The organism is Streptomyces nojiriensis (genome assembly GCF_017639205.1).
Lineage (GTDB): Bacteria > Actinomycetota > Actinomycetes > Streptomycetales > Streptomycetaceae > Streptomyces > Streptomyces nojiriensis.
Window position 1 is genome coordinate 8,858,105 of sequence record NZ_CP071139.1, and the last position, 164,812, is coordinate 9,022,916.

Annotated in this window: 154 protein-coding genes, 2 tRNA genes and 11 pseudogenes (1 of these 167 only partly in view); 82 read left to right on the forward strand and 85 right to left on the reverse strand. The window is 70.5% G+C overall.

The window, feature by feature from the left end:
• Positions 1-286 (reverse strand): annotated as a pseudogene (locus JYK04_RS40060) (IS110 family RNA-guided transposase) (its annotated part extends 902 nt beyond the left edge of the window); the annotation flags it as partial.
• Between the two features lie 567 nt (positions 287-853).
• Here JYK04_RS40060 and JYK04_RS40065 point away from each other — a divergent pair.
• Together JYK04_RS40065 and JYK04_RS40070 are read left to right on the forward strand one after the other, a co-directional pair.
• Positions 854-1,756: a GNAT family N-acetyltransferase gene (locus tag JYK04_RS40065; protein ID WP_189745006.1), complete on the forward strand. Its 903-nt coding sequence runs from the start codon at positions 854-856 to the stop codon at positions 1,754-1,756.
• 116 nt (positions 1,757-1,872) lie between these two features.
• Positions 1,873-2,256: a VOC family protein gene (locus tag JYK04_RS40070; protein ID WP_189745008.1), complete on the forward strand. Its 384-nt coding sequence runs from the start codon at positions 1,873-1,875 to the stop codon at positions 2,254-2,256.
• A gap of 30 nt (positions 2,257-2,286) precedes the next feature.
• Here JYK04_RS40070 and zwf read toward each other — a convergent pair whose 3' ends face one another.
• The gene (gene zwf / locus JYK04_RS40075) at positions 2,287-3,747 is read right to left on the reverse strand and encodes a glucose-6-phosphate dehydrogenase (RefSeq protein ID WP_189745010.1); all 1,461 of its coding nucleotides are present in this window, start codon (positions 3,745-3,747) and stop codon (positions 2,287-2,289) included.
• A 343-nt stretch (positions 3,748-4,090) separates the two neighbouring features.
• On the opposite strand from zwf, the gene JYK04_RS40080 reads away from it, so the two are divergent.
• A complete protein-coding gene (locus JYK04_RS40080) occupies positions 4,091-4,933 on the forward strand; it encodes a hypothetical protein (RefSeq protein WP_189745013.1) in 843 nt (280 codons plus the stop codon).
• Positions 4,934-4,966: 33 nt separating this feature from the next.
• On the opposite strand, the gene JYK04_RS40085 is transcribed toward JYK04_RS40080, so the two are convergent.
• Together JYK04_RS40085 and JYK04_RS40090 are read right to left on the reverse strand one after the other, a co-directional pair.
• Positions 4,967-6,103 (reverse strand): tryptophan 7-halogenase, encoded by a 1,137-nt coding sequence (locus JYK04_RS40085; RefSeq protein ID WP_189745015.1) that lies wholly within the window; start codon positions 6,101-6,103, stop codon positions 4,967-4,969.
• Positions 6,100-9,150 carry a LodA/GoxA family CTQ-dependent oxidase gene (locus JYK04_RS40090; RefSeq protein WP_229876699.1) on the reverse strand — a complete coding sequence of 1,017 codons (3,051 nt, stop codon included), beginning with the start codon at positions 9,148-9,150 and terminating at the stop codon, positions 6,100-6,102. The genes JYK04_RS40085 and JYK04_RS40090 overlap by 4 nt, the downstream gene beginning before the upstream one ends.
• 710 nt (positions 9,151-9,860) lie before the next feature.
• Here JYK04_RS40090 and gdhA point away from each other — a divergent pair.
• On the forward strand, positions 9,861-11,216 hold the full coding sequence (gene gdhA / locus JYK04_RS40095; RefSeq protein ID WP_189745017.1) for an NADP-specific glutamate dehydrogenase: 1,356 nt from the start codon (positions 9,861-9,863) through the stop codon (positions 11,214-11,216).
• A 797-nt stretch (positions 11,217-12,013) separates the two neighbouring features.
• On the opposite strand, the gene JYK04_RS40100 is transcribed toward gdhA, so the two are convergent.
• Positions 12,014-12,511: an anthrone oxygenase family protein gene (locus tag JYK04_RS40100; RefSeq protein WP_229876701.1), complete on the reverse strand. Its 498-nt coding sequence runs from the start codon at positions 12,509-12,511 to the stop codon at positions 12,014-12,016.
• 385 nt (positions 12,512-12,896) lie between these two features.
• Here JYK04_RS40100 and JYK04_RS40105 point away from each other — a divergent pair, with 385 nt between their 5' ends.
• Complete coding sequence (locus tag JYK04_RS40105) at positions 12,897-14,282, forward strand: AMP-binding protein (protein WP_189745019.1); 1,386 nt, start codon at positions 12,897-12,899, stop codon at positions 14,280-14,282.
• Between the two features lie 409 nt (positions 14,283-14,691).
• On the forward strand, positions 14,692-15,342 hold the full coding sequence (locus JYK04_RS40110) for an HAD family hydrolase (RefSeq protein WP_189745021.1): 651 nt from the start codon (positions 14,692-14,694) through the stop codon (positions 15,340-15,342).
• Positions 15,343-15,555: 213 nt separating this feature from the next.
• On the opposite strand, the gene JYK04_RS40115 is transcribed toward JYK04_RS40110, so the two are convergent.
• Both JYK04_RS40115 and JYK04_RS40120 read right to left on the reverse strand, forming a co-directional pair.
• Positions 15,556-16,227, reverse strand: coding sequence for a DUF4097 family beta strand repeat-containing protein (locus JYK04_RS40115; protein ID WP_189748794.1), 672 nt, complete (start codon positions 16,225-16,227; stop codon positions 15,556-15,558).
• Between the two features lie 529 nt (positions 16,228-16,756).
• Positions 16,757-17,494, reverse strand: coding sequence for a VOC family protein (locus JYK04_RS40120; protein ID WP_189746264.1), 738 nt, complete (start codon positions 17,492-17,494; stop codon positions 16,757-16,759).
• A gap of 373 nt (positions 17,495-17,867) precedes the next feature.
• Between JYK04_RS40120 and JYK04_RS40125 the strand changes: the two genes are divergently transcribed.
• Positions 17,868-18,551, forward strand: coding sequence for an N-acetylmuramoyl-L-alanine amidase (locus JYK04_RS40125; RefSeq protein ID WP_189746266.1), 684 nt, complete (start codon positions 17,868-17,870; stop codon positions 18,549-18,551).
• A 15-nt stretch (positions 18,552-18,566) separates the two neighbouring features.
• Here the strand turns inward: JYK04_RS40125 and JYK04_RS40130 are convergent, their stop codons facing one another.
• Positions 18,567-20,042: a M1 family metallopeptidase gene (locus tag JYK04_RS40130; protein ID WP_189746268.1), complete on the reverse strand. Its 1,476-nt coding sequence runs from the start codon at positions 20,040-20,042 to the stop codon at positions 18,567-18,569.
• Between the two features lie 124 nt (positions 20,043-20,166).
• Between JYK04_RS40130 and JYK04_RS40135 the strand changes: the two genes are divergently transcribed.
• On the forward strand, positions 20,167-20,376 hold the full coding sequence (locus JYK04_RS40135) for a hypothetical protein (protein ID WP_189746270.1): 210 nt from the start codon (positions 20,167-20,169) through the stop codon (positions 20,374-20,376).
• Positions 20,377-20,607: 231 nt separating this feature from the next.
• Here JYK04_RS40135 and JYK04_RS40140 read toward each other — a convergent pair whose 3' ends face one another.
• Complete coding sequence (locus JYK04_RS40140; protein ID WP_189746272.1) at positions 20,608-21,501, reverse strand: LysR family transcriptional regulator; 894 nt, start codon at positions 21,499-21,501, stop codon at positions 20,608-20,610.
• 430 nt (positions 21,502-21,931) lie between these two features.
• Between JYK04_RS40140 and JYK04_RS40145 the strand changes: the two genes are divergently transcribed.
• From JYK04_RS40145 to JYK04_RS40155, 3 genes are all read left to right on the forward strand, one after another.
• Positions 21,932-22,597, forward strand: coding sequence for a DUF4097 family beta strand repeat-containing protein (locus JYK04_RS40145; protein ID WP_189746484.1), 666 nt, complete (start codon positions 21,932-21,934; stop codon positions 22,595-22,597).
• Positions 22,598-22,668: 71 nt separating this feature from the next.
• Positions 22,669-23,886 carry a serine hydrolase domain-containing protein gene (locus JYK04_RS40150; protein ID WP_189746274.1) on the forward strand — a complete coding sequence of 406 codons (1,218 nt, stop codon included), beginning with the start codon at positions 22,669-22,671 and terminating at the stop codon, positions 23,884-23,886.
• A 607-nt stretch (positions 23,887-24,493) separates the two neighbouring features.
• The gene (locus tag JYK04_RS40155; RefSeq protein WP_189746276.1) at positions 24,494-25,267 is read left to right on the forward strand and encodes a glycosyltransferase family 2 protein; all 774 of its coding nucleotides are present in this window, start codon (positions 24,494-24,496) and stop codon (positions 25,265-25,267) included.
• On the opposite strand, the gene JYK04_RS40160 is transcribed toward JYK04_RS40155, so the two are convergent.
• Entirely contained in the window at positions 25,264-26,034 is a 771-nt protein-coding gene (locus JYK04_RS40160) for a DUF6461 domain-containing protein (RefSeq protein WP_189746278.1), read from the reverse strand. The two genes, JYK04_RS40155 and JYK04_RS40160, sit on opposite strands and share 4 nt — an antisense overlap.
• Positions 26,035-26,143: 109 nt before the next feature.
• Entirely contained in the window at positions 26,144-26,716 is a 573-nt protein-coding gene (locus JYK04_RS40165; RefSeq protein ID WP_189746280.1) for a TetR/AcrR family transcriptional regulator, read from the reverse strand.
• A gap of 100 nt (positions 26,717-26,816) precedes the next feature.
• On the opposite strand from JYK04_RS40165, the gene JYK04_RS40170 reads away from it, so the two are divergent.
• The 6 genes from JYK04_RS40170 (at position 26,817) to JYK04_RS40195 (ending at position 34,310) form a co-directional block, all read left to right on the forward strand.
• Positions 26,817-27,104, forward strand: a complete 288-nt coding sequence (locus tag JYK04_RS40170; protein ID WP_189746282.1) for a putative quinol monooxygenase — start codon at positions 26,817-26,819, stop codon at positions 27,102-27,104.
• A 571-nt stretch (positions 27,105-27,675) separates the two neighbouring features.
• Positions 27,676-28,563: a CPBP family intramembrane glutamic endopeptidase gene (locus JYK04_RS40175; RefSeq protein ID WP_189746284.1), complete on the forward strand. Its 888-nt coding sequence runs from the start codon at positions 27,676-27,678 to the stop codon at positions 28,561-28,563.
• Between the two features lie 22 nt (positions 28,564-28,585).
• Entirely contained in the window at positions 28,586-29,893 is a 1,308-nt protein-coding gene (locus JYK04_RS40180; protein WP_189746286.1) for a sensor histidine kinase, read from the forward strand.
• Entirely contained in the window at positions 29,845-30,489 is a 645-nt protein-coding gene (locus tag JYK04_RS40185; protein WP_189746288.1) for a response regulator transcription factor, read from the forward strand. Before JYK04_RS40180 ends, JYK04_RS40185 begins: the two co-directional genes overlap by 49 nt.
• A 991-nt stretch (positions 30,490-31,480) precedes the next feature.
• A complete protein-coding gene (locus tag JYK04_RS40190; protein WP_189746290.1) occupies positions 31,481-33,034 on the forward strand; it encodes an alpha/beta fold hydrolase in 1,554 nt (517 codons plus the stop codon).
• A 505-nt stretch (positions 33,035-33,539) separates the two neighbouring features.
• Positions 33,540-34,310, forward strand: coding sequence for a 2OG-Fe dioxygenase family protein (locus JYK04_RS40195; RefSeq protein ID WP_189746291.1), 771 nt, complete (start codon positions 33,540-33,542; stop codon positions 34,308-34,310).
• Between the two features lie 407 nt (positions 34,311-34,717).
• Here the strand turns inward: JYK04_RS40195 and JYK04_RS41725 are convergent.
• The 6 genes and pseudogenes from JYK04_RS41725 to JYK04_RS40225 all read right to left on the reverse strand — a co-directional run.
• Positions 34,718-34,861: pseudogene (locus JYK04_RS41725) on the reverse strand (transposase); the annotation flags it as partial.
• Between the two features lie 369 nt (positions 34,862-35,230).
• A complete protein-coding gene (locus tag JYK04_RS40205) occupies positions 35,231-36,031 on the reverse strand; it encodes a maleylpyruvate isomerase family mycothiol-dependent enzyme (RefSeq protein ID WP_189746293.1) in 801 nt (266 codons plus the stop codon).
• A 1,635-nt stretch (positions 36,032-37,666) separates the two neighbouring features.
• Positions 37,667-38,101, reverse strand: a complete 435-nt coding sequence (locus JYK04_RS40210; RefSeq protein ID WP_189746295.1) for a DUF4279 domain-containing protein — start codon at positions 38,099-38,101, stop codon at positions 37,667-37,669.
• Positions 38,098-38,391 carry a hypothetical protein gene (locus tag JYK04_RS40215; RefSeq protein ID WP_189746297.1) on the reverse strand — a complete coding sequence of 98 codons (294 nt, stop codon included), beginning with the start codon at positions 38,389-38,391 and terminating at the stop codon, positions 38,098-38,100. Before JYK04_RS40215 ends, JYK04_RS40210 begins: the two co-directional genes overlap by 4 nt.
• A gap of 101 nt (positions 38,392-38,492) precedes the next feature.
• Positions 38,493-38,696, reverse strand: a complete 204-nt coding sequence (locus JYK04_RS40220) for a Hint domain-containing protein (RefSeq protein WP_189746298.1) — start codon at positions 38,694-38,696, stop codon at positions 38,493-38,495.
• Entirely contained in the window at positions 38,668-39,501 is an 834-nt protein-coding gene (locus JYK04_RS40225) for a pre-toxin TG domain-containing protein (protein WP_189746300.1), read from the reverse strand. The genes JYK04_RS40220 and JYK04_RS40225 overlap by 29 nt, the downstream gene beginning before the upstream one ends.
• A gap of 261 nt (positions 39,502-39,762) precedes the next feature.
• On the opposite strand from JYK04_RS40225, the gene JYK04_RS40230 reads away from it, so the two are divergent.
• Positions 39,763-40,374 (forward strand): DUF6461 domain-containing protein, encoded by a 612-nt coding sequence (locus JYK04_RS40230; protein WP_229876801.1) that lies wholly within the window; start codon positions 39,763-39,765, stop codon positions 40,372-40,374.
• A gap of 224 nt (positions 40,375-40,598) precedes the next feature.
• Here the strand turns inward: JYK04_RS40230 and JYK04_RS40235 are convergent, their stop codons facing one another.
• The 4 genes and pseudogenes from JYK04_RS40235 to JYK04_RS40250 all read right to left on the reverse strand — a co-directional run bounded on the left by JYK04_RS40235 (position 40,599) and on the right by JYK04_RS40250 (position 43,115).
• Positions 40,599-40,922, reverse strand: coding sequence for a hypothetical protein (locus tag JYK04_RS40235; protein ID WP_189746304.1), 324 nt, complete (start codon positions 40,920-40,922; stop codon positions 40,599-40,601).
• Between the two features lie 196 nt (positions 40,923-41,118).
• Positions 41,119-41,256 (reverse strand): annotated as a pseudogene (locus tag JYK04_RS42495) (AMP-binding enzyme); the annotation flags it as partial.
• A 261-nt stretch (positions 41,257-41,517) separates the two neighbouring features.
• A complete protein-coding gene (locus JYK04_RS42500) occupies positions 41,518-41,769 on the reverse strand; it encodes a CocE/NonD family hydrolase C-terminal non-catalytic domain-containing protein (RefSeq protein WP_189746486.1) in 252 nt (83 codons plus the stop codon).
• On the reverse strand, positions 41,766-43,115 hold the full coding sequence (locus JYK04_RS40250) for a CocE/NonD family hydrolase (RefSeq protein WP_189746306.1): 1,350 nt from the start codon (positions 43,113-43,115) through the stop codon (positions 41,766-41,768). The genes JYK04_RS42500 and JYK04_RS40250 overlap by 4 nt, the downstream gene beginning before the upstream one ends.
• A 361-nt stretch (positions 43,116-43,476) precedes the next feature.
• Between JYK04_RS40250 and JYK04_RS40255 the strand changes: the two genes are divergently transcribed.
• Positions 43,477-44,328 (forward strand): aldo/keto reductase, encoded by an 852-nt coding sequence (locus JYK04_RS40255; RefSeq protein WP_189746308.1) that lies wholly within the window; start codon positions 43,477-43,479, stop codon positions 44,326-44,328.
• A gap of 278 nt (positions 44,329-44,606) precedes the next feature.
• Here JYK04_RS40255 and JYK04_RS42235 read toward each other — a convergent pair whose 3' ends face one another.
• Complete coding sequence (locus JYK04_RS42235) at positions 44,607-44,855, reverse strand: putative quinol monooxygenase (RefSeq protein ID WP_308431135.1); 249 nt, start codon at positions 44,853-44,855, stop codon at positions 44,607-44,609.
• 199 nt (positions 44,856-45,054) lie between these two features.
• On the opposite strand from JYK04_RS42235, the gene JYK04_RS40265 reads away from it, so the two are divergent.
• From JYK04_RS40265 to JYK04_RS40280, 4 genes and pseudogenes are all read left to right on the forward strand, one after another.
• Positions 45,055-45,888 (forward strand): helix-turn-helix transcriptional regulator, encoded by an 834-nt coding sequence (locus JYK04_RS40265; protein ID WP_189746310.1) that lies wholly within the window; start codon positions 45,055-45,057, stop codon positions 45,886-45,888.
• 152 nt (positions 45,889-46,040) lie between these two features.
• Entirely contained in the window at positions 46,041-46,733 is a 693-nt protein-coding gene (locus JYK04_RS40270; RefSeq protein WP_189746312.1) for an SDR family NAD(P)-dependent oxidoreductase, read from the forward strand.
• A 90-nt stretch (positions 46,734-46,823) separates the two neighbouring features.
• Positions 46,824-47,672: pseudogene (locus JYK04_RS40275) on the forward strand (IS5 family transposase).
• A gap of 1,179 nt (positions 47,673-48,851) precedes the next feature.
• The gene (locus tag JYK04_RS40280) at positions 48,852-49,142 is read left to right on the forward strand and encodes a hypothetical protein (RefSeq protein ID WP_189746314.1); all 291 of its coding nucleotides are present in this window, start codon (positions 48,852-48,854) and stop codon (positions 49,140-49,142) included.
• A 41-nt stretch (positions 49,143-49,183) separates the two neighbouring features.
• On the opposite strand, the gene JYK04_RS40285 is transcribed toward JYK04_RS40280, so the two are convergent.
• From JYK04_RS40285 to JYK04_RS40320, 8 genes are all read right to left on the reverse strand, one after another.
• The gene (locus JYK04_RS40285) at positions 49,184-49,483 is read right to left on the reverse strand and encodes a hypothetical protein (RefSeq protein WP_189746316.1); all 300 of its coding nucleotides are present in this window, start codon (positions 49,481-49,483) and stop codon (positions 49,184-49,186) included.
• A 130-nt stretch (positions 49,484-49,613) separates the two neighbouring features.
• A complete protein-coding gene (locus JYK04_RS40290; protein ID WP_189746318.1) occupies positions 49,614-51,812 on the reverse strand; it encodes a geranylgeranyl reductase family protein in 2,199 nt (732 codons plus the stop codon).
• The gene (locus JYK04_RS40295) at positions 51,809-52,777 is read right to left on the reverse strand and encodes a polyprenyl synthetase family protein (protein ID WP_189746320.1); all 969 of its coding nucleotides are present in this window, start codon (positions 52,775-52,777) and stop codon (positions 51,809-51,811) included. Before JYK04_RS40295 ends, JYK04_RS40290 begins: the two co-directional genes overlap by 4 nt.
• On the reverse strand, positions 52,764-53,216 hold the full coding sequence (locus JYK04_RS40300; protein WP_189746322.1) for a hypothetical protein: 453 nt from the start codon (positions 53,214-53,216) through the stop codon (positions 52,764-52,766). The genes JYK04_RS40295 and JYK04_RS40300 overlap by 14 nt, the downstream gene beginning before the upstream one ends.
• Positions 53,217-53,265: 49 nt before the next feature.
• On the reverse strand, positions 53,266-54,687 hold the full coding sequence (locus tag JYK04_RS40305) for a S8 family serine peptidase (protein ID WP_189746324.1): 1,422 nt from the start codon (positions 54,685-54,687) through the stop codon (positions 53,266-53,268).
• 11 nt (positions 54,688-54,698) lie between these two features.
• Positions 54,699-55,070: a hypothetical protein gene (locus JYK04_RS40310; RefSeq protein WP_189746326.1), complete on the reverse strand. Its 372-nt coding sequence runs from the start codon at positions 55,068-55,070 to the stop codon at positions 54,699-54,701.
• A 626-nt stretch (positions 55,071-55,696) separates the two neighbouring features.
• Positions 55,697-55,867 carry a hypothetical protein gene (locus tag JYK04_RS40315; protein WP_189746328.1) on the reverse strand — a complete coding sequence of 57 codons (171 nt, stop codon included), beginning with the start codon at positions 55,865-55,867 and terminating at the stop codon, positions 55,697-55,699.
• Between the two features lie 681 nt (positions 55,868-56,548).
• Positions 56,549-56,758 (reverse strand): hypothetical protein, encoded by a 210-nt coding sequence (locus tag JYK04_RS40320; protein ID WP_189746330.1) that lies wholly within the window; start codon positions 56,756-56,758, stop codon positions 56,549-56,551.
• Positions 56,759-57,401: 643 nt separating this feature from the next.
• On the opposite strand from JYK04_RS40320, the gene JYK04_RS40325 reads away from it, so the two are divergent.
• Positions 57,402-58,340 (forward strand): hypothetical protein, encoded by a 939-nt coding sequence (locus JYK04_RS40325; RefSeq protein ID WP_189746332.1) that lies wholly within the window; start codon positions 57,402-57,404, stop codon positions 58,338-58,340.
• A gap of 14 nt (positions 58,341-58,354) precedes the next feature.
• Here the strand turns inward: JYK04_RS40325 and JYK04_RS40330 are convergent, their stop codons facing one another.
• Positions 58,355-59,929, reverse strand: coding sequence for a Helicase associated domain protein (locus tag JYK04_RS40330; protein WP_189746334.1), 1,575 nt, complete (start codon positions 59,927-59,929; stop codon positions 58,355-58,357).
• A gap of 526 nt (positions 59,930-60,455) precedes the next feature.
• On the opposite strand from JYK04_RS40330, the gene JYK04_RS40335 reads away from it, so the two are divergent.
• Together JYK04_RS40335 and JYK04_RS40340 are read left to right on the forward strand one after the other, a co-directional pair.
• Complete coding sequence (locus tag JYK04_RS40335; RefSeq protein WP_189746336.1) at positions 60,456-61,070, forward strand: hypothetical protein; 615 nt, start codon at positions 60,456-60,458, stop codon at positions 61,068-61,070.
• Positions 61,071-61,079: 9 nt separating this feature from the next.
• Positions 61,080-61,859, forward strand: coding sequence for a hypothetical protein (locus JYK04_RS40340; protein WP_229876802.1), 780 nt, complete (start codon positions 61,080-61,082; stop codon positions 61,857-61,859).
• Positions 61,860-62,067: 208 nt separating this feature from the next.
• Here the strand turns inward: JYK04_RS40340 and JYK04_RS40345 are convergent, their stop codons facing one another.
• Positions 62,068-62,400, reverse strand: a complete 333-nt coding sequence (locus JYK04_RS40345) for a hypothetical protein (protein WP_189746338.1) — start codon at positions 62,398-62,400, stop codon at positions 62,068-62,070.
• A 217-nt stretch (positions 62,401-62,617) separates the two neighbouring features.
• Between JYK04_RS40345 and JYK04_RS40350 the strand changes: the two genes are divergently transcribed.
• From JYK04_RS40350 to JYK04_RS41745, 3 genes are all read left to right on the forward strand, one after another.
• A complete protein-coding gene (locus JYK04_RS40350) occupies positions 62,618-62,914 on the forward strand; it encodes a hypothetical protein (RefSeq protein ID WP_189746339.1) in 297 nt (98 codons plus the stop codon).
• 928 nt (positions 62,915-63,842) lie between these two features.
• A complete protein-coding gene (locus JYK04_RS41740) occupies positions 63,843-64,235 on the forward strand; it encodes a DNA ligase-like domain-containing protein (RefSeq protein WP_229876803.1) in 393 nt (130 codons plus the stop codon).
• An 83-nt stretch (positions 64,236-64,318) separates the two neighbouring features.
• Positions 64,319-64,531 (forward strand): hypothetical protein, encoded by a 213-nt coding sequence (locus JYK04_RS41745; RefSeq protein WP_229876804.1) that lies wholly within the window; start codon positions 64,319-64,321, stop codon positions 64,529-64,531.
• Between the two features lie 389 nt (positions 64,532-64,920).
• Here JYK04_RS41745 and JYK04_RS40360 read toward each other — a convergent pair whose 3' ends face one another.
• Positions 64,921-65,508, reverse strand: coding sequence for a TetR/AcrR family transcriptional regulator (locus tag JYK04_RS40360; protein WP_189746341.1), 588 nt, complete (start codon positions 65,506-65,508; stop codon positions 64,921-64,923).
• 54 nt (positions 65,509-65,562) lie between these two features.
• Here JYK04_RS40360 and JYK04_RS40365 point away from each other — a divergent pair, with 54 nt between their 5' ends.
• Positions 65,563-66,507: a DUF2867 domain-containing protein gene (locus JYK04_RS40365; RefSeq protein WP_189746344.1), complete on the forward strand. Its 945-nt coding sequence runs from the start codon at positions 65,563-65,565 to the stop codon at positions 66,505-66,507.
• A gap of 532 nt (positions 66,508-67,039) precedes the next feature.
• Here JYK04_RS40365 and JYK04_RS40370 read toward each other — a convergent pair.
• Positions 67,040-67,696 carry a TetR/AcrR family transcriptional regulator gene (locus JYK04_RS40370; protein WP_189746348.1) on the reverse strand — a complete coding sequence of 219 codons (657 nt, stop codon included), beginning with the start codon at positions 67,694-67,696 and terminating at the stop codon, positions 67,040-67,042.
• A 139-nt stretch (positions 67,697-67,835) separates the two neighbouring features.
• Here JYK04_RS40370 and JYK04_RS40375 point away from each other — a divergent pair, with 139 nt between their 5' ends.
• Positions 67,836-68,786 (forward strand): alpha/beta fold hydrolase, encoded by a 951-nt coding sequence (locus tag JYK04_RS40375; protein WP_189746349.1) that lies wholly within the window; start codon positions 67,836-67,838, stop codon positions 68,784-68,786.
• A 1,289-nt stretch (positions 68,787-70,075) separates the two neighbouring features.
• Here the strand turns inward: JYK04_RS40375 and JYK04_RS40380 are convergent.
• From JYK04_RS40380 to JYK04_RS40390, 3 genes are all read right to left on the reverse strand, one after another.
• Entirely contained in the window at positions 70,076-70,369 is a 294-nt protein-coding gene (locus tag JYK04_RS40380) for a DUF1330 domain-containing protein (protein ID WP_189746351.1), read from the reverse strand.
• A 115-nt stretch (positions 70,370-70,484) separates the two neighbouring features.
• Positions 70,485-71,939 (reverse strand): MFS transporter, encoded by a 1,455-nt coding sequence (locus JYK04_RS40385; protein WP_189746353.1) that lies wholly within the window; start codon positions 71,937-71,939, stop codon positions 70,485-70,487.
• 26 nt (positions 71,940-71,965) lie between these two features.
• The gene (locus JYK04_RS40390) at positions 71,966-72,424 is read right to left on the reverse strand and encodes a MarR family winged helix-turn-helix transcriptional regulator (RefSeq protein ID WP_229876805.1); all 459 of its coding nucleotides are present in this window, start codon (positions 72,422-72,424) and stop codon (positions 71,966-71,968) included.
• Positions 72,425-72,644: 220 nt separating this feature from the next.
• Between JYK04_RS40390 and JYK04_RS40395 the strand changes: the two genes are divergently transcribed.
• Positions 72,645-73,382, forward strand: a complete 738-nt coding sequence (locus JYK04_RS40395) for a dienelactone hydrolase family protein (RefSeq protein ID WP_189746355.1) — start codon at positions 72,645-72,647, stop codon at positions 73,380-73,382.
• A gap of 113 nt (positions 73,383-73,495) precedes the next feature.
• Here JYK04_RS40395 and JYK04_RS40400 read toward each other — a convergent pair whose 3' ends face one another.
• From JYK04_RS40400 to JYK04_RS40415, 3 genes are all read right to left on the reverse strand, one after another.
• Positions 73,496-74,197, reverse strand: coding sequence for a VOC family protein (locus tag JYK04_RS40400; protein WP_229876806.1), 702 nt, complete (start codon positions 74,195-74,197; stop codon positions 73,496-73,498).
• Between the two features lie 688 nt (positions 74,198-74,885).
• A complete protein-coding gene (locus JYK04_RS40405; protein ID WP_189746357.1) occupies positions 74,886-75,140 on the reverse strand; it encodes a hypothetical protein in 255 nt (84 codons plus the stop codon).
• Positions 75,141-76,162: 1,022 nt separating this feature from the next.
• Positions 76,163-76,321 (reverse strand): helicase, encoded by a 159-nt coding sequence (locus tag JYK04_RS40415; RefSeq protein ID WP_189746358.1) that lies wholly within the window; start codon positions 76,319-76,321, stop codon positions 76,163-76,165.
• A 152-nt stretch (positions 76,322-76,473) separates the two neighbouring features.
• On the opposite strand from JYK04_RS40415, the gene JYK04_RS40420 reads away from it, so the two are divergent.
• Positions 76,474-77,019: a hypothetical protein gene (locus JYK04_RS40420; protein WP_202185978.1), complete on the forward strand. Its 546-nt coding sequence runs from the start codon at positions 76,474-76,476 to the stop codon at positions 77,017-77,019.
• A 147-nt stretch (positions 77,020-77,166) separates the two neighbouring features.
• On the opposite strand, the gene JYK04_RS40425 is transcribed toward JYK04_RS40420, so the two are convergent.
• Both JYK04_RS40425 and JYK04_RS40430 read right to left on the reverse strand, forming a co-directional pair.
• Complete coding sequence (locus tag JYK04_RS40425) at positions 77,167-77,790, reverse strand: GNAT family N-acetyltransferase (RefSeq protein ID WP_189746360.1); 624 nt, start codon at positions 77,788-77,790, stop codon at positions 77,167-77,169.
• A 207-nt stretch (positions 77,791-77,997) separates the two neighbouring features.
• The gene (locus tag JYK04_RS40430) at positions 77,998-78,477 is read right to left on the reverse strand and encodes a DUF6262 family protein (protein WP_189746362.1); all 480 of its coding nucleotides are present in this window, start codon (positions 78,475-78,477) and stop codon (positions 77,998-78,000) included.
• Between the two features lie 413 nt (positions 78,478-78,890).
• Here JYK04_RS40430 and JYK04_RS40435 point away from each other — a divergent pair, with 413 nt between their 5' ends.
• From JYK04_RS40435 to JYK04_RS40445, 3 genes are all read left to right on the forward strand, one after another.
• Positions 78,891-80,591: an arylsulfatase gene (locus tag JYK04_RS40435; protein ID WP_202185979.1), complete on the forward strand. Its 1,701-nt coding sequence runs from the start codon at positions 78,891-78,893 to the stop codon at positions 80,589-80,591.
• A 3-nt stretch (positions 80,592-80,594) separates the two neighbouring features.
• Positions 80,595-81,125 (forward strand): LamG domain-containing protein, encoded by a 531-nt coding sequence (locus tag JYK04_RS40440; protein WP_202185980.1) that lies wholly within the window; start codon positions 80,595-80,597, stop codon positions 81,123-81,125.
• Positions 81,126-82,512: 1,387 nt separating this feature from the next.
• Positions 82,513-82,611, forward strand: coding sequence for a hypothetical protein (locus JYK04_RS40445; protein ID WP_229876807.1), 99 nt, complete (start codon positions 82,513-82,515; stop codon positions 82,609-82,611).
• Between the two features lie 193 nt (positions 82,612-82,804).
• On the opposite strand, the gene JYK04_RS40450 is transcribed toward JYK04_RS40445, so the two are convergent.
• The 3 genes from JYK04_RS40450 to JYK04_RS40460 all read right to left on the reverse strand — a co-directional run bounded on the left by JYK04_RS40450 (position 82,805) and on the right by JYK04_RS40460 (position 83,924).
• On the reverse strand, positions 82,805-83,191 hold the full coding sequence (locus tag JYK04_RS40450) for a hypothetical protein (RefSeq protein ID WP_189746364.1): 387 nt from the start codon (positions 83,189-83,191) through the stop codon (positions 82,805-82,807).
• 186 nt (positions 83,192-83,377) lie between these two features.
• Positions 83,378-83,578, reverse strand: a complete 201-nt coding sequence (locus tag JYK04_RS40455) for a hypothetical protein (RefSeq protein WP_189746366.1) — start codon at positions 83,576-83,578, stop codon at positions 83,378-83,380.
• Positions 83,571-83,924, reverse strand: coding sequence for a hypothetical protein (locus JYK04_RS40460; RefSeq protein WP_202185981.1), 354 nt, complete (start codon positions 83,922-83,924; stop codon positions 83,571-83,573). The genes JYK04_RS40455 and JYK04_RS40460 overlap by 8 nt, the downstream gene beginning before the upstream one ends.
• A gap of 349 nt (positions 83,925-84,273) precedes the next feature.
• Between JYK04_RS40460 and JYK04_RS40465 the strand changes: the two genes are divergently transcribed.
• Entirely contained in the window at positions 84,274-84,795 is a 522-nt protein-coding gene (locus JYK04_RS40465) for an NUDIX domain-containing protein (protein WP_229876808.1), read from the forward strand.
• Positions 84,782-85,063 (forward strand): Scr1 family TA system antitoxin-like transcriptional regulator, encoded by a 282-nt coding sequence (locus tag JYK04_RS40470; RefSeq protein WP_189746370.1) that lies wholly within the window; start codon positions 84,782-84,784, stop codon positions 85,061-85,063. The genes JYK04_RS40465 and JYK04_RS40470 overlap by 14 nt, the downstream gene beginning before the upstream one ends.
• A gap of 761 nt (positions 85,064-85,824) precedes the next feature.
• Here the strand turns inward: JYK04_RS40470 and JYK04_RS40475 are convergent.
• The 11 genes and pseudogenes from JYK04_RS40475 to JYK04_RS40525 all read right to left on the reverse strand — a co-directional run bounded on the left by JYK04_RS40475 (position 85,825) and on the right by JYK04_RS40525 (position 98,645).
• Positions 85,825-87,819 (reverse strand): alpha/beta fold hydrolase, encoded by a 1,995-nt coding sequence (locus tag JYK04_RS40475; RefSeq protein WP_229876809.1) that lies wholly within the window; start codon positions 87,817-87,819, stop codon positions 85,825-85,827.
• Positions 87,819-88,322 carry a GFA family protein gene (locus JYK04_RS42530; RefSeq protein ID WP_308431133.1) on the reverse strand — a complete coding sequence of 168 codons (504 nt, stop codon included), beginning with the start codon at positions 88,320-88,322 and terminating at the stop codon, positions 87,819-87,821. Before JYK04_RS42530 ends, JYK04_RS40475 begins: the two co-directional genes overlap by 1 nt.
• A 7-nt stretch (positions 88,323-88,329) precedes the next feature.
• Complete coding sequence (locus tag JYK04_RS42060) at positions 88,330-89,391, reverse strand: NUDIX hydrolase (RefSeq protein WP_268254175.1); 1,062 nt, start codon at positions 89,389-89,391, stop codon at positions 88,330-88,332.
• A 102-nt stretch (positions 89,392-89,493) separates the two neighbouring features.
• Entirely contained in the window at positions 89,494-90,267 is a 774-nt protein-coding gene (locus JYK04_RS40490; RefSeq protein ID WP_189746376.1) for a PIG-L deacetylase family protein, read from the reverse strand.
• A gap of 29 nt (positions 90,268-90,296) precedes the next feature.
• Positions 90,297-91,025 (reverse strand): hypothetical protein, encoded by a 729-nt coding sequence (locus tag JYK04_RS40495; RefSeq protein ID WP_229876810.1) that lies wholly within the window; start codon positions 91,023-91,025, stop codon positions 90,297-90,299.
• Between the two features lie 133 nt (positions 91,026-91,158).
• Positions 91,159-93,534 carry a methyltransferase, FxLD system gene (gene fxlM, locus JYK04_RS40500; protein WP_189746379.1) on the reverse strand — a complete coding sequence of 792 codons (2,376 nt, stop codon included), beginning with the start codon at positions 93,532-93,534 and terminating at the stop codon, positions 91,159-91,161.
• Positions 93,535-93,762: 228 nt separating this feature from the next.
• Positions 93,763-94,944: pseudogene (locus JYK04_RS40505) on the reverse strand (phosphotransferase); the annotation flags it as partial.
• Positions 94,941-95,177, reverse strand: coding sequence for a hypothetical protein (locus JYK04_RS40510; RefSeq protein ID WP_189746381.1), 237 nt, complete (start codon positions 95,175-95,177; stop codon positions 94,941-94,943). The gene JYK04_RS40510 and the pseudogene JYK04_RS40505, both read right to left, overlap by 4 nt.
• Entirely contained in the window at positions 95,174-96,544 is a 1,371-nt protein-coding gene (locus JYK04_RS40515) for an MFS transporter (RefSeq protein WP_189746399.1), read from the reverse strand. The genes JYK04_RS40510 and JYK04_RS40515 overlap by 4 nt, the downstream gene beginning before the upstream one ends.
• A 45-nt stretch (positions 96,545-96,589) precedes the next feature.
• The gene (locus JYK04_RS40520; protein ID WP_189746401.1) at positions 96,590-98,056 is read right to left on the reverse strand and encodes an NUDIX hydrolase; all 1,467 of its coding nucleotides are present in this window, start codon (positions 98,054-98,056) and stop codon (positions 96,590-96,592) included.
• Between the two features lie 307 nt (positions 98,057-98,363).
• Complete coding sequence (locus tag JYK04_RS40525) at positions 98,364-98,645, reverse strand: acyl carrier protein (protein ID WP_189746403.1); 282 nt, start codon at positions 98,643-98,645, stop codon at positions 98,364-98,366.
• Positions 98,646-99,427: 782 nt separating this feature from the next.
• Here JYK04_RS40525 and JYK04_RS40530 point away from each other — a divergent pair.
• From JYK04_RS40530 to JYK04_RS40545, 4 genes are all read left to right on the forward strand, one after another.
• A complete protein-coding gene (locus JYK04_RS40530) occupies positions 99,428-100,327 on the forward strand; it encodes an SDR family NAD(P)-dependent oxidoreductase (RefSeq protein ID WP_189746405.1) in 900 nt (299 codons plus the stop codon).
• A 98-nt stretch (positions 100,328-100,425) separates the two neighbouring features.
• Complete coding sequence (locus JYK04_RS40535; protein ID WP_189746407.1) at positions 100,426-101,220, forward strand: alpha/beta fold hydrolase; 795 nt, start codon at positions 100,426-100,428, stop codon at positions 101,218-101,220.
• 125 nt (positions 101,221-101,345) lie between these two features.
• Entirely contained in the window at positions 101,346-101,927 is a 582-nt protein-coding gene (locus JYK04_RS40540) for a TetR/AcrR family transcriptional regulator (protein WP_189746409.1), read from the forward strand.
• A gap of 158 nt (positions 101,928-102,085) precedes the next feature.
• Complete coding sequence (locus tag JYK04_RS40545) at positions 102,086-102,430, forward strand: zinc finger domain-containing protein (RefSeq protein WP_189746411.1); 345 nt, start codon at positions 102,086-102,088, stop codon at positions 102,428-102,430.
• A gap of 231 nt (positions 102,431-102,661) precedes the next feature.
• Here the strand turns inward: JYK04_RS40545 and amcB are convergent, their stop codons facing one another.
• From amcB to JYK04_RS40570, 5 genes are all read right to left on the reverse strand, one after another.
• Positions 102,662-103,780: a cyclophane-forming radical SAM peptide maturase AmcB gene (amcB, locus tag JYK04_RS40550; RefSeq protein WP_189746413.1), complete on the reverse strand. Its 1,119-nt coding sequence runs from the start codon at positions 103,778-103,780 to the stop codon at positions 102,662-102,664.
• Between the two features lie 79 nt (positions 103,781-103,859).
• Positions 103,860-104,069: a hypothetical protein gene (locus JYK04_RS40555; RefSeq protein ID WP_189746415.1), complete on the reverse strand. Its 210-nt coding sequence runs from the start codon at positions 104,067-104,069 to the stop codon at positions 103,860-103,862.
• Positions 104,066-104,470, reverse strand: coding sequence for a hypothetical protein (locus tag JYK04_RS40560; RefSeq protein ID WP_189746417.1), 405 nt, complete (start codon positions 104,468-104,470; stop codon positions 104,066-104,068). Before JYK04_RS40560 ends, JYK04_RS40555 begins: the two co-directional genes overlap by 4 nt.
• Positions 104,471-104,528: 58 nt before the next feature.
• The gene (locus JYK04_RS40565; RefSeq protein ID WP_189746419.1) at positions 104,529-105,764 is read right to left on the reverse strand and encodes a helix-turn-helix domain-containing protein; all 1,236 of its coding nucleotides are present in this window, start codon (positions 105,762-105,764) and stop codon (positions 104,529-104,531) included.
• A 488-nt stretch (positions 105,765-106,252) separates the two neighbouring features.
• Complete coding sequence (locus tag JYK04_RS40570; RefSeq protein ID WP_189746421.1) at positions 106,253-107,110, reverse strand: hypothetical protein; 858 nt, start codon at positions 107,108-107,110, stop codon at positions 106,253-106,255.
• Between the two features lie 292 nt (positions 107,111-107,402).
• Between JYK04_RS40570 and JYK04_RS40575 the strand changes: the two genes are divergently transcribed.
• On the forward strand, positions 107,403-107,840 hold the full coding sequence (locus tag JYK04_RS40575; protein WP_189746423.1) for an NUDIX hydrolase: 438 nt from the start codon (positions 107,403-107,405) through the stop codon (positions 107,838-107,840).
• Positions 107,841-107,965: 125 nt separating this feature from the next.
• On the opposite strand, the gene JYK04_RS40580 is transcribed toward JYK04_RS40575, so the two are convergent.
• Positions 107,966-108,400: an NUDIX hydrolase gene (locus JYK04_RS40580; protein ID WP_189746425.1), complete on the reverse strand. Its 435-nt coding sequence runs from the start codon at positions 108,398-108,400 to the stop codon at positions 107,966-107,968.
• Positions 108,401-108,527: 127 nt separating this feature from the next.
• Positions 108,528-109,397: a hypothetical protein gene (locus JYK04_RS40585; RefSeq protein WP_189746427.1), complete on the reverse strand. Its 870-nt coding sequence runs from the start codon at positions 109,395-109,397 to the stop codon at positions 108,528-108,530.
• Between the two features lie 855 nt (positions 109,398-110,252).
• Between JYK04_RS40585 and JYK04_RS41765 the strand changes: the two genes are divergently transcribed.
• From JYK04_RS41765 to JYK04_RS40600, 4 genes and pseudogenes are all read left to right on the forward strand, one after another.
• A complete protein-coding gene (locus JYK04_RS41765; RefSeq protein ID WP_229876812.1) occupies positions 110,253-110,408 on the forward strand; it encodes a hypothetical protein in 156 nt (51 codons plus the stop codon).
• Positions 110,409-110,468: 60 nt separating this feature from the next.
• Positions 110,469-111,047: pseudogene (locus JYK04_RS42535) on the forward strand (hypothetical protein); the annotation flags it as partial.
• Positions 111,044-111,328 carry a hypothetical protein gene (locus JYK04_RS40595; RefSeq protein ID WP_189746429.1) on the forward strand — a complete coding sequence of 95 codons (285 nt, stop codon included), beginning with the start codon at positions 111,044-111,046 and terminating at the stop codon, positions 111,326-111,328. The pseudogene JYK04_RS42535 and the gene JYK04_RS40595, both read left to right, overlap by 4 nt.
• Positions 111,329-111,407: 79 nt before the next feature.
• Positions 111,408-111,629 (forward strand): hypothetical protein, encoded by a 222-nt coding sequence (locus tag JYK04_RS40600; RefSeq protein WP_189746511.1) that lies wholly within the window; start codon positions 111,408-111,410, stop codon positions 111,627-111,629.
• A gap of 338 nt (positions 111,630-111,967) precedes the next feature.
• Here JYK04_RS40600 and JYK04_RS40605 read toward each other — a convergent pair whose 3' ends face one another.
• Together JYK04_RS40605 and JYK04_RS40610 are read right to left on the reverse strand one after the other, a co-directional pair.
• Positions 111,968-112,975: a TauD/TfdA family dioxygenase gene (locus tag JYK04_RS40605; protein WP_189746431.1), complete on the reverse strand. Its 1,008-nt coding sequence runs from the start codon at positions 112,973-112,975 to the stop codon at positions 111,968-111,970.
• 41 nt (positions 112,976-113,016) lie between these two features.
• The gene (locus JYK04_RS40610) at positions 113,017-114,060 is read right to left on the reverse strand and encodes a hypothetical protein (RefSeq protein WP_229876822.1); all 1,044 of its coding nucleotides are present in this window, start codon (positions 114,058-114,060) and stop codon (positions 113,017-113,019) included.
• A gap of 648 nt (positions 114,061-114,708) precedes the next feature.
• Between JYK04_RS40610 and JYK04_RS40615 the strand changes: the two genes are divergently transcribed.
• Entirely contained in the window at positions 114,709-114,849 is a 141-nt protein-coding gene (locus JYK04_RS40615; RefSeq protein ID WP_189746513.1) for a hypothetical protein, read from the forward strand.
• 180 nt (positions 114,850-115,029) lie between these two features.
• Here the strand turns inward: JYK04_RS40615 and JYK04_RS42510 are convergent.
• Together JYK04_RS42510 and JYK04_RS40625 are read right to left on the reverse strand one after the other, a co-directional pair.
• Positions 115,030-115,185, reverse strand: a pseudogene (locus JYK04_RS42510) (phosphoenolpyruvate carboxylase); the annotation flags it as partial.
• Positions 115,186-115,996: 811 nt separating this feature from the next.
• Positions 115,997-116,758 carry a hypothetical protein gene (locus tag JYK04_RS40625; RefSeq protein WP_189746433.1) on the reverse strand — a complete coding sequence of 254 codons (762 nt, stop codon included), beginning with the start codon at positions 116,756-116,758 and terminating at the stop codon, positions 115,997-115,999.
• A 325-nt stretch (positions 116,759-117,083) separates the two neighbouring features.
• Between JYK04_RS40625 and JYK04_RS40630 the strand changes: the two genes are divergently transcribed.
• Positions 117,084-117,275, forward strand: coding sequence for a hypothetical protein (locus JYK04_RS40630; RefSeq protein ID WP_189746435.1), 192 nt, complete (start codon positions 117,084-117,086; stop codon positions 117,273-117,275).
• 216 nt (positions 117,276-117,491) lie between these two features.
• Here JYK04_RS40630 and JYK04_RS40635 read toward each other — a convergent pair.
• Positions 117,492-117,566 (reverse strand) — tRNA-Ala (locus JYK04_RS40635).
• A 585-nt stretch (positions 117,567-118,151) separates the two neighbouring features.
• Between JYK04_RS40635 and JYK04_RS40640 the strand changes: the two genes are divergently transcribed.
• Both JYK04_RS40640 and JYK04_RS40645 read left to right on the forward strand, forming a co-directional pair.
• Positions 118,152-118,679: a snapalysin family zinc-dependent metalloprotease gene (locus tag JYK04_RS40640; protein ID WP_189746500.1), complete on the forward strand. Its 528-nt coding sequence runs from the start codon at positions 118,152-118,154 to the stop codon at positions 118,677-118,679.
• A gap of 125 nt (positions 118,680-118,804) precedes the next feature.
• Complete coding sequence (locus tag JYK04_RS40645; protein ID WP_189746515.1) at positions 118,805-119,395, forward strand: hypothetical protein; 591 nt, start codon at positions 118,805-118,807, stop codon at positions 119,393-119,395.
• A gap of 78 nt (positions 119,396-119,473) precedes the next feature.
• On the opposite strand, the gene JYK04_RS41775 is transcribed toward JYK04_RS40645, so the two are convergent.
• Together JYK04_RS41775 and JYK04_RS41780 are read right to left on the reverse strand one after the other, a co-directional pair.
• On the reverse strand, positions 119,474-119,743 hold the full coding sequence (locus tag JYK04_RS41775; RefSeq protein ID WP_229876814.1) for a hypothetical protein: 270 nt from the start codon (positions 119,741-119,743) through the stop codon (positions 119,474-119,476).
• 200 nt (positions 119,744-119,943) lie between these two features.
• Positions 119,944-120,117 carry a hypothetical protein gene (locus tag JYK04_RS41780; RefSeq protein WP_229876815.1) on the reverse strand — a complete coding sequence of 58 codons (174 nt, stop codon included), beginning with the start codon at positions 120,115-120,117 and terminating at the stop codon, positions 119,944-119,946.
• 564 nt (positions 120,118-120,681) lie between these two features.
• On the opposite strand from JYK04_RS41780, the gene JYK04_RS40655 reads away from it, so the two are divergent.
• From JYK04_RS40655 to JYK04_RS40665, 4 genes are all read left to right on the forward strand, one after another.
• A complete protein-coding gene (locus tag JYK04_RS40655; RefSeq protein WP_189746437.1) occupies positions 120,682-120,975 on the forward strand; it encodes a DUF6342 family protein in 294 nt (97 codons plus the stop codon).
• A gap of 595 nt (positions 120,976-121,570) precedes the next feature.
• Complete coding sequence (locus JYK04_RS42065; RefSeq protein ID WP_268254176.1) at positions 121,571-121,699, forward strand: hypothetical protein; 129 nt, start codon at positions 121,571-121,573, stop codon at positions 121,697-121,699.
• Between the two features lie 45 nt (positions 121,700-121,744).
• A complete protein-coding gene (locus JYK04_RS40660; protein WP_189746439.1) occupies positions 121,745-121,906 on the forward strand; it encodes a hypothetical protein in 162 nt (53 codons plus the stop codon).
• A complete protein-coding gene (locus JYK04_RS40665) occupies positions 121,903-122,502 on the forward strand; it encodes a hypothetical protein (RefSeq protein WP_189746441.1) in 600 nt (199 codons plus the stop codon). Before JYK04_RS40660 ends, JYK04_RS40665 begins: the two co-directional genes overlap by 4 nt.
• Positions 122,503-122,611: 109 nt before the next feature.
• On the opposite strand, the gene JYK04_RS40670 is transcribed toward JYK04_RS40665, so the two are convergent.
• Positions 122,612-124,894, reverse strand: a complete 2,283-nt coding sequence (locus JYK04_RS40670) for a hypothetical protein (protein ID WP_189746443.1) — start codon at positions 124,892-124,894, stop codon at positions 122,612-122,614.
• A 1,894-nt stretch (positions 124,895-126,788) separates the two neighbouring features.
• Between JYK04_RS40670 and JYK04_RS40675 the strand changes: the two genes are divergently transcribed.
• A protein-coding gene (locus JYK04_RS40675) for an IS5 family transposase (protein ID WP_373297517.1) occupies positions 126,789-127,609 on the forward strand; the annotation gives its coding sequence in 2 pieces (ribosomal slippage) (positions 126,789-127,131 and positions 127,131-127,609; 822 coding nt in all).
• Here JYK04_RS40675 and JYK04_RS40680 read toward each other — a convergent pair.
• Positions 127,599-127,955, reverse strand: coding sequence for a hypothetical protein (locus JYK04_RS40680; RefSeq protein WP_189746445.1), 357 nt, complete (start codon positions 127,953-127,955; stop codon positions 127,599-127,601). The two genes, JYK04_RS40675 and JYK04_RS40680, sit on opposite strands and share 11 nt — an antisense overlap.
• A gap of 85 nt (positions 127,956-128,040) precedes the next feature.
• Between JYK04_RS40680 and JYK04_RS40685 the strand changes: the two genes are divergently transcribed.
• The 6 genes from JYK04_RS40685 to JYK04_RS40710 all read left to right on the forward strand — a co-directional run bounded on the left by JYK04_RS40685 (position 128,041) and on the right by JYK04_RS40710 (position 131,426).
• Positions 128,041-128,178 (forward strand): hypothetical protein, encoded by a 138-nt coding sequence (locus JYK04_RS40685; RefSeq protein WP_189746447.1) that lies wholly within the window; start codon positions 128,041-128,043, stop codon positions 128,176-128,178.
• Between the two features lie 159 nt (positions 128,179-128,337).
• Positions 128,338-128,688, forward strand: coding sequence for a hypothetical protein (locus tag JYK04_RS40690; RefSeq protein ID WP_189746449.1), 351 nt, complete (start codon positions 128,338-128,340; stop codon positions 128,686-128,688).
• 645 nt (positions 128,689-129,333) lie between these two features.
• On the forward strand, positions 129,334-129,888 hold the full coding sequence (locus JYK04_RS40695) for a matrixin family metalloprotease (RefSeq protein ID WP_189746451.1): 555 nt from the start codon (positions 129,334-129,336) through the stop codon (positions 129,886-129,888).
• A 2-nt stretch (positions 129,889-129,890) separates the two neighbouring features.
• The gene (locus JYK04_RS40700) at positions 129,891-130,439 is read left to right on the forward strand and encodes a hypothetical protein (RefSeq protein WP_189746453.1); all 549 of its coding nucleotides are present in this window, start codon (positions 129,891-129,893) and stop codon (positions 130,437-130,439) included.
• 46 nt (positions 130,440-130,485) lie between these two features.
• Positions 130,486-130,788, forward strand: coding sequence for a SpoIIE family protein phosphatase (locus JYK04_RS40705; RefSeq protein WP_189746455.1), 303 nt, complete (start codon positions 130,486-130,488; stop codon positions 130,786-130,788).
• A gap of 224 nt (positions 130,789-131,012) precedes the next feature.
• Positions 131,013-131,426 carry a hypothetical protein gene (locus tag JYK04_RS40710; RefSeq protein ID WP_189746457.1) on the forward strand — a complete coding sequence of 138 codons (414 nt, stop codon included), beginning with the start codon at positions 131,013-131,015 and terminating at the stop codon, positions 131,424-131,426.
• A 163-nt stretch (positions 131,427-131,589) separates the two neighbouring features.
• Here the strand turns inward: JYK04_RS40710 and JYK04_RS40715 are convergent, their stop codons facing one another.
• Both JYK04_RS40715 and JYK04_RS40720 read right to left on the reverse strand, forming a co-directional pair.
• A complete protein-coding gene (locus JYK04_RS40715) occupies positions 131,590-132,048 on the reverse strand; it encodes an RpiB/LacA/LacB family sugar-phosphate isomerase (RefSeq protein ID WP_189746459.1) in 459 nt (152 codons plus the stop codon).
• A gap of 702 nt (positions 132,049-132,750) precedes the next feature.
• Positions 132,751-133,089 carry a hypothetical protein gene (locus JYK04_RS40720; RefSeq protein ID WP_189746461.1) on the reverse strand — a complete coding sequence of 113 codons (339 nt, stop codon included), beginning with the start codon at positions 133,087-133,089 and terminating at the stop codon, positions 132,751-132,753.
• A 963-nt stretch (positions 133,090-134,052) separates the two neighbouring features.
• Here JYK04_RS40720 and JYK04_RS40725 point away from each other — a divergent pair.
• Entirely contained in the window at positions 134,053-134,493 is a 441-nt protein-coding gene (locus JYK04_RS40725) for a hypothetical protein (protein ID WP_189746464.1), read from the forward strand.
• Positions 134,494-135,074: 581 nt separating this feature from the next.
• On the opposite strand, the gene JYK04_RS40730 is transcribed toward JYK04_RS40725, so the two are convergent.
• The 5 genes and pseudogenes from JYK04_RS40730 to JYK04_RS40750 form a co-directional block, all read right to left on the reverse strand.
• Positions 135,075-135,800 carry a peptidylprolyl isomerase gene (locus tag JYK04_RS40730; protein WP_189746467.1) on the reverse strand — a complete coding sequence of 242 codons (726 nt, stop codon included), beginning with the start codon at positions 135,798-135,800 and terminating at the stop codon, positions 135,075-135,077.
• A 46-nt stretch (positions 135,801-135,846) separates the two neighbouring features.
• Complete coding sequence (locus tag JYK04_RS40735) at positions 135,847-136,077, reverse strand: hypothetical protein (RefSeq protein ID WP_189746469.1); 231 nt, start codon at positions 136,075-136,077, stop codon at positions 135,847-135,849.
• 163 nt (positions 136,078-136,240) lie between these two features.
• Positions 136,241-136,474, reverse strand: a pseudogene (locus JYK04_RS40740) (prolyl aminopeptidase); the annotation flags it as partial.
• 174 nt (positions 136,475-136,648) lie between these two features.
• Complete coding sequence (locus JYK04_RS40745; protein WP_189746471.1) at positions 136,649-138,247, reverse strand: alpha/beta hydrolase; 1,599 nt, start codon at positions 138,245-138,247, stop codon at positions 136,649-136,651.
• A 1,009-nt stretch (positions 138,248-139,256) separates the two neighbouring features.
• Positions 139,257-139,478, reverse strand: a complete 222-nt coding sequence (locus JYK04_RS40750; RefSeq protein WP_189746473.1) for a hypothetical protein — start codon at positions 139,476-139,478, stop codon at positions 139,257-139,259.
• 128 nt (positions 139,479-139,606) lie between these two features.
• Here JYK04_RS40750 and JYK04_RS40755 point away from each other — a divergent pair, with 128 nt between their 5' ends.
• The 5 genes from JYK04_RS40755 (at position 139,607) to JYK04_RS40775 (ending at position 146,335) form a co-directional block, all read left to right on the forward strand.
• The gene (locus tag JYK04_RS40755; RefSeq protein ID WP_202185983.1) at positions 139,607-139,936 is read left to right on the forward strand and encodes a PadR family transcriptional regulator; all 330 of its coding nucleotides are present in this window, start codon (positions 139,607-139,609) and stop codon (positions 139,934-139,936) included.
• A gap of 11 nt (positions 139,937-139,947) precedes the next feature.
• Entirely contained in the window at positions 139,948-140,505 is a 558-nt protein-coding gene (locus JYK04_RS40760; protein ID WP_189746475.1) for a hypothetical protein, read from the forward strand.
• A complete protein-coding gene (locus JYK04_RS42240; protein WP_308431134.1) occupies positions 140,505-141,089 on the forward strand; it encodes a hypothetical protein in 585 nt (194 codons plus the stop codon). Before JYK04_RS40760 ends, JYK04_RS42240 begins: the two co-directional genes overlap by 1 nt.
• A 2,012-nt stretch (positions 141,090-143,101) precedes the next feature.
• Positions 143,102-145,666, forward strand: coding sequence for a DUF4332 domain-containing protein (locus JYK04_RS40770; protein WP_189746479.1), 2,565 nt, complete (start codon positions 143,102-143,104; stop codon positions 145,664-145,666).
• A 270-nt stretch (positions 145,667-145,936) separates the two neighbouring features.
• Positions 145,937-146,335 carry a zinc-binding dehydrogenase gene (locus JYK04_RS40775; protein WP_229876817.1) on the forward strand — a complete coding sequence of 133 codons (399 nt, stop codon included), beginning with the start codon at positions 145,937-145,939 and terminating at the stop codon, positions 146,333-146,335.
• An 88-nt stretch (positions 146,336-146,423) separates the two neighbouring features.
• Here JYK04_RS40775 and JYK04_RS40780 read toward each other — a convergent pair whose 3' ends face one another.
• Positions 146,424-146,828, reverse strand: a complete 405-nt coding sequence (locus JYK04_RS40780; RefSeq protein ID WP_189746481.1) for a hypothetical protein — start codon at positions 146,826-146,828, stop codon at positions 146,424-146,426.
• Between the two features lie 397 nt (positions 146,829-147,225).
• Here JYK04_RS40780 and JYK04_RS40785 point away from each other — a divergent pair, with 397 nt between their 5' ends.
• Complete coding sequence (locus JYK04_RS40785; protein WP_189746482.1) at positions 147,226-147,825, forward strand: TIGR03086 family metal-binding protein; 600 nt, start codon at positions 147,226-147,228, stop codon at positions 147,823-147,825.
• 990 nt (positions 147,826-148,815) lie between these two features.
• Here the strand turns inward: JYK04_RS40785 and JYK04_RS40790 are convergent.
• Positions 148,816-149,277 (reverse strand): hypothetical protein, encoded by a 462-nt coding sequence (locus JYK04_RS40790; protein ID WP_229876818.1) that lies wholly within the window; start codon positions 149,275-149,277, stop codon positions 148,816-148,818.
• 755 nt (positions 149,278-150,032) lie between these two features.
• Here JYK04_RS40790 and JYK04_RS40795 point away from each other — a divergent pair.
• From JYK04_RS40795 to JYK04_RS42070, 6 genes are all read left to right on the forward strand, one after another.
• Entirely contained in the window at positions 150,033-150,437 is a 405-nt protein-coding gene (locus tag JYK04_RS40795; RefSeq protein ID WP_202185984.1) for an aggregation-promoting factor C-terminal-like domain-containing protein, read from the forward strand.
• Between the two features lie 530 nt (positions 150,438-150,967).
• Positions 150,968-151,240, forward strand: coding sequence for a hypothetical protein (locus tag JYK04_RS40800; RefSeq protein WP_189748760.1), 273 nt, complete (start codon positions 150,968-150,970; stop codon positions 151,238-151,240).
• A 920-nt stretch (positions 151,241-152,160) separates the two neighbouring features.
• The gene (locus tag JYK04_RS40805) at positions 152,161-153,600 is read left to right on the forward strand and encodes an MFS transporter (protein WP_189746925.1); all 1,440 of its coding nucleotides are present in this window, start codon (positions 152,161-152,163) and stop codon (positions 153,598-153,600) included.
• A gap of 516 nt (positions 153,601-154,116) precedes the next feature.
• Positions 154,117-154,551, forward strand: a complete 435-nt coding sequence (locus JYK04_RS40810; RefSeq protein WP_189746927.1) for a hypothetical protein — start codon at positions 154,117-154,119, stop codon at positions 154,549-154,551.
• A gap of 571 nt (positions 154,552-155,122) precedes the next feature.
• The gene (locus JYK04_RS40815) at positions 155,123-155,518 is read left to right on the forward strand and encodes a nuclear transport factor 2 family protein (RefSeq protein WP_189746929.1); all 396 of its coding nucleotides are present in this window, start codon (positions 155,123-155,125) and stop codon (positions 155,516-155,518) included.
• A complete protein-coding gene (locus JYK04_RS42070) occupies positions 155,509-155,640 on the forward strand; it encodes a hypothetical protein (RefSeq protein WP_268254181.1) in 132 nt (43 codons plus the stop codon). The genes JYK04_RS40815 and JYK04_RS42070 overlap by 10 nt, the downstream gene beginning before the upstream one ends.
• Positions 155,641-155,669: 29 nt before the next feature.
• Here the strand turns inward: JYK04_RS42070 and JYK04_RS40820 are convergent, their stop codons facing one another.
• Together JYK04_RS40820 and JYK04_RS40825 are read right to left on the reverse strand one after the other, a co-directional pair.
• On the reverse strand, positions 155,670-156,062 hold the full coding sequence (locus JYK04_RS40820; protein ID WP_229876862.1) for a hypothetical protein: 393 nt from the start codon (positions 156,060-156,062) through the stop codon (positions 155,670-155,672).
• A 50-nt stretch (positions 156,063-156,112) separates the two neighbouring features.
• Positions 156,113-156,187 (reverse strand) — tRNA-Trp (locus JYK04_RS40825).
• 278 nt (positions 156,188-156,465) lie between these two features.
• Between JYK04_RS40825 and JYK04_RS40830 the strand changes: the two genes are divergently transcribed.
• Positions 156,466-157,587, forward strand: coding sequence for a glycosyltransferase (locus JYK04_RS40830; protein WP_189746931.1), 1,122 nt, complete (start codon positions 156,466-156,468; stop codon positions 157,585-157,587).
• A gap of 135 nt (positions 157,588-157,722) precedes the next feature.
• On the opposite strand, the gene JYK04_RS40835 is transcribed toward JYK04_RS40830, so the two are convergent.
• Both JYK04_RS40835 and JYK04_RS40840 read right to left on the reverse strand, forming a co-directional pair.
• Positions 157,723-158,286: a hypothetical protein gene (locus JYK04_RS40835; RefSeq protein WP_189746933.1), complete on the reverse strand. Its 564-nt coding sequence runs from the start codon at positions 158,284-158,286 to the stop codon at positions 157,723-157,725.
• A 51-nt stretch (positions 158,287-158,337) separates the two neighbouring features.
• Positions 158,338-159,089: pseudogene (locus JYK04_RS40840) on the reverse strand (dienelactone hydrolase family protein).
• Positions 159,090-159,529: 440 nt separating this feature from the next.
• Between JYK04_RS40840 and JYK04_RS41790 the strand changes: the two are divergent.
• From JYK04_RS41790 to JYK04_RS41805, 6 genes and pseudogenes are all read left to right on the forward strand, one after another.
• Complete coding sequence (locus JYK04_RS41790) at positions 159,530-160,234, forward strand: phospholipase D-like domain-containing protein (RefSeq protein ID WP_244372126.1); 705 nt, start codon at positions 159,530-159,532, stop codon at positions 160,232-160,234.
• A gap of 116 nt (positions 160,235-160,350) precedes the next feature.
• Positions 160,351-161,133 (forward strand): phospholipase D-like domain-containing protein, encoded by a 783-nt coding sequence (locus JYK04_RS41795; protein ID WP_244372130.1) that lies wholly within the window; start codon positions 160,351-160,353, stop codon positions 161,131-161,133.
• Positions 161,134-161,452: 319 nt separating this feature from the next.
• Positions 161,453-162,485 (forward strand): annotated as a pseudogene (locus tag JYK04_RS40850) (LLM class flavin-dependent oxidoreductase); the annotation flags it as partial.
• 56 nt (positions 162,486-162,541) lie between these two features.
• Positions 162,542-163,186: pseudogene (locus tag JYK04_RS40855) on the forward strand (CE1759 family FMN reductase).
• Positions 163,187-163,352: 166 nt separating this feature from the next.
• Positions 163,353-163,502 carry a hypothetical protein gene (locus JYK04_RS41800; RefSeq protein ID WP_244372132.1) on the forward strand — a complete coding sequence of 50 codons (150 nt, stop codon included), beginning with the start codon at positions 163,353-163,355 and terminating at the stop codon, positions 163,500-163,502.
• A gap of 391 nt (positions 163,503-163,893) precedes the next feature.
• Positions 163,894-164,106, forward strand: a complete 213-nt coding sequence (locus JYK04_RS41805) for a SpoIIE family protein phosphatase (protein ID WP_244372148.1) — start codon at positions 163,894-163,896, stop codon at positions 164,104-164,106.
• The last annotated feature ends 706 nt before the right edge of the window (positions 164,107-164,812 follow it).

The following is a 164,812-nucleotide window of genomic DNA, read 5'->3' on the forward strand; positions in this document are numbered from 1 at the left end:
CGGCGATCTGGCGCATCGCCAGTCCGGGCAGGTAGGCGACCTTGCAGCCCGCATCACGGGCGACGGTCAGGGGCAGGGCGCCGATGGAAGCGGGCTGGCCCACGATCACCAGGATGGTGCCGAACTTCGCGGTCGGCTTGTCGAAGACGGCCCGCAGCTTCGGCGCGCTGTTGGGCAGCTGCTTGTCGAAGACCTTCTTGCCGGCGGGGGTGAGCCCGTTGCCGTGGTGGGTCGTCTTGGCGACGTCCAGGCCGAGGAACACGCCCACGTCTTCGGTGTCGAACATCGAGCCCTTCCGGGGAATTGAACGTGCCGGCCTCGGCATCGATGTCGTACACGCGCATCCACGTTATGCAGACCTGCCGCCCGCGAGGTGCCGGGCGTTGCGCTCGGAGGGGCGGTAGTCGGGCCTCTCATCAGCGTCTCCGACGGCACCTTCCGGGCCCGGTGACACCACCCCCCAGGTCATGCCTTCGACAGGGGGGAACAGCCATGCCGGGCCCTGAGGCCAGCGGCTCTCTTGCAGGACCGCGAAGAACATAACGGGGGGCACGGAGATGCGGTGCCGCTGATTGGTGCGGCCCACACCGCCCGCTCCGCGCGGACGCGGGCGATCGGCACCCGTGTTCCTCCAACGCGCGGGCCCTGCCGCCAGGTTCACGAGAATGTGCGTGGACGGACTGTCGGTGATCAAGTATCGTCCGACCTCGGACCACATCGCGCGAGACGAACGGAAGGAGGCGAGTGCCGTGCTGTTCTCAACCACCCAGCGCTCCCTCCCCGTTACCCCGGTGTGGTTCATCTGATCCGAGGCCGGGAGCGCACCACGCAGTACACATCCCGGAGGAAACCCATGACCGATCTGGTCATCCGCGCGCTCGACGAGAGCGACGCCCACCTGTTCGACGCACACCCCGATCCGCTGAACGCCCGCGCCGCCCACGAGCGCACCACACACCGCCCCGACTGGAAGCGTGTGGCCCTGCGCGACGGCACGGTCGTCGCCCGTGGTGCCTGGTGGGGCGGCGCCGACGACAAGGAACCCGTCAACGTCAACTGGTTCGACGTCGCCGAGGGCGAGGTGGAGGCAGGGGCCGAACTCCTGCGCTCCGCCCCCTGGCAGGTCGAGCTCGAGATCAACCTCCCCGGCGACTGGCGCGAGCACCCCGACCTGACCGCCGCCACCGAGACGCGCTACGCCGCCGCCCGGGCGGCCGGCTACGAGCTCCTGGTGGAACGCTTCCTCTACCGCTGGACCCCGGAGCACGGACTCCCCGAACGGCCCGGCCGCCTCGTCTTCGGCGCCGAACCGGACGACGCGGTCTTCTTCGACGCGCTGCGCCGCATCCATTCGGTCACCCTGGACGCCCATGCCCTGAAGGCCATAGCGGAGGGCGGCCTCGACCAGGCCGCCCAGGAGGAGCTCGACTTCTTCCACTGGTGCCCGTCCCCGCGCGAGTGGTGGCAGGTCGCCCGTACACCTGAAGGCGACCTGGCCGGCATCCACATCCCGGCGCACAATCCCTCCGGTCCGACCATCGGCTTCATCGGTGTCCTTCCGGAACACCGCGGCCGCGGCTACGCCTACGACCTCCTCGCGGAGTGCACCAACTTCCTCGTGGAGCACGGCGCCGAGGCCGTGACCGGAGCCACGGACCGGGGGAACTTCCCCATGGCCGCGAACTTCGCCAAGGCAGGCTTCCCCGTGGTCCGCGAGCGCGTCAACTTCCACCCCGCCACCCCGTCCGCGACCTAGCAGCGGCCTTGATCCTCGCCCCGCGCCGTGCTGTTCTCGCTGCGGGGCGAGGACGTCCTTCTCCCGTGCGCGCGGCCCACGCCCGGCTCCCGGATCCGCTCCGTACACTGACGGGCATGGCATGCCGCATCAGTGAGCTGGTCGTCGACGCCGCCGACCCCGACCGACTCGCCGCCTTCTGGAGCGAGGTCCTCGGCTACGTCGAAATCGGCCGGGAGGACGACGGAAGCATCGAGATCGGGCCCCCCGACGCCGGCTTCGGCGGCCCGCAGCCCACCCTGGTCCTCAGCCCCAGCAGCGCCCCGCGGACCGGGAAGCTCCGGCTGCACATCGACGTCAACCCCACCGACCGCGACCAGGACGCCGAACTGGAGCGCCTCCTCGCCCTCGGCGCGAGGCCCGCCGACGTCGGCCAGACCGGCAACGAGAACTGGCACGTCCTCGCCGACCCGGAGGGCAACGAATTCTGCCTCCTGCACCGGCGGCTCCCGCCCCTCTGACCGCGCGCGCCCGGTGCCTCGCGCATCACATCAGCGTCGGTCGGGAAGGTGCCAGCGGTGCGGGGCGGCGAGCGCGTCGATGCTGTCGGGCCCCCAGGTTCCGGGGGCGTACGGCTCCACGGCTGGGGGTGCGTCCAGCAGCGGGGACGAGACCTCCCACAGGCGTTCGATGCCGTCGGAGCGGGTGAAGAAGGACTGGTCGCCGAGCATGGCCTCCAGGAGGAGGTGCTCGTAACCCTCCAGGGAGTTGTCGGCGGTGAAGGAGCTCCGGTAGCCGAAGACCATGTCCGCCTCCGCCAACCGCATCGAGGGGCCGGGCTCCTTGACGAGGAACCGGGCGGTGATGGAGCCGGGATCGGCGAAGTCGATGACGAGCTCGTTGCTCCGGCCGTCGACGGCCGCACGCGCGTTCAGAGGGAACATGCCGAGGACGGGCTCGCGCAGTCCCAGGGTGACGACGTGCCGGCCCTCGGCCAGTGCCTTGCCCGACCGCAGGAGGAAGGGGACACCGGCCCAGCGCCAGTTGTCGATCTCGACGCGCAGGGCGGCGAACGTCTCGGTGTCCGAGGCCGGATCGACCCCGGGCTCGGCGCGGTAGCCCGTGTACTGTCCGCGGACGACGTGCGCGGGATCCAGCGGCCGCAGGCTGCGGAAGACCTTGACCTGCTCGTCCCGGAGCGACTGCGCGTCGAGGACGACCGGCGGTTCCATGGCGACGAACCCGAGCAGCTGGAAGAGATGAGTGACGATCATGTCGCGGAAGGTTCCGGTGCCCTCGAAGAAGTGCGCGCGGCCCTGGATGTCGATCTGCTCGGGCACGTCGATCTGCACATGGCTGATGTGCTCGCGGTTCCAGAGCGGTTCGAAGAGGCCGTTGGCGAACCGGAGGGCGAGGATGTTGTCCACCGCCTCCTTGCCGAGGAAGTGGTCGATGCGGAACACGCGGGACTCGTCGAACACGGCGTGGATGGTGCCGTTGAGCGCGCGGGCGGACGCGAGGTCGGTCCCGAAGGGCTTCTCGACGATGACACGGGCGTCCTGGGCGAGGCCCGTGGCGCCGAGGAGTTCGATCACCGAGGTGAACGCGACGGGCGGGACGGCGAGGTGGAAGAGCCTGCGCGGAGTGCCGCCGACGGCCTGCTCGGCCGCGCGCACCGCCTCCACCAGCGGTTCGGGGGCCGCCGGGTCGGCCGAGCCGAAGGACAGGGCGGACTCGAACTCCTGCCATACGGGGCCTTCCGGGCGCGAGCGCCCGAACTCCGCCACGGCCTGCCGGGCGTGGGCACGGAAATCCTGGTCGCTCAGGGCCTCGGCCGCCGGGGCGGAGCCGACGATGCGGTAGCGCCGCGGCATCAGCCCCGCCTTGGCGAGATGGAACAGGCCGGGCAGCAGTTTGCGCCGGGCCAGGTCTCCCGTGGCTCCGAAGAGGACGATGACGTGGTCGGCGGGGCTCGGCTGTGGGGACTGCGCGGGCTGGGTGGGCTGGGTCATGGCGGGCCTCCTCACGCGTCGGCGCCGGGGCGCTCCATGGCACGACGTACGGGACCGGGACCGGGACCGGGACCGGTGTCCATCCGCCCGGGTCCGACTCGTACGAGGTGCACGGGTGTGCCTGAGGCCATTCGCCGCACTTCCGTTCCGGACGGCCGCATCGCCCTGAGCACCCACTGTGCGTGTTCACCACCGTTCCGGCACCCGGGATTCCACCACCCGGGTCACGGGTACGGGGGACCAAGAGGTGCGGTACTCGTACGGCCGGGCGATCGAAGCAGGTGTCCCGGGCGGCCTCGTTTCGCTGACGGTCGGGTGTCGCCCTCGGCACTAATCTCAGATCGTGGGACAGCCTCTGGAGAGCGTCGAAGGCGCAGGACCGTTCGTCACCCGGCGCACCTGGCGGCGTCCCGAGGGGGACACGGTGGTCTGGGATTCGCGGCTGGCGCGCAAGCGCGGCACGCTGTCGGTCCGGGGCCCGGGGGACAGGGCCGACCGGGTCTCGACCGCCGATCCCGGGGCACTGCGCCGTCTGCGCAGGCTCAACGTCGTCGCTTCCGCAGCATTCATCATCGGCGGGGCGCTGTTCGCCGTCGGCGCCGCAGTCGCGCAGTTCGGTTCCGGCGATCCGACCGTCAGCGCATGGGTGTACCTCATCGGGGGCCTGTTCTTCAGCACCGGGGGCTATGTCTCGATTCTGCAGGTACTGAACGCGCCCCGGCACGCCCCGGGCGGCGGATTCCTGGGCACGGCCGGCTGGCGGTGGTGGGGGTACGAGCCGATGCGGCTGGACTGGCTGAGTACGTTCGTCCTGTTCAGCGGGACGCTCGTGTTCGGTGTCAACCTGCTCGACTCCTTTCTGCAGGGCCTGACCGTCCAGCAGGTCAATCGGCTGATCTGGACTCCCGACGTCATCGGGTGCGTGCTGTTCCTCGTCTCGGGGCATCTCGCGTTCGCCGAGATCTGCCATCGGCCCTGGCCGTGCGTCCGCTCCCGCAGCCTCGGATGGTGGGTCGTGGCGGTGAACCAGCTCGGTTCGGTCCTCTTCATGGTCTCGGCGCTGGCCGCCTTCAGCCGTCCCGCCACCGGAAGCCTGGTCAACGTCGACATCGCCAACTGGGGGACGCTGACCGGTGCGCTGTGCTTCTCGGTCGGCGGGGTGCTGCAGCTTTTCGAGCGGCCGTAGCCGGCCGCACCCGGTGGCCGGAACTCCGGCCGATCAGTGCGGTGACCCGTTCCGGCGGCGCCAGAACGGGTGGTCCGGCCACCGTCGTTCCTCGGCATAGGACCGGGCGTGATGCTGGTGGTAGGCGTCCGCTACGCCGTCCAGGAACGCGGCATAGGACGCGAGGGCGCCCGTGTCGCCGGCCAGGCACCGGTCGACGGCCCCGCCGGCACGGGCCCCGGTGTGCAGGGCCGTGAGGATGCCCTGGGACGACAGGGGGTCGAAGGCGATCGCGGCGTCCCCGGCGGCGATCCACCCGGGGCCGGCCGGCGGGGACAGCCGCAACCCGTGGGCGGCCGTCCAGCGAGGCGCGGGGGAGCCGGCCGGGTCGTAGCCGCTCAGGCGGTCCCGTACGTGCCGGGTGCGCTCCGCCGCGTACCGGAACCCGTCCGCGGTGCCCAGCCGGGCCGTGGCGAGGTCGACGTCGGTGAGATGGGCGACCACCCGCCCGGCGGGGACCCGGGCGGTGTACCACCAGCCCTCCGGCACCGCCTCGACGAGGGTACGCAGCTCCGCGTCCTCCGCAGGGCCACCCGCCCCGAGCAGCGTGAACGCGGCGACGAGCCGATCCTGCCGACGGCGCAGGGCCAGGCGGCGGCCGATGAGGGCGCGGCGGCCGGTCGCGTCCACGACCCAGCCGGAGCACACCTCCCCGACGGAGCCGCCCCGCTCCCGCACCAGCAGTCGCTGCTCCCCGGCCGCGCTGTGGTGGCCGATCACGACGGCCCGCCGGAGCAGCGCGCCCGCGGCCACCGCGGCCTCGCGCAGGAAGGCGTCGAAACGCCCGCGGTCGAGGTGCCAGCCGTGGCCGTGCGGGTCGAAGAGGTGGCTGTGGCCGTGCAACTGCGCCGATCCCCAGGACGCGTAGGTGCCCGGGCAACTCAGGTGCGCGTCGGCGGCGAAGGCGCCCCAGAGCCCCAGGTCGTGCAGCAGCGGCCGGGCCGCGGGCGGCAGGGTCTCCCCGATCGTGAAGGCGGCGGAGGACGCGCCCGGCGGGCCCCCGTCCACCAGCAGGACGTGTCGGCCGGCCCGGGCCAGGACCAGGGCGGCGACGGCCCCGGCCGGGCCGCCGCCGGCGACGACGGCCTCGAAACGTCCGGCGCGGGGAACCGGGCCGGTCCGAGCGGTCACGGTGTCTCCGGGAAGCGGGCGACCTTCTCGAAGTACCCCGCCATCACCTCCCCGTCGGGCCGCCCGGCCGCGGCGAGGGCGGCGGCCACCGCTTTCTCCCGCACCTTGGGATCGGCGGCCTCGGGCACGTGCAGACACATCAGGTTCCGCAGCGGGGGCGGGGCCTGTTCGGGATGGAAGCTCACCTCGGACTCCACCAGCATGGCTGCGGGGAGACTCACCGCGTCACCGGAGCCGGAACCGGAGCCGTCACCGGAACCCGTACCGGTACCGCCGCCGGGGCCCTCCCGCCGCGCGACGATGCCGAGCTTGCCGAAGTCCTTGACCATCGCGTTCATCTGGGCGATGCGCTCGGACGGCAGCCATCGGTCCCACACCGCCCTGTCCTCGAAGGCGGTGCGGCGGTCCTCCGGGTCGGCGGCGGGGTCCACGGCGGTCCGGTAGTTCTCCTCCGTCAACACGTGGTTGGGCACCCGCGCCGGCCAGAAGGTCGGTAGGTACGGGTCGTACCGCGGCCCGAAGCCCAGGTAGTACCCGGAGCGGCAGCGGGCGGTGTCGGTCTGCCAGGGCACGGCCATCCAGCGGGTCAGACCGCCCGGCTCCTGGCCGTACACCGGACCGTCGACGGCGAGCGCCGTCTGCGGGGTGAGCGTGGAGCCGTAACCGGGCTCGGGCCGGGCGGGGTCGCGGTGGCGCACGCGGAAGGGCGCGGAGTACAAGGTGGCGTGACGCATCGGCCAGGTGAGCTCACAGCCGGGGTGGAAGGCGTCGGCCAGGCAATACGAGAGGGCGGCCCGGTCGAGGGCCGCAGGGCGCTGCGCGAGCGGCAGGCCGTCGAGCGCCGTGGGCGGAGTGGCCCGGGGATCGTAGTCGGCGTCGAAGTCCCCGGCGGCCCAGCGGGCCAGCATGCCGTACTGCAGCGGGGAGAGCGCCAGGTGCTGCCGCGCCGAGACCGGTCGTACGCTCATCGAGTCGCCGTAGATCGGCGGCCAGGGCACGGGGGAGAGCCCGTCGCGGTCGGGATCGCGCATCATCGCCCAGATCTGCCGGCGCAGTTCGTCGCGCCGGGCGCCGTGGCCGGCCAGCTCCGCCAGTCGCTCGGGGGCCAGGAAGTGCTCGCGCCCACCGTGGCCGAAGAGGGCCGCGATGCCGCGGTTGACCCACTGCAGATCGCACAGGCGGCGCAGCACCGGCAGCACGTCGTGGGTGAACGAGACCCGCTCCGGGGGCGCCAGCATGCCCGCGGCCACGAAGGTGTCGCACATCAGGTCGTACATCGTGCGCACCGACTTCAGCTCCGGTGCGAAGTTCGGGGGAGCGACCACCACCCAGGCCGGATCGACCGGGACGTCCCGGCCGTCGATGCGCACCCGCGCGGTCACCGGGCCGTCGCAGGTGTCGTCGTGCCAGCCGTCGTTGTTGGCGAAGTGCATCGCCTGGGCGGTGGGGTACGAGGCGGACACCCCCCGCCCGCCGAGGAACAGCAGGCGGCCGGCTCCATCGGTGCGCAGCTCGCCCAGGTAGACGGGATGCCCCAGGAAGGTGCCCGAGTCGAACGCGTACTCCGGCTTCCCCGCGCGTTCGCGGCCCCGGATCGAGCGGGATCCGGGGGTGATGGCCAGCCGGTGGCGTTCCCCGGCGGGCACCGTGGAGACGTTGCGCAGTGTGGTCGCGGGGGCCTGTGCCGCCTCGGGGATGTCCAGGGCCAGCTGGAACTGGTACCAGGCGGCCTTCTTGTTGGCCACCTCCACGGTCCAGTGCAGGTCGGCGTTGTCCGCCGTCAGCTCGGCCACCGCCTCACCGGCGGCGTTGTAGCCGTACACCCGGAACCGGACGGCCTGCCGCTTGAGCGCGCCGCTCGCGTCCTTGTACGTGCCGGTGGCCGGCGGGGGAGCCCCGTCGACCTCCGGGGCGAGGAAGAACTCCTCCGCGCTGTCGCCGACCCGGGCCACCCCGATCGCCGGGTGCACGGCGGCCCGTACGATCCGGGTGTCGCGTCCGTGTGGTTCGGTGGCGGCCGGCCGCGCGGGACCGGGCTCCGCCGCCGGAATGCCGTTGGCATCGCGCCGGCGGGCCGCCGACGCGTGGTAGACGACCTTGCGGGCCTCGGCCATGCTGCCGACGGGCTGGTGCTCGGACAGGCTGTGCCAGGGGTTGAAGGCGAGGTTGTCCCCGTACGCCTCCTGCCCCCGTGCGGTCGTGTCCTGCTGATGCAGGGTCAGCGTCGCCACCTTCACGGGCGCGCTCTCGCCCTCCTCCCAGCGCACGGTGGCCCGGTCCAGCGGCATCCGGTCCGGGTCCGTCCGGAACTGGAGCAGCAGGTCGAAGACGGCCGGTCCGGCCGCCAGGCGGTGGCGCAGGTCCCCGCGCAGGAAGGAGGGGTCCTCGTCCGGCGGCGTGGCCCGGGGGTCACCGTCCGCGCAGGTGACCGGGACGAGCTTGTACTTCACATGCCGGTCGGGCCCGAAGGAGTACGGCAACACGCCCCAGTACGTCGACGTCAGCGTGCTCTCGACGGGCTTGCGCATGTCCGCGAGGATCTGCCGGGTGAGGGGGTGCTGCTGCTGGTACGCCGCCGGGTCCAGCTGGAACTCGCACATGTCCCGGGCCGTGTCGACGAAGAAGACGTCGTGGTTCTGCAGCACGAGGTCCTGTGTGTCGGCCCGGGTGTCGTCCTGGAGCAGCTTCGGCCCCGACACGCCGAACAGCTTGATGCCCCACCCGACGGTCCTGCGCAGATCCGGCCGCTCCGGCTGGGTGTCGCTGGAGATGCGCACCCAGGCGGTCAGGCCGCCTTGTTCCGCCGCGGCTTCGAGGAAACCGATGCGGAGCTCGGGCGGCAGATCGGGGGCGACCGTCAGCACGCCGCGCGCGGCCCCGTGGAACTTGACGAAGACCGGGCGCAGCAGGGGATCCTGCCCCTGGGCGACGCGGTCCCCCATCCGCTCGCCCACGAACTCGGCCATGATCCCGGCGATCGGCTCGTTGACGCAGTCGCGCGGGGGTGGCTGAGTGGGGCTGTCGGACACCTCGGGGCTCTCCGCCATGGCTCTGCTCCTGCCTGTCGATGGCCGACCGGGGCCGACCGCGTGCTGACGCTCCTGGCGGGAACCAGCCTGCCCCGCAAAACGCAAGATAGGGGATAACCTGCGCAGTCGGGTCGTTTCGACCCGGCGGCGGACCCGTGGCACCTCAACTCGGGGCCGGCCGTGTCCGTACGAGCCACGGCCCTGGGCCCGGGACCGCGACATGGCTCCCGACGCCGACGCCGACGCCGACGCCGAGGGTGAGCCCGACCGGCGTGGGCTCGCTTTCGATTTGGCCGGCGGTTCGGCTCCGGTGTCTTCTCGCAGCGGATACACCGGGACCTGCTCGGCTCCGTCCGGGCCGGCGCCCCGACGAAGACGATCTGACCGCCGACCGCCGACCGCGGTCGCGCAGGGGTGATCGAATTGTCAAGGTTCCCGCTGGTAGGGGCAGTGGGACCCCCTGGCGCGTGGGATTCACGGAAATGTCCACCGCTCACGCCGGCCGGTGCACACCGGAGTGCGGGACGTTTTTGTCCGCAGGGCAGAAGCCTTGCCCAGAGCGGCGCCGTGCGCGATAGCCTCCGCAAGAGGGGCACGCTCCGGAAAAACTTTTCCGAAAGGGAGTGTTCGGAGCGCGCCACACCCGAAATCAACCGGTATCCGCGGCCACGCGGACACCATGGACCTGCCCGTCGTCTGCGCACCGCGCACTCCCTGGAGGGACACACGTGAAGGACTCGAAGGACAGGCTGGAAGCACTGCGGGCCGAGATCGAGCGCCGCAATCCCGCGCAGCCCGAGTTCCACCAGGCGGTACGGGAGGTCCTCGAAACCCTGGCCCCCGTCTTCACCGCCCGGCCCGAGTACGCCGACCCGGCCGTGGCCCTGGTGGAGCGGCTCACCGAGCCCGAGCGGCAGATCGTCTTCCGCGTCCCGTGGCAGGACGACCGGGGCCGGGTCCAGGTCAACCGCGGCTACCGCGTCGAGTTCAACAGTGCGCTCGGCCCGTACAAGGGCGGTCTGCGCTTCCACCCGTCGGTCGACATCGGGGTGGTGAAGTTCCTCGGCTTCGAGCAGATCTTCAAGAACGCCCTGACCGGCCTCGGGATCGGCGGCGGCAAGGGCGGCAGCGACTTCGATCCGCACGGCAGGTCGGACGCCGAGGTCATGCGGTTCTGCCAGTCCTTCATGACCGAGTTGCACCGGCACATCGGAGAGCACACCGACGTGCCCGCGGGCGACATCGGTGTCGGCGGCCGCGAGATCGGCTACCTCTTCGGCCAGTACCGGCGCATCACCAACCGCTGGGAGGCCGGCGTCCTGACCGGCAAGGGGCAGGGCTGGGGCGGCTCCGCGATCCGGCCGCAGGCGACCGGCTACGGCAGCGTGCTGTTCGCCGCCGAGATGTTGAAGGTCCGGGGCGAGTCGCTGGAGGGACTGGGAGCAGTGGTCTCCGGCTCCGGCAACGTCGCGCTGTACACGATCGAGAAGCTCCAGCAGCTCGGCGCGAACCCGCTGACCTGCTCGGACTCCCAGGGCTACGTCGTCGACGACAAGGGCATCGATCTCGCACTGCTCAAGCAGGTCAAGGAGGTCGAGCGCGGGCGCGTGAGCGAGTACGTCGCGCGGCGCGGATCCTCGGCGCGGTTCGTGCCCGGCGGGCGGGTCTGGGAGGTGCCGGCGGACATCGCCTTCCCCTCCGCCACGCAGAACGAACTGGATGCGCAGGACGCCCGTACGCTCGTCGCGGGCGGGGTCAAGGCGGTCTCCGAGGGCGCCAACATGCCGACCACTCCCGAGGCCGTACGGATCCTGCAGGAGGCCGGGGTCGCGTTCGGGCCCGGCAAGGCCGCCAACGCGGGCGGAGTGGCGGTGAGCGCCCTGGAGATGAGCCAGAACGCCGGCCGGGTGGCCTGGAGCGCGCAGCGGGTGGAGGACGAGCTCGCCGCCATCATGCGCTCGATCCACGCCGTCGCACACGAGACCGCGGAGCGGTACGGCGCCCCGGGCGACTACGTCACCGGCGCGAACATCGCCGGCTTCGAGCGGGTCGCGGACGCGATGCTGGCGCAGGGCGTCATCTGACCCGACGATCACGCCGCGCCCGGGCGGGGCGGGCGGGCCCGCTGAGCCCGCGAAAGCCCGCGAGGACGAAGACGGCCCTGCATCCGGCCCGCCGCCGGGTGCAGGGCCGGCCCGGTTCCCCCTGGCGGCCCGTACGCGGCGCCCGCCTTGCGGATCTGGACCGCCCCGGAAGGACGAGGACGGCCAGGTGCTGCACATGCGCACCCAGAACTCGCTCCACAGGCAGAGGATCGCCCCGGTCGGGGCGGGTCCGGACATCCGCGGCGCCCAGGCCGCCCGGAGCGGAAGACCAGGTGGTTGCCGCCGCCTGGGCGGCCGGAATCGGGCGTAGGCCGACGCCCGAAGCGTTCCTCCAGCCGAGGCGGCGGGCAACGGGTGGTACGGCGTCAGACCCGGCCCGCGGCGGGCGTATCCGGCCCACCGGGCATGAGGCCCGGCGGGATCTCCGGCACGCGCCCCTCCACGCCTGCGGCAGCCGGGAGGTCGCTGGGCCGTAGGCGTGGAGGGTGGCCTGCTCACCGTTGCTGTTCCTGCCGGTGACGTACCGGCCCTTCGGCCGCCGTTCCAGCTCGCGCACATCGTGAAGGCGCCGAGACGCCCCCACACCACGCGGGTGGTGATCTGTCACGGGGTGGCCGAGCGCGATTCGCCTTGCTGCGCGCAGCCGATTCCGCGACCGCACACCGGAAGGTTGCGGCAGGGAGAACGCCGCGAACCTGGGCGAATTCCTGACCAGGCGGCGGCCCTGCTGCCCTTCGTGTGGACCGTGTCGTCGCACTGCACGTCCGCCCCGGGCATCAGTGGAGGGTGAGGGTGTAAGTGAGGAGGGCGAGGGTGAGGGTGGTGAGGACGGTGCGCCAGGTGTTGGCGTTGTTCCAGGGGGCTTCGTAGGCGGTGCGGGCCGTGTGAGTGGTGGTGGGGTCGCCGTGCTGTTCGGGGGGTCCGGCTGCTTCGAGGGCGTTGTTGAGCGGGATGTTGATGCGGGCGGTGATGATCAGGGCGGCGAGGCAGGTGGCCAGTGCGGCCGCGAGTGGAGCGATGGCGTCTCGGGTTTCGGGGTCGGTGGCGTGGAGGACGAGGGTGGTGGTGATGAGGAGGGGTGCGCCGAGGTAGGTGAGCATGAACCAGCCGTTGAGGATGGCTTTGTTGATGTTCTGCATGGTCTCGACGGTGGTTCTGTCGGTGCTGCGGGCGAGCCCGGGCATGACGGCGACGGTGAACGCGTAGAAGAGGCCGCTGATGAGTCCGGCGGTGATGGTTGCGGCGATCAGGGTTGAGGTTCGTGCGGTTTCCACGTGGTTCCTTTCCGTGGTGTTCCGGTCGGTGCCTGAGGGCCGGGTGGGGCTGGTCGGCAGTGCGGTGCCGTGTGGTGCCGTGCCGTGCGATGCGGTGCCTGGGTCGGCGGGCGGTACGCGCCAAGATCGGCCCGCGGTGGTGCTGACGGGCCGTGCCGGTTGTGTCCGGCGGCCTTCGGGGCCGTGCAGGGCGGTGCGAGGGCCGGCGGGTCGTGCTGTGCAGGGCCGTGCGGTGCCGGGCCTGGCGGTTGTGCCGGGCGGGGTGTGCCGGGTCGTGCCGTGCGGTGGTGTGGGGTGTGGCTGATCATAAGGGTCGAGTGGTGTGTGTGGCCCTGTGGTGTGGTGGGGTTGTGTCTTCCTGTTGTTGTTCTTGGGGGGTGTTGTCGTGCTGACTGCTCTTACCGGGGTGTTCGGTGACCGTGGGGATGCCGTATCGGTCGCGGGTCGTGCCGCGTCGTACGAGGATCTTTTGGGTGCGGCGGGGGCGGTGGCCGCGGATCTTGCCGGGTGGGGGCCGGTTCCGGCGTTCGCGGTGACCGCGACGGCTTCGTTGGAGACGGTGGCCGCGGTGGTGGGCGGGCTGCTGGCGGGGGTGCCGTGTGTGCCGGTGCCACCTGACGCGGGGCCGGTGGAGCGTGGTCATATCCTGCGCGACTCGGGTGCCCGGCTGCTGGAGGTGGACTTCGCCCGCCGTGCGCCGTCGCCCGGTCCCCTACCGTCCGCGGATGCGGCGGGGGCGGGGGCGGGGGATCCGGCGTTGATCCTGTACACGTCCGGGACGACGGGTGTGCCCAAGGGCGTGGTGCTGAGCAAGGGTGCGATCGTCGCGGACCTGGACGCGCTGGCGGGAGCGTGGGAGTGGGGTGCGCAGGACGTTCTGGTGCACGGGCTGCCGCTGTTCCATGTCCACGGGCTGGTGCTGGGCGTGTTGGGGGCTCTCCGGACGGGGAGCCGGCTTCTGCACACGGGCCGGCCGACGCCGGAGGCGTACGCGGCGGCTGCGGCGGCGGGCGGGAGCCTGTACTTCGGTGTGCCGACCGTGTGGTCGCGGATCGCGGCGGCGCCCGAGGCGGCCGCGGCACTGTCGGGGGCCCGGCTGCTGGTATCGGGGAGCGCGGCGCTGCCGACGCCCGTCTTCCGTGACCTGGAGCGGCTGACGGGGCACCGGGTCGTGGAGCGGTACGGGATGACGGAGACGCTGATCACGGTGAGCGGTCGGGCGGGTGGTGAGGTGGCTCCCGGTACCGTCGGCACCGCGCTGGCGGGTGTCACCACACGGGTCGTGGCCGAGCCGGGGGCGGAGATCGGTGAGCTGCAGGTGAAGGGGCCGACGCTGTTCTCGGGCTATCTGGGCCGGCCGGAGGCGACGGCGGCCGCGTACACGGGGGACGGCTGGTTCCGTACGGGTGACATCGCGTCCGTCGACGGGGAGGGCGTGCACCGGATCGTCGGGCGCGCTTCCACCGACATGATCAAGTCCGGGGGGTACCGGATCGGGGCGGGTGAGGTGGAGAACGCGCTCCTGGACCATCCTCAGGTACGGGAGGCGGCGGTGGTGGGCGTCCCGGACGCCGATCTGGGCGAGCGGATCGTGGCGTTCGTCGTGGCCGAGGGCGTCAGCGGCGGCGAGCTCACCGATTTCGTCGCGGCGCGCCTGTCGGTCCACAAGCGTCCGCGTGAGGTCCGTTTCATCACGGCGGTGCCGCGTAACGCCATGGGGAAGCCCCAGAAGCGGCGCCTGCTGGAGGGGGAGGAACAGGGCCGGGCCTGAGGCGTGCACGGGGGCGCCCCGTGGCGCTGGGCGCGCACTGGTTCCCCCGAATTCCGTCAGGTGTGCGTCCACCTGATGTTCCTTCACCAGGTATGCGTACAGGCGGGCGTCGGCGCTGTGGGTGCAGGTTGGGATGCTGCCGCCAAGGCAAACGGTCGCGGACCTGGAAGGCTTGTGCGTGCGGGGGGCCGGACCGCGCCCGTCGGGTCCGGCTCCCCGTCGACCACACGAGGCGCCGGTGGGCACGCCCGCTGCACCGCACGGAGCGTCCAGTCCGGAGGCCCGAGTGCTTTCAGATCAGCCACCCGGGCCAGATCGCGCAGACGGTCCGGCTCGGGAAGCGGCCCCAGCCTGTTCTGCTCGGACCGGGCTCCCCTCTGCGTTCACCGCCCGTGATCTACTCCCGACCATGCCGTTGCTGTTGCTGGATCTCGACAACACCCTGATCGACCGCGACGCGGCCTTCCGCGGCGCCGTCGGCGCGTTTCTCGCCGAGCATCGCCTGCCCGACATGGACCTCACGTGGGTCATGACCATGGACGCCAGCGGCTATACAGCCCGCGAAGAGGTCGCGGAGGCCATGACGGACCGATACAGCGGCACTGTGCCCCTCGAGGCCATCCACGCACTGCTTGACCGTGGTGCCGCCGATCGTGTCGCGCTGACGGACTCCTCCCGCGAGGCTCTGGAAAGCGCCCGGGCTGACGGCTGGACCTGCGTGATCGTCACCAACGGCCGCGCCGTCCAGCAGGAAGCCAAGATCCGCCGTGCCGGACTTGACCGGCTCGTCCATGGCTGGGTGATCTCCGAGGCGGTCGGCCGCAAGAAGCCCGAACCGGAGATCTTCCATGCTGCCGCGGATGCCGTCGGAGTGCCCCTCATCGGCGCATGGGTCATCGGTGATTCGCCGCATGCCGACATCGCCGGCGCGAACGCACTCGGGCTTCGAAGCGTGTGGGTGTCGAACGGGCAGCTGTGGGCTCAGGACTCCTATCACCCCACCCATGTCGTAGAGGACGTCGCCATGGCGATCAACTACGTCATCGCTGCGCCGAGGTAAGCCCCAGACCTGCTCCGCCGTTGTGCGAAGCCCGGACCTGTGAACCTCGCCGTGCTCCAGCGGCCGCGTTCGGCGCCTGTGGACGGTAGGGGCATCGGGGGGAGGCTCGCGGCCCGGGAGCAGGCGCCGGGTCGGTCGGTTTCCGTCCTCGGTGTCGGTGCGGTGCGCGGCGTTGCCCGGTGGTGCCGGCACGGCACAGGCGGTGACTGCGGGTCAGATGCTGCGGGCGGTGATGTCGCCGTAGGAGGTGGTGGCGCGGATGTTGAGGCCGGCGGTGGCGCCGTCGGTGTTGGTGAGGGTGTTGTGGATGCGGCCGTGGGCGGTGCCGGCGTCGAGGGTGGCGGAGACGCCGCGGGCGGCGCCGATGGTGATGTCGCCGGCCTGGGTGGTGAGTTCGACGGTGCCGTGCTGGGCCTCGGCGATCTGGAGGTCGCCCTTCTGGGTGGTGATCCGGGCGGGGCCGCCGAGGCGTCCGATGGTGACGTCGCCGGCCATGAGGGTGAGGTGGGCGCTCGCGGTCTCGTCGAGCGTGACGGTGCCCTGGGCGCTTTCGAAGGTGACGTCGCCGAGGCGTCCGGTGGTGTGGAGCTCGGCGGCGGCGGTCTTGGCCTCGACGCGGGAGCCGGCGGGCAGTTGGACGGTGATCTCGACGGATCCCGGGTGGTCGAGGATCCGGTTCTTCGCGGGTGCGGCCGCGATCCGCAGTACTCCGTCCGCGTATGCGGCGGTGGTCTGTGCGGCGGCCTTGACGTCGCGGTCCTTGGAGGCGTCGGCGGGGAGGATCTCGACGGTGGTGTCGGCCCGGTCGGCGGCGATGAACCGGATGAGCCCGGCGGGGACGTCCAGGACGGTGGCGATCGGGGCGGTGGTGGCGAACTTCTGCATGGTGCCTTCTCCTTCATCAGCGGCTGCGCTCTGTGCGCCCCGCGGTTTCTGATGAACGAAAAGCTACGTTGCGTTCGATGAACTGGCAACAGGATCGTTGCGTCAAATCCCCATCCCTGCAGGTCAAAAGCGAGATTTCATTGCAATGGTTTCGAGCTTAATGCAACGTCGGTCGGCCCGTTCGTTGCATTGATTTGAGGGTGAACGCTATGGGTGGGCGGCACCCGGTTCCGTACCGGTCGGTGGCGCTGACGGGCTCCGGGGGCGCAGTCGGCGGGCCGCTGCGCCCCCTCGGCCTGTTCGGGACGGGGCTGATCGGCGATGGTGACCGAGGGCCGGTGCGCAACATCGCCGTAGGCGCCGGGGCCGTACGGGCGTCGCCGGCGACTACAGCCCGCTCGCCACCTTCCTGGCGTCCGATGAGGTGCGTTGGGTCACCGGGGACGCCCGTCTCCCCCTGTGGCGGCATGCGTTGACGGCCCGGGGTCCGCGTCGTTGACGCGAAACCGGCCCGATCCGCTGTTCGGGATCAGCGAGGGCTGAGGAGGCAGAACTCGTTGCTCTCCGGGTCGGCCAGGATCTTCCAGGAGATGGCGGACTGGTCGATCCCGGGGTCGGTGGCGCCCAGGGCGCGCAGTCGGGCTTCCTCCACTTCCAGGTCGTCACCGGTGTAGGGGGCGATGTCGAGGTGGACGCGATTCCATACGCTCTTGGTATCGGGGGTGCGGAGGAACTCCAGGTAGGGGCCGACGCCTTTGGCGGAACGCATGGTCGCCTGGTCGTCGGTGACCTCGTGGAGCGTCCAGTCCATCGCCTCGCCCCAGAACCGGGCCATCGCTCGCGGGTCGGTGCAATCGACCACCACCGCGGCGATCGGCCCGGTGTCCTGGTAGACCGGGCGGGGTTCCAGGACGCAGAACTCGTTGCCCTCCGGATCGGCCATGACCGTCCAGGGGACGTCGCCCTGACCCACATCGGCGAGCGTCGCGCCCAGATCCTGCAGGCGCGCGACCAACTCGGCCTGATGCGCGGTCGACGTGGTGGCCAGGTCGAGGTGTACCCGGTTCTTGACCGTTTTGGGTTCCGGGCGGGTGATGATGTCGATGCAGACGGCCGCGGGGTCGGGGTAGGTGAAGCCGACGGGTTCGAGGTTCGTCACGCCGGGCGCCTCGCTGTCGACGCCCCACCCGAGTGCCTCCGCCCAGAACCGGCCGAGCGCGGAGTCGTCCAAGGCCTTCATGTTGATCTGCACAAGTCGTGTTGCCATGCTGCAGATCCTAGAAGCTGCCGTCGGCCCGGGCCTCCGCGATCGGACATGTGCTCGAGACCGCCGCGGTCATCGTCTGGGCGTGGTCGTCGGGGGGTGTCGCTCCGCCATGCGTCCGGCGTACCGCCGCGAACCGAGTGTGCCCGGGCGCATGGCGGTGGCGACGGAGCGCACAGCCTCGAAAGCCAGACGCTCTGGGATGAGACAGGCGCGGTCGGGGGTGAGGGCGTGCGCCGAGTGGTGGACGATCGGCTTGCCGGGGTGCGGGTACTGGTGAAGCATCAGATTACGGGACGTGCCGCCTATCCATCGTGATGTCACGATTCGCGGCGCGTCGTCTCTGCCTGCCTGCTCGACCTCATGAGGAGTGGCCATGGAAGACAGTCCGCTTACCCGTCGACGGCTGTTGTGGGGTGCTGCCGGAGCGGCGGGTACGGCTCTTGCCGCTGTCGGGCTGCCCCAGCTGATGCGGCCCGAGGAGAAGGCTGCGCTGCCGAGACCCGTACGCAAGGCCCCCGCCGCCGGGCCGCCCGCGACCCTGCGGAAGGACCCCTCGGTGGACTACGCCCCCGCCGTCTGGATCGAAGCCTCCGAGTCCAACTACACGCCCTCCGACCGTCCCGAGGCGTACCCCATCGAATACGTCGTCATTCACCTGACAACGGACATTTTGCCGGTCATGTTCACCAAGTTCAAGGACCCCGCCGAGAGGGTGTCCGCGCACTACATGATCAGCGCAACCGGCACGCGGATCGCCCAGTGCGTGCGCGAGCGCGACGTGGCATGGCACTCCGGCAGCGTTTGGTACAACCACCGGAGCATCGGCATCGAGCACGAAGGCTGGACCGACCAGCCTGTTTACACCGGCAAGATGTACGAGGCATCCGCCGCGCTCACGGCCACGATCTGCGCGAAGTACGACGTGCCGGTCGACCGGGACCACATCCTGGGCCACGTCGAGGTCCCGCTGTCCACTCACGACGACCCCGGGACCGCGTGGAACTGGGACAAGTACATGAAGCTCGTCGAGACCGCCCGCCGGAACATCAGGACCTGACACCGCGTCGCCCCCTCACGCGGGCTTGCCGTCACCGTAGAGCCACGAGTCCCAGATCGAGTCGAGGTCCCGGCCGGCCCTGGCTTCCACGTACGCGGTGAAGTCGTCCGTGGAGGCATGACCGTGGCGGTGGCGCAGGGTCCAGCCCCGTACCAGGGCACGGAAACCCTCGTCGCCTACGGCCTGGCGGATCTTGTGGATCACCATCGCGCCGCGCACGTACACCGGCTGGCCGGAGATGTCCGCAGCGCTCGGCGGTTGGGCAGGCGGGAAGTCCCACTCGTCGTCGTCCGCGGCCTTGGCGTGGTTGCGGTCGAAGTGGTCCTGGGCGCTGGCCCCACCGTGGTCCTCGGTCCACAGCCACTCCGCATAGGTCGCGAAGCCCTCGTTGAGCCACATGTCCCGCCAGGTCCGGGGGGTGACGGAGTTGCCGAACCACTGGTGGGCCAGTTCGTGCACCACGTTGGTGGTGTGGAAGATCGCGGCCGGAATGGTCGCCCTGGTCTGGGTCTCCAGGGCGTAGGGCACATCGGCCGCCTGATCGACGATCACCCCGGCGGCGGAGAAGGGGTAAGGACCGAACCTCCCCTCGGCCCATTCCATGATCTCGGGGAACCGGCCGAGGACCGCTCCGTCCTCGTCCACGCTCGCGGTCGTGTCCATCGCCGTCACGACCGGGATGCCCGATCGGGTCCGGGAGGTCTTGATGTCGTAGCTGCCGATGGCCACGGTCGCCACATGGCTGGCCATGGGCTCGGCCTGGTGCCAGTGGAAGGTGGTGCGGTCGCCGCTGGTGCGCTGGGCGCGCAGCCGCCCGTTGGAGATCGCCTGCACCCCCTTGGGGACCGTGACGGTGATGTCGTACGAGGCCTTGTCCGAGGGGTGATGGTTGCCCGGGAACCAGGACATCGAGCCCGTCGGCTCACCGAACGCGACCGCTCCGTTGTCCGTCCTCAACCAGCCTTCGCGCCACCCGTGGTCATGGGTGATCGACTGTGGCGTGCCCGCATAGCGCACGATGCTGCGGAAGGCGGCGCCCTTCCTGAGGTGATCGGGCGGCTGGAGCGTCAGCTCCTGCCCGTCCCGCCGGACCCGCGCCTTGTGGCCGTCGACGGTGGCGCCCAGCACCTCCATGCCGAGGAGGTCGAGATTGAAGGCGCTGAGGTCCTCGGTGGCCTTGGCCGTGATCTCCGCGGTGCCCTCGAGGCGGCCGCTGCCGGGGTCGTAGGCCAGAGTCAGGGCATAGTGGCTGACGTCGTAGCCGCCGTTGCCGAGTTCCGGGAAGTACGGGTCACCGGCGCCCGCGGCGGCGGGGTGCCCGCCCCGGAACACCGTGCCGGCGGCCCCCGTCCGAGCGGTGTCCGCGCCGGTACGAGCCCCCGTCCCACCGCCGCCACGGCCGTCGGACCCCGAGCACGCGGGGAGTACGGCGAGCAGGCCCGCGACCGCGAAGGCGGCCAGACGTCCGGAAGTCTTCACGCAGCCGATCATGACCCAGCCCCCCAGCGCCCCGCCCCCGCCACGCCGTGCCCATGGCCCCTCCGGCGGGCACGGCCCCGGACGCCGCCGACCGGGTTGCGCCGACCGGAGCGCCATCGACGCAACGGCATGAACCATGGGTGCGTCCGGTGCTGCTTCGAGGAAGTGCGCGGACGGCCGCAACGACGCGATCGGCGGACACGACCGGGCCGCGTACGAGTTCCACGTCTCCCACGTCCTCGCCGAGCTCGGCGTCCACGCCACCCGAGAGTGGCAGCTCGGACACATCGAAGCCGCCCGCACCATCCGGGAAACCTTCCTCGACGACTACGCCGCACCACGGTGACGGTGTGGACCTCTCCACCCGTTCCTGGACGGCGTTGCGCACGGCGGTCGCCGACCCCCACCTTCACGTGCGCCAACGCGTGCAGGGGAGTGCAGGACCAGGTCGTCCACACCGCCCTGACACAGCCGCGCGACGGCGTCGACGAGCTGTACTACCTGGATGCGATCGCGAGCCTGGCGAACGACCCGCGAGGCCGCGGCGCCTACGACGTGGTGGAGTCGGCAGGCTGCGTCAGAAGCGGAACACGCCGAGGTCCCGCACGGTGTCGGCCAGGGCGCGGACGAGGTCGTTCTCGTCGTCGGTGCGCCAGACCAGGGCGAAGTGCAGGGCGGGCAGGTCGGGGAGGGGGAGCCATCGGATGTTCGACATGCCCCAGTGCCGGGTGACGTGGCTGGGGAAGGTGTTGACGATGTCGCCCATGCCGACGTGGCTGATGAGCTCATCGGAGGTGTCCGATGCCGCGGACATGATGCGCTCGATGGGGCGGCCCCGCGGGGTGTGGAAGGGCAGGTAGCTGTCCTCCCAGTAGTCCTGCAGGCCGTGGGCGGTGCCGTGCGGGAAGTCGGCGAGGAGTTCCAGTGGCACCGAGTCCCGTTCCGCGAGCCGGTGGTCGGCGGCCACGGCGAGGATCCGGGAGTCGGTGCACAGGATCGGCCCGACGGTGAAGTCCGGCTCCTCCACCGGCAGCCAGACCACCAGGACGTCCATGGCGCCGTTGCGGAGCTGACCGAACACATCGGTGAGCGTCGCCTGGCGGACCTGGAGCCCCCAGTGCGGGTACCGCGCGCGGAACGCCTTCCAGTAGGGGTGCAGGTCGGCGACGTTGAAGGGCATCAGGCTGACGCGGAGCTGCGCGGTGATGCCACGGGCCGCCAGCCGGGCGCGCTCCAGGGATTCGTGCAGGCCCGCGTAGACCGGTTGCAGATCGTCGCGGAACTGGCGGCCGACCTCCGTCAGGCGCACGGTGCGGCTGGTACGGGCGAACAGCTCGGCCCCGATGCGCCGTTCCTGCTTCTTGATGGCCTGGCTGACACGCGCCTGGGAGACGTGCAGCCGCTGTGCGGTCCGGCCGAAGTGCAGCTCCTCGGCCAGTACCAGGAAGATCTCGATGTCCCGCAGTTCCACCGGCCCACGGCCCTCCGTCGATAACCTGGCGGTTATCGAACCGCGCACAAGTGTTCCTTGATCATATGCACGGATCGCCGGATCGTTTGAGCCATGCATGCACGCATGAAGAACCGTGAAGAACGCCGCGTTCGTCCGGCCCGATGAGCGACGCCATCGAACTGACCGTGATGTACGCGGTGCCTGACGCCCTGCGCCGGGAACCTGCTCGGCTCGACCGGGTCACCACCGCCACGGACCGTGACCCCGTGCGGCCGAGCACGCCGGAATCGTGGAGATCGAGACCGGCCGTGCCCAGGACGACACCCACCTGCTCGCCGCGCACCGGCAGCCGGGCATCCGCTTCCACCGCAGCACCCTCGCATGCCAACTCGACCTGCCCGTCACCCGACCACTCCACTGCCTGACAACGCATCAAGGAGAACGCCCGATGCAGAAGTTCGAGACCCCCGGCGCGATCGCGGCCGTCGTGGAGATACCTGCCGGACGCATCAGCATCCTCGCTGCCGACCGCGCCGAGACCACCGTCGAGGTACGTCCCGCGGACGCCGGCAAGGGCCGCGATGTGAAGGCCGCGGAGCAGACCACGGTCGAATTCGGCGACGGCGTGCTGCGCGTCATCGCGCCGGAGGCGAGGAACCAGGTGCTGAGCAGCCCCGGATCCGTCGAGGTGACGCTTCAACTCCCCACCGGCTCCCGCGTCGAAACCACCTCCGCCGCCGCAGAGGTGCGCACCGAGGGCCGGCTCGGCGACGTGACCGTCCACGGCGCCCATCGGCGCATCGAGATCGCCGACGTGGAAGGCCTGCGCCTCACCTCCGTCGACGGCGATGTCCACGTCGGCCGGCTGGGCGGCCCCGCGGAGATCTCCACCGCGCGGGGCGGCATTACCGTCGGCGAGGCGGTGCGCGGCACGGTGGTGCTCCGCACCCAGCACGGCGACATCTCGATCGCCGCCGCCCCCGGAGCCTCCGCCACGCTGGACGCCGACCCCCGGCACGGCCGCGTCAGCAACGCCCTGCAGAACAACGGCTCCCCCGTGCTGGAGATCAGAGCCACCAGCGGCAACGGCGACATCTCCGCTCGCAGCCTCTGACCCCCCTCATCCGCAACCTCCTCCTTCCCCACCCCGCCCGACACGTTCACCCGACCAGGGAGCTCCCCACCATGTCCCAGTTCACCGCTGCAGGGCAGCGCAAGATCCGCGACGTACTGGCCCGCCACGTCGATTCCGGCAAGATCCCGGGCGTAGTCGCCCTGTACAGCAAGGACGACGAAACGCACGTCGAGACGCTGGGCGCGATGGAGCACGACGGCGGTGCGCCGATGCGCCGGGACACCATCTTCCGGATGGCGTCCACCTCCAAGCCGGTCTCGATAGCGGCGGCGATGGTGCTGCTCGACGAGTGCCGGCTGCGGCTGGACGACCCGGTGGACCGGTGGCTGCCGGAGCTCGCCGACCGTCGGGTGCTGAAGGCGTTCGACGGCCCGATCGACGACACGGTCCCGGCGCACCGTCCGATCACCGTCCGGGACGTGCTGACCTCCACCTTCGGCCTCGGTATGGACATGACCTCCATCGGTACGCCCATCATGAACGAGGTCTTCGCGCAGGGGCTGACGCCCAACCTGCCCACGCCGATGCCCGAGCAGGACGAGTGGCTGCGCCGCCTGGGCACCCTGCCGCTGATGCACCAGCCCGGAGAGCGCTGGCAGTACCAGCTCGCCAGCGACCTGGTCGGCGTACTGGTCTCCCGGGTGACCGGCAAGACCTTCGAGGAGGCGCTGCGCGACCACGTCTTCGGCCCGCTCGGGATGGAGGACACCGGCTTCCACGTCCCGGACGACAAGATCGACCGGCTGCCGGTCCTCTACGCGCCCGACCCGGAGTCCGGCGAGTTCCACGTATGGGACGAGTCCAAGGGCGGCCGTTGGAACGTCCCTCCGGCGTTCCACGGCGGTGGCGGTGGTCTGGTCTCCACCGCGGACGACTACCACGCCTACTTCAGGATGCTGCTGAACGGCGGCAAGCACGGTGGTGAGCGCGTTCTGTCCAGGCAGGCGGTGGAGCTGATGACCACCAACCGCCTCACCCCCGCGCAGAACGCCGCCCGCACCGAGCTGGCCACCAACAACGTCCACATCTCCTTCGGCCAGGGCCAGCACGGCGGATGGGGCTTCGGGATGGCGGTGCGGACCTACCGCGGCGACTACGCTCCCGTCGGCCAGTTCGGCTGGGACGGCGGCTCCGGCACCTCCACCTACGCCGACCCCGTGAACAACGTCGTCGGTATCCTCCTCACCCAGGTCGGCACATCGGTCCCCGACTCGGTCCACCTGATGCACGACTTCTGGACCACTCTGTACCAGGCGATCGAGGACTGATCGCCGGCAAGTCCGTTCCCTCAGCACATGCGGACGGGGCAGTGGTCGGACGGCACCCGTGCCGCGCCCGGAGTGTTTCGGTGGGTGTCGAGGAACCTGGTGACGGGGTGCGGCGGCGTGAGCGGCTGACGTCGCACCCCGTGCACGGCGGGTGATCTGCCGTTCAACGGCGCGGAAGCACGAGCTGGTCGCAGCGCGGGTGCGCCTGCGGGAGCCGGTCGTGGCGCCCTGCGCGCCCCGACCGCCGCGATCTCCTCCGGGGGTCGCGTCCACCAGCGGCACGGTCAGCCCGGTGCCTGCGCCGTCGGGGATGGCGGGGCCGAGCAGCAGGACCCGGCAGGCCGACGGGCAGGCAGTGTCCGCCGACTCCCGGCCCCGGGGTGAACCGCGTGAATCCGAAGGGCAGGAGCAGGACCGCGGGGAGCCGCGAGGAGGTCACGCCCTCCACGGGGGACTGGCCGACGACACGGTGACCCACCACTGCGGCGCGTACGGCCAGCGGACGTCCTACGTAGCCCTGACCAGCGAAAGCCATCTGCATGGCAGCTCCTGCTCGCGTGCGATGCTTGAATGGAGCATTGTTTCTGGTCTGGCAAGGAGAAGCGCTGTGCCCCTCGTGTCTGTCGTGATGCCCGTCTACAACTCGGCAGCCACCCTCGGCGCAGCCGTCCGATCGGTGCTCACACAGACCCACAGCGACCTGGAGCTGCTGGTCACCGACGACCAGTCCTCCGATGACTCCATGGACCTGCTCCGCGAGTTCGCCGAGCAGGACGAGCGCGTCCTGCCGGAGTCGGCGCCCGAACAGGGCGGTGCGGGCCGGGCCCGCAACCTCGCGATCGAGCGGGCCCGCGGGGACTACATCGCCTTTCTCGACAGCGACGACATGTGGCTTCCGGAGAAGACCGAGAAGCAGCTCGCCTTTGCCGCGGAAGGCGATGCGCCGTTGACGTACACCTCGTACTTCAAGATGGACGCCGACCACGACGGCGAGAGCACCGACTGGGTCCCGAACGGGCGGGTGGTCCGTGCGCGGGAGCACGTGGACTACCGCGCGATGCTGGTCCAGGACCACATCGGTGCTCTCACCGCCATGTACGACCGCAATGTCCTGGGCACGAGGCTGATGCCGGAGATGCGCAAGCGCCAGGACTACGCCCTCTGGCTGTCGATCATGCGGGACGGCGCTGACGCCCGGGGCCTGGCCGAGCCGCTGGCGGTGTACAGGGCCCACCGGGCGGGATCTCTGTCTTCCAACAAGCTGTCGCTCGTGCAATACAACTGGGCCCTGTACCGCGAGCACGAGCATCTCTCGCTCCCGCGGGCGACGCGGGCCCTCGCCGGCGCTGTGCGGCAGTCGCTGCGCAACTCGCGCATCTAGACCGTCTCTTTCGGATCTTGCCGAGCAACATGGTTCCAGGCCTCGCGAACGTGGGAAGGGACGCGACCGCCGGTGTCGTTCCAGGTGAGGCCGAGAGAGGCAGCCCATGCCTTGATCTGCCGGTGGTCGGGCTCCGGCCCGGTGCGCATGGCGGGGGTGCCGCGGACGGCATGGGCGGGCAGGCGGGCCTCGCCGAGGACGGCGCGCGGCAACGAGAGACCGAACCGCTGTTCCAGGACACCGAGGGATCGCTCCTGGTAGGCCGTGTGATGCTCCCTGGAAGGAGGGAGGTTCTGACTGCCGTCGGGATGAAGTACCTCTCCGGCGATGAGTTCGAGTAGGAGCAGATCTGGCTCCGCGCCCCAGCGCCGATGCTCCTCGCCGATCCCGAAACCGCAGGTCAGCACGCCGTTCTTGGCGTAGTGGAACCTGGCGGGCGGACGTGAGCCCATCGGCAGGTAGTGCACGGCATCGACCCTGCCGGAGGCGATCTCTTCCAGACGGTCCGCACCGGTGGAGTCCCCGTATTCCACGGCGAAAGCCCACCCCGCGTCCTCCCCGACCCGTACGACTCCGTCGCCGCGCACGCCGTAGCCGCGACCCCTCATGCCCAGGTGCTCCACCTCGCCGTCAGTGGTGGGCTCCGTTGTCTCGCGCAGGACCCCTCCCAAACGCACAGCCAGTTCATCAGCGGACATACCGCGCGCGAAGACCACACCCGCCACAGGGATGTCCCATGCCGCCAGCCACTTGATCCCGTCAGACATGGCACCCCTCCCCGAGGTCGAGAACGTCCCTGCCGGCGAACCTAACCGCGACCGCTGACAGCGACCGGGCCGACGGTGAGCAACAGCAGCGCACTTCCCGGGGAGGCTTTCATCCGCCGGGGTTGCCATGCCGGAGGTCGAGGATGATGTCGGCAGCGCGGGCGATGACCGGGGCGCGGGTGGTGCCGGGGTGGTCGGCAGCGAGGAAGTGGCTACCGATGGCCATGCAGAAGGCGAGCAGAGCGCGGGCCTCGACCTCCTCGGGGTCGTCGCAGAAGGTGCCGATTGCGTCGCGTGCCAACTGAATGCGCTTGTTGTCCACGCGGCGCAGGCGCTCCGCGACGGTGTGGTCGCGGCGGGCCCAGTCGCGGATGGCCAGATCGATGGGCAGCAGGCGGTCGCTGGAGAAGGTGAGCCGCCCTGCCAGGCGGACCTTGTCCCGCGCGTCGCCGCCCTCCCGCTCGACCTGGTCGATCACATCGTCCACGCTCTCGCGCTCCCAGGTGTCCAGCATCTCGGCCAGTAGTGCGTCGCGGTCGGCGAAGTACCCGTAGAAGCCGCCCTTGGTCACCCCCAACGCCTTGGCGAGCGCCTCGACCCGCACGGCCTCCGCACCGCCCGCGGCCAGCGCCCGCAGTCCCGCCTCGACCCACTTCTCGCGCGGTGTGCGCAATGCGCCCATCTGTGGCCCACCTCACCCTGTCCGACCTGTTGTACGGAGCCGTACAACAGGTCTAGCCTCGCGTTGTACGGCAACGTATAACGCGAGAGAGGACACCGTCATGTCATTCGGTTTCGTTGCCTTCCACTACCCGGCCCCCGAGCACGTCGATGAGTTCGTCGCCGAGTGCCACCGGGTCGCCGAGGCGATGCGGCAACAGCCGGGCTTCCTGTCCGTCGGGGTCTGGGTCACCCCGGACGGCGCGGCCGTCGTCACCACCGGCGCGTTCGAGTCCGAGGATGCCTTCCGGGCGACGGCCGACCTTGCCCGCGAGATGGGTGCGACGCCCGACGGCCTGAGCGACCTGGAGGTCAGGCCCCGCGAGGTTCACTTCCTTGAGTCGCGGTAGGAACGCCGCGAAGGATCAGTACTCGACCTCGCCGCATCCGTTCGGTGGGTCTGGATCGCTCCGCGGTCCATGAGGTCCTGGATGTGGACCGGCCAGTCCCACTCCAGTCTCGTGGTGATCGCAGCGTGGACATCGGCCCGCACCTGCGGGGTGACGTGTTCGACGTCGCGGTTGCCGTAGCGCAGGCGCAGGCCGTCGCGGTCGGCGCCGCACAGGATGGTGTGGGGGGCCGGAGCATGCAGGAGACCTGTCCCGTGAAGGAGACCTGTCCCCGGACGAGCTCGTCGGCGAGCTCCCTGGCCGCGCCGGCCTGTGCCCGGCCGAGCTGGGACCCCTCATGCGCGCCTCCGATCCGGCGGGCAGTGGCAGCCATGGCCGCAACGGCCGGTGACTCCCGAACTCGCCAGAACCACTCCACCACCACAACCCGACCGGCCCTTGAGAGGGTGTACCTGGATACACCCCTTCCGGCACCCACGTGCAAGGACGGCCCCGGACCCCCACCGGCAGAGTCGAACACGGGGCGTGACAGCCGCGCCCCCCCCAGCGACCCACGGGGAGGCCGGGCACCATGCCGGACCACAAGCGGAACCAGAACGAGGGCCAGGACCGGGAGCAGAGGCAGGGGCGGCGGCGAGTGCCGCGCAGCGGATGGGCGGCGCAGGCAGGGGTGTTCCTTGTCGTGGCCTTCCTGGCGGCGGGGCTGTGCGGGGCGATCCAGCCCGCGACCGGCATACCCCCCGAGGTGCTGCAACTGACCCAGTTCGGTCCCGCCCTCGCCGTGGCGGCCGTGGCACTGCTGTGGCCCGGCCGGATCAGGGAACGGCTCGCGGGAACACTGCCCGCCCGCAGCGAAGGACCGGCAGACCACGAGACCCGGCTGCCGTCCGGCAACCGGGCCGCCCTCCTCCTCACCGCCGCCCTGATCACCGCACTGTCCGCCGACGGCGCCCTGCTCACCTCCGGCTCCCTCCCCGTCACCAGCCCCCAAGCCCTCGCACACCCCCTCGCCCTGCTCGTGGCCGCTCAACTCATCGGTGCCTGCGCCGAGGAGATCGGATGGCGCTGCTACCTCCAGCCACTGCTGCGCATCCGTTTCGGCCCGGTCACCGCCTCCGTCCTGGTCGGGACGGCCTGGGGCCTGTGGCACGTACCGGCCCTCACCCAGGAGCCGGCCTACGCGGCCGGATTCCTGACAGCCACCATCGCGATGTCCGTGGTCCTCGGCCTGGCCCTGGAACGCGTACGGAGCAACCGGCTCCTGCTCGCGGGCGGCTTCCACACCCTGGTCAACCTCGGCATGCTGTTCGTGACGGACGAGACGTCGCCGGCAACAGCGCCGATGGCGGTCTTCGGCGCCGCCTGCCTGGCCGCAGCACTCCCGTGGATCGCCTCCGCCCGCCGGGCGGCGACCACGCCGGACAGGATCACCGCCGCAACAGCGGACGGACCGCGCTGACATGACGGAACCACAGGTGGGTATGGCACAGGGAGAGGGACGCCCCGGCTCCAGCCTCAGGGGCGCGCTCGCCGACATCGGCCGCTGCCAGCTGCTCTCGCTCGCCGCGCTCGCCGTCTGCGGGGCCGGCGCCCTCGTGATCGGGGCGCTGCTCCTCCTGCCCATCGGCATCGGCTTCCTCCTGCTCCCGCCCGCCGCAGCTGCCCTGCGCCGCGTCTCCGACCGCTACCGCGACTGGGCCGCCCGCTGGACAGGAACCGTGATCAGCCCGCCACAACCGCTGCCGTCCCGCCAGGCCCCGCCCGAGAACTCCACCGGCCGTCACGGGCGGGCCCGCGCCCTCCTCGGCGACGCCGGGTTCTGGCACGACCTGCGCTGGGCCTGGGCCGAGCCGTCGACAGGCGCACTGCTCGCCGCCGTGCCCCTGGCCCTCGTCGAGTACGGTCTGTTCGGTGCGGCCGTACAGCCCTTCGTCTGGCGGCTCCTGGGCGACGGCAACTGGTACGCCTTCATCCTCGTCGACTCCACACCGACGATGCTCGCCGCGCTCCTGCTCGGCCTCGGATTCGTCACCGCGGGATTCAAGCTGGCCCCCACCACCCTGCGACTGCACGCACGCTGGAGCAGACGCCTGCTCGCCGCCCCGCGCACCACCGAACTCGTCCGCCGCATCGAACACCTCGCAGGATCCCGCGCCGACATCCTCGACGTCCAGGCCGCCGAACTGCGCCGCATCGAGCGGGACCTGCACGACGGGGCACAGGCCCGCCTCGTCACCCTGGGCATGACCCTCGACGAAGCAACCCGGCTCCTCGACCGCGACCCCGCGGCCGCCCGCGCACTCCTGCACGAGGTACGCGCCACCTCCCAAAGGGCTCTCCAGGACCTCCGCGAACTCGTCCACGGTGTCCTGCCCCCGATACTCGCCGACCGCGGACTCGGCGACGCGGTCCGCTCACTGGCCCTCGACAGCCACCTCGACGTGCGCATCGAGACAGCCCTGCCCGGCCGGCTTCCGGCACCCGTGGAATCCGCCGGCTACTTCGCCGTCGCGGAACTCCTGGCCAACGCCGCCAAACACTCCGGCGCCCCCGAGGTCCACATCCGCCTCAGCCACACCGACGGCGCCCTGCGCGCCACGGTCACCGACGAGGGCCGCGGCGGCGCCGACCCGGACGGAAGCGGACTGCAAGGCGTACGCCGCCGCCTGGACCCCTTCGACGGAACCCTCGTCCTGCACAGCCCGCCGGGCGGCCCGACCACCGCGACCTTGGAGATACCTTGCGCGTCGTCCTCGCCGAAGACCTCTTCCTCCTCCGGGACGGACTGACCCGCACCCTCCAGGAACACGGATTCGACGTGATCGCCGCAGTCGACAACGGCCCCGCCCTGCTCAGAACACTCCTCGAAGAGGAACCGGACGTCGCCGTCGTCGACATCCGCCTGCCACCCACCTTCACCGACGAGGGCCTCCAAGCCGCGCTGGAAGCACGCCGATCACGGCCGGCGCTCCCGGTCCTCGTACTCTCGCAGTACGTCGACCAGCTCTACGCCCATGAACTCCTCGCCGGAGGCCAAGGCGCCATCGGCTACCTGCTCAAGGACCGGATCACGCACACCACCCAGTTCGTCGACGCGGTGCGCACCGTCGCCGCAGGCGGTACGGTCATGGACCCGCAGGTCATCGCACGGCTACTGGCCCGCAGCGACGCCCGGGGCACCACCGCCCAGCTGACACCGCGCGAATTGGGCGTCCTGGCCCTGATGGCCGAGGGCCGCTCCAACGCGGCCGTAGCTCAAACCCTGTTCATCAGCGAAAGCGCCGTCGCCAAACACACCGCCGCCATCTTCAGCAAACTCCGGATCGAACCGTCCGCAGACGACAACCGCCGGGTACTGGCCGTTCTGGCCTACCTTAAACGGTAGCCGGCGATCGCTGCCTCCCATCCGGCCGACCGGGATTGATCACAACGGCCCGAGAGCGGCGCCGCGGCGTCCGAACACGGTCATGCCGCTCGGGCGAGGAGGGCGCCCACGCGATGACCGTCATCTCCCAGGAGGGTGACATGCTTCAGGTGTCCCCTGGGTCTCGGCCACTCGGGTCAGCGAGGACCACTTCATCGATGGTTCCGTGGGCAAGGCTTGCAACAGTGATCTCCTCGGACCTGTACAGCGTGCATCTTCCGCGGCAGCAGGGGCGGTGCGGTGAGCGCAGCGGCCGTGCTCGTCAGCCGCGGCCAGGCCTACGCGTCGGACTCCGGCGACGAAGCGGTGGCCGGTGCCGGTGGCCGGCTCACCTTCACCTTCGAGGCCAAGGGCAAGGGGACCACGCGGCTCACGCTGCTGCACTGCACTTTCACCACCTGCCAGGGCAACACCTCCACCCTGCCCCCGAGGCGAGCGGGCCCTCCGCCACCGCGCGCACCCCCTCCCAAGCGCCCGAGCGCATCACCTATTCCGTCACCGTCAACTGAGCCGCGGGGGACAGGCCCAGGCCTACGACGGCCGGGCCCGTCGCTCCCACCCGCGTCCCGCACTGCTGCGCTTCTGCGTCGCCAGGTTCGGGATGCCGAACGATGCCGGACGGGGTGACGAGGCGCACCACCGGCAACGACCCGACGTCCTACTTGAGGGGGAGCGGACTACCAGGGCGCGGGCGGTGTACGCCGGGCAGCGCCGAGCCGGTGGTCGGACCCCGCGTACCAGCGGTGATCACGTCTCTGTCAGGCCGGTGCCGTGGTCGCGTCCGAAACGAGGAGCCGAGGCATTCGGGAGCGAATTTCGGCCGCCTGTCCGGATATCGCGTGGTACGGGAGAGGGACAAGGGACGGCTCTTGCTGGGGATTCGCTGCGGCCCGCCGATGCAACACAGTGGGCACACCAGCGATTTCACCGGAAGAAGGATGGCACGCCACTCATGAAACGCCTCGCACCGCTGCTCGCCACGGTCGGACTCGTCGCGACCTCCGTGCCCCTGCTGACAGCGCCCCAGGCAGCTGCCGCCCAGGTCCCCGGCTACATGCGCCAGCAGCCGGACTGGCACCGTTGCACCCCCGAGCAGCCGGCGACGTACGAGTGCGCGACCCTCAAGGTGCCGCTTGACTACCGGCACCCCGAGGGCCGCATGCTCGACCTCGCGATATCCCGGATCAAGACCGAGAACCCGGGCAAGCGGCGGGGAGTCCTGCTCTTCAACCCTGGTGGCCCCGGCGTTTCCGCGTTGTTCCGGCCGGTGGTCCTGAACACGAGCATACCCAAGGACGTACGGGACCAGTACGACCTCATCGGCTTCGATCCGCGCGGGGTCGGCAAGAGCAGCCCGATCTCCTGTGGGCTGAATGCGGACGAGGGGGGCCTCGGCGGTCCGTACCGGCCCGAGACCTTCCCCTCGGACGTGGCCTGGGCGCGAAGCGTCGCCGACAAGTGCCGGGAGAAGTCCGGCGACGTCATTCCCCACATCACCACCCGCAATACGGCCCGCGACCTGGACGTCATCCGTGCGGCGCTCGGCGAGCGGAAGATCTCGTACCTGGGTTACTCGTACGGGACCTACCTCGGGGCGGTGTACTCCCAGATGTTCCCGCAGCGCACCGACCGCTTCGTGCTGGACAGCGGGGTGGATCCGCAGCGCGTCTGGCGCGGCATGATCCAGGTGTGGGCCACCGAAGCGGAGCCCGCGTTCGCGCGGTGGACGCGGTGGGCCGCGGAGCGCTCGGACCGATACGGGCTCGGCACCACTCCCGAAGCCGTGTCCGCCACCTTCTGGGATCTGGTGGCCCGGGCCGACAGGGATCCGATCATCCAGGACGGGCAGAAGGTCACGGGTGACTACCTCAGGTCAGAGCCCTCGCTGTTCTTCTCCCCGTACGGAGCTTCGGCCGTCATCAAGCACCTCAAGTCCCTGGCCGAGAACGGGCCCAAGCCGGCGGACGGCGATGCGCCGGATCTGAAGCAACTGCTCGCCGGGGCCCGGGCCTCCGGCGCGAACGCCTCCGAGCCGAACGCAGCGGTGTCGGGCGCGGCAGCCGCCGAATCCGGTGGCGACGGCATGGCCGTCTACTGGTCCGTCGTGTGCGGGGACACGGATGCCTGGCCGCGCGATCCCGATCAGTACGCGCGGGACGCGGCGCGGGACAAGGCGAAGTATCCGCTGTACGGGGACTTCGCGTCGAACATCAAGCCGTGCGCCTTCTGGCAGAAGCCGGTTGAGCCCGCGACGCCCATGAAGACCCGGGCCGACGTGCTGACCGTGCAGAACGAATGGGACTCCCAGACCCCGCTGGCCAGCGGCCAGGGCCTGCACAAGGCGCTCAAGGGCTCACGGATGGTGCTGGCACTGGGCGGCGAGAAGCACGGTGTGTACCTCTCCGACCCCGCATCCTGTGCCGACGTCACGGTCAACAAGTACCTCGCCACGGGCCGGCTGCCTGCCGCAGACGTGACCTGCCAGGACCCGCCGCCGTTCCCGTAGGGCGCCGGCGGCCCGTACCCATACCGGGCGAGCGCGGCGTCGCCGGACCGTGCGTTTGCCAGGGCCTGCGCGATCGGGGGCTTCGAGGGTTGGGCAGGAGCCGTGGAGGCCCTCGGGGAATCCGGCCCACCAGGCATTGAGGCCGTGGAGCGGCGGCCGCTGCGTGATCGTGTAGGCGGCCGCTCCTGCCCGAGCCTGGATGTCCTGCTCGTCTCGGCCGGCACCCGCGAACACTGGGACGCCGCCCTACCGGCCTCGGACGACAGAAAGGGTGATTGCCCGGTCGGGCTCGCAGACCGGATTTGCTTCCTCCGGCGACCCGTAGGACGCTCAGCAGCCGGGCAGCCCGACCGTGTCGAGGCCGGGGCGTGACGGGGGAGGCGTGGGTAAGGCCGGCACGGGCCGCCAGCACCACAGCCCGTGTGGTGACCTGTGGGAGGAACACGTGGAAAAGGCTGAACCCCAGCGGCGATCATCCTCTGATGCGAGAGGTCCGGGTGAGGGCATGGGCGGTCTGCGCGAGCGCGGGTTCATCCGCTACGACGCCGGGCAACTCGGTATCGTTCCGGCCGGCTCCGCCGCGAAGGACCTGGCCGTGATCCGGGAGGTGTTCGAGGCTCTGCCGCCTGACCCGTACGCTCCGGGAACGAATAGGTTCCGTCGCTACTCCCATGCCGTGTACCTGCCGTGGAAGGACGAACTGTCCTGGATTCCCGGAACCCCCGACCCCGTCCACGGTACGGTCACCGACTTCTCCCAGGGCGAGGACGACCCGGACCACCCGCGGACGCGGCGCGTGCTCCCCGACATTCCCGAGGCGCTGCGCGGCAACGCCCTGCTGTTGCGACTCCTGCGCTGGGACATTGAGCAGGTCCTGTCCCTGAGGAATCTGGGGAGACGGCCGCTGTGGGCTGGTGTCCACCTGATCAGGCTCGGCGTCGACGGTCCCGGCCAGGAGGCCGTTTCCTCCCCGAACTGCTTGCACCAGGACGGGGGTTCCGCCAGCACGTTCACCTTCGCCCACCTGATCAGCCGTACCAACGTCACCGGCGGGCAGAACGTCATCGCCACACCGGGCAGCGCAGGCCTCCAGCCCGAGGACCCGTGGGCGGACATCCACGCCGACTTCACCCTCACCGACCCACTGGATGGCTACGCCGTCCACGACCACAGGGTCAGCCACTACGTCGGCCCGGTCCGCGCAGGCTCCGAGCCAGGGCCGGGGGAACGGTCCATCCTCATCGTCGGCCTCGCCCCGTACGTCCCCCAGCTGTGACACCGGCACCCCCGGCCCGTCGAACACGACAGCGCGCCGTGCCGGCATTCCGGTCACGTCCGCCCACTGCGGGCGGCGCCTCAGAGGTTGTTGTCTTTCCGGGCTTGAGGACTGCGTTCTCGCTGGTCAGGCATAGGGTCGGCGGTCTCGTGGCAGTGGTGTCGTGTCGTTGCTTGGTGGAGGTCGAGGATGCCGTCGGTCGTGCGACTGCTGGAACAGCGTGAGCTCACCGCTCACGGCTCACCGCTCACCGCTCGCCGTCGTGTCGACGATCTGCGGGAGGAGGCCGAACGCCTTCAGGCGGAGCTGGCCGTGGCTGAGCGGGAGTGGAACGAGTGGGTCATCGTCCGCTCACGCGTTGGCGAGGTACTGGCCCCGGGCAACGACGCCGTCGTCGGCCCCGCCGCCTCCGGTTGCCCGCCCCTGCCCCGCAGCCGGCCCGGCACCGGCAGCAGTGGCCGGACCACCGCCCACTCGGCGTCCGACATGTCGGTGGGATACCGACGCTCGCGCGCCCCGTGGTCTCTGGCGTTCCCGAACCTGTCAGCCAGACAGTCACAGGCGAGAGTGGCTGAAGTGGACCCCACTCCCGCGTTGCCGTAGAAATGCGACAACAGGGCCTCCTGGACCGCACGTTGGATTCGACACCCTTCGAGCTACCAAGAGGCCCTGCCCTCATGCACGGCAGCCGCCGGAGTCACCCGATCGACTGACTTCTCGACGAGATCGGGACGACGGCAGTCGCGTCGCTTCTCGTGATCGCCGGGACGGACAAAATCGAACTGCCATCCAGGTAGACGGTCGGCTTGGTGACGCCCCGAGGCCGCCCCGCGGGTTTGAGCCCGGTGCCGCGACTGACGAACCTGGCGAAGAGTCGTGTCCTACCGGCTCGAGGCGCGGCCAACCGCCCCCGCTACGTCCTACTTCTCTTCCGGCTCCCAGGCGCGGAGCAGGTCGAGCAGCCCTGCGTCTCCGTCAACGTGCAAGGAGTCGGCCTGGATCCGGTCGTACAGGTAGAGGACCAGCTCACTGGCCGTGCCGTGGACGGAGGCGCCGGCTGCATCCGAGTCTTCGCCGGTCGCGGCGGTGGGCGCGGGGATGCGGGTGATGCGTGCGCCGTCGCCGTCGACGGTGAGGCGCCAGGAGCGGCCCTCGGCGGCGTGGAAGTCGAAGGCCGTGGGCTTGTGCGGCCAGGCACTCGGCGTTGCGCAGACGGTGAACAGGAACTCCTCCACACCGTCGAGTGCCAACTCGACCGGCAGCGGCTGCGGGGAGCCCCCGGCGAGCTGGGCGTCGTAAGTGTGCACCGCGGTCTCCTGGACCCGGTGCCGGGCGGTGCCGCCGGCGGTCTGCGGTGATTGCGACGCGGGCCACCACGTCCAGCAACCGCTCTCCGGTCCCGCCGCGCGCAGGGCGCCCAGCAGAAGCTGCGTCGACCCGTCCAGCCAGGCCAGCAGGGCCTCACGCTCCCGCGGCACTTCCAGCGCGGCGCGCGCGGCGACGGCCTCGGCCGGGGGAGCGTCGGCAGACCCCGCGCCGACGATGGCGGCCCAGAAACGGTCTCCCCCACCCAGGTGCTTCACCAGATCGAACAGCGTCCACCCGGGGCAGGACGGCACCTGCGCGTCGAGACCGGGCGCGGCGGCGACCACGGCGCGGAAGGCGGTCGACCGTTCATCGATCAGTCGCAACAGGTCAGGGAACTCAAGATTCTTTTCCACGCCGGATGTCTATCACCGTGCTCCGGTGATCGGACAGCGATTTTCACAGTCGCCGCCGGTTGACCATTGCGGACGTCCTCGCCTCCCACCGCTCGGGTGACAAGCTGCGCACTGCTGCGAGGACGCTGGTGGTGGCGGTACGCCAGGCGTCGTGCCTGTGGGTGCTCTGGCCTCGCCGTGCGGCCGGGCACCTCGGCGACGTGACGTCCACCCGGTGTGCGCGGTCATGCTGCCGCTCGATGTGATGGACGCGGAGGTCACGACGGCGGGGGAGGACCGGTCGGGTCGGGAGTTCGGGTGACTCCCATTCGACCAGCACTCCTCAAGTTCGGAACAACAACAGCCACTCACTACCTGCTTGCGAGGTTCGCCGTCTTCGCGGGCCGGCTCTTGGCTCGATGCGCCCGGGCGGGTGTCTGCAGCTGATGGGGGAGTGAGGATCAGGTGGACGCGCCCAGTCGCCGGCTGGGCGCGTTGTGTCACTCGGTCGTCGGGGTCCTGAGGGCCGTCTCGGTTGCCGATGCCGTGGCTGCCGATGCCGGTGTTTCTGGGTCGGCTCGGAAATATGGCTGACGTTGGCCCCAGACGAAGGAGGTGAGCCTGATTTCGGGAATCCGGCTTTTGTTTCCCCTGCTTTAGACACACGCGCCCGGTCACATGGTGTGGACGCGGACTCGGGACGCCTGCCAGGACCTGCCCGGGTTCACCGAGGGGTGGTGTCGAAGTAGTCGGCGAGCGTGGAGACTGCACTGGCGGTGACGTCTGTGGGACGCCGTAGAGGCGGCATACGGGTGGCAGGTGGCTCAAGGCAGCCCCGTCCTGGACCGCTTCGGCCTTACGGCGGGCCCCGACGGCGAGACACCATGGCTGGACGCCCCCGGGAACCTGCTGTCCGGGGCCCGGTGGCGATAGGAGAGGCGACGTGGACGCCGACAGGGAACCGCTCGCTGCGTGGGCCGAACGGCGCGGCCGCCGCCGCGAGTCCGACCGGCAGATCACCGGCCGATCACCGGCCGCCGCCGAGCCGAACTCCTGGACCCGGCGGCGCGCGGTCGAGCCGCGCACCACGCTCCCGACGCCTCCCGCGTCCTCTTGGAGTTCGACGAGGAGTCCGGCGACTGGCTCCGGTCGGAGTCGCAGACAACGCCGCCGCCTTCCTCCACGGGTGGTGACACCACCACCCCACCCGAACCACCCGCCCCCTGTGCACCGCTGTAGGAGGGCTCTCTGGCGAGTGCCTCGTTCATCTGGGTGCCGCGAGGCGCTCGCAGCACCCGCACTCGAACAAGAACCGAAGGGAGGCGTGGCAGTTGGCACACCCCTTTCGACTTCGACCGGCTTGCGGAACGGGGTCAACGAGGGCTGAGGCCCCCCGGAATCACCAGTGCCGCCCGCACCTCGGCGCGATGGGCACCTGGTTTGAGGGACGGCACGGTTGACCGGCGTAACCACCCGGCGGAGGCCCACTTGAAGTCCCCCGGATCCGGCCGCCGACCGGCTCACCGCCGCAGCGGCCGGAGAGATCTGACTCCAAGCCGGACACACCACGGGCCCCGGGGATCAGCATGAAATCCCCGAGTCCCGGCTTGGGGCGTACCGTCCAACGACGTCTTACACCGGCAAGAGTCTCAACTCCTACGCGTCCTGTCCGTCGCCGCACTCGTGATAGACGTACTGATCGATATCGAGAGATGCCTTGGCTGCCGCTATCCAGGAAAGCAGTTCAGCTCCCAGGAAGATTCCCTTTTGTTGTGGGTCATCCAAGTCTCTGATTTCCTGAACGATTTCCAGGGTGACGGCTGCCTCCTCTGAGTCTACGAGTCGCCCCAGAGCAGTAGCGAGATCCGTACCCCATCCGAGGATCACCGGCTCCAGGTCCTCAGGCCGGGCGCCGCCTCCCGTGGTGCTGGCGCGTCGGATCCAGGTCGCATGGGACTGCGGTGCCGACAGGGGACGCTTGCGACTTCCGATCGACGTCGACTCGTCGGGCTCTGCTCCCAGCCTCTTGGAAATTTCCTCCGGCTGCAAAGACTCACTGACCACTCTGAGATACATTCGAAATGCGCTCATGGCTGGTACTTGTAATACGTCGGAACCAAGATCCTGCCGTCCTTGCTCACGAGGATGATCCGGCTGTCGCCGTCGCGCATCGCGTCGAATCGCGACACCATATTCTTCCCCACCCAGTCGGCCTTGAAGCCGCGCGGGTCCTCGCCGACGCTCTTGAGGGCCTTCTCCAGCTGCTTCTCTCGGAGCTTCACCAGCGAACCGCGATCGATGGCCGCGGCGTCGGGGATGCTACCGGGGATGAAGCCGCATGAAGCGTTGTGCACGAGCACCGGCGTCGTACCGGCCAGCACATAGTAGGTGTGCAGGTCGTTGGCGGTCAGGTTGTAGGCCGGCCGGAGGTCCTTCCAACGGGTGACCTTTTCGATTTCGACGGTGATGCCACCCGGGGTGTTCAGAACGGGTGGCGGTCGGTGGCGGTGAGGGGACCTTGGCCGTCCTGCGGGCGCAGGGTGATGGAGGTGAAGTCCCGGTCGTCGGGGGTGTGGATCGTGGCCTCGACCCGGCGCGGACCGGTGGTCCCTGACGCGGGATCGGTCGCGAGAACGGTGTCGCCGATCTCGATCTGCTCAATGAGGCGGGTCGCGCCGTCGCCCATCAGCACTGGCGCACGTCTTTGCACCCTTGCGGGCCTTGCGGATGGCCTCGGGGATGAGCTTGCCGCCGACCTTGATCCAGCGCAGCACGACGAGGCCGCCCAAGGCGCGGTCGATGCCGCTCACCTGCTCGCCGGTGGTCATGTCCTTGCCGGTGATGGCTTCGATGATGCCGTTGCCGATGCCGGGCAGGAGGTTGAGCATCATGCCCATCTGCCGCTCCTCCTCGGCCAGTACTTCGGGCGGGACGGTGTTCAGGCCGAGAAGTGGGCCGATGTGGTCGAAGTCGAACTTGAAGTCCGGTACCTCGAGGATGTGTGCGGCGCCCTTGGAGAAGCCGGCTACGGCTGTGTTCGTATCTTTCAGGCCCTCGTTCATCTGGTCCATGCCCCGGTTTGCCTGGTCCAGGGCAGCGAGGACGTCATCGATCCACCTTCCGAGCTCGCCGCTCACGACGACCTCCGGCTGGTGGGTTCCTGCCGGGAAGTACGTGGATGCGGTGAGCGCTGCGAGAAGTGCGGATGAATCGGCTTGGAGGCCGGTGGCACGCGCAACCATGACCATTTTGGTGCGGAGCGTGTCCAGGTTCGGCCTGGCGGCCTGGTACGTCTTGACGAACTGCTTCAGCACCTCCAGCTTCTTCTTCGGGTCTGACTCCGTGTCCGTGTGCGGGGCCATCACAGTGAGGGGTTCGAGCTTCTTGAGCGCGTCCACCTCCTTTTCCAGCTCGGCGAAGGACGCGCCGCCGTCCTCCATCGACTCCCGAAACACGTGGAGGTACGCGCCTAAGCCGAGACCGATCTTCACGGACCTGATGGCCACTTCCTTGGCGCAGCGCCACGCAGCCGCAGGGGACACGGACGGCCCGGCACGGTGAACTCCGTGGCTGGTCCCCGCCGGACCGCTGAGCCTGCCGCAGGACCCCGGGCTGCGGCTGTTCACGAGTTGCCCCTGACCAGGCAATCCAGAGGCACACGAGGATCGTTTCCCGAACCGGCGAGGATCGTTTCCCGCACCGCTGGGGGCAGGCCTGCTCCGCTGTCAGACCCAGGGGCGAGTATGAGCGGCATGACGAAGACCGGGGCGGACTACGCGTGGTTCGAGAACGACTTTCCAGACATTGCCGAGGCGTACTGCTTCACCCTTGTGCGGGGCCTGTCCCCTGCCGAGCTGATATCCCGGTTGGAAGGACGATGGGAGGCTCCTTTGCAGGGCATAGCCGAAGTCGTCGACGCCGCCTTCGCTCAGTACGACCTTGAGGGTGGTGCCCGCCAGCTGATCGGCATGACGACTCTCGGCGCCTGGACGCTGTTGATCGAGCCGAACGGCTATCTAGGGGTGACCGAAGAACGAGCCCTGCCGGCCTCCGCCGGGGCGAGCTGGGTCTCCCACTTCGTCAACGTCAACGCCGTCGGCACGTTCCTCTGGGCCGAAGACCAGGTCCTGCGGCTCTGTTTCGACCCCATGTTTCCCGAAGACCGCTGGGGCACCACACCCGACGAACTCCTCGACGTCATGACTCGCATCGGCTTCCACGTCGACGACGACGCACCAGAAGCCGAGATCAACCTGTCTTCACCAGCCGCCTTGGCTCTGGCGGAACACCTCACCGGCGTCGCCGTCACTCCGGCTCTGCTCCAGGACACGACGTTCAGCTGCGCCACCGTCCGGATCCGGTGACATCTTCATGCGCACTCCCAGGTCCGGCAACAATGGCCGGCTACGGGACCGGCACGTCGTGCTGGTCATGGCACTTGTCGCCGCTCAGGTGCAGTCGGCGCAGATCCTGTAGTGGACGGTTGGGTCCTGCCGTGCGCTGCACACGAGCGTGCCGTCATCGTCGGGCGCCTCGAAGCTCGTCGACATATGGCCGTGGGCCTGTTGCTGACGGCGCGAAGGCCAGCTCACCCCTGTTCGTCCCTCACCGATCCGCCCCGACCGCGAACGAATGGTCGGGGTTCGGCCCTGGACCGCCCCGGCCCGGTATCGGCGTGCTCGATGGCCGCTTGGCCATGGGCGGTCTGCATCGCGGTCGGCAGGTCCGACCAGTACGCGAACTGGGGTGCGGTGCGGTCCTCGACCGACTTGAGCGCGGCCTGGTGTTCCGGAGAGCCGGGGTACACGCCCTCCAGGGCCGCGGTCTTGTAGCGGCGACAGGCCCACGCGGCGGCGGCGCGCGCAGCGCCGACAGCAGTGGCGATCGGGTGGATCAGAGCAAGGTTGGCCATGGAGGGGCCTCCTGTCGGTGTGGTGGGTCCCGGCCTTCAGCACTGTTCGCTGGTGAGCTCCCGCTGCCCGTGCTCGAAGGCACGCTCGGGGTCCTCCGGAGTGAGGGGCCGGTAGCAGGCGGAACCACGCGCTGGTGGGATGCGGCACGGGCCAGGAACGGGTGCATCGGTCAGCCTGATGACTCGCGGGTACTTGTACGGGGCCACCTGTTGCCTTCACGTGGTCGCGGATCTCCTCGGCGGTGGCCTGCCCTCCGGGCTTGAGGACCACTACCGCTGCGGTCTCCTCCGCCAGCTGCGGGTCCCACATGCAGACGAAGGCGGCTTCGGCAACCGCCGGGTGCTTGTACGGTCTGCTGCCGGTCGGGTTGGGCGAAGTAGGCCATGGTCACGGCGGTCTCCGGGAGTGGGCGGGGCCGCGGCCCCGCAGGGGGTTGGGCCGGGCGACGAGGAGACCGAGGCGTCGGCGGGGGACGTACGGGGCCAAGGCCCGTTCGGCCGGCGGGACAGCCCAGGCCTCCCCGGTGACCTCGGTGATGTGAGCCACCCGATCGTCGGACGGTCTGAGCCGGGTGTCAGGAGCTGCACAGACGGCCTAGCGGATGACGGGCAGGATGAGATGGGAGGGGTGGTCGGCGTCGTGGTGGATGAGGTCACGGCCCGCCTTGTGGCCGTAGTAGTGGTGGAACAGGCCGTCGGCGACAGCCGAGTCACCGTTGGCGATCTCCAGGCGGATCCGGCTGCCCTTGGGGAAGAGATAGGAGGTCGGCCAGACCTCGATCTCGTACCGGACGACGGTTCCCGGCTCGATCGGCCGGGGCGGCTGGGTGCGGTGGGATGCCTTCAGCCAGCCGCGGGTGACCGTGGCGGAGGGGGGGGCGGTACGTGCTCCGCGACCCTGCGCATGAGGGCCCCCTTGAGCCTGGGCACAGCCTTCTGCTCGGAGATCTTGACGTGGAAGTCGGTGTCGGTCTGGTCGGACTCCGCGTACAGCACCAGGGTGATCTTCCCGGTTACCTCGGTGTCGTGTTCCAGGGGCGCGGTGGTGAAGGTCAGGATGCCCCGCGTGGGTTGTGGGATGCCGTCGGTGATGACGGTGGTTCCCACCGTCCACTCGGGGTTGGGGTAGTCGTAGACGGTCGCCGTTCCGGCCGGCCGGGTGGGCGGGGTGGTGGCGAGGCTGCCGTCGTTGAGTGAGAGGACGGCGCGTGCGGGTTCGGGGTCCAGGTACAGGGTGATCGGCACGGCGCGCTGGGGTGGCCATTCGGATTCCTCCCGCAGCAGGCGCCCGGAGCTGGCGACCTGGATACGGACCGCCGGACCGTCCATGACGCCCTTGTCGACGCCCTTGAGCCAGTGGTCGTACCAGGGGCGGATGTGGGTGTCGAGGAAATCGGGCTGGTAGTAACGCTCTTGGCTGTCGGTGCCGGCGAGCACGACGAGACGCTTGTCGGCGCCCTTGAGCCGTTCGTAGCCGTCGAGCTGACCGCGCAGGTGCAGGCCGACGCTGTACCACCAGGCGATGTTCAGCACCGGGACGTCGATGTCCTCCACCTTCACCGCTCGCCGCTCCCACCAGTCGTCGAAGACGGGTCGGTCCAGGGTCATGCCGATGAGGTCGGCGGTGATGCCGCCGGGCCGGGGCGTAGTGCCGCCGCCGATCGTGGCGCCGGCGCGGATGAGGTCGGTCGACCAGAAGTTGAGGAACCCCATGGAGTAGACCCCACCGTGGTAGACCGCGTCGTGGTAGAGGTCCGTGAATCCGCTGTAGACCAGCGCGCAGGTCAGGTGCGGCGGGCGCTGCGCGGCGGCCAGCCACTGGTTCACGGCGTAGGCGCTCTCCCCGATCATCGACACCTTGCCGGTCGACCAGGGGCGGGAGGCGATCCACTCGATGGTGTCGTAGAAGTCGCGCTGCTCGGCAGGGCCGAACAGCTCGAACTGTCCCTCGGACCTGCCGGTTCCGCGCTGGTCGCCGACCACGACGGCATAGCCGTGGCCGGTCCAGTAGTCGAGGGGGCCGGTCTCGATGAACCGGAACATCGGCACCGCCGGCAGGTACAGCAGGTCCTTCTGGTACGGCGCCACCGCGTAGAGGGCCGGGAACGGCCCGTCCCCTTCGGGCAGGTACACATCGGCGCAGATTCGGACGCCGTCGGACGCGGTGATCCACTCGTTCTTGATCGTTCGCATGGCCACTCCTTAATTTCCTCATGTGTGGAAATTAATTTCAACGTACGCTGAAACTCTCGCCGAGGGGAAGCCCTTCTCCCAACCGTTACGGAAGGTGATGCGGTGTGACCGGTCGAGGGACGGGCGGTGGAGCGTGCGCCGCGCGTAGCCCGGGGTGGCGGCGCCGCGGTCGTGCTGCCGAGGGGAGGGGGGAGCCAGCCTGACCGGCACCCCGAGCCCCTGCCGGCCGGGTGACGCACAGCCGCGGGCCGTGGCCTGCCGGCCGCCGGACCCGTTTACCGGTGTACCGACCCGCCCGCCTCCCGGGCAGAGTCCGCCCGACCGGCCGGGTCCCGCCCGCACAGCGAAGGACATTCCGCGCATGCAGACCGTGACCCTCAACAACGGCGCCCGGATGCCGCTCCTCGGCTTCGGCGTCTACCAGATCCCTGCCGAGGACACCGAGCGCGCCGTGTCCGAGGCGCTGGCAGCCGGCTATCGCCTGCTGGACACCGCTGCCGCCTACGGCAACGAAGAAGCCGCCGGCCGCGCCATCAAGTCCAGCGGCATCCCGCGCGAGGAGCTGTTCGTCACCACCAAGCTGTGGGTCCAGGACGCCCCCGCCGAGGACAACACCCGCCGCGCGTTCGAGACATCGCAGGCCAAGCTGGGCCTGGACTACCTCGACCTGTACCTGATGCACCAGCCCTTCGGCGACGTTTACGGCCAGTGGCGCGCCATGGAGGCACTCAACCGCGAGGGCGCGGCCAAGGCGATCGGTGTCGCCAACTTCTACCCCGACCGGCTGATCGACCTGATCCTCAACAACGAGATCACCCCGGCCGTCAACCAGATCGAGACCCACCCCTTCTTCCAGCGCGCCGGCTACCAGGACCTCATGCGCGAGCACGGGGTCCAGATCCAGTCCTGGGGCGGCTTCGCCGAAGGCAGGAACGACCTGTTCACCAACCCGCTGCTCGCCGAGATCGGCAAGGAATGCGGCAAGTCGGTCGCGCAGGTCGTGCTGCGCTGGCTGACCCAGCGTGACGTCGTCGCCATCCCCAAGTCCGTGCGCGCCGAGCGCATGGCCGAGAACATCGACGTCTTCGACTTCAAGCTCACCGACGAGCAGATGGCCCGGATCGCCACCCTCGACACGGGCAGCTCCGTGTTCTTCGACCACCACGACCCCGAGATGGTCACCCGGCTCGCGGGGCACCGCCTGGACAGCTGATCAGCACCGGACGCCCCTCGCCGACCGCGGGTGCCCCCGAAGCAAACGCCCCGGGCACCCGCCCGGCCCCCACTTGGAACGACCGGCAATAGGCATCGGGTGCGGGGGAGGACGCAGAGCAGGCACGGGTCCACGTGATCATGGAGTTTCTACGATCAGTGATCACGAAGGACGGCCGTGCCCGCGCTGTCGTCTTGCTGCTCGAAACCGCTCAGCGTCGGAGGACGACGATTACGACCGCCGTGCTCCGGGTCGGCCTACCGTGCCGGGCGGAACGGCTACAGGGAGCGGATCCCGTCCTCGACGCTGCCGTCCATCAGTTCCAGCAGCTTGGGCACGAGGTCCTGTATGCGGGGTGCCTGCAGGTGGCCTTCGAGTGCCTCGCGGCTCTCCCAGCGCTCGAAGATGACGAACGCCCCGGTTGTCCCTCGACCCGGTGAGCCTCGTAGTCGATGTTGCCCGCGTCGTAGCGCGATGCGGTGACGGCGGCTGTCATGAACGCCTTCATGGAGGCTTCCTTCCCGGATTTGGCCTGGGCTTCACACAGCGCGATGACGTAGTGGTTCGACGTGGTGGTCACGCTTGCTCCTCCTGACTCCCAACAGCATCGTTGTGCGCCGTTCACGACTGGACGCTGAGCCCCGGGGAGCGTCGGTGGGAGATACGGGACTTCGTGGTACCGCGCGTACCACCCAGCGGGGCGAGGTGTGCGGGAGGATCGTGTGCATGGATCAACTCGGTGCCGCGCTGCGGGCGTGGCGGGACCGGCTGGACCCCGCGACGGTGGGCTTCGCACACGGCTCACCCCGTCGGGTGCCCGGTCTGCGACGCGCGGAGCTGGCGACGCTGGCCGGCATCTCGGTCGAGTACGTGGTCCGGCTGGAGCAGGGACGGGTGGCGACACCCTCGGCGCAGGTCTGCTCGGCCCTGGCTCGCGCCCTGCACCTGTCCGATGACGAGCACGCTCACCTTATGCGCATGGCCGGTCACGCAGCGGATCCGAGTCGGGTTCCACGAATGATCCCAGGGAGCCTGTACCGGATCGTGGACCAGCTCGCCGGCAACCCGTTGGCGGTCTACGACGCCACCTGGCAGTTGCTGCACTGGAATCCGCTGTTCGCGGCCACGTTCGGCGACCCCACGGTCCGCGGTGTGGGAGACCGCAACGTCCTGGTCTGGCAGTTCCTGGGTGAGCTGCCCCGGGTCCGGCAGACGGCGGCCGAGCGGGTGGCGTTCGAGGAGTCCCTCGTCGCCGACCTGCGCGCGACGACGAGCCGGTACCCCGACGATCCCGACCTCGCGGCGTTGGTATCGAGGCTGAACCTCAGCCCACGCTTCTGCGAGTTGTGGAGCCGCCGAGCGGTGGGCGGTCACCAGAGTGCGCACAAACTCGTCCAGCACCCGGATGTCGGAGACATCGCCATGAACTCTGACATCCTCAACACCCAGGACACGAACCTCCGCCTCGTGGTGTACACGCCGCAGCCAGGCACCGACGCCCGCAGCAAACTCGAATTCCTTGCGGCCATTGGGGTTCAGAGGATGTCTCCTCAGGGGTGAAGGCCCGCGTTCTGCCTCGTCCGGTGGACCAGGCTGCTGGGTGGTACGCGCGGTACCAGGAAGTCCTGTAGCTCCCGCCAACCTTCCCGGGGACCCAGCATGGAGTGCGTGAACAGCGCACGACCGTGCTGTTCGGACCAGGAGGAGCCAGCATGACCACCACATTCATCACCGGGGCCAACAAGTCCCTCGGTTTTGAAACCGCTCGTCGCCTCGTCGAGGCGGGGCACACCGTCATCCTCGGTGCCCGCCACCGTGAGCGCGGTCGGGCCGCGGCCGAGTCGCTCGGCGCCCGGTTCGTTCAGATCGACGTGACCGACGACGCCTCGGTCCAGGCCGCGGCCGCGGATGTCGCCGCGCGTGAGGGAGCGATCGACGTCCTGGTCAACAACGCCGGCGTCCTCGGCAAGGTCGGCCCCGTCGAGGAGTACACCGCGGCCGACGTGAGCGCCGTGCTCGACGTGAACGTCGTCGGGATCGTGCGCGTCACGCACGCCTTCCTCCCGCTGCTGCGCAAGTCGCCGAACCCCGTCATCGTCAACGTGTCCAGCGGGATGGGCTCCTTCAGCATGACCCAGGACCCGGCGCGGATCGAGTCGCAGTATGCCCTGCCCCTCTACTGCGCCTCGAAGGCCGCGGTCACGATGCTCACGACGCAGTACGCCAAGGAACTTAAGGACGTGAAGGTCAACGCCGCAGACCCCGGGCAGACCGCGACCGACTTCACCGGCGGCCTCGGACACAGCGTCGCCGATGGCGCAGAGTCCATCGTGACCCTCGCGACGATCGGCCCGGACGGGCCGACGGGACAGTTCATCGACCGATCCGGGAACCTCCCGTGGTGAACCTGCCCTGAGCTCAGGGTCGGTCGGCCCACCTCCCTGCGCGTATCTCATGCTCGTAATCTCTATGCTCAGTGATCACGAAGGACGGCCGTGCCCGCGCTGCCAGCTTGCCTGCTCGAACCTCTGTGGGACCAGTTCGCCGCGCTCCTCCCCGTCCGGGAGGAGTTCGTCGTCGGCCACCCGCTGGGCTGTCACCGCCGCCGGATCCCGACCGAACCGTCTTCGAGCACGTCGTGCTCGCGCTGGTCCATGGTTCCGGCTACGAGCGGATCTCCACACCCGGATGCTCGGACCGCACCATCCGCCGGCGCCTCAAAGAGTGGTCCCGGCAAGGGATTTCCAAAGCGCTGCACGCTCTCGCCCTGGACGCCTACGACCGGATGATCGGTCTCGACCTTGGCGAGATCTCGGTGACGGCTGCATCACCAAGGCCCCGTCCGGCGGGGAGAAGGCCGGCCGCTCGCCGGTCGACCAGGGCAAGCAGGGACTGAAGCGCTCCGCCGCCTGCGACGCCCGCGGCGTCCCATGGGGGATCGTCTCCGAGGGGGCCAATGGGCATGACTCGCCACTGCTCGGACTGACCCTGGACGCCGCGCAGGAGCAGGTTGGCATGCTGCCAGACTCCGTGAACGTCAACCTCGACCGGGCTACGACAGCATCAAGTCCCGTGCCTTGATGGCCGAGTTGGGGTTCACTGCCGAGATCGCCCGCAAGGGTGTGCCCGCCCCGATCCAGGCCAGCAGGCGCTGGCCCGTCGAGCGCACGCATTCGTGGATGAACGGCTACGGCAAGCTTCGGCGCTGCACCGAGAGAAACGGCAGGGTCGTGGACTTCTACCTCTACCTCGCCGCTACCCTCGTCACACTTCGCATGATGATCTGGCAGGCACGCAGCCGATACCGCTGGAATGGCCGACCCACCCGTCGCCGCCTCAAGTGATCCTTTTGCCGGTCGGTCTTAGTCCAACGGTTCACCGGGAGGCGTCCTCCAAGATCACGCCACAGGACCGTACCGCCCTGCCGAGCCGGCTCACCGTTCCGCGCGGGGCACTGCTGACACGAGCCGCCGCCTTGGTCACAACTCACCTGACGAGCTGCTCGCCGTCCTCACCGCAGCCCCCCGTGAGGCGGGTCCTGCCGGCCTCTTCTCCCACCCGGGCAACCGCGTACACCAGCCTCGAGTCTGAGGTGGAGCCCTTCCCGGGGGTCTTCTGTGTGAAGGACCGTTGCTGCGCACAGTAGTTGGGTACTGTCCTATCCGTCTGCTGGACTCACGTCAGCCGAGCATCGCGCGCTGGCCGTACAAAGGACGCTGGGGAGACGGGTGCTGGGCGACGAGGAAGTTCTCAAGGCCGTGCAGAGCCACATCGAGAGTCGAGGGGAACCTCTGGCAGGACCCTTGTCGGCTGCCTCCGCGATCACCTGGCATTCGCTCCTGAAAGGGCAGATCGTACGGAGCATCGAGTCCCGCTCAGAAGAGAAGCGCCTCCACCGCGGACCTCTCGACCTCTCCGGCCGCCCGGTCTACGACGTGATCAGCGACTACCGGATTCCACCTCCTCGGGACCCTGCCGAGCAGCGCAGACGGATATTGGTACGGCGGGGGTCGATCGATGCCCGCTTGTGCGAATGCGGTAACGGAGGCGTCCGCTGCCAGCGCTGTGAAGGCGAAGGCATGATCCGCTGCGAGCCGCGCCGACCGTGTGGAAGCTGCAGAGACAGCACCTGCTGTCTACTGTGCGGCGGAGACGGCCGTTCGGCCCTGAAACCGGCCGGGGCGCAGGCCCGAACCCCTGTGCACGCTGCTGCAGCGGAGACCAGCGACCGTGGGCAGTGCTATGAGTGTGGTGAGCCTGGTGTCGCATGCGTAACGTGCCGCGGCCGTGGTCGCGTTCAATGCACCATCTGCCGCGGCGAAGGGTCCCGGTCGTGTCCCGACTGTGCCGGGGACGGCAAGGTCACGCACAAGCACTGCGCCGGCACGGGCAGGACCGTCGAGTGGACAGAAGGCATCATCGCCCAGACACCAAGGACCGAGGAGGTCAGACTTCCGGAGCCCGGAGTGCTCTACTGGGCGCGGAAACTCGCGGATCAGCATGCAGCCTGGACCCCGACAACAATGGCGGACAACGATCCTCTGCGCGCCCGCGTCCAGAAGGATTTCGGATCAACCCTGAAACCGCTTCTTCGACCGCACCACCAAGAGATCGCGCGCCGGACAGAACTCGAGTACGTGCGGTTCGCGAAGGTGGCGGTAGACGAGCACCCGCACAGGATCTACTACGTCTTTCCCACGCTCGGGCGGCCGACGGTCGTGAGGCGGCCCTCGCCGAGACGCGTCTGCCAGATCGCGGGAATCGCAGCCCTCGCGTTTCTGCTCCTGGCGCTCGTCAACCGATTCCTCGCCTGACCGGCGGCGGTAACGGCCGCGAGGAAGAAGGCGCTGTGTGATCAGCACCCGGCCAGACACCCGCTCCGAGCCCTACTCGCGGCGTAGAGGCGGACCTCGTCCAGCACCCCTGCGGCGCGCAGCGCGGCCAGAAGTGCGTCGGCGACGTTGGCATTCAGCGGCTCGGCCATCGCGACCAGGACCGCGGTCAGCAGTTCGGGCAGCGGTACCGCCTTGTCGCGGACGACGGACAGGTGCGCGCTCCAATCGGCGAGCGGCGGTACGGTGAGATCGACGTCCGCTTCGTACGGGGGCCGGTCGCACGCTGGTGCAGTGCGTGCTGGTTCCGGCCACGATGACACTGCTCCGCGGCTCCAACTGGTGGGCACCACCCCCGCTCCGGCTGCGTTTCCGCACGCTGCGGACCCAGGCCCAGTTGCTGGGATCGGCGTGTGACCGGAGCCGGCCGACATCCACGGGGAACCGCCCCGATCACCCGAACAGTGACTCCAGGGCCGGTCGTTGCGGAAGCCGTCGCGTGACCGCGTAGTCGATCAACGCGAACAACGATGCGCGCGGAGGTCCTTCCGGCAGTGCCTCAAGCGCGACAGCCGCCCGGACGGCCTGCTCTCGTGCCAGAGCACGGGTCACCTCGAGCGCTCCGCTCTCGCGGACGAGCGCCACCGCCTCGTCAACCTCGCCCGCCGTGCGGCACCCGCCGCGCACAAGGCTCGTCAGTCTTCCTTGCGTACGCCGCAGCGCGATCAGCACGGGATGCGCCAACGTACCGTCGCGCAGCACGGCGCCAGCGGTGTTGTCCCCCGGGCCGTTGGCCCCGGTGAGCATGCGGATGTCCTCGGTCAGCCGGAACGCGACGCCGAGCGCACGGCCGTAGCTCGCGAGTGATGCGGCATGCTCCGGATCGGCTCCCGCCACGACGGCGCCGAGCCGGCACGGCAACTCGAACGACGATGCCGTCTGCAACTCGACCAGCGACAGATGCTCGTCCTCGGTCACCCCCGGATCGAACGCGTGCTGCCGCTCGCGGATCCGGCCGGTGCACACCTTCGTGACGGCTTGGGAGAGGACCGAGAGGGCCTGAGGGCCGCCGTCGGTGGCGAGGTGCAAGGACTTCGACATCAGCAGGTCGCTGACCAGGATGGCGAACCTGTTTCCCCAGCTGGAGTGCGGTGTCGGGGTGTTCTCCACGCCGAGTTGCGCGAGAGCCGCCAACGCGCTCAGCTCGATCGCGGCGCCCAGTTTGATCGCGGCGCTCTGTTTGATGCCGCAGCGCGTGCCGGGGTCACCGAAGTGGGTTGCCAGCAGGAGCAACAGCGCCGGCCGGAACGGGACTCCGGGATCTCCCCAGCCCGACGTGGCCACGCGGGCCAGGAAGGGCCACTCGTCCCGGACAGAGCTCGTCATGAGCTCACCGACGCCGAGGAGATCGGCACGCACCTCGACCCCGGGGGCCATCAGCGTGGCCACGTCGTCGATCGTGCGGTTCGCCCGGAGTTCGCCGATGCCCTCGGGCAGCAGAACCGCCCGGCGGCACAGCGCGAACGGAGCGCGCTCGCTGTCGAAGGTGCTCTCCAGGACCCGCCAGACGAACTGGTACCGCTGTGCCGACCGGCGGCCGGCCCCCAGCCACCCGGAGTACGAGTGCTCCAGCAGCAATGCGTGGTCCAGCAGGTCCGGACGCGCGGGATCGTTGGTCAGCCCGCGGTCGATCACTTCGGCCGCGATCTTTCCGGACTCGAGGGCGTAACTGATGCCCTCCCCCGTGAACGGGTTCACCAGCCCCGCCGCGTCGCCGACGAGCAGGATGCCGTCGGCCACGCAGCGATCGGGAGAGAAGTCGAGGCGGAACGGCGCCGTCGCCCACTCTCCGCGCAGCCGGCCGCCGAACTCCTTCCCGCGTGTGCTCAGCCGGGCGAGGAAGTGCTGCAACACCTGCTCCGCGCGGCCTTCGTATCCTGGACGGAACAGCGCGACGCCGACGTTCGCCTCCGATGCGCCCGTCGGGTTGATCCAGCCGAACGACGGCAACAGGTCCCGGCCCGCGACGTCGTCCAGGGGCAGGAAGGCCTCCTGGAGGTCCCGCAGCCCGTCGAGACCGGTCAGATAGCCGCGGACACCGACACCGACGCCGAGCTCGCCCCCGGGAAGCAGACCGACCGCGCGCGCCAGCGGGGACCGGGCACCATCGGCAGCGACGACCACGGCCGCCCGGACGTCGACGGGGCGGCCCCCACGGAACACCCGTACCCCGACGACCCGCCCGCCCTCGACGATCGGGGCCGTGACCGCGGCGCCCTCCCAGAGCTCGGCGCCGACCGCCACGGCGCGGCGGGCCACGGCCTCGTCGAGCACGACGCGCGGCACCACGAGACCGTGGCTGTCCGTGCCCGGGTAGGCGTCGTAGACGAAGTCGCGCCAGCCACGGCCGCGCATGTGGACCCGCGCGCCCCGCATCCGTTCCGCATGGGGCAGGCAGTCGAGGACGCCCATCGCGGCGAGGATCCGGACCGCGCGCTGCGTCAGCGCATCGCCGCACACCTTGTCCCGCGGGAAGCGCTGGGCCTCGAGCAGCAGGACCCGGCGGCCCCGGACCGCGAGATGGTAGGCGGCAGCGCAGCCCGCGGGCCCCGCGCCGACCACCACGGCGTCGTAGGGATTTCGCACGTTCATCGCATCCGGCCCGCGATACGTCGGGGCATGTCGGCGAGGGCGTCGCGGCCGGGGAACTCCGGGAGCCCGGCGAGCGCGGTGGCGGCGCGGTCGGTGTGCGTACGCACGAGCTCGCGCGTCAGGTCCACGGTGCCGCTGAGACGCACCAGCCCCGCCGCTTCGGCCGCCTCCTGCTCGGTGAGGTTCTCGTGGCGCAGCAGTGCCGCCAGCCGCCCGCTCGGGTTCCGGCGCAGCGCGAGGAGGACCGAGTACGAGAACACGCCAGCACGGAGATCGGTACCCGTCGGCTTGCCCAGACTGGCCGGGTCGCCGACGAGGTCGAGCAGGTCGTCGGTGAGCTGGAACGCGATCCCCAGTTGCTGTCCGAAGCGGAACAGAGCTTCTGCGTGGCCGGGATCGCATGCGGCCAGCTCCGCGCCCAGCCGGCAGGGCAGCCCGAACAGCGTGGCCGTCTTCATGCGGATGATCTCGAGATGCTCGTCGGCGGCCAGCTCCGTGTCGTACACATGCTCGGTTTCGCGCAGTTGCCCGCTGCACAGCGTGAACGCCGCCTCCGTCACCGCCGACACCGCCTCGTGCGGCAGGTGTGCCAGCTCGGCCATCGCGCACGCGAGCACGTGCGTACCCGTCGTGGCGGCATGTGTGTTGCCCCACCGGGAGTTCGCGCTGGGCGCACCGCGTCTGGTTGCCGCACCGTCCATCACGTCGTCGTGCAGCAGCGATCCGACGTGCATGAGTTCGATGGCGGCGGCGGCATGGGCGAGCAGCGCTTCGTCGGCCTCGCCGAGGCTCGCGGCGAGGAACAGCAACCGCGGGCGCAGCCGCTTGCCACCGCGCCGGATCAATCCGCCGGCGATCCGGCCCAGATCCGCGTCCTGTACGGTCACCGCCTCGTGCAGGGCGTCGTCGAGCCGCGCGGCCCACCCGGTGCCGGGGGAGAGCGGCAAGGTCTCAGAGGAATTCATCGCAGAGCTCGTCGAGCTGCGTGCGCAGCCTTGCCGATCCGAAGGCGAGTTCCGCGAACCGGACGAAGAAGCCGTAGCCGTTGTGCAGGTCGCCGGCCGCGGCCCGGACGATGACGTCTCCCCGGAAGTACGCCTGGAGTGGCGTGAGGCGGCCGGCCGCGATCAGCTGGGCGGCTTCCCGATACACCGCACCGTGCATCATCTCCCCCGATCCCAGCCCGGGCTCGATGACGACGTCGCCACCGCCGACGCGGACGTTGATCCGGCCGAAGCCGATCACGGCCACGTTGGCCTGGCGGCCGTCGAACTCGCCCACCATCTCCCGGAACTCCACCGGGTTCTCGGTCTTGAAGTCCCTGACACCGCTCCGCACCGCGCCCGCCAGTGTTCTGTCGTTGTCGGTGACGCTTGCTGCTCGGGGCGCGAAATCGTCGGGCACGGGACGTCTCTCCTCATGTGCGGTTTCCGACCGGTGGTGTGGTGCGTGGTCACGGCGGCGCCGGCGTGGCGTTGACCGCCGCGAGTGCGTCGACCCTGCCGTACCAGACGAGCGGGATCGGTCCCGGCGTGGTCGTGACGATGAGCCTCTTGACCGTGCCGGGAGTGATGTCGGGGTTCTTGTCCAGCATGAGCGCGGCAACACCCGACACGTGGGGGGCCGCCATGCTGGTGCCGGATTTGTCGATGAAGCCCGGCGCGACGACGTCTTCCGGCCTTCCCGTGCCCGACGCCCGTGCCGAGGCGATGAACACACCCGGGGCCGCGACGTCCGGTTTCGGCCTGCCGTCCGGGGTCGAGCCGTGGCTGGTGAATTCCGCAATGTTGTCCTCGTCGTCGGTGGCCCCGACGGTGATGACGTTGCGTGCGTTACCAGGACAGCGGATCTTGGTCGCGTAGTCCCCCCAGAAGTCGACGCCTTCGTTTCCGGAGGCGACGACCACCACCACGCCGAGGTTCACGAGATTGTCGGCGGCGGTGCACAGCACGCAGTTGCCGGAGGGGCAGACCCACGCGCCGTCGCGGTGCGAATAGCCCCAGCTGTTGCTCGCGACGTCGGCACCGGAGGTCGCCGCCGCGGTCAGCCCCGCGGTCGCCCACGCCGGAGTGGCATTGCCCGTGCCGTTCATGATCCGGATGTCGATGATGTTCGCACCGGGGGCAACGCCGCGGAATGTCGCGTCCTGGCTCGCGATGATCCCCGCGCAATGAGTCCCGTGGCCCTTTTCGTCGCGGTTCACCGCCGTACCGGTCATGTCCTGTTGCGGGCCGACCACGCCCGCGAGCGCGGGGTGCGCGGCGTCCACACCCGTATCGACGACCGCTACGGTGATGCCCGCACCCGTGATACCGGTGGGCAGGACGTCCGCCCGGATGTGCGGTCGGCTGACGTCGAGGCACTCGACATTGCGCTGCTTGTTGCTGGTCACACTGCTGACATCGGCTCGCGCCGCCACCGCCAGCACCTCGGACGAAGTGAGCGTGGCGCGCACGCTGTGGGTCAGCCAGAACTCCTCTTGGACGTCGATGCCCCGCCGTTCGAGGTCCGCACGGATGCCCTGCAGGAAGATGTCGGCCTCGGCCTGACGCGTTTCGATCGCCCGGGCCCGTTCGGCTCTCGGAACGGCGCCCCGGCGCACTGCATCCCGGCCCGACATCATATTGATCATGACCTCGTGCACCGGCTGCTCGGTCGAGTCGGGTGCACCCGTCCAGGAGGCGAGCTTGCGCCGCTCGCGCTCGAGGAGAATCGTGTTGACGACCCACGGATCAAGCTTGCGCACGGCTGCCGGGCTCTGCGCCGTCAGCTCTTCCAACTGATGCCGGCGCCTCGTCTGTACGTACCAGTCGAACTGCGCGTGGCTGTCGTCGGCGGCGGACCGGGCATCCCTTCCAGGGGACGGCGAGGGCATCCTGGCTCCTCTCAGCGCTCGTCCGCGATCTCGGCCTGCCTCGGCGAATCCAGCAGTACCTGCCGGACCTCCGGACGACCTGCGACCGCGAGCAACGACGTTATCGATATACGAGCCGCAACCGTGTGATTGAGCCAGGACTCGCGGATGTCTCGCCCGCCCGCCGCAACGAGAGTGCCGACCACCGCCTCGGCTCGGCGCCCGAATGTTCGGCGCATGGCGTCGACGGCCTCGCCGCGCGTCACAGCCGATCCTGGCAGGTGATCATCACCCGGCGTGAGGACGATGAGCACGGCGACCTCGGCAGGCCGAACGGTGAGGATTTCCCGCTGCAGTGCCCCGTCGAACTTCTCCCAGGCGTCCGGCGGGTTCCGTTCCGACATCAATGGCTCCCGTCCGCCTCAGCAACCTGCGGACGTCTCCGGCGCGATTGCATCTCCTGGAACCCCCGGGCGGGCTGTCGCGGGGTCGCCCCAAGACCGGACAGCCAAGACGTCCCGCCGTGGGACCGGGGACGATGCATGCCCGCGGTCATCGATCACGGCGACCATCTTCCTCGATCCGACCCCCTCGTGCGACCGCAAGGGCGGGCTCGGCGTTGCCCGACTGCTCACTCTGCGGATGCCCCAGCGGGTGGCCAGCTGTTCGAATCCACTTCCTGATCTTTCGGCTCCCAGGGACAGCACGCCGATGTCATCCAGTCCACGCGGAACGCGCTGCCGAAGGCGCCGGCCGAGGTGCGCGCCCTCCTCGCACATGTGCCGGATCTTCGACCACACCGTGCAGTTCGCAGTGGGAGCTGCCGGCCAACCCCGCTACCGCTGTGCCGCGTCCCGGATCGCTGCCAGCCACTGGACCACGAGGTCCTCTACCGAGTCCCGTTCTCCGGGGTGGCGGGAGACGCAGGCCATGTGCTTCGTCATGATCTCGCTGAGCTGCTCAGTGAGGTGGCCGAAGGAGGAGCCCAAGCAGAAGCTGAGCACGTTGGCCGGTCGACTTTGTTGAATCCTCAAGCTGCCGTGATTGCGGCTTCGCCCAGCCCCATCTCGTCGATCTTCGCGCGGATGGCTCGCTGACCGAGGGTGTCCGGGAGCAGCAGGCCGTGCATCAGGTACACCGCTGCCTGTCGAAGTGGTACACCCGCTGGCGCGCGCACGGCGAGAACGGACTGCGCGACCACGCCTCCCGCTCCGCCACTAGGCCGTCTCTTTCGGATCTTGTCGGCCGAGCCCGCGGCGTCCGGTGCCGTAGATGGCAAGGCGGAGGGGCGCGCTGTGTACTGGACGTACTCGGGTGCCCCGAGACCGCGGCCAGGTGCGGTGCCGGGCGTAGCGGGCCCGACAAGATCCGGAAGAGACGGCATAGTCCCGCCCGCACCCCCGAGGGCATCGCCGACCTGGTGGAGGCGCTGCGGCGGCAGACCAAGCACGGACCAGCCGGGCTCGCCGCCGACCTGCAGCGGCTGCACAGCGTCACACTCGCGCCGGCGACCGTGCACCGCATTCTGGTGAGACGAGGACTCAACCGGCTCCGGGACCTGGATCCACCGACAGGCGAGTAGCTGCGCGAGGTGAACGACCAGGGCCGCCGCGCAGGCGGAGTATCTGGCAGGCAGGTGACGTGCAGGCTCTGCGCGACCTGCTGACCGACTCTCACCGCTTGGTACCTGCCCGGCCCAGCCCTCTTCAGCTGGCGTCGATGCCCTTCCACCCGTGTCCGAGTTCCCGGCGGCGCGGCCGGGACGGCGAGGGGCGCGGGGCGGAGGGGTGCTCAGGGCGGTGGTCACCTGGAGTGCTGCCGACGGGGTGAGACCGGTGGAGACATTCCCGGAGGCGAGGACCCGGGCGTAGGTCCCCGGCCCCTAGGCGACCAGGGCCGCCGCGAGGGGCGCTGCGGCCGTCTCCGTCGGCCCCGCGCCCCGGCGGGGTTCGTCCTCTGGGGCAGCCGTCTGACACGGTAGTTCACGACGGACGGCGAGGAGAGTGGCGAGGGTCAGCAGGGCCGCGCTGAGCTGGTGCACTCGCCCGGTCAGGTTGTGCGCGGCGAGCGCCCGCCGCAGGCCGGTACTCAATACCGCAGGGTCTCCCGCACGGCTGGGCTCGTCAGCCGGAGCGGCCCCGGCCGGTACGCGCTCGACGCCTTCGCGGAGCGCGGTGACATCGGCCGGACGACCTCCATAAGTTGCGAGGCCTCCGGGCTGAGGCCGGACAGCGCGCCGGCGAGTACCTCCAGAGCAGTGGCCGCGTCCTCGATGGCGCTCGGAGTCCACCCTTCGGGGCCAGCTGGCGTCGGCGAGCGCGCACGTGGCGAGCATCGCGCGCTCGGCCAATGGGTCCAGGCGGGTGGTGGAGTGCTCCATATCCCGCCCAACGAGTTCGTCCAGTCCGCGTGATGTCGGCGCCTCCCGCCAAGCCTCGAATCGGCATGCCCGGGCGTCGCGCCGGTGGACCGCACGCGTCAGGCCGCGCCGCCAACCGAACAACCACGGCCCGGTGGCGGCTGGCTGTTGCAGCACGGAACGCACCACAAGGGACAGCGACCAGCTGTCGGTTCGTGCCCCGGTCCGGCTCAGCCTGCTGCGGCCGTAAGCGGCGGCGCCCGACTCCTAGACGAGCGTGCGAGTACACCAAGGACTGCGCCCTGGGCCGCCGGTCCGGCGGGGGAGATCACTGGATGACCGGCTGGGAGCCCATCGGGTTGGGAATGATCGGGGGATGACCGAAGAGCTTCCCGCTGGCCCGGCACCCGAGTCGGCGTCGCGCCCCATTGACCGGGACGACCTCAGCACGTTGACGGCGGCGCGCCAGATCGTCGTGGACGACCACATGTTCACAGCTTCGGGGCTGCCGGGAACGTTCCGGCTGCAGCTGTTCACCGCACCAGGGGCACGTCCGGTCGCGGTGGCGACGCAGATCGGAGGCCAGGAGGGGATGGGGCTGATGAACGGAGCGGAGAGCTACGCGGGCGCAGTGTGGAGACGGCATTGCCCCGACGAGGACCTGCCGCCGGTGTGGGTGGAGTGGCAGCTGTGGCCGGAGGGCGACAGCATGGCCTCGCGCTTCCGGCACGTGGTGTTCGCCGGCGCCGACCGCTGTCGGCCCAGTGGCCCGAGATGGAGAACCATCACCCACGAGCAGCTGCAGGATCTGGTCGGCGCGCCTGTGGCGACCGACCGCGGCGCCGGCTATGTGCCGCGGCCGGCCGAGCCGGAGCCGCAGCTGGTGTTCGAGAAGTTCGCGGTGACCCGCCTTGCCCGCCCTCGGCCGTTTCGCGAGCCGGAGTGCATGCCGACCGGGGTGCCGTGGTGGCGGCGCTGGACGCGTCAGCTCCTGCCGCGCCGGGCCGCCCGTGTGTGCTGCTGGTACCACGGCGGAGACTGGCACAGAGTCAACGAGATGGCGCTGCAGGTGCTCCGCGACGCCCGGGCACAGGTCGTCGAAGCCGAGGCCATGCAGGAGTTCAGCGTGAAGTACGCGGCCTCGGCCGGCGCCACAGACTGGGAGACCACGGCACTGGCGACCCTGTTCAGCACGTGCGACGCGATCCAGCCCGACAGCGAGGGCGGCTACATCAACGGGCAGCACCGCTCCCAGGCCATGCTGGAGGCCGGCGTACCCAGCACCGTCGTCCTGCGCCACGTCTACGACGCGTAGGAGACCGAGATCGTCTACGGCAGGTCCTCTCCGTGCTGTGCGAGAAGAGCCCGCAGTGCCTCCGAGGGGGCATCCTGACGACCCTTGAGCCGGTGCTTCTGATTCCGCTTCCACCGAGCGAGTGCCTTCTCCTGCTCACTGCCGCGCGTGAGGCTGGGATGTACGTGGCCGTGGTCCTCACCGAACCGGGCGAGCTGCCGGAGCATCGCTTCCCACTGGTCGCCACGTTGGTTCCAGGTCCACCCGGGCAGCTCTTCCAGCTCGGCCTGCCGGTCTGCTGCCATTGCGTCGCGGCGGGTGCGCCAGGAGTTCAGCCACACCCCGACGGGGTGGCCGTTCCACTCCTCACGCTGCTGGATGGAGGAGACGGGTCGGCCCGTCTCGTCAGCGAACAGCCGCATGACCGCGACTTTCGCCCCATGGCTCTGCCCGTAAGGGTCCCAGGACCATCCAGGGACCTTCTCCAGGGCAGCGAGCTGCTCTTCCGGCAGATCGGCCTCCTGGGCGAGTAGGTCCTGGCGTCGGCTGCGGAGGTTGTTCGCCCAGACAGTCGCTTCGCGCCCCGGCATTGCGTGTTCGCGGACTGCTGGATCTGCGGACTGCGCACGTAGGAGGTAAGCGTGGTATCGGGACCAGAAGCCGGCCTCGTGGGCGGTTTTACCGGACCAGGTGGGTATGGTCGCCAGACGTTCTGCGCGTTCCGTGCGCAGCATGCCGTCGCGTTGCAGCCGGCGTTGCTTTCGGGTCCACCTGCTCAGGCTTCGGCCGTCGACGGTGACGCCATCCTGGGGATAGCAGTGGCCTTCGTACGCGGAGTAGGCCGCCAGTGCCTGGAACATGGAGTCCCAGGCGTCGCGATGAGCGGTGTACTCGATCTCCAGTGCCTGCTCGCCAAGCTGAGCAAGGATCCAGCCGCGCGCCGTCTCGGAAGCCTGCGGAGTGCCGAGGGCCCGATAGCGCTGCGCAGACAAGGAGTCGATGAGGCCGAGTCGGGCGAGGTGATCCAAGACGTCGGCTGCTGCGACCTCGGGATCCGCCAGGAAGCCGACCACGACGTCGTGGACCGGGTTGAGGGGCCTGAGCGGAGCCTCCCGGATGCGGACCACGGTCCAGTCGGCGGCGCGCAGCCTCTCGGACTTGGCGCCGTCCTTCTGCTGCGATACCTGAGATTCGTGGTAATAGGAGCCGTCGAACTCAAGCACGAGCCGCATGCCGTCCGCATCGGCGACCATGTCCACCCGCTCGACGCGGTCGGTACGCACCGTATCGCGATCGAGGTTGAGGGCCAGCACGGTGCTGAGCTCCGCCTTCAGCCGTAGCTCCTGCGCGGAAGTCCTGACCAATTTGCAGCTCGGGCAGCCGGTTCCAAAACGTTTACGGAACCCTCCTGTGCGGTTGTTTACGACCGCAGGCCATTCGGCATGGGCGCCGGGGAAGTCAGGACACCGCCACCAGACGCGTCTGTTGGAGCCGACGGTGAGTGCGTCTGCCGTGACACCGGACCTCTTGACGTCCAGCGTCCTTGCCAAGTCTGGTCGCACCGTCGACAAACGATTCTTGTCCGTGATCCTGCTGTTCAGGGCCGTCACACTCTCTCTCCCCACCGGAGGTCTGGGGGCTCTGCCCAAGGGCTACTGGCGTCGGGGGATCGCGAAGCCGCTCGTCCGGACGCCCTGCGGGCCGCACGCTGTTGGCCCGTCGCCTACCTGCGGCCGGTCCGAGTTCCTCGATCCCTGACGCGTACGGTGCGATGCGGGCAGTTGCGCCGGCGCACAGGGCAGCCTTCTTGAAGTGCCGCGCGCCCGGCACCGCCCCGAGGCCGCCCCGGTGCGCACGGCAGCCGCACGACTGGGATTGGGCTTCACCTCGCGCCGCAACTCCGGTGCCCAGTCGCGCCGTTATCGTAGAGCCCGCAGGCCGGGAGGAGAACGTGGACCAGCCCTGGCCGCCGGGCTTCCGGTTCGCCGGCCGGACCCGGGCCCGGTACGCCGAGGTGCACGCCCTGCTGGCCGCAGGGCCCAGCAGGCGCGCCGTCCAGCGGCAGCTCGGCATGACCTGGCGCACGGTCAAGGCCCTGGCTGACGCTGCGAACCCGGAGGAGCTCTTTCGGGGCCAGTGGCAGGACCGCCTGTCTGTCCTGGACGAGTCAAGCCCTACCTCGACGACCGCTGGAACGAGGGCTGCACCAACGCCTGGAAGCTCTGGGAGGAGATCGTCCCGCTCGGCTACAAGGGCGGCTATCAGCGCGTCGGCGCCCACCTGCGGCGGAAACGGACCTCGCCCCGGCCGGTGACCGCCCGGCCGCCGTCGCCCCGCACCGTCGCCGGCTGGATCCTCCGGCGGCCCACGGCGCTATCCGGGGCCGAACAGCTTCAGCTCAAGACCGTCCTGGCCCACTGCCCCGAGCTCGACGCCCTGACCCGGCACGTCCGCTCCTTCGCCGCCATGCTCACCGAGCGCCAGGGCGAGCATCTCCCGGAATGGCTCGACGCCGTCCGCCAGGACGACCGGCCCAGCCTCCACGCCCGCGCCGCCGGCATCGACCGCGACCGCGCCGCCGTCATCGCAAGTCTCACCTCCGCTGGAACTCCGGCGTCGTCGAAGGCCACGTCAATCGGATCAAGACGCGCAGGCGCCAGATGTTCGGCCGCGCCGGGTTCAATCTCCTACGGAAGCGTGTCCTGCTCGGTAGATGACACCACGCACAACGCTCTCGTGGCGGCGCTATAACCTCGGCCTGTGACCAACCGCGTCAGCTGGACAAAGTGCCTCCATCCCGACAGGCTGCCCCACTATCAGGAGCTTCTCGAGGGTACAGACTGGGCATCGCTCGCCACCCCCTACGGGACGGGCGAATCCCTGCCGACCGCCCTGGCGCGTCTCCTCGACCCCAACCCGGCCGTCAGGGCAGCCGCCGTCAAGGACGTGAGCGATGAGGTGGACCACCAGAACACCATTTACGAAGCCACCGTGCCGGTGGCTTTGTACTTCGCAGCCATCCTCAACCATCCGGCCACCGAAGTGGGCGACCTCGGCCACGACGCTGACGTGCCATCACGCCATCCCACCCGCGCGTCGCTACTGAACAGGCTCGGCGCCACCGCCTACGACGCCGAGTACCTTTTCGGCGAAGGTTTTCTCCAAGCATGCCCGGACACGCGCGCCTTTCGGAGGCTGCGCCCGGCTGTCTACTCCGCAGTTCAGCCGTTCCTCGGCCATGACAATGCGAAGGTGCGCGACGAGGCCCTCGTCGCAGCCATCCCCCTCACAGAAGACCCCAGGCTCACTCCACACCGGGCCGAGCTGGTCGAACACGCCCGTTTCCTGCTGACCACCAGCACCAACCGCTACCACCGCGACTGTGCCCTGAATGCGCTCAACACCTGGGGTCACGACACCAGTGATCTGGAAGACGCGAACGACATTGCATCCCGTGAATTGCAAGCGCGCCTGGCCGATTTTGACTACTGGTCGGCAAACAACGGGACAGGCGGCGGCACCGAAGATCCGCCGTTCTGACACGCAGACTCGCAGCGCCCTACCGTCAGCTGTAACTCAGCGTGGCGACACGACAGATTGAGCCAGAACCCGTTCTCGCGAACAAAGCCAAGGGGGCTCCCGCCCACCCCGTAGCGGCGCGTGGAGGCGTGGCACCGGGTGCAGGGGCCGGTCTGGCCGGCTGCCCAGGTGGCGACCTGCGGGCGGGGCTTGGTGGTGGTCTGCCCGCTCATGCTGCACCCTCCCTATCTGCCGATACGGAGGTGTGGGTGGCGCGCCGCAGCTCGACGCTGCCGGTCCGCCAAGCGGCGGGGGTCGCCAAGTGAGGGTGGGTGCACAGGGTTCCGGAGAGGGCGATCAGCCGGCGCCGCAGCGCGGTCGTACCGGCCCCGGCGGGGGCCTGCGCGAGTTCGGCGTAGGTCTGCTGCCACGCCTGCTGGAGCGTGATACTTGACCCGCGGGGTAGCGGGTGGATCATCCCGATCGGGCTGCCTTCTGCGCTGTGCGCGGCCAGGGCGGCGGCGGTCGCGAAGCCGGCCGTGACGGTCAGACGGTGTGGCACACGATGCTCCCGTCGTGCGGGTGACACGTGGAACCGGGGATTTTCGGCCCCGCAGCCGCAGCCGCAGCTGCACTGGCCAGTGCAACGGTTCGGCCCTGGCCGAAACGACTGGAGGGGCGAGCAGGGCAGCCCGCAGCATCTGTGAGGAAGGCAGCGGCGGCAAGGCGGCCCATGGCTCCACCGCCGCCCCGCATACCGACCACCTACAGGAGAAGCCATGCGTATACGTACCCAGGTCATCGGCACGTTACTGGGTGCCGCCCTGCTCGCAGGCGGCACCGTCACCACCGCGGCTGCCGCGCCGCGGCCTGCGGCCCCCTCGGCCACCGAATCCGTCTCCGACGTCACATCCACGCTCCCCGGCTGGCGCAACACCCACAAGCGGTATCCCAGCGCGTCTTCGTGCGCCTGGGCCGGCCAGACCGCCTGGGAGAACGACCCCCGGGTCACCGAGTGGGACTGCCGCCTGGTCGAGTCGGGAAGGCGCTACGAACTCTGGCTCAACGTGGTCTGACGGGACGACGGCCGACCCAGGTCGCCCTGCGCGCACCCGTCCAGGGGGGTGGGTGAGCGCAGCCCTGTCCCAGTGCAGCTTCCAGGTGAACTTCCCGCCGCCCATCCAGCGGACCGCGTCGGGGCCGTCCAGGTCGTGGATCGTGATGTCGGCAGCCGCGGCGAGCAGGATCACGTCCGTCATGGACTTCGCCGTGCCGAACCACTCGCCGTCGATCTCCACGAGGCGGAACGGCGTTGACACGCCCGGTGGTTCGGGGTGCGTTTGGTCTTGACGCCGCGGAGTCGCACTCGGGGTCGATGCTGCGGAGGCGGCCGCGCGAGTACATCTTCAGCGATGAGGGGCAGCGCGACCTTGGCGACGGTTTCGCCCGACTGATCCGCGACGAACACGTTGGGCACTACGCGGCCGCAAAGCGGATCAGGGATGCCGGGGCGTGGGTGGCCACCGTCAAGAAGCTTCCTCAGGTGTGGCAGGACCAGGTCGTCAGCGCGATGAAGCAGGCCATCGCCGCCCAGGGTCGCTGTTCCGGGCAGGTCATGCCTTTTCGAAGGCGTCCCCGGGGCGAGTCGCATCACGAGCTCGGTGCCCTATGCCCTGGCTGTCGACCCTGTCGGTGGCTGCTGGCTCTCCTTCGGCAGCGCGTACGAGAGGGCCGGCGGCGTACCCACGGGGTCGGCAGCAGCCTCATGGCCGCCCGGGGAGTCTGGCGCCGAACTGCGGGCCGGGTGGTCTGAGCGTGAAGTTGACCAGAGGGGCCATTCATGACGCTCAGTCACAGTCGCGGCGTGCTTGATCGCGTGCGGCCCCGCAGTCGCCTCCGGCTGGTCTGGCGGACCCCGGAGGAGGGGCGGGCAAGCCGTGAGAGAGGCCCTCGTCACGCTCAGGCCGCCGGTGGAGCCGATGCGGGCGCAGGCCTGCGGAAGCCGTGCCGGGCCCGGCCGCGGTGCGGGCGGGGGGGGCGTACGAGCAGAAGCTGCACGGTTACAGGGCGCTGCCGTTCACCGCGGTCGGCCGGGGCGGCACGGTGCTGGTGCAGTACCGGGTGGCCGGACCCGGTGGCGGCCGCCGAGGCGCAGCTAACCGCACAGCCTGGTCCTCGACGGCGAGCTGGTCGTCTGGGACACCGAGGCGGTTGTCCTTCGAGGCGTTGCAGCGCCGGGCCGCCACCCGCGCCCGCGGCGCCCCGGCCCTCGCCGTGAAGTGGCCGGCCTACTTCGTCGCCTTCGACCTCTTGCAGTACGACGGCCAGGAGCTCCTCACCCGCCCGTACGCCGATGCCGCACCCTGCTGGACAACTTGTTCTCCGAGCACGCGCTGACCGCGCCGTGGACGCTGTGCCCGCAGACGACGGACTGGCCAAGGCGCGCGAGTGGCTGGAGTCCTGGACGTACGTGGTCCGGGGTGGAGGGGAACCTGGTCAAGCCCCTGAACGGCCGCTACCTAGCCGGGTACCGGGGGTGGTCGGTTGGCTGCACTATCGCCGAGGTCAGCGCCGACCGGGCCATCGACCACGGCGGCGTCTACCGCCACCCGCTCCGCTCCCAGCGGCTGCGCCTGGATGCGACCGTGGACGATGTTCCCGACTTCGGCCAAGGGGCGGCCGCCACGGGCTGACCGGAGCCAGGTGTTCGCAAGCCGCGGTCGGGGACGAGATGGGGCGAGGCCCGCGGTGATCGGCCGGACAGCTCCTAATGGAGAAGTCCCGCCTGGTGCGGCATGAACGCTCCGCCGACCCACGGGAGCCTGCCGATCCTCCCCAGAAGGGTTGGCTGCGTAGGTGACCGGCCGTCTTCAAGGGTGTCGCCATCCGCGTCGCGTGGCGCGTGTGTCGGCCGCGCCGATCTGACACAACCGCAAGACCGCATGCCGCGATCTCTGATGGCTCATGACGTGATCACACCGGCACGACTCGTCCAAGCTGACGGCCACGGATAAGGGCGCATCGCACCGCCGCGCGGTGACTGCCGTCCTTGCCTGCGTCGAGCGAGAACCGCTGCGGTTGATCAGCGCTTGAGCAGTGCGGCCGACACCTCGGCCAGATACGCGGGGTCGGTGGGCACGGCGCCCGGCACCGCATGGGCGAGCTGGGCGTGGCCCAGGTAGCTCGTGTAGGCGAAGAAGCCGCGGCGGCGCGCCTCGGGGGCAGGGAATCCGAGCAGTTCGAAGAGGTGGGCGAGGTAGCCGACCCTGCGTTCGGTGACGCGGGCGAGTGCGGCCGCAACCTCGGGATGGTCGCTGGCAGCCAGCAGCCGCACGTCCCGCGGGTCGTCGACCGCGGCGGCGGTTGCCCCGCGCAGGAGCGCGTCGAGCCGGGCGGCGGGGTCGGGCTCGACCGCCTCCATCGCTCGGATGATCCGCTCGGTGGACGACTCCTCCCAGCGCGCGAGTGCGGCGGCGACGAGGGCATCGCGGTTGGCGAAGTGCCAGTAGAAGCTGCCTTTGGTGGTGCCGAGTCCGGCCGCGAGCGGCTCCACCGCCACTGCGGCGAGGCCGCGTTCGACCAGCGCGGCAAGGGCGGCGTCGGCCCAGTCGTCGGCGGTGAGCCGCTTGCGGGCGAGGCGGCGCCCCTGCTGGCCGGATGATTCGCTCACATCTCCATACGCTACCGTATGGTGGAAACATACGCTCCCGTATGGAGGTCCGGCATGCGCGCGGTACGCAACGTTCACGAACGGATCATCCCGGCACCAGCCGACTGCGTCGGGGCGCTCCTCGACCGGGTGTCTGCACCCGACGACCCCATCTTCCCCACCCCGGTCTGGCCTGCGATGGTCCTCGACCATCCGCTTGGCGTCGGCGCGGATGGCGGCCACGGCCGGGTCCGGTACCGCGTCACCGCGTACGTGCCGGGCCGCTCCGTACGCTTCGACACCACCGGTGCGGCGATGGGGCAGGGGTATCACCGTTTCGACGTCGAACCGCTCGGCGCTGAACGGTGCCGGGTCGTCCACATCCTCGAACTGACGATGCCGGTACGGCGGTTTCTCCAGTGGAAGACGGCGATCCAGCCGGTGCACGACACGATGATCGAGGAGGTCTTCGACAACATCGAACGGGGCGCCCTCGGCCGTCCGCCCCACGCGCCGACCCGTCGACGGCCGCGCGCACTGCTGGTCAACTGGCTGTTCTGGGCCCGTCCGCGCGCCGTTCCCGTGCCTTCACACGCCCGGCTGCTGCACGAGGACGTACCTCGGCCGGACTTCGCCGACGCCTGGCGCCTGCCCATGCTGCCGGGGATGTCCCGCGACCCACGGGACTGGAGGCACGTGCTGCCGTTCCCCGTACGCGGCACCGCCGACCGCGAGCTCATGACCGGCAAGGACGCATCCCACCTGGACTTCCGCTCCTCGATCGTGATCGAGGACGACACCGTGACCCTGGCAACGGCCGTACGACTCCACAACACCCGTGGACGCCTGTACTTTGCGGTGGCGGGCCTCGCCCACCCGTATATGGCACGCCTGATGCTGCGCCGAGCTCACCGCCGGCTTGCCTTCACGGCGCGACCGGCGGGCGAGCGGAACGCCGGGGCGTCGGCCGACCTGCGGCCCGGAGGTGAGGCTCCGGTGACTGGAGCACAAGCGCAGTAGCGGTAGCAGGGGCGGGGTGTTGCGGGACAGTAGGGTGCTGATCGCGCCGGTCCCGGGTTGCGGGGGTGCCTGGGGTGCAGGCACCGCTTTCAGGCGGCCGGTGCCGGCCGCTTTCCGCCCGGATTTCGCTCCTGCCGGCCCGGCATCTCCGGCGGCACTCGGTGAGGTGGACCTGGCCCGTGCGCGAAACCGGTCGACCGTCGCAGGGAGGGTCCCGACCGCAACCGGGTGCGTCAGGACCAGCCGTCTGGGCACAAGCGGTCGATGTTCGGAGATCACGCCCGTCCCAAGGCCGCCCCCGGAGGTGACGGCCCGCAGAGTCCGGGGGCCGTCTCAGCGCGGGGGTGAACACGACGGCCATGCTGCCGCAGCCCGCCGGCTGCCTCCTCATGGTCCCTGTCCGGGCCAAGGAGGGCGTGGTGAGGGAGGCGATCGTGACGAAGTCGGCAGCGTGGAGCTTCCGCTCGATGTCGCACTCGCCCGCCCGCTGACGGCACAGCCGCATGGGACGGGGTACTGGTACGAGCCGAAGTTACGGACAGATATTGGCGTCTTTCCGTTGGCCTGCGTCCGGGGCGGTGTGGCCGCTGGCGGTGAAGATGCGGTCGAGGTGGTGGCGGAGTACGGCGTTGGCTGACTCTGGTGTCCGTTGGGCGACGAGGATGCTGGTGCCCATGGTCGCGGTCATGGCGAGCAGGCTGATGGCCTCGGTGCGTGCGTCGGCGCCGGGATCGGCCAGGCCTGCCGCCTGGGCTCCTTCGATCAGGCCGGTGAGGGCGTTCTCGGCCGCGTCGGGGTTGTCGATGAACGGCTGGGCGGCGAGCGCTCCGTCGGTCGCGGACAGGATCGAGTAGGAGCTGTACAGGAGGTGGAAGGTCCGGCTCTCCGGGTCGGTCGGCAGGGATGCCAGCAGCAGCGCCTCGATCGTCGCGCGCGGGCCCGGGTCCGGGCCGACGGCGGCCAGGCGGGCGCCCACACGGGCGGTGAAGCGGTCGGTCAGGTGCTGGAGCCCGTAGAAGAGCAGCTTCTCCTTGGTCTCGAAGTAGTACTGCACGAGCCGGAGGGATACACCGGCCTCGGCGGCCACGTCGCGCATGCCGACGGCGTGCAGCCCTCGCCGCCCCGCGACTTGGATGAGCGCTTCGGCGATCTGCGTGCGCCGTTCCTCGTGGTCCACGCGCTTCGGCATCAGTGCTGTCTCCGGCTGTGGGTGGGGTGGTTCGTTCAGGGCTCACAGTCCGGCCCGGTCCGAACAGCTTCATGGTACCGGCGTATCAACAATATGGTACGTTCGTATCACGAAGAATCGATCTTCCTGGAGGTGCCCCGTGCCCGAGAACACGACCCGAGTACGCCGCGACATCGGTCACTACGTGAATGACGAGCTGCGCGACCGGTACTTCGCCACCTGCGACGCCCTTTACGCGAAGGGCGCGCCCGCTCGCTCCGAGACGGAGGTCGAGACGAGCTTCGGCACCACCCACGTCTACCGGTACGGCCCCGCCGATCCGGCAGCCGAGTCACGCACGCCCGTGGTCCTGATACACGGTTCGGGAGGCTGCTCCGCCCAGTGGTACCCCAACACCCTTGCCCTCAGCGCCGAGCGTCCCGTCTACGCCCTCGACACTCCCGGCGACCCCGGCCGCAGCATCCAGCGCGAGCCCATGTGGCAGCCCGAGCGCGCGGCTCAGTGGATGGACGAGGCCCTCGACGCGCTGGGCCTCGACAAGGTCCACCTGGTCGGTTCCTCGTACGGCGGCTGGCTGGTCATCAACCAGGCCCACCTTCGGCCCGAACGCCTTACCTCGGTCACGGCCCTCGACCCGGGCGGCCTGGAGAAGGTCGGCCTGCGCTTCTTCGTATGGATCTTCGCCAGCCTCTTCGCCACCTACGCCCCCAAGGCGTGGCGCCCCCGCCTCGCCAAGTGGCTGGAGCAGCCGGTGATCGTCGTCCCCGAGCTCCGCGCGATGATCCAGGCCAGCGTGAAGGCCTTCCGGATCCGCCGCCCCGCCCCGCTGCCGCTGTCGGACGCAGAACTGGGCTCCATCCGGACGCCGTTCTACCTGATCATGGGCAAGCGCAGTCTGCTCGTACACCCCAAGCGGCAGCTGGAACGGGTACCGCGCCTGATTCCCGGCGCCCGCGCCGAGATCGTCGCCGCGACCGGCCACGGGCCGCAGATCGACCACCCCGACCTGGTCAACGCCCGGATGCTGGGCTTCATGGAGGACATCGACTCCCTCGATCCGGCGGCGGCACGGGGTGCCAGGGGCGCGTAGCCGCGAGGGCCGCAGACGCGGACTGTCCAACAGTGCACCGCAGCAGCTGGGCGGGCACTGGGCGCTGCTGTTCACCGCGGCCGGGCCCGGCGGCACGGTGCTGGTGCAGACCCGCGGCGGGGCGCTGGTCCAGGACCGGTGGCCGGACCTGGTGGCAGCCGCCGAGTCGCAGTTGCCGCACGGCCTGGTCCTTGACGGCGAACTAGTCGTCCGTGACACCGGAGCAGAGCGATTGTCGTTCGAGGCGTTGCAGTGCCGGGCCGCCACCAGTGCCCGCGGCGCCGCCGGCCTGGCCGCCCCCAACGCCCCTGTCCACCACGCTCAACCCTTCTCGGCGGTGTGGCCGGCCGCCGATCGGCCGTTCCGCGATGTCCTGGCTGCACCCGACGGGCCCGGCCGAGTTCACCCGGTGCGAAGGACGACCATGACTTGGCGGATCGGCTGGTCGGTATGCGGCAGGAGAACGCATGGAGGAAGGGGCGGGCGGCTGCTGGCGGAGGCTTCCTGACGCAGTACCTCAAGACGCCCCATGCGGTCGCCGGTGAGCTCGGGTCAGTGAGCGTCGGTGGCAGCCCGTCGACTTGGACGGGCTGCTCCTCTCGGCCCGCCCCCAACACGAACTAAACGAAAACAGCTACCTCGGCCGATAAAGTCCCAGCTCAGACAGTATCGACCCCGCGCCTGCGGGATACCCCGGATTTGAAGCGCGCGCTTGCCGCGCCGGACGCGTCGACCTCGCGCGGCGGGGATGGTCCGGTGGCGACGGTAACTGGCGCTGATGTCGCCAGGCCGACCCCGCGCCCCGGACCACCCCCGTCGAGCGGCCGACGAACGGCAGAGGCATCCCGGCGTCCCCCGCTGGCTCCCATCGGGCCGGCACCGACCGGCACCCCCGACCCAGAGCCCGCAGTACCGGCCAGTCGACCTCCGGCCGCATCGGCGGCAGAAGGGCGACGTCGCGCCCGGCGTAGAGAGGGAAAGTCACCCTTGCTCGTCCGCACCGGGCGCCTCATACCCAGGCGCACGTCGGTCCGGCGTACGCCCAGACGGCGCGCGGCCTGGTCCGGACCGAGAAGTCCAGCTCCGGCCCCGCCCGCTCGCCGAGGGCCGGCGCATCTTCGACCGGGCCGTCTCCCACGAGCAGACCTCCGACTACGCCGGCCCCCACTCGGGGTGTGACCGAGATACGCGTCAGAGGGGCAACGGGATGATCTCGAAGCCCTGAGCGCCCGTCGGCCGTCACCCATCCGGCTCGGTGTCGTTGTTCGTCGCCTACGCAGCCTCGATCGTCAGTCGAGGCCTTCGATGATGCGGAAGTCGCGCTCGACGCCGTCGGCAAGTGCGGCCAGCGCCTCCTGGTAGGCCGCACTCGCGCGTGCGGCGACCGCCTGTTCGAAGCTGTCGAACTCGACCAGGACGGTGCGCTCGGCGATTCCGGCGTCGTGTGCGACGACCCGGCTGCCGCGGGAGAGCAGCCGCCCGCCCGCGGCCCTGACGGCTGGACTGGCCAGCTTGTCGTAGGCGGCAAGCCTCTCAGGGTCTGCGATGGTGCGGTAGACGCTGACCCAGTAGCCCTTGGCCACGGTACCTCCTGTGTTCGGAATTGATGCTCAGAAACATGTCATGCTCAGATCCATGGGGCGCGCTGTGGGTCAGCGAGCCGACGGACCCGGCGTCGAAGTCGGACGGCTTCGATCCTCAGCTTCCGGTTCGACTCGACCTGCCCGGGCCCGGCACACCGACTGGGGCTGTGATCGGATTGATCTCAAGCGAGCGTCGGCGGGCGAGGGTGAGGCTGGCCATCGTCGTGATCGCCATCGCGGCGACGCCGACCAGCGCCGCGGTCGTGTAGGCGTCGTCGTTCGGGAAGAGGCGGCCCGTGGCGGTGCCGGCGGCCAGGACCAGACCGCCGATGGCGCTGCCCAGGGAGTACCCGACGCTGCGGACGACGTAGTTGAGGCTCATGGCGCTCGACGTCTCGCTCTCGGGGGTGACGGCCAGGATGACGCCGGGCATGGCGGCCGAGAAGCTGCCGACGCCGAAGCCCAGCACGCCCATGGCCGCGAGCAGTTCGGCCAGGTTGGACCGGGCGGTGGCGAACAGGACGAACCCGCCGCCGACGATGGCGGCGCTGCCGGCCAGGAGCAGGGGGCCGTCGATCCGTTCGCGGACCCGCGGCGTGAGCTTGCCGGCGACGAACCCCAGCACGGAGAACGGGATGAGGACCAGCCCCGCCACGAAGGTGGTCAGTCCGAAGCCGTAGCCGGCGCTGTGCGGCGTCTGCGCGTAGCGGGTGATGAGCGTGAGCAGGAGGTACATGCCGCTCCCGCCGACGAACATGGCGATGTTCGCCCCGGCGACCGCCGGGTGCCGTACCGCCCTGACGTCGACCAGGGGCGTCTTGGTTCGCAGTTCGGAAACGGTCCAGAGGCAGAGCAGGAGTACGGCGGAGACGGCAAGGGTCACCGCCACGGCGAGGTGTCGGCTCCACAGGCTCCTCTCGCCGGCCAGGAAGAGGACGAGGAGCAGCCCACCCGCCAGGACGAGCGCACCGGCCACGTTCACGTGAGCGGAGCGGCCTTCGGGAGCTGCGGGCATGGAGCGCCAGGCGGTCACGAAGGCGACGGCGGTGACGAGCAGGCCGAGGCCGTAGGCGGCCCGCAGGCCGCCGAACTCGGCGAGCAGCGCGGCCAGCGGGTAGCCGATGCCGGCTCCGATGATGGAGACCACTGAGATCAGGGCGATCGTGGCCGCGCCGCGCTCCTCGGGAAGATGGTCGCGGGCCACGCCCATCATCAGCGCCGTGAGACCGAGTCCGACGCCTTGGGCCGCTCTGCCCACGAGCAGCCAGGCGAACGGCAGCGGCAGCACGGTGAGCGCGCTGCCGACGACGACGACCGCCAGCGTGCCGAGAATCGTGGCCCGCCGGTGCGGACCGGTTCCGAGCCGGCCGAGGACGGGTGTGGCGACGGCGCCGCTGAGCAGGGCGATGGTCAGCGTCCACTGCGCGCTGTCGAGGGAGACGTGGAACGTGGTCGCCACGCTGGTGATGAGCGGCGTCCCGAGGCTGGCGACCGCCGCCACGACCAGGGCGATGAACATCAGGGCGGGGACCAGCAGACGTGCCTCGGAACGTATCAGGGCAGCGCTCATGGGCTGGTCATGAGCCTGCGCCGCGGTCACCGGTCCGACTCCTCTCGGGCGTGGCTTTCGAGCTCCGCCAGATGCAGCAGAGCCGGAAGGGCTGCTGCCAAGGCCTCGACCTCGTCACCGGTGAGTTCGTCGATCAACCGCGCGTACGCGTCGACGCCCGCCTGGCGTCGCGTCCGGACGTACGACGCGCCGGCCTCGGTCAGGCACACCAGCGTGACCCGCTTGTCGGACGGATCGCCCTTCCGCTCGACCAGCCCGGATTCCTCCATCACCCGGACCAGGACGGTCATCGCGGGCTGGGTGACGCCCTCGGCCACCGCCAGATCGGTGATCCGTCGCGGGCCGGTCTTGTCCAGGGTGGCCAAGGTGGCGGCGGACGTCAGGCTCATGTCGCGGGGAAGGCGTCTCACGGCCCTGGTGGCCAGACCGTAGAGGGCTGACCCGATGGCATCGGAAGCGCCGTGCGCGGCGTCTCGGCGACTCATGGCAGAAGCATAGCAGCTTTATATGAATCCTTTATGTATCTCCCGATCGGGGTCGAACCTCTGGACCTGCTGGCAGAAGTCCACGCCGGGGTCGAACCCGTCGATGGGCTTGTGACGGTTCTCGTGAGCCCTCGCCGTATTTCAGAGGGATACCCGCGCTGTTCTGCCGGCGGCAGAACACCAGCCGGACCGGGCTCGACGATCACTACAGTCCAGTCTCATGACGACGATCACGACGCGCACGGTCGAGTACCCGGCCGACGGTTTGACGATGACCGGGCACCTCGCGCTCCCGGCCGGTGTCGACCGCCGGCCCGCGGTGCTGCTCGGACCAGAGGGCATGGGGCTCAGTGACGTCGAGCGCCGCCGGGCCGACGCTCTCGCCGAGCTGGGATATGTAGCGCTGGCCTTCGACCTTCATGGCGGGCGCTATTTGGGTGACCCCGAGGAGATGCTGGCCCGTTGCCTGCCGTTGCTCGCTGATCCCGACCGGATGCGGGGCATCGGCCATGCGGCGCTCGACGTGCTGCGCACCGAACCGCGGACCGACCCCGACCGGATCGCCGCCGTCGGCTACGGCACCGGGGGCGCCATCGGGCTGGAACTCGGGCGCGGCGGCGTCAACCTGCGCGCGATCGGGACAGTCAACGCACTGACCACGGGCCGACCGGGCGAGGCGGCGCGCATTCGCTGCCCGGTGTGGGCCGGGGTCGGGTCGGAAGACCCGATCATGCCGCCCGCGCAACGGAACGCGTTCACCGCCGAGATGCAGGCCGCGGGCATCGACTGGCGCCTCACGGTCTACGGCGGCGCCCTGCACGCCTTCCACCACCCACCGGTCGACCACCCCACGGTCCCCGGCGTCGGCTACCACCCACGGCACGCACAGCGAGCCTGGCGCGACGTCGTCGACCTGCTCGCCGAGTGCCTGCCGGTGACGGAGGCTCTGGGGGCATGACCCAGGCAGACAGCCTGGCGCCAAGCCCGGTCCGCGTCGGGCGCTGACAGTCCCCTCCCCTCAAAACCGATTTCTGACTCCCTTGGGGTGCCCGTCGGGCGGGGTGGTGCGGGTCAGCCGTCCCTGCCCTGCCAGGTGGACACGCAGGCCTCGTTGCCTTCGGGATCGGAGAGTACCCAGAAGGCTGGGGCATGGGCCGCGGAGACGAGTTGGCCACCGGCCGCCAGCGCGGCCTCGATCCGTCGGGGCGCCTCGTCGTGCGGGGTGCTGACGTCGATGTGGATGCGGTTGCGCTGCGGACGCGCGAGTTCCATCTGCTGGAACCAGACCGCGGGGCCCTGTCCGAGGGGATCGACGAGCGGATCGTTGGGCCCGTCGGCTCCCGCCTCACCCGTGTAGCCCAGGACCGCCCGCCAGAACGGCCGGATCGCGGCGATGTCGAGTGCGTCGATCGCGATCTCCAGGAGCTGTACCGACCGCGGCGCCCCTGTGCCGATGTCGGGTTCCGTCCTGAGTCCCTTCTCATGGACGGCAGCGGAGATCCGGTGCGCGAGCTCGATGTCGTCGTTGGTCACCGCGGCGTGGTCCGACGATTGCAGGGTGAGGACGACCTTTCGGGGCCGGAGGTCGATGTGAAGGTGCCGGTCGGCATCGTCACCGCATGCCGTGACGGCAGTTGTCGCCACCTCCGTTGCCGCCGCTAGCGACCCGACCGAAACGGATGTCCGCAAGGTGCCCAGCAGAAGGCGCCATCCCCGGTCGCCGACCGCGTCCGAGGCTTCCTGTCGCGTGAGTGCTACTTCCATGGCGAGCATCCTCCCAGGGGCCGGGGCTGCCCGGCAGGCCCCCGGCCGCGCCGGGGAAGAGGCTTCGCCGACCGCCGTATCCGCCCGCCGCACACGTGGCGTCTGCGACGGCAGGAACGCGGACAAGTGCGGTAGGGAGTCTGACGGCAAGCAAGTGCTGTCAGTTCTCGGCAACATTTCCTCGATGCCGGGCCACCGTCCGCTCTCTGCACGACGAGGGGGTCGGGGTGCTGCCGAAGTCCAAGGTCGATCCGAGATCACCGGATACCGGGGGCGCCCGGCGCTCTCCACGACCAAACCGGCGCACCCCAGGTGCCTGTGGGCCACCGGACGTGTCGCCACCTGCCGCACCAGTCGTCGCCACGCCTGAGCTGCCGCCGGTCACGCTGGTTTTGTGCTGCTGGTCGACGCGCGGTGTCCTGGGAGGTGCCGGGCGGTCGGGGGAGTGGGCGGGAGACCTCCGGGCATGGATGTGGAGTCGGTGGCGGTGGAGTTGCACGGGCTGCGGCTGTCGGAGTTCACCGCGGCCCGGGACGCGTATGTGGCCAGGGCCCGCAAGGCCGGGGACAGGCAGCTCGCCGCGGCGGTCGCGGCGGTCGCGGCGTTGCGGAAGCCGGCGGTCGCGGCGTGGACGGCCAGCCTGTTCGCCCGCCGCCGGCCGGAGGAGGCGCACGGCCTCATCCAGCGTGGCGAGGCGCTACGGGCCGCGCACCGGTCGCTGGATGCGGGACGGTTGCGGAAGCTGTCGCATGATCAGCACGTGGTGATCGGCGACCTCGCGCGTACGGCGCGTACTCTGGCCGCCGAGGCCGGGCGGCCGGTGAGCGAGCCGGTGCTGCACGAGGTCGAGCGGATCCTCCACGCGGTCCTCACCGATCCCGGCGTTGCCGGGCGGTGGGCGGTGGGCGGAAGGTCGGCTGGTGAAGGCCCCGGACACGGTGCTGGGTTTCACGGGCCTGGAACCGCTGCCAGGTGCCGCTCCGCCACGACGGGCGCAGGACGCCCCGCCGACCGGATCTGCGGCGGATCACGTTCCGGCCCCGGAAACGGACACGGGCAAGCGGGCCGTGCAGGCGCCCCTCCTGCTCCTCACCGCGCAGGACCGGTGACGGCACGCCCCGCAACATCGGCCCTGATGGCCTTTCGGGTTTCGCCGGAGCGGATTCCGGTTCGCGGGCTGGGGGAGACCGTGGTGACACCACGCCAGATGACAGTGCAGGAGTCCCGGATGAGTCAGCAGCCGGCCACCGCGCCCATGCCCGAACGCCTGCCCCTCGACGAGCATGCTGCCGCGTCCGTCCTCGCGTACGCGGCCGAGCAGCGGGCGAAGGTCGATGTCCTCGCCTCCGTGCTGGAGGACGTCGCCGCCCAGGGCTACCCCGCCCCGGCGGCCGGCGCCCTGTGGGAGACCGCCCGCGACGCCCACTTCGCTCGCCTCGCCCGCCTCGCCGAGGGGGCAGTCCCCTGTCGCTTGACCCTTCCGCGCGCCGCTCGCGTGTCGTCATGGTCGAACCCGCCCTCACTCAGCTCACGAAGCTGGCCGCGAAGGAGACGCCCGTCTGGACCGCACGATCGTCGCCATCGACGTCAACCCCGAACTGGGCACCGGGGTGCCCGGAACCCTGCTGCACGACTACGCGGACGAGATCGACCGGGTACGCGTCATCTACTACGTAACCGCCCTGCGGACCTGGACCATGACGATCGTGGCGTACACCGAAGCCTGAAAACCGAACGACAGCCCTGGTCCGCTCGGGTCCGGGGCGCATAGTGCGGCCGTCGGGTTGTACGGGCTGGTCCTCTACGCCCCGAAGCAACTGAACGCGAACGGCCACCTGGGCCGAAACAGCCGCAGCTCAGAAAGTGTCGACCCCGCGCCTGCGTGGATGGTCTGCAGCTCAGCGTGTTTGTCGGTCGGGTGTTGGTGTTGTGCCTCCGCGCAAGCCGTTTCCAACCTCGCACTCTTGGCCGGCACTACTGCGCCCAGTCGATGCCGGCCTTGGCGAGTGCGCGCAGCTGGTCGGGGTGGAGTTGGTCGCGGTGTGCTTTCTGGTTGGCGCGCCGGATGCCGGTGCGGTGTTCGGTGCTGTCGGGCAGCTGCTTGACGACGCCGCGGCCCAGCACGCCGCCCATCTTCCGCACCAGGTGCCGATCTGGGACCTGGAAGGTCGTGCGCCCTTTTTGGAGCACTGCGAGCCCGGCCTTGGTGCCGTCCGCGGGCTGCTCCTCACGGGTCTTGAGGGCCGTCGGGTGCCTCCGTGGGCCCTGTAGTGTGCAAGTGTCACATGATCAGGATTGAGAAGGGCGGGTTCATGGGAAGGCGCAAGATCCAGGACGAGTCGGAGGTGATCCGCTGGTTCGAGGAAGGGCGCACGTATCAGTGGATGATCGAGGAATACCAGCGCAAGTACAACATTGAGACTGTCGTGTCGATGTGGGGCAATTTCCGGCGTCGGCGGGGTCTCGATCGGCGAATCGTGCGGGACGATGACCTCATCCCCTGGTTCGTGAAGGAGGAACACCGCTGGGCCTACCCGCTGGCGATGCTCCGAGCCGAGGGTCGACGGCGCGCCGGCAAGGAGCCGACCGGGAGGGATGAGTCCCGGCTCGTCTCCTGGCTGGACATGCTGAAGAAGAACGGTTCGGTGGTTCACTACGACCCGGACACCGAAGAGGGATTCTCCTACGTCCCTCGGCAGGCGGGCGACAACGACATCATCCGTCGGCCTGACACCAAGACCACGCCGCGCCCCAATGCCGACAAGGGAGGACGGATGCCCCACGCAGGGCCGCGAGCGGTAGTTGGCGCGGGCGGCGCCGATGCGCCCTGATTGAGGCGGCATGCCGCCGACTCGGGGGCATCTGAGCGGCTCACTCCGGCACTGGGACCGGCTCTTCTCCCGCGAGGAGTCCCCGGCCATGACCGACGCCCGCACCAAGCACACCCGGACACTGGCCGCCGCCGCGAAGGCGAAGTCTCAGGCCAAGACGGAGGCGGCGGAGAAGGCGATCCGCACACTGATCAAGCGAGGCGAACCCATCACTTTTTTAGGCGGGGCAACCAGCACACTCAGGTGGGCCACCGATCGCGGCCAGGACTGGTATCCGGCGGCAGCTACTACCTCATCGCCTCGGCGAAGACAGAACGCAGGAGAAGAGATGTCCTCCAGATCGCTCTCGCGAGCGTCTTCTTCCCCGGTCCGGGCCAGCAGCGCGGACAGGCCGCCGTCACCGATCGGCAACTGTTCGACCCCGGCACCTTCATGCACAGGAAGAAAGCCGTCCCGGCCGAGATAGAAGGGCGAAGCTGGCCCGAGGACATCGAGAACAGGCAGCACCGCACGCAGACGAGCGATTTCGACGATCTCTTTGTGGGTCATTTTCCGCGCGGCGTCGTCCAAGATCCCGGCAACCCGCACGCTCGGCACAGTGACGATGGCAGCGTCACCGATCCGTACGATCCCAATCCACGACGACGGAGACAACCGTGACCCGGGCGCGACCACAACCTTCGCCCCTCCTGAGGAACGGAATGCGACCGGTGTGCCCGCCAGCTCCACCCACAGTTCCCTGGCGCGAACGAGCAAGAGATCGTCAGCCATGGCCGCATCCTCTCGTCTCCGCAGCCGGAGCGCGACCAGATTCTCCCCGAACGTAATCCCGTCCTGATCGCGAGCCGCGATCAGCCGGGCTGGTACCCCGCAACCTCAAGGGCCTTCCGCAGTAGGGCGACCTCTTCCTGGTGGGCTCGCCGCTGCTGAGTGCGCCGTGCGCTCAACGCCCGCACGGCCGCAGATGTCCTTGAGGAGTCAGCCGGCAAGGGGGCTCGCAGCCGGCGCTTGGGTAAGTTTCGAACGGTGTCGTTCGATCAGGGTGCGAAGATCCGGGCGCTTGTAGAGGAAGTCGGTACTTACCCCCGCTTGGCGGGCGACGGCGGCAAAGCTGATGGGCTGCCCAACCTTGGCCAGTTGTGCGACGGCGGCGCGGGCGCGCCTCTCGGCGTTCTCGGTGCGTGAGCGGGTGGCCTGTTGTAGATGCTTCGGTAACGGGCTCATGTGGTCGACCATCCTCAGGGCACGAGTCTCTGTCAGACGGCCGGCCAGCCAGACATTGTCTTCGCCCATGGGCTCGCCGTGGTGAGCGACGAACTGTGCCTGTCGGCAGGTGATCAGCGCCTCGGTCTGGGCAAGCCGGTGCTCGAGTTCGGCACGGTGGCTGGCGTCGGTGACGAATTTGTCGCAGGTCAGGCAGGCATTGCCTGTGGAACAGACCTGCTTGGGCGGCAACATGCACCAGCCGTTCGGGGGAGGACCCGGTCAGCACGTTGGTCGAGGTGGCCCGTCGCCTACCCGCCCCGTAGCGCCTTCTCGCATGGAGGGCCAGACGGCGCAGCCCGCTCGCCGTGGTGGTGGCGGCGTCCTAGCGTGGAGTAGCCCAGGACCGTGGCCCCGGCCTCGGCCTCCTGCCCGGGCCGTCCGGTGCGGATCCCGCCTCAAGGCAGGGCTCTGTGGTGGCGGCAGGCCGCACAGCAGCACACACATCACCGGTGCTCGCGCCGCTGGTGGGACGGAGACAGATGGCGCAGTCGTCGTGGAGTGAGTACAGGCCGGGGCAGCGGTTCCCGGGGGTGATCGGGCGGACGACCGATGAGTCGAGTCCGGCGTGGCCCCAGCCGGTGCGGGCGGTGGCGGGTGCGCCGAACGTGTTGTTCATCGTGTTCGACGACACCGGGTTCGGACAGTTCGGCTGCTATGGGAGTCCGATCGAGACGCCGAATCTGGACGTGCTGGCCGCGGGCGGGCTGCTGTACAGCAACATGCACACCACTGCACTGTGCTCGCCGTCGCGCTCCTGCATCATCACGGGCCGTAACCACCACGCCAACGGCATGGCGGCGATCACGGAACTGGCCACCGGCTACCCGGGCTACAACGGGCAGATCCCGTTCGAGAACGGGTTCCTCTCCGAGATGCTGCTGCAGCACGGCTACAACACGTACATGGTCGGCAAGTGGCACCTGATGCCCTCGGAGCAGGAGTCGGCGGCCGGCCCGTACGACCGGTGGCCGCTGGGGCGGGGCTTCGAACGGTTCTACGGGTTCCTCGGCGGCGACACGAGCCAGTGGTATCCGGACCTGGTCTACGACAACCACCAGGTCGAGCCGCCGGCCACGCCGCAGGAGGGCTACCACCTGACGGAGGACCTGGTCGAGCGGGCGATGTCGTTCATCGCCGACGCCAAGCAGGTCGCCCCGGACAAGCCGTTCTTCCTGAACCTGTGCCCCGGTGCGACGCATGCCCCGCACCATGTGCCCAAGGAGTGGGCGAACCGCTACCGGGGACGGTTCGACGACGGCTGGGACGCCTACCGCAAGCAGACCTTCGCCCGGCAGAAGCAGCTCGGCGTGGTGCCCGCCGACGCCCGCCTGTCCCCGCGCGATCCGGACGTGCCCACGTGGGAGTCGCTGTCCCCGGAGGCAAGGAGACTGGCCGCGCGGATGATGGAGGTCTACGCCGGGTTCCTCTCCCACACCGACCACCACATCGGGCGGCTGGTGGACTTCCTGAAGGAGACCGGCGAGTTCGACAACACGCTGATCATGGTGGTCTCCGACAACGGGGCGAGCGCCGAGGGCGGGGCGACCGGAACCACCAACGAGGTGCAGTTCTTCAACAACGCGCCCGAGACGCTGGAGGAGAGCATCACGCAGATCGACGAGCTCGGCGGCCCCACCACGTTCAACCACTACCCGTGGGGATGGACCTGGGCGGGCAACACGCCGTTCCGGAGGTGGAAGCGGGAGACCTACCGCGGTGGCGTCAGCGACCCGTTCCTCGTCCACTGGCCCGCCGGCATCAAGGCCCGCGGTGAGATCCGCGACCAGTTCGCGCACATCATCGACATGGTGCCCACCGTCCTGGACGTGCTCGGTATCGAGGCGCCCACGACCATCCGGGGTGTCACCCAGTCGCCCCTGCACGGGGTCAGCTTCGCGCACACGTTCGATGACGCCGCCGCGGCGAGCCGCCACCGCACCCAGTACTACGAGATGCTCGGGCACCGGGCGATCGACCACGACGGATGGCGGGCGGTCTGTCCCTGGCCCGGCCCCTCCTTCGCCGAGGCCGAGCGGCCGTTCGGCACCCCGATCACGATGGCGGACCTCGACGACCTCGACGCCCACCACTGGGAGCTCTACCACGTCGACGAGGACATCGCCGAAACCCGGAACCTCGCCCAGGAGCACCGCGGCAAACTCATCGAGATGATCGCGCTGTGGTACGTGGAGGCCGGCAAGTACAACGTGATGCCGATCGACGGCAGCGTCCTGCAGCGCATCATGACCGAGCGCCCGCAGATCACCGAGAACCGCACCAGCTACACCTTCCGTTCCGGCACCTAGGCCGTGCCCGCCGCAGTCGCCCCCCGGGTCCTCAACCGCCCGCACAGCGTCACCGCCGACGTCGAGATCCCGCCCGGCGGCGCGCAGGGCGTCCTGCTCTGCCAGGGCACCAACGCCGGCGGGTGGTCCCTCTACGTCAAGGACGGCCACCTCCACTACGCCCACAACTACGTCCAACGAGCCCTGCACCACGTCGCCTCCGGCGAAACCGTGCCCGAGGGGCGGCACGCTCTGCGCTTCGAGTTCGAGCCCACCGGCGCCCCCGACATGGCCCACGGCAAGGGCACACCTGGCCGCGCCCAGCTCTACATCGACGGCCGCCTCGTCGGCGAGACCGATATGCCGGTCACCACCCCGATCACGTTCAATCCGGGCGGCATGGCCTGCGGCGCCAACCCCGGATCTGCCGTCACCCCGGACTACCAGGCACCGTTCCCCTTCACCGGCACCCTCCACAGCGTCACCGTCGACCTGTCCGGCGACCTCATCGTCGACGCCGAGAGCGAGATGCGCATGCACATGGCCCGCCAGTGACCCACGGGTGGCCTTCGGAGTCGCGGACCAACCTTGCGGGGGCAACACCTGCGCGAGAAGAGGCGATCCACCGGGCACAGCAGGCCCAACGTAGGCACTCCATGCCGGCCCACAGGGAATACCGCACGGTTCGAATGAGGCTCCCCGCCGGCTGGAGGCTACGGCTGGACGGCGGAGCGTCGCCGCCGGTACGCGAACGACCTGGGCTCGGATGTCGCCCTCGTCGGCGTCACGGCCCGCTCGAACCGTCAGAGGTCCGATCAGGAGCCGGCGACGTGGATGCCGGCCCCGGCCGTGCACTGCCGGTACATCGGCGAGTGGGCGGCGACCGAGCACGGGTGGGGTCTGGCGGTGGACCAGGCCGAGCGCGAGGCGCTGCTGTCGTACGCGGCCGGCTGCCCGAACGCGAACCTCACCTTCGAGCGGGCCAGGTGCGGGTGCGGCTCACACCTGTACCCGCGCGTCAACGGCAGGTCCCACGCGGACAGGGGTGCAATGGCGGCTGCGGGGAGCCGCCTTTGGACGGGCCGCTCCCGGCCCCGTGGCGCTGTCGACCGCGGGCAGGTCCGGCAGCCGTCACACGTCGCCGGTCACTGCCCCGGTCGGCGGCATCCATCCGGGTTCCGGCCTCTGCCCTGCCACCCCACACTGCGGCGCCGGGATGCCGGCGCCGCCGCATGTTCAGGTGTCCTCACGCGGAGAGCGGCCGATTCGCCCGGTGGGTGCTGCTGCGCGGGCGCGGCGACAGGGCATGTACCTGCAGGCTCAGGCGATACTCAGTCGCAGCTCCGCCCCACGCTCGTCGAGCAGGTCAAGGTGAAAATTCTTGCGTGTGCCCCGTCCGCACGCCTTTTCCCTGATGGTGCCGCCCTTGTGGGGCTTGATCGTGACGTAGGCACACTTGGTGTCCCCCTGGTGTCCTCGACCCAGCCGTCGATGAGCAGCCACCGGGAGTGGCCTTCCTTCACACATCGCAGCTCCCAGTGTGCTTCCGCTCCGTCGGTCTTCGGCGAGGCCGAGGAGGGGCACAGCGCGGCACTGGCCGGAGCCGCGGTGCCCAGGAGTGCGCCGCCGACCAGAACAGCTGCCGCCAGCGCGGTGCGCAGTGCTGTCGTACACGAAGCCATTGTCTTGCCCTTTCCATGGAACTCCTGAGCCGAAAGTTAGAAGCTCCCACGGAGGATTTGGGCACAAAAGACTCCATAGAGTGAAACAGTGAACCCCTGCGTGCGATGCGCGGATCGCACGCAGTCAAGAGTCGGCGCCGAGTCCGCGCAGCTGGACGTGACCGATCGAGGCCCCACGTTTGCCGGGTTGAGGCGTCGTCGTCGCGGGGAGGCTTACCAGCCAGAACACCACCCCGTCCACCCACCGCAAGATCGTCCTGGTGACCGGCGCGTCCGGTGGCATCGGCGAGACGGCCGCCCGCCACCTCGCCGCCGAAGGCCGCCATGTCGTCCTGCGTGGACGATCAACCGCAGGTTGACGGAGCAGTCGCCGGCGGCCTCCCGTACAGCGTGCCGGAGGCTTGGCGGGACCATGCCGGGGTGCGCATCAGCCGGGCGAGCGCGTCCCAGCCAATCCCGCGGGGCACGCCCGTTTCTCGTCGCACGCATGGCGATGACGGCGTTCTCGGCTCCGGTACGTACGGGTCCGAACCGCACAAGGCGATCTGCCAGTCAGGCGAGAGCGTCGCCGAGCAGTCGGCGCGGGGCACCGCTCAGGTGACGGTGGAGTCGCTGGGCGCGGGAGTGCACCAAACCGCTCCGGTAGGCGGGCGGCAGCCGGTCGTAGATGGCGGCGGCCATCGTGGCTGCCGCGCCCGGATCGCCGTCGACCCGCAGGCATGCGGCGGTGTCCATGGCGACCGGCGCGCGGGTCATCACCGACGGCGAGGACGTCAGGGTCAGGGCCTCGTCCTGCGCCCGGTACGCGGCGCGGGTGTCGCCGAGCAGCGTGTACGCCCGGGAGAGGTGCACCGCGTGCTTCCGGGCCGGGTAGCCGAACCAGGTGTCGGCCGACTCGGGGCCGTCCAACTGCTCGGCCAGCGTGCGGGTGTCGTCCACCGCGCGGCGGCGCCGGGGAGTCGCCGATGGCGGCCAGGGCGCGGGCGTTGACGGCGGCCGCCCGTGCGGCCGCCCCCGACGGGCGGGGCGCCGGCCTCCCGGCGGGCCTGCGCGGCGATGCGGGCGGCCTGGCTCGGGGTCCGTAGTTCAGGCCGATCATGGCGTGACGGCCGAGCACCCAGGCCGTCATCCGCCGGTCCCCGGACTCGCGGGCGGCACTCGCTGCGGTAGCGAACCAGCGGTGCGCGTCGGCCTGGTCGCCGCGGTCGTGCTGGACGATCGCACCAGGCCGGAGATCCGGGCGGCCGCGCGCGCCAGGTCGGTGCGGTCCCGCGCGGGGTGGGGCCGGCGCAGCACGGTGGCGAGGAGCGCCATGTCCTCACGCATCTCGCCCAGGACCGCGTCGGGGCCCGCCCGTTGTAGCCGCCCCGGTGCCGCTCGAACGCGCCCTCGAGGTAGGCGAAATTTCCGGCGCCGTCGGCATCCAGGCCGGTGTCGATGGCCTCCCGGGCCCGCGCGATTTGAGGATGCTGCTGCCCTTGTTCGTGACGAGGGCGCCGACGATGCGGCGCATGGCGACGGTCGCGCCGAACCCCATCATGTCGTGGGCCTTGACGGTGCTCTTGTAGGTCGTGGTCTCGGTGGTGTCGACCGTGCCGCCGAACTGCCCTGCGACGACCAGGGCAATCGCCGCACCATCTGAGCACGAAGCAGGGTGCGGCGCGAGCCCCACCGGCACTTCCCCCGCGCACTGCGTGCACGTCGAAGCCGATCGGCTGAACACCCCGTCGGAACGGCCATCGAGTCAGGCACAGCCCACCCCATGCGCCGTCGCGCTGCCCGCGACCCTGTCCCGGTTCGCCACCCACCTGGAGATGCACCGCGGCCTTGTGCTCGCCCGCCCCGGCGAAACCGCCGCCGGCACCGCCCACGCCCACGCTCGCGCAGCGCTGGACGCCCTCCCGCCGGAAAAGCACTCCCTGACCCTCGGACTTCCCGTGAGGGAAGTCGAACAGTCCAGAGTGAGTGTTTGAAAGCAGACCGGATTCTGAGGAGTGGTGCTGTCAGTGGGCCATGCCAGGGTGTCCATCGTGGACGAACTGGTGGAGCGTGTCGATGATCAGGATCGTGTCCTGGGCGTGGTCAGCCGTCGGCAGGCAGTTCGGGAAGGTTGGCTGCACCGAGTCGCCGTGACGGTGTGTCGTGATGCAGGTGGGCGGATCATCGTTACCCGACGGTCGGAGCGGTTGTCGCGCTTTCCCGAGCTCCATGAGGTCGTAGTCGGTGGGGCCGTTGGTGTCGGTGAGTCTTATGAGCAGGCCGCCGCGCGGGAGCTGACCGAAGAGCTTGGCGTTCGTGTGCGGCCGCGCTTGCTGTTCACGTTCCTCAACCGCAGCGGTTTGAGCCCTCATTGGCTCGGCGTGCATGAAGCCGTGGTGCCGGACGCCGTGACCGCCGATCCTGATGAGATCGCCTGGTATGGCTGGCTGACCGAGCCGGAGCTGCGGTCGGCCCTGCTGAAGTGGCGCTTCACCCCCGACAGCCACGAGGCCTTCAGCCGATATCTCGCGTTCCGGCTCCGTCCCAGAAATGCACGGTCATAAGCCAGGCGCTGCCGACGACGTCGAGGCCGCCGCGGCGGCCCGGGTGAAGCGTCCCAGGGTCCTGCGCAAGCGCGGTCGCCGGTTCGCGTTCCTCATCGAGGAGTGCCAGCTGCACTCCCACATCGCCGGCCCCGACGCCACTACCACCCAGCTGGAGTACCTCATCGAGCTCGCCGGGCTGCCGCAGGTCTGCCTCGGCGTCATCGCCACCCGCGCGCCGAGGCCGCTGTGGTCGATGGAGTCCTTCACCGTCTACGACGACGTCTAAGGGCTGTCCCGTAATCCGCGGTGGGTCAGCGCGCGGCGTCAGATGCGGTGCATCGCAAGGCGGAGGGTCGTCCTCATACTGGGCGTATTTGGGCGATCCCGACAACGCGGCGAGGTGCCGTAGCTGGCGTCGCGCGCCCGCCGGGGATTACGGGACAGCCCTTAGGTCGGCATCGAGCTGCTGTCCGCCCGGGTCACCATCACCGCGCCCGGCGAGATCGCCACCTACGAGCGTGCCTTCGCCGACCTCGCCGACCTCGCCGCCCACGCCGTCCACGGCGCCGGCCCCCACACCCCGATCCGGCGAGCCGCCGCAGCACACGGGTGAGGTCCGCAAACTCCCGCAAGACTGTCGAGGGCCCTCCGCCCGGATCCCTGGCTTCAGGGATGTGGGGATTCCACAGGCAGCACGGAGGCCCCTGATGAGCACACCCACCAACAGCCCGGAGCACCCCCGGCGGACCCCGACCGGACGCGGCTACGGGCTACGGCGCCCCTTCCGCCGACCTGCCGGCCCGCGCCCACCGGGGCCCGGCCAGGTTCCTCGGCCGTCAGGACAAGGAGCAGGAAAACACCGACGGGGGCGAGGCGCGAACAATACCGGCCGCGAACTACCGACCGCCCTGACCGCTCTGCGCCCGGTGCGACAGAACCCGGGATGCCCCTCCCACGGTGGATATGCGCACGGCGGGGCTGGACACGTCGAAGGGGTCGCTCACCCGGGCGACGCGGGCTTGACCGGCAGGGTCCGAAGGAGACGACCTACCGGCTGGCGGTCGGGTCGGGCAGCGGCTTGCCCTCGCACGAGGCATCCTCGGCCGGCATCCGGCCGTCGACGAGGAAGCCCTCGACGTACGCGTCCACACAGGGGTTGTGCGACTGGTAGACACCGTGGTCGCCGCCGCCGACGGTGATCAGCCGGGATCCGGCCGTCCCCTGGTGCGCCCGCAGCGCGCCCTCGTAGTAAGTGGCCGGGTCGTGGAGCGAGTTGAGCATCATGATCGGCGGCAGCCCCCGCCCGGTGACCTGCACCCGGGGCGCCTGCGAGTGCGGCCAGGCGGCGCAGACCGAGGCGAAGGTCAGCTCCCGGGCCCCGGCCATCGGGTACGCGGCGCCGTCGGCCGCGCTGCGGCGGACCCAGAAGGCGCTGTCGTGGTTCCACGGGGTGTCCTGGCAGATGACGGAGAAGAAGTCTGCCGCGAACTGCGCCCCCAGCGGGTGCTTCAGCTTCTCGGCCAGGGCCTTGCGGGCGGCCGGCGGAGCCGCCTCCGGGTGCTCCAGGACACCGAGCAGCATCGCCAGATCGGGGAAGCGGTCGCCGCTGTAGATGATGGAGGTGGCGGCGGCGTCGAGGTGGTTGGGGGTGACCGTCGTCCCCTCCAAGTCCAGCGGGTGCTCGCCCAGCGCGCGCCGCAGCCGCTCGTACGAGGCCTTGGCCTCCTCGGTGGTCCGGCCCCGGTGGTACGTCGCGTCGTTCGCGGCGAGCCAGGGCAGGAAGTCCTGTTCGAACCGGCGCTGGAAGCTCATCGGCTGGCCCGTCAGGAACTTCTGCCAACTGCCCGTGAAGCCTATGTTGCTGTCGAGCACCACCCGGTCGACCCGGTGCGGGAACTCGGTTGCGTAGTAGGCGCCGAGGAAGGTGGCGTACGAGGGTCCGTAGTAGGACACCTTCGACTCGCCGAGCAGCGCCCGGAACAGGTCCATGTCGTGCACGGCCTGGTCGGTGGTGATGTACGGGAGCAGATCGCCCGACCGCCGCTCGCAGTCCTGTACGAAGTTCCGCGCCCGGTCCACGGTGGCGTCCACGGCCCGGCGAGAGCGGTCGCGCAGGTCGCCGCTGGTGAACAGGGCGTCCACCGCGTCCTGGTCGGAGCAGACCACCTGTGTGCTGGCCCCGACCCCGCGCTGGTCGAAGCCGACGACGTCGTACGCGGCCGCCACCTTGGGCGAGTACGCCGCCAGCCCCGCCGGCCGGCCCAGCCCCGAGGCGCCCGGCCCGCCCGCCGCCATCATCAGCACGCCCCGCCGCGCGGCGGGGTCCGCGGCCCGGTGCCGGGACACCGCGACGGTCAGGTCCGCCCCCGTGCCCGGGTGGTACCAGTCGCGCGGCACCGTCATGGAGGCGCACTCCAGCGCGCCGGACTGGCACGGCTGCCAGTCGAGGCGCTGCTGCGCGTACCGCGCGGGTACGGTCGGCGCGCCGCCCTTCGCCCCGGCGGCGCTCGCCGGCGACGCGGGCAGGGCGGCGAAAGCGAGCAGCCCGCACGCGGCGGCCGTGGCCCACCGCGCGGGCTTCTTGAAGAGGTGCATGTGAGTGGTCCCCCGGTCGGAGCGATTCGGTACACCCCGATCCTCCGAGAAACCGGCCCACCAGACGATCACCCCACTGCCCGTATCCGGGGTGGTGCCAGCACCACCCCGGCCTAAGATCGCCGGCGGGGACACGTACCGGCCGGCGGCCCGGTGGACCTGGTCGTCAGGCCAGGCCGGGTTGGCCGCACGGAGATCGTCCGCGTACTCCTCGAAGTAGCGCCGCTGCAGGTCGGGTGGGCGGTAACCCTCGATGTAGAGCAGGCGCACCCCGTCGGGCAGGAGCGACTGGGCGTGGACGAGCCGGTCGAGGACGCCGCGGCGCAGATGGGCGTACGAGCCGGCCGTGTCGGCTCTGCGATCGTCGACAAGCAGGGTTCCGCGCACGTTGATGAACGGCTCGCCGCAGTCGGCGACGGGGATGGCCGCCACGTGCGGGTCGGACATCAGGACGATCGGACCGCGCGCCCGAGGGTGATGTTCATCCAGGGCACGGCGTTCTCGCGGTAGGAGTGGCCGAGGGGTTCGATGCCGCTCTGGTCGGTGAGGCTGAAGCCGGTCACCATGACGGTGCTGGAGCCGTCGGCGACGGACACCAGGTGTGTTCCGCAGTCGGGACAGAAGCCGCGCCGGAGGGTCGGGTAGGTCGCGTACCACTTCGGCTCGCCCCCGGGCCCGGTCCAGGTCAGGGAGTCCAGGGGGAAGCCCATCCACAGCACCGCAGGCCCGCCGGAGATCCGCGTCTCATGGACACATGAACACAAATGCGGATCATCCGGGACGCCGGTGACCTGGTAGGAGATCCGGCCGCACTGGCAGTGCCCCGTTCGAACCGGCGCTGGAGCATCCGATGCGGCTCTTGTGGCCGGCAGCGGCCGAGCGGGCACGGGTGGCGTGCCGAGGTTTGGTGACGTGTTGCTCATGCGAGTCCTCGCTTCGAAACGGGCCATGGGAGGGCTAGAAGATGGTGGGGTCGGTGGCGTCCGGCAGTTCGGTGAGGGGTTGCCGCGCGGCGCGGGGGATCCCGAGCTGCGCTCGGGCCCGGTGGACGGCGGCGAGCTGGTTGGCTGCTGGGGGTCCCCAGTCGAAGAACTCCAGGGCCTGCTCGGGTGTGGCCAGGACCCGGATGTGAGTGCGGCCGGTGGCCGGATCGACGGGTGGCGGGCCAAGACGGGTGAGGGGTGCGGCGTAGCGGAGGCGGGCGTACGGCTTGTCGGGGTCGCAGAGGTGTCCGAGGAACTGCGGGTCGCCGAACTCGGCCTCGGCTTCCTCGTGTGTCTCCCGGCGCAGCGTGGCGAGTGGGTTGTCGCGATCCTGGGGTTCGGGGGTGCCGCCGGGCAGGAGGGCGGCGCCGGTGTCCGGTTCCAGGAGCAGCAGGACGCGGCCGTCCGAGGCGAGGAGCCAACCCCAGGCCTGGACCACCGAAAGCTGCTCCGGGGCCGGTCCGGCATGGAAGGGGAGGTGGTGGCGGGCGCGGGCGGTGCGAAGGGCGCCGGCCCGGTCCAGGACGGTGGGGGCGATCGGGAGGCCGTTCTCCAGCAGGACGGGGCCGGCAGCGTTGATGCGGGCGCGCAGAGCGGACAGGGCCCGGCGGGCGTCGCCGGGGGACATGAGGTCGGGCAGGAGGGCGGGTTCGACGAACTCGATGGACTCGACTTCGCCTTCGGGCAGCCGGATGGAGGCGATCTGCTCGTCGTCCCACGTACCACCGTCGTAGACGTGCAGGATCTCGCCGGGGAAGCGCATGTCGGCGGGCGCGTTGCTGCCGTCGGCGCTGACCCGGTCCACGGCGAGCCCGCGGTCGACGGTCATGGTGACGCCGAGTTCCTCGCGCAGTTCTCGCGCGGCGCCCTGGGCAGGGGACTCGCTCTTGTCGACGGCGCCCCCTGGCAGGAGGCAGGTCGTGCGGTAGTCGACACGCTGGATCAGGACCCGGCCGCGCTGGTCGGTGATCAGCACGGACGTTCCCGCCCACAAGGCGGCCGAGGCGCGCAGGGCCCCGTACTCCTCATCGGTCATGAGTGTGCTCGGCGGTGCATCAGGGGACGGCGTGGCGGTCATCTCGGTCTCCGAACGTGAGATGTTCCCGATCAGGCGGGCACGGTGCGGGCGGCAAGACGGTCAGGCGATGAGCCGGCGCGGGTCGCCCGGCGTGGGGCCGGGGGAGAGCCGGGTGAAGGACTCGGTGCGGATGATCTCGTTGCGTTCGGCTTCGGGCAGGCGGGCGAGCAAGCCGGGCAGGGGTCGCTCGCGGGCGACCTCGCTCTGGTGGGCGCAGATCGCCTCCCACTTCAGCGCGGCCCACGGTGAGACGTCGACGGTCGTGGTCACATACGCGTCCGGCACCGCGAGAACTGTCTTCTCCGCGCTCTGAAGGAGCGGGCCGAGCAGGTCCACGCCGGATTCCGAGTGCGTGGCCGCGTACAGGGCCGCAGGCTGCCAGGGCTCGCCCGCATCGGGATACAGGTGCGGCAGGCCCGCGGCCTCGACGGCGAGGAGGGTGATCTGGTGGGCCCGCCGGTGGTCCGGGTGGCCGGTGAGCTGACCCAGGGCGTCGTGGCCGACCACGATGTCCGGCCGGACCTCACGGATGTGTGCGACCAGGCGGCCGACGGCCTCGTCCAGAGGAGCGTCAACGAGGCGTACGCCGCCGGGTGCCGAGGCGGGGATACGGGCATCGGCGTACCCGAGCAGCCGAGGGGCGCCGGCGCCCAAGACGTGCAGGGCGTCGGCGAGTTCGGGGATGCGGTGGGTGTCGGCCGCCCAAGTGGCGGTGACGACAGCGGTGCGGGCGCCCGCGGCGGCGTGCTGGGCGAGCACGCCGCCGGCGAGGAGGGATTCGTCATCAGGATGGGCGAAGACGCCGAGGAGTGAGGGTGCGCTCAGTCGTGTCACAGGGGTGCCTCCGGGTCTCGAGGGGGCGGTCAGGGGATGGGGACGGGGGTGTGGGTGAGTTCTTCGGCTCGGCAGGCGATGAGCGGGGCGAGGGCGGGGTGGACGCCGCGGGAGCAGGCCTGGAGGAGCTGGGCGAGCGCGACGAGTTCGCCGGTCCGGCCGGCGTCCGTGTCCAGGACGTGGGCGAACTCGCGGCGGATCCGGGCGGCGGTCGCCTGTGCGGCAAGCGAGTACGCGTGAAGCAGGCCCAGGTCGTAGCCGACGGGGAGCCGGCCCCAGTTCTCCCAGTCCAGCAGGACCAGGGGCGCACCGGTGAGGTTCGCCCAGTGCAGATCGGCGTGCCCGGTCGTCGTCTCATCGATCCGGACCGGGTCGATGCCGAGGAACCGGCGGAAGTTCCGGTCGACCCAGTTCTGCCGTACGGATTCGCGGTCGGTGGGCACCGTCGCGAGCGTGCCGAGCGCGGACTTCAGCTCGGACCACCAGGCATCGGGTAGCGCAATGTCCTGCGCGAGAGCGGGTGTGCCGCTGGTGACCGGCGGGACGGACACGTATTCGGTGAGCTCCGTCCGATAGGCGACGTCCGCTGTGGTCCGGTCGAGGACACCGCGAAGCCGCGGCCGCGGTACCGAGCGGGGCACGTGCGTGTCCGCGGCCGCCGTGCCCTCCCACAGCCGTCCGCCTGCCTTGTCCGCCGCGGTGGAGACGACCCGCAGCCAACTGCCCCCGGCCCGGCGTCCCAGGGGCGGCCCTGCCACCCCCACACCTCCGGACCCGAGGCCGACACCTGGAACTGCCGCGCGGCGGCCGCGTGCGCGCGCCGCATCCGTTGTCTGTCGTCGTGCTCCGTCGGAGCGACGAACACCGCTTCCAGTACCGGCCGTTCCACCGTCACACCCCCTCCGTCACGATGTCGGCCCCGGGGCGCTCAGCGGGCCGGGGCAGCAGCACGTCGCGCCCCGGCCATCGGAACACCAGGCGGCAGCGCTCCTTGTCCAGGACATCGCCGGCGGGCAGCAGGTCGTCGGGCGTTCCGGCCGGGTGGACGGTCAGGACGGGATCGGCGTGCCGGTCGTTGTCGTCGGCGCGCACACGGCGGTCCCAGGCCCGGACCGTGGACACCAGCCGCTCGGCGAGCGCGGGTCCCTCCTCACCGAAGGCTTGGACGACCCATTCCCACTCCTTGTCCTGCGGGCGGTCACCGTCTTTGGTCTGGACGTGGATCAGATAGGCGAGCGAGGCGTCGCCGACGATCGCGGGTGCATCGCGGTCCTTGGCGATGCCGGTCACGCCCTCGTCCGGGTCGTGGTGGGCGGCCAGGCGGCAGAAGCCCGGCAGGATGGTGGCCGCGTACAGCTGCAGGGAACCGAAGCAGGAGTTCGCCGCCCCCATCGTGATGCCGGTGGCGACCTCGTGCCGCGGCCCGCGCAGCGCCTCTTCCAGGCCCGCCGTCTCGGCGGCCGTGCCGTGCTCGAAGCGCAGTGTCAGCCCGCCGCCGAGGAGGGAGACGACCGGGATGGTGCGGGCCTGCTGCCCTTGGTCCCGGACGAAGCCGCAGTATGTGAAATTGCGAGCGTGCAGCACCTGTCCGCGCCGTTCGAAGGTGACCGCCCGGGTGTAGCCGCCCATCTCCAGCGGCAGGACCAGGCGGCCGCCCTCGGCCAGCTGCTCGCGCCAGGCCGGGGCGATGTCCCAGCAGTTGTAGGTGATCATGCTGGCGTCGAAGCCGCCGCGCGGCACGAGGTGGGCGGGTGCGCCGAGGGCGGCGTCGGCTTCGACGGCGGTGACGCGTCGGCTGCCGGCCTCTGTGAGGAACCGGCGGGTGCGGCGTACGACCCACGGGTCGATGTCCACGGTGATCACGCGCCCGCCGGGTCCGGAGGTGTGGGCGATCAGCTCGGCGTTGTAGCCGCCTGATCCCGCCTCGAACACGACCGCGCCAGGGCCCAAGCCCAGGTGCTCGATCATGTCGGCCTGGAGCCAGGCCGCGGACACCGAGCTGATCGCCGTCCCGGCCTCGTCGTAGCGGGTGATGACGGCCCGGTCGCCGCCGTCGTACGCGGCCGCGAGGTTCACCTCCGGTGCGAAGCGGTGCCGGGGTACGGTCCGCAGTGCCTCCTGGACCGGTGCGGAGGGGGCCCAGCCGCCGTCGATGACGGTCTGGGCCATCGCCGCGCGCAGCCGGCCGGCCTCGGCCGGTTCCCCCGGCACGGGCGGCTGGTCGGCGGCGATCGGGTAGGAGGTGACGGGCTGCAGGCTGGGAATGACGCCGGGCCACACCGCATCGAGCGCGAGCGCGGCCGGGGCGAACACGTCCCCGACGCAGGCGAGGGCGTGGAGGTCGAAGAACTCCCAGCGGTCGAACAACTTCGGTTCCGGGTTGGCCAAGGTGCCCGTCCAGGCGGTGATGCGGACGACGGCCGTGAGCCGCGGGACCCCGTGGCTGTCGTCGACCAGCATCGTCACCACGTGCGCGTCGGCCGGATCGGCGGTCAGCCCGGTCTCCTCGGCGAGTTCGCGGACCGCGGCGGCGGCGAAGTCTTCCGGGCCGGTGGTCTTCCCGCCCGGCAGCTCCAGCATGCCGCGCCGGGAGCGGCCGAGCAGGACCCGGCCGGCGTCGTCGGTGACGACGGCAAGGGCGCCGGTCAGGGCGTGGCCGGTGGTCGGCCGCTTCTCGACGGCCCGGGTGTCGGCGTGGCAGGGGCCGCGCAGGACCAGGAAGGCCAGGCCGTCCGCGTCCAGCCGCTCCACCGTTGCCCAGCCCGCACCGAGCAGGACGATCTCCTCCTCGTCGAGGGCGATGCCGCGCCGCTCCTCCGGCGTGTTCTCCACGACCGGGGTGATGACGACGAGCGCGCCGCCGTCGCGCAGCCGCTCGCCCAGCCCGTGAACGATCCGGCCGCGGTCCCGTACGAAGGGGTACACCAGCCGCAGCGTGATCAGGTCGTACCTCTCCTCGTGCAGCGGCGCCGGGTCGTCCCGCTCGATGTCCAGCTGCAGCCAGCGCACACCCTCAATGTCGGCGTGCTCCTCGCGGGCCCGCGCGATCGCGCTCTCCGCGAAGTCGACGGCGTCCACGCTGTAGCCGAGGCCGGCCAGGTGGGCGGCCAGCTCCCCGGTCCCGCAGCCCACGTCCAGGGCCCGGCCCCCGCCCTCGGGAACGGGGGTGTGCTCGGCAAGGAGTTCCCGCTCGCGCTCACCGAGCCGCCGCCACCCCTTCCCCTCGCCGTAGTGCTGCTGCCACTCGTCGCGGGCGGTGTACGTCAACGTGCTGCTCCTCGTGTCGGGGGGATGGGGGGCAGGGGCGCTGCGCGGTGCGCAGCCGGGCCAGGGTGCGCAGGCCGCGCTCCACCAGCTCGGGATCACCGCGGGCGGCGCCGTAGGAGATGCCGGAGACGGCATCGAGGACGGACAGGATCGTGAGCTGGGCCGCTTCCTCGGAGTGAAGGGGCGGCCGTAGCCCTCCATCACGGCGTGGAGGAGGTCGGGCCGGCCGTGCCACGCGTCGCAGAGCCGTACGAAGTCCCTGATCGCCGGGCCCTCTTCCGACCGTTCGAAATCGATCACGTAGAGGGCATCGGCGGTCTCGTCCCAGCGCAGATTTCGGAGCTGGAAGTCACCGTGCGTGGGTACGGTCGCCAAGGGGGCCAGGCCGGCGGCCTCCTCGACGGTGGCCCGGATGAACTTCTCGTCGCCGGGCCCGAGGTGGGACAGGGCCCCGGCGAGGTGGCGCTCCAGCTTCCCCACCGGCAGGGTGCCGCCGGCCGGCCGGGGCGGGGCGCTGTGGTGGATGGCCGCCGCGAGTTGCCCGATGCGGTGGAAGATCCGGCGCTGCTGCTCGGGCTTGTGGACGGCGCCGTGCAGGGTTCGGCCGCCCACCGCGGTGAGCACCACGGCCCGCAGCGTGGCATCGGCGGCCACCAGCCGGGGCGCGGCCGCGCCAAGAGCGGGAACCCAACCGCGGAGGGCGGCCGCTTCACGCTGGTGGAAGCGGTCGCTCTGGTGGATCTTGACGTACCACTCGCCTCCCTCGGCGCCGTCCGCCCTCCACACACGGCTCTCCTCCCGCGCCCATGACACGTCCGTCCACGCGGTGATCCGGCCGACCGCCTGCTCGGCGAACGCGCGCACCGCCTGCTCCGGGACCGCGCCGCGGCCGGGTTCGGGGACCTGGACCAGCCGGTCGGCGGACGGGTCGTAGGCGATCGGGTCGCCGGGCTCCTGGAAGTGCAAGGCCATCCGTGCGCCGGCCCGGTGGGCGTCGAGCCCGGCCCGGCAGTACGCCACCATCGGCTCCGGCAGGGCGTCGAAGGAGAACCAGCCCATGGCGTCGCATACCAGGGGTTCCATGACCTCCGGGATGCCGTCCCACCGCCTCACCTCGAAGAACACCCCGACCCGGGCCCCACCGGCGGGGGAGCGGTGGTGCACGGTGACGGCCGCGCGGACATCGGCCGGATCCACCACGACCCCGGATTCCTCCCGGGCGTCGCGCACCAGGGCGGTGACCATGTCCTCCGACGGGCCGTCCAGGTGCCCGCTGATCAGATGCCAGCAGCCCGGCGCGTACACGTCACCGGCCCGCCGGGACAGCAGCACCTCAAGTCCCGCCTCGCCGTCGCGCACGGCGATCAGGTGGACGTCGAGCGGCTCGGTGTGCCGCCGGGTACCGCTCACGCGTCACCGCCGGGGCGGCGCACGAGCAGGGCCTCACGCACTTGTCCGGGGCCGAGCTCTCCGCTCTCCTCGAGCCGGGCGACCATCGCCGCCCGGGCGGCCACCGCCCCGGACGTGTCGGCGGCGGGCTGCGGCGGTAGGAGGGGCGCGGTGGGGTCGGTCAGCACGGTGCACTCCAGGGGATCGGCTGGTGTGGCAGCAGGAGTTGCCGCCGAGTTCGGCACCTGGTTCACGGGGCATCGCCTTCGAGCGAGCGATCGTGGGCGTCGTCCGCGCGCGCTGGTCTGGGTACGGCCGGAGCGGATGCCGTCCGGACCGTGAGCGGCGACGGTCCAGCGGCGGGCGGGTCCGGCATCTGCCGCAGGGCGCGCAGCGGGGAGCGGGCGAGGACGATGAAGGGGACGAGCAGCGAGAAGGTCCCAGCGGTCAGGGTGGGCCGGACACCGACCCACGTGCCCAGGCCGCCGGCGAGGAGTGCGGCCGCGGGGCGGGCGCCGGACGTCAGCCAGGTGCTCACCGCCTGCATCCGTGCTTGCATCCCGGCCGTGGTGATGATCTGACGGATGGATCGCTGGGTGGTGCCCGCGGCACCGGCGCAGGCGAGCTGGAGGAACAGCGCCACCCCGATGGTGATCTGCCAGGCACGGCCGGGGGAGGCGAGCAGCAGCGGCAGCTGGGTCAGCGGGGTGATCGCGAGCGCGGCCAGCATCATCGGCCCCGGCCCGTACCGGCGGGCGAGGACCGGGGCGGTGAGCGCTCCGGCGGCCGCGCCCAGGGCGCCGAGACCCAGGACCACACCGAACGCGGTCGCGCTCATCGCCAGGGACCGCAGCAGGTACAGGGCCCACAGGGTGTTGAGCAGCCCGAGGGCGAACGAGGTCGTGGCGTTGACCAGGGTCAGGGTCCACAGCCGGTCATCGCCGCGTACGTATCGCAGACCCTCGCCGATCTCGGCGCGCAGCCGGCGCGTCCCCGGGCGGGAGCGGGCGGGTTCGGCGGTCTGGATGCGGGCGGTGCATACGGTGCTGATCAGACAGGAGGCGACGTCGCCGAGCAGCGCCCGGGCGGGGCCGAGCAGCGCGGTCAGCGCGGCGCCGAGGTGGCTTCCGGCGGTCGCCGCGACCGCGAAGAGGGCGCCCACGCGGCTGTTGCCCCGCTGGATCAAGGACCGCTCCACGAGGCTGGGCAGCAGACTGATGGCCGCCGCGTCGTGGAGCACGCTCGCCGCGCCCTGCACCACGGCGACGATCATGAGCTGGGCCAGGGTCAGGGTGCCCAGCGCGGTCGAGACCGGCACGGTGGCGAGCGCCGCCGCGCTGACCAGATCGCCGGTGATCATCTGCCGGCGCTTGGAGTGCCGGTCGGCGAGCGCGCCGGCATGCAGGGCGAGCAGCGCGGGCGGGAGCTGGCCGAGGAAAGCCAGCCAGGCGACCTGGGCGGTCGTGGCGTCCAGGTGGAGCACGGCCAGCACCGGCAGCGCCATCTGCGTGATCGAGCTGCCGGCCACGCTCGCGGCCTGGCCGGTCAGGTACCGGCGGAAATCCCGGTGCCGCCACAGCGAGGTGCCGGAGACGGAGGGTGTGTCAGCGCAGGGTGTCACCGAGCACCTCCTCCGCTTCCTCCAGGCGCGGTGTGCTCACGCCGTTCACCAGCCCAGCTGGGAGTAGGGCCGGCCTTCGGTGATCGCGGTGATGGCCGTCCGGGCGTAGGGGACCAGTCGGTCCGGGAGCTCGTGGGGCGGCCACCACCGCCAGGTCAGACACTTATCGGGCTCGCGGACCTCGGGGGTGCCCTTCCAGCGGCGGGCCCGGAATACGAGCTGCATCAAGGGCTGTTCGCCAGGGCTGTCCACGATGTGTACGACGTGTGCGAGTTCCACGTTCGCGGGGTCGATGAGCAGCCCCGCCTCCTCCCACGCCTCTCGGACCAGACACGCGATGGCGGACTCCTGCTCGCACCGTCCGGCCAGGTAGTGCCACGTGTTGCCCGCGTAGCGGGACTCGGGGTGTCGCAGGCCGAGCAGCACCCGGCCCTCGTCGTCCTGGAGGTGGAGGTGGACGCCGACACCGACCAGCACGGTCCGGCTGCCCCCGTCCCCCGCGGGAGGAGCCGCGACCGGCTCGCCGTCCGGCAGGTTCTCGGCCGCGTGCCGGAGGATGAGGGCTCGGGTCGCGGGGCTCAGACGCAGCCGGTCCAACTCGTCAGGGGTGAACCAGCGCAGCAGCACGCCCTCGTGCAGCCGGAGCCGGTCGGGGTTGCCGCGCCAGCTGCCGGTGAACACCTGGATCGGGACGCGGAGCCCGTCGATGCTGGTGGCCTCCTCCACGGCGTACGGCGCCAGGTCCTCCAGACGGAGGTCGGGGACCTCCTCGGACAGCTCACGCAGCAGGGTGTTCTCGAGGTTCTGGTCGTCGTGGGTGCGGCCACCGCCGAGAAGGGCGAACGCCCCCGGTTCCCAGATGAGGCCGGGCTTGTGGTCGCGCAGATGCAGCAGGTACCGCCCGGCCCCGTCGTGGATCAGCGCGGAAGCGTTCACCGGCTCCGGCTGCCCGTCCAACTGCGCCTGGAGGAGCTTCGCGCGCAGCGTCGGCGAGGTGACCTCCGAGAGGGCCAGCCACCGGGCGCCGGACACCTCCGCATCCTGCAGAGCCGGCTGGGGCGGCACGGCGTGCGCGAGGTAGAAGGCGAAGCGGATGTCGAAATGCTGGTGTTCCGGCTCTCCTGTGGATGGCCGGGCGGCGATGTTGTGGATGTCGATGTCGACGGGGCCGTCGAGGAGCTGCGTGGTGAGGCAGAGGTCGCCGGCTGCGATCCCTGCCTCTTCGTGAACCTCACGCAGCGCTGTTGCGAGGGGCGTGCGATCGTCTGGATCGATGTGACCGCCGGGCGGGATGGTCAGGCCGCTGGCTCGGTGGTGGATGTGGAGCACGCGCTGGTCGTGGTCGATCACGATGGCGCTGCACGTAATGTGTCCGGGCAGTGTTGAGCGGCTCGTTGGGTCCGCGGGTTCTTCGAGGGCGCTCACCAGGGGCTGCAGGTGACCGTTCTCGACCGGGTGGCGTTCCAGATAGTCGTTGACGAGGCCGCGGATCTGGGAGCGACTGGGCGTCATGTGGGTGCCTCTCAACGTGGAAGCGGAGTGCCTGCTGTTGGTGCGACAGCCTGCGCCGACGGGCAGGATCTGCTGTATGCCCGGCGGGGATCACCTGGTTCTCTGAGGGCGTTGGGGGTGGGTGCTGTTGCTCGGATCAACGACCACTGGCGCATGGTCGAACGCGTGTCTTTGAGCCGAATCGGGTTCCGCGCCAGTGCTCGGGAAGCTGCTGGTGCACAGTGCATCCACCCTTGGGATGCGCGGACTTGACGTCCGAGTGAGATGGCCGAATCGCCGGTGCTGATACTCGTGTGACAGGTGAGGCCTACTGGCTGTGGCGCTGTTCGGGGCGCGGCTGCCGAGCGATCAGTTCGGCCATGCCGTTGATGGTGGCGAACGGGGGGTCGAACAGGTCGCAGTCGGAGATCGGGACGCCGAAGACGTCCTCGATGTGGACCGTGAGGGCCACGACCGTGAGGGAGTCGAGACAGCCGGTGCCGAAGAGGTTCGCCTCCCGGGTGGGCCCCGGGTCGTCTTCAGCGACAGCGGCTTCGCGTCGGATGAATGCCCCGATCCGGGCCGCGGTCTCGGCAGGGGTGAGGCTCATGAGTCGCCTTTCGTCGGGGTGTGCGGCATGGGGCGGTGAACGCCGCCGCGAACGGTGAGGTGCAGGTCCGCGGGTGAACGGATGTTCATCGCGTCCTGGTGCCCGCGATGGTGCGTGATGCAAGAACCTCGTGGGTTGTTCCGCGCCGGCGCTGGAACAAGAAGGGCATGTGGTCCGACCAGAGTCGTTCCTGCGGGTCGTAGCGGCTGACGAGCGAGGGCCTTCAAGGCGACCACGGGTTCTTCGGCGGCCAGGCCGTCGGGCCGGCGTACGAGGTTGGTGAGGAGAGCGGTGAGTTCCGCCGGGAGTTGGACGGCCGCGTTCCGGGTCACCGACAGGTGCGCAGCGTCGTCCGCGATGGGCCCGGACAGGTCGACGTCCGCCTCGTAGGCCCTGCTCTCGCGAAGCTCCGGCCAAGTGACAGGTAGCTCTCTGTTGCCGATGTGACGTCCTGTTGCCGTGAGTTCGGCCGCTTTGCCCTTGTGTCTGGAGGTGAGCAACCGGCTCGATCTCTACCCGGCCGTGATCATCCCCGACCGCCGGCCGGATGGCTCACGGCCGGCGCCCGCCCGTGAGGCCCGCTGAGTATCCGATGCGGCGTCGACCACAGCAGAGCGGTCGACGGTCACCGAAGTGCTGCTGCCTGCCCGGCATTGCGAAGCAGAGGCGCTTCGCGATCGACAGCCGTGGCCGATCGAAACTCTCAATCGGATACATCATCCGCTTGTGCTATCGTCCCGCTCAACCGGATGATGTATCCGATTATGTGAGTGGAGGGGCTCATGACGAAGACAGCCGTGGTCACGGCCGGCACGGGTGGCATCGGCCTGGAGACGGCACTGGGGTTGGCCGCTGCCGGATTCGCCGTCACCGTGGTCGGACGCGACGCCGACCGCGGAGCCAGGGCGGTCGAGCAGATCAACGCGGAGCAACCCGCACACCCCGGCCGGTTCCTCTCTGCCGACCTGGCCTCGCTCGATCAGGTCCGTGCGTTGGCCGAAGCGATCTCCGCCGAGCACACCGCGTCGGGAGAACCGTTGACGGTGCTGGTCAACAACGTCGGGGCGATGTTCGCCCGGCGGCAGCACATCGACGGCGTCGAGGCGTCGTTCGTCGTCAATCACCTGTCGCCGTACCTGCTGACCGAGCTGCTGCTGCCCACGCTCACGGCCGGGGCGCCCAGTCGGGTCGTGAACGTGACCTCAGCCGCGGTCGGCGTCGCCAGACGGGCGTTCGACGCTGTCGAGCCGCCGGGCGGCTACTACGGCTTCCACTGGTACGGGCGTGCCAAGCTCGCCAACCTCGCCTACACGCTCGACCTGGCGGGGCGGCTGGAGGGAACGGGCGTGTCGGTCTTCGCCGCCGATCCCGGTGGCGCAGCGACCGACATGACCAACGGCACCCTGGCCGACCCGAAGATCGTCTCCCCGCCGTTGCGGCTGTTGTGGCCGCTGGTGCGCCGCCGGTTCGAACGCTCCACGTCCGGCCCGGCATCCGTGGCTGCCCGGCCCTCGATCACCGCCGCAACGGACCCCGCGCTGACCGGCCGGACCGGCCTCGTCATCGGCCCCCAGGCCGATCCCGTCGCCCCGTTCCGCGCCGCGACCGACCCTCGCGTCGCCGACGCCGTGCGCCGGCTCAGCCAGACCCACGCACCCGTGGCCGCCCGAGCGGACACATGAGCACCGCAGATGAGCCCAGGCCCGATGCCGACCGCACGACCAGCCCCGCCCGCCACCGCCGCCGCGCACATTCGCCTCTCCCGCATGAGGACACCATCATGACCAACGCAATCCCAGCTCCCTACGCCCACACCGTGCACGGCTCCGGCCCAGGCCTCCTCCTCGCCCATGGCGCAGGCGGCGGCATCGCGGCCAACTTCGGGCCGATCATGGACGGTCTCGCCGCCCGGCACACCGTCATCGGCGTCGACTACCCCGGCTCGGGCACCACCCCGGCCCCCGCCGCGCCCCTGGAGCTCGACGACCTGGCGGACCAGCTCGTCGCCGCAGCGGACGCAGAAGGGCTCGACACCTTCGCCGTCTGCGGGTACTCGCTGGGCGGCTCGGTCGCCCTCCGCGTCGCCGCGCGCCACCCGCAGCGGATCACCGCACTGGTGCTGAGTGCGGCCTTCGCCCGCCTGGACACCCGCACCGAGCTGGCCGCCGCGATCTGGCAGCAGCTCTACGACGCCGGACAGCACCTCATCCTCGCCCAGTACCTGGCCCAGCTGACCCTCAGCGCCCCGGTGCTGAACTCCCTCACACCCGCCCAGGTGCACGCGGCCGCCGAGCAGACCGCCTCCCAACTCCCGCCCGGCACCTCGGACCAGGTCGGCCTCGTCCGCCGGACCGACATCCGCGACGGCCTCGCCGCCATCACCGCACCGACCCTTGTCGTCGTGACCACCGACGACCCCCTGATACCGGCCGCCCTCCAGTACGAACTGGCCGCCGCCATCCCGGGCGCGCAGACCGCAGAACTTGCCACCGGGCACCTGCCGTTCCTGGAACAGCCGAAGCAATGGCTGGAGACCATCACCGGCTTCCTCGCCAAGCAGTACGACACCCGCTGACCCACCTCCGGTGGGCGGGCCAGCCAGCCCGCACACCACCCGGAGCCACCGCCTACCCGGGAGCACCAACATATGATCATCTGACCAGCCCGCGAACCAAGACGAGCAACCTGGATACTTCCCCCATGACGACCACACCGCTGCGCAAGGACGCCGCCCGCAACTGGGAGCGGATCGTCGCGATCGCCCGCGGCCTGGTCGACGAGGGCACCCCCCTGCAGCTCAACGACATCGCACGCCGGGCCGGCCTCGGGGTCGCCACCGTCTACCGGCACTTCCCCACCCCCGAGGCACTGCTCGAGACCGTCGCCGCCCCCTGCCTCGAAGCCCTCGCCGCGCACGGCGAGCAAGCCCTGGCCGACGCCGACCCCCGGCGGGCACTGGAGAGCTTCCTGTCCCGCGTCCTCCAAGCACAGCTCACCGACGCCGCCCTGCCCCCGGTCGCCGCCGCCGCCGTGGACGCCCTGCCGCGGACCACGGAACTCAAAGAGTCACTCGCATCGGCCGGCACCACGCTCCTCGACCGGGCCCACGCTGCGGAAGCCGTCCGCCCGGACCTCGCCGCCCGCGACCTGGTCCCGCTCATGTGCGGCATCGCCCACGCCGTGAACGTCCACGGCGGCACACCCACCGACAAGACCGAAACCGCCCACCGCTACCTTGACACCCTGTTCGAAGGAATGCGCCCCGCGCCGTCGAACGCGTGACGTCCGGCATCACGCTTTCTCGAGAACGACCCTTTCCGGGAGCAACATCGGAAGCGGTCGCCGGAGGCCGCCCGGACGCCCGATCGGTTCTCGGAACTCTCTCACTCAAGCGGTGCCGGGTCTCTGTTCCGGGAATGGTTTGCGAGCGGATTTCGGGCGTGCCGGACCCTCAGGACACTACCGAGAGCGATGCGGACGATGCCGAGCGCCATGACTGCCCGCGCTGCGGCGTCCAGCCCGGCTCGCCCTGCCGCTCGCGCGCGGGCGCGGTCGCCGGGATCTACCACCCCGGCTGGTGCAAGAAGGTGGCCCGGCTCGCCAAGCTGCCGCGGGTGCCGACCCCGGCCGACCGCGGCCCAGGCCGGCTCTGGAGGCCCGGCACCCCGCCGTCGGCCGCCCCCGAGACGGACATCCCGGGCGCGGACATCCGCATCGGGTACGCCCGCTGCAGCCACCTCACGCAGGAGCGAGAAAGGGCTGTGGGAGGGCGGTGTCGGCGGTGATCGCGGCCCGGGCGGCGGCGACCGACCAGCCCGCCGGGTAGCGGGTCACCTCGACGCCGTAGTCGTCGTAGAGGTCGTCGTACTGGATGTCGGCGCGATGGCGTAGCAGTTCGTCGCGTGAGGTGACGCCGAAGTGGCGGGCGCGGGCAGGGCAAGAGTCGTCGGCAGGCGCGTCGGCACGGTGCGGGTGGTGGGTGTCCCTCCGCCGAGTCCATCACGAGCCTGGCGGCGTCAGTGGGCGTGTGAACGGACATGTCGCGTGACTCCTTCGAGTAGGGCGATCTTGGCGGTGGTGCAGTATCGGGTCCTGGTCCCGTCGAACCGGCCGGCGTGCTCGAAGTAACGGTTCGCGGCGTGGGCGCCCCCGCAGAATGCGAAGGCGGGGCAGGTGGCACGGCACGCGTCCTCGCCCAGCCAGAACTCGGGGATCCAGGTGGTGCGTTCCTCGGCCTCGGCCACCAGGACGTCCAGGTCCTCCCTCAGCACGTTGCCGGTGGTGAAATCACCGAACCGGGCGTCCGCGAACCCCGCCAGCTCTGGGGAGAGCATGACCACGCCACCGTCGTAGGCGATGGTGGGCATCGGATCCCAAGGCGCAGAGGTTGGCGTGGGGGCGGTGTCGTGGCTGCCGAGAACGGCACCGGCAAAGTTGAGCACGCGCTGGATCTCCCGCAGCCGGATGACGGGATTGGCCCGCCAGGCGTCCGCGAGGGCGGCCCAGAACTCGGTCGCACGCATGGGGTCGGAGTCCTTGGTTCCGCGGTTGACCCCCTCTTCCTCTTCGACGTTGACGCCGAGGGTGGTGACGCCCAGCTCGGCGAAGAAGTCGTAGAAGCGGGCCGCGTTCTCGGGGGCCGGGTCGGAGACGACCGCGATGGCGGAGAACGGGATGCCGTGGTGGCGCAGGCGCTCGATGCCTCGCATGGTGACGCGGAATCCGGGGTGGCCGGCGAGGGTGACGCGGTGGGTGTTCATGTCCTGGGGGCCGTCGACGCTGACGCCGACGTTCACTTCGCGCTCCAGCAGGAACTCGCACCAGGCGTCATCCACCAGAGCCGAGTTCGTCTGGACACTGTGCCTCGCGCCCTTGAAGGGGGACATGAGCGCGGCCAGGTGCTCACGGCCGGTGGCCAACGGCTCCCCGCCGTGCCACACGACCTCGAACGCCGGACCGTCGGCTGCCCACGGATTGACGGACGTGGCCACAGCCTCGGCAACCGTTACCGGCATCAAGTGGTTCATCTTGCGGAACGGCAGGTAGCAGTACGTGCAGTCCATGGGCAGGCACTTCGTGGTCGGCTGCATGATCACAGACCGGGGCCTGGCCGCGAGCCGTAATGCACTCTGCATCGTGTCGTGCTCCTCTCGATCGGGTCCGAGTGGCGCGCCCCGGCTGGGGCGGCGCTGCTGTGCGATGTGCCGGGCAGGTTCAGCGGACGTCGGCTTGGCGGAGCGCCTGATGGTCGGAGACGACCCACTCGACACCGCCCCCTTCGGGGCGCAGGAACACGGCTTCGGGGATGACACGACGGGTCTGGGGGTCTTCCCACTGGCCGATGAACTGGACGATCCCTTCGCGGTCCTTGGCGGGGTCCAGGACGCGGGCGCCCTCGCAGAGCCAGGAGGGGCGGCTGTTCATGCCGCACCGTCCGGACTGGTCGACCTCAGGAATCGCTCCATGCCGCGCTCGGCGCGGACCCGCAGGGAGGAGCTGGGGTCGGGGGTGCCGAAGGGGGCGTCCCAGGGGGCGTACTTCGGCAGGTTCTGCACCGTGCTTCCGGGGGTCCTGTGAGGCAGCGGGGCGGGCGCGTCCTCCGTGGGCATGAGGGTGTCGAGGGAGGCGGTCCAGCCACGCTCACCTCCGCCCTCGGGGCACAGGCGGCAGACCGTGGTGCCGGTGTCCCCGGGGACGTCTATCACCACACCCGTGCGAGAGGTTGCGGTGTCGTACGCGAGATCGCCGCGTAGGGGCCAGCGGGGATCGGAGTCGTCCGCCTGCTGTCGTACGCGGTCATGGTCAGTGCGACGGGTCGAGGTCATGTAGCGGACCGTATGCATCCCGCTACGCACGAATATGATTCCGCGGAATACCCGCAGATCAGTCCAGCGAAAAACGCCCGGTCATGCCACGCAGAAGCTGGCGGGTAGCGACCCGCTCGGCGTAGACGATCTTCCGCAAGGTCGCCCGCGCGACGGGGTGGTTGCGGACCAGTTGCGGGGCGATGTGCTCGGCTGTCTCCAGCTCGGTCAGGGCCTGGTCGCGGTTGCCGTCCCACAGCCACGCGCGGGCGAGGTCCATGTGATGGTGACCGAGCCGGGAGTTCGGCAGGACCGCGATGTGCGCGGGGTCCGCCTCGCGGTTGAGCCGCAGGGCCTTCGTCTGGTCGCTCATCTCCAGGGCGGCGCTGACGCTGTGGATGATGACGTTGCCGAGGCTGAACGTGACCGAGTGCCGATCGTGGATCTCCGGCCCTACATAGGCGTTGACCCGCTCTCCAGCCGTACGGGCCAAGGCGAGGCGTTCATCGGACCCGGCAGCGTTGCCGCTGCGCGCGGAGGAGATCGCGGCCCGTAGGTGGAGGGCGCCCCACATGCGCAGGGCGAGAGGGTCGCCGGCTTCGTACTCCGCCTCGATGCCGGCAAGGGCCTTGTCGCCAAGGGCGAGGGCGTCGTCCCAGTCGGCCGAGGCCCAGGTGTCCCACATCCGCATCCACAGCGCCATCGCCGGCATGACCGGGTCGCCGGAGAACTGCGCGGACCAAGTGGCGCGTTCGCAGGCCATGGCGACAAGCTCGGGATGTCCGAGCGCGTGGGCGGCGGTGTGGGCGAACTTGCAAGCCACCGAGTAGATCGCGAAGGCTTCTTCACGTTCGTGGCCGGTCGATACCTCGGCGAGGGTCCGGGCCTCGCGCAGGATGTCCGGCAGCTCGCTCAGGACGGCGCCGTTCGCCGCCGCGTCACGCAGGCGGAGCAGGCGCTTCATGTCGTGCCACAGCACCTCGGACGGGCGGGGGGTGCCGTCGAAAACGGGGGCGAGGTCGTAGCGACGCAGCTCGCGCAGAATGGAGGCCGCCGAGACCTGCCATTTGGTCTCGGCTCCGCCGCCTGTGTAGGGGCGCTCGATCAGGGAGTTCGGGTGGCAGTGCAGGGCGGCGGCCACCGCGTTGATCAGACCGGCCCGGTCCAGCTCGATCCGGCCCTTCTCCAGCTTGGACACCCATCCCTGGGTGCGCCCGAGCGCGGCGGCGAGGTCGGCCTGAGTCATCCCGACCGAGAGCCTCTGACGTCGGACCCGCTGCCCGATCCGCTCCTGCTCTTCGATGTACCCGCTCACACCCACCACCCCGATCTGTGACCGCTTCTGACGCGAAGGTACCGCCGTGGCGAGGCAGACGGTGGGCCTTGGCCAAGGGATCTCACCATGCAGAAGCCCCGTCGACGAGGCTGTGACTCGTACCGAGGCGGTGTCAGCGGTGGCTTCTATGCTGGCTAGGCAGGATGCGGTCAAGGTGTCTGGGGGACGTCATGCTTGAATGGCTGCTCGCTGTGCTGATTCCGATAGGTCTGCTGGGGGCGGGTGCTTGCGCCTTCCTCATCTGGGCGGCGCTGGGTACGGAGAAGCCGGTGGAACACCACTCGTCGATGCCCAGCAGCTGGGAGGGACCTGAGGGTTGACCTCGGCGGCGTAGAAGTCCCGGGAGCCCCCGAAATGAGGAATCCCCCGGGTCCGTATGCCAGCCAGAGCCTTCTTCCGGGCCCGGCTGGGTGCCGAGGTAAGCGCTGCCACTGTCAGTCAGTACCTCTGTGCCTTCACTCACCTCGTCAGAGTTGAAGCTCGGCCACCAGGCGCTCGGCCTCCTTCTGGGCAGGGGTCAGCAGCGGATCCTCTTCGTACGCGCAGGGTCCGACGATCTTTGACAGGAAGAACAGCGACATCAGCCTGCCGTCCCGGCTCTCGAGGTCCGCACGTCGCTCCTGGTGGACGCGGTCCGCGAGCGCTGGGACGGCCAGCGCGTTGCCCCACAGCGTTGCGGCGTCCAGGCCCCGGGGCGCCATGCCCCAGTCCTCCCAGTCGATGATGGAGAACTCCGGCCCCATAACGTTGGCCCAGGTCAGATCCGCATGCGCCGGCGTCCACCGCTCGATCCGCGTATCGGCGACGCCGGGGAAGACCTCCCCGAGGTTCTGTGTCACGTGCTCCTGCGTGATCGTCGCCGTGTCCGGAGTCGCGATCCGCGGAGTCCGCTGTGCGGCAAGCGCGTCCAGCGAAGCATTCAGCGCCTCCCACCACGCATCGGGCAGGCCCGGGTCTTCGAGCACCAGGGCAGCCTTGCCGACCGAAGGCGACGCGATCAGCTCCAGCTCATCGGCGCGCCACATCACCGGCTCGCCTGGCTCGCGCCACGCCACGCCCTGGTACCACTCGGGCATCGCGACCCCTTGCAGTACAGCGGCCGCCTCGGTCCCGTTCCAGCCCTGCGCGCCGATCCGCTCGAATCCCCGCCGCTCGATGCGCACCCACGTACCCCGCTCCGTACGACCGCCCAAGGAACGACGCTTGCGTACCAGAGCCTGCCGATCCAATTCCACCTGCAGGGCTGCTTCCACGCGCTCCAGCACGTCATCCACCGGCTGACGACGCAGATCCACCTGGGCAGCAACGGGCAGGGAACCAGTCATCACGACCTCCTTGGCGAACGGATGAACGTAGCAGAAGAAGAGCCGCTGGCGATCCGTCCGTCAACACAGAGCGCATCAACCTTACCGTTGGCGCTACCCGTTGGAAGTGCACGGCCGGAGGGCAAGATCAAGCGCCAATGCGTCCCGCGCCGTGGCCGACCCGAAGACGTCGCGGCCCTGGTCGCGTTCCTCGTGGGGCCCCTCCGCGTCGTTCATCACCCGGCCATCCGTCCACGTCGACGGCGGCTGGCTGCTGCACTGAGACCGTCAACAAGCAAGGAGACAGACCGAAATGATCGAACGAGTCCGAGCCGTCCTCGTCACCGCTGACGACACGATGCTGGTCATCCGTCGCACCAAGCCCGGCATCCCCGTGTACTGGGTCCTGCCCGGCGGCGGCGTCGAACCCAGCGACGAGTCGCGGGAGGCCGCCCTTCACCGGGAGATCCACGAGGAGATTGCGGGGAAGGCCGACATCGTCCGACGCCTGCACACGATGGAGTCCGAGGACGAGCGTCAGCTCTTCTACCTCGCCCGCATCGCCACCTGGTCCTTCGAGGACCGCACCGGGCCCGAGTTCAGCGCCGAGGGCCGCGGCGAGTACGCGCTGGAGGAGATCCCGCTGACCGTGGAGGCGCTCGACCGCATCGACCTCAAGCCCGAGGAGATCGCCCACGTCCTCCGGGGCGCCATCGGCGCAGGCGCCCTTCAAGCAGAGGCTGCGAAGTAGCCGTCTGTCTTTGTGGACTTGCCGTCGGGACCAACGCCGAGGTGCGTCGGCCCCGACGGCACCTACGGTGTGCCCCGGCTGCGGCAGCTGGTTGCTGCGAGTACTTCCGGCTCCCCGTTCAGTGGTTAGTCGGACAGACGTGCCAGCAGCGCGCCTTGGCCGGACTGGAGAATGTGCGCGGCCTCCAGCGGGACCCAGAAGCACTCGAAGTAGGTCGGCTCCTGCTCACCGTCGTGGTCCTCCTGGCTCATCCACCGCTCCGGCGTCGGCTCGGCGAGCTCCAGATGGAAGACGTGCCGGTGCTGGATCTCGAACCGGTACGGGCTGATGTCGTACTCGGTCTCGCCGAGCTTGCGGACGATCTTGAATTCCGACAGGCCGGTCTCCTCGCGGGCCTCGCGCAGGGCGGCGGCTTCCGGGGTCTCACCGGGGCGGATGCTGCCTGCGGGCACTTGGATGCCGACCTCCTCGTACGAGTAGTCGGTGTGGCGGAACACCAGCAGGCGCCCGTCACGGACGACGTAGACGAGGACCTTTTCCTTCGTGACCTTCTCCGGCACAGCGGCAACCTCCACTTGATACAGGAACTGAGCCGTAGGCGAGGGCCGGTGGAGGCAGGGACTGCCCAAAGCGTGGGCGGTGATCAGTTCGTCTGTCCGTAGATCGGCGCAGGCGTGCGGCTGACCTTCACCTGTCCGGGGTGTGTTGAAGCTCGCCCACCAAACGCTTGGCCTCCTTTCGAGCCGGCGCCAGCAGCGGATCTCCCTCGTAGGAGAGGGATCCGACGATCTTCGAGAGAAAGAAGAGCGACATCAGCTTGCCGTCCCGGCTCTCGAAGTCCGCGCGTCGCTCCTGCTGGACGCGGTCCGCGAGCGGCGGGACGGCAAGCGCGTTGCCCCACAGCGTTGCGGCGTCCAGGCCTCGGGGTGCCATGCCCCAGTCCTCCCAGTCGATAACGGAGAACTCCGGTCCCATCACGTTGGCCCAGGTCAGGTCCGCATGAGCCGGAGCCCATCGCTCGATTCGCGTGTCGGCGAGCCCGGGGAAGGACTCCCCGAGGATCTGTGTCACCTGCTCCTGCGTGATCGTCACCGTGTCCGGGGCCGCGATCCGCGGCGTCCGCTGTGCGGCAAGCGCGTCCAGAGAAGCATTCAGAACCTCCCACCATGCATCCGGAAGGCCCGGGTCATCGAGCACCAGGGCGCTCCTTGCGACAGACGGTGACGTCATCAACTCCAGCTCATCAGCACGCCACATGACCGGCTCGCCCTGTTCGCGCCATGCGACGCCTTGGTACCACTCGGGCATTGCGACCCCTTGCAGCACGGCTGCGGCCTCGGTCCCGTTCCAGCCCTGCGGGCCGATCTGCTCGAATCCCCGGCGCTCGATACGCACCCAGGTGCCCCGGTCCGTACGGCCGCCCAAGGAACGGCGCCTGCGAACCAGTGCCTGCCGGTCCAGCCGTACGTGCAGGGCCTGCTCCACCCGTTCCAGCACGTCTTCCACTGGCTGCTGGCGCAGGTCCACCTGGGCGGCAACGGGTGGGGATCCAGTCATCACGACCTCCTCGGCAAACGGGCGACCGTAGCAGGAACAAGCCCACTGGCACGAACCACACGTCAACACGATCCGGTATCAACTTCGGTGGCATCGGTGGACGTTGTATGAGCTTAAAGAGACCCGGGGCGGGGACGTGATCGACGCCGCCCCCGCCCGGCGTGCTCCGGCCAGGGTGGGCAAGCCACCGGTCCAGACAGCTTGCCCAGGGTCCCCTTGGGCTTGCCCACTCCCGGGAACACCCCATTGCGGCAGTGCACGCCGGGTAGCCTCCGGCCACTGTGCGCTGAGTGCGAGGGGTGGGCGTTGAGATTCACGATCGACACCGAGACCGATCCGGACAAGGACGCGATCCGTACCGTCCGCGCGGCCTACGCCCGTGCCTCGTCCGAGTTGCCCGGTGAGGCTGCGGCTGACCGAGGGCCGGTGATCGGTCGGCGGGTGAGTTGCATGGATCGGTCACGCCGCTGACGTGCGGTTTGACCGATGGACCGAGAAATCGGTCACGCCTGCCCCGGAGACCGCTCTGTCGGGCGGGCAAGCCGAAGGCTCGGCTGGGCAAGCCACCCCCGGACGGCGGCTTGCCCACCCCGGCCGGGACGGGCTGAGGTCGGCAAGCCGGGCCGGACAGCAAGGCCCCAAACAGGAGGAGGGCACGGTGCGTGGTTTCGGGACGGGCCAAGCGGTCGTACGGCGTGACGTGCACCGATCGGGCCGGGTGTGGAGCGAGGAGGCACTGCGGGTCGTCTACGACACCGGCGAGGCGCTGGTGACCGCCTGCGCGCCCGGAGCACAGGCCCGCTGGCCCGCCCTGTACGCGCAGGCCCGCGCGGAGGGGGACCGGTCGGTGCGCGCATGGAGGCGTTCGAAGCGATGGCGGCCGACCGGTGGGAGCTTGCGGGCGCGGTGTGGCAGGAGACCGACCTGCTGCTGTGGAAGCCGCCCACGGCCATGTTCAGCATCAACGCCTTCTACACGCCCGACGGGGACAGGCGCTGGCTGCGGAACTGATATGTCAACTTCGAGCACCCTAGCCGCCGTACCGCAGACGGGTTCGACACCCTCGACCTCACCGTGCACCTGGTGGTCACGCCCGACCTCAGCCGCTGGGAGTGTAAGGACGAAGACGAGTACGCCCACGTGCGGCGGCTCGGCATCGTCTCCGACACCGAGCACCAGGCCGTCGACGCGGCCCGCGGCGAGGTCCTGGCGATGCTCGCCGAACGCTCCGGGATCCTTGCGCAGGCCGAGCGGTGGGCGGCCTGGAGGTGGGTGCCGGCCTGGCCAACGCCGCGCCTTCCCCGGCCTACGGCACCCCGCGGAGAGGGTTGCACCGGAAGGGGGCTGAAGGGTTGCCTGGAAGGTTGCTCGCGGCGGGGGACCGAGGGTGTGACCGGGAGTGGGAGCCCGGCAAGCCGGACACGGCCCGTTGTCCCTGGTCAGCCCTACTGGGCAAGCCTGTTCGCGCCGACGACACCTCCTTCCCACGCGATAGCCGTGGGGGAGAGGTCCTCGTCACTGCCCGGGGCCGGCGGCCACGACGCGACGCTAACGAAGTCGGTGCTCTACGCTCCCGCTCGCTCGGTCCCGCGACCACGTCTCCACCCGGGAGCCTACGCGCGGCCGGGCTGGAGAGGACCGTCACCATGACCTTCATCGAGCCCGGCATGTCCGTACGCAACGGCTTCGGCGAAGGACCGCTCGCCGACGCCGCACTGTCCCGTGCTGCCCGCGCCGGGCATCTTCTCGACGAACTGCAGGAGCAGGCGCCCACGATGACCGACGGCCAATTGCGCGACGGCGTGCACCGGGCGCTGCGTCGCTTCACCCAGGAGCAGCCGCCCACATGCCAGGTCGGCAGCATCACCGCGCTGATCCGCCGCGGGGTGCGCATCGACTGGCCCGTCACCGCCCGTCTGCCCTGCGCCTGACGCCCGCGTACGGGAGAGGCGGGACGGGGCCGGGCGCCGCTGGCCTCACGCTGTCGGTGGTGGCCGGGAGCCTGGTCGGATGAACGCCGATGACGAGGAGCTGCTGAGAGGCCGGGTGCACGGCCACGACCACGACGCCACTAACCCGGGCCCGCTGCCGCACCAGACGTACGCCGTCCTGCTCGGCGGGCCGCTGGACGGGCTGCGGCTCGACATCACCGGCTGCCGCCGGAGGAGATCGAGGACGCCAAACCCCGGCAGTTCGCAGACGTTGGTTACTCGTGCAGAACTACAGCGTTGATGAGGCTGCTGAGATCCTTCGATGCCGTCCGAGCCATCTCCGAGACAACCTGTCACGGTTGCCGCACCAGAAGATCGGCGCTTCGGTTGCCTTCGATGAAGACGAGCTGGAGATGATCAAAGAGATGCACCGCGTGCGCCCCGCGAGCCCGCCCACCGCGTCTCAGCCCACTCACACAGCAGAGCAGACCAGCCCGAATACGCTGCCCGCGTACGCGCACATCAAGCCGGCAGGTGCTTCCCGGCGGCACAAGGGTCCGACTGCCCTACGGCCAACCACCTGATCCTCCCGTTGGGGCGTTCTCCTCGGCGACACGGCGACGGTGCAGATGTGCCTGGTCAGCGGGCGAGTACGTGGCCGTCGTGGGGGCGGTGGTCGCGGGAGCGGCGCAGGTCGGTGGTGACGTAGGTGCGTTGCAGCCAGCGGTCTGCTCCGTCGTATCGAGGGTGGAAGGCGGTCCGGCCGTGGACGGTGACGCGGTTGTCGATGACGACCAGGTCGCCGGGTGTCAGACGCAGGGTGCGGGCACTCGCCTCGCAGGCGCGGCCGAATTCGGTCAGTGCCGCGGCGGCCCGGGGGGTGAGGGGAGCAGTGACGAGTTGGGCCATGCGTATGTCGGGATCCTCGACTGCCCCGGAGAGCACCGCTCGGGGCTTGCGGCCCGGCTCACTGGCGGCGTCGGGGCTGAAGGAGGGTGGTGGTGTGGTGATGAACTCCGGTTCGAACAGGGTCTGACGGCTGGCTAGGGTGAGGTGCGGCAGTGCCTGGCGGATGCCGGCGATGCGCATGCCTGCGCGTCGGTCGTGGTCGGCGCGCAGGCACAGGAAGACCACATAGTCGGGTGGGTGGGGGTGGAAGCCGTTCTCGGTGTGGAAGGACAGTGGCACCGATCCGGCGTTGCCGTGGAAGGTCTCCTGCCCGGGGACGGGTACGACGTCCTGCACGAGGGCGCCGGATTTCTCGGCCAGGTAGGCGAGGGGCTCGCCGAGCCCGCATGCCACCATGGTGAGCACCGCGGCCGAGATGGTGGCCCGCCGCTGGACCGAGCCGGGTACGGTCGGTGTCGGGGGCAAGGCCGCCTGATCGACGGGCAGGCCGCCGATCACCAAGGTGCCGTGCGGGCCGGAATGCCTTCGGAACCGGCGCACCTCACGGCGCAGCGGTAGCGGAAGGTCTTCCCAGGCGTCCCGGGCCCGCGCCACCCACTCGGCGCTGTCGACCTGGTCGTGCCCGCGGCTGCACAGGGTGCGGGCCACCCGCTCGCACGCGCCGGCATCGGCCGGGCCGAGCGCCCGGTCGGCGGCGACGGCAGAGCTTCGGGTGGTGTCGGGCGTCGTCTCGGGCATCGGGGTCTCCTGCCGGGTGCGTGGGCGGCGGACGCGCGGACTCACGAGTGGCGCAGGCCGGCCACGGCGTCGGCGATGTAGTGGTCCCCGAATCGGATCAGTGAGGCGTACTGCGCCGCGCGGCGATGCCGCATCAGCCGCAGTTCGGCGACCGCGTTGTCGGGGCCCTCGGGCTTCTGAGCGATGGAACGACGCAGATGCACCATCGAGTACGCCAGGGTGACGTGCCGTTCACCGTCCACGATGTCGGCTTCCAGGAGCGCGCCCCGTGCCTCGGCCAGCTCCGGGGCGCGGGCCGCCAAGTGCTCGTAGGAGTCCGGAACCACGGACAGCAGGTCCTTCATCGCCGCCCGGAACAGCTTGTATCCGCGATGCTGGCGCCCGCTCAACGGGACGTCCACCGAAGGAGGCGCCATGGTGTGGCGTATCGCCGCCATGTAGTAGTCGGCCGGGATCGTACTGGCGTGAGCCATCGCCGCCGGGAAGCCGCGCACATACACCGTCGCATCGGCCAGCCGCGTGAGCGCGGCATCGCCGTCGCCGAGCCGCAGATGGTGGGCGGCGTCGGCCACGGCGACTGCGGCGCAGACGTTGAACAGGACATGGACCTGGTGGCCGATGAGCCACCGAGCACTCCACACACTCTCCAACGACGATCCCGCACCGGCCTCGGGGACGGCCACCGGCGGGACGGAGCCATGGCCTGCGCCCGGCGCTGCGCCGGTGAGATCGAGCACCGACCGCCGCATCCCGGCCACCTCCAGCGCCAGGTCGGAACCCGACAGCGGAGCATCGCACAGATCTTCCAGACCACGGTGGATGACGAGGACACCGTGCAGGGCAGCCTGCTGATCCGACAGCTCCCCCTCACGGACCCGGAAGAACGACTGGCTGGTCGACTCCGCCGGCAGTCCCTCACCGACGACGGCCGGAGCCAGATCGGCCAGCTCGGCCACCAACTCGCCTGCAGCAGTGGCGGCTTGCCGCAGCGCGAGGGTGCGCTCGACAGGTCCGGCATGGGTCGACAGCGCGGCCAGTACACGCGCGGTGCGCTTCGCCTCGGCATCGACCTGTGGACCCAACACCGGGACGGGCCGCCCGCCGCGAGGCTCTCGGAAGACAGCGACAGCAGGATGACCGGCAACCGGTGATAAGCCCATGGTGGAAGTACATCGCCAGGAACACTGCGCGCGAAACCTGATCTGCAGGACCATTCCCGCGCAGCGCACCGGAGTCGGCCCAGGAGGTGAGCGGCGGCGAGCCCGGTACGCCCTGCGGACTCCGTCCGACCCAGGCCGACAGCGCCACCGCCACCGGGCCTCCGGCACCCGCTCCGCGGATGGGGCATCGCCCGTTCGATGCTCCTCAACGGGACGCGGTGGAGGCCGGCGCAGCCGGACGACCCGCCGAACCCCATGACAGCGGCCAGTGGATTCACGGCCGCCGTTACCCGACCCCGGCCACGGCCCCCGGCGTGCGGCCACCCGTGGGACGGGCCGCCGAGCCGGCGGGCGCCGTACTCGCACCTTCCTCGGAGGCCGAGTTCCACGACTGGGCCGTCGAACTCCTCGGCCCGTGCAGCCTGCCGCATCCCTTCCCGCGCGGCTGCGCGGAGGACCGCAATCGTTCGGTGCAACTCCCGTCCTGGAGGATGCACTGATGACGACCAGTGACGGCGGCATCGTCTGCGAAGACCCGGCGTCCGCGCTCATTGCGGACGCCATCGCGGCGCGATGCCCCGGGCCAAGGCCGATCTCGCCGAACTCGTCGCCATCCCCTCCGTTGCCGACCCACTCCAGCAGCCGCCGGAGGAGTGCCGCAGGGCTGCCCAGTGGGTCGCCGACGCCTTCAGCGAGGCCGGACTGCAGTTGTGAGAAGGCCGCCTCCCGAGCCGGGCTGCGCCACCCGCAGCAAGGCGCGACCCCGCGTCGTGCGTCCGGTGTCGCGGCCGTGGTCAGGGGAGGCGGATCGGGGCGGGTAGGAGCATGCGGGCCGGTACCGGGTGCCACTGGACGGCTCCGGCACGGTCCAGTACGGCACGGCCGAAGGCCTGGTCCCCGAAGTGGATCGATGAGTTCGAGGGCGTCGGTGATGCCGTGCTCGTGCTGGAGGATCAGCACGTCGCGGCTGACCTCGGGGGTGACGTTGGGGGTGCCGTCGCGGTCGCTGCCGATCCAGGTGCCGAAGGTCAGCGGGCGGGTGCGGGCGGGGAAGGTGCCGCAGTCTGCCCGGTGATGAGCGGATTTCTCGGGGGGTGAAAGCGCGCGGGGTGCAGGGCGCCGAGTCGCGTAGCTCCGTCGGGTGTCCTGGACCGCTGTCCTGAACCTCGATGGAGACGCCGGCGCCGGCCCCGTGCGGGGCAGGGCGATGGCCGAACGGGCTGGACTCGCCCCGGAAGCGGAATGGGCCGCTGACCGGGGGAGTCCGGCCCGTTCGGCGACCTCGGACACGTCGGCCGCGTTCTTGGGTGCGTTGATCCTGTCCGGTGTGTGCGCGGCGGGCGGTGTTGCCGGGGGCCAGGTCGGGGCATCCGCCCGTACCGGCATACGGCAGTGCACCGCAGGGGGCTGCGGTGCACTGCCGTACGGCGGTCTGCGGTCGAGGGGCTCAGGCGGGCTCGGGGGCCCGGCGGCGGGTGCTGATCACCACGAGGCCGCCGATCACCGCGAGGGCCGTCAGGACGGCGGCGAAGACGGTCGGCGGCGATCCGGATCAGGAACGGCACGAGCAGGAGGTGCATGGCCTCCCTGACCTGATTTCCCTGGGGAAAGCGCGTCCAGGGGAGTTCGTTCAGCAGGAAGCCGTCCTTGGCCTCGGGCCGGATGCCGGCCACCAGCGCCTCGCACATCGCGGACGTCGGATCCATCCGCCACGCGTCCACATGGCACCACCCCACCACATCGCCACGTCTGATCGGAGCCGATGACGCCTGAGCGGACCTACATCGGCGTCCTGACACCTGCGAACGAAGCCCTCCCTGCGAAGTCCCCGGCCGGTTCAGAGGCTCGCCGGGCAGGTACGTCAGCGGGTGGCGGCGTTGCGTAGTGCGAGCGTGGTCCGGGCGGCGGTGGCGAGGTCGGTCTCGCGGGCCAGGCGTACGCCGGCGAGGTTGGCGGCGTCGCTCCACGCGCAGAGGACCTGGTCGCCGGCGGGGCCCGCGACGAAGCCGCAGGCGAGGCCGCCGCCGTGCTGGCCCGCGTCGAAGCGGGCCACGTCGCGGGCCTTCGCGCCGGCGAAGTAGTTGCGGAACTCCTGCTCGATGGACTTGGTCGCCTTGGACTCGGCGACCTTGGGGTCCCAATCGGCGCTGCTGACCAGGACGAAGAGGTCGTAGGACCCGTCGGCGTCCTGGTCGTAGTAGCCGGTCCGCATGCTGTGCGGGAGTTCACGGCCGGCCAGCACCTCGGTCTCGGCGCGCTTGGCGTCCTCGCCCGTCAGGAGGCGGAAGCGGTCGAAGAGCTCCGGGAGGACGATGACGAGGGACTCCTCGCTGCCGTCCGCGGCGCGCACCTCGATCGCGCGGGGCTCGGGACGGTAGGAGACGGCGGCCTTGACGCTCGCGGCGGCCAAGATGAACACGCTCACACCCGCGATGAACCAGGTCCGCTTCCTCTTCCCGCGCACAGCTTGTGCCGGATCGCTGCCGGGCGGGGCTGACTGCGTGCGCCAGGAGCGGGTCAGCCACCAGAGCGCGCCGATGGCTGTGGCGGCGGCGGACATGCCCCCGATGACCTCGCCGACGGCGAAAGCCTGCGAGGTGGGGTCGATGGAAGCAACGATCACGCCCGGCATCGTACGTGTGACCGAAACTCCGTGAACTGCAATTACGTGACGGTCTGCGCTCCATCCCTGCCCGTGCCGGAATGGAGCGCGGGGGACAGCCGCGGTCCCTGCCTCCCGGCCGGCAGGTCGGGAACGCATCGAAGGCAGTAGGCGCGGGCGGATGCCAGCCGTTGTCGTCCGGGTCGTAAACGCCCTTGTGGCCGGGGCGTCCACCTCTACGGGGTTGTTGACGCGGGTGGAGGCGAGATCGATCGCGTTCGGGCCGTTGGTGGTCGCCTTGAGCAGAAACGGTTCGCTTTTGGTGGCTACGAGGAAGACCCCTTGCATGGTGTTGACCGTGACCACCTCCTGGCCGTCGATCCTGGTCAGTGCACCCTTCTCCGCGCCCGGAATGCTGTACATGCCCCTGAGCAGGCCGTCAGGGTCGCACAGGCTGGTCAATCCCTTCATGGAGGGGTGCGAGGCCTCCGTACGCATCCAGCGGCCCGACATCTCCTCGCGGGCCTGGACCGCTTGATCCCCGGGCATGCCCTGCGTCCGGGCGAGGACGAAGGCCTCGTCGCCCCGCAGGAACGTGTGATCCCGGGTGCGGCCGGGAGTGTCGATGCGCCCGCACCGGCCGCCGCACGACCCGTGCCGGGAAGCGCGCCGCGCCTGACCTGCGGGCCACAACCCGCCGCTGGGGGTTCGGGATCCATGCCGGCGCCAGCCGTTTCGTGGCTACTGCACGGCGGGGGAGCGGCCGGATTCGAACCGGCGTCCTCCCCTCTTGCCAAGAGGGCGCGTCTACCTCTGCGCTACAGCTCCCCCGCCGCGGTACGCGCACCCTATGCGCTCCCGCCAGGACTCGCGTAACGGGTTTTCGGGCCTGCCGCTCCCTTGGCGTAGGTCAGGAATGAACCGCCGGAGACTGACAGCCTGATGAGGATCGAATCCCGTGGGTTCGTCATCTCCGAAGCGTCGAGCGTGCGGAACATCCCGCCCTTGTCGTTTTCGGCGCCGGGGCCGCGATCGGAGTCACATCAAGACCGCGGGGAGTCTCTCCCCGCTCGTCTCCGCAGTCAACCTCGCTCGGCACGACTGATCCACCAAGAACCCGCCGATCGAATCGACTTGACCGGCGAGCCCCTGGATGGTGCCGCCCGTTGATCAGTCATCGGCCGGAGTGCCTGCGGGAATTGGCTAGCAGGTGCATGACGGGTTGGTGGGGTGCGGGGCTACCTTCTTAGGGCTTCGGAAGGGCGGCTGCCCGAACTCGCGTGCCACAGGCGGGCGGTGGCGGCGTCTCCAGTGCCCCGGCTCCTCCGAGGGGCCGGGTCCCCCCCCCACGCATGAAGGAAGACGACCATGTCTCTGGGCACTTGGCTGAAAAGTCGGCACCTCCGCTGCCGCGCTGGTCCTCGCGGCGGCAACCGCTGCGACCGCGGCACCCGCGCCCATACCGGACGCCACCGCAGCGATAGTGACACTCCATTACGACGGCAGCCGGGCCGGTGGCTGGGAAGCGGCCATCGCGGCCGGGGTCGCTTCCTGGAACGCGAACGTCACCAACGTACGGCTGGTGGAGGCCGCGCCCGGGGCCCGGGCCGAGATCGTCATCGTGGCGACCGCCGACTGGCCGCAAGCCACCCTCGGTCCGGTCCGTCCGGGGCGACAGGTCCGAGTCGAACTCGGCGCGCAGGCCGTGAGCCAGGGGTACGACAAGACGCGCATCGCTGCGCACGAGCTGGGCCACAGCCTGGGCCTCCCGGACACCAAGCCGGGGCCGTGCTCCCAGCTGATGTCCGGGTCCAGCGCCGGGACGGCCTGCACCAACGCCGTGCCCAACGCGACGGAGCGGTCCCGCGTGCAGAACGCGTACGCGAACCGGCTCGCGGCAACCGTGCCGACCGGCGGCCGGGTACTGATCGACGCCCCCTGACCGGCGGGTCGGCGGGTGGGCCGGTGCGAGGCCTGGCTGGGACGGGATTCCCGGAGGGTGGCCGTGCCGGTCCACTGCCGAGCCTTCATCAGGACGCAGCTTCGGGTGCGGGTACCGCTCAGGCGGTGAACTTCGAGGTCACCTACACCCACGGCTCGGAAGGCTCGTGGCTGTCGTGTCACCACGGCATCCTCGCGGAGACCCGCTTCGCTCACCTACAAGGGGTCAACTTCGACACGGACCGTGAGGTCTGGCGGACGGAGTACGTGCGCCGGGAGATCGCGGCCGTCCAGGAGCAGTTACACGGCAATGCTGTTCTCCTGCTCGGCCACCAGCTCGACCAGGACGCCGAGCAGACCCTCGCTTTCCTTGGATCGGTGGCGCGCGTCGCAGAGTCACTGCGCACCCGGTATCCCCGCGTGGGCCCCTCTGTCGGCACGGAGCTGACCATCTTCATGTTCGGCCCGGTGCCGGGAAGGGACTATGAGGAGCGCGGTCAGGCGCTGGGGCGCCCGGAGTCGGCCGGCTACCAGGAGCGGCTGAACGCCTTCCCAAGGACGTCACCCAGCTCATGCTCCTGCTCGACGCCATCCCGTCCGTCAAGGGGAGGCCCGACTGGCTCCGCCGCAAGCTTCAGTCCGTCTGCGCGGGCCGTGGGTACGGCCGCGACGTCTACCACCACCAGGTTCGGGCCCGTACACCGGCGGGGAACTTGAACACGATGCCTTCCAGCACCTGACGGTGATCACGCCACCGCCCATGAGCCCGGCCCGCCGACGGCAGCAACGGCGCGATCACCGCCCACGCGGCACCAGACACGACCGGACCAGCGATCCGGTGATCGGAAAGACGCCCACGAGGTGCAGCCCGCCAGCCAGGCCCCGGAGCAGGGTCACCGGATCCCAGCCCGAAATGTCCCGGACCCGCATGAACGCGTCCGGCTGAGGCATCGGCAACGCCAGCCACAGTGCCCAGTAGTTCGCGATCACGGTCTGCGCGGTCCATGCAGGCACATCCGGCTCCCGGCCGTACGAGGTGAGGCAGAGCGCCTGACGGTGCAGCACCCCGCCCTCACCCTGCCGGGCCGCCGCCTCTGTCGTGGCGCCGCAGGTGACCGAAGGGCACCGCCCGATCCGAGGCCGCCAGCTGGGCCGCGACGGCGACCGGACCGAGCCTTGGCCGGGGTGACCGCCCGGCGCGCGCCGGGCGGGACGGGGCCGTTCAGCGCGCATGCCGGCAGGTGCGCGGTTTCCCGGGTGTGCACCTACCTGGCCAGCGGGTGGGTGCGGACCGCCGCCTCGCCGTCCAGGGCGGCCGCGATGATCCGGTCCGCGTCCATCGCCGCGTCCAGCCACGGCACCGGCATCACGTCCGAACCCAGGCGCCTGCGCAGCTCCGGCAGTGCCCGTGCCGTATGTTCGCCAACGGCTGCCGCCATCGCCAAGCACTTCGGCTTAGGCCGCTCCACCCTCTACCGCACCCTGGCCGAATTCACCGACCCCCTGTCATGCCGCCCGACAACCGTCGGTGACCAGCCGAGAACCCAGCCTGCCATTCGAGTACGTACCGCAGTCGGCGACGGTGTCGGCCGAAGCAGGTGCCGGTCATCCAGCCCTCGCGGGTTCTCGACTGTGGGCGGTCATCCACGAGTCGACCCGGCACGAGTCGCCTCCTCAGCGTGTGCCGGCTCGCGGCCTTCGCCCGGCTCGGCACGGAGCGGGCGTCTGGTGAGCCTTCAGCGCATTCGGCATTCCAACTACTGTGGCAAACTTGACCAAAAATAGTCATTCTTCAATACAAAGTGAACATTTTTCTAATCTGCCCCCCGCCAGGTGACCGAGCTGCGTAGGCTCCTAAGTGGTTCGGGTGATGCCACATGTCATCCGAACGAGGAAGTTCTTTCACTCGGGAGTGGGCGCGTCTTGTCGGGCTACGTGTACGAAACGACGCTGTCGGAGCTCGTCAGGAGGAAACGGCCCGCCGGAACTGGAGGGGAAATCTCATGGCTGAGATCGATCTCGGAGTGGCGTCGGACTGGGATGAGGGTGACAATCACGGCCGTATCAAACTGCGGCAGAACCAGATCATCCCGACCTCAAAGGACGTGCTCATCAGCTCTCCGGTGAGCATCGAACTTTCGGTGAACACGAACTACTCCACCTCACAGGAGGCGGACAAGATCTACTTCACGACCCACCACGGTTCCACCAAGAAGGTCATCGCGGTACTCGACTCCGACGGCAACCTACACATCGCCGGTCGCCTGATCACAGAGCAGAAGGACCTGTCGTACTAGGCAGGGACGCAAGCCACCCTCCCCGGCCGGCAAAACCAAGCAGACGTCCGGCCGCAGTGAACTCGCAGCAGGCCGACATCGCCGTCGGTGAGTTCGGGAAGGCGTGAACAGCGTCGAGGCGTCCAGGCTCGGCTAATGACCCAGAGGGGCGGGGCAAGCCCATCCCGCCCCTCTGGCATTCCTCAGGGTGTGGTCGGTCATCGTGGGCCGCCCTCCCGTCCGGGGGTGACGGGCAGTCGAGCGTTGTCCAGCAATGATCGAAGACTTGGTGGATGTGCCCCTCGAAGGGGGCGCCGAACCAGGCCTGAAAATCTTGAGCGCTTCCGAGGCCAGGGCCTTGATGGTCCTGGCCGGGCTGTTCGACGACGAAGCGCAGTCCGTGGAGGTCCGTCATGCGGCGGGGGAGATGCGCTTCCGCAGTGGGTCCCGACTGGCCTGCCATTGTCATGGCCCCGGCCCGCAACGTGCCCCGCTGGTCGGACACCACCGCCCCAGTGGGGACTTCCCCTATGCCTGCCGAAGAGTGGGAATTGTGTGCGAACTGCGGACTGATGTGCGGAGACCCGCTGCCTCCACCCCCAGGGAGTCCCTGCTGATGACGTCCGGATACCCGCCGCTGTCCGAGCCGTTCGCCGAGGCGCTGGGGGAGGCGGCGCAGACCGCGGCGATGGCCTACCGCCTGGTGATGACCATCTCCGACGCGGTCCGCCGCGCCACCCAATAGCGCCTCACCGGCAAGGAAGAGGAACTCGGGGAGGACGCGGAGGAGATGGACCCGAGCTGGTCCGCCGACCAGCTGCGCGGCCACCTCGGCGACGACATCCTGGCCGAGCTGATGCAAGGCGCGGACTGGCCCCAGTCGGCCTGCCAGCTCGCCCTCCAGCAGGCCGGTGTCGACCTCTCGGTGTTCCTGCCCAGATGGGCCGTATGACCGCAGGAGTCCACCAGGCCGTCACCGCGATCCCGGCCCGGACGAAGGCGGAAGGCACCGACCAGTGGGCCGACCTCCTCAAGGCGAAGATGCCCGCAGGTCAGGTGCGTGACGCGATCCTGGCCTCCCCGGCCTGGCCGGACATCGCGGCCGCGATGGGCCGCCTCGACGTCCAGGGCATCGACGTCGCCCGGAACCTCACCGACGCTCACCGAACAGGTGCCGGCGTGGACCAGTCCGTCGCCGCCGTCACCGCGGCCGCCAAGATCCCCACACCTGCCCCCGCCCCGGCGGCGACTGTTACTCCCGCTCCTGCACCCGCAGCCGGCGCCGCGGTACTGGCGAGGGATGGGCTGGCCGCGCGCATGGGTGCGGCCGGTGACACGTGGGCCGCGCCCGCCCCGACCCCTGCCCCGTGCAGCGGCGGCCCGGCCGGCCCCGGCCGAGGCTGCGATCCCCACTCACCGGCAGCAGCCGCACCGGCTAGGGGAGCGGGACGTGCACCCGTAGGCAGCTGCCACGAGCGGCGGCGACGGCGTGTCCCGGTTGCGGGAGACGAGGACCTGGCCCCGCGGATCACCCAGTTCCTGCGCTGACATCGGATTCCGGTCGGCGGGGCCGGGGGATAACGTGGTGATGCTGCGCCGGATGGAAGCTTGTCAACTTGTATTGGCAGGTCCTTCCGCACTTCCGCCGAGCCCCGGATCATCGTTTGGACGGGGAGGAGGTGAGATGTTCCTGGAGTTCCCGATGGCGGAACTGCCAGCCCGGTCCGGCTCTGCGGAGCAGGCCGCACCGCCAGCAGTGCTCGAGGAACTTCCCGAGCCTCCAGGGCAGACGGCCTCGCACGCACAGAAGGAACGCGCAGTAGCGCAACCAGGCTCGCCCGGCGAGCCAAGGGCGGGGATCGTAGGAGCCCCGGGCTGTCGGCAGCGGCGTCGAGAAGTCCCACGGCTTGGGTGAGAGCGTGAGCCATATCCCGCAAACGGCCGCGGCGGCCAGGCAGGCCGCGGGGTCGACGCCGGGAACGATCCAGAGCGTGGTAGCGACGGCGAACATGATCGCGAACAACCGGAGCAGGACCACCGCGAGGTCGTCGCGAAGCGGTTGCCGGGGATCGGCGACGGGCTCGTCCCGATCTGTCGGCATCCCTAACAAGAGCGCCAACGTGTGTTCTTCCTCGGTCCGTACCGCGAACTTGAGCACGGCGAGCAATCCGGCCACCACGCCCCACGCGAGTGCCAGTTCAACCCGGTCCCTGACACCGTCGTGCAGCATCCACGCGCAGCAGAATCCCGAGCCGGCACCGAACAGAACCCACCCGGGCAGCAGTAGGAACCGGATGTGGGCGGCACTCAGCCGGGCGAACAGGATTCGTCTTGGCTGCGGCCATTCCTCCCAGAAGTCGGACGCGCTGTTCAAAGCGATCATCAAGGCCAGTGACGCCGGAGGCGCGAAGGCCAACATGCTCGCCTGGAGGACCGGCATGTGCTGCTGCAGAGAGAACGCCACCACGGCGGCGGGAACAACCAGCAGGGTGACGACGGACCAAAGCAGTGCGCGCTCGGTGCGCCGGACCCTGTCGCGGCCGGCCAGGAGCCACAGGTCGTGCAGAACGATATCGGTGGAGGACGGTACGCGCCCGGTGACGCTGGGGCCGGGGGTGTCCGCATTGGTACGGAGGTGGTCGGCCAGGGTTCCCAGGTATCGACTCGTCCTGGCGGCCCCGGCGAAGGACGGGCCACCAGCTCGGTCATGGACTTTGAGCGCGGCGTGGATGTAGTGATCGAGAAGGTGGTGATCGAGAGTGCCGTCCTTCGCGTGGGCCAGCAGGGCGTCGGGGTCTCGCCCCGTGTCGGGGTGGTACACGGTGGCGGCGAGGGCCAGGCGCCAGGGGGTGTCCAGGGCGCGATGCAGAGTGCCCGGCTGCAGATCGCCCGGGCGGGCGACGCCTTCGTATCCGGGTTCGGAGGCGAGGACGCTCAGTACCAGACTCCACGGATCCATGCCGCGTTTCGTCTGAGCGACCCGGGCCTTGAGGTATGCGTGGGCCTGGGTACTCCCGACCCGGTCGAGAGTCAGCAGCGCGACGGTACGCACCGGGGCATCGGCACTCAACGCGTCGTACTGAGGCCGACGGCAGGTCAGCACCACCGCCCCCGCCTCTGCGTTCTCCTGGTACCGGTTGACTTCCGCCATCAGGGCCGCCGCACGGGTGACGACCCCGTGGGCGCTGTCCTGGTCCATCTCGTCCACACCGTCGATGACCGGTAGCACCGAGTACGAATCAAGCAGCAGCCTGATGTCCGAGCGCGACAGATTCCAGACCCGGTCGAGCTGTTCGGTGAGCCATTCCCTGATTGTTCCGCCGGGCCAGGAGGAAGCAGAGAGTCGGACGGGAACCTTGACGTCCTCGCCATTCGCTCTGGCATGCGCCAGCCCGATGATCAGCTTCAGGGCGATCACGGTCTTGCCGGTACCTGCGTCCTCGGACGCCCCCGCGGCGGACGGCGCCGGCCCGGTGATGACCAGACGTCCCGGCCGCAGACCCCTGTAGAAGGCGGTCACCTCCTTCATGGTGTGTCCCGGCACGGCGCCCGCTGCATCCTCTGCAGCGAGTGCCGAAACCTGGCCGAGGATCTCAGCGGTGAAGGTCAGGTCGATGACTGCATGGATGTCCCGGCCCACGAGCTGGTTGTAGGCATCCTCCTCGGTGCCCAGCACCGACCTCGCGAGCGATGCGGCGGCGACCTGCTGCACGGACTGCTGCTGCAGCTGCTGCTGGACTGTCAGACTGTGCACGTAACCGGATACGGACGTCCCGCCGTTGATGGCGATCGAGGCTCCGGAATGCACTACCTGCACCGGGTTCTGCGGCCCGTCGCCAGCTGCCGGGGCCGGGCCGCAGTAGCCGGTTACAGACGTACCCCCGTCCTCGGACACCGCATGGCCGCTGTGCGATACCGTTGCGCCCAACTTGGGCCCCACATCGTGCTCTTTGCCTGATGCTGGTTCTCTCATGGATGTACGGGGCCTAATCCGTGTATTCGATGCCTGAGACCGAGCCTGGGCCGCTCGCATCTCCCGTCCTCCTGGCGGTGGCGGAGCCACCACGGCTCCGGCCGCCACGCCGCCTTATACCCGTGATGCCCCCGCGGCTCGCCTTTCCCGTCCGGTCAGCCCTGTCGGTCGGTCCGGCAGGGGACTGCCGCTGGAACAGCGCCCACAACAGGGCAGCGATACCAACGGCCACCTGCAAGGACGCCCCGGCCAGTTCCCCAGTACCAGGACTGTTCAGCATCCAAATGAGTGGCGTAGAGACGACCCCCACCACCGCCAGCACCACGACCGTGATCTTCCATCCCTGTGTCACAGCACCCCCTCTTCGTCCGACCCGGGCCGCCAGGGCAGGAGCTCGCTCACTTGTCACCAGGAACGCAACCGGTGCCACGGTGTTTCCCGGCCCTTCGGACAGAGAAACAGCCGCCTTGCCGCGATGTCCCCCGAGGGCGGTCCTGGAGCGGAGCAGGACGTGCTCACCGCCGACGTCGAGGACTTCGCCGAGATCGAGTAGCGCCTGGAAGAAGCGACTTCAGCTCCAACCGCCGTGGCCGTTACCGGACGCCGACCGTCAGTATTTGGGCGCGCAGCGACAGCGCGGTCGGCGACGCGGCTCTTCTGCTGGATTTGCATGCCGGCGGCCTGCCGGGGGAGGGGCCGGAGGTCGAGCGGATCGTCCTCCTCGGCGTATCCGGGCTCCCGGGCCGCGAGTACCCGCGTGGGGTCACGGCTGTCAGCTCCCGCGCCGGCCGAGGGGCCGGTGCGGGTCCATAAGGCTCCTTACGGAGCGACCGGGGCACAGGCAGCCGGGAGTGGCGACAGGGCCGGCCCGGCGTGTGCAGGTCAGCCCTGTCGCGTGCGGCGCTCGCGCGGCAACGCGGTGCTGCTCTTGTCTCTGTCTGCGAAGTCACCAGCATGCCGTCGTTTACGGCTGATGACACGGGACCTCCGGACACCCCACCCTCGGCCCGCAGCACTCGAAAGAGACGTCCGGTGCCCCGCTCCGTCTCCTGACTCGGGGTACGGAGGGTCGGCACCTCCCCCCGATGCTGCTGGCCCGCTCCTGACACGCCTCCGTCTGCTCCCGCTGGTCGTGGCCGCCCGGATGACGCTCAAGCGGGCCCACGAGTCGGCTGGGGGTAGCTGCCGTGGCCGGGCGCGATCCGCGCGCTTCCCACCGGATCTGTCCCGGCTCGAGGTGGTGGAGCAGCGCCTCCACGCGCTCCTCCCCGAGATCCGCACACCGATCTTCCGAGGCTCGCGCGGTCTACCCGGGCTCACCATGGCCGTTGGGGAGTTTGGGACCGGAAGGGCGTATGCTGCGCACGGCAGATACGCCTGCCCGCTCCGAGTCATGGTGGCCCACGTCCACCGTGGCGGCGAAGACAAGGTTCCCCGAATCGCGCTGCACGCCAGGTCATCCAATTGCCCATGGCGGGTTGGACGTGGGACGTCCCGCAAAATGGAGCACACGATGACCAGGGACCGTCGCCGCAAGGTTGAGGTTCGCGCCCATCAGGCAGCCACCGGAACGCCGTATCTGGTGGCATGCCGACAGGTGCTTACCTTGGCCCAGGTGATGGAGCAGCACCCGCTGCTCAGCCAGTTCGGTATCGGCGTCTACGACCCTCTGCGCAAGACGACCGAGCAGCGCAAGGCCGAGCTCGCCGCCGACCGCGAGCGATTGGCGCAGGACGAGGCCATGGTGATGGAGACGGTCGCTTGGCTGCGAGAGAACATCACGCCGATCAAGACTCCTACCGCCAGCAGCTACTCCGTTAAGACATCGTTTCTTATGGCGTGGTCGTTCGTTGAACCGTGCATGACGGATCTGGTTGAGCGGTTGGTGCCGGACGAGTTGTGGGTGCTGTTCCGGCGGGTGGTGCCGCCGACGGAGGTGATACGTCCGCAGGGCGGGGGCCGCCGGCGAGCAGGTGACCGGGAGGCGCTGGCCGCGATCATCTTCGTGGCGACCTCGGGCTGCACCTGGCGCCAGCTCCCCCCGGTGTTCGGTCCGAGCTGGCAAACGGTCTACCGACGCTTCGCCCAGTGGACCCAGGCCCGCGTCTGGGCCCGGCTCTACCGCGTCATCCTCGACGAACTCGGCGCCCGCGGACAACTGGACTGGTCGCGGTGCGCGATCGACTCCGTCAGCCTGCGGGCTGCAAAAGGGGGCCACTGACCGGACCGAATCCGACCGACCGCGGCAAACTGGGATCGAAGATCCACCTGATCACCGACCGGAACGGACTGCCGCTGTCCCTGGGCATCTCCGGCGCGAACATGCACGACAGCCAGGGCCTGGAGCCACTCGTGCGAGGCATCCCGCCCATCCACTCCCGCCGCGGGCCCCGTCGCCGACGCCCGGCGAAACTGCACGCCGACAAGGGCTACGACTACGACCACCTGCGCCGATGGCTCCGTAAGCGTGGGATCCGCCACCGCATCGCCCGCAAGGGCGTCGAGTCCTCACAGCGGCTGGGCCGTCATCGCTGGGTGGTCGAGAGAACCGTGTCCTGGCTGGCCGGCTGCCGCCGACTGCACCGGCGGTACGAACGCAAGGCTGAACACTTCCTCGCCTTCGTCGGCATAGCCGCAGCCCTGATCGGCTACCGGCGATTGGCCACGCCGCTCAGGTCCTGAGGCAGTCCTGCTGCACGTCGAAACAGATCAGCCCCATCTTGTCCGCCAGATCTGCCGCGTAGGCCGACGCTTCTTCAGCCCTGCTCCAGCCCATCCCGAAGTAGATGAGCGGACCGCTTGCACCGCTGATCAGCGGCCCGACCGACCAGGGCGAGGTCCCTTCCTCGTCCTCGGTGATATCGCACCACCGCTCAAGAAGCGCGGTCACGTAGGCCGTGATGAGTTCGGACGGAGGCTCCAGGTCCTCACTGTCGAGGTAGCGGTCGTACAAGTCGCTCAAGACCCGGCGGGCAGCCCTGTCATTCGCCGGCCGCTCGCCTTCCCAGACAGCAAGGTCGTAGCTCATGCCCGGAGGCTCTCATGCCGCACTGACAGACCTCCGAGCTGGTCAACAGGACCTACAGCCAAAAGAAACGACGTCTAAACACGTGATGGAACGGACGACGCGCACGTACGTCGCCAACGGCGTGTTCATCGCCGCAGCGCTCATCGCTGGTTATACCTTCAAGTACGAGCAGCCGAATGTGCTGTTCGGCATGAGCCGCCGAGATCTGAAGCGGATGAACTGACCGTCCCAGCAGGGGCTTATCAGCTTCAGCGCTGAACGGCTTCGCGGGTGGCTGTACCTGGCCAAACTCGCTCGGTCAGGTACACCCACTTCCGAAAACGGCTCCTTCCGTGTTCTTCGGCTTCGACACTGGCCGGACGTCTATGTGAAGGAGCCGACCGTGACCGACGACGAGCAGCAGCTCGCCGCCCTCCTCAACGGCCTTCCAGGCCACGACGACGCCCGGTTCTGGCGCGGTCTCAAGGAAGCCGCAGGCATCTACCGCATACGCTCGACCATGTCCTCCGCCGTCCAGGAGGCTCAAGACGGCGACTTCGAACCGCTCGCCGAGTTCGTCCTCGACGTCTTCAACCGCGACGGCCGGCTCAAGGACACCGCTGCGGCCCTCGCCTCACATCTTGGCAGTACCCTGCGTGCCCGTGCCTGGATCACCGACGCCATAGCGGCCGCGGACCGCATCAACCGTGCCCACGTCCAGGACCCCCTCGACGAACTCGCCGCGAAGTGGTGAGGAAGCGGACACCCCGTTTGACGTGACCGTGGCGGCGGCCAGGCCGCCTGGTCCGTAAGGGGTTCGATCCGCAGTTTGGGCCCGAGACTAACCAGACAGAACTTCTGAGCCGCGCTCACGCCGGACACCCTCCACGCCTACCCGTATGACATGAGGCCGGCACGGACCGCGGCGAGTTCAGCCGGATCCGTTGCGCGCCCGCCTGCGGCGCGCTCGCTGTTCTGGGGATGGCGGCGCGCCACCGCCCACCGTGGAAGGCGGCCTCGATGCCGCGCCCGCGCAGGACGTCGCCCACGCGTCACCCGCCCCTTCCGTGACTCCGGTGAGCAGTTGCGTTCCACCGATGCAACCGGTGCGGTGGTTGTCGGCCCAGCGAACGAACTCTCGGGGGGAAGCAGCCCGGATCGCGGTCCGCGTGGCCGAAGGCGGCCGTCCGCGCCCATGCCCGGCGCCTTTCGGCCGATGCCAGGAGCCTGCCGAGGCCCTGCAGGAGCTGTGCGAGGCGGAGGAGTCGTACGACCGTACGCGCGAACCAGCACCGTCCCGAATGCGTTCGAGCGTCGGGTCTGCCCGGTCCGGGGAACCTCTCCACCCGGGGGAGAGGAAACGATCGGCCCCGCCGCGCGGAGCCCTAGCGTGGAGTGGATGAAGCGTCTGTCAGCGGGCTTATCGGTGGCCGCAGCCCTGCTCCTGACCGCCCCGCCTCCGGCGGCGGCTGTCGCTGCGGCGCCGTGCGTCAGGGGCGAGGCCGAGTCGCGGTCGCGCAGCTCGGTGGACGACGGCGAGATCAGATGGACGGCGAACACGGCCTACTCCGACGCGTACAAGCACGCGCTCAAGGCGTGGCAGTACACCGGCCACAAGATCAAACTGGCCCCGGACTCGGCGACTACCGTCAACGACCTCGAGTTCGTGGACTACAACGACCCGAAGGACCATGCCGCCGCGAAGTGGAACTACCGGGGCGGCCCCGGCCAGACCGACTACATCCGGTTCAACACGGCCGCGATGAAGAATGCGAGCCGGACAAAGCGCCGACAGATCGCGGCGCACGAGCTGGGCCACGCCCTGGGGCTGTGCCACAAGTCGGACGCGGGCGGCCCGGGCTACGTGCGGTCGGTGATGTGGCCGACCGCCCACGAATACTTCGATCTCCCTCAGGACGTCGACCGAGCCAACTACTCCAAGCTGTGGGGCTGATCATGAACGTGAAGACGTGGGCGCTGGCCGGGACTGCGGCCGCCGTGCTCCTCGGCGGCGGCTGGTACGCCTGGGAGAACAGCGGCGCATCGCACACGGAGAGCCTGTGCGGGACCCCGTCCGGCGGCACTGATGCCGAGGTGGCGACCAGCGCGCAGGGCATCGCCGTGGTGGAGGCCACAGGCGAGGCCGCGCACGACCCGCAGGCCGTCGGCTCCGAGAACCCCGAGCTCGTCACGACGCCGGTACGGATCGTGGAGTCGATGAAGGGGAAGTTCGCCCCGGTCATCGGGGTGTCCCAGCGGGTTGAGCCCGGCGGGGCGCCCGGTTCGTTCAAGGTGGCCACCTCCAACCGAGAGGTGATGATGAAGCCGGGGGAGCGGTACGTGGTCGCGATCGGCCCCGGAGACCTGGAAGCCCGCCCTGGGACGACGACGTTCGCCACCCTGATCCAGCCCGCACACCGCGGTGCGGTCGATGAGGCCGACTATTGGCGGAGCGTGATCGCGAAGGCCCCCCCGAAGCCCGCCTGCGATGACACCGTCAGCTAGCGGGGGAAGGCCGGCAGGCCCCGCCGCAGCCGCTGCTGCGCCACCGATGACGTGTGACGAACCAGGACCTCTGCCGGCAAGGCGCCACAGTCGCGCGACGGCAGGCCGAGCCGCACCGTCCGGCCGGCCACCGGCGCAACTCCCATGGACACCGTGGGGCGGACCCGTCGGCGTCGGCGGCACCACCGTCACCACCCCCGACGTCACCCTGCTCCCGGGCAGCCGCCCCGTGTTGTACACCGACGGCCTGGCCGAGGTCCGCGGGCGGGACATCGACGACCGCCTCACCGAGCTCAGCCGGCTGCTCACCGAACCGCAGCGGCCGCTGCCCCCCCGTGCGACTCGCTGATCACCCATATCGTGCCGGCGCCTGCCGCCGCCGTCGCCCTGCTCGCCCGGCATCAACCCCGCCGGCCGACCGCACCGTCCGCCCCCTCAGCCTGCCCCGCAATCAGCTGACCGGGCCGGCCCGGGTCCCGGCCGCTGCGCTCAGGCAGGCGGCCGTGGGAGCGATGGGGGACTGAACAGACACTCTTATCGTCGCGATGACGATATTAATGTTATGGTCGGCTCATGAGTGAAGTCAGAGACGAGAACGCCGACGCGGATGCTGAACTTGCCTGGAAGGCGGCCGAGTTGGCCACCGAATGGGTTTCGGTGAGCACACCCTTGACGGAAAGTCAGGGATGGACGCTTGTCGGCCTTCAGCACATGGGCTCGGGACAAGGGGAGATGTACGCCTGGAACAAGGTAGGCGCCTGGCAGCGGCAGCTGACAGAGGTGCTGGCCGCGGACGACGGAAGCGAGGAGAGCCGCCACCGCGTCACGGCGGCGAAGCGGGCCGCCACCTCGGCCATGCGCGACATGCTGCTCGCCGGAATACCCGCGGGGGTGCAGACCAACCAGATCTGGAGGGACGGGCTGGGCCCCGATCCGCGAGAGGAGCTGCGTCGCTTCGTCGAAACACACACGGGACGAGTGGCCTGAGCTGACCGCCACCCGGGGATGTCGGCCGGGATCCGCGGTTACCGGACCGAGGCCCTAGGAGCCCCGGACGGCTGCGGCTGGCCGACGGCACTCCTCCGATGGAACATGAGCGGCCTCGACCGCGGTGCCGGGAACACCGTCCCACCCGCCGGCGTCACCGCCTTCATTCAGGGATGGTGCCGGTGCTGTCGAGCCGTTTGACGCGCGCTACGTTCTCGCGGTCCTCGGCGTCCGTGCTCGCCTCGGCGGCGAACCAGGCGTCGAGGATCTCCTTGAGTAGCGGTTCCGAGGTCAGGCGCAGGCTGAGCGCGAGCACGTTGGCGTCATTCCAGCGGCGCGCACCGTCCGCCGTGTAGGCGTCCGTGCACAGGGCCGCGCGTACGCCGGGAACCTTGTTCGCGGCGATCGACGCACCCGTACCGGTCCAGCAGCACACGACGGCCTGGTCGGCGTTCCCGGCGGCGACCTCGCGGGCCGCCGCCTCCGAGCAGGCTGCCCACTGTGGATCGTCGCCGGGGTTCAGCGCGCCGTACGTCATCACATCGTGTCCGCGGTCGCGCAGTTGCCCGAGGAGTGCGCGAGCCACGGGTTCGTCCATGTCCGAGGAAACGGAGATCCGCATGTCCCGAGACTAACCGGCCTGGAGCGGACGGTCTCCGCAGGTCGAGAAGTGATCATGCGCGTGCCGTAGCCCTGGCGTTGCCACTCGCTCGTCACCCGGACCTTCACGATGTGAGCTCGGTGGCACCCGGCACAGGACTGCCAGGTGAGCCGGGCGAAGTCGTGGCCGCTGCGTTCACAGACCCGGAGCTGCTGGAGACCCGCCCCGTTCCGCAGCGCGTAGTACAACCAGAAGTCCTCGGTGCGATGCCGCAGGAGCGTTGCGAGGTTCCACTGCGGCACGAACGCATGAGATCGTCGACGCGCTCGCCGCCGCGGGACTGAAATGCTGGGCGGGCAAGGCGTACCGAGGCGCCGGCCGACACATCCGAGTCCCCTTCCGTGGCCGCCGGCTCAAGCGATGGAAGCGATGACACAACAACAGCCACGCCAAGATCCGGTGCGTCGGCGAGCAGGCCATGGCCGCCTGAAAGGCCGGCCGCTACTGCGGAGGCCCGGCTGCAGCCCCAACCGGATCACCAGCATCGTGAAGGCCGTCCTTGTCCTCCACCACGCTTCTATCTGAGGTTGGAAAAGGCTCACCGTCATCGCGGCGGAGAGGCGGCCGGCCCCCGAAGGAAGGGGCGGCGGTAACCGGAGGGTGATTCGCGGACCAGGGTCGGGATCCCGCATGCAACAGTGTGGAGGTGTGGCCGACCCTCGGTCAGTAGACCCAAATGGGGTGCGAGCTGAACCGGTGCCAGGGCGTGCCGAAGCTCTCCGTCCAACAGTCCGTGTCCTTCCAGCCGGTGACCTTGTCGGACGCCCGGCCGTCGGGCAGGTACGCGATCAGGTCACCGGTGCAGTCTGAGTCGTTCGGACCGCTGGCGTCGCGCATGATCAGGATGGTGTGGCCGCTGCGGTTGTAGACCACCCCGCAGAACGGCCACGAGCAATCGTCGCTGCCGGCGGGCGCGGTCTGACTTGCCACTGCCGCCGGTGCCCCGGCGACCAGCAGCATCGCCGCGGTGGCCGCGGCCACCGCAAGTATGCGGAATCGCACGCTTGTCCCCTGTCGAAGAGGCCCCGTGTGGATGAGTGTTGGGGCCGGAGGGATGGCAGCGTACCGATGTGTCAGGGGCCGCTATAGCCCCGGAACCGGACACTCTGTCGGGGCCGGATCAGGCCTCCCGCAGACGCCTGGGGGTGTCGAACCACCGATGACGTCGCCTCGATGGCGTCGCTGCCGAGCTGTCCGCCAGAAGGATGGCCGGGGCCCACGGCCAGCGGGTCGTGTGTGGTGATCTTCCGACCTCTCGCCAGAGCACGGGATTGATGGCAATCCCTGCCTGGTCGGCCATGTCCCCAGCCTGCGGCGGACCACCTCGTCCAGCACGCGGAGCGTGTATCCGGGGCGCGGTAAGGGCAGGTCTCGAGGCGCCCGACTCCGAGAAGGCGGATCTGCCGCTCGTGGTGCCCGGGCTCACCGGGGCATTCCTCACATTCAAACTGCGCCGACCTGCAAAGTCGGCAAAGCGGAGCCGCCGTTTGCGGCCGGTGGCACGGTGCTCGGCGGCACCCTGATCCGGCATCATCCCCGCGCACGAGACGGAAGCCATGCTCCCACAGCGACCCGACACAGTGGCCGTGAGCGTTCCCAAAGCGGGGCACGACGTACACCTGGAACACCCCGAGATCCTGTGGCAGGCGCTTCAAGAATTCCTTGAACAGGTCGCCGGCCGGCCTGTTCGCGGGCAGGCCTGACCCCGACACCGTGGGACGCGTCCACGTATCAGCAGCACGGTGGGCTCCGGCTCCGGGGCGCCGGGACTCACTGCCTTCCAGATACGGGCCATCGCCGTGGGGAAGCCTGAACTCTACGACCGCTGGCTGCGCGAGCTCTGGCCGCTGCGGGCCGCGGGCACCCTGCGCACGGCCGTACACGAGGAGATCCCCGCGACGACGACGCCGCCCGAGCCCATGGCTGTGGTGCGCGGGTGGCGGCCGGGCAGGCTACCTTGCTCGGATGAGTCTCCTTGATGATGTGGCCGAGCGCGACGGCTGGCAGTGCTGGGTGTGTGACGAACCGGTCGACCCCGACGAGTCGGTGAACGACCCGCGGGGACCCAGTGTCGACAGCCGGACCGCCGACCGGAAGGCCAAGGTGGCCGAGCGGCTCGCGCACCGCGGGTGCAATTCCCGCAAGGGTGCGGTCAAGGTGGTCATCGCCTGGCCGGAGCGCCTGTACGTAGTCGAACCCGCGCCGCTGATCGCCGTCGCCGAGAGGCTGGAGCGCAAGGGCGGCCGCGAGATGGTGGGCCGTTGTCCGACCAGGAAGGACGCCCAAGAGGCGGCGGATTGGCTGGTGGACCGGTTCTCCCGACTGGTACCGGGAATGCTGGTGACCGCCGACATCCAGGCCGGCGGCGGCCAGTTCCTCGTCATCCTGGCCACCGGCCGCCGCTGATCGGGGATCACCCACACACCCTCGTGTCGAGATGGTGGTCATCTGACCGCCGCCGCACCCCGCCGGGTCCCGCTCCGGCCGCCGTGCCCGCGCCCGCGAGTACGGACGTGAAGTGCTCCTGGGGCCCTTAGACCGAGGGCCTGGACGTCCCCCGTGACCTCGACCTCGGCAACCGGCCGCGCGCCCTGAAGCAGCTGAGGGTGCAGCTGGCCGCGCACTCCCAGATGGTGTCGATGGTGTGGGAGGTCCTGTCGGAGCGCGACACGGGCCTCCTGATCGGCCCATATCAGTCGCCGCTGCTGGCCGCCCGCACGCAGAGGACCGGCGAGAGCGAGGGCGCACACGGTGCGGCCCGGCACCTGAACCGCCTGACGGCCGACATCCTGGAAGCAGGCCACCGGCATGGCTCTGGAGGGCCGCCTCGCGGACGCGGCCCTCCACCCCCTTGACCACGCCGCCCTCCGCGCCGCCCGCGTCCGTTTCCCAGCTGTGGGTCTCGCCGATGGCGGCCCGCTCCCGCTCTCCCCCCCCTGGACAGACGCCACCGCAGCGGCCGCGGCTTCGGCGCGGGCCGCGGGGAGTCAATACCGGCAGGACGGCCGGACGCGGAGCAGCTCGGTCCGCAGCACGGGTGTGCCGTCGACCGGTGCCGGGTCCTCCGCGGTCGGCTCGATTCCTCCGGCGGCGGTCTTGTCGAGTGTTGCCAGGCCGTCGGGGCCGACCGTGCCGAACACCGTGTAGTTCGGGCGCAGTGCGGAGTCGCCGTAGACGACGAAGAACTGTGAGCCGTTCGTGTCCGGACCGGCGTTGGCCATCGCCAGCAGGCCGCGCCCGTACAGGCGGCGCGTGCCGGTCGGATCGGTCGGTGCGGGTGGCAAATCCACCGGCAGCTCGTCCTTGTACTTGTACCCGGGCCCTCCCTCACCGGTACCGGTCGGGTCGCCGCACTGCAGGACCTTCAGCGTCGGATACGCCGTCAGACGGTGGCACACCGTTCGGTCGTAGAACCCATGCCGTGCCAGGTGCAGGAAACTCTGGACCGTGCACGGCGCCTTGGCCTGGTCCAGACGCAGCGGGAGCGGACCCTGGCTGGTCGGAACAGCCATGTCGACCGTGCCACGGCTAGGGGTGCGCCGCGGGTCAGGCGGCAGCGGAACATGACGCGCGGGCGGCTCGTCCGGGGTCTGTGTGTACTGGCAAGGGCCGTGCGTGGTGCGCGGCGGAGCGCCGTCGGAAGCGGTGGCGGCACCACCCCCGGACACGACTAATATGACGGCCGCTAATGCGCTGATCAGTGCTCGGTTCATCTTGCGCGCCTTCCTGATGATCGCCAGGTTTTGGAGCGGTCGCAGTCTAGGGCGTGGTGTGGTCGGCGGGAATGGTCAACGACAGGAGGCCGGCGCGGCCGACCCCGAAGTCCACAGCCTGCGAAGCCAGATCGAGCGCCACGTGAATCCGGTTTCCGGACGACTGGACGACCGAGCAGTTCTTCGAGCAGCTCGGTGCACCTTCGAAGTACCGAACCCCTGCTTCGGCCACCTCCTCGAGGGCGCGGCATCCTCCGCTGTCCTGCCCGACGAGCACGGCTGCGGCACCGCACGCCGACCGCGCAACCTCATCTTCGCCACCCTGGCCAAGCCCGACATCCGCTTTACCAGCGCCCTCGACAACGACATCGAGGTGCCGAGCGCGCCGACGAGGTGCTCGTGTACGACCGCCCCGGCGGAAGGGGGGACTGCTCTGGCGGGGCGCACCAGTCGGCCATGGCCTTCTCCCGTACCGCGGGATCCGGATGTCCCATCAGGCGTGCGTGGGCTGCGACGATGTCACCGTCCCGTGGTGTACCGCCGGCTCCGTCGAGGAAGCGCTCCCACTGCTCGGGGAAGAACCGGCCCGCACCTCGGTAGAGCCGGTCGATCTCGGAGCGCCGGGTGGTGGCGACGCCGGCGATGACGATCTCCGACACCCGCTCCGGGTGTGATGGGTGGTCCGTCAGGTGGGTGTATGCCAGGGCTGGCCTGTTGTGTCTGGTTCGGTGTCGGCGGGTGTCGGCGGGTGTTTGGTGGCGTTGCATGGGCCGCAGCGGGCGTTGCGGCCCACTGCGGCCCGTGCACGTATGCCGGTATGTGCGTCGGGTGTGTCTGCCCGGGTCCGCTCAGCGGAGGGTCGGGATCACGTCGCGTGTCTCATCGACCTCGCTGACCGCGGTGCGGCGGCCGAACGGTTCCGGGGGAGCCTCGTCCGCACAGACGGTGCCCCCAGCTGGCAGCGACAGAGTGGTGAGGTAGTCGTCGACCAGGGCGCTGACACACGCGCTGCGGTGGTAGGCGGTGTGTCCTTCGGCGTCGAAGGTCAGCAGCCGTCCGCCGTCGAGCGTCCGGGCCAGGGTCACGGCGTCGTTGTAGGGGGTGTCGGGGTCCCCGGTCGTACCGAGAACCAGGATCGGGGCGGAGCCCGCCGCACGGTAGGAGCCCTCGTACCGGCTCGGGCGCTCGGCAGGCCACTGGGTGCAGGCCGGGGCGTGGTTGTGGTCGTAGGTCGGCGGGCCGAGACCGATCGGGGGTCCCAGCAGCGGCGCGGACGAGGCCTCGGCTCCGACCAGCGCGCCCAGAAGTGTTCCGCTGCCCGGGTAGAGGCGGTCGGCGCATTCGACCGCCACGTTGGCGCTGAGGAAATCGAACGACGCGGGCGAGGGAGGCGACAGCAGGAACGAGGCCTGCCGTGCCTGGGCCGACCGCAGCGCCTGCCCCAGGTAGGGCCAGATTTCCTTGCCCGCGTTGATGTTGAACATCAGGCGGTAGGCCAGGGTGTAGCCGGTGGCCGGGCGTCCGCTCGCGGTGATCACCGGGTCGGCGTCCAGATCCCGCTTCAGCTGCTCGAACGCCTGCCGCGGCCGGCCCTCGCCGAACCCGCAGGCCGCCGCGTTGCGCCCGCACCAGTCCAGGAACCGGCCGACGGCCGCGTCCAGGGCGGCGAACTGCGCGGCGTCGTACGCGTAGGGCACATCCGCGTAGCGGCGTGGATCGTAGGCCCCGTCCAGGACCATGGCACGCACCCGCGCCGGGAACCGCGCCGCGTAGACGGTGCCGACGTAGCTGCCGAAGGAACGGCCGTAGAAAGACAGAGTCTCCTCGCCGAGCGCCTGCCTGAGCAGGTCGAGGTCGCCGGCGTTCGAGGCGGTGCCGATGAACGGCATCAGCTCCCCGGAGCGTTCCCGGCAGGCGGCGGCGAAGTCGGCACCCTGGCGCACGGCCTCCCTCAGGGCCCCCGACCCGGGCACCCCGCGCGCGCCGTCGACCGCGGCGGCGTACTCCTTGTCGTCCCAGCACTCCACCTGCCCGCTGCGCGCCACCCCGCGCATGTCGTACCCGACGACGTCGAAGGCGTCGCGCAGGGCGGCGGGCAGCGCCTCGTAGCTGCTGCGGGCGAAGTTCACACCGGAGTTGCCGGGTCCGCCGGGGTGCAGTACCAGGACACCGGTGCGGTGGGCCGGGTCGGCTGCCGCCCGGCGGGTGACCGCGAGTGCGAGCGTGGGTCCGGCGGGCCGGCGATGGTCCACCGGCACCCGGGCGGTCGCGCACTCGAAGCCGTCCGCCGCCCCGTCGCAGGGACCCCAGGACAGCACCGGGACGGGCGGCGCCCCGGCGGCTCCGGCGGTGCCGGGCGCTCCCCCCAGGAGAGCGGTGACGGCGATAAGGACCAGGGATATCCCCCACACCACGCGCCTGCGGGGGTCGTCGGCCAAACGGGTCATACGGAGCTCCTCCGTCACGGATGCTGCGGAACGGGCGACAACGTAGTGGCCGGTCACCGCCCCTGTCGGCCCGCCAGGAGTTGATTCCCGGCTACCGCCAGGGTTGTACGCCCCCGGCCGGCCCGCAGGCCCTGCCCGCGGTCCGGCCGGTAGTTCGGCCGGTACTTCGGCCCCGGGTCCGGCGCCGCCTGGGGCGCTCGCCCTGTCCGCCGTCCGTGTCCGCCGTCCGTGTCCGTCCGGTGTCGGGGGTGATGTCGCGGGTACGTCCGAGCGGCGTCGGGCGCTGTCGGGGGTGGCGATGGTTCCATGGATGCCGGGGCGGGGTGTGGCTTGTCAGCGAGCAGGTGCCGGCGAGCTGGAACGAGGCTCCACCAGGCAGACGGTCCTGGACTAGGCCGTCTCTTCCGGATCTTGCCGGGCCCGCGACGCCCGGCACCGCACCTGGCCGCGTTGTCGGGGCGCCCGAGTACGTCCAGTACACGGTGCGCTCCTCCGCCTTGCCATGTACGGCACCGGACGCCGCGGGCTCGGCCGACAAGATCCGAAAAAGACGACCTAGGCCCACCGGGCGACGACGCCGGGCGCGAGGTTCGTCGAGCAGGCCTACCGGCGCGACGGGTGCACCGCGGACCGTCCGGCTTCGGAGATGGGGGCTGAACCGAAGCAGTGACGTGGCAGCCGCGCGATGGTCCTTGAGGCCCGCCCCGAGGAAGCCGAGGCCGCCAGAGTTCCGGTCGGCGCGTCGGGCCAAGTCATCCCGCTCTGCCGCGTCGGCTGCGGTCGGCCCGCAAGCCTTCCAGGACCCGAAGGGCTTGCCGAGCACTTTTCGTGTCGCCGGAAGCATGAGGCGTGATCCTGCCCACCGCCTTGCTGCGTCACCTGCCAGCTTGCGGAACAGGCGAAGCATGAGTTGAGCCCGGTATGCGGGAGGCCCCGGCACTTGATGTGTCGGGGTCTCCTGCCGTGTGCGGCTGAGTTGGCTTCGGACCCTCACCGACTGCTCGGGGGTTCAGGTGTTGAGCATCTTGAGCAGAGCAAGCAGGCCTACGACCATGCCGACAAGGGCGATGTAGAGAGTCAGGGTGATGCCGAAGGCGGCGGCGCCACGGCGGACCCGGTCTGTCCAGTGGGGCGCTGTCGAGTGGGGGAGGGCTGCGGAGACGACCCCGACGAGGAGCGCCAGGAGGAGTCCGATGGCGCACAGCAGGGCTATAAGCGCCCAAGTGATCATGGCGTGCCGATCTCGCGGGCCGGCCTCTGTGATGGGAGGCGTAGCCGTCCAAGGTGACGGCCATAGTCTTACTCTACCTAGGGGACTATGTCTATCTCTACCTAGCTAGGTAGTAGTAGCCTGTGGGTATGGGTGAACCGAGAATGACACTGGCCACGCGGGCCGTGCTCTCCGCGTTCCTGGCCGCCCCCGCTGATGAGCACTACGGTCTCCAGGTTGCCGAAGTCGCCGAACTCCCGGGCGGCACGATCTACCCGATTCTGATCCGCCTGGAACAGTGCGGATGGTTGGAAAGTCGGTGGGAGGACATCGACCCTCAGGAAGAGGGCCGTCCGCAGCGCCGCTACTACCGGCTGAGCGATCGCGGAGCGCAGGCGGCTACTGCGGCGATGGCCAAGGCGAATGACCGCAAGCGCCGTACGTTCCTGTCCGCGCGCCCCCAGGGCGGCACTGCGTGATCCAGAGGGGTGTGAACGACTTCGTCGGCACCGCCGGTCTCATCACGCTGTTACTGGTCATGTTGCTCAACATGGCGCGGACGGGCCGTACGAAGGGCCACGGGAACACCCGGCCATGGGCCAGAAGCCAGGTGCCCGCCCGTGGGCCCCTGCAGTCAATGCTGACGGAACACGCGGTCCTGTGGCGGGTACGAGCAAAGGAACTGGAAGACCTCGGGGATGCTGTCGGGGCTCAGAAGGCGATGCTTGAGGCGCACCTCTCAGAAGCGCGCGCGAGCAGGGAAAGCAATCTCGGGCACGCCTCCGCCGTGTCCAAGGCGTCCCTTGCGGAGGCGGCCGCCCGTGAATCGGCTCGCAAGGCAGCCCATGAGGCCCAGCGGCGCATCGCGCTGGCGCTTCTCTTCGTCCCGGCAGGCCAACGGGAGCGCTATCAGCGGGAGTGGAACGCCGAGATGGACTCGCTGAACGCGCGGGAGGCGTCCGCGTTCGCTCTCCAACTGCTCTGGTCGGCGCCGAGGACGGGAGCGATGTTGTGGCTCAAGCACACGTTCGGTCGGAGGCCCGCCTGATGGACGAACCGCGCCCCAGCTTCAAGATCACAGTTGCCGTAGATCAGGATGAGTCTCCTCGCTCGTCCGTCAGCCACAGCAGCATCGAGATCACCGCTGAGGGGCAGGTTGATGAATACGTCATCAAGAGATCCATTGCTCGTGCCGCTCGAATGCATCAGGAGCGACTCAAGGACCTGTGGTCCTATCAGGAGATCGCCGCCCATCTCCGTGTACAGCAGGACACCGTGCGCTCCTATCACGAGCACGGTCTTCTGCCCCCTCACGACTACGTAGAGGGCGACCAGCCCTACTGGTACGGCTCCGCCATCCGTGCGTGGGCGGCCCGTCGATCAGCCGTCCCGATGACTCCCCAGGTGATTCACATGGGGAGTCCGCTACCTGAAAGGGCTGAGCGCCGCATAGCTCTGGCCCTCATCTTCGTGCCGATGGAGCACCGCGAGCGCTACAGGCAAGAGTGGGTCAACGAGATGGCTCAGCTGAGTCCGCAAGAAGCGATGGTCTCCGCGCTCCACCTGCTGCTCCTGGCGCCGAAAATGGGCATGCTGCTGATGCTCGGACGGATCTTCGGCCGAGAGGCCTGACCCTGGCACACCGCGCCCCCGACGCTGCGGCGTTCGGGGGTTTCTCATGTCGTGACATTTCATTCAACCCGGTACGGGCATGTGTGTCCGGATACGGGAGGTGTGCGGGTGTACGGGGATCTGTGGGCGTGGGTGGTCGAGGAGTCGGCGAGAGTGGCACTGACGGCCGTGATGGCCGGCATCCCTGTGGCGGGTGCGCTGGCGCAGCAACGACAGAAGGACCGGAGCCGCACCGGACGTTCCGGCGCGTCGCAGCAGCGACGCGCCGAGGACGCGATGCTGGTGCGCTTACTGATCGGCCGGGCCTCAAGCCCTGTGCCCCCTCCTCGTCGGCCAGCTGGCAGCGTGCGGGGGAGGAGTTGGTGCGGGACGGTACGGCCGCAGACCTCGCCGCCGGGCCGCGGCGGCGTCCAGGAAGGCGCAGCACACGGTGCTGCGCACCATCGCGGCCGAGGCCGGCCGGTGGTCCTGCTGGCCGGGCGTGGCCCGTGCGTCGGCCCGACTGGTCGTTCCAGTGTCCGTGGTGGCGGTCTGGGCTTGGGTCCGGGCGAGCCCGTGCATATTTTCGCCTGTATCGGTCGGCTGCCTGCGTTCGCGGGCGGTAGTTCCGATGTCGGTGTCGGGATGCATGCGTGCGGGCGTCGCGGAGGGCTTCGCGCTGGACGCGTCCCGCCGCCGGCACGTCACCGCGCTTGAGCTTTACGTCCGCGCGGCAGTTCTGGGGGATGTGTGCGGGGCGGTTCGTCGGATCCTGGCCGTGGCTGGTGCGGGTGTTCTCGTCTGCCGGGCTGTCGCGTTGGGGCGTGCTGGTTGGGGCGTGCCGGGCCGGGGGCTCGGGGTTGTCTTTCTGTGGTCCGGTCGGCGGGTTTCCGGTTTCCGGGCCGTGCTGCTGGTGGTGGTCGGCCTGTTCGCCGGGCCCGGGCGGCACGGCTGCCGCCTTCGTCACCGGCCCCGGCGGGGCCATCAGCCGGAGCACTCTCGGTTGGGTCGGGGGCTGTGTCCCGGCCCGGATCGGTCCGGGCTGCTGCGCCGCGCGCATGACCGTCGGCTTTGCCGCCCTCGGCGGCTTCGAGGTGTTCGAAGCCAGCCGGGGCCTCACCCCGTCGTCACCGCGGGGAGGCGGAGAAGGCCGCCCGCCGTGGCCTGGTCGAGACCGGCCGCGAGTCCCTGCAGCGCACCGTCCGCGCCGCCGCGGCGTTCGCCGACGGCGACACCGATTTCCTCGAGCGGCTCCGCGACGCCAGACTGCGCGTACGCGAGCGGTTCGGTGACGACGGTGTGCTCGCCCGGTACGAGGCCGCGCGGTCCGGTGACCGGGCGGACGACGGCTCCGGTCCGGTGTGGTTCGTTGGTTCGACCCTCGTTTACGGCCTGTCCCTGTCCCTGTCCCTGTCCCTGTCCCTGTCCCTGTCCCTGTCCCTGCCCCGGATCCGCGAGCGCTTCACCGTGCACGTTGTCCCGGCCGACTGGGCGCGGGCGATGTCGCCGCGCTCGGCGATCTCCTGGCCGTCGCGGCCGCCCCATTACCCGGTGCTCGTCCGCGACCGTGTGCGGGCGGCGGGCCAGGCGGCCGGGCTGCGTTGCAGCGACGCACATCCGCTGCCGGACTCGGATGCGCTCAACTGCGAGCACGTTGGGGCGCATGTGCGACGGCGGGAGGCCTTCAACGGAGCCTGGTGCAAGCCGCGGAAGCGTCTCCGACCAGGCCGTCGACACCACCCCACCACCCACCGCACCGCACCCGGCCTGCTCGTGGGTGAGGGCCGACCACCGGCAGCCTGGCCAGTGCCTGCGCTAACACCGAGCCGGGGGATCCGGATCGCTGACCACCCGGCTGGCCCACCCGCCCGGAATACCACTCCACCAGCCCCACTGCGCTTCCACTCACGGGAGGCTCCGAAGCCCCTGTCTGGGGACTTCGCGCCGGGCCACGCTGCCGCACAGCGGCCAATGACACCGTTTTGAACTCATTCAGAGAGCCGCCCATTCCAAGAGTCGGTTGACTTGCGGGCATGTGGACACGCGTTGGCCGGACCGTATCGGTCCTGACAATCACCGTCTTGATGGTGGTGGCTGCTGCTCCCCTGAATGTTGCGGCGGACAGGGTCTGCGCTGCGGCGGAAGGACATCTGGAAGCCGGCTCGCTCGACCGTGCGAAGAAGCTCTATGAATCCGTGAAGCCGGCCGACGACGAGCGCAACTGTGCTGTGAAAGGCCTTCAGCTCGTGGCGGCGGCGCGGCATGCGGCGGCGGAGCTGGTAACAGATGGCGAGCAGCTGATTCGCTCGGGACACCTCAATAGGGCGGAGCGGATGTTCCGCGTCGCGCTCAAGGTTGATGCAGCCAACGCGGGCGCAGTGGCGGGTATTGCCAGGGTGGCAGATCTGGAAAGTCGCCCCCTGCCGACGGCGGCATCGAACTGGGATCGGTTCTACGGAGACTGGGTCCTACCCGTAGGCAGACTCGTGCTCTTCAGTACTATCGGCCTCCTGGTGCTCGGTGCGATCGCTGGTCTGTCGTCAATGCTCTGGGTCAAAGTAGGCTCAGTTGCCTGGCCGACCGGGGCCAGGCGCACTGCGAAAGGTGTCGGCTGCGCCCTGCTGGTCAGCGCGGCGATCATGACGCCTCTGTTCGCCATGTTCAATCCCTTCACTCCGACGTGGATGCAGTGCTGGATCGCAGCGTTGGTCATTTTCGTCATTGGGTTGGTTGCAGGCTTTCTGCTGTGGTGGGGTACGCGCCAGAGTCGCTTCCTGGACTGGCTGGCCTTGCTCGTCTCACTCGGCGTTTTGGTCGTGGCAGCGATCGTGATTCTGATGGTGCCCATCGCTTACGAGACACGTCTGATGGCGGCCCACATCGCTCTTGCCCTGATCGGTGTTGTTCTGACCTCGGCAGCGTTCGGGCAGAACCTGCGCCTGCAGGTGGAAGTACAGCAGCCCGACGGGAACGTGAACGCTGCAGCCACCGACTATCTGCTGGCTCGCATGAAGGGGCTCGGCACGGAAACACCGAAGGGTCTCGAGCGAGCCGACTCCGCCCTGGCCACCACCCCTTTGAGCAAGATCTCCAACGAAGAGCTGAGCGTGCTGCCCGCCGGCAACGTCGTCGGGGCATTGTCACGTCTGTTCTTCGCCCTTCGACCCGGTCTCACCTGGCGGGCACGCGTGACGCTCGTGGATGACAACAGGGTGGCGACCGCTGTCTCCCGCAACGGTCGGCATGCGGCAAGCGCGGTGTTCAGCAGGATGGAACTCGGCCTCCCCGTGGACACTGACCAGGACCGGGCAAGGGCGCAGATGCTCACCGGTGCTGCCGCCTTCGTGCTGGTGCACCTCAGCGAAGTGCACCAAGAGCTGAAGGAGGATCTGTGCGGGGCTCGGAAATGGAAGAGCGTCGCGCTGCTGGTCATCGCCAAGAGCAAGTCTCTCCTGGAAAATGAGGATCGAAGCACGCGCCGTGTGGATCTTCTGTCCCGAGCCACGGACAAGGACCCCGGGAACGTGTTGGCACGCTTCGAGTACCTGTGGGCAGGCTACGCGAACATCCCGCACGAAGAAACGAACTACGCGTCATTTGCGCGGACACTCGATACAGAATACGAAAGAGCAGGTGGCCTGCAAGAAAAGCTTGATGAAGAGGAAGGGTGGGTGCCGCTGAAGATCCGCGTTCTATACAGTCGCACCACGCAATGGATTAACGCCTACGAGGCCGCCCGCGAAAAGGGGACCCACGTGGACGTCGGAGTAGCCGCCTACCTGCAGAATGCGAAGAAATCCGCAGACGAGCTTCAACGCTTGTGTACGGTATCTTGGAATCGTAAGGAGCTGCAGCGCAAAGCCGAGGAAATGCGCCCGTTCGCTGAGAATCTTCAGCTCTGTATCGACGCCTTGAACGGCGTGAATCTGGACAATGTTCCAGAAGGGCATTCCCACAAGGGCGCCAATCCATCGCCGAGGCTGACCTACGATCACGCATGCCTGCACATGTTCCTGGCCAGCCAGCTTCCTCGCAGGAAGCGCAAGCAGCAGCGTGAGAATGCTCTGGACGATTTGCAATTCGCGCTCGTCACAGAACGCGACAGGAAGGACGCCGCAGCAGATCCGTGCTTTCGAGAGTTGCGGTCCGATGAAAGGTTCAGGCAGCTGGTGCATGATCAGCCGCCTCAGGAATTCCTTGACCTGCCTGCTTTCGTAGGTCGTCGTGTGAAGCTTGAGGAAGTTGGTGTTACCACTGTTGGCGAAGTTATTCGCCACACCCGCACCACTCAGCTTCAGGAACAGCTAGCTGCACATTTGGAGGTTTCGGCCGCGATCGTGCAGCAAATGCGCGACGTTGCGTTGCTCGCGCAAGTCCACGAAGACTTGAGCGACCCCCGCATGCTGCACGTTCTCCTCAGTGCGGGTATCACCTCCCGGGAAGCACTGTGTGAGGCGGCGCGCCGCGACGAAAGTGAACTCCTGCACCTGGTTGAAACCCGTGCTTCTGAAGAGCACTTGACCAGCCTGGCGGGCGTCAAGAAGCCTCAGCTGTGGCTAACGGTCGTCAAACGCAAACGATGCCCCTGGGGACGCTGACCAGAGCTCACGTCCTCGCCGCAGGCGCTACGGGCGCACCAACAGTGTGGCTTTGGCGGTGCGACACCACCTGCCCGTGCGTCAGGAAGCCGTACGGGCGAAGGGCCAGAACGCCTGGAAGGCAATCCTGGTACACCCGAGAGTGCTGGAACCGAACCTACTGATAGCCGCAAACCCAGCCCCGCGACAGCTGGGGCTGGTCGGTTTGTCGGTGTTGCCGGGGGTTTGGCCTGGGTGGGTTTTGCGGCCGGTTTCGGATACGACCGGATCGTGTTGCGCGGGGATTTCCCGGCCGTGCTGGGCGGTGAGCGCTTCGGCGTGATCCTCGACCCGGTCGGGGGCGCGACCCGCCGTGCCGTCCTGGAGCAGCCGGCGGCCCACGGGCGGCTCGCGGTGTTCGGCAGCCTCGCCCCTTTCGAAGGCGTCCCGGCCGACCCCGGCGACCTGCTCATGAACGGTAGGTCACTGGTGACGTACAACAGCAGCCTCCTCGCCGACACCCACCCCGAGCGCCTCGCCGACAGCGCCCGCCGCGCTCTCGCCCTCGTCGCGGACGGCAGCGTACGCGTGGACATCACCGCCGAGTACGGCTTGGAGGATCTGGCCACTGCTGTGCAGCGGCTCGCCGAGGGCGGCACCCGCGGCAAGAGCGTGCTGCGTATCGCCTGACGGCACCCCGGGCCGCCCGCCACCCCGAGCCGTCCACCGCCCCCCGTTCCCGGCGGGGCGGTGGGCGGCGGGGTGGGTTGGTGTGTGGTCAGGGCGTGGTGTCGGGGTCGCAGGTTGCGCGGTGTAGTCCGATGGTGTGTAGGGCTCGTATGAGTGCTTCTTCGTCGTTTGCGCGTACGAGGTGGACGGCTCCGTCGGTGGTGGTGATGCCGAGGTCGGCGGGGGTGGTTTCTGTTTTTGTGCGGAGTACGACGCCGCTGGGCGGGTCGAGGGCGCGTACTGCGTGGAAGATGCCGAGTGCGGTGGGGTCGTCTCGGAAGTTGCCGGTCAGGGTCAGGACGGTGATGTCGGGGAGCAGGGCCCGGGCGTGGGCCAGGGCGATGGCGGGTGTGTGGGCGTGGGAGATGACCTGGAAGTGGGGGTTGCGCTGGATCCGTGACCGCAGCAGGTCCAGCTCCGGGCCTTCGGCCATGCCGGCGAGCAGGACTGTCATCACAGTCCCTCATCCTCCGCCGCGGCAGCGGGCCCGTCGACCTGGGGTCTGTCGAGCCGGGGTCGGTCGGTCCGGGTCTGTCGATCCGGGGTCTGTCGACCTGGGGTCTGTCGACCTGGGGTCTGTCGACCTGGGGTCGGTCGGTCCGGGTCTGTCGGGCTGGGGTCTGTCGATTCGTGTGTGTCGGGCCGTGTGTGTCGGGTTGTGGGTGTCGTTCTGGGGTGTGTCGGGCGGTGGGTGTCGTGGTGGGCTGGTCGGTTTCGGTTTGTCGGGTCGGGTGTGCTGTCTGTCGTGTGTTCCTCTCGGGTGGGGGGTGTGGCTGTGTGTACGCGTCGTGTCGGGTGCGGGGCTCGTTGCCGGTCTACGCTGCAGGTCCACGGTCCGGGAGGAGTGGCAGATGACGGGTACGGCGATCCTGGATCTGCGGCCGCAGGCCCGGGTCGTGGCCGGTCTGGTGGCCGCTGTTCCCGACGCCGGGCTTGCCGGCCCGACGCCCTGTCCCGGGTACACGGTCGCCGGTCTGGTGGGTCACCTCGCGGGCCTGTCTGCTGCTTTCCGTGACGCCGCCCGCAAGGACCTGGGTGCCACGACGGACACGCCTCCCGGCACGGCCGTGCCCGTTCTGCCTGCGTGCTGGCGTGAGGAGCTGCCCGGGGTCCTGGGTGAGCTGGCCGAGGCCTGGCGGGACCCGGCGGCCTGGAGCGGCATGACCCGTGCGGGCGGTGTGGACCTGCCCGGGTCCGTCGCTGCCGTGGTGGCCGCCGACGAGCTGGTGGTCCACGGATGGGATCTGGCCCGGGCCACTGGCCTGGAGTACGTCCCCGACCCGGCCGCGCTGCGTGCCTCGTACGGGTTCCTGCGGGAGGCCGCGCAGGACGCGGGCCGCGGCGGGGGCATCTTCGGTGCGGTCGTGCCCGTGCCGGAGGGCGCCCCGCTGCTGGAGCGGGCCATCGGCCTGAGCGGCCGCGACCCGGCCTGGACGCCGCCGTCCCCCTGACACCACGGCGGACAGCAAACCACCACCCCACCACCACCGCCCCGCCGGCCGGCGGGCCACCGTCCACGGTTCACCGCCCACGCCGACGGCCCACCGCCTGCCGTCTGCCGTCCACGGCCTGCAGGGCCCACCACCCACCGTCCAGGGCGCACGACCTACCGTCCAGGGCCTACCACCCACCGGCCAGGGCCTACCACCCACCGGCCATGGCCGACGGCCGCGGCGGGCGGCCCAATGCGGGCGAGCCACGGCCCACCACCTACCGCCTACCGCCTGCCGTTCACGGCCTGCGGGGCCACTACCCACCGTCCAGGGCCCACGGCCTACCGCCCACGGTCCGTGGCCCGGTCACGGCCGGCGGCCGACGGGCTTGCGGCCCACCACCTACCGGCCGCCACCTACCGGTCACGGCCTGCACGTCCACGCCGATGGCCCACGGCCCACGCCCGACGGGCCACCGGCCACGCCCGACAGCCCACCGGCCACGCCTGACGGCCACGGCCCACGGCCACCGGCCACGGCCCACGGCCACCGGCCATGGCCGACGGCCGCGGCGGGCGGCCAATGCGGGCGAGCCACGGCCCACCACCTACCGCCTACCGCCTGCCGTTCACGGCCTGCGGGGCCCACCACCCACCGTCCAGGGCCCACGGCCTACCGCCCACGGTCCGTGGCCCGGTCACGGCCCACGGCCCACGGGCTTGCGGCCCACCATCTACCGGCCACCACCTACCGGCCGCCACCTGCCGGTCACGGCCTACCCGGCCACGCCCGATGGCCCACGGCCCACCGGCCACGCCCGACGGGCCACGGCCCACCGGCCACGCCCGACGGGCCACGGCCTGCCGCCCACCGTCCATGGCCGACGGCCGCGGCGGGCGGCTCAATGCGGGCGAGCCAGGGCCCACCGCCTACCGCCCATGGCCGGCTGGCCACGGTCCACGGTCGATGGTCGATGGGCCGGGCTTGTGGTTTTGGGGGTGGGGGTTTTCAGGTCTGGCATTGCTTTGTTGCCGCGGGGGACCAGCCGCTCCAGGCGGCGCCGGCGGCCCGGGCGTGGACCCGGATCTCCACCTTCACCGGGCCGCACACCCGTGTCGTGCTCCCCACCTCGAGGGGGCCCACGGACTCGCCCGCCCGCACATGGGTGCGGCCGCTGCCCACTTTCTCCCAGTGGCCGCCGTCGACGACACGGAAGAACGCCTCGTAGGAGACGTCCACCCCCCTCGTTCCGGTGTTGCGTGCCCTGATGTGCGCCGTGATCTCCCGTGTGGGGAACCGGCCGGCCGATCCCCGCTCGGCGCTGATGCAGCCGTTGACGGCCACCCGGCCGGTGGAGGTGCCCCCGCCGCAGGCGACCGCCGGGGCGCGGGCGCCGGCCGGGACCGCCAGCACGGTCAGCACGCCCAGCGCGGCCGCGCCCAGGACCGTTCCCGTACGCCTCAGCAGCAATGTCTCGTTCCCTTCTCCGGGCCGGTGTCGGTGAGGAGACCATGGCCCCCCGCAGGCATGGCGGGCAGCGTTTCGCCCACGGTTTCGCCCACATGGACGCGGACGGACCCGGACGGACGCGGACGGACGCGGACGGGCGCGGCGGGGCGGGGCGGGCGGACCGTGACGGGGGAGGGGCCCGGCGCGGTACGGCCGTACCGGGCCGGACTCTCCGGCCCGGTACGGGCGGTGCACTGCCCCTGCGGCCGTGCCGGGTACGGGCACGGCGCGCTCCGGCCGTGCCGGGCCTGCGGCCCGCCCCCTTTTCCCGGCCTGCGGGGCGGTTCCGGTCCTGGGCCGGCGGCTTTCCCGGCCTCTGGGGCGGTTCCGGCCGGCGGCCGGCTGTCCCGGAAGGGGGTACGGCTGGTGACAGCCGGTGAGATCCGGGCGTCTGGGGGGTGACCCGCCCCATAGGGCCCACGTCACATACGAGCCGGGGTAGTAGCCCCCGCAGGCCCTGTACCGGCCCCTGGTGGTGGCCTCCACCTGCACGGATCCCTCCGGCACCGGCGGGGGGCGGCTGGTGTCCGGCTGCGAGGGCGCTTAGTAACCAGGGTCGTTGCCAGGGGGTCGGGCCGTCTGTAGAACTGGATGAGTCGCCAGGCGGCAGGGGTACTTCACCCGCCGCCGACGAACCCCTCTCCACCGCGTGAGTGGCTCACGCATGTCTTCGGCATGCCTGCGACCGCCCTTGTTTCCCTGTGGAAGGTCAATCCGTGTCCAACACCGTCATCCGCCGCATCGCCGCTTCCAAGAAGGCCCTCGCGGGCTCCGTCGTCGCCCTGGGCGTCGCCGGCTCCATGCTCGCCGCCGTTCCCGCCCAGGCGGCCCCGGTGAGCGCCAAGGCGATCGCGCAGCAGATGATCAAGGACCCGGCCCAGTTCGCCGCGTTCGACAAGATCATCTCCCATGAGAGCGGCTGGGACTACACCGCGACCAACGCCTCTTCCGGTGCCTACGGCCTGGCCCAGGCCCTGCCGGCCTCGAAGATGGCCTCCGCGGGTGCGGACTGGAAGACCAACCCGGCCACCCAGATCAAGTGGGGCCTGGACTACATGAACGACCGCTACGGCAGCCCGGTCGGCGCCTGGAACTTCTGGTCCGCCAACCACTGGTACTAAGCCGCCACCAGCGGACAGCACAGCACGCATACGACGACGCCCGGCCCGGACACCCCGGCCGGGCGTCGTCGCGTCCGCGGCCACCGCCGTCTTCCCCAAGGCCCGGCGAGGCGGGCGGTCACAGGGACGGAGCCCGGCCGACGCGGCCCTGCCGCACCCGCCGGCCGGCACCGGGCGGCGGCACCGGGCGTGCCGGGCGGAAACGGCATCCGGCATCCGGTGGTGTGCGGGCCGGGAGGACGGCCGGCGGCACGGCGTGGTCTTCGTGCACGGCATCACGCCGCGGGAGCCGGGACCGCGTGCGGGGGTGTCCGCGGATCCTCGCGTCGCCGGTCACGGACACGCAGGGATGGCGCAGGGTGTTCGGCCCGGCGGCGGACGGCGAGGGCGTGGTGCGGGCCGGCGCGTTCGGCGGATGGTCCTCCGCCGCCGAAACACGGGCCGGGGGACGGTGTGGCGCGACCGGCCGGCATGCCCCGTGACGCGGTGGAGACGGTCCGCCGCGGACCGTCCGCCGGCGGTGTTCTCCCGTGCCGGGGGACGGCGTGGACATCTGCGGCTCCGGAACCGGGGAAGAGCCCGGGCGGCGGGGTGAGCGGCGGGACCTCCTGCTGCCCGGACCGGTGGCGGCCGGCGTCCCGCACCCCGGGACGGCCGGTGTGCACGGCCCGAAGACGGGTCCTACCGGGACCGGGCCGGGGCCGGGCCGGGGCCGGGACCGCCACACACTGGCATTCACGGAGACCCGGTTCGGCCTGGGCCTGCCCCGCGGCGTACTGGAGGACGGGCCGCTGCCCGCCTGAGTCATCGCCCGGGCGGCACCGGACGCAGGGGCCACGGCAGCGGGGCGCCGCGCCCCCGGCACAGGCGGTCTCTTTCGGATCGTGCCGGCCGGGCCCGCGGCGTCCGGTGCCGTGCATGGCATGGCATGGCGGAGGGGCGCGCCGTGTACCGGACGTACTCGGGCGTCCCGGCGACGCGGCCGGGTGCGGTGCCGGTCGCCGCGGGCCCGGCGGGATCCGAAAGGGACGGCCTGGGTGTCTTGCCGATCATGCCGGGCTCGCGGTGGCCGGCACCGCGCCTCGCCGCGTCGCCCCCTCGTCCGCCTTGCGATGCTTCCCCTCGGCCCTGGCGGGCCTGGGGAGAAAGACCCACGGAACCGGCCACCGCTCCCTGATCCGGCCTGACCGGCAAGACACCCCTTGGGGTCCGGCCCCGTGGCCGAACCCCAGGACCAGGCCGGCCCCCGGCCCCTGGTCTGGCCCCTGGCCCCTGGTCTGGCCCCTGGCCCCTGGTCTGGCCCCTGGCCCCTGGTCTGGCCCCGGCCTTGCCTCCGGCCCCGCCCCCGGTCCCGGCCGCGCACCGCGTCCCTGGCCCAGGCCTGCCCTCAGTCCCGGCCCGCGCCCGGCCCGCGCCCGGCCCGCGCCCCGGTCCCGGCCCTGCCTCCGGCCCCGCCCCCGGTCCCGGCCGCGCACCGCGTCCCCGGCCCAGGCCTGCCCTCAGTCCCGGCCCGCGCCCGGCCGCACCGCGCCCCCGGCCTAGGCCCCGCCTCCGGCCCCGGCCCGCCCCCGGCCCCGCACCGCGCCCCCGGCCGCGTACCGCGTCCCCGGTCCCGGTTGGACTGCGCTGGGTGGCGGGCGGTCCCACAATGGGACCGGGGCATGCGCGTGGCCGTTCCGCGGCGGTGCCCCCCCGGCTCGCGCCGGCTGAGAGGAACGCGTTCATGCGCGCTGAGACGTCACCGGCCGCAAGGAGGGCGGGGGCCTTCGCCGCGGTCGCCGTCGCGCTGTTCTGTATCCAGCTCGACTTCTTCGCCCTCAACCTCGCCATCCCCGAGATCGCGGCGGAACTCGGCGTCACCGTCTCGGCCGCGCAGTGGACCCTGTCCGCCTACATGCTCGCCATCGGCTGCTTCTTCATCATCGGCGGCCGGGTGGGAGACGTCTTCGGCCGGCGCGGCAGTCTGCTCGCCGGGATCGCCCTGTTCGCGGCCGGTTCCGCGGGCTGCGCGCTGGCACCGGGCCTGGGCCCGCTGGTGGCCGCCCGGATCGTGCAGGGGGTGGGCGCGGCGTTCGTCTTCCCGGTGTCCGTGTCCGTGATCACCAACACCTTCCCCGCCGAGTCCCGTGCCGCAGCCCTCGGCGCGGTGTTCGGCGTCGCGAACATCGGGACCGCGCTCGGGCCCTTCGTGGGCGGCGGGTTCACCGAAGGCCCCGGCTGGCGCTGGATCTTCTGGCTGATGGCACCGCTGAGCCTGCTCTCGCTCCTGACCGCCCTGGTGTACGTACCCGACTCGCGCGACACCTCGGCACCCCGCCGGCTCGACCTTGCCGGCTGCGCCCTGATCGTGTGCTCGCTGGCCGCGCTCACCCTGGCCGTCGAACGCGGGGACGCCTGGGGCTGGGGGAGCGCCCGTACCCTCCTGTGCTTCGCGCTGGCCGTGACGGCCGGCGCCCTGTTCCCGGTACGCGAACGGCACGCCCGCCACCCCCTGGTCGATCTGCGGCTCCTGCACAACGTCCCGTACGTCCTGGTGACCGGGATGGGCTCGCTCGCGAACATGGGCTACGGCGTCACCGTCTTCCTCGCCACCCTCTACCTCCAGGACGTACGCGGGCTCTCGCCCCTCCTGGCGGGCACGGTGTTCCTGGCCCCGGCCCTGCTGGTCGCGGTCAGCGGCCCGCTCGGCGCGCGCCTGGGCCGGCACATGCGGCCGACCGCGGTCATGGCGCTCGCCGGCGCGATCGCGGGCACCGGAATGTACGCGCTGGCCGGGGCCGGCGCGTGGTGGCTGTACGTGCCGGTGTTCGCGTGGTGCGGCCTGGGCCTCGGGCTGGGCTGGACCTACTCCGGCGTGGCGACCCAGCAGGTCGTCGCACCGGAGCGGGCGGGGGAGGCCTCGGGCGTACTGCTGACGTTCCTGGTCACGCTGGGCGCGATCGCCCTCGCCGGGACGGCGGCGGCGATCTCCGCGATGACCCCGCAGCACCCGCCCGAGGACGTCTACGACGCGATCCTGCGGCTGGGCGGGGTGGTCATCGTCGCGGCGGCGGCGGCCGTCATGGCCGTACGCCACCGGCTCGTGGTGCTCGGCAGGATCCCGCCCCTGTCCCTGCGGGCGGACGCCGCCGCCGCCGCGCGGGAGCCGGGCCGCCGGCCCTGACGGCGCGTCCGCCCCGACCGCCCCCGCCCGCTTCCGCCGCCCCGCCGCACTCACCGCCCGGCACGCACCGGCCGCCGCTGCCGCCGCCTTGCTGATCTCCCGGTCGGAGGTCTCGACGAGGCCGTCGGTGAAGAGCATCAGGACGTCGCCGGGGCGCAGGTTGCCGCGGGCCGCAGCCGCGGGCGCGTACGGCCGGCGGGCTCCGGGCGGTTACGCGTTCCCGGCCCGCGTCCCGCGCACGGAGCCCGCGCACGCAGAACACCGAGGGCACCCGGCCGCCGGGCACCACACCCCCGCACCCCCGTCCGCACCCCCGCCCGAACGACCGCCCCGCCGAGGTCTGCGCCGCCGGGGCCTTGCCGGTGGGGGCGGCCACCACCGGTCCCGGTCCCGGTGGTGGCGAGGCGGGACGCGCTGCGGACGGTGCGCGGGATCACGCGGGACTGCCGTCCCCGCCGGCCGAACTCCCTGGTGGGGCGCACCCGTTCGGGACACCGTCCGGGCTGTCGTCGCCGGATGCCCGAAGCTCCCGGGAAGTCCGCCGCCGCGATGACCGCCTGGCAGGAAGGGCCGGCCCCCCGGGGGGCCGCCTGCGCCGCGCGATCGCCGAGCGAACCCGCCCCCGCACCCCGACAGCCCGGGGGGGACGCGCCGCCGCGCGTACTGGACGTCGCCGCGGCGACGGCGGCGACGGCGTGCGCCGCACCGCCCGCGGGCACCACGTCACCATCGCAGGCCGCCCTGCCCGCCGCCGCGCCCGCCCTGCCCGCCGCCGCGCCCGCCCTGCCCGCCGCCGCGCCCGCCCTGCCCGCCGCCGCGGCCGGGCGGGCCGCGGCGCCCGGATTGACGGAGCCGATCACCTGTCGGCGGGCCGGCGTGGCCGCGCCGTCGGCCGGATCCGCTGACGCGGATCCGGCGTGGTCCTGTGCCACACCTTCCTCCGGTACTTGAACGGCGTGTCGGGGACATTCGCCGCGATCCCCGCCCCGCTGAAGCGCGGCGGGCCGTTCCCGGCGACGGCGGCCCTGAACGCCGCCGTCCGCGGGACGGACCCCGCCGCCGCGCCGTCCGCGCCCGGCACTACGGCATCCGCGCCTTCTGCGGCTGTGTCACCGGCGGCGCGCGGACGCACGGCCCGGCGTTCCACGCCGGCCTCGAGCGACCGGAGCCCGCCACCGGCGCCCGCCCGCTCTGCATGCGTACGGCGAGGTTCTTGCGGCTGACGGCACGCAACGGGCCACCCGGGGCCGGACGTCCGGCTCCGTACACGGTCCGGACCTGATCACGGCGGCCTTCCTGTAATCCTGCGATCCTGCGCTCCGCGGTACAGGCGCGGGAACAGCAGGGAACGCTCCCGCTCCCGCCGGGCCGGGTGGACAGGAGCGGGCAGTGCCGGACAGTCACCGGCCCCGCAGGGCCTGGAGAGTGGACACCGCCGGGCACGAGTCTGTGCCCCATGAAGGCCGCACCTGCCCGGGCGGCCGGCACGAGACCCGTATCCGCACTCCCGGGAGCATCCGCCATGACGTCCCGCGCCCTGCGCACCCTCACCGTGCTCACCGCCACCGCCACTGCCGGCGCCGCTCTTTGCGTCACCGGCTCCACCGCCTATGCCGCCCAGGACACCGGGCGGCGCGTGCCGGGGATCGCCGCCGCCTGGACCCGTGCCTGGAACGGCACCGATCCCCGGGCGCTCGGCGCCCTGTTCACCGCCGACGGCACCTACACCGACGGGGCCGTCGGCGTCACCTTCCGCGGCCGCACCGAGATCGCGGGGTGGAAGGCCCGCGCCGGCACCCTCATCGACAACGTCCGTGTCACCGTGCGCAGCACCCGCCTCGACGGTGACCGCATCACCGTCCGGGCCGTCTACTCCGGCATCTCAAGGGCGCGCCCAGGTCCTTCGCCGTGCCGATGACCACCCGGCTCGGCCTGGACGGCAGTCACTGCCGGATCGCCTCGGATGAGGACCGCTACAGCCTGGCCGCCGTCCTCGCCCAGTCCGGCCTGCCCGCCGGCTGGACCCCGCCCGCCGTCTGACGCCGGCCGCCAGGGCCGCCGTACGCACCTCAGCGGCCGCGGCGCCCGCCCCGGTGCAGCGCGAGCCCGGCGGCGGCGCTTACGGCGGCGGTTACGGCGGCGGCGGTTACGGCGGTGGCGGTGCCGGCCGTCATGAAGCCGTTGCGTGAGCGCCAGGACAGCACCGACCAGCGGGACTGCGCGGACAGCAGCGAGCCCGTGCTGAGCCAGGAGCCGGCGGAGAGCGCGGACAGGCAGGAGCCGAGGGAGGCGGCCGAGAGTGTGCAGCCCACGGAGCCGACCGACAGTACCGAGCCCACGGAGCCGATCGAGAGCACCGACCCCACCGAGCCGATGGACAGCACCGAGTCCTTCGACCAGAGGGACAGAAGGGAACCGTCCCTGCGCCGCCACGGGTCCGTCCATGCACGAGATCCGGTCACGGGCCCATCCTGGCAGGGAAGGGGGCCGTGGGGGAGGGGTACTCGCCGGGCGGAGCCGGCCGGAATCGAACCGGCGTCCTCGCGGTGTTGGAGACCGCGCGCGTCGACCTCTGCGCTACGGCTCCGCCCGCCCCGGGATCGTACCGGTGCCGCACACCCCCAGACCGCCCCCCCGGCACGGCACCCCCCCGGCACGGCACCCCCCGCCACGGCCCCCCGCCACGGCCCCCGGTAGGGCTTCCGGGGGGTGTGTCGTGTTCTTCCGGACAGCCGCACCGCAGAACGTCCGATTATCGACCCCTTGGGAGGGAACGCCGCGTGCGTTCCCGTCGGTTCACCGGAGGGAACCGGGTCGGGCCCGCACGACTCGCCCCGGCCGGCAGACCGATGGCAAGGAGAAACCGTGCGCATACTCTTCACCGGACCGGCCGCGGCCGGTCACCTCTTCCCGATGATCCCGACCGCGCAGGCCTTGCGTGCCGCCGGCCACGAGGTGCTGTTCGCGGGCTCGCAGCCGCTCGGCCCGCTCCGCGAGAGCGGTTTCCCGATCGTCGAGATCGGCGACGGCCGCAGCATCCGGGACGTCTTCGAGCAGTCCACGGACCAAGAAGTGCGCTACGTCGCACCGGACCTGACCACGGACCAGATCCTCGACAGGGCGGCCCACGGCTTCGCGCTCGTCTCCCGCTCCACCGTGGACGGCCTGCTGGAGGCCGCCGACAGCTGGCGTCCCGACCTGCTGGTCTACGACTCCTTCCAGGCCTCGGCCCCGCTGGTCGCGGCCAAGCTCAAGATCCCGTCGGTGGTCCACAACTTCGGTGTCACCTCCGGCCTGGACATGGTGGCCCGGCTCGCCGCCAACTTCACCGAGGCGTACGGGACGTACGGGGTGGCCGGCCCGGCCGAGCCCACCGCGCTGAACATCGTCCCCGCCTCGCTCGGCGGCGACCCGGGCGGCCTGCGCGTGCGCTACCTCCCCTACAACGGCGGCGGCACCGTCCCCGCCGGGCTGCTCCGGCGCGCCGGCCGTCCGCGCGTCGCCGTCACCCTGGGCACCGTGCTGACCGAGCTGGACGGCGTCCGCGCCATCGTCGGTCTGATCGAGGCCGCCGCGTCGGTGGACGCCGAGTTCCTGCTCGCCGTCGGCGACGCGGACCTCGGCCCGCTGGGCACCCTCCCCGACAACGTCCGCCCGCTGCCCTGGGTCCCGCTCGCCGAGCTGCTGACCGCCTCCGACGCACTGGTCCACCACGGCGGCTCCGGCACCCTGCTCACCGCCCTGCAGGCCGGCCTGCCCCAGCTCCTGCTGCCCCAGGGCGCCGACCACTTCGCCAACGCCGACGCGCTCACCGCCACCGGCGCCGCCCTGCGTTCCGCCTCCGACGCCGTCGACGCCCCGCTGCTGACCCGCCTCACCGCCGACCCGGCCCTGCGCGAGGCGGCCGCCCGCCTCCGCGCGGAGAACGCGGCCCTGCCGACCCCGGCCGAAACGGTCCCCGCCCTGGAGGCCCTGGCCGCCTCCTGAGGAGCGCATACCGGATCAGTACGGCCGCCGGGCCCGGCCGGGGACGGCCGTACAGACCCGGCGAGCGCGCACCCCTGCCCCCGACCGCGCCCCCGCCCGTACTCCTGCGGCGGGGGCCCATACGCGGCTTCGTGCTCAGCCCGCGACGCCGGCGCCCGGGGCGGGCAGGGGGGTGCGGGCGACCACGGCCATGAGTTCGAGCGGGAGTTCCGTGTCGTGCTGCCCGACGGTGAGGCCGATCCAGCGGCCGCGGTCCGGGACGGTCCACACCTGCATGCTGCAGGCGCACTGGGACAGGCTGCCGACCGGCTCCGGGACCCACTCCCCGTCGAAGCCGACCTCCAGGTACGGCCCAAGGTCCACGGTGAGCGGATCGCCCCAGCGCACCGTGAGGGCCGCGGCCAGAGTGCCGAGGACGGCGCTCATCTGCGCGTCGGCCAGGTTCAGGGCCCGGTGGTACTCGTCGTCCCAGAAGTCCTCGCTCGCGCGCAGCACACGGACGCGGAAGTCCGGGCCGCCGTAGCCGGCGGCGTCCGCGAAGTCCGCCGCCGGGAAGGGCAGCGCGATCATCGCGTCGATGACCGGCAGGTATCGCCCGGGCGCCTCTTCCGGGACGGCCTCCGGCCCAACGGCCTCCGGCCCAACGGCCTCCGGCCCAACGGCCTCCGGTTCAGCGGCCTCCGGCTCGGCGGTGCTCATGGCCGCAGGCTACGAGACCGCCCGGACAACCCCCGCACCGGGCCCGGTGCCTCAGCCGCCGCTCAGGGTACGGCCGAGGAGGGGCAGCAGCCGGTCCCAGTGGCGCTGCAGCCCGGCGGGGTCGAAGGCGTCGGTGTCGGACATGGTGAAGCCGTGGACGGTGCCGGGGTAGACCTCGCAGGTGTGGCCGACACCCGCGGCGTCCAGGGCCCGTTCGAGCTCGCCGAGGGCCTCGGGCGTCATGTCGGATTCGGCGTGGCCGAGGTGGACCTGGGCGGTCAGCGTGGACAGGAGGCGGCGAAGGTCCTCGGGCCCGTCGGCGCCCACGGGGCCGTGGAACGCGGCGACGGCGGCCACCAGGCCGGGGTGCGCCGCGGCGGTGCGCATCGCCAGGAGCCCGCCGATGCAGTAGCCGGTCACCGCGACCGGGCCGGCCCCGACCTCGGACCGGGTGGTGAGGAACCTGAGGTAGGCGTCGGCATCGCTCAGGACACGTTCGGGGGTGTGCGCCTCGATCAGGGGCATCAGCCGGGCGAAGACCGCGGGCCGGGCCTCTTCCCCGATGTACTCGGGGAGGTCGATCACCGGTGCCGGGCCGTGCCGGTGGAAGAGGTTGGGGACGAGTACGTAGTACCCGTGCCCGGCGAGTTCGAGGGCCATCTCCCGCAGTACGGGCCGGATGCCGAAGCCGTCCGGGTACATCAGCACCCCGGGTGCCGTTGCCGTCCGCCGCGGTCGGGGAAGGCGGCGAAAGCGTCGGCCGGGCCGTCAGGGGTGGGGATCGACAGGGTCGTGATGGGCATGAGTTGTCTCCGTCGTGGTCGGTAAGGCCGATGTGGCGAGCCTGTGGTCGAACACGGCGGAGGCGGAGCTCGGGCGGCGGCGCGGGCTCCTCGCCCGGACCGGGAGTCCGCACCGGCCCGTACGGCGCTCAGCGGAGCACCGGGTCACCGATCCGTGTGTGGCGCGATGCCGTCCCGGGAGTCATGGTCGCCCACCCTAGCCGCCGGGCGGCTCCGTTCGCGAGGAGGATTCGGGGGTTCCCCGGCCAACTCCCCGGATCCCGGGCCCGGTCGGCGCTCCCGGCCCCGCGGCGGGCGGCCCGGCTCCCGGTGGCCGGAACTCGCCCGGGGCGGGTGAACAAAGAGCTACGTGCTGGTAACTTACGCGAGTTGATCAAGGTCGGGGTGTGGCCGGCCACGCTCCCGGCCCGAGCCACCCCCACCCCAGTCAAGGAACCACATTGGCACGCACCGTCGCTGCGGCGGCCCTCGTCCCCACCACGGCCCTCGCACTCGGCCTCTCCCTCCTCGGCGCCGCCCCCGCGTCCGCCGCGGACGCCCCCACACCGCACCTGGACTCCGTCGAGCAGACCCTGCGCCAGGTCTCGCCGGGCCTGGAGGGCTCGGTGTGGGAGCGCACCGCCGGCAACCGGCTCGGCTCCTCCGTCCCCGGCGGCGCCGACTGGCTGCTGCAGACCCCCGGCTGCTGGGGCGACCCGGCGTGCGCGGAGCGGCCCGGATCGCGCCGTCTCCTGGAGAAGATGCGCCAGGACATCGCCGGCGCCCGCGAGACGGTGGACATATCGACGCTCGCGCCCTTCCCCAACGGCGGCTACCAGGAGGCGATCGTCGCGGGCCTGAAGGAGGCCGTGCAGAAGGGCGGCCGGCTGAAGGTGCGCGTCATGGTGGGCGCCGCGCCCGTCTACCACTCCACGGTGATCCCGTCGTCCTACCGCGACGAGCTGCTCGCGAAGCTGGGCCCGGCCGCCGCGGGCGCCATCACCCTGAACGTGGCCTCGATGACCACCTCCAAGACCGCGTTCTCCTGGAACCACTCCAAGCTGGTCGTCGTGGACGGCACCTCGGTGATCACCGCGGCATCAACAGCTGGAAGGACGACTACCTGGAGACCTCGCACCCGGTCGCCGACGTCGACCTCGCGCTGACCGGGCCCGCCGCGGGCTCCGCGGGCCGCTACCTGGACTCCCTGTGGGACTGGACCTGCCGCAACAGGAGCAACTGGGCCTCGGTCTGGTTCGCCGCCTCGCCCGGCGCGGACTGCATGCCCTCCCTGCCCAGGCCCGCCGCCCCGGCGGGCGGCGGGGACGTGCCCGCGCTCGCCGTCGGCGGCCTCGGCGTGGGCATCCGCCAGAGCGACCCCGCCTCCTCCTTCCGCCCCGTCCTGCCCACGGCCGGCGACACCAAGTGCGGGATCGGGGTCCACGACAACACCAACGCCGACCGGGACTACGACACCGTCAACCCGGAGGAGAGCGCCCTGCGCGCCCTGGTCTCCAGCGCGACCTCGCACATCGAGATCTCCCAGCAGGACGTGCACGCCACCTGCCCGCCCCTGCCCCGCTACGACGTGCGCCTCTACGACGCCCTCGCCGCCAAGCTCGTCTCCGGCGTGAAGGTCCGCATCGTCGTCAGCGACCCGGCCAACCGCGGCACGATCGGCAGCGGCGGCTACTCCCAGATCAAGTCGCTCAACGAGGTCAGCGACGCCCTGCGCGGCCGCGTGGCGGCCCTGACCGGTGACGGCGGCCGGGCGCGCACCGCGATGTGCGAGAACCTCCAGCTGGCCACCTTCCGCGCGTCCGACCGGCCCACCTGGGCGGACGGCAAGCCCTACGCCCAGCACCACAAGCTGGTCTCGGTCGACGGATCCGCCTTCTACGTCGGCTCCAAGAACCTCTACCCCTCCTGGCTCCAGGACTTCGGGTACGTCGTCGAGAGCCCGGCCGCGGCCGGACAGATCAAGAGCGACCTGCTGGACCCGCAGTGGCGCTACTCCCAGGCCACCGCGACGTACGACTGGGCCCGCGGCCTCTGCCAGGCCTGACACCCCCGGCCCCCGGCCCCCGGCCCCCGGCCCCGGCCCCCAGGCCCCAGGCCACCGGGCCCCAGGCCTCCCGCCCCCGCCGTCCCGGCCTCCGGGCCCCGGCTCCCCGCCCCGCCGCGCCGGCCCCTGCCGCCGGGCGCGGCGGGGCGGCCCCGTACCCCCGTACCCCCGTACCCCGTACCCCCGTACCCCCGTACCCCGTACCCCGTACCCCGGGGCCGCCGTGCCCCGGCCCCGCGCCGGGCGGGAATACCCCGGGCGCACCCCCCGTTCCCAGTGTGGTTGAATCATCAACAATCTTGGAAGGGGATGGGAAGCCATGCAGTTCGGGATCTTCACCGTCGGCGACGTCACGGCCGACCCGACGACCGGACGCGTGCCCGGCGAGCACGAGCGCATCAAGGCGATGCTCGCCATCGCACAGAAGGCGAGGAAGTCGGCCTCGACGTCTTCGCCACCGGCGAGCACCACAACCCGCCGTTCGTCCCCTCCTCGCCGACCACGATGCTCGGCTACATCGCCGCACGCACCGAGCACCTGATCCTGTCCACCTCGACGACACTGATCACCACCAACGACCCGGTGAAGATCGCCGAGGACTTCGCGATGCTCCAGCACGTCGCGGACGGCCGCGTCGACCTCATGACGGGCCGCGGCAACACCGGACCGGTCTACCCTGGTTCGGCAAGGACATCCGCGACGGCATCGACCTCGCCATCGAGAACTACGCCCTGCTGCGCCGCCTGTGGGACGAGGACACCGTCACCTGGAAGGGCAAGTTCCGCACCCCGCTGCAGTCCTTCACCTCCACCCCGCGCCCCCTCGACAACGTCGCGCCCTTCGTCTGGCACGGCTCCATCCGCTCCCCGGAGATCGCCGAACAGGCCGCCTACTACGGCGACGGCTTCTTCCACAACAACATCTTCTGGCCCGCCTCCCACACCGAGCAGATGGTCCGCCTCTACCGGAGCGCTACGCCCACTACGGCCACGGCACCCCCGAACAGGCCATCGTCGGACTCGGCGGCCAGGTCTTCATGCGCAAGAACTCCCAGGACGCGGTACGCGAGTTCCGCCCCTACTTCGACAACGCACCGTCTACGGCCACGGCCCGTCCCTGGAGGAGTTCACCTCCCAGACACCGCTGACCGTCGGCTCGCCCCAGCAGGTCATCGAACGCACCCTGTCCTTCCGCGACTACGCCGGCGACTACCAGCGCCAGCTGTTCCTGATGGACCACGCGGGCCTGCCCCTGAAGACCGTCCTGGAACAGCTCGACCTCCTGGCGAAGAGGTCGTACCCGTCCTGCGCAAGGAGTTCGCGAACCTGCGCCCGGCCGGCGTACCGGACGCCCGACCCACCCGCCCGCGTGGCGGCCGCCCGGCAGGCCCGAAGGAGCGGACCCAGGCATGAAACTCGCCGTCGTATCGGCAGGACTGAGCTCGCCCTCCTCCACCCGCCTGCTCGCCGACCGGCTCACGGCCGCCACGCTCGCCCGCCTGGACGCCGAACCCGAGACCGTCGAACTGCGGAACTGGCCACGGAGATCGCCCAGCACCTCGTCACCGGATTCCCGCCCGCCCGGCTGGCCGCCGCACTCGACACGGTGGCGGCCGCGGACGGCCTGATCGCCGTGACCCGGTCTTCGCGGCCTCCTACAGCGGCCTGTTCAAGTCGTTCTTCGACCTCATCGACAAAGACGCCCTCACCGGCACACCGGTCCTCCTCGGCGCGACCGCGGCACGGCCCGGCACAGCCTGGTCACCGAACACGCCATGCGCCCGCTCTTCACCCACCTGCGCGCACTCGTCCTGCCCACCGCCGTGTACGCGGCCTCGCAGGACTGGGGCGAACAGGGCCTGGCACAGCGGATCACCCGCGCGGGCACGGAACTGGCCCGCTCCATGCACCCCGCCACCCCCGACACCGCCCCCGACACCGCCGCCGCGATCGCACCCCGTTCGGTGACCGGGGCGATCACCTCCGCGGATCCCGCACACGGCCACCGGCCGGTGCCCTTCGAACAGAGGCTGGCCGCACTGCGCGCCGGGTGACGGCCCCGCGGCCCCACCCGGCGGGCAACATGCCGCGGTCGGCGTAATCGACGCTTCGGCCCGGCTTCCTCCTCACGCTGTGACAGTCGATCACGCCCATGTCAGGAGGCCCGTGTGCACAGCTCCCGTGGGCGCGCGGCCCTCCGCACGGCACCGGGAGCGGGCGGTGAGAGGCACCCGCCCGGACACGCCCCGACGGCCGCGCGACGACGGCTTCCGGCCGGCCGCGCCGCCGGCCTGGACGCGGTGGCTGCCGTTCCTCTACACCGCCCTCGTCCTCCTCCTGGAAGCCGCCCTGCACAAGGAATGGCGGTGAGCTTCTTCCTCATCGCCCTGCCCGCCATCGCCGCGTACGCCTTCGGCCCGGCCGCCGTGGCCGCGTTCACCGCCCTCGCGATCCTCCTGGAAGGCTCCCTCGCCGCCACCGCCCACCACCTCGGCGAGACCCACCACGTCACCGCCGACATCGCCACCGCCGTCGTCGGCATCCTCGCGACCGCACTCGCCGCACACCGCCGCAGCCAGGAACGCCACCTCGTCCACGCCAACTCCGTCGCCGAAGCCCTGATGCGGGCCCTGCTGCGCCCGGTGCCGCACCAGGTCGGGAACGTGCTCGCGGCCTGCCTGTACCGGCCCAGCGAGGCCGGGACCATGGTGGGCGGCGACCTCTTCGACATCCGCGCCACCCGGGCGGGGAACGCGCCATCATCGGCGACGTACGCGGCAAAGGACTCCCGGCGGTCCGCACCGTCGCAGCCCTCCTCGGCAGCTTCCGCGACGCCGCCTACGAGGCGCACGACCTGCCGGCCGTCGCCGCCCGCCTGGAACGGGGGCTGGTCCGCGAGCCGAGGAGACCCGGGACGCCGAACTGTTCGCGACCGCCGTGCTCATCGAGTACGACAGCCTGGCGCACCAGGTGACGGTGGCCAACCACGGCACGTGGAGCCGGTACTGATCTCCCGCGGCCGGGTACGCACGCTGGACGGCCCGCCGGCGCTCCCGCTCGGCCTGGGCCGGCTGGCCGCACCACACGCACCGGACGGGCAGGACAGACCGGACGGGCCGGACGGCCGGTGGCGCGCACCCACCCCTTCACCCGGGGCGACGTACTGCTGCTGGTCACGGACGGCTGGTGGAGGCCCGTGACACCGGCGGCGACTTCTACCCCCTGGTGGAGCGGCTGCGCCACCGCTTCGAAGGCCGCCCGCACCCGGACCCGCCGACGTCGTCGACTTCCTCAACACCGACCTGCCCGCCACACCCGCACCCTCCACGACGACGTCGCGATGCTCGCGATCGCCCCGCACGCCCCCGGCTGACACACCACCCCCGCCCCGCCCCGCCCCGCCCCGCCCCGCCCCGGACGGCCGCCGCACACCACGAAGGCCCGACAACGACCCGGGGCCTTCGTGCACTTCGCTGACCTACCCGTCCAACGACCCCGGGGCGAGCGTCACGCCCCCGCCCCCGGATGCGGCCGGCCGCGCTGCCCGCGCCCTACCCAAACAGCCGGTCTCCGGGCGCGGCCATGCGATGGGTCCCGCCGTGGCGCATCACCCAGTCACGGATCAGGGGGGCGACGGAGTTGGCGCACTGCCAGCCGTCGTCGTACTCCCGCACCCCCGT

What these genes read in the sequence shown, in the direction of transcription:
- JYK04_RS40065 (WP_189745006.1), top strand. Translation starts at nt 854, where the DNA reads ATGACCGATCTGGTCATCCGCGCGCTCGACGAGAGCGACGCCCACCTG.
- JYK04_RS40070 (WP_189745008.1), top strand. Translation starts at nt 1,873, where the DNA reads ATGGCATGCCGCATCAGTGAGCTGGTCGTCGACGCCGCCGACCCCGAC.
- zwf (WP_189745010.1), bottom strand. Translation starts at nt 3,747, where the DNA reads ATGACCCAGCCCACCCAGCCCGCGCAGTCCCCACAGCCGAGCCCCGCC.
- JYK04_RS40090 (WP_229876699.1), bottom strand. Translation starts at nt 9,150, where the DNA reads ATGGCGGAGAGCCCCGAGGTGTCCGACAGCCCCACTCAGCCACCCCCG.
- JYK04_RS40110 (WP_189745021.1), top strand. Translation starts at nt 14,692, where the DNA reads ATGCCGTTGCTGTTGCTGGATCTCGACAACACCCTGATCGACCGCGAC.
- JYK04_RS40115 (WP_189748794.1), bottom strand. Translation starts at nt 16,227, where the DNA reads ATGCAGAAGTTCGCCACCACCGCCCCGATCGCCACCGTCCTGGACGTC.
- JYK04_RS40120 (WP_189746264.1), bottom strand. Translation starts at nt 17,494, where the DNA reads ATGGCAACACGACTTGTGCAGATCAACATGAAGGCCTTGGACGACTCC.
- JYK04_RS40125 (WP_189746266.1), top strand. Translation starts at nt 17,868, where the DNA reads ATGGAAGACAGTCCGCTTACCCGTCGACGGCTGTTGTGGGGTGCTGCC.
- JYK04_RS40130 (WP_189746268.1), bottom strand. Translation starts at nt 20,042, where the DNA reads ATGATCGGCTGCGTGAAGACTTCCGGACGTCTGGCCGCCTTCGCGGTC.
- JYK04_RS40135 (WP_189746270.1), top strand. Translation starts at nt 20,167, where the DNA reads ATGGGTGCGTCCGGTGCTGCTTCGAGGAAGTGCGCGGACGGCCGCAAC.
- JYK04_RS40145 (WP_189746484.1), top strand. Translation starts at nt 21,932, where the DNA reads ATGCAGAAGTTCGAGACCCCCGGCGCGATCGCGGCCGTCGTGGAGATA.
- JYK04_RS40150 (WP_189746274.1), top strand. Translation starts at nt 22,669, where the DNA reads ATGTCCCAGTTCACCGCTGCAGGGCAGCGCAAGATCCGCGACGTACTG.
- JYK04_RS40160 (WP_189746278.1), bottom strand. Translation starts at nt 26,034, where the DNA reads ATGTCTGACGGGATCAAGTGGCTGGCGGCATGGGACATCCCTGTGGCG.
- JYK04_RS40165 (WP_189746280.1), bottom strand. Translation starts at nt 26,716, where the DNA reads ATGGGCGCATTGCGCACACCGCGCGAGAAGTGGGTCGAGGCGGGACTG.
- JYK04_RS40170 (WP_189746282.1), top strand. Translation starts at nt 26,817, where the DNA reads ATGTCATTCGGTTTCGTTGCCTTCCACTACCCGGCCCCCGAGCACGTC.
- JYK04_RS40175 (WP_189746284.1), top strand. Translation starts at nt 27,676, where the DNA reads ATGCCGGACCACAAGCGGAACCAGAACGAGGGCCAGGACCGGGAGCAG.
- JYK04_RS40180 (WP_189746286.1), top strand. Translation starts at nt 28,586, where the DNA reads ATGGCACAGGGAGAGGGACGCCCCGGCTCCAGCCTCAGGGGCGCGCTC.
- JYK04_RS40190 (WP_189746290.1), top strand. Translation starts at nt 31,481, where the DNA reads ATGAAACGCCTCGCACCGCTGCTCGCCACGGTCGGACTCGTCGCGACC.
- JYK04_RS40195 (WP_189746291.1), top strand. Translation starts at nt 33,540, where the DNA reads ATGGGCGGTCTGCGCGAGCGCGGGTTCATCCGCTACGACGCCGGGCAA.
- JYK04_RS40210 (WP_189746295.1), bottom strand. Translation starts at nt 38,101, where the DNA reads ATGAGCGCATTTCGAATGTATCTCAGAGTGGTCAGTGAGTCTTTGCAG.
- JYK04_RS40220 (WP_189746298.1), bottom strand. Translation starts at nt 38,696, where the DNA reads ATGGGCGACGGCGCGACCCGCCTCATTGAGCAGATCGAGATCGGCGAC.
- JYK04_RS40230 (WP_229876801.1), top strand. Translation starts at nt 39,763, where the DNA reads ATGACGAAGACCGGGGCGGACTACGCGTGGTTCGAGAACGACTTTCCA.
- JYK04_RS40235 (WP_189746304.1), bottom strand. Translation starts at nt 40,922, where the DNA reads ATGGCCAACCTTGCTCTGATCCACCCGATCGCCACTGCTGTCGGCGCT.
- JYK04_RS40250 (WP_189746306.1), bottom strand. Translation starts at nt 43,115, where the DNA reads ATGCGAACGATCAAGAACGAGTGGATCACCGCGTCCGACGGCGTCCGA.
- JYK04_RS40255 (WP_189746308.1), top strand. Translation starts at nt 43,477, where the DNA reads ATGCAGACCGTGACCCTCAACAACGGCGCCCGGATGCCGCTCCTCGGC.
- JYK04_RS40265 (WP_189746310.1), top strand. Translation starts at nt 45,055, where the DNA reads ATGGATCAACTCGGTGCCGCGCTGCGGGCGTGGCGGGACCGGCTGGAC.
- JYK04_RS40270 (WP_189746312.1), top strand. Translation starts at nt 46,041, where the DNA reads ATGACCACCACATTCATCACCGGGGCCAACAAGTCCCTCGGTTTTGAA.
- JYK04_RS40280 (WP_189746314.1), top strand. Translation starts at nt 48,852, where the DNA reads ATGGCGGACAACGATCCTCTGCGCGCCCGCGTCCAGAAGGATTTCGGA.
- JYK04_RS40290 (WP_189746318.1), bottom strand. Translation starts at nt 51,812, where the DNA reads ATGAACGTGCGAAATCCCTACGACGCCGTGGTGGTCGGCGCGGGGCCC.
- JYK04_RS40295 (WP_189746320.1), bottom strand. Translation starts at nt 52,777, where the DNA reads ATGAATTCCTCTGAGACCTTGCCGCTCTCCCCCGGCACCGGGTGGGCC.
- JYK04_RS40305 (WP_189746324.1), bottom strand. Translation starts at nt 54,687, where the DNA reads ATGCCCTCGCCGTCCCCTGGAAGGGATGCCCGGTCCGCCGCCGACGAC.
- JYK04_RS40310 (WP_189746326.1), bottom strand. Translation starts at nt 55,070, where the DNA reads ATGTCGGAACGGAACCCGCCGGACGCCTGGGAGAAGTTCGACGGGGCA.
- JYK04_RS40325 (WP_189746332.1), top strand. Translation starts at nt 57,402, where the DNA reads ATGACCGAAGAGCTTCCCGCTGGCCCGGCACCCGAGTCGGCGTCGCGC.
- JYK04_RS40350 (WP_189746339.1), top strand. Translation starts at nt 62,618, where the DNA reads ATGCGTATACGTACCCAGGTCATCGGCACGTTACTGGGTGCCGCCCTG.
- JYK04_RS40365 (WP_189746344.1), top strand. Translation starts at nt 65,563, where the DNA reads ATGCGCGCGGTACGCAACGTTCACGAACGGATCATCCCGGCACCAGCC.
- JYK04_RS40370 (WP_189746348.1), bottom strand. Translation starts at nt 67,696, where the DNA reads ATGCCGAAGCGCGTGGACCACGAGGAACGGCGCACGCAGATCGCCGAA.
- JYK04_RS40385 (WP_189746353.1), bottom strand. Translation starts at nt 71,939, where the DNA reads ATGAGCGCTGCCCTGATACGTTCCGAGGCACGTCTGCTGGTCCCCGCC.
- JYK04_RS40390 (WP_229876805.1), bottom strand. Translation starts at nt 72,424, where the DNA reads ATGAGTCGCCGAGACGCCGCGCACGGCGCTTCCGATGCCATCGGGTCA.
- JYK04_RS40395 (WP_189746355.1), top strand. Translation starts at nt 72,645, where the DNA reads ATGACGACGATCACGACGCGCACGGTCGAGTACCCGGCCGACGGTTTG.
- JYK04_RS40400 (WP_229876806.1), bottom strand. Translation starts at nt 74,197, where the DNA reads ATGCTCGCCATGGAAGTAGCACTCACGCGACAGGAAGCCTCGGACGCG.
- JYK04_RS40415 (WP_189746358.1), bottom strand. Translation starts at nt 76,321, where the DNA reads ATGGGCGGCGTGCTGGGCCGCGGCGTCGTCAAGCAGCTGCCCGACAGC.
- JYK04_RS40420 (WP_202185978.1), top strand. Translation starts at nt 76,474, where the DNA reads ATGATCAGGATTGAGAAGGGCGGGTTCATGGGAAGGCGCAAGATCCAG.
- JYK04_RS40425 (WP_189746360.1), bottom strand. Translation starts at nt 77,790, where the DNA reads ATGGCTGACGATCTCTTGCTCGTTCGCGCCAGGGAACTGTGGGTGGAG.
- JYK04_RS40430 (WP_189746362.1), bottom strand. Translation starts at nt 78,477, where the DNA reads ATGTTGCCGCCCAAGCAGGTCTGTTCCACAGGCAATGCCTGCCTGACC.
- JYK04_RS40455 (WP_189746366.1), bottom strand. Translation starts at nt 83,578, where the DNA reads ATGCGTGAGGACATGGCGCTCCTCGCCACCGTGCTGCGCCGGCCCCAC.
- JYK04_RS40470 (WP_189746370.1), top strand. Translation starts at nt 84,782, where the DNA reads ATGCACGGTCATAAGCCAGGCGCTGCCGACGACGTCGAGGCCGCCGCG.
- JYK04_RS40475 (WP_229876809.1), bottom strand. Translation starts at nt 87,819, where the DNA reads ATGTCCGACCCGCACGTGGCGGCCATCCCCGTCGCCGACTGCGGCGAG.
- JYK04_RS42530 (WP_308431133.1), bottom strand. Translation starts at nt 88,322, where the DNA reads ATGGCCCGTTTCGAAGCGAGGACTCGCATGAGCAACACGTCACCAAAC.
- JYK04_RS42060 (WP_268254175.1), bottom strand. Translation starts at nt 89,391, where the DNA reads ATGACCGATGAGGAGTACGGGGCCCTGCGCGCCTCGGCCGCCTTGTGG.
- JYK04_RS40520 (WP_189746401.1), bottom strand. Translation starts at nt 98,056, where the DNA reads ATGACGCCCAGTCGCTCCCAGATCCGCGGCCTCGTCAACGACTATCTG.
- JYK04_RS40525 (WP_189746403.1), bottom strand. Translation starts at nt 98,645, where the DNA reads ATGAGCCTCACCCCTGCCGAGACCGCGGCCCGGATCGGGGCATTCATC.
- JYK04_RS40530 (WP_189746405.1), top strand. Translation starts at nt 99,428, where the DNA reads ATGACGAAGACAGCCGTGGTCACGGCCGGCACGGGTGGCATCGGCCTG.
- JYK04_RS40535 (WP_189746407.1), top strand. Translation starts at nt 100,426, where the DNA reads ATGACCAACGCAATCCCAGCTCCCTACGCCCACACCGTGCACGGCTCC.
- JYK04_RS40540 (WP_189746409.1), top strand. Translation starts at nt 101,346, where the DNA reads ATGACGACCACACCGCTGCGCAAGGACGCCGCCCGCAACTGGGAGCGG.
- amcB (WP_189746413.1), bottom strand. Translation starts at nt 103,780, where the DNA reads ATGCAGAGTGCATTACGGCTCGCGGCCAGGCCCCGGTCTGTGATCATG.
- JYK04_RS40555 (WP_189746415.1), bottom strand. Translation starts at nt 104,069, where the DNA reads ATGAACAGCCGCCCCTCCTGGCTCTGCGAGGGCGCCCGCGTCCTGGAC.
- JYK04_RS40560 (WP_189746417.1), bottom strand. Translation starts at nt 104,470, where the DNA reads ATGACCTCGACCCGTCGCACTGACCATGACCGCGTACGACAGCAGGCG.
- JYK04_RS40570 (WP_189746421.1), bottom strand. Translation starts at nt 107,110, where the DNA reads ATGACTGGTTCCCTGCCCGTTGCTGCCCAGGTGGATCTGCGTCGTCAG.
- JYK04_RS40575 (WP_189746423.1), top strand. Translation starts at nt 107,403, where the DNA reads ATGATCGAACGAGTCCGAGCCGTCCTCGTCACCGCTGACGACACGATG.
- JYK04_RS40585 (WP_189746427.1), bottom strand. Translation starts at nt 109,397, where the DNA reads ATGACTGGATCCCCACCCGTTGCCGCCCAGGTGGACCTGCGCCAGCAG.
- JYK04_RS41765 (WP_229876812.1), top strand. Translation starts at nt 110,253, where the DNA reads ATGGAGGCGTTCGAAGCGATGGCGGCCGACCGGTGGGAGCTTGCGGGC.
- JYK04_RS40595 (WP_189746429.1), top strand. Translation starts at nt 111,044, where the DNA reads ATGACCTTCATCGAGCCCGGCATGTCCGTACGCAACGGCTTCGGCGAA.
- JYK04_RS40600 (WP_189746511.1), top strand. Translation starts at nt 111,408, where the DNA reads ATGAACGCCGATGACGAGGAGCTGCTGAGAGGCCGGGTGCACGGCCAC.
- JYK04_RS40605 (WP_189746431.1), bottom strand. Translation starts at nt 112,975, where the DNA reads ATGCCCGAGACGACGCCCGACACCACCCGAAGCTCTGCCGTCGCCGCC.
- JYK04_RS40615 (WP_189746513.1), top strand. Translation starts at nt 114,709, where the DNA reads ATGCCCCGGGCCAAGGCCGATCTCGCCGAACTCGTCGCCATCCCCTCC.
- JYK04_RS40630 (WP_189746435.1), top strand. Translation starts at nt 117,084, where the DNA reads ATGGTGTTGACCGTGACCACCTCCTGGCCGTCGATCCTGGTCAGTGCA.
- JYK04_RS41780 (WP_229876815.1), bottom strand. Translation starts at nt 120,117, where the DNA reads ATGGCGGCAGCCGTTGGCGAACATACGGCACGGGCACTGCCGGAGCTG.
- JYK04_RS40655 (WP_189746437.1), top strand. Translation starts at nt 120,682, where the DNA reads ATGGCTGAGATCGATCTCGGAGTGGCGTCGGACTGGGATGAGGGTGAC.
- JYK04_RS42065 (WP_268254176.1), top strand. Translation starts at nt 121,571, where the DNA reads ATGACGTCCGGATACCCGCCGCTGTCCGAGCCGTTCGCCGAGGCGCTG.
- JYK04_RS40660 (WP_189746439.1), top strand. Translation starts at nt 121,745, where the DNA reads ATGGACCCGAGCTGGTCCGCCGACCAGCTGCGCGGCCACCTCGGCGAC.
- JYK04_RS40665 (WP_189746441.1), top strand. Translation starts at nt 121,903, where the DNA reads ATGACCGCAGGAGTCCACCAGGCCGTCACCGCGATCCCGGCCCGGACG.
- JYK04_RS40680 (WP_189746445.1), bottom strand. Translation starts at nt 127,955, where the DNA reads ATGAGCTACGACCTTGCTGTCTGGGAAGGCGAGCGGCCGGCGAATGAC.
- JYK04_RS40685 (WP_189746447.1), top strand. Translation starts at nt 128,041, where the DNA reads ATGGAACGGACGACGCGCACGTACGTCGCCAACGGCGTGTTCATCGCC.
- JYK04_RS40695 (WP_189746451.1), top strand. Translation starts at nt 129,334, where the DNA reads ATGAAGCGTCTGTCAGCGGGCTTATCGGTGGCCGCAGCCCTGCTCCTG.
- JYK04_RS40700 (WP_189746453.1), top strand. Translation starts at nt 129,891, where the DNA reads ATGAACGTGAAGACGTGGGCGCTGGCCGGGACTGCGGCCGCCGTGCTC.
- JYK04_RS40705 (WP_189746455.1), top strand. Translation starts at nt 130,486, where the DNA reads ATGACGTGTGACGAACCAGGACCTCTGCCGGCAAGGCGCCACAGTCGC.
- JYK04_RS40710 (WP_189746457.1), top strand. Translation starts at nt 131,013, where the DNA reads ATGAGTGAAGTCAGAGACGAGAACGCCGACGCGGATGCTGAACTTGCC.
- JYK04_RS40715 (WP_189746459.1), bottom strand. Translation starts at nt 132,048, where the DNA reads ATGCGGATCTCCGTTTCCTCGGACATGGACGAACCCGTGGCTCGCGCA.
- JYK04_RS40725 (WP_189746464.1), top strand. Translation starts at nt 134,053, where the DNA reads ATGAGTCTCCTTGATGATGTGGCCGAGCGCGACGGCTGGCAGTGCTGG.
- JYK04_RS40730 (WP_189746467.1), bottom strand. Translation starts at nt 135,800, where the DNA reads ATGAACCGAGCACTGATCAGCGCATTAGCGGCCGTCATATTAGTCGTG.
- JYK04_RS40745 (WP_189746471.1), bottom strand. Translation starts at nt 138,247, where the DNA reads ATGACCCGTTTGGCCGACGACCCCCGCAGGCGCGTGGTGTGGGGGATA.
- JYK04_RS40750 (WP_189746473.1), bottom strand. Translation starts at nt 139,478, where the DNA reads ATGATCACTTGGGCGCTTATAGCCCTGCTGTGCGCCATCGGACTCCTC.
- JYK04_RS40755 (WP_202185983.1), top strand. Translation starts at nt 139,607, where the DNA reads ATGGGTGAACCGAGAATGACACTGGCCACGCGGGCCGTGCTCTCCGCG.
- JYK04_RS42240 (WP_308431134.1), top strand. Translation starts at nt 140,505, where the DNA reads ATGGACGAACCGCGCCCCAGCTTCAAGATCACAGTTGCCGTAGATCAG.
- JYK04_RS40770 (WP_189746479.1), top strand. Translation starts at nt 143,102, where the DNA reads ATGTGGACACGCGTTGGCCGGACCGTATCGGTCCTGACAATCACCGTC.
- JYK04_RS40780 (WP_189746481.1), bottom strand. Translation starts at nt 146,828, where the DNA reads ATGACAGTCCTGCTCGCCGGCATGGCCGAAGGCCCGGAGCTGGACCTG.
- JYK04_RS40785 (WP_189746482.1), top strand. Translation starts at nt 147,226, where the DNA reads ATGACGGGTACGGCGATCCTGGATCTGCGGCCGCAGGCCCGGGTCGTG.
- JYK04_RS40805 (WP_189746925.1), top strand. Translation starts at nt 152,161, where the DNA reads ATGCGCGCTGAGACGTCACCGGCCGCAAGGAGGGCGGGGGCCTTCGCC.
- JYK04_RS40810 (WP_189746927.1), top strand. Translation starts at nt 154,117, where the DNA reads ATGCCCGAAGCTCCCGGGAAGTCCGCCGCCGCGATGACCGCCTGGCAG.
- JYK04_RS40815 (WP_189746929.1), top strand. Translation starts at nt 155,123, where the DNA reads ATGACGTCCCGCGCCCTGCGCACCCTCACCGTGCTCACCGCCACCGCC.
- JYK04_RS40835 (WP_189746933.1), bottom strand. Translation starts at nt 158,286, where the DNA reads ATGAGCACCGCCGAGCCGGAGGCCGCTGAACCGGAGGCCGTTGGGCCG.
- JYK04_RS41795 (WP_244372130.1), top strand. Translation starts at nt 160,351, where the DNA reads ATGCCCTCCCTGCCCAGGCCCGCCGCCCCGGCGGGCGGCGGGGACGTG.